Here is a 228,732-nt window from a genome sequence, read left to right as displayed (position 1 = left end):
TCGCTGAACATGGCCTGCCAGGCGGCTTCCTTGGCCTCGGGGGTGGGCAGTGCGGCGCGGCAGCGGGCGGCGCCTTCCTGTCCGGTGGCGCTGGGGTCCTTGTCGAGTTCGCGGGTGATGACGGCTTCGTCGATGGCGCCGAGGACGGCGAGGCGGGTGAGGATGCGCCAGCGGAGTTCGGGGTCGAGTTCGGGCCCGCCGGGGACGGTGCCGTCGCCGAGCCATTCCTGGATGGCTTCGGGCTGGGTGGCCGCGTCGATGAAGTGGCGTACGGCGGTGAGGCGGAGGCCGGGGTCGGGGCTGCCGGGGGTTCTGGTGCCGGGGCCCTGTTCCCAGTCCTTGGCGGTGAGGCCCTCGGTGCGGCGGAGGAGGTCGCGGCAGAGCGAGGTGAGGGTGGCGAGGGCGGCGGGGCGGTCCTGGGGGGCGAGGTAGCGGTCGGCGATCTGGGTGGCGGCGAAGCCGAGGACACCGTTGACGAGGGCGAGGTCGGTCTCGTGGGGGAGGTGGGTGCGGGCGGCGCTGAGGTAGGCGGTGGGGTGGAGTTCGCCGTCGCGGACCATGTCGCGGGCGGTGTTCCAGATGAGGGCGCGGGTGAGGGCTTCGGGGATGCCGGAGAGGTGGGTGAGGGCGGTGTTCCAGGAGTGGGGGTCGAGGCGGACCTTGGCGTAGGTGAGGTCGTTGTCGTTGAGGACGACGAGGTCGGGGCGTGGGCCGGGCTGGGTGGCGGGGGTGCCGTTCTGGGGGATGTCGAGCTCGAAGCGTTCACGCAGGACGAGCTGGTCGGGGCCGGTCTGTGTGCCGAGGCTGTGGTCGTAGGCGCCGACGGTGATGCGGTGGGGGCGTTCGCCGGTGCGGTCGACGGCGAGGTTCCAGCTGTGGCCGGTGTTCTCGACGCGGGCGGTGAGGGTGTCGATGCCGGTGGTGCGGAGCCAGCCGGCGGCCCAGGTGTGGACGTCGCGGTCGGTGGCGGTGGCGAGGTTGTCGATGAAGTCGGCGAGGGTGGCGTTGGCGAACCTGTGCCGGGCGAAGTGGGTGTTGATGCCGGCGAGGAAGTCCTTCTCGCCGAGCCAGGCGACGAGTTGGCGCAGGGCGGAGGCGCCCTTGGCGTAGGAGATGCCGTCGAAGTTGAGGAGGGCCGAGGCGGTGTCGGGGACGGCGTCGGGGTCGGGGGCGACGGGGTGGGTGGTGGGGCGCTGGTCGGCGTCGTATCCCCAGCCCTTGCGGGAGACACCGAATTCGACCCAGGTGTCGGGGAACAGGGTCTCCCTCGCCCGGACGGAGTCGAGGGCTTGGGGAAGGGTGGCCTCGGTGAGGGTCTGGTAGCCCATGTACTCGGCGAAGGACTCGTTCAGCCAGATGTCGTCCCACCAGGTGAGGGTGACGAGGTCGCCGAACCACATGTGGGCCATCTCGTGGGCGATGACCATGGCGCGGGTCTGGCGTTCGGTGTCGGTGACGGCGGAGCGGTAGACGAACTCGTCGCGGAAGGTGACGAGTCCGGGGTTCTCCATGGCGCCGGCGTTGAATTCGGGGACGAAGGCCTGGTCGTACGAGTCGAAGGGGTAGGGCTCGTCGAACTTCTCGTGGTAGCGGTCGTAGCAGGCGCGGGTGATGCCGAGGATCTCGTCGGCGTCGGCGTCGAGGTGGGGGGCGAGGGAGCGGCGGCAGTGGATGCCGAAGGGCAGTCCGGCGTGCTGGGTGGTGACGGAGTGCCAGGGGCCCGCGGCGACGGCGACGAGGTAGGTGGAGATGGGCGGGGTGGGGGCGAGGGTCCAGCGGCCCTCGGTGGCCTGGGTGGCGGTGCCGTTGCCGAGGACGGTCCAGCCGGCGGGTGCGGTGACGGTGAGGTCGAAGACCGATTTGAGGTCGGGCTGGTCGAATGCGGCGAAGACGCGCTGGACGTCCTCCATGAAGAGCTGGGTGTAGACGTAGGTCTCGCCGTCGGCGGGGTCGGTGAAGCGGTGCATGCCCTCGCCGGTGCGGGAGTAGCGCATGGTGGCGTCGGCGGTGAGTTCGTGGGGGCCGGCGGTGAGGCGGTCGAGGGGGTAGCGGTTCCCGTCGAGGCGTTCGGGGTCGAGCGGTTGTCCGTCGAGGCTGAGTGCGCGCAGTGTCTCCGGCTTGATCTCGACGAAGGTGTCTCCGGTGTCACGGGCGGTGAACCGGATGGTGGTCCGGGAGTCGAAGGTCTCCTCGCCCGTGGTGAGGTCGAGGTCGACCGTGTACCGGTGTACGTCGAGGAGCTGGGCGCGGGTCTGCGCTTCTTTGCGCGTCAGTACGGACATGGCGCCCATGCTGCCGTACGGGCCGGAGGCTGTGCAGTGGGGTTCTCGCAGGGCTGACGGGGCCCGGCAGGGGCGGGGCGGGGCGGTCTCCCGCGGGGGTTCCGGATACGGGATTTGGCCGATAGGTTAGGCGACCCTAAAGTCACACTCCACACCCTTCCTTCACATTTCCACGCGCACGCCAGGGGGCGACCGGCTATGCAGGGCACGATCGACGGCTTCAGCTACGGGGCCGTGACGCCCGTGGTGGCGTACGTGATGGCATGTCTCGGCAGCGCGCTGGGACTGCGCTGCACCATCCGCTCCCTGCGCAACACCAGTGCCTGGAAGCCCGGTTGGCTCGCGCTCGGCGCGGCCTCCATCGGTTCGGGCATCTGGACGATGCACTTCGTCGCCATGATGGGTTTCGACGTGGCGGAGGTCCCGGTCACCTACGACCTGCAGCGGACGTGGCTGAGTCTCGCGGTCGCGATCGTGGTGGTCGGCGTGGGTGTCTTCATCGTGGGGTACCGGGGGGCGACCCGTACGGCGCTCATATCGGCGGGTCTGGTGACGGGACTCGGGGTCGCGGCGATGCACTACATCGGCATGGCGGGCATGCGGCTGAACGGCCGGATCGAGTACGACACGGTGGCCGTCACGCTGTCCGTCGTGATCGCGGTCGCCGCGGCGACCGCGGCGCTCTGGGCCGCGGTGTCGGTGCGCGGTTTCCTGGCGAGCCTGGGGGCCTCGCTGGTCATGGGGGCCGCCGTCACCGGCATGCACTACACGGGCATGGGCGGTATCGCCGTGCATCTGCACACGACCGGGGCTTCCAGGGCGGTCGCGGGTGACACGGCGGCCTCGATCATGCTGCCGCTGCTGATCGGGCCGGTGACGTTCCTGGTCCTCGCGGGTGTCGTCGTGATGTTCGACCCGCTGCTGGTCCTGGGCGAGGGCGAGTGGTCCGCCCCGGGCACGGCGGTGGGAGGAAAGCGGCGGGCCGGGGGCGGGGCCCAGGAGGCCCCGGCGCGGGGCGGGCAGGCCGAGGCCCGGCCGGAGTACCCTCCGCGGTCGCCGCGGGACACCCACACCTGGTGACCGCTCCGGGGCGGCTCAGGCTCCGGGGGGCGTGGCCTCTCCCGCCGACTCCTCCGCGATGCGCTCGTGGTGGCGGATGACCTCGGCGACGATGAAGTTCAGGAGCTTCTCGGCGAAGGCGGGGTCGAGCTTGGCGCTCTCGGCGAGCTGTCGCAGCCGGGCGATCTGACGGGCTTCGCGGGCCGGGTCGGCGGGCGGCAGGTGGTGCTGGGCCTTGAGGTGGCCGACCTGCTGGGTGGCCTTGAAACGCTCGGCGAGCATGTGGACGACCGCGGCGTCGATGTTGTCGATGCTTTCGCGCAGCCGGTTCAGTTCGGTGGTGACGTACTCGTCGATGTCCCTCGTGGTCATGGTCAGCGAGCTTAGACGTAGGTGCGGGCGCGCCCGGTCACGGGGCGGGGTCCCGGTGGCCGTCCTGGATGGCGCGTCCCTGCTGGGCGCGGAAGCGCACGGGGGCGGTGCCGACGCGCCGGGCGAAGAGCCGGGAGAAGTAGGCGGGGTCGTCGTAGCCGACGCGGCGGGCGACGGCGGCGACCGGCAGGTCGGTGGCGGCGAGGAGTTCCTTGGCGTGACTGAGCCGGATGTTCAGCAGGTAGTCCTTGGGCCCGCATCCGGCGGCGCGTTTCACGGCGGCGCGGAGTTCCGCGGGGGTCATGCCGTGGCGGGCCGCGTGGTCGGCGACGGACAGGGGCCGCAGTGCGTCGCGCGCGAGGGCCTGGAGCACGGGTGTTCCGTCGGGTCCGGTGTCGGCGCGTGCCCGGCGCAGGGCGACGAGGAGTTCGTGGAGGGCGGCGCCCGCCTCCACTTCGAGGAGAGGGCCCTCGTGCCGGGCGGCGCGGACGATGCGGCCGATGGCGGCGCGGGGGCCGGCGGTGCCGGTGAGGGGGACGAGGGGGCGGTCGGGTTCGATGTATCCCAGTTCGGTGTAGGTGGTGGTGGCGGGCCCGGTGAAGTCGACGAAGCTCTCGTCCCAGCCGGTGGGGTCGGCGCCGTAGTGGTGGGGCGTGCCGGGGGTGAGCCAGATCAGGCTGGGTGCGGTGACGGCCGTGCGGCGGCCGTCGGGGGTGGCGAGCCAGCCGCTGCCCGTGTTGACGAGCACGGCCGTGTGGTGGTCGAGGGTGCGGGGGCCGACGGTGGGCAGGGCGCCGTGCTGGAGGCCGACCCCGAGGCAGACGAGGCCGAGGCGGTGGTGGCGGGGGCTGGGGGTGAAGAAGCGCATCCAGGTGTGGTGCACCGGCTTCGTGTCCCTGGCGGCTGTTGCGTCCAACTGTCGGCGATCTTTCTCCATGGACCGGGGTGGGTACCGGGGCGATGCTGAGGGCCGGCATGGGACCTCGCACTCAGGAGCGTACGAGCACGATGACTGACTTCACGGTGGAGGACGGCCACTTCCGGCTGGACGGAGAGCCCGTACGGCTGCTGTCGGGGGCGCTGCACTACTTCCGGGTGCACGAGGACCAGTGGGAGCACCGGTTGTCGATGCTGCGGGCGATGGGCCTCAACTGTGTGGAGACGTACGTCCCGTGGAATCTGCACGAGCCGCGGCCGGGCGATTTCCGGGACGTGGGGGCGCTCGGCCGGTTCCTGGACGCGGTGCGGGGGGCGGGGCTGATGGCGATCGTGCGCCCCGGTCCGTACATCTGCGCCGAGTGGGAGAACGGCGGGCTGCCGTCCTGGGTGACGGGGCGGTTCGGCCGGCGGGTGCGGACCAGGGACGCGGGGTACACGGCGGCGGTGGAGCGCTGGTTCGGGGAGCTGTTGCCGCAGGTGGTGCGGCGCCAGATCACGTGCGGCGGTCCGGTGGTGATGGCGCAGGTGGAGAACGAGTACGGGAGTTACGGCTCCGACCGGGTCCATCTTCAGGAGCTGGCGGGTCTGTTGCGGCGGTGCGGGGTGACGGTTCCGCTGTTCACGTCGGACGGGCCGGAGGACCACATGCTGACCGGGGGCTCGGTCCCGGGCCTGACGGCCACGGTCAACTTCGGTTCGGGGGCGCGGGATGCCTTCGACGTGCTGCGCCGGTACCAGCCCGGGGGGCCGCTGATGTGCATGGAGTTCTGGTGCGGCTGGTTCGAGCACTGGGGTGCGGAGCCGGTGGTACGCGATGCCGCCGCGACGGCCGCCGCGCTGCGCGAGATCCTGGAGTGCGGGGCCTCGGTGAACATCTACATGGCGCACGGGGGCACGAGTTTCGCGGGCTGGCCGGGTGCCAATCGTTCGGGTCCGCTGCAGGACCGGGAGCTGGTGCCGACGGTGACGTCGTACGACTACGACGCACCGGTCGACGAGTACGGCCGGGCGACCGAGAAGTTCTGGCAGCTGCGGAAGGTGCTGGCGGAGTACGGGGAGGGCCCGCTGCCGGAACCGCCGCCCGAGCCGGTGGGCCTGGCGCGGCCGGTGCGGATCGCCCTGACGCAGGGGGCGCCGCTGGCCGGTGTGCTGGAGGCGCTGGGCGATCCGGAGACGGCGGAGTCGGGGGTGCCGCCGACGTTCGAGGACCTGGGGGTGGACCGGGGCCTGGTGCGGTACCGGGTGGACGTCCCCGGGCCCCGGAAGGCGTATCCGCTGAGGGTGGCGGGTCTGCGGGACCGGGCCGTGGTGTACGTCGACGGGGTGCGGGCGGGGGTCCTCGACGAGGAGGACCACACGCTGGAGGAGCCGGTGGCGGGGCCCGCCGAGGTGGAGCTGTGGGTGGAGTCGCTGGGCCGGGTCAACTACGGGCCCCGGCTGGGCGAGCCGAAGGGCATCACGGGCGGGGTGCTGCACGAGCGGCAGTTCCTGCACGGGGTGCGGGCGCGGGCGTTGCGTCTGGACGCGTTCGGGGAGCCGGGGGCGGTGGCGGCCCGGGTGGCGTTCGTGGACGCCGGGGAGGTGGGGCCGACGGGGCTGTTCCGGGGGTCCTTCGAGGTGGCGGACGCGGCGGGTACGGGGCACGCGGGGCTGGAACTGCCGGGCTGGACGCGGGGGTTCGTGTGGGTGAACGGCTTCTGCCTGGGCCGCTACTGGTCGGTGGGGCCGGGGCGTCCGCTGTACGTTCCGGGGCCGGTGCTCCGCGAGGGCGCCAACGAGGTGTGGGTGCTGGAGCTGGAGCGGGCCGGCGACCCGTTCGCGGAGCTGGGCCCGGGGGCGCCCGTCGGGCGGGGCGCCCCCGGGGACGAGCCGGGCTGAGCGGGGTCAGAGGGTCGCCGCGGCCGATGCGATGGCGGAGGCGAAGGCCGACACCTGGGTGTAGACGCCGGGGTAGCCGGGCTGGGCACAGCCCTCGCCCCAGCTGACGATGCCGACCTGGATCCAGGCTCCGGCGTTGTCCTTGCGGAACATGGGGCCGCCGGAGTCGCCCTGGCAGGTGTCGACGCCGCCGGTGCTCACGTATCCGGCGCAGATCTCCTGGCTGGGCACGAGGTCACTGCCGTAGGCCTGCTGGCAGGTGGCGTCGGAGACGAAGGGGACGGTGGCCTTGAGCAGGTAGCGCTGCTGGCCTCCGCCCTCGACGGCCGCGCCCCAGCCGGCGACGGTGAAGGTTCCGGAGTCGTAGGCGGTGGTGGTGGCGATCTTCAGGGTGGGCTGGTTGATGGGCTGCGCGAGCTTGATCAGTGCCCAGTCCTTGCCGACGCCGTTGTAGCCGGGCGCCTGGAGGACCTTGGTGGAGCGGACCTTGACGGCCAAGGACGACTGGAGGTCGACGACGCCGGCGGTGGCGGTGATGGAGGTGTTGTTGCCCGATCCGCTGACGCAGTGGGCTGCGGTGAGGACGACGGTCGGGCTGTAGAGGGCTCCGCCGCAGCCCATGGAGAGGCGGACCATGAAGGGGAATTCGCCCTGGGCGGCGCGGGTGCCGCCGACGACGGGGGCCGGGGCGGCGGAGGCGCCCGACGGCTGGAGGCTGAGGGTGGCGAGGGCCACGGCGGCTATGACGGAGAGTCTCTTCAGGGTGCGCAGAAGCTGCTTCACGGGCTGTGCCTGCTTTCGGTGGGGGCGAAGTGGGGGGTGCGTGCGCAGGCGTGCGGGCGCGCGTGTCCTGTTCAGGGGCTTGCGGCCAGGAATTCTCGGCATGCCCTCGACAAGACCATCCGATTATCGGGAAGCGATCACCGCTGCCACAAGGCGGGGAATCCGGCCAAGATCACACGGCGGCGAGCGACGGATTCCGGGCGGACCGGCCTACAGTGAAAGTCTGTTGAGTGCCGCCGATGGGGGGTCCGGACGTGAGCGAGGGCAGGAGCGGAGGCGGGCCGGTCGTCCACGGCTTTCCGCATCTCGACGCCGTGCGGTCCGCGATCACCGCGCTCTACCGGCGGATCTCCCCCGAGGGGGTGCGCGCCTACTCCACCAGCCTCTCCCCCGCGGACGCCGCGTTCTCCGACATGGACGACCTGCACCTGGGGGCCCAGCGGGTGGCCGGCGCCCTGGTCCAGCACCTGCGGCTCCCGCAGGCCCGTGTCGTCGTCGGGTTCCGGCGGATGGATCACGCCGCGAGCGTCGAACTCACGGCGGGCCCCGAGTACTTCATCGAGCTCAACGACCGCTTCCGCACGCACCGGCGGGACATCGGCGCCGCGCTCGCGCACGAGATCACCCATGTGCTGCTGCACCGGCTGGGGCTGGAGCTCCCCGGCACCCGCGACAACGAGATCCTCACCGACACCGTGACGGCCTACCTCGGCGCGGGCTGGCTCCTGCTCGACGCCTTCCGCCAGGACGCGGTCTCCAGCCAGAAGCTCGGCTATCTCACGCCCGAGGAGTTCGGTTACGTCCTCGCCAAGCGCGCACTCGCCTTCGGCGAGGACCCCTCGGTGTGGTTCACCAGCCCCCAGGCGTACACGGCGTACACCAAGGGCCGGGCGGAGGCGCTGCGCGATCTGCACCGGCCCCCGCTGACGGCCGCGGGCTGGGCGGGCCGGCGCCGCTACGCCAAGGACCGGCGCGAGGCGAGGGACCACCCGGGCGCGGACCAGGACCCGGCCGTTCCGTACGCCTTCGAGTCCGGTGCGGACGGCCTCCGGGTCTCCTTCACCTGCCCCACCTGCCACCAGCGCGTCCGGGTGCCGGTGCGCGGCAGGACGCGGGCGCGGTGCGGGCTGTGCCACACGGTCCTGGAGTGCGACACCTGACGGGCCGGCACCGACCGGGGTGGCCGTAGGGTCGATGTATGACAAATGGTCCGGTCGGTGGTGTCAGCGGTCTCTTCGACGCGTTGTACGAGGGTGAGAACGCCGTCGTACGGGCGCTCCGCGCGGGCGCGCCCGCCGAGTCGAGCGACGAGGACGGAACGACCGCGCTGTATCTGGCGTCCACCCTGGATCTGCCCGGTTCGGTCCGGCTGCTGCTGGCCGCGGGCGCGGACCCGAACAGGGCGAGCGGTCCGGAGGCGGGCGATCTGCCGCTGTGCGGGGCGGCGTGCGGAGACCACGTCGAGGTGGCCGAGACGCTGCTCGCGGCGGGCGCGGAACCGGACCTGAGAGAGGAGTTCGGCTTCACCGCGCTGCGCTGGGCCGCGGGGCTCGGACACGCGCGGGTCGCGGAGGTCCTCCTCGCGCACGGCGCGGCCCCGGACCTGCCGGGCCCGCACGACGAGGCCCTGCTCGTGGTCGCGGCCCGGCGGGGCTCGACGGAGACCGTACGGGCACTGCTGCGGCACGGCGCCCGCGCGCTCTCCCCCGCACTGGAGGAGGCCCGGCGCATGCTGACGCTCGACGTGGAGGCGGAGCTTCGGGGCGCCCTGCTCACGGCGTACGGGGACGGGGGCCACACCTGCGTGGTGCGCCGCGCGCCGCAGGACGGCGGGGTGACCGTCACGGCCGAACTGCTGCGGGACGGCGAGGTGTTCGCCTCCCAGGACCAGCAGACGGGACACGGGGCGATCGCGACGCTCCTGGAGCTCGAGCTGGGCCTGCGTGCCCCGTACGAGGAGCTGGCGGTCAGGGCGCTGCGGGGAGGTGGCCCGGGGCTCGACAACTGGCTGGTGACGGTCGGGGCGCTGTGGCTGCGCGGCGACGAGGAGACGTTCCAGGCGGCCGCGGCCTGGACGGCGAGCGAGGATCCGCTGCGCCGGGCGTTCGGCGCGGATGTGCTGGCCCGCCTCGGATTCCGCACCGGGGACCGGCCGTTCGCCGCCCGCGCGGTGCCGCTGCTGCGCGAGCTCGCGGCGGCACCGGACCCGTTGCCTGCCGACGCGGCGGCACGGGCCCTGAGGGGATACGAGGCCGCACCCGGCCACGACGGGCCGTACGACCGGGAGGTCACGTCCGGCCACGAGGACCACGGCCGGGAAGCCGCACCCGGCCCCGGAGGCAGGTAGGGGCAGGAGCCCGCGCCCGGCCACGAGGACCACGGGCACGGACCCCTCCCGGCGGGTGAGGCCGGGGGACAGCACGGGGCGCGGCGACCGGCGAGGGCCGGTCACCGCGCCCCGGGGGTCACGCCGCCCGGCGGCCACGCCCGGGCGCGCTGCCGCGGCCGGAGCCACCGGCACGGCCGGCCCCGGCCGCACGGGCCGAGCCGCCCGCGCCACCACGCGCCGAACCGCCGCCCGCACCGCCGCGCGTGCCGCCGCCACCGGCGCCGCCGCGGGCCGTGCCGCCGCTCTGAGCGGTGCCCGAGGCAGCGCCCGTACCGCCGCGCCGTCCACGGCCCCTGCTGCCCGAGCGGAAGGAGGATCCACCGGCCGCGGAGCCGGAGCCCGCGCTGCCGCCGCGCGTACGCGGCTTGGGCTGGGTGGGCTGGGGCACCTCTATGACGACCGCGACACCGGACGGCTCACGGGCACCCGTGATCCGGCTGAGCTCCTCGTCGCCGGACTTGATCCGGGTGGTGCGCGGCGCGATGCCAGCGTCCTGCATCAGCCGGGTCATGTCGCGCTTCTCCTCGGGCAGCACGAGCGTGACGACGCTGCCGGACTCCCCGGCGCGCGCCGTACGCCCGCCGCGGTGGAGGTAGTCCTTGTGGTCGGTCGGCGGGTCCACGTTGACGACCAGGTCCAGGTCGTCGATGTGGATGCCGCGGGCCGCGACGTTCGTCGCGACGAGCGCGGTGACCTGGCCGTTCTTGAACTGGTCCAGCGTCCGGTTGCGCTGCGGCTGGGACCGTCCGCCGTGCAGGGCCGCGGCCCGCACACCGCTGGCGAGGAGCCGCTTGGCGAAACGGTCGGCGGCACGCTTGGTGTCGACGAACATGATCACCCGGCCCTCGCGGGCGGCGATCTTCGTGGCGACGGCCTTCTTGTCCGTCTCGTCCAGGACGTGGAGCACGTGGTGCTCCATCGTGGTGACCGCGCCGGCGGACGGGTCGACGGAGTGCACGACCGGGTCGGTGAGGAACATCTTGACCAGCCGGTCGATGTTCTTGTCGAGGGTCGCGGAGAACAGCATCCGCTGCCCGTCGGGCTCGACCTGCTTGAGCAGCGCGACGACCTGCGGCATGAAGCCCATGTCGGCCATCTGGTCGGCCTCGTCGAGGACGGTGATCGCGACCTCGTCGAGACGGCAGTCGCCGCGCTCGATGAGGTCCTTCAGCCGGCCGGGCGTGGCGACGAGCACCTCGGCGCCGCGGCGCAGCGCACCGGACTGCCTGCTGATCGACATGCCGCCGACGACGGTGGCGACGCGCAGGTTCACGGAGGTGGCGTACGGGGTCAGCGCGTCGGTGACCTGCTGGGCGAGCTCACGGGTGGGCACCAGGACGAGCGCCAGCGGGGCGTGCGGCTCGGAGCGGCGTCCCGCCGTGCGGGCCAGCAGGGCCAGGCCGAAGGCCAGGGTCTTGCCGGAGCCGGTGCGGCCGCGGCCGAGGATGTCCCGGCCGGCCAGCGAGTTCGGCAGGGTGGCGCCCTGGATGGGGAAGGGGTCGGTGACGCCCTGCGCTGCGAGGGTCTTCAGCAGCGCGGCGGGCATGTCCAGCTCGGCGAACGCCTCGACGGCGGGCAGCGCGGGGGTCATGGTCTCGGGCAGCGCGAATTCGCCGCCCTGCGCGGGCGCGGGCCTGCGGCGGGCCGGTGCCCTGCCGGATCCACGGTTGTTCGCCTGTGCCCGGTCCGTGCCGCGCCCCTTTATCGGGCGGTTGCGGGTCGGTCGGTCCTGGCGTTCGGAGCGGGTCATACGGAATTGCCCTCCTGGGGGATTCCTGGGGTTGCTTGGGAGTACTGCCGACTGCTGCGGACTGCTTGATGTGCGCCCCAGGATGCATGCACAGAGCAGGTGTCCCGGCGGTGTGGGCCGACGGGGGCCGGACGAGCCGGAAACAGCACAAACCGGGGCCCGCACCTTGACGGTGCGGGCCCCGGCTGCGAGGTACGCGTCCGGAGATTAGGCCGGGACGATGTTCTCCGCCTGCGGGCCCTTCTGGCCCTGCGTGACGTCGAAGGAGACCTTCTGGCCCTCCTGGAGCTCACGGAAGCCCTGGGTGGCGATGTTGGAGTAGTGGGCGAAGACGTCGGCGCCGCCGCCGTCCTGCTCGATGAAGCCGAAGCCCTTTTCCGAGTTGAACCACTTCACGGTTCCAGTAGCCATGTCATTCTCCTAAAAGAGGTGCAGTGCCGGAAATCCGCACTTTACGAATTCCAAGTCGCCGCATTGAGCCCCATCCGGAGAAAGCCGGAAAACAATAAAGCGCCTGATGGAGGGTTCCCGTCAGGCGCACATAAAGTTCATGGGTACCAAAACTGCAACTGGGCAACCGTAGCACGTTCCGTCGCGGGGCGGCAGATCACGCCGTACCGGCGCGCCGAAAATTCTGCTGACCAGGGCGATGACGAGGTTCGTTCACGGCGGGTTCCCCAATCGTTCCCGGATGCCCCCCGGGCCGTTCCCCCAAGGGCGGCGAGCCCTTCGCCCCGCGTTGGACGCCGTATTCCGCCGGGCGGCCGGGCAGCGGCCCGGCGGGCGTTCATTTCACCCGATTGCCACAGTCCCCGACCGTGGCGCCCTGCGCCGGGAACAGGAGGATTCCCGCACCGCCGTTACGCCGAACGGGCGGCGCTCCGGCCGACCGCGCGCAGCCCCCGGCCGATCGCGCGAGGGCGCCGGGGGCGATCCTCAGGCGTGCGGTGCCAGGCCGTCCAGCAGCAGGGCGAGATACGGGCGGGCGAGGCCGGCGGGGTCGTGTTCCGCGTCGGGCCCGGCCCAGGAGGCCGCGCCCCAGACCGCGTCGCCGATGAAGCGGGCGGTGAGCCGGGGGTCGGGGCCCGGGCGGAGTGTCCCGTCGGCGGCGCCGCGCTCCAGCGCGCGGAGCCAGGGGTCCTCGACCGCCGCCCGCGCGTCGGCGAGGTGGTGGAAGCCGGGCCGGGTGGCGAGGTGCGCGGCCTCGGTCCGGTAGATGGCGGCGGCGGCGCGGTGGCGCCCGATCTGCCGGAAGGTCTCGGTGACCAGCGCTTCCAGGGTCTCCCTCGGGGCGAGTCCGGAGCCGAGCACGGTGCCGTAGGCGGTCCGGAGCCCGGTCAGGAAGGTGGAGAGGATCTCGTCCGCCATCGCCTCCTTCGAGGCGAAGTGGTGGTAGAGGCTGCCCGCGAGCATCCCGGCCTCGTCCGCGATCTCCCGGACGGTGGTGGCGTCGTAACCCCGTGCGGCGAAGACCTCCGCGGCGATGGCCAGCAGTTCGGGGCGGCGCCCGGGCCGGGAGGCCGCCGCGGGCTGTTTCTTGGTAGGCACTCCCCCATTGTCCGCCCGGCCGCGCGGCGCCCGGCACCGCGTGGCCGCAGGTCAGGGCGTCACGACTCCCGGACAGGGCTGTCGTCGGCCGCCCTGCGCAAGGTGCGCAGCGGATGGCCGGGGCGCCAGACCTGGACGACGAGGTCGTCCCCGTCGATCCCGGTGCGGACGACTTCAAAGGGGTCGGCGCGGAAGAGGAGGAAGGGCTCGGGCGGTGTCACCTCGTCGACGAAGCGGGCGCGCGCAGCGGGGTCGGTGATCTCCACCGCGCGGCCGGAGACACGGATGTCCCCGTCCGCCATCTCGGCGTCGGGGCCGGGGTTGGCCTGGATGGCGAAGCGGGGGTCCCGCCGCAGGTCGAGTGCCTTGCGGGAGTTCGGCATCATGCCGAACCACAGGGCGTCCATCCGGAACTCGACCTCCAGGCCGGTGACCCGGGGCGAGCCGTCCTTGCGCAGGGTCGCCAGGACCTGGTGCTTGTACTGCTGGAACCGCTTCCGCACGGTGTCGGCGAAGTCGGGTTCCGCCGCGTGGAAGTCCTGCCAGGAGCTCGGTGTGAGGTTCGGTGTCATGGGTCCATCGAACCCGGTAATCAGGACGTCCTCTGTCGGGTTTGCCGCGTGTCTCCGGATCGGGCCCGGAACGCAGCGGCTCGTCATGCCCGCCCGGACCGTGCGGCCCGCGGGGTCATCGGACGATGCCCCGGCTCCGGGCGGCTGCCAGCCAGTGCGGGAACTCGGCGACCAGCCGGTCGTACAGCTCGGAGTCCGGTACGGCTCGCGGGTCGGGGCCCGCGTGGAAGAAGCCCGCGTTGTCGACGGGGCGTTTGGCGGGTACGTCGAGTTCGTCGAGCCGGCGCAGGAAGTCGAACTGCGAGCTCCGCTTGTTGCCGAAGCCGACGAACTGCCAGAACAGCGGCAGCTTCGCCGCCTTGCAGAGGTAGCGTTCCGCCGCGAGCTTGCTGATCGGGCCGCCGTCCGTCTGGAAGACGACGAGGGCGGGCGCGGTCGAGCCGCTGTCGAGGTAGTGGTCGATGACGGCGTCCATGGCCAGGTGGTAGCTGGTCTTCCCCATGTGGCCGAGGCCGGACAGGATCGCGTCGATGCGTCCCTGGTGGTTCTCCAGGGCGATGTCGGTGACGGCGTCGATGTCCGTGGAGAAGAACACGACGGGCACCGTGCCGTCGTCGTCCAGGTGGGCCGAGAGGCCGAGCACCTGGTCGGCCAGGGCCTGGACACTGCCGTCCTTGAAGTAGTCCCGCATCGAGCCGGAGTGGTCGATCACCAGGTAGACGGCCGCGCGCACGCCGCTCATCCCGTACTTCTCCAGGGACACCCGCGCGCTCGTCCAGTGGTCCACGATCGCGGGCGCCCGCTCGCTCACCTTGCTCAGACTGATGGCGGGACCGGCGGGTGCGGGCGGGGCGGTCATGTCGGTCTCCGATCCGGGTGCGGCCTTCTGGCGTCGCGGGGGCGGGAGTTACGAGCGTAGGCCCTCCCCCCGCCCCCAGGTGTGCCGCTCCCGTGGGGCGTTCGCTATCTTGAGCTGCCGCCGCCCCAGCGGTCCCTCCTCCCCGTCCACGAATGAAGGAGCCGGCCATGGAGGCCGCCGCCACCACGTGTTATCGCCACCCGTCGTACGAGACGTATGTGCGCTGCACGCGCTGCGACCGCTACATCTGCCCCGACTGCATGCGTGAGGCCGCGGTCGGCCACCACTGCGTGGAGTGCGTGAAGGAGGGTCAGCGCTCGGTCCGCCGGGCCCGCTCGCTGTTCGGCGGGGCGGTGCCGGACTCCGCGACACCGCTGGTGACGTATGTGCTGATGGCGCTGAACATCGTGGCGTACGTCGTCGAGGTGGTCCGTTCCGAGACGGTGGACCGGTTCGGGATGCTCGGGGCGGTGCTGGTCGACCCGGCGGGCGGGCAGTACTACTACGAAGGCGGGACGTACCCCGGGTTCGAGCTGACGGGGGTGGCCGACGGGGAGTGGTACCGGCTGGTGACGGGTGCCTTCCTGCATCTGCCGCCCGACTCGTCGTTCGGTGTGATGCACCTCGTCTTCAACATGATGGCGCTGTGGAACCTCGGCCGGGTCGTGGAGGGCCAGCTCGGCCGTGCGCGCTATCTGGCGCTGTACCTGCTGTCCGCGGTGGGCGGCTCGGTGCTGGTGTACCTGGTCTCGCCGGAGACGACGGCGGTCGGCGCCTCGGGCGCGATATTCGGTCTGGCGGCGTCCTTCTACGTCATCAACCGGCGTCTGGGCAGGGACATGCGGCCGGTCAACCGCTTCATGGCCGGCTTCCTGCTGTGGATGGTCGTCTCGGCCGCGTTCACCTCGTGGGAGGGCCACCTCGGCGGGCTGCTCACCGGCGGGCTGGTGACGTACGGACTGGCCTACGCCCCGGCGAAGCTCCGGACCTCCGCGATGCAGTTGGCCGGCGGCGTGCTGCTGGTGGCGCTGCTGGCCGTGGTGGTCGCCGTGCGGACGGCTTCCCTGACGGGCGCGGCCTGAGGGGCCTTGTCCCCAGGGGGACTTCGGGGTGGCAGGGGTCCTGCCCGGTGGACTACGTTGTGGCCCGATGACTACCGGGACGGCCTTGCGCCACACACGGATCGGTGACCCGGCCCTCCCCTGAGCGCCGTACGGGCCGGTTCCGGCCCGCGCCCTGAACGAGGACCCGGCGCCGTCGCGCGGGCTCCGCCTCCTGTCGTGCCGACCACAGCCCGACACGTCGACGACGACAGGAGAACCGAACTCATGCGCACCGGTACACGGACTCTGCACATTCCCACCGGGGACGGCCTGGCCGACGCCTTCGCCGCCTTCCCCGAGGGCGGCGGGCGGCACCCCGGGGTACTGATGTACCCGGACGGCTTCGGTGTCCGGCCCGTGCTGCGGGACATGGCCCGCGAACTGGCGGGACACGGGTACCACGTGCTCGTCCCCAACATCTTCCACCGGCACGGCCCGGCACCGGTGATCGAGCTCCCCGAGCACATCGGGGAGGAGGCCAGGCCCGCGGTCCTCGCCCGGCTGATGCCCCTGATCGAGGCGCACACGGCGGAGCGCACCCTGAGCGACGCCGACGCCTACCTCGGCTTCCTCACCGGCCGGCCCGAGGTCGGCCCCGGACCGGTCGGGGTGACGGGTTACTGCATCGGCGGGCTCCTCGCGGTGCGCACCGCCGCGGCACACCCCGGACGGGTTGCCGCCGTCGCCGCCTTCCACGGCCCCGTGGGCGCCGACGGGCCCGGCGGCCTCGCCGGGCTGACCGCCCAGGTCCACTTCGGCCACGCCGAGGGCGACATGACGCCCGAGTCACTCGGGGAGCTCGACCGGGCCCTGGGGAGGACGGGCGTCGCCTACACCTCCGAGATCTACCCCGGTACCGTGCACGGCTTCACCATGTCCGACACGGACGCCTTCGACCCGGCCGCGCTGCGGCGTCACTGGGACCGTCTGCTGCCCCTCCTCGGACGCGCCCTGTCCGGCGGCTGATGCTCCTGACCCTGCGGGGCCGGTGCGTTCGCCGCCGGGTCGCCCCCGGGCCGGTCCGAGCGATGCCGCCGGACCGGTCCGGCGCTCTCGGTGACGGCCGCCGCGTGGGCGCCGGGCCGAGCCCGCGGGGCCCGGACACGCCGCAGCGCCCGCCCTGGTCCGGTCGGGGACGAGGCGGGCGCCGCGTTCAGTTCCGTACGCCGTTGTACGGGACGTCTGTGTGCCGTGATCAGACCATCAGGGAACGGTCCGTCGGGCGGATCGGGGCGGGCAGCGCGCTGGCCCCGGTCAGGAAGCGGTCCACGCCACGCGCCGCGGAGCGGCCCTCGGCGATGGCCCACACGATGAGGGACTGGCCGCGGCCCGCGTCACCGGCGACGTAGACGCCGTCGACGTTGGTCGCGTAGTTGTCGTCGCGCGCGATGTTGCCACGCTCGTCGAGGGCGAGACCGAACTGCTGGACGAGGCCGTTGGCCTGGTCCGTGCCGGTGAAGCCCATGGCCAGGGTGACGAGCTGGGCCGGGATGACCCGCTCGGTGCCGGCCTTCTGCTCCAGCTTGCCGTCCTTGAACTCCACCTCGATGAGGTGGAGGGACTGGACGTTGCCGTCCTCGTCGCCCTCGAAGTGGGTGGTGGAGACGGAGTAGATCCGCTCGCCGCCCTCCTCGTGCGCGGAGGTGACCTTGTAGAGCATCGGGAAGGTCGGCCAGGGCTGGTTGGCGTTACGCTCCGCGCCCGGCTGCGGCATGATCTCCAGCTGGGTGACGGAGGCCGCGCCCTGCCGGTGGGCGGTGCCGACGCAGTCGGCGCCGGTGTCGCCGCCGCCGATGACGACGACGTGCTTGCCCTCGGCGGTGATCGGGGAGACCGTCAGGTCGCCCTCCTGCACCTTGTTGGCGAGCGGGAGGTACTCCATCGCGAAGTGCACGCCGTTCAGCTCACGGCCCGGGACGGGCAGGTCGCGGGAGACGGTGGCACCGGCCGCGATGACGACCGCGTCGTAGCGGCGGCGGAGCGTGGCGGCGTCGATGTCCGTGCCGATCTCCACCTCCGTACGGAACTTGGTGCCCTCCGCGCGCATCTGCTCGATGCGGCGGTTGATGTGCGACTTCTCCATCTTGAACTCTGGGATGCCGTAGCGGAGGAGGCCCCCGATGCGGTCCGCGCGCTCGAAGACGGCGACGGTGTGGCCGGCCCGGGTCAGCTGCTGGGCGGCGGCGAGTCCCGCCGGGCCCGAGCCGATGACGGCGACGGTCTTGCCGGAGAGGCGCTCGGGCGGCTGCGGGGTGACGTCGCCGCTGTCCCACGCCTTGTCGATGATGCTGACTTCGACGTTCTTGATGGTGACGGCCGGCTGGTTGATGCCGAGGACGCACGCCGACTCGCACGGAGCGGGGCACAGACGGCCCGTGAACTCCGGGAAGTTGTTCGTGGCGTGCAGCCGCTCGGACGCCGCCGACCAGTCCTCGCGGTAGGCGTAGTCGTTCCACTCGGGGATGAGGTTTCCGAGGGGACAGCCGTTGTGGCAGAACGGGATGCCGCAGTCCATGCAGCGGCCGGCCTGCTTGCTGATGATCGGGAGCAGCGATCCCGGAACGTAGACCTCGTTCCAGTCCTTGACACGCTCGCCGACGGGGCGGGTCTTGGCGACCTCGCGTCCGGTGGTCAGGAAGCCCTTGGGGTCAGCCATTGGTCGCCGCCTCCATCATCTTCTCGGTGGTCTCCTGCTCGGAGAGACCGGCGAGCTCAGCGGCGTCCTTGGCGGCGAGCACTGCCTTGTAGGTGGACGGGATGATCTTGCTGAAGCGGGCGACCGCGGAGTCCCAGTCGGCCAGCAGCTTCTCGGCGACCGTGGAGCCGGTCTCCTCCTGGTGGCGGCGCACGACGTCGTGCAGCCACTGCTTGTCGGTGTCGTCGAGCGTCTCGACGGCGCCGATGTTGCCGGTGTTGACGTTGTCGAGGTCCAGGTCGATGACGTACGCGATGCCGCCGGACATACCCGCGGCGAAGTTGCGTCCGGTCTCGCCGAGGACGACGGCGTGGCCACCGGTCATGTACTCGCAGCCGTGGTCGCCCACGCCTTCCGAGACGACCGTCGCGCCGGAGTTGCGGACGCAGAAGCGCTCGCCGGTCCGGCCGCGGAGGAAGAGCTCGCCACCGGTCGCACCGTAGCCGATGGTGTTGCCGGCGATGGTGGAGTACTCGGCGAGGTGGTCGGCGCCGCGGTCCGGGCGGACGATGACACGGCCGCCGGAGAGGCCCTTGCCGACGTAGTCGTTGGCGTCGCCCTCCAGGCGCAGCGTCACACCGCGCGGCACGAAGGCTCCGAAGGACTGGCCCGCGGACCCGGTGAAGGTGATGTCGATGGTGTCGTCGGGCAGGCCCGCACCGCCGAACTTCTTGGTGACCTCGTGGCCGAGCATCGTACCGACGGTGCGGTTGATGTTGCGGATCGCGATCTGGGCCCGGACGGGCTGGGCGGCCTCGGCGCTGTCGGCGCCGAGGGCGTCGGCGGCGAGCTTGATCAGCTCGTTGTCGAGGGCCTTGGACAGTCCGTGGTCCTGCTCGTTGACGCGGTGGCGCACCGCGCCCTCGGGCAGCTCGGGCACGTAGAAGAGGGGCTCCAGGTCGAGGCCCTGTGCCTTCCAGTGCGTGACGGCCCGCTCGGTGTCGAGGAGTTCGGCGTGGCCGACGGCCTCCTCGATCGTGCGGAAGCCGAGCTCGGCGAGGATCTCGCGGACCTCTTCGGCGATGAACTCGAAGAAGTTGACGACGTACTCGGCCTTGCCGGAGAAGCGGTCACGCAGGACGGGGTTCTGCGTGGCGATACCGACCGGGCAGGTGTCGAGGTGGCAGACGCGCATCATGACGCAGCCGGAGACGACGAGCGGCGCGGTCGCGAAACCGAACTCCTCGGCGCCCAGCAGCGCGGCGATGACGACGTCACGGCCGGTCTTGAGCTGGCCGTCGGTCTGGACGACGATGCGGTCGCGCAGGCCGTTGAGCAGCAGGGTCTGCTGGGTCTCGGCGAGGCCGAGCTCCCAGGGGCCGCCCGCGTGCTTGAGCGAGGTGAGCGGCGAGGCGCCCGTTCCGCCGTCGTGGCCGGAGATGAGGACGACGTCCGCGTGGGCCTTGGAGACACCGGCCGCGACCGTGCCGACGCCGACCTCGGAGACCAGCTTCACGTGGACGCGGGCCGCCGGGTTGGCGTTCTTGAGGTCGTGGATCAGCTGAGCCAGGTCCTCGATGGAGTAGATGTCGTGGTGCGGCGGGGGCGAGATCAGGCCGACACCCGGGGTGGAGTGCCGGGTCTTGGCGACCCACGGGTAGACCTTGTGCCCGGGCAGCTGGCCGCCCTCGCCGGGCTTCGCGCCCTGCGCCATCTTGATCTGGATGTCGTCCGCGTTGACCAGGTACTCGCTGGTCACACCGAAGCGGCCGGAGGCGACCTGCTTGATGGACGAGCGGCGCGCCGGGTCGTAGAGACGCTCGGCGTCCTCGCCGCCCTCACCGGTGTTGGACTTGCCGCCCAGCTGGTTCATGGCGATGGCGAGGGTCTCGTGCGCCTCCTGCGAGATGGAGCCGTACGACATGGCGCCGGTGGAGAAGCGCTTGACGATCTCGGCCGCCGACTCGACCTCGTCGATGGAGATCGGCTCGCGGCCGCTCTTGAAGCCGAAGAGTCCGCGCAGCGTCATGAGGCGCTCGGACTGCTCGTTGACCCGGTCGGTGTACTTCTTGAAGATGTCGTACCGGCGGTTGCGGGTGGCGTGCTGGAGACGGAAGACGGTCTCCGGGTCGAACAGGTGCGGCTCGCCCTCGCGGCGCCACTGGTACTCGCCGCCGATCTCCAGCGCGCGGTGCGAGGCGGAGATGCCCGAGGCGGGGTACGCCTTGGCGTGCCGGGCGGCGACCTCCTTGGCGACGACGTCGAGTCCGGCGCCGCCGATCTTGGTGGCGGTGCCGTTGAAGTACGTGGCGACGAAGGCGTCGTCGAGGCCGACGGCCTCGAAGACCTGGGCGCCGCGGTAGGAGGCGACGGTCGAGATGCCCATCTTCGACATGACCTTCAGGACGCCCTTGCCGAGGGCGTAGATCAGGTTGCGGATGGCCAGCTCGGGCTCGATGCCCTCGATGAACGTACCGGCGCGGACGAGGTCCTCGACGGACTCCATGGCGAGGTACGGGTTGACGGCGGCGGCGCCGTAACCGATGAGGAGCGCGACGTGGTGGACCTCGCGGACGTCGCCGGCCTCGACCAGCAGGCCCACCTGGGTGCGCTGCTTGGTGCGGATGAGGTGGTGGTGGACGGCCGAGGTGAGCAGCAGCGACGGGATCGGCGCGTGCTCGGCGTCGGAGTGCCGGTCGGACAGGACGATGAGGCGGGCGCCGTCCTCTATGGCGGCGTCGACCTCGGTGCAGATCTGCTCGATACGGGCGGCGAGGGCGTCACCGCCGCCGCTGACCCGGTAGAGACCGGCCAGGGTGGCGGCCTTCATGCCCGGCATGTCGCCGTCGGCGTTGATGTGTATGAGCTTGGCCAGCTCGTCGTTGTCGATCACCGGGAACGGCAGGGTGACGGCGCGGCAGGCGGCGGGGGTCGGCTCCAGGATGTTGCCCTGGGGGCCGAGCGTGGAGCGCAGCGAGGTGACGAGCTCCTCGCGGATGGCGTCCAGCGGCGGGTTGGTGACCTGCGCGAACAGCTGGGTGAAGTAGTCGAAGAGCAGCCGGGGGCGCTCGGAGAGCGCGGCGATCGGCGAGTCGGTGCCCATGGAGCCGAGGGGCTCGCCGGCGGTGCGGGCCATCGGGGCGAGGAGGACGCGGAGCTCTTCCTCGGTGTAGCCGAAGGTCTGCTGGCGGCGGGTGACCGAGGCGTGGGTGTGGACGATGTGCTCGCGCTCGGGGAGGTCCTCGAGCTCGATCTCGCCGGTCTCCAGCCACTCCTGGTACGGGTTCTCGGCGGCCAGGGACGCCTTGATCTCGTCGTCCTCGATGATGCGCCGCTCGGCGGTGTCGACGAGGAACATCCTGCCGGGCTGGAGGCGGCCCTTGCGGACGACCTTGGAGGGGTCGATGTCCAGGACGCCGACCTCGGAGGACAGGACGACGAGGCCGTCGTCGGTGACCCAGTAGCGGCCGGGGCGCAGACCGTTGCGGTCGAGGACCGCGCCGACCTGGGTGCCGTCGGTGAAGGTGACGCAGGCCGGGCCGTCCCAGGGCTCCATCATCGTGGAGTGGTACTGGTAGAACGCGCGGCGGGCCGGGTCCATGGAGGCGTGGTTCTCCCATGCCTCGGGGACCATCATCAGCACCGAGTGCGGGAGCGAGCGGCCGCCGAGGTGGAGCAGTTCCAGGACCTCGTCGAAGGACGCCGAGTCGGAGGCGTCCGGCGTACAGACGGGGAAGATCCGGTCGAGCTTCTCGGTGCCGAAGAGGCTGGAGGCGAGCTGGGACTCGCGGGCCTTCATCCAGTTCCGGTTGCCCTTGACCGTGTTGATCTCGCCGTTGTGCGCGACGAAGCGGTACGGGTGGGCGAGCGGCCAGCTCGGGAAGGTGTTGGTCGAGAAGCGGGAGTGGACCAGCGCGACCGCGGTGGCGAAGCGGCCGTCGGAGAGGTCCGGGAAGAACGGCTCCAGCTGCCCGGTGGTGAGCATGCCCTTGTAGACGATCGTCCGTGCGGAGAGCGAGGGGAAGTACACCCCGGCCTCACGCTCGGCGCGCTTGCGCAGGACGAACGCCTTGCGGTCCAGCGCGATGCCGGTGCTCGTGCCGTCGGCGACGATCAGCTGGCGGAACTCGGGCATGACGGCGCGGGCGCCGTTGCCGAGGATGTCCGGCGTGACCGGGACCTGGCGCCAGCCGAGGACGTCGAGGCCCTCCTCGGCGGCGATCTTCTCGATCTGCTTCACCGCGTCGGTGGAGTCGTCCGCGGGCAGGAAGGCGATGCCGACGGCGTAGGAGCCGGCCTCGGGGAGGTCGAACGCGACCTCTTCACGCAGGAAGGCGTCCGGAACCTGAAGGAGGATGCCGGCGCCGTCACCCGAGTCGGGCTCGGATCCTGTGGCGCCGCGGTGTTCGAGGTTGCGCAGTACGGTCAGCGCCTGCTCGACCAGCTCATGGCTGGCCACACCGGTCAGAGTGGCCACGAACCCGACGCCACAGGCGTCGTGCTCGTTACGGGGGTCGTACATCCCCTGCTGGGCGGGGCGACCGTCCATGGGCGACCAGGCGTCGGAACGCATCGGCTCTCCCGTCGTCGTCGTGGCATGTGCTGTGCCGAGGGACGACTCTGGCCCTCTGCGAAATTTCGTGCAGGTTACATGATGGAACGCTTCTCAAAAAGCGAATAGTCCGTTCCATCATGCGGACACCACGAAGCAGTGGTGCGGGGTGGGTCATGATCGAACGCGTCCATGTGGATCACTGTCCGGGGAGACCGCAGAGAGCAGGCGTCGTTGCCCGCGATGTCTACGGCTCTTGCCCAGCGGTCATGGAATTGAAACCGCCGAGTAACGGCTACTTATGTGTAGCACTGCATAGTGTCTCATTTTAAGGCGGGCCTACCCCATCCGCCCAGTGACGTGCGCCAAGACGTACGTCACACCGGTGCGGCACCGCGGGGGCCCGGGAAGTCCCGTGGACGGGGCCCGGCCGGCCGGTCAGCCGACGGCCACCCCGAAGAGCGCGCCCAGGCCGTAGGTGATCGCCGCGGCGGCACCACCCAGCACGAGCTGGCGCAGCCCGCTGAACCACCAGCTCCGCGCCGTCACCCGGGCCACCACCGCGCCGCAGCCGAAGAGGCCGGCGAGGGCCAGCAGGACGGCGGGCCACATCTGGCCGGCGCCGAGCAGATAGGGCAGTACGGGCAGGAGGGCGCCCAGTGCGAAGGCGCCGAAGGAGGACACGGCGGCGACGAGCGGCGAGGGCAGGTCGCCCGGGTCGATGCCGAGCTCCTCGCGCGCGTGGATCTCCAGGGCCTGCTCGGGGTCCCTGGACAGCTGCCGGGCGACCTCCTGGGCGAGCTGGGGCTCGACACCGCGCGACTCGTACAGCGCGGCGAGCTCGGCCATCTCGTCCTTGGGGTGTTTGCGCAGCTCACGCCGCTCGACGTCCAGCTCGGCCTCGACGAGTTCGCGCTGCGAGGCGACCGAGGTGTACTCCCCCGCCGCCATGGAGAACGCACCGGCCGCCAGTCCGGCCAGGCCCGTGATGACGATGGTCTGCTGGGAGACCGCCCCTCCGGCCACGCCCGTCATCAGGGCGAGGTTGGAGACGAGACCGTCCATGGCTCCGAAGACCGCCGGCCGCAGCCAGCCGCCGTTGACGTCGCGGTGGGTGTGGTTGTCCCGGTGGGCCTCGTGCAGTACGGCGTCGGTCTCGATGATGGACACAGCTCTCCCCTCGTCCGGGAACGGGGGCCCTGCGTTCACCCCCGCCCCGCGTCCTCGAAAATACGCACGAAAAAGGGCTCCCGCCAGCAAGGAAGGCCGAACTTACCTGCCTCGGAAGCGTCACCCGAGCGGCCGATTTGTACTAAATGCACGCCTCTCTTCACCAGGATCGGGGAAACCTCGCACATCCGGTCATTCCGGGTGGGAGCGAAGGGGCGACACGATGGAGCTCATGGCGGACGGCACGGCGGCGGACACGGCCGACCGGGCCCGCGGGGCGTTGCTGGGGCTGGCGGTGGGGGACGCGCTCGGCGCCCCGGCGGAGAACATGCGCCCGTCCGAGATCCGCCGTCGCTGGGGCCGTATCGAGGGCTTCGTGAGCGACGACCCGGCGGGCACGGACGACACCGAGTACGCCATCTTCTCGGGGTTGCTGCTGGCCAGACACGGTTCGGCGCTCACCGTGTCGCACGTCGAGCGGGCCTGGCACCACTGGATCGCCGATCTGGACGAGGGACCCTTCCGGGGCGCGGGGTTCAGCGAGCGCGGCACGCTGGAGAATCTGCGGCGCGGCCTCGCCGCGCCGATCTCGGCGCAGCACCGGCACGCCTGGAGCGACGGTCTCGCGATGCGGGCGGCGCCGTTCGGGGTCTTCGCTGCGGGCCGCCCCGCCGAGGCCGCCAGGCTGGTGGCCGTGGACGGGCGGGTCAGCCATGACGGGGAGGGCATCTACGGCGGGCAGGCCGTCGCGGCGGGGGTGGCCGCCGCGATGGTGGGGGCGGGGCTCGCCTCCGTGATCGCCGCCGCGCTCTCGGTCGTGCCGATGGACTCCTGGACGGCCCGCTCGCTGCGCCGCGCGGTCACGGCGGCACAGCGCACCTATCCGGACCGGCTCACGGCGGAACGTGCGGTGCGCTCGGCGGTGGTGATCGGCGGCTACCCGTGGACGGACCTCGCGCCGGAGGCGGTCGGCCTGGCCTTCGGCGCCCTGACGGCGGCGCGCGGAGACTTCCGTACGGCGGTACTCACGGCCGTGAACATGGGACGGGACGCCGACACCACCGCGGCGGTGGCGGGCGCTCTGGCGGGAGCCCTGCACGGGGCTTCGGCGATCCCCCGGGACTGGGCGTCGGCGATCGGCCCGGTGCGGGGCAGCTGCCTGCCGTCGATGCGCGGGTATCACATCCTGGACATCGCGGAGCTGCTGACCCCGGACGACACGGAGGAGCCACCGGGCCCCCGCGCGGCCCCGGAACCCTTCGCCCGGGCGACCGCCGAGGACCCGTCGGGGCCGCATCCGGCCCCCGGGGCCTTCACCCCGCTCGCCGCCCGGCACGAGACGTCCGGTGCCGCGTGGGCCGGCGGCGCGGGGCGGGGTGACGGGCCCACCGGTGCCGCCCGGCCCGGCGGGGCACCCCCCGGCACCGCGTGGCAGGGGCCGGTCCGCACCGGGCGGGGTGTCCTGTGAGCGCCCGGAGCGCCTCGCAGGGCGCTTCCACGGCCTCGGCGGAGTCCGCCGCGCAGGACCCCTCCGCGACGGTGGACTCCGCCGTGCCGGGCAGGCCCACGGCGGATGATTCCGCCTCTCACGTCGCCATCCGCATCACCGCCGCGCCCGCCGTCGCGAGCGGCACCCCCGGCAGGCAGGCCAGGATCGAAGGGCTGCTGCTGGGGCTGGCGGCCGGGGACGCCGCCGGCTGGCCGGCCGCGCGGCACCGGGCTGCACGGATGCCCGAGTGGACCAGGCGGCTCACCCGGGAGCTGGACACCTTCGCGGAGCAGAACGCGACGACGACGCTCCCCGTGCCCATCGCCCTCAACCAGCCGCCGGAGCCGCTCAGGCTCGGGCCGTCCGACGACGCCGAGTGGGCCGCCTTCGCGGCCAGGACCGTGCTGTCCGCCGCCGCGGACCACGCGCCGGACCTCTCCCCGGGACACCGGATGCGGGACGCGATCGACCGGTCGTGGAACGCGCTGGCCGCGAAGGTGGCCGCCGCGAGCGCCCGCGCGCCCGAGGTCGAGTCGGCCGTCCTGCCGCTGCGGGCCCGGATCTCCGTACGGGCCGGTCTCGGCAACCTCGCCGCGGGACTGCGCCCGCCCGCCACCGGCCACGACAACCCGCACTACTTCGACGACGCCGCCTGTGTGCGGGCCGCCGTGCTCGCGGTCGTCCACCCCGGGGACCCGGCGGCGGCGGCGGAGCTCGCCGAGTTCGACGCCCGGTACACCCAGGACGGTGACGGTGTGCACGGCGCACGGGCCGTCGCGGCCGCGATCGCCGAGGCGCTGGCGGGCGCGGACGTCGACACCGCGGTGAACGCGGCGCTCGACCGGCTCCCCGAGGGCACCGAGATCGCGCGCAACGCCGTCCACGCGGTGCGGCTGGCCCGGGAGTTCGCGGGCGAGGCCGCGGGTGCCTTCGCGCTCGTGCCCGTGCTGGAGCATCAGATCGTGGACCACGTCTACAGCTACGGGATCGCCGCCGCGGAGACCGTGCCGGTCGCCCTCGCCCTGACGACCGCGGCCCGGGGCGAGATCGCGCAGGCGGTCCCCGCAGCGGCCTGTCTCTCCCGGGTCGCGGATTCCGCGCCCGCGCTCGCCGGGGCGCTGACCGGCGCGCTGGGCGGCGCCGCCACCGTGCCGGCGGGCTGGCGGGAGGCCTGCCGCACGCTCGCCGGGTGTGCGCTGCCCCGGCTCGCCGGCACGGATCTCATCGAACTCGCCGGGCTGCTCGCAGCCACGGAACCGGCCACCCCGGGTGGACAATCCCGGCATGGCACACAAAACATCCGCACCGCTCGCGGCAGGCACGACCACCACGACGCTCACCCTGGATGAACGCGTCACCGGAGCACTCGTCGGCGCGGCCGTCGGCGACGCGCTCGGCGGCCCCGTCGAGGGCTGGACACCCGAGCAGATCGCCGAGCGCCACGGCGGCCGGGTGACCGGCATCGTCGGGCCCTGGTACGGCGAGGACTGGCGCACCGCGCGCCCCATCGCGCCGTACCACAAGGGCGACGGGCACGTCACCGACGACACCTTGATGACCCATGCGCTGGTGCGGGTGTACGAGAGCGTGCGCGGCCATCTCGACGCGTACGCGGTGGCGGAGCACCTCGTACCGGACCTGATGTCCCGGCCCCGCTGGATTCCGGAGCTGGAGGCCGAGGCGCTGCCCCTGCAGCGGATCTTCCTGGCCGAGAAGTGGATCGTCACCCGGCTGCACTACGGGCACGCCGACCCCCGCGAGGCCGGCACGGGCAACATCGTCAACTGCGGGGCCGCGATGTACATGGCCCCGGTCGGCCTGGTCAACGCCGCCCATCCGGAGGCGGCGTACGCGGAGGCGCTGGATGTCGCGGGGGCGCACCAGTCCTCGTACGGGCGGGAGGCCGCCGGGGTCCTGGCGGCGGCCGTCGCCGCCGCGTGCGTCCCCGGTGCCACCCCCTCCTCCGTCGTCGACGCGGTCCTGGCCCTCGCCAAGGACGGCACCAGGGCGGCGATCGAGGCGGTGTGCGAAGCGGCCTCCCGCTACACGGACTTCGAGTCGGCTCTGATCCCGCTGCGCGAGGCCGTCGCCCCCTTCGACACCGTCGGCCCGCACTACCGCGAGCCCTCGCTCGGCGCCCGGCGGCCCTCCCGGCTCCACTCCATCGAGGAGCTCCCGGTCGCGCTCGGCATGCTCCTCGTCGGCGGCGGGGACTTCCGCCACACGGTGCTCGGCTCGGTCAACTACGGCCGGGACTGCGACTCGATCGCCACGATGAGCGGCGCGATCGCGGGCGCGCTCCACGGTGAGCGGCCGATCCCCGCCGGATGGGTGAAGACGGTCGCCGACGCCAGCCGCCTCGATCTGCACGCCCCGGCGCGGGCGCTGACGGACGTGACCAGGGAGGTCTTCGCGCAGGACACCGCCCGGCGCCGGGCGCACGAGGCGTCGTTCGCCGCGCTGACGGGCGACGGCCGGTGACCGTACGCCTGACGTGGGTCCAGCCCGAGGACCTGGTGGGCCACGAGCTGCGCCAGGCCGCGCAGGACGGCCGGGACGCCGGGGAGATCGAGCGGCGCTGGTACGCGGCGGGCGGCGCGCCCGCCCCGGAGCGCGCCGGCGCCTCGGAGCCCGCCGCGCAGCCCGGGCTGCGCCCGCTCGCCGAGCTGCTGCTCGACGAACTCGCCCTGCTGGAGAGCCCGCTGGCCCAGGACGAGCCGACCGGACTGGCCGCGATCCGGGCCGCCTGCCCGCGCTGGCCGGCCCCCCGCACCCGCCCGGCGGACATCGGGCCCGAGCCCCTGCACGCGGCCTGGCTCGGCCGGGCCGCGGGCTGCCTGCTCGGCAAGCCGGTCGAGAAACTGCCGCTGGCCGGCATCCGCGCCCTGGGCCGCGCCACCGGGAACTGGCCGCTCGGCACCTGGTTCACCGCCCGGGGACTGCCCGCCGCCCTTGCCGCGGAGTACCCCTGGAACCGCCGCTCGGCGCCGACCTCGCTCGCCGAGAACATCGACGGCATGCCTGAGGACGACGACCTCAACTATCCTCTGCTCACTGTGTTGTTGCTCCAGCGGCACGGGCACGGCTTCAGCACCTGCGACCTCGCCCGGCTCTGGCTCGACGAACTCCCCGCCGGCCGGGTCTTCACCGCGGAGCGCATCGCCTACCGCAATCTGCTCGACGGCATCGAGCCGCCGGACACCGCCCGGCACCGCAACCCGTTCCGGGAGTGGATCGGCGCCCAGATCCGGGCCGATGTGCACGGCTGGACGCACCCCGGCGACCCGGGGGCCGCCGCCGAACAGGCCCACCGGGACGCCGTTCTCACCCACACGGGCAACGGGGTGTACGGGGCGATGTTCACCGCCGCCGCCCTCGCCGAGGCGGCGGGCGGCGAGACCGACGTGCACGGGTGCCTGGCCGCCGGGCTGCGCGTGGTGCCTCCCCGGTCCCGGTACGCGCGCGCGGTGCGCCTCGGCATCGCGACGGCCCGCGCCGAACGGGACTTCGACACCGTCGTGGACCGGCTCCACGCCGCCTACGGCGCGACCCACCACTGGGTGCACGTCCTGCCCAACGCCGCACTGCTCGCCGCCGCGCTCACCCACGCCGACGGGGACTTCGGCCGCTCCGTCTGCCTCGCGGTGTCCGGCGGCTGGGACACCGACTCCAACGGGGCGACGGCCGGTTCCCTCGCGGGCCTGCTCGCCGGACGGGCGGCCGCGCTGCCCGACCGGTGGACGGCACCGCTCAAGAACCGCCTCGCCACCTCCGTCCCCGGCTTCGACTCCATCGGCTTCGACACCCTCGCGGAACTGACCCATCAGGAGGTACGCCGCCCATGACAGCGATCACGGTGCTCGGCAGCACCAACATGGACCTGGTCGCCTACGTCGCCCGGGCACCCGGGCGCGGGGAGACCGTCACCGGACGGGAGCTGCGGACCGTGCCCGGCGGCAAGGGCGCCAACCAGGCCGTCGCCGCCGCCCGCGCGGGGGGCGAGGTGGTGATGATCGGCGCGGTGGGAACGGACGAGTACGGCTCGCGGCTCAGGACGGAACTGGACCACGCGGGCGTGGACACGGAGCTGCTGCACACCGTGGCGGGCCCGAGCGGCACCGCGCACATCGTCGTCGACGACGACGGGGCCAACTCCATCGTCGTGATCCCCGGGGCGAACGCCTCCGTGACCACGCTCGGCCCCGGCGGCAGGGCCGCGATCGCCGCGGCCGGACTGCTGCTCCTCCAGCTGGAACTCCCCATGACCGTCGTGACGGAGGGAGCCAGGACGGCGAAGGAGCGGGGGGTGCGGACGATCCTCACCCCCTCCCCCGTGCAGCCCCTGCCCGAGGACCTGGTGGACGCGGTCGACCTGCTGATCCCCAACGAGCACGAGGCCGCCGAGCTCACCGGCCACCAGGACCCCCACGCGGCGGCCCAGCTCCTGCTGCGGCTGGTCCCGGAGGTCGTGATCACGCTCGGCCGCAAGGGCTGCCTGTACGCGGCCCGGGGCGGCGAACCGGTGCTCTTCCCCGCCCCCGAGGTCACCGCCGTCGACACGACCGGAGCCGGGGACACCTTCGTCGGCACGCTCGCCGTGGCGCTCGGCGAGGGCCGCTCGGTCCCCGAGGCGGTCGCCTGGGCGTCCTCGGCGGCGGCGATCTGCGTGCAGAGACCAGGTGCCTCGACGTCCATGCCCTACCGAAGCGAGATCGATGCCGCATGACCGCTGCCGCTACGACACCGCCGCTGGCCGGCCTGCGGGTCCTGGACCTGGCCACGCTGTTCGCCGGGCCGCTCGCCGCCACCATGCTCGGGGACTTCGGGGCCGAGGTCATCAAGGTCGAGCATCCGCGCAAGCCCGACCCCTCGCGCGGCCACGGCCCCTCGAAGGACGGGATCGGCCTGTGGTGGAAACTGCTCGGCCGCAACAAGCGCACCCTGACCCTCGACCTGTCCAGCCCCGGCGGCCGGGACGTGCTGCTGCGGCTGGCCGCCGACACCGATGTGATCGTCGAGAACTTCCGGCCCGGCACCCTGGAGCGCTGGGGCCTGGGCTGGGAGGAGCTGCGGGCGGTCAACCCCCGGCTGGTGCTGGCCCGGGTCACGGGCTTCGGCCAGTCGGGCCCGTACGCGCACCGGCCGGGCTTCGGCACGCTCGCCGAGGCGATGAGCGGCTTCGCCGCCGTCACCGGAGAGCCGGACGGGCCACCGACCCTGCCCCCGTTCGGGCTGGCCGACTCGATCGCGGCGCTCGCGACGGCGTACGCGGTGATGACGGCGCTGGCGGGCCGCGACCGCACCGGCGGCGGACAGGTGGTGGACATGGCGATCATCGAGCCGATCCTGACCGTGCTGGGGCCGCAGCCGCTCTGGTACGACCAGCTCGGCTATGTCCAGCCGCGCACCGGGAACCGCTCCAGGAACAACGCCCCGCGCAACACGTACCGCACCGCCGACGGGCACTGGGTGGCCGTCTCGACGTCCGCGCAGTCGGTCGCGGAGCGTGTGATGCGGCTGGTGGGGCGCCCGGAGCTGATCGAGGAGCCGTGGTTCTCCGCCGGGAGCACCCGCGCCGAGCACGCCGACGAGCTGGACGAGGCCGTGGGCCACTGGATCTCCCGGCGCACCAGGGAGGAGGCGGTGGACGCGTTCGAGAAGGCCGAGGCGGCGATCGCGCCCATCCATGACGTACGGGATGTCATGGAGGATCCGCAGTACCGGGCGCTGGGCACGATCACCGAGGTCGACGACCCGGAGCTGGGGCCGTTGCGGATGCAGAACGTCTTGTTCCGGCTCTCGGAGACCCCGGGGGCGATCCGCTGGGCGGGACGGCCGCACGGAGCGGACACGGACGAGATCCTGGCGGAGCTCGGCCTCTCCGGACCGAGGATCGCGGCGCTGCGGGACGAAGGAGCGCTGTGAACAGTCCGGCGGTGGCCCTGACCTGGCTGTACGTCCCCGGCGACCGGCCCGAGGTGGTCCGCAAGGCGCTCGGCTCGGGCGCGGACGTGGTGATCGTGGATCTGGAGGACGCGGTCGCCCCGGACCGCAAGGAGTACGCCCGCTCGGCGACGGCCGAGCTCCTCGCGGACGCGGTCACGGCGGACCCGCTGTCGGTGCCGGTCCATGTGCGGGTCCACGGCGAGGACGACGTGAAGGCCCTGACGGGGCTGCCGGGGCTGTCCGGGATGCGGCTGCCCAAGATCACCCATGCGGCGTCCGTGCACCATGTCGCCGCATTGGCGCCGGGTGTGCCCCTGTATCCGCTGCTGGAGTCGGCGCTGGCGATCGAGCACGCGTACTCGATCGCCGGGGCCCATCACGCCGTACGGGGGATCGCGCTGGGCGAGGCGGATCTCCGGGCGGATCTGGGGGTACGGGACGACGCCGGGCTGGACTGGCCGCGCAGCCGTGTGGTCGTCGCGGCCCGGGCCGCCGGGCTCGCCCCTCCCGTGATGTCGGTGTACCCGGACGTCCGGGACCTGTCCGGGCTCCGCTCGTCCTGTGCGCACGGCCGGGATCTGGGCCTGCTGGGCCGGGCGGCCATCCATCCCCGGCAGCTTCCGGTCATCGAGCGGGCGTTCCGCCCGACGTCACGGGAGGTCGAGGCGGCCCAGCAGATCCTGGAGGCGTCCCGGAGCGAGGCGGGGGCGCAGGCACTGCCGGACGGGAGGTTCGTGGACGCGGCGGTGGTGGCGACGGCGGAACGCACCCTGTCACTGGCGAGGCGCTGAGGGGCGGGCGCCGAGGGCTGGACGCTGAGGGCCGGGCGACGAGGGCCGGGCACCGTGGGGGGGCCTCGCACCGGGGCTCCGGCCCGGGAGGAGCCCGGAGCGAGCGGCCCTGCGCCGGGGAGCCCGGCTCCGAGGGCCCCGCGCCAAGAGGCCCCGGCACATGCGAAGGGGCCGCCGGACCTGTGTGGTCCGGCGGCCCCTTCGGTGGTCTTGGAGCGTCAGCTCCTGTCGGCCTTCTGCGGAGCGCCGTCGGCCTCCGCCTCCTTCGGCTCCGTGTCCGGGGCGTCGGCCGCGTCCCCGGAGGTCTCCCCGGAAGCGGCGGTCCCCTCGGACCCGGAGGACCCGTCCTCGGAGGGGGCGTCCTTCTCGTCGTCCCCGGCCAGCTCGGCCGTGGTGGGCTCGACGATCTCCTCGCGGCCCGGGCGCACCTTCGCCGAGACCACGATGTAGGTCACCGCCAGCACGAAGACGATGATCGCGGTCCAGACGTTGAGCCGGAGGCCCAGCACATGGTGCGCCTCGTCGACACGCATGTACTCGATCCAGCCGCGCCCCGCGCAGTACGCCGCGACGTACAGGGCGAACGCCCGGCCGTGTCCCAGCTTGAAGCGGCGGTCGGCCCAGATGACCAGCAGCGCGACACCGACGCACCACAGGGACTCGTACAGGAACGTCGGGTGGTAGGTGCCCGCGACCCGGTTCGTGCCCTCGCTGATCTCCAGGGCCCAGGGAACGTCCGTCGGCTTGCCGTACAGCTCCTGGTTGAACCAGTTGCCCCAGCGGCCGATCGCCTGGGCGAAGGCGATACCGGGGGCCAGGGCGTCGGCCCAGGCGGGAAGCGGGATGCCCCGGCGGCGGCAGCCGATCCAGGCACCGACCGCGCCGAGCGCGATCGCACCCCAGATGCCGAGGCCGCCCTCCCAGATCTTGAAGGCGTCGACCCAGTCCTCACCGTCGCTGAAGTACAGCTGGTAGTCGGTGATGACGTGGTAGAGCCTGCCGCCGACCAGGCCGAAGGGCACGGCCCAGACGGCGATGTCGGCGACGGTGCCGGCTTTTCCTCCCCGGGCGATCCAGCGCTTGTTGCCGAACCAGACGGCGACGAAGACACCGATGATGATGCAGAACGCGTAGCCGCGGAGCGGGATCGGGCCGAGCTCGATCACCCCGGTCGACGGGCTGGGAATGAAGGCAAGGTTCATGACGAGGTCGACGCTACCCTGCCGGACGGGACGTACGGCAAGCCGTCCGGCAACTTCTGGATAACGAGGACCCCGCCGGAGCACCCGCCGGGCCCTCGCCCGAACCCCGTCCCCGGGCTACGACGCCGAGGGGGTCGCCCCGACCGTGCCCGGCTTCTTGCCCTTGTTGGCCTCGGCCACCCACTTCTTCAGATTGGCCTCGGAGATCTGCTCGTCCCCCTTCTTGGGGAAGATCGACTCGCCGTTGAGCAGAGCCGTCGGGGTCCCCTGGAAGCCGCCCTCGCCGAACGCCTTGTTCGACTTCTCGACCCAGCTGTCGTGCGTGCCGTCCTCCACACAGCTGCGGAAGGCAGGCGTGTCGAGGCCGTCCACCTCGCCCGCCAGCTCGAGCAGCTTGCCGTTGTCGGCGAAGGCGTCGTCGGTCTCGGCGGGCTGGTTGGTGAAGAGCACGTCGTGGTACGGCGCGAACTTCCCCGCGTCCTGGGCGCAGGCCGCGGCGTTCGCCGCGCGCAGCGATCCGCTGCCGCCGAGGTTGCCGTCGATGATCGTGGCCAGGTGGTACTGCACCTTCAGCTGTCCGCTCTCCGCCAGCTCCGTGATCTCGTCACGGAAGGCGTTCTCGAACTGGGCGCAGACGGGGCAGCGGAAGTCCTCCCAGATCGTGAGCGTGGACGGCGCGTCGTCGGCTCCCACCTGGAGGGCGAGTCCGTCCTCCCCCATCGCCCCGGACGGGGTGACGGCCGGTCCGGCCTCGCTGTCCTGGTCGTTCTTCCCGGCGTTGGCGGCGATCAGGCCGACCACGGCGGCCAGTGCCAGCACCCCCACCACGGCGGTCGCGACGATCAGCGTGCGGCGGCGGCGCTCCTTCGCCCGGTCCTGCTCACGCTGCTGGGCGAGCCGGTCACGCGCGGCTCTTCTGCGGTCTTGGTTCTTCTCGCTCACATTGCGCAAACGAACCGGGGAGGCGCGCGAGCGCCTCCCCGGTCCCATGTCCACCCGTACGGGTGACGAGCGCTGTCAGCGCTTTCGAACGCCTTCGGCCAGTTCGGCCGCCAGAGCGCGTACGGCGGCGAGTCCGGCGGCCTCGTCGGGGGCGTCCAGCATCCGCTTGACGAAGGCCGAGCCCACGATCACGCCGTCGGCGAAGTCCGCGACCTGCCTGGCGTGCTCGGCGGTGGAGACGCCGATGCCGACGCAGACCGGCAGACCGGTGGTGGCGCGGGTGCGCCGCACCAGGTCCTGGGCCTGCTCGCCGACCGACTCACGGGTGCCGGTGACACCCATCAGCGAGGCGGCGTACACGAAGCCGGAGCCCGCAGCCGTGATGGTCGCGAGGCGCGCGTCCTTGCTGCTCGGGGCGACGACGAAGACGGTGGCGAGACCGTGCTTGTCGGCGTGCTCCCTCCACCGGCCGGACTCCTGGACCGGCAGGTCGGGCAGGATGCACCCGGCGCCGCCCGCCTCGGCGAGCTCGGCGGTGAAGCGCTCCACGCCGTACCGGTCGATCGGGTTCCAGTACGTCATGACGAGGATCGGCGCGCCAGTGGCCTCGTGGGCCTCCCGCACGGTGCGCATGATGTCGGCGATCTTGACGCCGCCGCGCAGCGCGATGTCGTCGGCGGTCTGGATGACCGGCCCGTCGAGCACCGGGTCGCTGTGCGGGAGGCCGACCTCGATGACGTCGGCGCCGCCCGCGACGGCCGCCTTGACGGCCGCGATGCCGCCGTCGACGGTCGGGAAGCCGCCGGGCAGGTAGGCGATGAGCGCCGCCCGGTCCTCGGACGCCGCCTTGGCCAGCGTCGTCTCCAGAAGCTCTCGGTTGCCGCTCACTTCTCCCCCTCCTGGTCGTACAGGCCGAAGTAGCGTGCGGCCGTGTCCATGTCCTTGTCGCCGCGCCCGGACAGGTTGATCAGGATCAGCCCGTCCTCGCCGAGCTCCTTGCCGACCTCCAGGGCCCCGGCGAGCGCGTGCGCGCTCTCGATGGCCGGGATGATCCCCTCGGTGCGGGAGAGCAGCCGGAGCGCCTGCATGGCCTCGTCGTCGGTGACCGCGCGGTACTCGCCGCGGCCGACGTCCTTGAGGTAGGCGTGCTCCGGGCCGATGCCCGGGTAGTCGAGCCCGGCCGAGATCGAGTACGGCTCGGTGATCTGGCCCTCCTCGTCCTGGAGGACGTAACTGCGTGAGCCGTGCAGGATGCCGGGCTCGCCCGCGGTCAGGGTCGCCGCGTGCTCTCCGGTCTCCACGCCGTGGCCCGCGGGTTCGCAGCCGATCAGCCGGACGCCCGCGTCGGGGATGAAGGCGTGGAAGAGGCCGATGGCGTTGGAGCCGCCGCCGACGCAGGCGACCGCGGCGTCCGGCAGCCGGCCGGTGTGCTCCAGGATCTGGCGGCGGGCCTCCACGCCGATGACGCGGTGGAAGTCGCGGACCATGGCTGGGAAGGGGTGCGGTCCCGCGACCGTGCCGAAGAGGTAGTGGGTGCGGTCCACGTTGGCGACCCAGTCGCGGAACGCCTCGTTGATGGCGTCCTTGAGGGTCCTGGAGCCTGACTTCACGGCGATGACCTGGGCGCCGAGCATCCGCATCCGCGCCACGTTCAGCGCCTGCCGCTCGGTGTCGATCTCGCCCATGTAGATGGTGCAGTCGAGCCCGAAGAGGGCGCAGGCGGTCGCGGTGGCGACGCCGTGCTGGCCGGCTCCGGTCTCCGCGATGATGCGGGTCTTGCCCATGCGCTTGGTCAGGAGGGCCTGGCCCAGCACGTTGTTGATCTTGTGCGAGCCGGTGTGGTTGAGGTCCTCGCGCTTGAGGAAGACGCGGGCACCTCCCGCGTGCTCGGCGAAGCGCGAGACCTCGGTCAGCGCGCTGGGGCGGCCGGTGTAGTCGACCATCAGCTTGTTGAGCTCGGCGGCGAAGGCCGGGTCGGCCTTGGCCTTGTCGTACTCGACGGCGACCTCGTCCACGGCGGCGACGAGCGCCTCCGGGATGAACTTGCCACCGAACGCGCCGAAGTACCCCTCGGCGCTGGGGATCAGACCCTCGGGGTCCGGGATGAAGAAGTCGGACGACATGCGATGTGCTCCTCGAATCGCAACGGGTGGTTTCACCGTATGCGCCATGAGCGGAGCGCCACGCCGGCCGCGGAGGCGGTCGGTGCGGTGGAGCCGTGCGGATGTCCCCCGCGCGGGGCGGGGCGACACATCCCCTGTGTACGGCGGGGAGACGACGGCCGGGGCTCGCTAGGGCGCGGACCCCGAGCGCCATCGCATGCCGTTGACCTGTCCGGGCTCGTCGCCGATCACGTACCGCACGCGCCGGCCGTGCACACGCCGGGCGGGGGCGCGGCAGCCGCGTGGGCGGCAGCCGCGCGCCAGCGGCGCGTGCGGGTCCCGGGCGCTCGCACCGGCGGGGCGCAGGCCCGGCCGGATACGGGAGGCGGGACGGTCGGCGGACACGGGTGCGCTCAGCCCCGTCCGTGCCTGAGCGCGGGGTGGGCGCCCGCGGCGACCAGGTCGGCGACGGCGGCCCGCGGGTCGCGGCCGGTGACCAGGGACTCGCCGACGAGCACGGCGTGCGCGCCCGCGTTGGCGTAGGCGATGAGGTCGTGCGGGCCCCGGACGCCGGACTCGGCGACCTTGACGATGTGGTCGGGGATCTCGGGTGCGACGCGTTCGAAGGTGGAACGGTCGACCTTGAGGTCCTTCAGGTTGCGCGCGTTGACACCGATGATCTTCGCTCCGGCGTCCACGGCGCGCTCCGCCTCCTCCTCGTCGTGCGCCTCGACGAGCGGCGTCAGGCCGATCGACTCGGCGCGCTCGATCAGCGAGACCAGGGCCTCCTGGTCGAGGGCGGCGACGATCAGCAGGGCGAGGTCGGCGCCGTAGGCCCGTGCCTCCCACAGCTGGTACGAGGTGACGATGAAGTCCTTGCGCAGGACCGGGATGTCGACCTTGGCGCGGACGGCCTCCAGGTCGGCGAGCGAACCGCCGAAGCGGCGCTCCTCGGTGAGGACCGAGATGACGGATGCCCCGCCGGCCTCGTAGTCCGCGGCGAGCGCGGCCGGGTCGGCGATGGCGGCAAGGGCCCCCTTGGAGGGGCTGGAGCGCTTGACCTCGCAGATGACGGTCACACCCTCGCCGCGCAGGGCGGCGACTCCGTCCTTGGCCTGGGGAGCGCGCGCGGCGCGTTCCTTGAGCTCGTCGAGGCTGACGCGCGCCTGCCGCTCCGCGAGGTCGGCGCGAACGCCGTCAATGATCTCGTCGAGCACACTCACGCGAGCGGCCCCCTTCCGAAGCGGTGATGGGAACAGGATCAACCACCTCGATGGTATCCGCAGGAGGGCCCGGGGCTCGCATCCTGAGGCCGCACGTCCCACTCCCTGGGCACATCAGGGAGCGAGGGCGGAGCCGAACGGGAGGTTCCTGACCACGGAGAAGACCAGCAGGACGGTGCCGATGCCCCACCAGTGGACCGGCCTGAGACCGATGCTCAGGGGCAGGCCGCGGCCGGCGCGGACCGTCCAGAGCAGCCAGACCGCGGCGAACGCGAGATAGCCGGCGACGGCCAGTGCGTTCGAGCCGAGGGCGGTGACGAGGTCGCCGTGGGCGAAGGCATGGGCGCTGCGGAGCCCGCCGCAGCCGGGGCAGAACACCCCGGTGAACCGGAGCATGGGGCAGACCGGGTAGTGGCCGGGCTCGTTGGGATCGACCGTGGCCACGTAGCCGAAGGCTCCGACGACGGCCGCCATGACCCCGACGGGGGTGGCGAGCCTGCGGAGCCGGGAGACCGGTGCGGGGGCCGCCGGGCCGGGGCCGGGCGGAGCCGGAGCGGCGGAGGGGGCGGGGGAAGCTGCGGGAGAGGCTGAGGCGTCCACGCGGTGATTGTCCCCGCTGACGCCAGAAGGCGCAGCCCGGTGGGGGCTGCGCCTCGCGTCGTGTCCGGATCCGGGCATCCGGTCAGGCGGTGATCTGGGCCTGGGAGGCTCGGGCCCTGGCGGCGGCCATCTCGGCCGACTCCTTCGGCATGCCGAGGCCGGCCATCTTCATGGCGAGACCGACGACACCGCCCAGCAGGACGACTGCGATACCGGCCCAGAAGCCGAGCACGTTGGCCGCGACCATGAAGAGGCCCGCGATGCAGAACCCGATGAAGGAGATGATGACACCGGTCCAGGCGGCCGGGGTGTGTCCGTGGCTGCTGCCCGCCATGAGTTGCTCCTTGTTGGTGTTGCGCTGAAGGTGTCGCTGTTGGGAAAGCTCGCTGCCCATTGTCCCGTACGCCCCGGTGGACGTGAGGCTCGGGGTCATGCCTCGCGCGTCGGGTCCTCGCCGCGGTCGAGCGCCTTCCACAGTTCCTCGGGCCGTTCGGGGTCCGGGGCAATGCGGGGGGCCTTGCGGGGGCGGGGGGTGCCGTCGCGTTCGTAGCGGCCCGACATGGTGGGCCAGCGGCTTCCGTAGCGCAGGGCGAGCATCCCGGCGAGGAGGATCAGCAGGCCGCCCGCCGCGGTCACGTAGGGCCAGGCGGTGTGGCTGAGGGCGTCGATGGTGGCCGAGGCGTTGCCGGTGGTCTCGGCGGCCCGCTCGTCCAGCGCGGCACTGTCGGAGGCGCCCGCGTAGGCGCTCAGGCCGGCGCCGAGGCCGCTGAGGGCCAGCAGCGCGGCGACCAGCAGCCGGCCGGCGCCGCGGACGGCGAAGACGGCCACGAGCGCGGCCAGGCCGACGACCGCCAGGGCCGCCGGGAGGCCGGTGACGTCCTGGCCGTCGGCGCTGAGCGGCAGGGTGCCGCCGCCGACGGCGGCCCTGCCCTCGGCCCAGGTCTGCCCCGAGGCGAGGAGTACGACGGTGGCGCCGGCGGCCCCGAGGAGGAGGCCGGCGGCCAGGCTTCGGCGGCTTCCTGCGCTGTCGGGCGCGGAGGCGGCTCGGGCACGGGGCTGGGGTACGGGGACAGCACTCACGTACCCCACTATCCCTTACCGGCTCACCGGTCCCCGAGGCGGTTCGCCGTGTGCACCGCGCGCAGGACCGCCGCGGCCTTGTTCCGGCACTCGTGGTCCTCGGCCTCCGGGTCGGAGTCGGCGACGATCCCGGCTCCCGCCTGGACGTACGCGGTGCCGTCGCGGAGCAGTGCGGTGCGGATGGCGATGGCGGTGTCGGAGTCCCCGGCGAAGTCGAGGTAGCCGACGCAGCCGCCGTACAGGCCGCGGCGGGTGGGTTCGAGGTCCTCGATGATCTGCAGGGCCCGGGGCTTGGGAGCGCCGGAGAGGGTTCCCGCGGGGAAGCAGGCGGTGAGGACGTCGAAGGCGCTGCGGCCCTCGGCGACCTGTCCGGTGACGGTGGAGACGATGTGCATCACATGGGAGTACCGCTCGACCGACATGAAGTCGACGACCTCGACGCTGCCGGGCGCGCAGACCCGTCCCAGGTCGTTGCGGCCGAGGTCGACGAGCATCAGGTGCTCGGCGCGTTCCTTGGGGTCGGCGAGGAGCTCCTCGGCGAGCGCCTGGTCCTCCTGCGGGGTGGCGCCGCGGTGCCTGGTGCCCGCGATGGGGTGGACCATCGCCCGGCCGTCCTCGACCTTGACGAGGGCCTCGGGGCTGGAGCCGACGACGTCGAACCCGTCGAAGCGCAGGAGGTACATGTACGGCGACGGGTTGGTGGCGCGCAGCACCCGGTAGACGTCCAGCGCGCTCGCCGTGCAGGGGGTCTCGAAGCGCTGGGAGGGCACGACCTGGAAGGCCTCGCCCGCCCTGATCCGCTCCTTGACGTCGTCGACGGCGTCCCGGAAGGCCTGGCCGCCCCAGAGCGCGGTGTAGGGCGGGAGCTCGGAGGGCGGCAGGGCGGCGGGTGCGTTCTCCACCGGCCGGGAGAGGTCGCGCTCCATGGCGTCGAGCCGGGCGACCGCGTCGGAGTACGCCTCGTCGACGCCGGTGTCCAGGTCGTTGTGGTTGATCGCGTTGGCGATCAGCAGCACGGTGCCGTTCCCGTGGTCGAGGACGGCGAGGTCCGAGGTGAGCAGCATCGTGAGCTCGGGGAGCTTCAGGTCGTCGCCGCCGTGCTCGGTGATGCGCTCCAGCCGGCGCACGACGTCGTAGCCGAGATAGCCGACCATGCCGCCGGTGAAGGGCGGCAGGCCGTCGTCGCCGACCAGGTCGCGCGGGGTGTGCAGGGTCTCGACCGTGGCCCGCAGCGCCTCCAGCGGGTCCCCCTCGACGGGGACGCCGACGGGCGGGGTGCCGAGCCAGTGGGCCTGTCCGTCGACGGCGGTGAGGGTGGCGGCGCTGCGTACCCCGATGAAGGAGTAGCGGGACCAGGTGCGGCCGTTCTCCGCGGATTCGAGGAGGAACGTGCCGGTGCGCTCGGCCGCGAGCTTGCGGTAGAGCCCGACCGGGGTGTCACCGTCGGCGAGGAGCCGGCGGCTGACGGGGATGACGCGCCGGTCGACGGCGAGCTTGCGGAAGGTCTCGAGATCCATGGCGGCTGACCTTACTGGGGCGCGGTGAGCGGAAGGACGTCCTTGTCGAAGCAGGTGCGGGCGCCCGTGTGGCAGGCGGCACCCGTCTGGTCGACCTTGACCAGGACGGTGTCGGCGTCGCAGTCGAGGGCGACGGACTTCACCCGCTGGATGTGGCCGGAGGTGTCGCCCTTGACCCAGTACTCCTGGCGGCTGCGGGACCAGTAGGTGCAGCGGCCGGTGGTGAGGGTGCGGTGCAGTGCCTCGTCGTCCATCCAGCCGAGCATGAGCACCTCGCCCGTGTCGTACTGCTGGGCGATGGCCGGGACCAGTCCGTCGGGGCCGCGCTTGAGGCGGGCGGCGACGGCCGGGTCGAGATTGCTGGCGGGCGTGGAGCCGGGCGTGCTGGTCATGCGCCCCATTGTGCCGCGCCGGGCGGGCCCCTCAGGCCGTGCGTCCACTGGGCGGACCGGTGGCGGCGGTCGTACGCTGGCGGGCATGTCGACCCATGCGAAGCGTGAACGTCTTCTGCTCGCCGACCTGTTGGAAGCGGCGGGTCCCGAGGCCCTGACTCTGTGCGACGGGTGGAAGACCCGTGACCTGGCCGCCCATGTCGTGGTGCGTGAGCGCCGTGCGGACGCCGCGGGCGGAATCGTGCTGGGCGCGCTCAAGAACCGGATGGAGCGGGTCCAGGCCGAGTTCGCCGCCAAGCCGTACGAGGAACTGATCCAGCTCATCCGTACGGGTCCGCCCCGCATGTCGCCCTTCGGGCTGAAACAGCTGGACGAGGCGGCCAACACGGTCGAGTTCTACATCCACGCGGAGGACGTACGCCGCGCGCAGCCCGACTGGTCGCAGCGTGAGCTCGATCCCGTCTTCGCCGATGTGCTCTGGTCCCGTACGGAGAAAACGGCCCGGATGCTGGGCCGCCGGGCGCCGGTGGGTCTGGTGCTGCGGCGGCCGGACGGCCAGACGGCGGTGGCCCACAAGGGCACCCCGGTGGTGACGGTCACCGGGGAGCCCGGCGAGCTGCTGCTGTTCGCCGCAGGACGCCAGGACGCGGCGCGGGTGGAGCTGGACGGCGACAAGGACGCGCTGGCCAGGCTGCACACCGCCGAGCTCGGCCTGTAAGGCGTACGCGCGAGCGCCCCGGCCCCGCCGTCAGGCCCCCTCGCGCGCCCTCTGGGGCGTCCAGCCGGCCCGGTGGCGGTGGCCCGCGCCCGCTCCGGCGTGCGTCCGGTCCCGGGCCGATCCCAGGAGTCCCAGGAGGAAGCCCGCGGGGATGGTGACGAGGCCGGGTGTCTGGAGCGGGAACACGTCGAAGTCCCACTCCGGGAACAGCGCGATCGGGGTCCCGGAGAAGGCCGGCGACATGACCATCAGGACGAGGATCAGCGGCAGCGTCCCGTACACCGTCCACCGCACCCCCCGGGCGTTGAAGCCGGGCCGGAACAGGGCGTACAGCAGCACGGGCGGCAGGATGGAGGCCGCGGCGGCGAACGACAGGGAGAGCAGCACCTGGGGGTTGCGGTCGTGGGTGTACGCCGAGAGGAACACGGCGAACGCCCCGATCGCGACGACGGTCCAGCGGGCGCGCCGGATCTCCCTGCTGGAGGCCTTGCCCTCGCCCTGGGCGCCCGACTTCCGGGTGAAGTCGCGGGCCAGGGAGGAGGCCGCGGCCAGCGTGATGCCGGCGACCGCGGCGAGGGTGGTGGCGAAGGCGGCGCAGGCGACCAGGGCGAACAGCGGGCTGTCGCGCGGTCCCGCCGCAGCGGGGTCCAGGGCGCTGGTCACCATGAGCAGCGCGGTGCCGCCGGCCGGGTCGGCGGCGTGCAGGAGTTCCCTGCCGATGAGCGCGGACGCCCCGAGTCCGACGACGACGATGCCCGTGCAGAGCAGGGCGACGGGGGCCACGGCCCAGATCCCGGCCCGGCGCGCGGTCCAGGCGTCGCGGATGGGGTGGAGCCGCATCATGATGTGCGGCATGCAGGCGGCGCCGAGCACCAGGGTGAGCTGGAAGCCGATCAGGTCGAGCGCGCCGGCGAACCCGTGGCCGAACTGGAGCCCGGGGCGCGCGTAGTCGCCACCCGCCCCGCTGCCCGCCCGGGCGGCGTCGAAGAGGGCGAAGGGGGACCAGTCGAAGCGGGCGAGGACGAGTCCCGCGAGGAGGGTCACCGCGCCCAGGACCACGGCGATCTTGAGGATCTGGATGTAGCCGGTGCCGCGCATGCCGCCGAAGGCGGAGTAGCAGACCATCAGGGCCCCGCTGGCGACCGTGCAGCCGGTGAGGGCGCCGTCGGGGAGCCCGAACATGGAGGTCATGACGCGCCCGGCCGTGGTGAGCTGCACGAGGAGCAGCGGGGCGAGCACGACGAGGGTGGCCACCCCGAGCGCCCGGCGTACGGAGCCGTCGCCGAGCCGGTCGGCGAGGAAGTCGCCCATGGTGAACACGCCTCTGCGGCGCAGGCGTTCGGCGAAGAGACGCATGACGAGGACGAGCGAGGCGACGGTGGCCAGCGCGAACAGCAGGCCGTCGAACCCGGCGAGCGCGACCGATCCGGTGGTGGAGAGCAGCGTGGCGGCGGAGACGTAGTCCCCGGCGATGGCCAGTCCCGCGCCGACGGGACCGAGGGTGGCACCGCCCGCGTAGAAGTGCTCCGGGTCGTCCTGGTCCGCCGCGGCCAGTCCGCACAGCAGCAGGGACACGGCGACGAAGCCGAGGAAGATGACGACGGCCAGGGACCGGGCGTCGATCGCGCCGCTCACCGGGATGGCTCCACCGGTGCGGCACCGCAACAAGGGGCAGCTGATGACATGCGCGCCATGGCACCAGCTGAGGCGTGCGGGGCACAGGGGGCGGACGCGGGGCGCGGCGCCCGTACAGCCCGCCGCGCCCCGAACTGTGCCCGGGCACAAGCGCGTTCGGCGGGCGCGGGCGGACCTGCGGGCCTCCCTCGTGCGGTCCGGGCGCGGAGGTGTACGAGCCCTCCGCGCCCCGCCGGGGCCCGGTCAGCCCGTCAGCAGCCGGCGCGCCGCCAGCGCCAGGGACACCTCGACCGCGTCCGACGGCCGTGTCAGGCACCGCCCCGTCAGCTGTTCGAACCTCCGCAGCCTGTTCAGCACGGTGTTGCGGTGGCAGTAGAGCTTCGCCCCGGCCCGCTGTGCCGAGCCGTCCGAGTCGAGCCACGCGGTCAGCGTCTCGATGAGTACGTCCCGGTCGGCCGGGTCGATCCGGTCCAGCGGCCCGAGGACGCGGTCGGCGAGCGCGGTGCCGAGTCCAGGCGAGGACACGACGAGCGCGGCGGGCAGGTGTTCGTCGAGCAGGACGGTGCCCCCGGACGCGGGGCAGGCGCGCAGAGCCGTCTCGGCGAGGCGCCGCGCGTCACCGACGGAGGCCAGCCCGTCGACGACGGAGCTGATCCCGACCCGTGTGCCCGGAGGGACCGTCAGATCCTGTGTCACAGAGGCGAGTTCGGCGCCGGGGGCCGAGCCCGGGCCGACGTTCCGCTCGGACTCCGCCTCCCCCTCCGCGGACGGCTCGGCGTCGGCAGCCAGCGGTCCCGCGCCCAGCGGCAGGATCGCCAGCTCCACCTCGCCGGCCGAGTGCCAGAGCACCGGCGTGTCCTCGGCCAGGGCCACCGGCGGCTTCCCGGTGTCGTGCGGGGCGCGGCGCGCGGCGGCGACCGCGAGTACGGCGTACCGCCCGTGCACCGGGAGTCCCAGCATCAGGGCGGCGTCCGGCAGGTCCGCGATCCGGGCGGTGCCGTCCAGCAGGGCCGCGGTCATCAGCCGCTGGCGGTTCTCGCGGCGCCAGGAGAGCCGCCGCTCGGCCTGGCGGTAGGCCTCGGCCACCACGCCGCAGTGCTCGTCGACGAAGTTCCAGACGTCCGCGGCGACATGGACGAGCAGCCGGGTGTCCTCGGGTGAGCGACGGGCCGTGTCGTCGACCAGGTCCTGCCAGACCATCGCGCCGCCCATGCGGAAGGCGTGCATCACCGCGTCGAGCGGTACGCCCTGCTCGGCCCTGGTCTCCCCGATCCACCGGGAGGTGCGGTGGGCCGCCTCCCGGAACTCTCGGGGCTGGATGAGTGAGGCGACGTTGTGCCGCAGCGAGTGGTGGACCTCCTGCCAGATCTCCGCCGCCTCGGTCTCCATCGCCGCGCGGTAGGCGGGCTCCTGCTCCCGCAGCGCCTCGACCAGCCGGTCGGTGAGCTCCGGGAGCGCCTCCAGCAGCACCCCGGCGGCCCGGTGGAGCACGGCCACGGCCTCGCGGTCGGCCAGGGAGCGTGCGCGGTGCGGCAAGGGGGTTACGGGGGGCGGTCCGTGCAGCGCCCTGATCCGTGAACGTACGACCTGTGGCATGGCGGCCTCCACCGGGAATCGGCCGGCTGCGGTGGGCCGGCCCCGGTGTGCGTCCGGCCCGGAATTGGGCGGGCGCACACCGATTGATCCTGACGACCGCAGAATGGCATACCGCCCGGTCGGTACCTAGAGGTCTGCGCGGTTCTTCTCATCACGGTCCTGCAACCTCGCCCCGGCCCCGCGCTCCAGCAGCCGCGCGAGTTCGGTCCTGGACCGCACGCCGAGCGCGGCGAAGACGTTGCGCAGGTGGTGGTCGACCGTCCGCGGGCTCACCGAGAGCCGCACCGCGACCTCACGGTTGGTGGCTCCCTCCGCGACGCAGCGGGCGATCCGCTGCTGCTGCGGGGTGAGTCCGGCGAGCGGTCCCGGGCCGCTCTGGTCGGGCACGTCCACCGCCTCCCCGGCCGCCCTCAACTCCCCGCCCGCCCTGTCGGCCCAGACGCGGGCGGAGCAGCGCTCGAAGGCGACCAGCGCGTCGCGCAGCGGGCCCCGGGCCTCGCGGGTGCGGCGCAGCCGGCGCAGGAGCTGGCCGTGGAGGAGCTGGGTGCGGGCCCGTTCGAAGTCGCCGCCCGCGCGGTCGTGGTGGGCGAGCGCCTCCTCGTAGCGCGCGGCCGCCTCCTCGGGGGGTGCGAGCAGCGCGCGGCAGCGGGCCAGCTGGGCGGGCACCTGGGGGTCGGTCGTCCGGGCGGTCCACAGGGCGAACTCCTCCACGGCAACCGCGAGTTCACCGGCCCCCTCGTCCGCGCGGCCGGAGAGGACCATCGCCTCGACGTAGCAGGGCACGGCGAGCATCCGGGTGGCGAAGTGGCCGGTCCCCGGTCCGGGTCTGACCAGGGGCCCGAGCCGGGCCGCCGCCTCGCCGGGCCGCCCCGCCGCGAGGTCCGCGCGGGCGACCGCCCAGGTGGCGAGCATGGCGGCCTGGGCGAGGCCGTGCGGTCCCGCGCCCGCCAGGGCCGCGTCGGCATGGGCGGCGCACGCCTCGGCGGGGCCCTCCACGGAGGCGGCGAGCGCGAGCACGGCGTGCAGATGGGTGGCGGAGTTCTGCTGCCCCGTACGCCGGGCGGCGTGCAGCCCCTCCAGCGCGTGGGCGCGGGCCCTGGCGTGCTGCCCCGAGCGCAGTTCGGCGTAGGCGAGCTGTTCCAGGGTGTGCGGCAGCAGCGCCTCGGGCCCCCGGGTCCGTACGACGGCGAGCGCCCTGGCGCCTGCCCGGCAGGCCGCGTCGACCTCGCCGAGCACCAGCGCCGAGGCGCCGGCCCGCAGGAGCTCGCCCGCGTCCTCCGCGCGGTCGGCGGAGTCCAGGCAGCAGCGCAGCAGGGCGTGGCCCCGGTCGGGATGGCCCGCGAGCACGGCGCACATCCCGGCACGGTACTGGGCCATGGACCGGTCGGCCGCGGCGACGGGGATGCGGTTCATGGCGTCGAGGTACGCGATGGCGTCGCCCATGTCCCACGCCGCCTCGGCCGCGCCGAACAGGGCGTCCAGGGTGCGGCGCGGGTCGTGCGGGGCGAGCAGCTCGGCCGCGGAGAGCAGTGCCTCGCGGGCGTCGGCCGCCGGTCCGTCGCGCAGGGCGAGCATGCCCCGTACATAGGGTGCGGCGCCCCCGGCGAGGTGGGGGCCGACGCGGGCCAGCATGGCGCGGGCCCGGCCGGTGTCCCCCGCGAGCCTCGCCTGCTCGGCCGCGGCGGTGAACCGTGCGGCACGCACGGTGTCGTCGGTGGAGAGCGCGGCGGCACGGGCCAGCGCGGCCGACCGTTCGCCGTGCGGGCGGGGGGCGGTGGCCGCGGCCTCCAGCTGCCCGGCGAGGGCGGCGTCCGGGCCGGTCGCGGCGCAGGCCCGCTGGACGAGTGCGGGGAGCGGGGGCGCGCCGGGGCCCGTGAGCAGGCCGGCGAGCAGTTCGTGGACGGCACGGCGGCGGCCGGGCGGCGCCCGGTGCAGGACCGCGCGGCGCAGCAGCGGGTGGCTGAAGTGGACCCGGCTGCCCGCGCGCTGGAGGGCTCCGGCGGTTCCGGCGGGGGCGAAGAGCACCCGGTCGAGGTGCGCGGGGGCGAGTCCGGCGCGGGCGCCGGCCCGCAGCAGCAGGGCCGCGTCCGCGCCCGCCCCGTCCGGCTCGTGCTCCTCCGCGGCGGCGGCCAGCAGGAGCAGGGTGTGGGTGTCGGGCGAGAGCCCGTCCAGGTGCTCGGCGTGGGCGTCGAGGACGCTCTCCGCGCCGGGCAGCGGATAGGGCAGCGCGGTGCGCCCGGCCAGCTGGCCCGGGGTGAGACGGCCCACGAGCCCGGCCAGCAGCCGCGGGTTGCCGGCCGCCTCACGCAGGAGTTCGCTGCGTACGACGGGGTCGACATCGGCCGTTCCGTCGGTGAGCCGATCCAGCAGCGCGGTGCCCGCGTCCTCGTCGAGCGGGCCGAGGCGGAGGGCGGGGAGTCCGGTGAAGGCGGTCTCGTCGGCGGCGCCGATCACCACCGCGACCCGGCTGCCCTCGCCGAGCCTGCGGGCGGCGAAGCCCAGTGCGGCCCGGGAGTCGGGGTCCCAGGCGTGCGCGTCGTCCACGCAGACCAGCAGCGGCTGTTCGGCGCCCAGGCCCCGCAGCAGTCCGAGCAGCCCTCCGGGGGTGATCCCGGAGCGCAGGACGCTGTCGGGCGCGAGGGGCAGCGGGCCGGGTGCCGAGCAGAGCAGGGCGTGCAGCCCGCTGTAGGGCAGGCGCTGTTCGGTGGGGGCGGCGGCAGCGTACACGACGGGGCCGCCGTGTCTGACGCGGTAGTCGGCAGCGGTCTGCCGCAGCAGGGCGGTGCGGCCGAGGCCGGGCGGCGAGGTGAGCACGAGCGCTCCGCCGTCCCCTGCTCTCAGCCGTCCCAACAGGGTTTCCAGGATGGCGAGTTCACCGCTGCGGCCGTACAGCCGGAGCGGACTGTGCACGGTCGTCGATGGGGTCACGCTTTCACGTTACTTCCGCGTAAACAGCGTCGGAAGGCTCGCGTCCGCTCCCTGTTCCCGGGCGGCCAGGAGCGGTGCGGGCTCCCAACGGAACGGCGCGGGAGCTGTGCCGGGGCACAGCTGCGGCGCGTTCGGCAGCGGTCACCCGTAACGTCGGTGCATGACTGCTGAATTGCGTACACACGACGGTTTGACCCTGCGTTACTGGTCCTGGTCGCGGGATCCGGACCCGGCCCTTCCCCCGGTGGTGCTGCTGCACGGTTTCGCCGCGCACGCCCGGCTGAACTGGGAGGGCCCCGGCGTCGTCGAGGCGCTGGTGACGCGCGGGCGGCGGGTGTACGCCCTGGACGCGCGGGGCCACGGCGACTCGGACCGGCCGCACGACGAGACGTACTACGGCGAGGCGCTGATGGCCCGTGACGTCCGGCTGCTCATCGACCGCATCGGCGAGGAGCGGGTGCATGTCGCGGGCTACTCCATGGGCGCCGTGGTGGCGGTCCTGGCGGCGGCCGAGGACAAGCGGATCAGCCGTCTGGTGGCCGGCGGGATCGGCGCGGGCGCGGTGGAGGTGGGCGGCCTGGACACCCGGGTGATGCCTCCGGAGCTGGTGTCGGCGGCGCTGACGGCCGAGGACGCGGCGGACGCTCCCGAGCGGACCCGGGCCTTCCGCGTGCTGGCCGACACGGCGGGCTGCGACCGGCTGGCGCTGGCCGCGCAGATCCGCTCGGTGCACCGGGACGCGCTGCCGCTGGACCGGATCGTGATCCCGACGCTGGTCCTCACCGGCGGGAGCGACCCGCTCGCGACCCGGCCCGAGGTGCTGGCCTCGGCGATAGCGGGGGCGGAGCTGACGGTGCTGCCGGGAGACCATCTGACGGCCGTGCGCGATCCTGGATTCGCCGAGTCCGTCGCGGAGTTCCTCGCGCGGGACTGACCGGGGCTGGCGGGCCGTGCTGCCGCCCGGAGCGCCCACCGGCGGCCGCAACGGCCACGCGAAGGGCCGGACCGCGGTACGCGCGGCCCGGCCCCCGACCCCCGTGGTCAGGAGGTGTGCGGGCAGTTGCCCCTGTACTCGGCGATCGTCAGGCTCGTCGACGGCAGCGGGCAGAGGAACTGCTCGTAGCGGGTGTCGTTGTCGATGAAGCGCTTCAGCCACGAGATGCTGTACTTCGCGATCGTGGTGTTCGAGCTGTTCGGGGTGAAATGCGTGGCACCCCGCAGCTCCAGATACGCCTTGTCCAGCGAGCTTGGCAGCGAGTTGTAGAACGGGCTGGAGTGCGTGGCCACGGGGGCGATCGTGTCGCCGTCCGCACCGATCACGAGGGTCGGGGTCTTGACCTCGGGCCACGTCTTGTCGGTGTTCCAGCCGGTCAGCGGGATCGCCGCCTGGAGCGAAGGACGGTCCTTCGCCGCTTCGAGCGTGCCGCCGCCGCCCATCGAGTGGCCCATCACACCGAGCCTCGACGCGTCGACCCGGCTGCGGACCGAGCTGTCCTCGGTGAGGTAGTCCAGCGCCGCGAGCAACTGGTCACCGCGGCTGGCCGGCTGGTCCAGCGTGGTGAGGGTGTCGATGGTGAACACCACGAAACCCTGCGAGGCGAGGCGCGGCCCCAGCCAGGCGATGCTGGACTCGTAGGCGGTGAAGCCGGGCGAGATGACGACCGCACCGAAGGTGCCGTCCGCCGTCGACGTCGGGTAGTAGATCGTCCCGCCGCCGAAGCCGCGGGCGCTCAGCGAGGACACCGACGTCTGGGACGTGGCGTACGAGCCGCGGCTCGCCTCGATACTGGAGTTGCTCGGGGCCGGGCCTCGCTCGTACGGGTTCTCGGCGGCCTGCGCCCCGCCGGGGATCAGGGCGGTGAGCAGGCCCGCGGTCGCCGCCGCGGCTGCGAGGGCGCCCTTGACGGCGCGGGAGCGGCTCGTGGACATCCGGTGGCGGCGCGGGGAGTTGTCGCCTGAGGGAAGGTGCTGCTGCACGGGGATTCCTCTCGGTCGGGCGCGGAACCTCACCGCGACAGCCGGCGGCCCCGTCGTCCGGGGGCCTTCGGGGTCGACCGCGTGGGTGGCGCCGTGTTCACTGATGTCACTGTCGGGGTGCCGCCCCCGGGCGGGCATCGGCGAGATCGCCGGTCTCCGCTCCGGAACCGGTGAACGGCACGGTCCGGACAGCGGGAAGGGCCGGACCGCGGGAGGGGCCGGACCGCGGGAGGGGCCGGGGCAGCAGGAAGGGCCGGACCGCGTGACGCGGTCCGGCCCCGGTGCCTGCCGGTCAGGAGGTGTGCGGGCAGTTGCCCCTGTACTCGGCGATCGTCAGGCTCGTCGAGGGCAGCGGGCAGAGGAACTGCTCGTAGCGGGTGTCGTTGTCGATGAAGCGCTTCAGCCACGAGATGCTGTACTTCGCGATCGTGGTGTTCGAGCTGTTCGGGGTGAAATGCGTGGCACCCCGCAGCTCCAGATACGCCTTGTCCAGCGAGCTCGGCAGCGAGTCGTAGAACGGCTCCGAGTGCGAGGCGACCGGAGCGACCGTGTCACCGTCCGCGCCGATCACCAGCGTGGGGGTCTTGACCTCGGGCCACGTCTTGTCGGTGTTCCAGCCGGTCAGCGGGATCGCCGCCTGGAGCGAAGGACGGTCCTTCGCGGCCTCCAGCGTGCCGCCGCCGCCCATGGAATGGCCCATCACACCGAGCCGGGACGCGTCGATGCGGCTGCGGACGGAGCTGTCCTCGGTGAGGTAGTCCAGCGCCGCGAGCAACTGGTCACCGCGGCTGGCCGGCTGGTCCGCCGTCGTGTTGGTGTCGATGGTGAACACGACGAAGCCCTGGGAGGCGAGCCGCGGTCCGAGCCAGGCGATGCTGGACTGGTAGGCGGTGAAGCCGGGCGAGATGACGACCGCACCGAAGGTGCCGTCCGCCGTCGACGTCGGGTAGTAGATCGTCCCGCCGCCGAAGCCGCTGACGCTCAGCGAGGACACCGACGTCTGGGACGTGGCGTACGAGCCGCGGCTCGCCTCGATACTGGAGTTGCTCGGGGCCGGGCCTCGCTCGTACGGGTTCTCGGCGGCCTGGGCGCCCGGCATCAGCGCGGTGACCAGACCGGCGGTCGCGGCCGCCGCGGCGACGGCGAACGTGAGGGAACGGGAGCGGCTCCTGGACATCCGGTGGCGGCGCGGGGAGTTGTCGCCTGAGGGGAGGTGCTGCTGCACGAGGGGGGATCCTCTCGGTTGAGGCGGACCACACCGCGGCAGCCGGCGACCCCGTCGTCCGGGGGCCTTCGGGGACGCGCCGCGTGAGTGGCACCGTCATTCGTTGACGGCGCCACTCTGGCGGCGCTCCCCGGGCACGGACATCGGCGAGATCGCCGGTCTCCGCCGCCGGACCACTCCCCGGCCGGACTCAGCGGACCGGGTGCCCGGCCTCGCTCAGAGCGCCCTTGACCTCGGAGATCCGCAGGTCACCGAAGTGGAAGACGGACGCGGCGAGGACCGCGTCGGCGCCCGCCTCGATGGCCGGCGGGAAGTCGGCGAGCCGGCCCGCGCCGCCCGAGGCGATGACGGGAACGGTGACGTGCGCCCGTACCGCCTTGATCATCTCGGTGTCGTAGCCGTCCTTCGTGCCGTCGGCGTCCATCGAGTTGAGCAGGATCTCGCCGGCGCCGAGCTCGGCCGCCCGGTGCGCCCACTCGACGGCGTCGATGCCGGTGCCCTTGCGGCCCCCGTGCGTGGTCACCTCGAAGGTGCCCTCGGGGGTGCGCCTGGCGTCGACGGAGAGCACGAGCACCTGGCGCCCGAAGCGTTCGGCGATCTCCCGGATGAGCTCCGGGCGTGCGATGGCCGCGGTGTTGACGCCGACCTTGTCGGCCCCGGCGCGCAGGAGCTTGTCGACGTCGTCGGGGGTGCGGACCCCGCCGCCGACCGTGAGCGGGATGAAGACCTGCTCGGCGGTGCGGCGCACCACGTCGTAGGTCGTCTCGCGGTCACCGCTGGAGGCGGTGATGTCGAGGAAGGTCAGCTCGTCGGCGCCCTCGGCGTCGTACAGCTTCGCCATCTCGACGGGATCGCCCGCGTCCCGCAGATTCTGGAAGTTGACGCCCTTGACGACGCGTCCCTTGTCGACGTCCAGGCAGGGGATGACCCGTACGGCGAGGGTCATCGCGCACCTGCCCCGTAGGCCTCGATCTCGACCTCGACGACCAGCGAGGGGTCGACGAAACCGGACACGATGATCATCGAGGCGGCGGGGCGCACGTCGTCGAAGAGCTCCTTGTGGGCACGGCCCACCTCGTCGACGTCCCGGGCGTGGGTGATGTACATCCGGGTGCGGACGACGTGCTCACGGCCGAGACCGACCTGCTTCAGGGCGTCGAAGGCGAGCTGGAAGGAGGCGAGGGCCTGCTCGTACGGACCGCCCGCGGAGATCTGGCCGTTGACCACGGAGGTGCAGCCGGAGACCAGGACGAGTCCGTTCGGCAGCTGCACCGCGCGGGAGTAACCGAACTTGTCCTCCCAGGGGCCGCCCGAGGAGACCCGGCGTACGGAGTCCGTCACGCGGCCACCGCCTTGAGGGCCTCTTCCAGGGTGAACGCCTTGGCGTACAGCGCCTTTCCGACGATGGCTCCCTCGACGCCTTCGGGGACGAGCAGGGAGATCGCGCGGAGGTCGGCGAGCGAGGAGACGCCGCCGGAGGCGACGACGGGCCTGTCGGTGGCGGCGCAGACGTCGCGCAGGAGCGCCAGGTTGGGGCCCTCCAGCGTGCCGTCCTTGGCGATGTCGGTGACGACGTAGCGGGCGCAGCCCTCGGAGTCGAGGCGGGCGAGCGTCTCGTAGAGGTCGCCGCCGTCGCGCGTCCAGCCACGGCCGCGCAGGGTCGTGCCCCGGACGTCGAGGCCGACGGCGATCTTGTCGCCGTGCTCGGCGATGACCTTGGCGACCCACTCCGGGGTCTCCAGGGCGGCGGTGCCGAGGTTGACCCGACGGCAGCCGGTGGCGAGGGCGGCGGCGAGCGAGGCGTCGTCGCGAATGCCGCCGGAGAGCTCGACCTTGATGTCCATGGCGCCGGCGACCTCGGCGATCAGCGCGCGGTTGTCGCCGGTGCCGAAGGCGGCGTCCAGGTCCACGAGGTGCAGCCACTCGGCGCCGGACTTCTGCCAGGCGAGGGCCGCCTCCAGCGGGGAGCCGTAGGAGGTCTCGGAGCCGGATTCGCCGTGGACGAGGCGGACGGCCTGGCCGTCGCGGACGTCGACGGCGGGGAGCAGTTCAAGCTTCGGCATTACAGCGTCTCGATCCAGTTGGTCAGCAGCTGGGCGCCGGCATCGCCGGACTTCTCGGGGTGGAACTGGGTGGCCCACAGCGCGCCGTTCTCCACGGCGGCCACGAACCGCTCTCCGTGCGTCGCCCAGGTGACCCTGGGGGCACGGATCTTGTCGTTGGTCACTTCGAGGGACCAGTCGTGCGCCGCGTAGGAGTGCACGAAGTAGTAGCGGGACTCCGGGTCCAGGCCCGCGAAGAGCTGGGAGCCCTCCGGCGCCTCGACGGTGTTCCAGCCCATGTGCGGGACGATGTCCGCCTTCAGCGGCCCGACGGTGCCGGGCCACTCGTCCAGCCCTTCCGTCTCGACGCCGTGCTCGATGCCGCGCTCGAACAGGATCTGCATGCCCACGCAGATGCCCATGACGGGACGGCCGCCGGAGAGCCTGCGGCCGATGATCCAGTCGCCGCGGGCCTGCTTGAGGCCGTTCATGCAGGCGGAGAAGGCACCGACGCCGGGGACGAGCAGTCCGTCGGCGTTCATCGCGGTGTCGAAGTCGCGGGTGATCTCCACGTCCCCGCCGACGTGGGCCAGTGCCCGCTCGGCCGAACGGACGTTGCCGAAGCCGTAGTCGAAGACGACGATCTTCTTCTTGTCGCTCACAGTGCCACCTCAGTCCCAGAGTCCCTGGATCCGCATGACGCCCGCCACCAGGCACATCACGGAGCCGATCCCGAGGAGCACGACGACGCCCTTGGGCATGCCCTGCTTCCAGAAGGAGTAGACGCCGCCGGCCAGGAAGAGGCCGACGACGATCAGAACGGTGTTGAGGCCGGTCACAGGGCGCCCTTCGTGGAGGGCAGGATGCCGGCCGCGCGCGGGTCGTGCTCGCTGGCGTACCGCAGGGCGCGGGCCAGCGCCTTGAACTGGCACTCGACGATGTGGTGGGCGTTGCGGCCGTACGGGACGTGGACGTGCAGGGCGATCTGCGCCTGCGCGACGAAGGACTCCAGGATGTGCCGGGTCATCGTCGTGTCGTACTCGCCGATCATCGGCGCCATCTTCTCGGGCTCGGTGTGCACGAGGTAGGGGCGGCCGGAGAGGTCGACGGTGACCTGGGCGAGCGACTCGTCCAGCGGGACGGTGCAGTTGCCGAAGCGGTAGATGCCGACCTTGTCGCCGAGCGCCTGCTTGAAGGCGGCGCCGAGCGCGAGGGCGGTGTCCTCGATGGTGTGGTGCGAGTCGATGTGCAGGTCGCCCTCGGTCTTGACCGTGAGGTCGAAGAGTCCGTGGCGGCCGAGCTGGTCGAGCATGTGGTCGTAGAAACCGACCCCGGTCGCGACATCGACCTTGCCGGTGCCGTCGAGGTCGATCTCGACGAGCACGGAGGTCTCCTTGGTGGTCCGCTCCACCCTGCCTACGCGGCTCATGCGTCGTGCTCCTTCTTCAGTTCGCGCACCGCATCGAGGAACGCGTCGTTCTCTGCCGGGGTTCCCGCGGAGACCCGCAGCCATCCCGGTACGCCGTTGTCCCGGACCAGGACGCCCCGGTCGAGGATCTGCCGCCATGCCTCGTGGCTGTCGGCGAAGCGGCCGAACTGGACGAAGTTGGCGTCCGAGTCGGTCACGGCGAATCCGAGCTCCCGCAGCCCGTCGACCAGCCTGTCGCGCTCGCTCTTGAGCTGGGCGACGTACCCGAGCAGGGTATCGGTGTGCTCCAGGGCGGCGAGCGCGGTGGCCTGCGTGACGGAGGACAGGTGGTACGGCAGCCGCACCAGCTGGACGGCGTCGACGACGGCCGGGGCGGCGGCGAGGTAGCCCAGGCGCAGGCCCGCGGCGCCGAATGCCTTGGACATCGTGCGTGACAGCACCAGGTGGGGGCGGCCCTCGATCAGCGGGAGCAGCGAGGCGTGGTGGCTGAACTCGCCGTAGGCCTCGTCGACGACGACCATCGAGGGCCGGGCGGCCTGGGCGGCGTCGTACAGCGCGAGGACGGTCTCGGCGTCCACCGCGGTGCCGGTGGGGTTGTTGGGCGAGGTGATGAAGACGACCTCGGGGCGGTGCTCGGCGATGGCCTTCTTCGCGGCCTCCACGTCGATGGTGAAGTCCTCGTGGCGCGGCCCGGAGACCCAGCCGGTCCCGGTGCCCCGCGCGATGAGGGCGTGCATCGAGTACGAGGGCTCGAAGCCGATCGCGGTGCGCCCTGGGCCGCCGAAGGTCTGCAGCAGCTGCTGGAGCACCTCGTTGGAGCCGTTGGCCGCCCAGACGTTGGCCGCGGTGACCTCGTGCCCGGCGGTGCGGGTGAGGTAGCGGGCGAGCTCGGTGCGGAGCTCCACGGCGTCGCGGTCGGGGTAGCGGTTGAGGTCGCGGGCGGCCTCGCGGACCCGCTCGGCGATGCGGTCGACGAGCGCGTCGGGCAGCGGGTACGGGTTCTCGTTGGTGTTCAGCCGGACCGGTACGTCGAGCTGGGGCGCCCCGTACGGGGACTGGCCGCGGAGCTCGTCGCGGATCGGGAGCGCGTCCCACGCGTTCGGGGGGGTGCTGCTGTTCGTCACGCTTGCGGAACCTTCCAGCCGAACCTGGCCTTGAGTGCGGCGCCGTGGGCGGGGAGGTCCTCCGCCTCGGCGAGGGTGACCACGTGGTGGGTGACCTCGGCCAGCGCGTCGCGGGTGTAGTCGACGATGTGGATGCCGCGCAGGAAGGACTGCACGGAGAGACCCGAGGAGTGGCAGGCACAACCGCCGGTGGGCAGCACGTGGTTGGAGCCGGCGCAGTAGTCGCCGAGCGAGACGGGCGACCAGGGGCCGACGAAGACCGCTCCCGCGTTGCGGACCCGGTCGGCGACGGCGGCGGCGTTCTCGGTCTGGATCTCCAGGTGCTCGGCGGCGTACGCGTCGACGACCTTGAGGCCGTCCTCGATGTCGTTGACGAGGACGATCGCGGACTGGCGGCCGGCCAGCGCGGGTTCGATCCGGTCGGTGACGTGCCGGGTCGCGGCGACCTGGGGCTTCAGCTCGGCCTCGGTGGCGGCGGCGAGCTCCTCGGAGTCGGTGACGAGGACGGCGGCGGCCATGGGGTCGTGCTCGGCCTGGCTGATCAGGTCGGCGGCGACGTGCACGGGGTCGGCGCTCGCGTCGGCGAGGATCGCGATCTCGGTGGGGCCGGCCTCGGCGTCGATGCCGATACGGCCCTTGAGGAGGCGCTTGGCGGCGGCGACGTAGATGTTGCCGGGGCCGGTGACGAGGTTCACGGGCAGGCAGTCCTCGGTGCCGTACGCGAACATCGCGATGGCCTGGGAGCCGCCGGCGGCGTACACCTCGTCGACGCCGAGGAGGGCGCAGGCGGCGAGGATCGTGGGGTGCGGCAGGCCGCCGAACTCCTTCTGCGGCGGGGAGGCGACGGCGACGCCCTCGACGCCCGCCTCCTGGGCCGGGACCACGTTCATCACGACGGAGGACGGGTAGACCGAGCGTCCGCCCGGGACGTAGAGCCCCACGCGCTCGACGGGGACCCACTTCTCGGTGACCGTGCCGCCGGGGACGACCTGGGTGGTGTGGGTGGTGCGGCGCTGCTCGCGGTGGACGAGGCGGGCGCGGCGGATCGACTCCTCCAGAGCGGCTCGCACGGCGGGGTCGAGGGCTTCGAGCGCGCCGGTGATCGCGTCGGCCGGCACCCGGATCGAGTCGATCCGTACGCCGTCGAGTTTCTCCCCCCACTCGATCACTGCCGCCGAGCCACGATGGCGTACGTCCTCGCAGATGGGCCGCACCGTCTCCAGGGCGGCTTCCACGTCGAACTCGGCACGGGGCAGCAGGTCGCGCAGGTCGCCGCCCTCGGGGAGGGCGGTGCCGCGCAGATCGATTCGAGAGATCACACCGCAATTCTCTCAGACCGGTTCAGGCGTCCGGTCGCCCGTATCACTGGCTGATACATGTCCCGGCTGTCACTGCTGACCGTTAGCGTTCACCTGGTCACAGAGCGGGAAGAACGGTTGTACGAAGCGCGGGACGGACCGCGCAGGCGGAGGTGAGGCAGTGACCGAACCGCACGACGGAGAGATCCCCGACGGGCTCAGCGCGGCGGAGCTGGGCATGTGGCAGTCCTTCCGGAACGGCACGACCTACGATCTGCGCTCCCACGACCCGGTGCGCGACGATCCCTTCGCACCGCTCGTCTGGGGGCCCGAGCGCAGCGTCGGGGCCCGGACGGTGGCGCGGCTGCTGCTGAGCGGGCCGCCCGCCAGGCCGGGGCGGGTGGCGGCGCTGAAGCTCCGGGGCGTGCGCATCACGGGCAAGCTGGATCTGGCGGGCGGCCGCGTCTCGCCGTACGTGGAGCTGACGGGCTGCCGCTTCGAGCAGGAGGTGGTGCTGCCCGAGTGTCATTTCACGACGCTCCGGATGGTGGGCTGCGCGGTGCCCCGCCTGGACGCCGCCCGGCTGCACACCGAGGGCGATCTGCATCTGCCGCGCTGCCGGATCGAGCGCGGCATCCGGCTGACCGACGCCCAGATCGGCACGGACCTGCTGATCAACCAGATCCGCATCGGGCCCGACCGGCGGGGCCGCTCCTTCGTGGGCGACGGGATGGCGGTGGCGCAGGATCTCCAGGCGGAGATGATCGAGACGCGCGGCGAGCTGAGCCTGCGCGGGGCGAAGGTCGGCGGTTCGCTGAGCCTGCGGGGCAGCCGGCTGCGCGCCACGGACGGGCGGCGCGCGCTGAACGCCCCGCAGCTCAGTGTGGAGCGCACGCTGTACATGACGGAGGCCTGGGTCAGCGTCGACACGGGGAACCAGGGCACCACTCCCCCGTTCGGTATCGCACGCGGCGGCGGCCCCGCGCGCGGGACGCGTGCGCAGGTCTTCGAGTGCCGGGGCGCGGTGCGCCTCGACGACGGCCGGTTCGGGGACGCGGTGGACCTGCACAAGGCCAGATTCCTCCTCGTCGGGCGCGAGGAGCTGTCGCTGCGCCGGATCGTCACCCCCGAGCTGCGCTTCAACGCGGAGCGCCCCCAGGAGGGCCGGGTCGTGCTGAACGGCGCGAGGGTCGTCACGCTGATCGACGTGTCGACCAGCTGGCCCGGCCCCGGCGGCCTGGCGATGGGCGGCTTCGTGTACGAGAACCTCGTCCCGTACGGGCACTTCCCGCTCTCCCGGCGCCTGGAGTGGGTGCTGGCCGCGACCCCGGAGTACGTCCCGGAGCCGTACGAGCGCCTCGCGACGGTGCTCCGCAGCTGCGGGGAGGACGCGGACGCCCGCGAGGTGCTGCTGGCCAAGCAGCGGCGCCGGCGGGAGACGCTGCCGCCGGCGGGCAGGATCTGGGGCTACCTCCAGGACTGGACGGTGGCGTACGGCTACCGGCCGGGGCGCGCCCTGGTGTGGATGGCCGTGCTGTGGGCGGCGGGGGCGGTGGCCTTCTCGCAGTACCGCCCCGAGTCGATCAAGGGGAGTGAGCATCCGCAGTGGAATCCCGCGCTGTACGCGCTGGATCTGCTGGTCCCCGTGATCAATCTCGGGCAGGACGGCTACTGGCTGCTGAAGGGCGGCTGGCAGTGGGCGGCCGCCGCGCTCGTGCTCCTGGGGTGGATATTGGCCACGACGGTGGCGGCGGGCGCTTCGCGGCTGCTGCGGCGGGGCTGAGCGGAGGGCGGACGCCCATCGGGGCGGACGCCTGACGCCCCAGGGCTCGAAAGGCCGGTCGAGGCCCGGCAGCACGGCCGGTCGGCGGTGACGCGAAGGTCGGATTCCAGCCGGTCACAAGCGCTTCCTTTGCTCTTTCTTGACCGTGTTCCGGGCAACCCTTCCACTCGCTACAGAAGCTTCACAGTGCTCCTCTGGCGCAGCCCCCACCAGGGCTTTTCAATGGTCTGCACCATGGCTTTCCTCCGCGCTCTGCTGACGTCCGCGCGCACGTTCCGGTACGGCCCCGGGCTGTCCTCCGGGCTGCCGGCGGACGACGCGGTGCTGCTCGACGCCCCGGACGAACGGCTCGCCCCGGCGCTGGTCGCGGCGGCCCTCGGAGAGTTCGAGCCCGCCGCCAAGCTCCTGGCCACCACCCGGGACGCCGCCGACTGGGAGACCCGCGACCGCAGCCTGGCCCGGCTGGTCGCCTTCGCCCGCAGCAGGGACGGCTGGCTCTCCGGCTGGCTGGCCGCCTCACCGCGCGATCCCGACGCCCTGCTCGTCAAGGCGGGACTCGCGGTGCGCCGGGCGTGGGAGTCACCGGCCCACGCCGAGCTGCTGCGCGAGGTCGGCCCGCTGATCTCGGCGGCTGCCGACGCCGATCCCCGCGACCCGGTGCCCTGGCGGCTCGCACTCGAACACGCCCGCGGCACCCACGCCTCGCACACGCTGTTCGAGTCGCTGTGGGAGCAGGCCGTGCGCCGCTCGGCCCACCACTACGGCAGCCATGTCGCCGCGCTCCGCTATCTCTCGGCGCAGTGGTACGGCTCCCACCGCGAGTGCTTCGACTTCGCCGAGCGGGCGGCCGAGGACGCGGCGAGGGACTCCCTGGTGCAGGCCCTGCCGGTGCGGGCGGCCTTCGCCCTGCTGCGGGACGAGAAGGCCGCCGCGCGGATGACCTCCGTGCAGGCGGACCGGATCGACGGCGCGGCCGATCTCGCGATCAGGCTCTCGGCCGGCTTCCCGGCCGGCGATCCCTGGCCGGCGGAGGTCCGCAATCTGCTCGCCTACGTCCTGGTCGCACGGGGCCGTTCGGCCGATGCCCTGGAGCAGTTCCGGCTGATCGGGCCGTACGCCACCTCGTTCCCGTGGGCGTACGTGACCGGGGAGCCGCTCGGCGGATTCCTCGAAGCGCGGGCGGTGGCCAGGCTCCGGGTGGCCTCTTCCACGCCGTTGCGCGGCAGGCCGGAACACAGCGGGCGCCGGGGCCATTAGGCTTGGCCGTTGTGACCACCGCTCGCCTGCCCCTCTTCCCGCTGAACGCGGTGCTGTTCCCCGGCCTCGTACTGCCGCTCAACGTCTACGAGGAGCGCTATCGCGCCATGATGCGCGAGCTGCTCGAGATCGACGAGGACGAACCGCGCCGCTTCGTGGTGGTCGCGATCCGCGACGGCCGCGAGACCGCTCCGACGGCCACCGGAATGCCGGACACGGTCACCGCGGCACCCCCCGCCGAGCGTGCCCCGGCCGACGGCTTCGGGCCGGATCCGATCCAGACCTTCCACCGGGTCGGCTGCGTCGCGGACGCGGCGAAGATCCGTGAGCGCGCCGACGGCAGTTACGAGGTCCTGGCGACGGGCACCACGCGCGTCCGGCTGCTCTCGGTCGACGCGAGCGGCCCGTTCCTGACGGCCGAGGTCGAGGAACTCTCCGAGGACCCGGGCGGTGCCGAGGGCGAGGGCGAGGCCGCGCCCCCGGACGAGGCGGGAGCCCTCGCCGAGGGCGTGCTGCGTGCCTTCCGCAGCTACCAGAAGCGGCTGGCCGGAGCGAGCGAGCGTTCCCTGACGACGGGTTCGGACCTGCCGGACGACCCCTCCGTCGTCTCGTACCTCGTGGCCGCCGCCGCTGTCCTCGACGTCCCGTCGAAGCAGCGGCTGCTCCAGGCCCCCGACACCGCGACCCGGCTGCGCGAGGAGCTCGCGCTCCTGCGCAAGGAGACCGCGGTGATCCGGCACCTGCCGTCGCTGCCCGCGACCGACCTGACCCGCGCCCCCACGCACCCCAACTGACCCGAGGACCTGCCAGGTGGCGAAGAAGTCCAGGAAGCAGCAGCCCGGCGGCACCCCGGCCACGGTCGCCCTGACCACGGCCGGCACCGCGTTCACGGTCCACTCCTACGACCACGACCCGGCCTCGGCGTCCTACGGCGAGGAGGCCGCCCAGGCCCTGGGCGTCTCCCCCGACCGGGTCTTCAAGACCCTGGTGGCCGAGGTCGACGGCGAACTGGTCGTCGCCGTGGTCCCGGTGGCGGGATCACTCGACCTGAAGGCGCTGGCATCGGCGGTGGGCGGCAAGCGCGCCACGATGGCGGACCCGGCAGCGGCGGAACGCACCACGGGCTATGTGCGGGGCGGAATCTCCCCGCTGGGCCAGCGCAAGCGGCTGCGTACGGTCCTGGACGCGTCGGCCGGCGCGCACGCCACCATCTGCGTATCGGCGGGCCGCCGGGGCCTGGAGGTCGAACTGTCCCCCGAGGACCTGACGGCCCTGACGACGGCGACGGTGGCCCCGATCGGCCGGACCTGACCCCGACCGCACCGGACCGGGCGTACCTGACGACCACACCTGACCGGGCGCACCGATCCAGCCCGTCCGGCGCTTGAGGACCGGGTCCGGGGCGGAGCCCCGGTCACGGGAAGGGGCGGGCAGGGGAACAGGCCCGCCGCAGGCGTCCCGCCCTACGACCGCTCCGGCCACTCCCCCGCACGCTTGCCGTCCTCGCCCACCGGCCCCGGCCCGAACGCCGACTCCGGCTCCGCCCCGGCAGAAGCGGAGGACCCGGCCGCGGACGACCCGGCCCCGTGGGACGCTCCAGAGCCGTGGGACGCGCCGTACGGCTCCCCGTACGCCGCCCACTCCGGCTCGGGATCCCGCGGCCCGAACAACGCCGTCAGCCCCAGGTGCACGATCATCGCCGCGACCGGCCAGGAGAGCATCCCCGCGCCCACCGCGTGCAGTTCCAGCGGCGCGTCGAACGTGACCCCCTTGCCGACCTCCTTGGCATGGGCCACCACATCGGACGTGGGCCCGAACCAGGTGCCGATCCCCCACGCCAGCAGGGAGCCCAGCAGCCCGCCCACGGCGAGCGCCACCACCAGGGGGATGCCCCCGCGGCGGCGGAAGAGGAAGACGGCGACCGCCGAGACCAGGCCGAAGGCCAGCGCGAGCAGCACGAACGTGCCGTCCGCCCCGATCACCTCCTCGCCCTCACTGTTCTTGAGGAAGACCGCGGTGTCGTCGGAGACGAGCGGCACCCTCGGCGCGAGCAGCAGCCAGAGAAGCCCGAGGCCGACCCCCGCCACCGTCAGCAGCCCGGTGATCACAGCGGCCTGACGGATCTCCGCGCGCCGCTCGGCCCGGCCCGGCTGTTCGCCGGGCAGAGCATGCGACCCGGAGGGCGGAACCTGCCACGGATCGTTCGGCTGGGGCTGGTGCGGCGGCGTCAACGGTGCGGTCACGGTGCCATCGTGCCAGGCGTGCCCTCGTACCGCCTCACCGGACCGCCGCACGGCGGTACGCCCAGGTGGCGACGGCCAGCGAGAGCACACCGACCGCCGCGCACACCGCGAGGTCGAGGGCGACGACCGCCCAGTCGGGGTGGGCGTCGAAGGACCGGGACAGCGCCTCGACGCCGTACGTCGAGGGGAGCAGATCGCGCGCCCAGCCGACGGGGCCGGGCAGTCGCTCGGCCGGGAGCACGCCCAGCAGCAGAGCGGCCGACATGCCCAGCTGCCCGAGGAGCGTCGCCAGCTCCTGACGCGGCGCCAGCAGACCGAGCGCGGCGCCCAGCCCGGAGAGCGCGGCCCCGGAGAGCGGGATGACCGCGACGAGCACCCAGAGATGCGTCATCGGCAGGCCGAAGAGCGCGCTGCCCGCCACCGCGGTGACGATGGTGCCGGGCACGGTGAAGGAGGCGTACGCCCCCGCCGCCCCCAGCACCACGGCGGCCGGCGGCACCGGAAGCGTGGCGTAGTGGTCGAGCCCGCCGCCCGCCCTGAGCTGGCCGAAGTACTGGGCGAGCAGGTTGAGCGCGACGAATGCCACGACCAGCACGCTGGACCCGGCGACGACGGCCCGCGCCTCCTCACCTCCGTCGACGACCCCGCGCATCAGGACCATGATCCCGACGGACTGGAAGGTCGCGACGAACAGCAGCGGAATCCGCGCGACCCGCGCCCGCGACAACTGCGCCCGGTACACGGCGGCGAGCGACGGCAGCAGCCTGGCCCGGGGCGCGAGGGGGGCGGGGGCGGTGCGGTCGGGACGGCCGGTGCGCACCGCGGGGGTCCGCGGCTTCGCCCCGGTCACCTTCGCGGACTCCGTGGGAACGACGCTCGTCACCTGGCACAGCTCCCGTCCGACACGTACATGTTCACGTCCACCGTCATGATCACGCCTTCACCAGTCCCTCGGTGGCCCTGGCCGCGTCCCCGCCGAGCGCCAGATAGACGTCCTCCAGGCTGGGCGTCGCCAGCGTGAAGTCGTCCAGCGAGGAGAACGCCGCCCCGCCGGTCACCGCCGCGACCGCGGCCCGCGCCTCGTCCGGGCAGAGCCGCAGCACCCACCGGCGCCCCGACTCCTGTGCGGAGGCGCGCAGCGCGGCGACCTCGGGGACGTCCAGCGGAGCGCGCTCGCGCCACACCAGCTCGACCCGGACCTCTCCGGCGACGCGCTCCTTGAGGCCGGAGGGGGTGTCGCAGGCGATGACCTTGCCGCGTTCCATCACGGCGACCCGGTCCAGGACGGTCTCCGCCTCGATGACGTTGTGGGTCACCAGCAGCACCGTCGCCCCGTGCTCGGCGCGCCGCCGGTCGACGGCGGACCAGACGGAGCGACGGGCGACGGGGTCCATCCCGGTCGTCGGCTCGTCCAGCACCAGCAGGGGGCGCTCGCCGACCAGTGCGGCGGCGAAGCAGGCGAGCCGCCGCTGCCCGCCGGAGAGCTTCTTCAGCGGGCGTCCCGCGAGCTCGGTGAGCCCCAGCTCCTCCAGAACCTCGTCGCGCGCGGCCCGCGCCTCCCGTACCGGCAGGCCCCTGAGCCGCCCGGTGGTCTCGGCGGCGAGCGACACGGTCAGTTCGTCGAGGGCTGTGGACTCCTGGCCGAGGTAGCCGATGAGCCGCGACGCCCGCTCGGGGTGGCGCACGAGATCGTGCCCCAGCACCTCGACGCTTCCGGAGTCGGGGCGCATGAGTCCGGTGAGCTGGCGCACGAGGGTGGACTTGCCCGCGCCGTTGGGCCCGAGCAGCCCGAAGATCTCGCCGCGCCGGACGTCGAGGCCGACCCCGTCGGTGGCGCGCACCTCGGGGGTGGCGGCCCGGCCGCGTCGGCCGCGGACGGCGGGGTAGGTCTTGACCAGATCACGCACCGCGCACACGGTCCCGGTCCCGGTCTGTGCCTGTGCTGTGCCCGTACTCACGAGGTATGAGGGTACGGGGTCGGATGCCCCGTATTGCGTCCGGGGCCGGGCAGTGGCGCCCGGCTCACTCCCCCACGGGGGCGTGCTCGGCGGCGGCCCGTACGTCGATCTCGCGCCAGAAGCCCGCCCGGATGGCATAGCGGTCGTGCTCGTCGATCTGGTCGTCCTTGTGTGCGAGCAGCCCGAAGCGCGCCGCGTACCTCAGCAGTTCTCCGTCGATGCGGTGCGGGATGCGGGGGTACATCGTGGACAGTTTCTGCAGGTGGACGGTCTCCGGGAGCCGTTCCATCCAGCGCCGGGCGAAGACCTGGCCGACCTCGAAGGGGTCACCGCCGACGGTGGTGATGTCCTCCTCCCGGTCCGCCCAGCGCTGCTCGGCGCTGGTGAGCTGGGCCAGGGTCGGCAGGGACGCGGTCTCGGCGGGTTCGCCGAGCGGTCCGCCGCGCTCCACCCAGCCCTTGTCGGACGACCAGCGCAGGGTGGCGTTGGGGGCGGGCTGCTGGGCGGGGGGCTGAGCAGCCCGGTCCCCGGGCGCGCGCAGGCTCGCCAGGTCCTTGGGCGTGGGGACGCCCTTGTGTCCCGGCGCGGGCTGGGGGTGCGGCACGGTGTCGCCGGCCGGTGCCGCGGTGCCGTTGCGGGCCGCGGCGGCCTGGGCCTCCGATGCCCGCTCGGCGGAGGCGGCGAGGGCCGCCTCCGGCAGGGGCGCGGAGAGGATCGCGGCGATCTCGGGGCGCGGGGCGGGCGCCGGCGCGCACACGCCCCCGGTCTCCTTGGCGCGTACGGCCTTGGTGATCCAGGCCCGGTCGAGCACCCGCCGCTCGTCGGCCTCGGCGACCAGGTCCTCGGACTGGTTGTAGTCCCCGTCGGCGGCCTGGACCGCCCAGAGGTGGACGGCGACTCCGTGTTCCTTGGCGGACATGAGGCCGGGGAGCAGATCGCCGTCACCGGTCACGAGCACCACGTCGGAGCAGGCGCGGTTCCTGGCCAGCTCGGTCAGCTCCGCGTGCATGGCCGCGTCGACGCCCTTCTGCGCCCACCGTCCGTCACTGCGGGTGAGCGCGCCCAGGCGAACCGTGACCCGCGGCATGACCCGAAGCCTGCGGTGCTCGGGCTGCGGCACGCGGTCGGGGGCGCCGTCGAACCAGTAGATGCGCAGCAGGGGCTGTTCCGTATCGGCCTCGGCGCGCTCGCGCAGGCCCTGGATCAGGGCCGCGTGGTCGACGGTGATGCGGGAACGGGCGGGCTCTCCGGCCAGCAGACTCGCGGCTGCGCCCAGCAGGTAGCCGGCGTCCACCAGGACGACGCAACGGTCCACGCGTTCCACCCTCTTCCAGGAAATCGGGAGCGGAGTCAGCGGGCCCGGACATGGGGGGTGGGCACGCTCACCCGGGGTGCCCGGGGTTCGCTCACTCAGGGTTTCCTTCGAGTCTGCCCGACGGCAGGGTCGTTAAGGTCCGGAACTCGATCATCGGCGTGGCGGATCCGGAAAACGGCGCATCATACCTCCCCTACTACACTGGGTAATGATCCAACATGCGGCCTTTGTGGTGTTATGTGAGTCTGACAGCGGTTCTGGACCCCCCGGATCTCCCACAGGAGGTAGCACCATGGCGAAGAACAAGAATCGCAAGCAGGGCAGTCAGCACGACCGCGCGTCCGCCGCGGAGCGAGGCGCCGAGGAGGCCAAGTCCACGGCCTACGAGTCGCAGACCCAGGCACAGTCCCAGGCGCAGGGCAGCCCGTCCGATGTCGCCCGCAAGCACCAGAAGCGCTTCGGCCACAACTGACGGCCCGCGGGGCCGACAGGCCGAGAGGGGCGCCCCGCCGATGGCGGGGCGCCCCTCTCGCGGTTCCAGGGTCCGTCAGCCGGCCAGGCAGGACGGGCCGAGCAGCACCTTCAGGTCGCCGAAGAGGGCGGGGTCGGGCTTGACGCGGTGCCGGTCGAGCCGGAGCACGGTGGTCTTGCGCGGGCCCTGGAGCCTGATGCGCACCTCGGTGTCGCCCCGGTGGTTGTTGAGCACCTCACCGAGCCTGCTGACCATGGGCGGGGTGACCCTGACCGTGGGGATGGTCAGGACGACGGGCGCGTTGGACCCTGCGTTGGAGATGTCGGGGACCTGCATCTCCATGGCGACCAGGCGCGGCACGTCCTCGCGCTTGTCGAGGCGTCCCTTGACGAAGACGACCGTGTCCTCGACGAGCTGGGTGGAGACCAGCTGGTAGGTCGCCGGGAAGAACATGCATTCGATGGAGCCCGCGAGGTCCTCGACGGTCGCGATGGCCCAGGCGTTGCCCTGCTTGGTCATCTTGCGCTGGAGGCCGGAGATGATGCCGCCGACGGTGACGATCGCGCCGTCGGAGTGCTCACCTCCGGTGAGCTGGGAGATCGCGGCGTCCGACTTGTCGGACAGGACGTGCTCCAGCCCGAAGAGCGGGTGGTCGGAGACGTACAGGCCGAGCATCTCGCGCTCCTGCGCGAGCAGATAGGACTTCTCCCACTCGATGTCGGAGAACTCCACGTCGAGACCGAAGCCCGGCTCGTCGCTCGCCTCGTCGCCCATGCCGCCGAAGAGGTCGAACTGCCCCTCGGCCTCCTTGCGCTTGACCTGGACCACGTTGTCGATCATCGGTTCGTGGTGGGCGACGAGCCCCTTGCGGGTGTGGCCCATCTCGTCGAAGGCACCGGCCTTGATGAGCGACTCGATGGTGCGCTTGTTGCAGACGACCGCTTCGACCTTGTCGAGGAAGTCGGGGAACGTGGAGTACTTTCCCTTGGCCTTGCGGCACCGGATGATCGAGTCGACGACGTTCTGCCCGACGTTGCGGACGGCGGTCAGGCCGAAGAGGATCACGTCGTCGCCCTGGGCGGCGAAGTTCGACTCGGACTCGTTGACGTTCGGCGGGAGCACCTTGATGCCCATGCGCCGGCACTCGTTGAGGTAGACCGCCGACTTGTCCTTGTCGTCCTTGACGGAGGTCAGCAGGGCCGCCATGTACTCGGCGGGGTAGTTCGCCTTGAGGTAGGCCGTCCAGTAGGTGACCAGGCCGTACGCGGACGAGTGCGCCTTGTTGAAGGCGTAGCCCGCGAAGGGCACCAGGACGTCCCAGAGCGCCTGGATCGCCTGGTCGGAATAGCCGTTCTTCTTGGCGCCGGCCTGGAAGAGGACGAAGTTCTTCGCCAGCTCCTCGGGCTTCTTCTTGCCCATCACGCGGCGCAGGATGTCGGCCTCGCCGAGGGAGTACCCGGCGATGATCTGGGCGGCCTTCTGGACCTGCTCCTGGTAGACGATGAGGCCGTAGGTCAGGCCCAGCGTCTCCTTGAGCGGCTCCTCCAGCTCCGGGTGGATCGGGGTGATCTCCTGCCGGGCGTTCTTGCGCTCGGCGTAGTTCGTGTGCGAGTTCATGCCCATCGGGCCCGGCCGGTAGAGAGCCGAGACGGCGGAGATGTCCTCGAAGTTGTCGGGCTGCATCTGGCGCAGGAGCGAGCGCATGGGGCCGCCGTCGAACTGGAACACGCCGAGCGTGTCACCGCGGCAGAGCAGCTCGTACGTCTTGGGGTCGTCCAGCGGCAGGGCGAGCATCTCCAGGTCGACGCCCTTGTTGGCCTTCACCATCTTGATGGCGTCGTCCATGATCGTCAGGTTGCGCAGACCCAGGAAGTCCATCTTGAGCAGGCCGAGCGACTCGCACTGGGGGTAGTCCCACTGTGTGATCGTCACGCCGTCGGTGTGCCGCACCCAGATCGGCGCGTGGTCGACGATCGGCTCGCTGGACATGATCACGCCGGCCGCGTGCACGCCCATCTGCCGGACGAGGCCCTCCACGCCCTTCGCGGTGTCGATCACCTTCTGGACGTCCGGCTCGTTCTCGTACATCCCCCGGATCTCGCCCGCCTCGCTGTAGCGCGGGTGCTTCGGGTCGGTGATGCCGTTGAGGTCGATGCCCTTGCCGAGGACGTCGGCGGGCATGGCCTTGGTGAGGCGGTCGCCCATCGCGTACGGGTAGCCCAGGACGCGCGCGGAGTCCTTGATCGCGTTCTTGGCCTTGATCTTGCCGTAGGTGCCGATCATGGCGACCTTGTCGGCGCCGTACTTCTCGGTGACGTACCGGATCACCTCGACGCGCCTGCGCTCGTCGAAGTCGATGTCGACATCGGGCATGGAGACGCGCTCGGGGTTGAGGAAGCGCTCGAAGATCAGCCCGTGGGTGATCGGGTCGAGGTCGGTGATGCCCATGGCGTACGCGACGATGGAGCCGGCGGCCGAGCCTCGGCCGGGTCCCACCGCGATGCCGTTGTTCTTGGCCCACATGATGAAGTCGGCGACGACGAGGAAGTACCCCGGGAACCCCATCTGGATGATGATGTCCATCTCGTACTCGGCCTGCTTCTGCCGGTCCTCGGGGACGCCGCCGGGATAGCGGCGGCCCATGCCGACCCGGACCTCCTCCTGGAACCAGGTGACCTCGGTGAAGCCGTCCGGGATCTCGAACTTCGGCATGAGGTCGCGCTTCTCGAACATGCCCGCGGTGTCGATCTGCTGCGCGACCAGGAGGGTGTTGGCGCAGCCCTCCTGCCAGGCGTCGGAGGAGTCGACGCCGTACATCTCCTCCGTCGTCTTCAGGTAGTAGCCCGTGCCGTCGAAGCGGAAGCGGTCCGGGTCGGAGAGGTTCTTGCCGGTCTGGATGCAGAGCAGGGCGTCGTGCGCGGTCGCCTCGTTGGCGTAGGTGTAGTGCGAGTCGTTCGTCACGAGCGGCGGGATGTCCAGCTTCCGGCCGATCTCCAGGAGCCCGTCGCGGACCCGGCGCTCGATCTCGATGCCGTGGTCCATCAGCTCCAGGAAGTACCTGCCCTCGCCGAAGATGTCCTTGTAGTCGGACGCGGCCTGGACCGCCTCGTCGAACTGCCCGAGCCGCAGCCGGGTCTGCACCTCGCCGGAGGGGCACCCGGTGGAGGCGATCAGACCCTCGGACCACTGGGAGATGGTCTCCTTGTCCATGCGCGGCCACTTCTGCAGCCAGCCCTCGGCGTACGCGTCCGAGGACAGCTTGAAGAGGTTGTGCAGCCCGGTGCTGTTCGCCGCCCAGATCGTCTTGTGGGTGTAACCACCGGAACCCGAGACGTCGTCCCGCTTCTGGTGCGGCTGGCCCCACTGGATCTTGCGCTTGTGCTTGCGCGACTCGGGGGCGACGTACGCCTCGATCCCGATGATCGGCGTCACCCCTGCCTTCTTCGCCGAGTGGAAGAAGTCGTACGCCCCGTGGAGGTTGCCGTGGTCGGTCATGGCGATGTGCGACATCCCCATCTCGTTGCACGCCTCGAACATGTCCTTGAGCCGCGCGGCACCGTCCAGCAGCGAGTACTGGGTGTGGACGTGCAGGTGCGTGAAGGGCGGCTTGCTCACGGCGCTGTGCCTCCGGATAGGTCTTCAGGGCGGCGCGGAGCGCCTCGCTGAGGGGGGTGATCGGGCGACGGACGGGAGATGACGGCTCGGGGGGACGACGTGGAAGTCTACGTCTCCGAGGTGACGGACGTCGGGCACTCCGGGGTACGGTCGCGCGTTGGAAGACGAGGGACGCCCGTCCCTTTTGTCATGAACGCCATGTACCAGGAGGCACCCAGCGATGTCGGACACGCACACCGGCGCAGAGCAGCGCGGGGAGCAGATTCTCGCCGTTTTCGACACCGCTTTCGGGCAGCTCCTGGCTGCCGACCCCGCAGCGTTCCGGGTCAAGTTCCGCAAGATGGCGGGCTCGGCCTTCGCGTTCTACCGGGGCTCGGCCGGCCTCTTCTACGCCGACCTCGACCGCGAGCAGCACAGTGGCGCCTATCTCGACGAGCGGACGAGCCGGGTGTGGATCCACGGCGATCTACACGCCGAGAACTTCGGCACGTACATGGACGCCAACGGCCGGCTCGTGTTCAACGTCAACGACTTCGACGAGGCCTATGTGGGCCCGTTCACCTGGGACCTCCAGCGCTTCGCCGCCTCGGTGGCCCTGATCGGTTACGCCAAGGCCCTGAGCGACGACCAGATCACCGAGCTCGTCCGGGTCTACGCCGCCGCGTACCGGGAGCGGATCCACGCCCTGGCGACCGGCGCGAAGAACGACGAGGTGCCGCCCTTCACCCTGGACACCGCCGACGGCCCGCTGCTCGGCGCGCTGCGCGACGCCCGGGCCCTGACCCGGTTCGGGCTGCTGGACTCGATGACGGAGATCCGGGACTTCGAGCGCCGCTTCGCCGCGGGCGGCGGCGCGATCGACCTGGACGCCGCCACGCGCTACAAGGTGCTCGCCGCCTTCGACGGCTATCTGGAGACGCTGCCAGAGGCGAGCCTGGCCCGGCCCGACTCGTACCGCGTGAAGGACGTCGTCGGCCGCCGGGGCATCGGCATCGGGTCGGCGGGCCTGCCCTCGTACAACATCCTTCTGGAGGGCAACAGCGACGCCCTGGAGAACGATGTCGTGATCTATCTCAAGCAGGCGCAGACCCCCGCCGTCTCCCGGCACGTGACCGACGCCTCGGTGCGGGACTACTTCCAGCACGAGGGGCACCGCACGGTGATCTCGCAGCGCGCGCTCCAGGCGCACGCCGACCCGTGGCTGGGCTGGACCGAGCTGGACGGGTCCGGGCAGCTGGTCGCCGAGGTCTCCCCGTACGCGGTCGACCTCGACTGGTCCGACATCGACGAGCCGGAGGAGTTCGCGGCGGTCGTCGCCGACCTCGGCCGGGCGACGGCGACGATGCACTCGGCCGCGGACGACGAGAGCGGGCACTCGCTGGTGCCGTTCTCAACCGAGCGCGCGATCGACGCCGCCATCGCGGCCGACGAGGAGGGCTTCGGCGACCTGCTGGTCGACTTCGCCCACAGCTACGGTGCCCGCGCCCGCCGCGACCACCAGATCTTCGTGGACCTCTTCCGCAACGGCCGCATCCCCGGTCTGTAGGGGCCCGCGCGCTTCCTTAGGGACCGCTTACAGGTACGCATGACACACTCTCCGGCGATGGACGTATCAGGGACGCAGATCAGAGCGGTACGCGCGGCGCTGTTCACCGCGCTCGTCGTCACGCTCTCCTCCGCGTCCCATGTGCTGCTCTCCCGGGTCCCGCTGCCGCTGACGGCGATCGCGCTGCTGGCCGGCGTCGTCTTCGCCGTGGCGTTCGCGCTGGCGGGCCGGGAGCGCGGCTTCGGGGCGATCGCCGGACTGCTGGTTCCGCTGGAGCTGGCGGCCGACACCGTGTTCACCACCGGCCAGCACCTCTGTTACGGGGCGGCGGGCGGGCCGATCGCGGGCCCGCTGCGCTCGGTGGGCGTCGATGTGCTCTGCGGTGGCGAGGCCGGTGCGTCCGACCGGCTCTCCGGCGTGGCCGCGGTCGGCACGCCGCTGGCCGGAGTGACCGCCACGGGCGACCACGCCGCCGCCCTGCTGGCCTCGCCCGGACCGGCCGTGCCGTGGCTGCTGCTGGCCGCGCACGTGACCGTGGGCCTGCTCGCCGCCGCCTGGCTGCGGCGGGGCGAGTCGGCGCTCGCGGGGCTGCTGGTCGCGGCCGCCGCCCTGGCGTTCCGGCCGCTGCTCACCGCCTTCGCCGTGGCGGGGGCGCCCCTCCGGCGGACGCCGGGCGGGGCCCGCGGCGCGGGACGGCCGCACCCGCTCGCCCCGGCCCGCCTCCTCGTGCACTCCGTGGGCCGCAGGGGCCCACCGCGCTCGGTCTGCACCTCTGTCTGAGTACGCGGTACGAAACCCCCCTGAACCCGTTACGGAGCACCCCCATGAGCAAGCGCAACAGCCAGGCCAACAAGTCCGCCGCCCGTGAGCGGCTGCGCGTGGAGCGCGAGCGCCAGGCCAAGAAGGACAAGGCACGCAAGCAGATCGTCGTCGGCGTCTCGGTCGTCGCCGTGCTGGCGATCGCCGGAGGCGTCAGCTACGGCGTGATGCAGCTGAACAAGCCCTCCGCCTGGGAGGCCGCGGCGGACGCGAAGAACATCACCGCCCCCAAGAACACCTCGGGCGACGACGGCACGACCGTCGTGATCGGCGAGTCCAGCGCCAAGAAGACCCTGGAGCTGTACGAGGACTCGCGCTGCCCGATCTGCGCCACGTTCGAGCAGACGGTCGGCGAGACGGTGGCCAAGGACGTCGACGCCGGCAAGTACAAGATCAAGTACGTGGGCGCGACCTTCATCGACAACTCGGACAGCGGCGAGGGCTCGAAGAACGCCCTCAGCGCGCTGGGCGCGGCGCTGAACGTGAGCCCGGACGCCTTCCTGGAGTACAAGACCGCGCTGTACTCCGCGAAGTACCACCCCGAGGAGACGAACGACAAGTTCGCCAAGGACAGCTATCTGCTCGACGTGGCGGACTCCGTGGACGCGCTGAAGGGCAACAAGGCGTTCCAGAAGGACGTCGAGGACGGCACGTACGACGCCTGGGCGATGAAGATGTCCGAGACGTTCGACAAGAGCGGGGTGCAGGGCACTCCGACCCTCAAGATGGACGGCAAGACGCTCACCGCCGAGGGCAGCGAGAACGCCCCGATGACGGTCGCGGACTTCAACACGGCGATCACCAAGGCGCTGAAGGGCTGACACACGCCCGCCCACCTGATGGGCCGTACCCGCGTGCCCGGCATGCAGGAGAACTCACGGCCCGACAAGGACGACAGGCGCAACTCCTGGCGACATCCGGCCAACAGGCGGGCGAACTTCCTTGGTTCGCCCGCCTGTTCGCTTTACCCGCCAGTAGGGTGATCGCCCGTGACCAGACGACAACTCTCCGCCGCACCCACCCGCCGCACCGTCGTGAAGGCCGCCGCCGCCACCGCGGTCGCCGCCCCGGTGCTCGCCGCCACCAGCGCCCGTGCCGCCGACGGCCCGGCCTTCCTGCACGGCGTCGCGTCCGGCGACCCGCTGCCCGACGGCATCCTCCTGTGGACCCGCGTCACCCCCACCCCGGACGCCGTGCCCGGCTCGGGCCTCGGCGCCCCGGCAGGGGTGGTCTGGGAGGTGGCCGAGGACAAGGCCTTCACCCGGGTCGCGGCCCGGGGCACGGCCGTCGCACGGGCCGAGGCCGACCACACCGTCAAGGTCGACGTGCGGGGGCTGCGCCCGGCCACGACGTACTGGTTCCGCTTCGCGGCGGCACCCGGCGGGACGGAGGGCGGCCAGGGCGTCCCCTCCCCCGTCGGACGCACCCGCACGGCACCCGCCGCCGGGGAGGCCGTCCCCGGGATCAGGTTCGGCGTGGTGTCCTGCGCCAACTGGGAGGCCGGCTGGTTCTCCCCGTACCGCCATCTCGCGGCCCGTGCCGATCTCGACGCCGTGCTGCACCTGGGCGACTACATCTACGAGTACGCCTCCGGCAGCTACCCGACCCAGGACACCGTCGTACGTCCCCATGCCCCGCTCCACGAGATCACCACCCTCGCCGACTACCGCCTTCGGCACGCCACGTACAAGACGGACACCGACCTCCAGGCCCTGCACGCCGCGCATCCGGTGATCGCGATCTGGGACGACCACGAGTTCGCCAACGACGCCTGGTCGGGGGGAGCCGAGAACCACACCCCCGGCACCGAGGGCGACTGGGCCGCGCGGGTGGCCGCGGCGAAGCAGGCGTACTTCGAGTGGATGCCGGTCAGGGCGTCGACCGCGGGGACCGTCTACCGGCGCCTGAGCTTCGGCCGGCTGGCGGAGCTGCACCTGCTCGACCTGCGCAGCTTCCGCTCCGAACAGGCCTCGATCGGCAGCGGAAAGGTCGACGACCCGGAGCGCTCGATCACCGGACGGGCGCAGCTGGACTGGCTGAAGGCCGGGCTGGCCGGATCGGACGCCGCCTGGAAGCTGGTGGGCACCTCGGTGATGATCTCGCCGGTGGCCTTCGGCGCGCTCCCGGCCGATCTGCTGGGGCCGATAGCGGAGCTGCTGGGCCTGCCCGGCGGGGGCCTGGCGGTCAACGTCGACCAGTGGGACGGATACACGGACGACCGCAAGGAGCTCATCTCCCATCTGCGGGACCGTGCGGTCACCAACACCGTGTTCCTGACAGGGGACATCCACATGGCGTGGGCCAACGACGTTCCGGTGAAGGCCGCGACGTATCCGCTGTCCGCGTCGGCGGCCACCGAGTTCGTGGTGACGTCGGTGACCTCCGACAACCTGGACGACATCCTGCGGGTGGCGCCCGGGACCGTGTCGGCGGTCGCCGCGACGGCGGTCAAGGCCGCCAACCGCCATGTGAAGTGGGTCGACATGGACTCGCACGGCTACGGGGTCCTCGATGTGACGGCCGAGCGCTCGCAGATGGACTACTACGCGGTGTCCGACAAGACGGACAGGAACGCGACGGCCTCCTGGGTCCGCTCCTACCGCACGCTCAGCGGCACCCAGAAGGTCGAGAGGACCGACGCCCCGGTGCGCTGACCGCGCGGTTCCGGCCATCCGCCGGTCTGTTAACAGGGTGACACGCCGTCATGTCGGGTGATGTGTCCGCGCTTTCGAATGCGGACACATCACCCGCGAAAGTAGCGCGACGCATGACGTCCTCATCTCAAACCTCGGGGCACACCGAAGAATTTTTCGCCATTGCCCCTGTACGCACCCCAATCATTGGGCCTGATCGATCCTCCTCCAGGCATGACATGGCCACGTAATCTCCCGGCGGCGGGTGAGGAAGTACCTCCCCCACATGTCCGCGAGGAGTCACCGTGCGCGCTCTTTCCCGCATATCCCGTCTGCGCCGTCCCGCCCTGACCGTCGCCGTCCTGGCCGGAACCCTGGCCCTGACCCCGCTCTCCACCGCGCCCGTGGGAGCCGCCGCGGCGGCGCCGTCCGCACAGGAGTGCGCGGACACCGTCACGAGCGCCACGGCGCGTGAGGCCCACCCCGGCTCCGGCCATGCCGCCGAGCCCAACGAGGTCAGCGCGTCCAAGGCCGCCGCCATGGACAAGGACCTCAAGGAGAGACTGTCGGACCGAAGAGTCGGCGGCTCGGCGCTGGTCGCGGGGGCCTCGGTGCCGGTCTACTTCCACGTGATCCACTCGGGCGCGACGGGCAAGCTCACCGCGGCACAGATCAGCAGCCAGCTCGGCGTGCTCAACGCCGCCTACGGCGGCCAGGGCACAGGCAACACCGCCTCCGGCTTCAGCTTCACCCTCGCCGGCACGGACTACACGGACAACGCCTCCTGGTACAACCTGAGTTCGGGATCGAGCGCCGAGAAGTCCATGAAGACCGCGCTGCGCAAGGGCGGTGCCGGGGCGCTCAACGTCTACACCGCCAACCTCGGCGGCGGCCTCCTCGGCTGGGCCACCTTCCCGAGCTCCTACAAGTCCAGTCCGTCGATGGACGGCGTGGTCGTCCTCGACGCCTCGCTGCCGGGCGGCTCGGCGGCCAACTACGACGAGGGCGACACGGCCACCCACGAGGTCGGCCACTGGCTGGGGCTGTACCACACCTTCCAGGGCGGCTGTAACGGCAACGGCGACTACGTCACCGACACCCCGGCCGAGAAGAGCCCGGCCTACGAGTGCCCCACCGGCCGTGACACCTGCACCAACAAGACCGGCGTGGACCCGATCCACAACTTCATGGACTACACGTACGACGCGTGCATGTACCAGTTCACCGCGGGCCAGGTGCAGCGCATGAACGACAGCTGGACCGCCTACCGGGCCGGCTGACCCGGCCGCACGCCGACGAGGGCCGCGCACTCCGGTGCGCGGCCCTCGTCCGTGCTCACAGCGTGGCGAGGAAGCCCAGCGAGACCTTCCACGTCAGGTCGGCGGCGGCCTGGTCGAAGTCGGGCAGGTCCGGGTCGGTGAACAGGTGCCCGGCCCCGGGATAGCGGTAGACCTCGACGTCCGCGCCGGTCCGCTGCATCTGGAGGTACCAGCTGTTCAGCCAGTCGTGCGACTCGAAGGGGTCGGGGTCGGCCACGTGCAGCTGCACGGGCAGCTCGTCCACGGTGGCGTTCTCCGCGATGTCCGAGGTGCCGTGGAGCAGCAGCAGCCCGCGCGCCTTTGCGTCGCCGAGCGCGAGGGTCTGCGCGACCGACGCCCCGAAGGAGAAACCGGCGTACACGAGGCCCTGGTCGGAGTAGGGCGCGGCGGCCAGCACGGCGCGCTTGAGCAGCTCGTCCTTGCCCACCTGCTCCTTGAAGGCCATTCCTTCCTCGACGGTGTCGAAGGTGTGCCCCTCGAAGAGATCGGGCACGCGCACCTCGTGCCCGGCCGCACGCAGCCGGTCGGCAGCCGCGTGCACAGCGGGCCGCAGACCAAAGGTCGAGTGGAAAAGCATGATGTTCATGAGGCCCATGGTGCCAGCTGTGCCCTGATGCTTGGAGGACGAGGGAATGGAGAACATACTGCGGCCGCTGCTGGTGGTGGGCGGCTCGCTGGTGATCACGCTGGTGGTGGGCTGGCTGGTCGACCTGCTGCTCAGGCGGGCCGACAGCCGTCACCACGAGACGCCTCTGTGGGGTCTGTTGCGGCTCTGCCGGCCACCCCTCCAGGTGGTGCTGTGCACCGCGCTGCTGAGGGGCAGCTTCACGCAGATCCGTCTGGAGGCCGTCCGGGACCACCGCGCCATGATCGGCCAGCTGCTGACGCTGGTGCTGATCGCCGCATCGGCCTGGCTGGTCATCCGCGTCGCGGCCACGGTCGTCGAGTCCACGTACGCCCGCTACGCCTCGGCCTCCCGGGACGCCGCGAGGGTGCGCCGGGTCCGTACGCAGGTGACCCTGATCCAGCGCGTGGTGACCGCGGTCGTGGCGACGGTCGCGGTCGCCGCGATGCTCCTCACCTTCCCGGCCATGCGCACGGTCGGCACCTCCATGCTCGCCTCCGCCGGCGTCCTCGGCATCGTGGCCGGTGTCGCCGCCCAGTCGACGCTCGGCAACCTCTTCGCCGGGTTCCAGATCGCCTTCGGCGACATGGTGCGCATCGGCGACACCGTGGTCGTGGACGGGGAGTGGGGCACGGTCGAGGAGATCACCCTGACCTTCCTCGCCGTACGGACCTGGGACGAGCGGCGGATCACCATGCCCGTGTCGTACTTCACCAGCAGGCCGTTCGAGAACTGGTCGCGCGGCGGGGCGCAGATGACCGGCACGGTCTTCTTCCAGCTCGACCACTCGGCGCCGATCGCGGCGATGCGCGACCGGCTGAGGGACATCCTCGGCGAGTGCGCGGCCTGGGACGGCCGCGACTGGTCGCTGGCCGTGACGAACACCACCCCGTCGACGATCGAGGTACGGGCCGTGGTCACCGCGAAGGACGCGGACGACATCTGGACGGCGCGCTGCGCGGTGCGGGAGCAGATGATCGGCTGGCTCCGGGACCACCACCCCTACGCGCTGCCGAGGATCCTGACGGCCCCCGGCTCCCTCGCACCGGGCGACCACTGGCCCGAGCTGACGGGCGCGGCCGGCAAGGCGCGGGCGTCGGACGACGGCCACGGCCCGGAGCTGGACAGGACCCCGCGCACGGGCCGCGGCTGAGGCCCCGCGCGCGCCGGGTCAGTGCAGGCTGCGTACGTCCAGGTACCGCAGCACCCGGTCCACCACCTCGGGGTCCGAGCCCGGCTCGCTGCGGGCAGCGAGCACCGCGTGGCGGGCGGCCGACATCATCTCGCGCTGGATGCGGCCGATCTCCTTGAACCTCGCGGCGCGCTGCGCGTACGCCTCGCGCCGTTCCTCGTCGACCATGTCGGGGCTGATCCGCGCCCCGATGTCGTACGCCGCCCGCTGCAGCCGCTCCAGGACCTCGTCCGGGAGCGGCTCGGCGGCCTGGACCTCCTTGAGCCTGGCCCTGGCCGCCTTGGCGGCGCGGACGGCGAGATCGCGCTCCAGGGCCTGTTCCGCGTGGGTGTCCGCCCGTACGCCGAGCTTGCGCACCAGCCACGGCAGGGTCAGCCCCTGGAGCACGAGGGTGACCATGATGACGGTGAAGGCGATGAAGACGATCTCGTCCCGGCCGGGGAACGGCTTGCCGTCGTCCGTCTCCAGCGGGATCGCGAGCGCCAGCGCCACCGAGGCCACGCCGCGCATCCCGGCCCACCACATGATCACCGTCTCGCGCCAGCTGGTGGGGATCTCCTCGCTGTAGTCCCTGCGGGTGTGCAGCCGCTTGGCGAGCCAGGTGGCGGGAAGCAGCCACAGGAGCCGTACGCCGATGACGACCCCGGCGACGGCGAGCCCCCAGCCCAGCAGGCGCGGCACCCGGTCGTCGGCCGTGCCGAAGACGTTGTGGAGTTCGAGGCCGATCAGTCCGAAGGCGACCCCCGTGACGAGGGTGTCGACGATCTCCCAGAAGGACCGGCCGGTGAGCCGGCCGAGCACGTCGTCGGCGTCGGCCGTGTGCTCGGCGAGGAAGAGCGCCGTGGTGAGGACGGCGAGCACGCCCGACCCCATCAGCTCCTCGGCGAGCACATAGCTGACGAACGGCACGAGCAGGGTCAGGCCGACCTGGAGGGTGGCGTCGCCCAGGAAGCCCATGAGTTTGATGGTGAGCCAGCCGAGCACCACGCCGACCACCACGGCGACGACGGCGGAGAGCACGAGCAGCCCGAACGCGGCGGGCAGCGAGAAGGTGCCGCTGACGGCCGCGGCGATGGCCACGTGGTAGAGCACGATGGCCGTGACGTCGTTGAACAGCCCCTCGCCCTCCAGGATCGACACGAGCCTGCGCGGCAGTCCGACCGAGCCCGCGACGGCGGTGGCGGCGACCGGATCGGGCGGCGCGACGAGCGCGCCCAGCGCCACCGCCGCCGCGATGGGCAGGCCCGGCACGATCGCCTGGGCGACCGTGGCCACGGCGGCCGTCGTGACGAAGACGAGGGCGACGGCCAGGAGGAAGATCGGCCGTCTGTTGGCCGCGAACTGCCGCCAGGAGGTCCGCTGGACGGAGGCATAGAGCAGCGGCGGCAGGACGGCGGGGAGGATGAACTCGGGCGGGATGTCCACGTCGGGCACGAAGCTGGCGAAGGCCATGACGATCCCCGCGAGGGTCATCAGGATCGGTGCCGGCAGCCGCAGGCGCTCCCCGAGCGGGACCGTGACCACCGCTCCGAGCAGGAGCAGGAGCAGCAGTGCCATCTGGTCCACGTCGTGCCTTCCGCAGCGCCCTGGCCAGGGGCCCGTCGCTCAGCCGGTCAGGGTCCCAGCCTGCCATGCGGACCTGTGCGACCCCGGCACCCCCCGTGGGCCGGAAGGTCAGAGCGAGCGGCGCATGGCGCGGTGGGGCATCCCGGCGTCGGGGAACTCCGGCCCGTACGCCGCGTAGCCGAGCCGCTCGTAGAAGCCGAGCGCGTGTGTCTGGGCGTGCAGGTCGACGGCGGCCAGGCCGAGCGCGCGGGCCTCCTCCTCCACGGCGCGGACCAGCGCGGCTCCGACGCCCAGGCCGCGGGCCTCGCGGGTCACGGCGAGCCGGCCGAGCGAGCCGACGGTGAGGTCGCCGCCGGTCCTGTCCAGCGCGTCGTCACCGTGGAGCAGCCGCCCCGTGCCGAGCGCGGAGCCGTCCTCGGCCACGGCCAGGACATGGACGGCCGTCGCGTCGTGGGAGTCGTACTCGATCTCCTCCGGCACCTTCTGCTCGCCGACGAAGACGTCCTTGCGGACCTGGAAGCAGGCCGCGAGGTCGCTCTCGTCGAGGGCCCTGCGGGTGCTGTAGGTGGCGGGTCCCGAGGTCACTGGCTCTCCGCCGCGATCGTGTCGAGGGCGTGGCGCAGGTCGTCCGGGTAGAAGCTCTCGAACTCGACCCAGCCGCCGTCGGCGGGGTGCTCGAAGCCGAGCCGGACCGCGTGCAGCCACTGCCGGGTCAGGCCGAGGCGCTTGGCCATCGTGGGGTCGGCGCCATAGGTCAGGTCGCCGACGCAGGGGTGGCGGTGGGCGGACATGTGCACGCGGATCTGATGCGTGCGCCCGGTCTCCAGCTTGATGTCGAGCAGGCTGGCCGCGCGGTAGGCCTCGATGAGGTCGTAGTGCGTCACGGAGGGCTTGCCCTCGGCGGTCACGGCCCACTTGTAGTCGTGCTGCGGGTGGCGGCCGATGGGGGCGTCGATGGTGCCGCTCATCGGGTCCGGGTGGCCCTGCACCAGCGCGTGGTACTTCTTCTCGACGACCCGGTCGCGGAACTGCGCCTTGAGCAGGGTGTAGGCCCGCTCCGACTTGGCCACGACCATCAGGCCCGAGGTGCCGACGTCGAGACGGTGCACGATGCCCTGGCGCTCGGCGGCGCCGGACGTCGAGATGCGGTACCCGGCCGCGGCGAGGCCGCCGATCACGGTGGTGCCGGTCCAGCCGGGGCTGGGGTGGGCGGCGACACCGACCGGCTTCATGATCACGACGATGTCGTCGTCGTCGTGGACGATCTCCATGCCCTCGACGGGCTCGGCGACGATCTGGACGGGAGCGGGTGCCTGGGGCATCTCCACTTCCAGCCAGGCACCGCCGTGCACCCGCTCGGACTTCCCGGCCACCGCGCCGTCCACCTGGACCTTCCCGGCAGCGGCCAGCTCGGCGGCCTTGGTGCGGGAGAAACCGAACATCCGGGAGATGGCGGCGTCGACGCGCTCGCCTTCCAGGCCGTCGGGTACGGGCAGGGTGCGGACCTCGGGATACGTACTCACCAGTCGAGTATGCCTTGCGCCCGCTAGTCCTTGTGCACGGTGCCGTCGGGGTCCAGGCCCTTGAAGGAGAGGATCACGATGAGGATTCCGCCGCACACGATCGCGGAGTCCGCGAGGTTGAACACCGCGAAGTGCGCGGGGGCGATGAAGTCGACCACGGCGCCCTCGAAGACGCCGGGCGCGCGGAAGATGCGGTCGGTGAGATTGCCGAGCGCCCCACCGAGCAGCAGCCCCAGGGCGATGGCCCAGGGCAGGCTGTAGAGCTTGCGGGCGAGCCGGACGATGACGATGATCACGACGGCCGCGATGGCCGTGAAGATCACGGTGAACGCCTCACCGATCCCGAACGCGGCACCCGCGTTGCGGATGGCGTCGAACTTCAGCCACTCGCCGAAGATCTCGATCGGCTCCTCGTGCTCCAGCTTCGCGACCACGATCATCTTGCTGACCAGGTCCAGGAGATAGGCGAGGACGGTCACGACGAGGAGGACCAGGATCTTCTTCCTGCCCCGGCCGCTGTCCGCGCCTTCGCCCTCGGCCGGGGAGGAGCCCCCGGCGGGCTGCTGGGGCTCAGCTCCGTCGGCCCCTTCGGCATCGGGGATATCCGGCGTACCGATGATGCGCTCCGCCTCTGCCACGTGAGTCCCTCAACCTAGGTGCCTGACTGAGGACGAGGGTACGACACACCCGGGCGATCAGGGGCCTCCGGTCCCGTACCGGCCGCACCCGGAGGTGCGTGCCGGGGCCCGCGGCCCCGGGCGGGGTCCGCGGGGCCCGGCTGATCCGTACGAGAGGCCCTAACCCCGGCGCTCCTGCTTCTGCTTGTCCTCCACGCAGAGCGTGGCCCGGGGGAAGGCCTGCATCCTCGCCTTGCCGATGGGCTTCCCGCAGACCTCGCAGAGCCCGTACGTCCCCGCGTCGAGCCGGGCCAGGGCGCGCTCGGTCTGGTCCAGCGTCTCCTGGGCGTGGGCCGCCAGGGACAGCTCGTGCTCCCGGGTGATGTTCTTCGTGCCGGTGTCTGCGTCGTCATGGCCCGCCCCGTCACCGGAGTCGCGCATCAGGCCCGCCAGCGCCTCGCCCGAGGCCTCCAGCTCGGCCCGCAGCCGTGTGGCCTCGCCCGCGAGCTCGGTCCGCGCCTCCTCGACCTCCGCCTCGGTCCAGGGGTCCTCCCCCGGTCTGACGGCGAGGTCACCCGGCGCTGTCGCGGCGGCGACCCTGGCGGGGGGCACCGCTGTCGCTGTGCCCTCTCCTACAGCCGTGGTCCGGGCCGCGCTCTTCTTGGCTACCACCGTGTGGGCTCCTGTCTGCTCGGCGGCCTGGGCCGCCCCCGTGGCCTTCTCCGAAGCCTTCTCGGCTGCGTCTGTACCGGCCGTGCTCTTCTTCGCCGCGGCCTTCTTCGCCGCGGTCTTCTTCGCCGCGGTCTTCTTGGCCGCCGTCTTCTTGGCCGCGGCCTTCTTCGCCGCGCTCTTCTTCGCCGGCCCGTGGTGCGCCGGGTCCTGACCGGCCTCGTCCGGCGGATGTGCCGCCGGACCCTTGCCGGCCGCCTTCCTGGCCGCCTTCCGTGCCGGCTTCTCCTCGTCCGCCTCCGTGCCGGGCTCCTGGCCGGCCTCGTCGGCCGTGCTGCCGGCCTTCTCCTCGGCAGCCGCAGCCGTGGATCTCGCGGACGCCGTATTCGATCCGGCGGTCTTCTTCGCCACCATGGCCGCGGCCCCTTCACATATTGTGATCTTGCACGCGAATCGTGCTGGGACGATAAATCGACCCCAGCTCCGCGGCAACGGGGCACGCCGCCGGTTCGCCCCTCCCCGCGGCCGGGCAGCGACGCGCCTGCAAGCGTTGTGCCCAGCTCCCCGCGCGGTAATCCGCCCGCGCGCCCTCCGCGGGAACGCTTCCGCCCCGTGTGGCCATTCGGGTCACGCCCCGCGCCGCGGATAAACCGGTCGGCCGTCGCCCGTACGGGCCCGTACACTGGCCGCAGCGAGAGGCATGGACGGGACGAGTAGCGTCGTACGCAGCCAGGAGCGACCCGGGGACGGTGGAAGCCCGGGGGCGAGCGCGCCGCGAAGATCACCCCTGAGCCGCCGGAAGAAAGCCTTGGACCGTGGGCCCGCCCACCGGCGCAAGGCGACTAGACCCGGCATCGCGACCCCAATGAGGGGGCCACGGGCGCACGCCCGGGGCCAAGGAGGGTGGTACCGCGGGAGCCGATCCGGTTCTCGTCCCTCCGACGGAAGTGGAAGACGTCCGCCGGAGGAAGCCCGCACATGACATCGCCGCAGTACCGCCAGGTACCCGCCCAGGTCGACCTGCCCGCCCTCGAGCACGCCGTGCTCGACTTCTGGCGGGACGCCAAGGTCTTCGCCAAGAGCCTCGAACAGTCCGAGGGCCGCCCCGAGTGGGTCTTCTACGAGGGACCGCCCACCGCCAACGGCATGCCCGGCGCCCACCACATCGAGGCCCGCGTCTTCAAGGACGTCTTCCCGCGCTTCCGCACCATGCAGGGCTTCCACGTCGGCCGCAAGGCCGGCTGGGACTGCCACGGCCTCCCGGTCGAGCTGGCCGTGGAGAAGGAGCTGGGCTTCAGCGGCAAGAAGGACATCGAGGCGTACGGCATCGCCGAGTTCAACGCCAGGTGCCGTGAGTCCGTGACCCGCCACACCGACGCGTTCACCGAGCTCACGACGCGCATGGGGTACTGGGTCGACCTGGACGACGCCTACCGCACGATGGACCCGGAGTACGTCGACTCCGTGTGGTGGTCGCTGAAGGAGATCTTCAACAAGGACCTGCTGGTCCAGGACCATCGCGTCGCCCCCTGGTGCCCGCGCTGCGGCACCGGGCTCTCGGACCACGAGCTCGCCCAGGGTTACGAGACGGTCGTCGACCCCTCGGTCTTCGTGCGCTTCCCGCTGACGAGCGGTCCGCTCGCCGGCGAGGCCGCGCTGCTCGTCTGGACGACGACCCCCTGGACCCTGGTCTCCAACACCGCCGTCGCCGCGCACCCCGACGTGAGCTACGTCGTCGCGACGGACGGCCAGGAGAAGCTCGTCGTCGCCCGCCCGCTGGTCGAGAAGGCGCTCGGCGAGGGCTGGGAGCTCACCGGTGAGAGCTTCACCGGCCGCGAGATGGAGCGCTGGACGTACGACCGCCCCTTCCAGCTCGTCGAGTTCCCGAGCGAGGCGCACTTCGTCGTCAACGCCGAGTACGTCACGACCGAGGACGGCACGGGTCTGGTCCACCAGTCCCCCGCCTTCGGCGCCGACGACCTCCTGGTCTGCAAGGCGTACGGCCTGCCGGTGGTCAACCCGGTGCGCCCCGACGGCACGTTCGAGGAGGACCTCCCGCTGGTCGGCGGCGTCTTCTTCAAGAAGGCCGACGAGGCCCTCACCGAGGACCTGGCCGCGCGCGGCCGGCTCTTCCGCCACGTCCCGTACGAGCACAGCTACCCGCACTGCTGGCGCTGCCACACGGCCCTGCTCTACTACGCGCAGCCGTCCTGGTACATCCGCACGACGGCGGTCAAGGAGCGGCTGCTCCAGGAGAACGAGAAGACCAACTGGTTCCCGGACTCCGTCAAGAACGGCCGCTTCGGCGACTGGCTGAACAACAACGTCGACTGGGCGCTGTCCCGCAACCGCTACTGGGGCACCCCGCTCCCGATCTGGCGCTGCGAGGACAACCACCTGACGTGCGTGGGCTCGCGCGCGGAGCTGACGGAACTCACGGGCACCGACCAGTCGTCGCTCGACCCGCACCGCCCGTTCATCGACGAGATCACGTTCACCTGCTCGCACGAGAACTGCCAGCTGGAGGCGTACCGCGTCCCGGAGGTCATCGACGCCTGGTACGACTCGGGTTCGATGCCGTTCGCGCAGTGGGGCTACCCGTACAAGAACAAGGAGATCTTCGAGAGCCGTTACCCGGCGCAGTTCATCTCGGAGGCCATCGACCAGACCCGCGGCTGGTTCTACACGCTGATGGCGGTCGGCACGCTGGTCTTCGACAAGTCCAGCTACGAGAACGTGGTCTGCCTGGGCCACATCCTCGCCGAGGACGGCCGGAAGATGTCCAAGCACCTGGGCAACATCCTCCAGCCGATCCCGCTGATGGACCAGCACGGCGCCGACGCCGTCCGCTGGTTCATGGCGGCGGGCGGATCGCCGTGGGCGGCGCGCCGCGTGGGCCACGGCACGATCCAGGAGGTCGTCCGCAAGACGCTCCTCACGTACTGGAACACAGTGGCCTTCCAGGCCCTGTACGCCCGTACGTCGGGCTGGGCGCCGTCCGCGGCCGACCCGGCCCCCGCCGACCGGACGGTTCTTGACCGCTGGCTGCTCGGCGAGCTGGGCACCCTGGTGAACGAGGTCACGGCGGCGCTGGAGGCGTACGACACCCAGCGCGCCGGCAAGCTGCTCTCGGCCTTCGTCGACGATCTGTCCAACTGGTACGTCCGCCGCTCCCGCCGCCGCTTCTGGCAGGGCGACAAGGCGGCGCTGCGCACCCTGCACGAGGTCGTGGAGACGGTCACCCGGCTGATGGCCCCGCTGACCCCGTTCATCACCGAGCGTGTCTGGCAGGACCTGGTCGTCCCGGTCGCCCCGGACGCCCCGGAATCGGTGCACCTGTCATCCTGGCCGAAGGCGGACGACGCGGTGATCGACCCCGAGCTCTCCTCACAGATGGCGCTGGTACGCCGCCTGGTCGAGCTGGGACGCGCGACGCGTGCGGAGTCGGGCGTCAAGACCAGGCAGCCGCTCTCGCGCGCTCTGGTGGCGGCCTCCGGCTTCGAGTCCCTCTCCCCGGAGCTGCGGGCCCAGATCACGGAGGAGCTCAACGTCTCCTCCCTGGCCTCGCTCTCGGAGGTCGGCGGCTCGCTGGTCGACACCACGGCCAAGGCGAACTTCCGCGCGCTGGGCAAGCGCTTCGGCAAGGGCGTCCAGGCGGTCGCCAAGGCCGTGGCGAACGCCGACGCGGCCGCGCTCTCGCTGGCCCTGCGTGAGGGCACGGCGTCGGTCGAGGTGGACGGCGAGCAGGTCACCCTGGCCCCCGACGAGGTCATCATCACGGAGACCCCCCGCGAGGGCTGGTCGGTGGCGTCCGACTCGGGCGCGACGGTCGCCCTGGACCTGGAGATCACCCCGGAGCTGCGGGCGGCCGGACTGGCCCGTGACGCGATCCGCCTGATCCAGGAGGCCCGCAAGAACAGCGGCCTGGACGTGGCGGACCGGATCGCCGTCCGCTGGACGTCGGCGTCCCCGGAGACGACCGAGGCCCTGACCGAGCACGCGACCCTGATCGCGGACGAGGTCCTGGCCCTGGACTACGCCCGGGGCGAGGCGGACGACACGTACGGCACCCCGTTCGAGGACGAGGGCCTGTCCCTCACCTTCCGCCTCCGCAAGACCGCCCACTGACGAACCCCACCCCAGGGCCCCTCCGGCGAAACACCGGAGGGGCCCTTCACGTTTCCCGGCACCGCACCCCTCCGGCGACACACCGGAGGAACCCTTCACGTTTCCCGGCACCGCCTTCCAAGCCCGGCCCGGCACCACACTCGGCGCCCCCACCCGCACCGCCGCCCTTCAAGTTCGGCCGGCGCCCATTTCAAGCCCCTCCGGCGATTGAGGAGCGGGGTCCGGGGCGGAGCCCCGGTTACGGGAAGGGGCGGGCAGGGGCACAGGCCCCGCGCAGCGGCCCGCCCCGCGAACCGCACCCGCCCCCCGGCAGCACGCGGCACCCGGCACCCGGCACCCGGCACGCACGGCAACGCCAAAGGGCCGGGCCCCGGGGAAAATCCCCGGGGCCCGGCCCTTTGCCTGCCGACGGCTACGCGCTCAGCGAGCGCGAACCGATCAGTTGTCGTCCTCGTCGATCAGGAACCCACGCATCGGCGACGGCGCCTGCTGCATCGGCTGCGGCGCCTGCGGCCGCACCGGCGCCATCGGCTGCGTCATCGCCGGCGACATCTGCTGCTGGCCGCCACCGTACGACGGGCCACCACCCATCGACTGGTTGCCGCCACCCATCTGCTGGCTGCCGTGACCACCGTGGTTGCCGCCCATGGTGTGTCCCATCGCACCCGCACCGGCCGGGGCCAGCGAGGGCGACGGCGGCAGCGAAGCCGCGGCCGGGGCCCGCGGCGGAGCCAGCGAGTCGTCGGCCTGGGTCTCCAGCTGACGCAGCTGGCTCTCCAGGTAGGACTTCAGACGGGTCCGGTACTCGCGCTCGAAGCCGCGCAGGTCCTCGACCTTGCGCTCCAGCGTCGCGCGGGCCGACTCCAGCGAGCCCATCGCCACGCGGTGCTTCTCCTGCGCGTCCCGCTCCAGGGCGTCCGCCTTGGCACGGGCGTCACGCTCGAGGCCCTCGGCACGGCTGCGCGCCTCGCCGACGATCTTGTTGGCCTCGGAACGGGCCTCCGCGATCGCCTGGTCGGCGGTCTGCTGGGCGAGGGAGAGGACACGGGCGGCGCTGTCGCCACCAGGGCCCTGACCGGGCTGCTGCATCTGCTGCTGCTGCATCTGCTGCATCTGCTGCTGCGGAGCGTGACCACCCATGGGGCCGCCCATCGGGCCACCCATGGGACCGCCCTGCATCGGGCCGGGGCCGTGCGGGCCCTGCGGACCGGGACCGTGGCCGCCCTGGGGACCATGGCCGCTGGGACCGGCAGGCAGCTGCGGAGCTCCACCGGGCAGCTGGGGGGGACCCATCTGCGGGGGCTGCTGCTGCACCGGCGGACCAGATATGGCGGCGGGCACCGGGGCACCTGGCCGTTCCTGCTGTTCCGGCGGTTTGCGCATGCCCTGCTGCTGCTGGTTCTGCGCGGCCGCGCGCGTGGCAGCGGCCAGCTTGGCGCGCAGGTCCTCGTTCTCACGCAGCAGTCGGGTCAGTTCCGATTCGACCTCGTCGAGGAAGGCATCGACCTCGTCCTCGTCATAGCCTTCTCGGAGGCGGACGGTCGTGAACTGCTTGTTCCGCACGTCCTCGGGGGTCAGCGGCATCTCTTCTTCACCTCTACGTAGTCGTCGGCAGTCGGCAAGACCGTATCGTTCACACGCTGCTCGCAAAGTTGCCCACGAGGCTGAGCAGAATGTAGACGATGATCATCAGAACGAAGAAGGACAGGTCAAGTGCCACGCCCCCGAGACGCAACGGCGGTATGAACCGCCGCAGAAGCTTCAGCGGTGGATCGGTGACAGTGTAAGTGCCCTCGAGAACGATCACCATCGCCTTGCCTGGCTGCCATGAACGTGCGAACTGGAAGACATAGTCCATGACCAGCCGGAAGATCAGCACGATGAGGAAACACATCAGCGCGATATAGACAACATCCAGTGCGACGCCCATGTCCCGCGCTTCCCTCTCCCCTGGCTCTCGTAGCCCGGCCTCCCGGCCGGGTTTGTTCCCGTTGTTCTCAGCTCTGGTTGAAGAACCCGCCCTCTGCGATGCGGGCCTTGTCCTCCGCCGTGACATCGACGTTAGCAGGCGACAACAGGAACACCTTCTGCGTCACGCGCTCAATGCTGCCATGGAGACCGAAGACGAGTCCCGCGGCAAAGTCGACAAGTCGCTTCGCATCCGTGTCGTCCATCTCCGTGAGGTTCATGATCACCGGAGTGCCCTCACGGAAGTGTTCCCCGATGGTACGGGCCTCGTTGTAGGTCCTGGGGTGCAGCGTGGTGATCCGGTAGGGCTCCCGCTCGGACACGACCTTGGGCATGATCACCGGTGCGTTCTTCTCCATGTTCGGGCGGTCAGGTGTGATGGATGCCACGGGTGCGATTCGGGCGGGTCGTCCGCTTTCCGCCGGGAGCTGAACAGGCTCCCGAGGTGCGGGCGGCTGCACCGCTCGTACCGGTTCGTCCCGTTCCCGCTCAATCTGATGCGCGGGCTGGTGCCGCCGCCGGTCCCGCTCGGGCTCCGGCTCGGGTTCGAATTCGTCGTCGGGGTCGAACCCCGGACCGTCGTACCCATCGTCCTCCACGAGGCCGAGGTAGACCGCCATCTTGCGCATCGCGCCGGCCATGCTCCGAGTCCTCCGCTCTGTGGTGGATCGGCATTCGTGTCACCAAGTGCCCGAGATCCACTCCGGCCTGCCCGCTCTGGGCGGGAATGACCATATTTTCTGCTGTGGTCCGACTTGCTTCGCGACGTTACCCGAGCCGGGGTCGGACTCCGAGTACCGCCGTACCGACGCGTACATGTGTCGCTCCGGCCGCCACCGCGTCCTCGAGATCCGCGCTCATCCCAGCAGAGACCATGTTCGCAGCCGGATGGTTCCCGCGCAGGCGGGATGAGAATTCCATCAGCCGGTCGAACGCCGCCCGTTGCCGCCCGGCGTAGGGGCCGGCGAGCGGGGCGACCGTCATGAGGCCGTCGAGCCGGAGTCCCGGAGCCGCCTCCACCGCGTCGGCCAACTCCTCGATCGCGTCCGGCGCGACACCACCGCGGTCCCCGCGTTCGCCGCTCTCCGCGTCGAGTGCGACCTGGATGAGGCAGCCGAGTTCACGCTCGCCCCGCACCGCCGCCGCCGAGAGTGCGGTGACGAGCCTCACCCGGTCCACGGACTGGACCACATCGGCATAACCAGCCACGGAGCGCACCTTGTTGGTCTGCAATTGCCCGACAAAGTGCCATGTGAGCGACAGATCCGCACAAGCGGCGGCTTTTGGTGCCGCGTCCTGGTCACGGTTCTCCGCGACCTGCCGAACACCGAGTTCGTGCAGAATTCGCACATCGCTCGCGGGATACGTCTTGGTGACCACGATGAGCGTCACCTCTCCCCGCTCGCGGCCCGCGGCCGCACAGGCGGAAGCAATGCGTTCCTCCACCTGTGCCAGGTTCGCCGCGAGTTCAGTCCTGCGATCCGTCATGCCCTATCAGTCCAACCAGACATATCCGGCGAGCCGTCCTGTGGTGCGGTCGCGGCGGTACGAGAAGTGGTCGCCGGATTCCAGGGTGCAGTACGGCGAGCTGTGCCGGTCGCCCACACCGAGCGCCTCGAGCTGGGCGTGGACTCCGGCGGTGACGTCCACGGCGGGGGTCCCCCAGCTGGTCTCCGACCACGAGGCCGGAACCACCTCGGCGACCTCGGCGCGCATACGCTCGGGAACCTCGTAGCACCGCCCGCAGACGGCCGGGCCGGTGTGCGCGGTGATCCTGGACGGTTCGGCGCCGAGGGCGGTCATCGCCTCGACGGCCGCCGGGACGACACCCGCGACCAGACCGGGCCTTCCCGCATGGGCCGCCGCGATCACACCGGCCACCGGGTCGGCGAGGAGCACGGGAGTGCAGTCGGCGGTGAGGACCGCGAGCGGCACCCCGCGCCTGGCGGTCACCACCGCGTCCACGGCGGGGATCTCGGAGGCGTCGCCCCAGGGCCCCTCGACCACGGCCACGTCGCGCCCGTGCACCTGGTTCATCCAGACGACCCGGGCCGGGTCGAGGCCGAGGGCCCCGGCCGCGCGCGCCCGGTTCGTGGAGACAGCGGCGGGATCGTCACCGACCGCGCCGCCCAGGTTGAGCTCCTCGTACGGAACGGCGCTCACTCCGCCCCACCTGTCGGTGAAGGCGAAATGGGCGCCGCCCGCCGAAGACTCCGCGGCCGGGGCCGCGTGCTGCGGACCTATCACTTCAAGAAGTCCGGTACGTCCAGCTCTTCGGCCTGGTTGTCCTGGTAGGGACGGGCCGTCGGGACGTGCGGCGGGGAGACCGGCGGGAGCGAGGTCTCGTTCGCCACCGGCACCGGCTCGGCCGGCGTCTGGGGCTCCTCGCGCGGCGGGACGGAGCCCAGCCCGCTCGACTGGCGCACCGGCTCGGCGGCCCGGGCCGGCGGGGCCGGCTCCTCGCGCTTCCCGGCGTTCGCTCCGAGGACGTTCTCCCGGCGGGCCGGCGGCTGTCCGCCGTCGAAGCCCGCGGCGATGACGGTGACCCGGACCTCGTCGCCCAGCGCGTCGTCGATGACCGCGCCGAAGATGATGTTCGCCTCCGGGTGGGCCGCCTCGCTCACCAGCTGCGCGGCCTCGTTGATCTCGAAGAGACCGAGGTCGCTGCCGCCGGAGATGGAGAGCAGGACACCGCGGGCGCCGTCGATGGACGCCTCCAGGAGCGGCGAGGAGATCGCCATCTCCGCCGCCGCGACCGCGCGGTCGTCGCCGCGTGCGGAGCCGATGCCCATGAGCGCCGATCCGGCCTCGGACATGACCGACTTGACGTCGGCGAAGTCGAGGTTGATCAGACCCGGGGTCGTGATGAGGTCGGTGATGCCCTGGACGCCCGAGAGCAGCACCTGGTCGGCCGACTTGAACGCGTCGAGCACGCTGACCTGGCGGTCCGAGATGGACAGCAGCCGGTCGTTGGGGATGACGATGAGGGTGTCGACCTCTTCGCGGAGCTCGGCGATGCCGTCCTCCGCCTGGTTCGCGCGCCGCCGGCCCTCGAAGGTGAACGGGCGGGTGACCACACCGATCGTCAGGGCGCCCAGCGAGCGGGCGATGTTGGCGACGACGGGTGCGCCGCCGGTGCCGGTGCCGCCGCCTTCTCCGGCGGTGACGAAGACCATGTCGGCCCCCTTGAGGACCTCCTCGATCTCCTCACGGTGGTCCTCTGCCGCCTTGCGACCGACGGCCGGGTTCGCCCCGGCCCCGAGGCCACGGGTGAGTTCACGGCCGACGTCGAGCTTGACGTCGGCGTCGCTCATCAACAGCGCTTGCGCGTCGGTGTTGATCGCGATGAACTCGACGCCCTTGAGGCCGACCTCGATCATTCGGTTGATGGCATTGACACCACCGCCGCCGACACCGATGACCTTGATGACTGCGAGGTAGTTCTGCGGTGCTGCCACGTCGAAGGCCTCTCGCCTCGAGTTACGTGTCGTCGCTTCGCGGTAGTCCCGCCGCGACGACGGATGCCGATTGGGTCGGTCCGAACGCCGACCCAAACCCTAACCTTGAAGTTTAGGGTTACCAGTGTGTCTGCTTCATGGACTCTTCCGAACAGGACACTAAGTCGACAAGTGGCGCACGTTCAACGAACACGCCGAACCTCCCGTTTTTCTTTTCACCCTATGTGATCACCCGTAGCGCTGACCAACCAGGGGGCTGGCCAGGCCAAACGTGCGTCAACTCTTCGACACCGCAGGGGCGGTGGGGGCACTCACGTCGAAGTGTCCCGCTTTGGGAGACGCTTTCATGAGAGCGGTGAGCACCCGCGCCTTCACGGGTCCCTCCTCGCTGCTGCCCCACATCACGGCGCGACCGCGGGTCAGTTCGAGGACGACGGAGTCGTACGACGTGATCCTCACGGTCCTGGTCTCCCCGGCCACCTTCCCAGGAAGGTCACCCGCGACGCGAACCGCTTCCCGCACGAGCCGGTCGCTGCCGAAGCGGCGCAGGCTCGCGGATTGATCGGGCATCAGTTCCAACAGCGGTACATGCCCGGGGGCTTTGTCCACGGTTGCGAAGCGCACACCCTTTGCGTCCACTTCGATGAACTTCTGACCCTTTTCGATCAGCAGGACCGGTTTCCGTTCGGTCACTTTAAGGCCGATACCGTGCGGCCATGACCGTACGACATCCACGGAGTCGATACGAGGCAACTTCTGGCGCAATCTGTCTGCGATCACACCGGTGTCCACCGAAATGAGCGGATCTCCGACCGGGGCGTTCGCGGCGGCCTCCACCTCGGCCCCGGTCAGGACGTCGGTGCCGGTGATCGTCACCTTCTCCAGCCGCAGCCAGGACGATCCGTAGAGCACCCAGACCGTGGCCGCGGCGGTCAGCACCAGGCCAAGTACGGCCAGAAGCAGACGCATACGGCCGTTCAGCCGGCGCTTCTGCGGGCCGATGTGCGGCGGGCGGGCCGGGGTGTCGGCCCGTTCGGCCCCACCGCGCTGGGCAGTCGTCGGTCCGGCCACGCTCGCTCCTTCGCCGGACCCGGGGCGCACGCCCCGGGTCCGCACCGCCTCACGCCTGGCGGCGCGCGGCAATCGCCTCGTACACCATGCCGACGAGCAGGTCGTCGGCGTCCCGTCGCCCGAACTCCGCGGCGGCACGGGACATCTCGTACAGCCGGTGCGGATCCGAGAGCACCGGAAGGACGTTGCCCTGCACCCATTCCGGGGTGAGCGCCGCGTCGTCCACCAGCAGACCGCCACCGGCGTTGACCACCGGCTGGGCGTTGAGCCGCTGTTCGCCGTTGCCGATCGGCAGCGGGACGTACGCGGCGGGGAGCCCGACGGCGGAGAGTTCGGCGACGGTCATCGCGCCCGCGCGGCAGAGCATCATGTCGGCCGCGGCGTAGGCGAGGTCCATCCGGTCCACGTACGGTACCGGGATGTAGGGCGGCATCCCGGGCATGTTGTCGATGCGCGGCAATTCGTTCTTCGGACCGACCACATGGAGGATCTGGATTCCGGAGCGCTGGAGCAGCGGCGCGATCCGGGTGACCACCTCGTTGAGGTGGCGGGCGCCCTGCGAGCCGCCGGAGACCAGCAGCGTCGGCAGGTTGGGGTCGAGACCGAAGGCGGCGCGCGCCTCGGGCCGGACCCTGGCCCGGTCGAGGGTGGCGATGGTGCGGCGCAGCGGGATGCCGATGTAGCGGGCGCCGCGCAGCTTGCTGTCCGGGGTGGAGACGGCGACCCCGTGGGCGTAACGCGAGCCGATCTTGTTGGCCAGGCCGGGCCGCGCGTTGGCCTCATGGACGACGATCGGAACACCGACGCGCTTGGCCGCGAGATAGCCGGGCAGGGCGACGTAGCCGCCGAAGCCGACCACGCAGTCGGCCTTGGTGCGCTCCAGGATCTGCTCGGCGGCCTTGATGGTGCCGCGCAGCCGCCCCGGGACGGTGATCAGCTCGGGTGTGGGCTTGCGCGGCAGCGGTACGGCAGGGATCAGTGCCAGGTCGTACCCCCGCTCGGGTACGAGCCTGGTCTCGAGTCCGCGTTCCGTGCCGAGGGCAGTGATTCCCACGGTCGGGTCCTGCCTCCGCAGGGCGTCTGCGAGGGCAAGCGCGGGCTCGATGTGCCCGGCGGTCCCCCCGCCGGCGAGTACGACATGCACCGAAATTCACCGCTCTCCGGACGGACGCTTCGTGACGCGCCGTCTCATCGTCTTCCATCTGACCCCGGGCCTCCGCATGGCCAGGGCCGCTCTCGCCGCAGGGTCCTCTCGCGCGAAGGCGATCATGAGCCCGACAGCGAACATGGTCGGCAGCAGGGCCGAGCCCCCGTAGGAGAACAGCGGCAACGGGACACCGGCGATCGGCAACAGGCCGAGCACCGCACCGATGTTGATCACGGCCTGTGCCGTGATCCAGGTGGTCACGCCTCCCGCTGCGTACCTCACGAAGGGGTCCTCCGTGCGTCCGGCCACGCGGATACCCGCATAGCCTAGAGCCGCGAAGAGGGCCAGTACCGACAGCGTCCCCGCCAGACCCAGTTCCTCCCCGGTGATGGCGAAGATGAAGTCGGTGTGCGGTTCAGGCAGTTGACCCCATTTTTCCACACTCGCGCCGAGCCCGGAACCGAACCATCCGCCGGACGCCAGAGCATAGATTCCGTGCACCGCCTGCCAGCACGAGTCCCCGGGGCCCGGCTCGGACGCTCCGATGCAGCCGAGCCTGGACATCCGGTTGGGGCTGGTCTTGATGAGCAGGAAGCCGATGAGACCGGCGAAGGCGAGCACTCCGGCGAAGAGCCGGGTGGGGGCGCCGGCCAGCCAGAGCAGCCCGAAGAGGATCGCCGTGAGAATGATCGCGGTGCCCATGTCGCCGCCGAGCATGATCAGCCCGAGCAGCATGAAGGCGACGGGGACGAGCGGCACGAGCATGTGCTTCCACTGTGCCAGCAGCCGTTTGTCCTGTTTGCGCGCGAGCAGGTCGGCGCCCCACAGGATCAGGGCGAGCTTGCCGAACTCGCTGGGCTGGAGCTGGAAGGGGCCGCCCAGGTAGATCCAGTTCTGGTTGCCGTTGACCGACATCCCTATCCCCGGCACCTGCACCAGGACCATCAGGAAGACCGTGCCCATGAGCAGCGGATAGGCCAGTGCCCGGTGGAGTTTGACGGGCATCCTGGAGGCCAGCAGCATCAGCGCGGCGCCGATCACGGCGGCGAGGAACTGCTTGCGGAAGAAGTACGTACCGGGCCTGGCGAGCTCCAGCGCCTTGATCATCGAGGCGGAGTAGACCATCACGAGGCCGAGCACGGTGATCAGCAGGCTGGACCCGAGAATCAGGTAGTACGCGGTCAGGGGGCGGTCCCAGGCCCGTCGTGCCCGCTCGTACGTCCGCCGTACCCCGGCGCCCCTGCGCGGCCGTCCGGGCGGTGTGCCGGCCCCACGGGCGCCTCCGCGGGGCGTGGGCGGCCGCCGGGGGCCGGCGGCGGGCCGGCTCCGGAGGACCAGCCCGGCAGGGAGTCCGAGGCCGGCGGGCAGGGGCGGGGTGAGCGCCCGGCTGATCGCCCCGGCCGCTCGTGGGCGGTCGGCTCGGCGCGCGGCTGCGCTCTCGTCGGCCGGCATTGTCGCTGTCCCCTCCACTGCTCGTGCCCGGGGCTGTCACCGGGGCGCCGGGGCCCGTGGCCGCGCTGCTCGCGCCGGGTCCCCGGGCGCCGGTTCTCCGGACAGTACGACGCGGAGGCCGGGTCCGTCAGGCGCTCTCGCCGGCGAGCCCGCGGACCGCGTCCGCGAACGCCTCGCCCCGCTTGTTGTAGTTGACGAACATGTCCATCGAGGCACAGGCCGGGGCCAGCAGTACGGTGTCGCCCGGCCGGGCCAGCCGTGCCGCTTCGCGGACGGCTTCGGACATCGCCCCAGTGTCGGTCCGGTCGAGGTCGACCACCGGTACCTCGGGGGCGTGTCGCGCCAGGGCTTCACCGATCAGCGCCCGGTCGGCGCCCATCAGCACGACACCCCTCAGCCGCTTCGCTGCCCCCGTCACCAGCTCGTCGAACGTGGCGCCCTTGGCGAGGCCTCCGGCGATCCAGACGATGGGCTCGTAGGCCGCCAGGGAGGCTTCGGCGGCATGGGTGTTGGTGGCCTTGGAGTCGTCGATGTACGTCACGCCGTCCACGTCGGCGACGTGTTCGATGCGGTGGGCGTCGGGGCGGAAGGCCCTCAGCCCGTCGCGCACGGCGGCGGGCTCGACGCCGAAGGCGCGGGCGAGCGCGGCGGCGGCCAGGGCGTTGGCGATGTTGTGCGGGGCCGGCGGGTTGATGTCGCCGACCTCGGCGAGCTCCTGCGCCTGCTTCTGCCGGTTGGCCACGAACGCCCGGTCGACGAGGATGCCGTCGACAACCCCGAGCTGCGAGGGTCCCGGTGTGCCGAGCGTGAACCCGATCGCCCGGCAGCCCTCCTCGACGTCGGCCTCGCGCACGAGGTCCTCCGTCGCGGGGTCCTGCACGTTGTAGACGCAGGCGACGGTGTTGCCCTCGTAGATCCGGCCCTTGTCGGCGGCGTAACCGGCCATGGAGCCGTGCCAGTCGAGGTGGTCCGGTGCGAGGTTGAGCACCGCTCCGGAGTGGGCGCGCAGCGAGGGCGCCCAGTGGAGCTGGTAGCTGGAGAGCTCGACGGCGAGGACGTCGTACGTCTCGTCGCCGAGCACCGCGTCCAGCAGGGACACCCCGATGTTGCCGACCGCGGCCGTGCGCAGCCCGGCCGCTCCGAGGATCGAGGCGAGCATCCGCACGGTCGTGGTCTTGCCGTTGGTCCCGGTGACCGCGAGCCAGGGTGCGGCATCGGGCCCCCGCAGCCGCCAGGCGAGTTCGACGTCGCCCCAGACGGGGACGTCCGCCTCGGCGGCTGCCTGGAAGAGCGGCTTGCTGGGCTTCCAGCCGGGGGCCGTGACGACGAGCTCGGTGGACTCGGGCAGGGTGTCGCCGTCACCGAGGCGCACGGTGATGCCGAGCGCCTCCAGTTCGGCGGCCTGTGCGCGGGAGCGCTCGTCGTCGCCGTCGTTGACGACGGTGACGAGGGCCCCCCGCTCGTGCAGGGCGCGGGCCGCGGGGATCCCGCTGACGCCAAGCCCGGCCACCGTGACGTGCTTGCCCTGCCAGTCCACGTTGCTCACTTCTTGGCTGCCCATCCTGCGTAGAAGAGGCCGAGGCCGACGATCACACACATGCCCTGGATGATCCAGAAGCGGACCACGACAAGGACTTCGGACCACCCCTTGAGTTCGAAGTGGTGCTGGAGCGGGGCCATGCGGAAGACCCGCTTGCCGGTCATCTTGAAGGAGCCGACCTGGATGACCACCGACATGGTGATCATCACGAAGAGGCCGCCGAGGATGGCCATCAGGAACTCGGTGCGGGAGCAGATCGCGAGGCCGGCGAGCGCGCCGCCGAGGGCCAGCGAACCGGTGTCGCCCATGAAGATCTTGGCGGGCGAGGTGTTCCACCACAGGAAGCCGAAGCAGGCGCCCATCAGGGCGGAGGCGACGACGGCGAGGTCGAGCGGGTCGCGTACCTCGAAGCAGGCGCTGGGGTTGGTCAGGGTCTCCGCGTTGGCGCAGGACTCCTGGAACTGCCAGAGACCGATGAAGGTGTAGGCGCCGAAGACCATCACCGAGGCACCGGTGGCCAGTCCGTCCAGGCCGTCCGTCAGGTTCACGCCGTTGGACATGGCGAGGATCATGAACAGCGCCCAGACGCAGAACAGCACGGGGCCGATCGACCAGCCGAAGTCCTCGACGAAGGAGAGCCGGGTGGAGGCCGGGGTGTTCCCCTGGGCGTCCGCGAACTGGAGCGAGAGCACCGCGAAGGCGATGCCGACGATCAGCTGGCCGGCCATCTTGGCCTTGGCCCGCAGCCCCAGCGAGCGCTGCTTCACGATCTTGATGTAGTCGTCGAGGAAGCCGACGAGACCCATCCCGGTCATCAGGAACAGGACGAGCACACCGGAGAAGCGCATCTCCTCGCCGGTGATCACCTTCGCCAGTACGTAGGCGATGATCGTGGCCAGGATGAAGGCGATGCCACCCATGGTGGGCGTGCCCTTTTTGCTGCCGTGGGTACGCGGGCCGTCGTCCCGGATGAACTGCCCGTAGCCCTTGCGGGCCAGAAGTTTGATCAGCAGCGGGGTGCCGACCAGGGTCAGGAAGAGCCCTATGGCCCCCGCGAAGAGGATCTGTCTCATCGGACGGCGACCTCGCCCTCGGTCGTCTCCAGCAGTGACAGGGCGACCTTCTCCAGGCCGACCGACCGGGACGCCTTCACCAGCACGACGTCTCCCGGGCGCAGTTCACTGCGCAACAGGTCGACGGCCGCCTGTGCGTCGGACACGTGCACCGACTCCTCACCCCACGAACCCTCGTTATATGCGCCCAGTTGCAGCCAGGAGGCTTCTGTTCCTCCGACAGCGACGAGCTTGCTGACGTTGAGCCGGACGGCGAGCCGTCCGACAGCGTCGTGCTCGGCGAGCGATGCGTCACCGAGCTCGGCCATCTGACCGAGCACCGCCCACGTGCGCCCCCCGGCTGCCTGTCGGGCCTTGCCCATGGCGGCCAGCGCACGGAGTGCGGCCTTCATGGATTCGGGGTTCGCGTTGTAGGCGTCATTGACGACCGTCACACCGTCCGGACGCTCGGTGACCTCCATGCGCCAGCGGGAGAGGGTGCCCGCCCCGGAGAGCGCATCGGCGATCTCGGTCACGGACATGCCCAACTCATGGGCGACGGCGGCCGCGGCGAGCGCGTTCGACACGTGGTGCTCACCGTACAGGCGCAAGGTCACGTCGCTGCACCCGGTGGGTGTGTGGAGCGCGAACGCGGGGCGGCCGTCGTCCGTGAGCCGCACGTTCTCTCCCCGTACGTCCGCATCCGGGGCCTCCCCGAAGAGGAGCACCCGGGCTTTTGTGCGGGACGACATGGCGCGCACGAGCGGGTCGTCGGCGTTGAGCACGGCGCAGCCGTCCTCCGGGAGGGCCTCGACGAGCTCGCCCTTGGCCTGGGCGATCGCCTCCCGGCTGCCGAACTCGCCGATGTGGGCGCTGCCGACGTTGAGGACCAGGCCGATCTTCGGCGGCGTCAGATTCGTGAGGTAGCTGATGTGGCCGATGCCGCGCGCGCCCATCTCCAGCACAAGATGGCGCGTTTCCGCCGTCGCGCGCAGAGCCGTGAGCGGCAGGCCGATCTCGTTGTTGAGGGATCCCGGCGTCCAGACGGTGGGCGCCTTGCGCTCCAGCAGCTGGGCGATCAGGTCCTTGGTGGACGTCTTGCCCGCCGAGCCGGTGAGCGCGACGACGGTGGTGCCGAGGCGCTCGACGACGGAGCGGGCGAGGGCGCCGAGCGCCTCCACGACATCGTCCACGACGATCGCCGGGACACCGACGGGGCGGGCGGCGAGCACTGCTGCCGCTCCCGCCTCGACGGCGCGCTGCGCGTAGTCGTGGCCGTCGACCCGCTCGCCCGCGAACGCGGCGAACAGGGAGCCCTGCCGCACCTCCCGGGAGTCGATGACGACGGGGCCGGTGACGGTGACGGACGGGTCCGGTACGTCGTGCGGCTGCCCGCCGACGATTCCGGCGATCTCGGCGAGGGAAAGGGCGATCACTTGGTCATCCCTGACTGTTGTTCTCGTGGGTGTGTACGCGGTCCTGGGGGGCCTGTGCGGCGGCCGCGCGCTCCAGGGAGCGCTCGATGGCCTCGCGCAGGACCGTGCGGTCGTCGAAGGCGCGCACCACTCCGTGGACGTCCTGGCCCTGCTCGTGTCCCTTTCCGGCCACCAGCACGGTGTCGCCGGGCTCGGCCCGGGCGACCGCGGCGGCGATGGCCGCGGCCCGGTCGGCGTCGACGAGCACGTCCCCGCGCTCGTGGACGGGCACCTCGGCGGCGCCCGCGAGCATCGCGGCGAGGATCGCGAGGGGGTCCTCGGAACGGGGGTTGTCAGAGGTCAGTACGGCGGTGTCGGCGAGCCGGGCCGCCGCGGCGCCCATCGGGCCGCGCTTGGTGGTGTCACGGTCGCCGCCGCAGCCGAGCACGATGTGCACCCGGCCCTCGGTGACCTTCTGCAGGGAGCGCAGGACGGATTCGACGGCGTCGGTCTTGTGCGCGTAGTCCACGACCGCGAGGTACGGCTGTCCGGCGTCGACGCGTTCCAGCCGGCCGGGGACACCGGGGACGGCGGCGACGCCGTCCGCGGCGGTCTGCGGGTCGACGCCCGCGACGGCCAGGGTGACGATCGCCGCGAGGGTGTTGGCCACGTTGAAGGGGCCGGGCAGCGGGGCCCTGGCGGTGATCCGCTCGCCCTTGGGGCCCCTCACGGTGAACGTGCTGTCCTGGGGGCCGACTTCGACGTCCTCGGCACGCCACTCGGCGTCCGGGTGGCCCTCGGCGGAGAAGGTGACGACCGGGACGGACGCCTCCTTGACCAGCCTGCGGCCGTACTCGTCGTCGAAGTTGACGACGCCGAGCTTGCTGCGCTCGGGCGTGAACAGCTGCGCCTTGGCCTGGAAGTAGTCCTCCATGCCGGAGTGGAACTCCATGTGCTCCGGGCTGAGGTTGTTGAAGACGGCGACGTCGAACACGCAGCCGTCGACCCGCCCGAGCACCAGGGCGTGGCTGGAGACCTCCATGGCGACCGCCTCGACACCTCGTTCGCGCATGACGGCGAACAGGGCCTGGAGGTCGGTGGCTTCGGGGGTGGTGCGCTCCGACTTGATGCGCTCGTCGCCGATCCGCATCTCGACGGTGCCGATCAGCCCGGTGCTGCGTCCGGCGCCGCGCAGTCCGCCCTCGACGAGGTACGCCGTGGTGGTCTTGCCGGACGTTCCGGTGATGCCGATCTGGAGCAGGCCGATGCCCGGCCGTCCGTAGATCTCGGCGGCGAGGTCGCCCATCCGGTCGCGTGGGTCCTCGGTGACGAGGACCGGGAGGCCGGTGCCGGCGGCGCGCTCGGCGCCCGCCGGGTCGGTGAGGATCGCCGCGGCGCCGAGGCCCGCGGCCTGGGCGGCGAAGTCGGCGCCGTGGAAGCGGGCTCCGGGCAGGGCCGCGTACACGTCTCCGGGGCGCACGGCCCGGGAGTCGTGGGTGATGCCGGTGACCTCACCGGAATCCTGCGGTCCGGCACCGAGCCGGGCTGCCAGCTCTCCGAGGGACGTCGGCCTGAGCCGGTCCGGTCGGGGCGCTCCCGGGTAGTTCACAGGCGCGTCCTTCTGAGTGGTTTGGCACTGATCAGGGTGGGGCACGGCGGTGAGCGTACCGGGCGGACCGGGCCTCTCGCGAAGTGAGGGGGCGGGGTTGCGGTACTTCTCGTTCCGGTTCCCGGGATCAGGGGTGATGGTCGTCACTGAGGGTTCCCCCGAGTTACTCGCCGGGTTTGAAGGACACCGGCAGACGGGCGGGGCCGCTGCCGGAGGGTGGGGTCTGGAGCGTCTTCAGGGCGAACTCCATGACCTTCTTGTAGATCGGGCCGCAGATCTGGCCGCCGAAGTAGCTGCCCTTGGTGGGGTTCTGGATCGCGCAGTAGACGGTGATCTGCGGGTCGTCGGCCGGGGCGAAGCCCGCGAAGGACGAGGTGTAGCCCTTGTAGACGCCGCGTACGGGGTCGACGCGGTTGGCCGTGCCCGTCTTGCCCGCGACCCGGTAGCCCTCGATGTGGGCCTTGGTTCCGGTGCCCTCCCGGTCGTCGACCACGGACTCCAGCATCTTCGCCAGGGTCTTGGCGGTCTTCTCGCTGACCACCCGGGTGCGCTCGGGGGCTTCGGACGCGGCGTAGTTGCCGTCCGCGTCCTTCGTCCCCCGGACCAGGGTCGGCTCGATCCGGACCCCGCCGTTGGCGATCGTCGAGTAGACCGACGCGGCCTGCATGGCGTTGAGGGAGAGCCCCTGGCCGAACGGGATCGTGTACTGCTGCGAGGTCGACCAGTCCTGGGGCTTGGCGAGGATGCCGGGCGACTCGCCGGGGTAGTCGAGCCCCGTGGTGCTGCCGAGGCCGAATTTGCGCAGGTAGGAGTACAGGACCTTGTTGGCCTCCGCCTGTGTCCGGCCGAGCTGTCCGGTGGCCAGGATGGTGCCGATGTTGCTCGATTTGGCGAGGACGCCGTTGAGCGTGAGGTACCAGGTGGGGTGGTCGATGTCGTCCCGGAACAGCCGGTCGCCCCGGTGCAGCCGGTTGGGCACGGTGACATGGGTGCCGGGCGTGGCGGCTCCCTCCTCCAGCACGGCGGCCATCGACATGACCTTGCTGGTGGAGCCGGGTTCGTACACGTCCTGGAGCGCGGCGTTGCCCAGGGCGGTCGCGTCGCTCTGCGCGATGTCGTTCGGGTCGTAGCCGGGGGCGTTGGCCATGGCCAGGACCTCGCCGGTCCTGGTGTTCTGCACGACGACGTAGCCGCGGTCCGCCTCGGACTTCTCGACCTGGTCGGCGATGGCGCGCTGGGCCGCCCACTGGATGTCGCGGTCGATCGTCAGCTCGACGTCGGTGCCCGGGACGGCCGGGATCTCCGTGGAGCCCGCGGTCGGAACGGGACGGCCGCCGGCCTGGGCGTACCGGATCTTGCCGTCCTCGCCCTGGAGCTCCCCGTTCAGCTGGGCCTCCAGGCCGCCGCCACCCTTGCCCTCGGCGTTGACGAACCCCAGTATCCCGGCGGCGAGGCCGCCGTTCGGATAGACCCGCTTGGTGGTGGGCTCCTGGAGGACTCCGGCCAGCACGTTGGCCCCGGGACCCCCGGCGGCCTTGTCCTCCGCCGCCTTCTCCGCGAAGACGGACTTGAGGTCCTTGATCTGCTTCCAGACCTGGGGGGTCTGGCGGCGCGCCAGCACCGTGTAGCGGCTCTTGGGCGTCGAGAGCTTCTTCGCCAGCTCCGCCTCGTCCTTGCCGAGGATCGGTGCGAGCAGGGCCGCCGCCTGCTGCGGCGCGTCGGGGGCCTTGCTGTCCTCGGGGGTGAACAGCTTCGGGTCGGCCGTGATGTCGTGCGCGTCGACGCTGGTGGCGAGCGCGATGCCGCTGCGGTCGGTGATCTCACCGCGCTCGGCGGCGATCGTGTACTCGAGGTAGCGGTTCTTCTCGGCCTTCGCGGCGTACGCGCTGGCGTCGACGGCCTGCACCTGGAGGAGCCGTACGACGAAGGCCAGCATGACGAGCGTCAGACAGAGGCTGATCAGACGGAGCCGGGGGCGCGGGCTGCCCAGGCGGATGGACTGCTGGGAGCCGCCGCGCCGCTTCCTGCCGGCGGCCGGGGGCCGGGAGCGCCGGGTCTCGGGACGGGCGGCGGGCCGGGGGCGCCCCGATCCGCTCGCCGCGTTGCGGGGGCGCGCGGGGCCGGGTACGCGTCGGCGCGGCGGTTCCTTGGACGGCACTGCGTCACCTGCCGGGGCTCGTCGAGGGAGATGAGGGAGCTGTCGGGGCCGGGGTCGCGGAGGCCGAGGCGGTGGAGGTCGCGGTGGTGGAGGGCGAGGCGGACGGCGACGCGGAGCCGGACGGGGAGGCCGGGGCGGAGGGCTCGGGGGTGGCCGTGGGGGACGGTTCCGCGGTGGCCCGCTCGGGCACGCCGCGGACGGTGCCGTCCGGGTTCAGGAAGGCGGGGCTGCCGCCGGGCACCATGCCGAGCTCCCTGGCCCGCCGTTCCAGCGCGTCGGGCTCGGAGTAGCTGTCCACGTCCCGTTGCAGGGCCTGCTGCTCGTCGGTGAGCTCGGTGGTCTCCCGCTCCAGCTTGCTCAGCCTGAACGATCCTTCGTTGAGCGCCGAGTTCAGCAGCAGGAGCGAGATCAGGCCACCGGCGAGCAGCAGCACGACCAGCAGGACGAAGGGGGTACGGGCAGCGGTGCTCGGCCCCGACGGCATCAGCCGGGCGAGGCGGCCGGCCCGCCCCTTCATCTGCTCGGCCGTCCTGGTCACCGCGGCGCCACCGTCCTCACCGGCGTCCGGCCGGACCGGCGGGGCGTGCTCATCGCTCCTCCTCGCGGATCCGCTGGGCGCCGCGCAGCCGGGCGGGCGCGGCGCGCCGGTTCTCGGCGACCTCTTCCTCGGTGGGCAGTTCGGCACCACGGGTCAGCAGCTTCAGCCGGGGCTGGTAGCGCTCGGGGACGACGGGCAGTCCCGGCGGGGCGGTGTTGGCCGCACCGGCCGCGAAGACCTGCTTGACGAGCCGGTCCTCCAGCGAGTGGTAGGAGAGGACGGCGATACGGCCGCCGACCGCGAGGCTCTGCACGGCGGCCGGAATGGCCCGCTCCAGGACGGTGAGTTCGCCGTTGACCTCGATGCGCAGGGCCTGGAAGGTGCGCTTGGCCGGATTGCCACCGGTGCGCTTGGCGGCCTGCGGCAGGGAGTCGCGGATCAGCTCGACGAGGCGGGCGCTGTTGGTGAAGGGCTCCTTCTCCCGTTCGCGCACGACGGCCGAGACGATGCGCTTGGCCTGCTTCTCCTCGCCGTACGCGCGCAGGATCCGCACGAGTTCGCCCGGCGGATAGGTGTTGAGGACCTCGGCCGCGCCGATGCCGGTCGTCTGGTCCATGCGCATGTCGAGCGGCGCGTCCTGGGCGTAGGCGAAGCCGCGGTCGGCCTCGTCCAGCTGCATGGAGGAGACGCCGAGGTCGAACAGGACGCCCTGGACCTTGGCGATACCCAGCCTTTCGAGGACCTCGGGCAGTTCGTCGTAGACGGCGTGCACCAGGGTGGCCCGGTCGCCGTAGGGGGCGAGGCGCTCCCCGGAGAGGCGCAGCGCCTCCTTGTCGCGGTCCAGGGCGACGAGCCTGGCCTCGGGGAAGGCGGCGAGCAGGGCCTCGCTGTGCCCGCCGAGCCCGAGGGTGCAGTCCACGACCACGGGGGGCTGCGGTCCCGTCGCCTCCAGAGCCGGGGCCAACAGGTCCAGGCATCGCTGGAGCATCACCGGGACATGTCGGGTCTGGCTCAAAGCGCCCTCTCAGGCTCTGTCCCGTGATGGCCGCACGTGCGGTCTGGTCCCCGCCCGCTCGGAAGGGGAGGTCTGCCGGCGCCGGGGAAGGAGGCGTCGGCCGACCGGCGAGCGGGAGAGGGCCGGGCCGCATGTACGCCGCACATCACGGGAGCTCGAAACGTGTAAAAATATGCAGAATGTGCAGGCGTGTCGGTAACTTCGCGTCACTTTAGTCCACCCTGCCATTCGATCCATTCCCGATCAACGAACGGCGCAGCGCGTCGGACGGTCGCGCCGTACCGGGATCCTCACCCGATCGGGCGCATGACCGTGAGGCTTGTGGGTTACCTCACAACAAGGCTCGTTGACGTTCTTCGTGCCCGGCGACCCGGGTACGGGCGCGGGGCCGGTTCTGCACGTCGCCGTGGTCGCGTGCGTGGACGCCCGTCTCGACCTCCGCTCCGCGCTCGGCCTGGAGCTCGGCGGCCGCCACACCGTCCGCGACGCCGGCGGTGTGGTCACCGACGACATCCGCGGCTCCGTCTTCGACGTGACCACCGGCAGGCTGCGGGAGACCCTCCCCGCCTCCTGACCACTCGACATACGGACTACATCCGGCATTTCACCCCTGGTTGTCCACAGGCGAGTGACACGAAGCGGTAACGGCAACAAGAATGCGGGGGTGACATCTCTCCGGGTCCTCCGGGGAGTGTCCGTATTTCGGAGCGGGCCGGGCGGCTTTGTGCGTCCGCCCGTGCACAACGGGGCCGAGGAGGGCCGGGTGACGACCTATGACGATCGAGCGAGCCTCACAGATCTGACCACCACAGCCGAGCGGGTACGCAGGTCGGTCGAGGGTGTGATCGAGGGCAAGCCTGAGGTCGTACGGCTCTCGCTGACCGTGCTGCTCGCCGAGGGGCACCTCCTCATCGAGGATGTGCCCGGCGTCGGCAAGACGATGCTGGCCAAGGCGCTGGCACGGTCCATCGACTGTTCGGTGCGACGCATCCAGTTCACGCCGGACCTGCTGCCCTCGGACATCACCGGGGTGTCGATCTTCGACCAGCAGCAGCGGGACTTCGAGTTCAAGCCCGGTGCGATCTTCGCCCAGATCGTGATCGGCGACGAGATCAACCGTGCGTCGCCCAAGACCCAGTCCGCGCTGCTGGAGTCGATGGAGGAGCGCCAGGTCACCATCGACGGCCAGACCTACGAGCTGCCCGACCCCTTCATGGTCGTCGCCACCCAGAACCCGGTGGAGATGGAGGGCACCTATCCGCTGCCCGAGGCCCAGCGCGACCGCTTCATGGCACGCGTGTCGATCGGCTACCCCAGCGCGGAGGCCGAGCTCCAGATGCTCGACGTGCACGGCGGGGCCTCGCCGCTGGACGACCTCCAGCCGGTGGCCCACGCCCACGACATCGTGAAGCTGATCGACGCGGTCCGTAACGTCCACGTGGCCGAGTCCGTCCGGCGGTACGCCGTGGATCTGGTGGGCGCAACCCGCCAGCACCCGGATCTCAGACTCGGGGCCTCGCCGCGTGCGACCCTGCATCTGCTCCGCGCGGCCAAGGCGTCGGCAGCCCTCGCCGGGCGCGACTACGCCCTGCCGGACGACGTCCAGGCACTCGCGGTCGCGGTGCTCGCGCACCGGCTGCTGCCCACGGCGCAGGCGCAGCTCAACAGGCGCACCTCCGAGCAGGTCGTGCTGGACATCCTGCAGCGCACGCCCGTGCCGACCTCGGGCGGTGCGGCCACCCCGGCACAGCCCCAGCACCGGCCCGGCAGCCCGGTGTACGGCCGGCAGCCCGGCGTCCGGCCGCTGTGATGACGGCCGGAGTCCCCGGCCCCGTGGACAACGGCGACGACAAGGGGGGCCTTCGGGCTGCTCTGAGCGGGCTGACGACGCGGGGCCGGTCCTTTCTGGCCGCCGGTGTCGCGGCTGCGGTCTGCGCCTATGTCCTCGGCCAGGGCGATCTGCTGCGGGTCGGCCTGCTGCTGGCGGTGCTGCCGCTGGTCTGCGTCATCGTGCTCTACCGCACCCGCTACCGCGTGGCGGGCAGCCGCCGGCTGTCCCCGTCCCGGGTGCCCGCGGGCGAGGAGGCGCGGGTCCATCTCCGTATGGACAACGTGTCCCGGATGCCCACGGGCCTGCTCATGCTCCAGGACCGCGTCCCGTACGTCCTCGGGCCCCGGCCCCGGTTCGTGCTGGACCGGGTGGAGGCGGGCGGCGTCCGGGAGGTGTCCTACCGGGTCCGGTCCGATCTGCGCGGGCGCTATCCGCTGGGGCCGCTGCAGCTGCGGCTGAGCGACCCGTTCGGGATGTGCGAGCTGACGCGCTCCTTCAGCGCCTACGACACCCTCGTCGTCATCCCCCGTACCGAGCCGCTTCCGGCGCTCCGGCTGGCCGGTGAGGCCTCCGGCTACGGCGACGGCAGACAGCGTTCGCTGGCTCTGGCGGGCGAGGACGACACGATCCCGCGCGGATACCGCCACGGTGACGACCTGCGGCGGGTGCACTGGCGTTCCACCGCGCGCTACGGCGAGCTGATGGTGCGCCGGGAGGAGCAGCCGCAGCGGGCCAGGTGCACGGTGCTCCTGGACACCCGGCGGATCGCCTACCAGGGCGCCGGGCCGGGATCCGCCTTCGAGTGGGCGGTCTCCGGGGCCGCGTCCGTGATGGTCCACATGCTGGAGCGGGGCTTCGCGGTGCGGCTGCTCATGGACGACGGGAGCACCGTGCCGGGCGAGAGCGGCGACGGTTTCTCCGGTTCCGCCCATGACTCCGCGGACTCGGCGGGACTGATGATGGACACCCTCGCGGTCGTCGACCACTCCGACGGGGGCGGCCTCTCCCGGGCGTACGACGTGCTGCGCGGGAACAACGAGGGGTTGCTCGTGGCGTTCTTCGGCGATCTCGACGAGGAACAGATCGCGGTGGCCGCCCGGATGCGTCAGCGCAGCCGCGGGGCCGTCGCGTTCGTGCTCGGCAGTGAGGACTGGGCGCGCGGCCGGGAGGCTGGGGCCTCCGCGTCCCTGTCCCCCGGGTCGTCCGCGCCTGCCGCCGACGGTCTGCGGCTGCTGCGCGAAGCGGGATGGACGGCGGTCAAGGCACCGCCCGGGACGGAGCTCGCCCGGCTGTGGCGGCAGGCGGGCGAAGAGCGCTCCGGCGTTGGTTCGACGACAGGGTTCTCCGGGGGATGGTCATGAGCGGGCGTACCCGACTCGCACTGTGCGCCTTCGTGGCCACGATGCTGGCGGCGGGGGCACTTCTGCCCCTCGTCGAGACGTCGAAGTGGGTGCTGCAGGCAGGGTTCCTGCTGGCGGTCCAGACCGGTGTGGGCGCGCTCGCCCGCCGGATGCGGCTCGCCCGTGTCCTGACGGTCTCCCTCCAGGTGCTCGCCACCCTTCTGACGCTGACCGTGGCGTTCGCCAGGGAGCACGCCCTGTTCGGTGTGCTGCCCGGCCCCCAGGCGGTCCAGCACCTCGCGGAGCTGCTGACCACCGGCGCCGACGACGTCAACCGATATGCCATTCCGGCACCGGCGACCGAGGGCATCCGGCTGATGCTGATCGGCGGGGTACTGCTCATCGGGCTCGCCGTGGACGTCCTCGCGGTGACCTTCCGTACCGCCGCTCCGGCGGGTCTGCCGCTGCTCGCGCTCTACTCGGTCGCGGCCGGACTCTCCGACGGCGGTGCGGGGTGGCTGTGGTTCCTGCTCGCCGCGTGCGGCTACCTGCTGCTCCTGCTGGCCGAGGGCCGGGACCGGCTGTCCCAGTGGGGCCGGGTGTTCGGTGGCGTGTCCCGCACCTCGGGCGGTCTGTCGGCAGGCCTGGACGGGTCGTCCGGGCGCGCCATGGCCCCGGTCCGTACGGGACGGCGCATCGGCGCGGTGGCACTGGGCATCGCCCTGGTCGTGCCCGCGGCCCTGCCCGCCCTGGACGGCGGGCTCCTGTCCGGTACGGGCGGCGGGTCGGGCAGGGGCGGCGGCGGGGGCACGATCTCCGCGGTGAACCCGCTGGTCTCGCTGCAGAACAATCTGAACCAGCCGGAGAACCGGGAGGTGATGACGTATCGCACCAGCTCCGGGAGCCCGCAGGACTTCTATCTGCGCATCCTGGCGCTCGACCAGTTCAGCGGGGGCGAATGGCGTCCGTCGACCCGCCGGCTGAGTGATGTGCCGGACCGGCTGCCGCAGCCGGCCGGGCTGGGCGGGGACGTGGCCGTCACCGAGGTCCGGACGAACATCTCGGCCGCGCGCTCGTACCAGCAGACGTATCTGCCGCTCCCCTATCCGGCGAGCCAGGTGAACATCCAGGGCCGCTGGCGGTACGAGCCGGAGGGCCGCACCCTCGTCGGCGACGACGGCCAGACGACGGGCGGCGCCCGCTACCAGGTCAGCAGCCTGGAGGTGACGCCCACGGCCTCGCAGCTGGGCGGGGCGATGCAACCGCGCGGGGATCTGTCCCGCGAGTACACCCGTCTTCCCTCGTCCCTGCCGGATGTCGTCGAGGAGACGGCCGAGCGGGTGACCAGGGGCGCCGCGAACGACTACGAGCGAGCGGTGAAGCTCCAGAACTGGTTCGCGTCTGAGGGCGGTTTCCGTTACGACACGACGGTGACCTCGGGGACCGGTACCTCGGCGATCGAGCGCTTCCTGAAGGACAAGGAAGGCTTCTGCGTCCACTTCTCCTCCACGATGGCGGCGATGGCCAGAACGCTGGGGATACCGGCCAGGGTCGCGGTGGGCTTCACCCCGGGCACGGCCCAGGCGGACGGTTCGGTGTCGGTGGGGCTGCGGGACGCGCATGCCTGGCCCGAGCTGTACTTCGAGGGAGTGGGATGGACCCGCTTCGAGCCGACCCCGTCCCGGGGAAGCACCCCCTCGTACACGCTGCCGGACGTGCCCTCGCAGGACTCGACCGATCCCGCGCTGCCGACGGACGGCGCCTCCGCCGAGCCCACCGCGGCCCCGTCCGCGTCGGAGACCTGCCCCGCGCAGGAGCGTCAGCAGGGCCAGTGCGGTGCGTCCGCGGCTCCGGGCGCGGTGGATACCGCCGATCCGGGGACACCGCTGGGAGCGTGGGCGCTGTGGGCGCTGGGTGCGCTGGTGGTGCTGGCACTGCCGTTGCTGCCGATGCTCTGGCGGCAGCGGGCCCGTGCCCGGCGGCTCGGTTCCTCCCAGGGACGCACACCGGCGGATGCCACCGCACGGGTGATGGCCGCCTGGCGGGAGCTGACCGATACGGCTTGGGACCACGGCATTGCTCCGGACGAGTCACAGACCCCCCGCAAGGCCGCGGCCCGTGTCGTTCGGCTGGGCGGCCTCGACGGCTCGGCCGCGGCTGCGGCCCACCGGGTGGCGGGCGCGGTGGAGCAGGTGCTGTACGCACCGGAGCCCCGCGCGGCCACGGCGCCCGCCGAGGATGTGCGGGCGGTTCAGGCGGGGCTGTGGGCCTCGGCCGGCCGCTGGGGAAGGGTGCGTGCCACTCTCGCGCCACGTTCGGCCGTTCGAGTGATCTGGGCGGTCTCGGAGCGCCGGGCGGAGCTCGGCCGCGCCTGGTCGGACCGCCTGGGCCGCGACCGCTGGCCGGCCCGCCTGCGCCGCCCGTCACGCCAGCAGGGCTGATCTCTCAGCCTCTCTGCCCGCTCCGGCCGGAGCGGGCAGAGAGAGCGGGTGCCGGGCCGGGCAGAGGCTGGCGCGGGGACTCGGCCGGGCCTGGGTTCGGAACCAGGGCTGGGCCATTCGTGCCCGGACGGGCTCAACGCGGACCAGGGCCGGCCGGGACGGGCTGCGGCCAGGCCGTCGCACGGACCTGGACCTGAACCTGGCCCTGGACCTGCACCGGTATCGACCGGGAGCGGTATCCGGCCCGGGAACGCCCGCCCGCCGGGAACGGTGCCCGGGAACACGTGAGGGGCGGTCGCTGCGATGCGACCGCCCCTCACATGTGAGGTCCAGCGTCACGTGCTCGGTGTGCGCGGACCACGTCCAGGACCGGTGACTGCCCACCGGCCATGGAGCGGAAAGCTCACTGGCCCTGTTCGTCGCGGCGGCGCTGCCACCGCTGTTCGATCCGGTTCATCATCGACCGGCGCTGCCTGGGATGTCGGCGTTCGCCTCCGCCCCCGCTCGCACTCCCGGCCGGCTGCTGCTCACCGGGCTTGGGCGCCTTGCGCCACCCGGTGACCGCCAGCACGGCACAGCCCAGCATGACGAGGAATCCCGCCACGCTGACCCATGTCTGCTGGAAAACCATTCCGGCCATGAGGAGCGCGATACCCACCAGAAAACCGGCCACCGCCTGGTAGACCCGTCGCCGGGTGTACCTGCGCAGCCCGCTTCCCTCAAGCGCTGTAGCGAACTTGGGATCTTCGGCGTACAGCGCTCGCTCCATCTGCTCGAGCATTCGCTGCTCGTGCTCCGAGAGCGGCACGGAGTCCTCCTCGTCGTCGGCCGCGGGGGCGACCGGTATGCGGCCCTTCCAGGATAGGCAGGGATTCGCCCCCGTGAAACCCGCCCTCTAGCCATAGCCAGTCCGGACCGCCATGTCGGCTCGGCTGCTGAGGCGTAGATTCCCCGACCTCCGATCCGTCATGCCGGATGGTGTCACCCGATCATACGGGGCTCGCGGCCCGATCGGGTGTTCTGGGCAGTACTCCGTCTGCAGCTGCGTTGCTGATCAGCCGTGCTCCGGTCACTCCGCGTCCATGCTCGTGCGGGCTCCGCGTCACGGCTCAGGCGCGCTTCTCCCCCAGAACGTGCAGCTGGGTCGCCACGGAGTGGAAGGCCGGCAGTTCGGCGACGGCCGCCTCCAGCCTGAGGAGCTCATCCATCGCGCCCGGCTCGGTGTCCACGAGAACGCCGGGCACGAGGTCGGCGAAGACCCGCACACCGTGTACCGCGCCGACCTCGACACCCGCGTCGGTGACGAGTGCCGACAGCTGGCCGGCGGTGAACCTGCGGGGCACGGGGTCGCCGGCGCCCCAGCGGCCGTCGGGGTCCGTCAGCGCCTGCCGGGCCTCGGTGAAGTGGCCCGCGAGCGCCCTGGCCAGGACGGCACCGCCGAGTCCCGCACCGAGCAGGCTGAGCGCACCGGAGGGGCGGAGGGCGTCGACCGCGTTCCGCACGCCTTCGGCGGGGTCGTCCACGTACTCCAGGACGCCGTGGCACAGCACCGCGTCGTAGCCGTTGCGCTCCACCACGTCGAACAGGCCGAGGATGTCCCCCTGGACACCGCGGACCCGATCGGCGACCCCGGCCTCGTCGGCACGGCGCTCCAGCGCGAACAGGGCGTTGGGGCTGGGGTCGACGACGGTGACCCGGTGGCCGAGGCGGGCGACGGGCACCGCGAAGTTGCCGGTGCCCCCGCCGGTGTCCAGCACGTCCAGGGCTTCCCTGCCGGTCGCCTTGACCCGGCGCTCGAGGGCGTCCTTGAGAACCTCCCAGACCACAGCGGTACGGAGGGAGGCGCGGGGGCGCAGCTGGTCCGACACGGCGATTGACTCCTCGGCGCGGTACCGCCACGGACGGCGGGGCGTGAACGGTGCAGGTGGTACGGGTCCTCTCCACCCTATTGCCTCGCACCGCCCTCCTGGTCACTCCCCGTCGCGCCGCCTGTCCTGCCCGTCCCGCCGGGGCTGCGGAAGGACGGGCTGGAGGACCAGCAACCGCTCGACCAGGCGCAGGAACATGGCCGCGTCGCGCAGCAGGTCGTCCGCGTCCCGGCTGCTGGCGGCGCCGGGTATGCCCGCCTCCGCACGCGCCCTTCGCCGGGCCCCGGAGGCGAACAGGGCGCTCCATTCGGTGAGTTCGGGAGCGATGTCGGGCAACACCTCCCAGGCGCTGCGAATCCGCTCCCTGCGGCGTTTGTTCGTCTCGGGCCGGCCGCGGGCGGCGAGGACGGCCGCCGCGGTGCGCAGCGCGGCGAGATGCGCGGTGGCGTACCGCTCGTTGGGCACGTCGAGCACGGCGGCCTCGTCCAGCCCCGCGTGGGCCTGGGCGAGCAGATCGAGGGCGGCGGGCGGCGCCGTGGCGCGGCGGAGCACGGGGTGGACGTCGGTTGCCGGACCGGTCAGTGAGGGGGCAGGGCTGCCTGCGCGGCGCCGCGGGGCGGCGGCTGCGGACGAGCGGGCCATGACGAACCTCCTGTCGTCGTGTGACGGCTCCGTGGCCGTCTGTATCCATCGTGACGGCCCCCACTGACAATTCCCCGAAATCCCCCTCTGACCTTGCATTTTGCTTCGAGCGCGAGTTCGGGTTAGTTTTTTGCACTGACTGGTCAGTGCAAAAACGGGGGTGGGGTCGTGGACAGCCCGCACGGGGCGGCGCTGAGCGCCGAGGACTTCGGACTGAAGGGGTCGCGGGGCTGGGCCTTCCGGGACGTGGGGTTCACCGCGGGGCCCGGATCGCTCGTCGCGGTCGAGGGGCCGTCGGGCTCCGGCCGCACCTGTCTGCTGCTCGCGCTCACCGGCAGGATGCGCGCCACCCGGGGTCACGCCGAGGTCGGTGGTGAGCGCCTCCCCGGCCGGCTCGCCGCCGTACGCCGGTTCAGCGCGCTGGGTCCCGTCCCCGGGGTCAGCGAGCTGGACCCCTCGTTCACCGTCGCCGAGCATCTGCGGGAACGCGCCCTGCTGCAGCGCCGTTTCGACTCCTCGCCGCGCACCCTGCTGCGCTCCCGCGCCCGACGCACCGCCACGGCCCGGTCGTTGATCGACACCTCCCTGGAGGCCGCCGGACTGGACCCGACGGCCCTGCCCAAGGCCGAGCGGACCTCCGTGCGCGACCTGGAGCGCCTCGAGGCTCTGCGCCTGTCCGTCGCCCTGGCCCTGATGGGCCGTCCGAGGCTCCTCGCGGTGGACGACATCGATCTCAAGCTCTCCGCGGCGGACCGTTCGCGGACCTGGGAGCTGCTGCGCACCCTCGCGGACGGCGGCACCACGGTGCTGGCCGTGTGCAGCGAGGCGCCCGAGGGGGCGCTGACCGTCCGCACCCGCCCGGCCGGCGGGGCCGGGACGCCCACCGGCGATACGGCCGGCGAGGCCACCACCGGGACCACCGGGACCACCGGGACCACCGACGAGACGACCACGGAGAAGGAGACGGCCGATGCGATCGCCGAAGCTGGCCGCGCTTGAGCTGCGGAGGTTCGGCAGGGGCCGGATGCCGCGTGCCGCGCTCGTGGCACTCCTCCTGCTGCCGCTGCTCTACGGAGCCCTCTACCTCTGGTCGTTCTGGGACCCGTACGGCCGGCTCGACCGCATCCCGGTCGCCCTGGTCAACGACGACAAGGGCACACGGACCGGGGGCGAACACCTCGCCGCCGGGGACGAGATCGCCGGCCGGCTCCTCGACTCCGAGGTCTTCGACTGGCACGAGGTCGGCTCCGCCGAGGCCGAGCGGGGCCTGGAGGACGGGACGTACTACCTCTCGCTGACCATGCCGGCGGACTTCAGCGAGCGGATCGCGTCCAGCGGCGGTGACGCCCCGGAGACCGGCGCCCTCCAGGTCCGTACGAACGACGCCAACAACTACATCGTCGGCCAGATCTCCAGGACGGTGTTCGCCGAGGTCCGCAGCGCCGCGTCCACGAAGGCCTCGCGCGGCTTCCTCGACCGGATCTTCATCAACTTCTCCGGCCTGCACGACGCGACGGCGAAGGCGGCCAAGGGGGCCGACGACCTCGAAAGCGGCATCAGGAAGGCGAAGGAAGGCTCCAAGGAGCTCGCGGCCGGCCTCAAGGACGCCAAGTCGGGAAGCGGCAGGCTCTCCACGGGCATCACCCGGCTCGACAAGGGCGCGGGCGACCTGGAGACGGGCTCCCGGCAGGTGGCAGGCGGGACCCAGCTGCTCGCCGACGGGGTGAACAAGGCCGCCGCCGACATACGCCCCTTCCTCAAGGACAACGGCAAGGCCATCGGGGACACGGCCCGGCTGGTCGCCGACTCGTCGAAGGCCGTACGGGACAACCTCGACCTGCTGGTGGAGACGGCACCCACCGCCTCGGCCGCCGCCCACACCGCCTCCGGCGAACTGGCCGACGTGTACCGCACGCGCTGCGAGGAACAGACCCTGCCCGATCCCGGGGTCTGTCCGCAGCTGAAGCGGGCCAGTACCGCGGCGGCGGACGTCGCCGATGTCGCCGACGACGTGAACGCCCTGGTCACGAACCAGAAGGGCGACCTCGCCGAGCTGCGCACCCGGCTGGCCACCCTGGAGAAGCAGGCGGACGCGCTCGCGAAGCGCTCGCCGCACCTCGACACGGACCTGGAGTCGGCCGTCGCGAGGATCAACAAGCTCAACACCGGGGCGCACAAGGTCGCCTCGGGCGCCGACGCGCTCCACACCGGACTGGGCACCGCCAGGGCGGGCGCGGGCGATCTGGACGCCGGGGTCAAGAAGCTCAAGACGGGCGCGGCCGGCCTGAAGAGCGGGCTCTACCGGCTCGGAGACGGCTCCGCGACGCTCGCCCAGGGCCTGAACGACGGCGTCGGCAAGATCCCCGACTACGACAAGGAGGACCGCGACGCCCGGACCGGTGTCATGGCGGACCCCGTACAGCTGGCCTCCTCCTCGCTGCACGCGGCGCCCAACTACGGCACCGGCTTCGCCCCCTACTTCATCCCGCTCTCGCTGTGGGTGGGCGCGATGGTGGCGTACATGCTGATCCAGCCGCTCAACCGGCGGGCGCTGTCGGCCGGGGCGCCGGCCTGGCGCATCGCCTTCGCGGGCTGGCTGCCGGTGGCCGCGATCGGGCTGCTCCAGGTGGCGGCCCTGATGTCCGTGCTGCACTGGCGGCTCGGACTGCAGATGACGCATGCCGCCGGGACGCTCGGCTTCCTGGCCCTGGTCACCTGCTGCTTCGCGGCGATCGTGCAGTGGCTGAACGCCCGCTTCGGCGCCGCGGGGCGGATCCTCGTCCTGGCGGTCCTGATGCTCCAGCTGACCTCGGCCGGAGGCACGTACCCCGTCCAGACCAGCCCGGGGTTCTTCGGGGCGATCCATCCCTGTCTGCCGATGACCTACGTCGTGGAGGGGCTGCGCCGGCTGATCACGGGCGGCGGGCTCGGCCCCGTCTGGCAGGGCTGCGCGGTGCTGCTGGCCTTCACCGCGGGCGCCCTGGCGCTGACCGCGCTGGCCGCCCGGCGCAAGCAGGTGTGGACCCTGGACCGGCTCCACCCGGAGCTGAGTCTGTGACGGCTCCGGGACCTGTGAGAATCGTGTGCATGGACAGCAGTAGCACCACACGCCGCCAGATCACCCGGCAGAAGCTCTACGAGGCGGCGGTCACCCTCATCGCGGAGAAGGGCTTCTCCGCGACCACGGTGGACGAGATCGCGGAGCGGGCCGGGGTCGCCAAGGGCACGGTCTACTACAACTTCAAGAGCAAGACCGAGCTCTTCGAGGAGCTGCTGCGGCACGGCGTCGGACTTCTCACGCAGTCGCTGCGCACCGCCGCCGACGGGACGGACGCGCGCGGCGGCACCCGCGTGGAGGCGCTGGACGCGATGATCAGGGCGGGCCTGGTCTTCATCGACCGCTACCCGGCCTTCACCCAGCTGTACGTCGCGGAGCTCTGGCGCACCAACCGCGCCTGGCAGTCGACCCTTCTCGTGCTGCGCCAGCAGGCGGTCGCCGTCGTCGAGGGCGTGCTCCGGGAGGGTGTCGCGGGCGGCGAGCTCAGCGAGGAGATCGACGTACAGCTGACGGCCGCCGCCCTGGTCGGGATGGTGCTCGTGGCGGCACTCGACTGGCAGGCGTTCCAGCCGGAGCGGACGCTCGACGACGTGCACTCCGCCCTGTCCCTGCTCCTGCACGGCCGCGTCAGCGGGCACTGAGGACCCAGGGCTCCCGGCACACGGAGAAGCGCCGGCCCGGTGGAATCCGATCCCCCCGAATTCCACCGGACCGGCGCCCGGTACCGCCGCGGAGCCCTCCCCCGTGACCTCGTTCCCCCGTGGTCCCGGAGCTCCGCGTCGTGTGCCCCCGTTGCTTCCGGGGTGCGGCTCCGTTCCGCCGCCCCGTGCCGGCGGTCCGGGCGCCGCGCCCCTTCCGTGGTCTCCACTCTTCCGTCTGCGCAGGTCAGGGCCTATCCGCATCCCTACTCATCTCGCGCACTAGGTAGAGATACTCAGGCCTGTGTGGCAGCGCCCACCCCGGCGCCTGTCCCACTGGCTACGATCGCGTCCGTGTCCGTACTCCCCTTGGTGTTCACCAGCGGCTGGGCGAGCGGGATCAACGCCTACGCGGTGGTCCTCCTCCTCGGCGTCTTCGGCGCGACCGGGCTCACCGACGAGGTGCCGGCGTCGCTCCAGCGCACGGACGTGCTCGTGGTCGCCGGGGTGCTCTTCCTCTGCGAGGCGGTCGCCGACAAGATCCCGTACGTCGACTCGGCCTGGGACACGGTCCACACGGTGATCCGTCCCGTGGCCGGGGCGGTGGTCGCCGCGCTGCTGGCCGGGGAGAGCGGGTCCCTGCCGGAGCTGGCGGCCGGAGCCGTCGGGGGTTCCACCGCGCTGATGAGCCATCTGGTGAAGGCCGGCACCAGGATGGCGGTCAACACCTCCCCCGAGCCGTTCAGCAACATCGGGGTCAGCCTCGCGGAGGACCTCGGCGTCGCCGGGATCATCACCTTCGCGGTCTTCAACCCGGTGGCCGCGGCCGTCATCGCCGCCGTCCTGCTGCTGCTCGGCCTGGTGATACTGCTCTTCCTGGCCTCCCGCATCCGCCGGTTCCTGCGCCGCAGGGCGCAGCGCCGCGAGGAGAGGAACCTGGCCGGAGCGGGTGGCCACCGGCCTCCCGGATGATCTGTCGGTGGCACCCCTTAAGGTCACTGACATGGCACGAATTGCGGTGATCGGCGCCGGGACGGGCGCGATGGCGGCGGCCGCCCGGCTCGCCGTGGCAGGCCACCGGGTGACGGTGTACGAGCGGTCCGGGACCCATGGCGGCTCGCTCGGCAGGTATGCCCGGGACGGCTTCGTCTTCGACACCGGCCCCGGACTGCTGCACCTGCCCGCGGTCTATCGCGACCTGTTCGTGAAGACGGGCAAGGAGCCGCTGGAGCAGTGCGTCACGCTGACCCAGGTGGATCCGGCGAGCCGTCATCTCTTCGCCGACGGCACCGCGGTGTCGCTGCCCAACGCCTCACGGGCGGGGGTGGTGGGCGCGCTGGACCAGGCCCTCGGGGCGGGGGCGGGTGCCCGCTGGGGGGAGTTCCTGGACCGTGCGGGGACCGCCTGGGACCGGTCGCGCAGACCGCTGCTGGAGGAGCCGCTGCGCGAGGACCGGGAGGTGCTGGCCCGCGACCCCTACCCCTCGGTGCGTGTGCGCAGGCTGCTGCGGTCCCCCCGGCAGGCGGGGACGGTGGCGGAGATCGGCGCCTGGGAGCTGGCCGACCCCCGGCTGGCCGCCCTCCTCGACGGATACGCCCTGTCCTACGGCCTCGACCCCCGCCGCGCCCCGGCCGCCGCGGCTCTCCTGCCGTACATGGAGGAGACCTTCGGCAGCTGGTACGTCGCCGGGGGCATGCGTGCGCTGGCCGACGCGGTGTACGAGCGGTGCCTGGCCCGCAAGGTGGAATTCGTCTTCGGCGCCGAGGTGGTCCGGGTGGCCGAGAAGGACGGCCGGGCCGCCGGGATCGAGCTGGCGGACGGCCGGAGCGTGGAGGCCGACCATGTGGTCGTTGGCGCGCAGCCCGCGCCCGGGCTCCTGCCGGTCCGGGAGGCGGCGCCCGCCGGGCGGGGTGAGGCACCGGTACCGGGCCGCTTCGTCGCCATGCTGTCGCTGAGCGGCGCCCGGGAGCCGGGCACCGTGCACCGGACGGTGGTGCATGCCGCAGACCCGGCCGCGGAGCAGGAGGCGGTGTTCGGCGGCCGGACGGCCGAGCGGCCCACGGTGACGGTGCTGCGGCCGGACGACCAGGCCACCCGCCCCGACGAGGAGCACGAGGCGGTGACCCTCGTGGTGACGGCCGCCCCTCAGGGGCCCGTCGACTGGACGGACCCGGTGCTGCGCGCGCGGTTCACGGACTCGGTGATCGACCGGGCGGCCCAGGCGGTTCCCGGCCTGCGCGAGCGGATACTCCACACGGAGGTGCGCACCCCCGCCGAGACCTCGGCCGACACCGGCGCGGAGGGCGGTTCGGTGCCGGCTCCGGCCCTGGCCGGGGCGGCGGGCGGGTATCTGCACGCGGGGAACCGCACCCCGCTGCCGGGCCTCTATCTGGCGGGCGGCTGGTCCCACCCCGGCGGCGGGCTGGCGCACGCCGGCATGTCGGGTGCCCTGGTCGCCGGTCTCGTCGTGGAGGGCGACGGCTTCCGCGGCTCCCGGTGAGCCGCGGCCGGCTCGTCGTTCCGCGCACGGCCGCCGCGGCCTCCACGCCGAGGCACGCGGGTCAGTAGCGGTACTGCTCGTTCTGCCCGGTGTCGTACCCGTTCCCGTACGGGGCGGGCTGGACGGGGGCTTCCGGCGGCAGCGGGGGGTACTGCTCGCTCTCGCGCTGCTGCGGCACCCACACTCCGCCGGGCGGGGTGTCGGAGGCGTACTGCCCGGCGTAGGGGTCGGCGGGCTGCTGTCCGCCGCCGTAGGAGTCGTAGCCGTTGCCGTAGCTGTCGTACGAGGCGTACTGCCCGGTGCTCGCGGCGCCTCCGGTGCCTCCGGTGCCGATGTACGGGTCGGAGTAGGCGGGATAGCCCGCCGGGTCCGTGCCGTAGTCGTACTGACCGGTGTAGGTGCCCTGGCCCTGATGGGTGTCCTGGGCCGGGTAACCGCCCTGGCCGTACGGGTCCTGGGCCTGCTGCCCGTAATCGGTGTACGGGTCGTAGGCGGCGTACTGCGGCTGCGGTTCGCCGTGCTGGTCGTGCCCCTGGCCCTGACGGTCGCCGCCGTTGCCCGTGGAGGAGTCGCTGTAGATGCCGTACTGCCCGGTGTCGTCCGGCATCGGCTGGGGTTCGTAGACCGCAGAGTGGGCGGTCTCCGCCTCGGGGGCGCCCTGGTACTCCAGGTCGGAGACCTCGAGGGTGGGCTTCTGCGCGCCCTGGGCGCCGCCCCCGCGGCGACGGCGGCTCTCACCGGGGTTGCCGCCTATGGCCCATCCCGTCGAGAAGCCCCGCCGGAAGGAGAGCGTCACATAGGTCTGCCCCGTCGCGAAGGCGATGGCCCCGACGGCGATCACCAGCACGGACGGGATGAGCACACCGAGGACCACACCGAGGAAGCCGGCGAAGGCGAGCAGACGCCAGCGCAGGCGCGCCTTGTACTGCAGCAGCACCTCGCCCAGCAGCCACAGCGCCACTATGCCGAATGCGATGTAGAGGACCGTCCAGCCCACGCCCGCCCCCTCCTGCGGCCACCGCCCCGGTTGGTGGCGGGTACGGCCGGTCAGGACTGCTTGTGCAGTCCGAGATTCTCGTAGATCTCGAGTGTCGCCGTCGAGTTGTTGAGCGTGATGAAGTGCAGCCCCGGGACACCCTCGGAGAGCAGCTTCGCGCAGAACTCCGTGGCGAACTCGATGCCAATGGAGCGTACAGCCGCCGGGTCGTCCTTAGCGGCGAGGATGCGTTCTTTCAGTGAGGAAGGCAGCGACGCGTTGCTGAGCTGCGCGAATCTCTCCAGCTGTTTCACGCTGGTGAGCGGCATCACCTCGGGAATGACCGGGGTGTCGCAACCCGCGGCGACCACACGGTCACGCATCTGGAGATAGCTCTCCGGATCGAAGAACATCTGGGTGATCGCGTAGTCGGCACCGGCTCGGCACTTGTCGACGAAATGACCGATGTCGGAGTCCCAGTCGGAGGACCGGGGGTGCATCTCGGGGAAGGCCGCGACGCCGACGCAGAAGTCACCGGCCTCCTTGATGAGCCGGACGAGGTCGGCCGCGTAGCGCACGCCCTGCGGGTGCTCGATCCACTCGCCCATCGGGTCGCCCGGCGGGTCTCCGCGCACCGCGAGGATGTTGCGGATACCGGCGTCGGCGTACTGCCCGACCATGTTGCGCAGCTCGGCCACGGAGTGGTCGACGGCGGTGAGGTGGGCGACCGGAGTGAGCGTGGAGTCCGCGGCGATCTGCTGGGTCGCGCGCACGGTCCCGGCCCGGGTCGAACCACCTGCCCCGTACGTCACGGAGACGAAGCTCGGTCCCACCGCCTCGACCCGGCGCAGTGCGTTCCAGAGATTCCGCTCGCCCTTCTCGGTCTTGGGCGCCCAGAACTCGAACGAGTACGACATCTCGCCGGTCGCGAGGAGCTCACGCACGGTGCGTGCGTGATCCGTCCTGGTGGAAGGTGTACCAAGGGCCATACCCGGAGGTTAACCAGGGCCCGGCGGTACCCCAACCAGAGGGGCCGATTTGACCGGAATGAGGCGGATTTTGTCCACCCTTCGGACACCTGCCCCGACGCTGCCCCCGGCCCCCTCCCCGGCCCTGTTACCGATCCTTCCCGGGACACCTCCCCGAGAGCCCTCTCCACCGGCCCTCACGGCCGGTACGGGCTGCCCGCGCGGGAGCGGAGCGCCCGCTTCAGAGGGAACGGGCCCGGATGCGCCGCGCGAGGGCCGCGGCCGCCGCAGCCGGATCCGGTGCCTCCGTGATGGCGCGCACGACGACGACACGGCGGGCCCCGGCGTCGAGCACCTCGTCCAGGTTCCCCGCGTCGATCCCGCCGATGGCGAACCACGGCCGCGTCGTGCCGAGCGAGGCGGCGTAGCGCACGAGGCCGAGGCCGGGGGCGTGCCGGCCGGGCTTGGTAGGCGTGGGCCAGCAGGGTCCCGTGCAGAAGTAGTCGACGCCCGCCTCGGTGACGGCGGCGTCGACCTCGGACTCGGCATGGGTGGACCGGCCGATCAGGGCGTCCTGGCCGATGACGGCGCGGGCGGCGGGCACGGGCAGGTCGCCCTGGCCGAGATGCAGCACGTCGGAGTCGATGGCGTGGGCGACGTCGGCCCGGTCGTTCACCGCGAGGAGCGCGCCGTGGCGCTTGCAGGCGTCGGCGAACACGGCGAGGTGTTCGAGCTCCTCGGCCGCCTCCATGCCCTTGTCGCGCAGCTGGACGATGTCGACACCGCTGGACAGCACGGCGTCGAGGAACTCCGGGAGGTCACCCTGCCGCTTGCGGGCGTCCGTGCACAGGTAGAGCCGGGCGCCGGACAGCTGGGAGCGAGGCGTGGACATGATGATTCCCCCGTCGGTGCGTCGATGGATCGCTGGTGCGTCGATGGACGGCCGTGCCCTGACGGCGGAGTGCGGGCCGCGTGTGCCACGGCCCGCACTCCACTCACGGTCGTCCGGTCAGACGGCGAGCGCCTGGGCCCGGCGCTTCACCTCCGTACCGCGATTCTCGCTCAGGGCCTGCGCCGGGGTTCCGGGCAGGGTCGGGTCGGGGGTGAAGAGCCAGTCCAGCATCTCTTCGTCGTTGTAGCCGTCGTCCCTCAGGAGCGTCAGGGTCCCTGCGAGACCCTTGACCACCTTGTTGCCGTCGATGAAGGCGGCAGGCACCTGGAGCGTCCGGTTCTCACCACGTCGTACGGCGATGAGCTGGCCTTCCTTGACCAGCTGCCGCACGCGCGTCACCTCGACATCGAGCATTTCCGCGATGTCGGGAAGGTGGAGCCAGGCGGGGACGAGAGCATCGATCTTTGCGTCAATCTCGGTCACAAGGACAAGCGTGCCATCCCGGACCGACAGTCGGTAGCCGGGCCGGGCGTACGGGACCGCGTCCGGCGCTAGAGCGCCGACAATTTCAGCGGGACGGAGGAGTCGGCGGCCCGCACCGGATCGATCCGGGCGCCGGCCTCGACGAGCTTGCGCCCCTGCGCCAGATCACGCGGCCGGCTGACGGCCAGCACGGCGACCAGGACCCCTTCACGCAGCCAGCAGACCGTCCAGGAGGGGTCCCCCGGGTCGCCCCGCCACAGCAGCGTGTCGGCGTCGGCGTGGTGCCCGGCGTACTGCACGAAGCGGCCGAACTGCTCGGACCAGAAGTAGGGCACGGGGTCGTACGTCCGGGCCACACCGTCCGCGAGGGCGGCGGCCACCGCCCGGGGCCCCTGGAGGGCGTTGTCCCAGTGGTGCACCAGCAGCCGTGTCCCGTAGCGGGCGGAGGGGAAGGACGCGCAGTCGCCCACCGCGTGGACGTCGGGCAGCGAGGTGCGCAGCGAGCTGTCCGCGGTGACCGATCCGTCCGGGCCGAGCGCGATGCCCGAGTCCGCCAGCCAGCCCGTCGCGGGCCGCGCGCCGATGCCGACGACCACCGCGCCCGCGGGGATCACCCGGCCGTCCGCCAGGTGGACGGCGCCCGGTTCGACGCGTGAGACCAGGGCCCCGGTGAGGAGCTCGGTTCCGCTCTCGGCGTACCAGTCGGCCATCGGAGCGGCGACCTCGGCGGGCATCGAGCCCGCGAGGGGGCGGTCCGCCGCCTCCACGACGGTGACCGCGCAGCCGGCGGCGCGGGCCGCGGTGGCGAACTCCGCGCCGATCCAGCCCGCTCCGACGACGACCACGTCGTGCTGCCGGTCCAGGACGGGCCGCAGCCTGGCGGCGTCGTCGAGGGTGCGCAGCAGATGGACGCCGGGCACGCCCTCGGAACCGGGCAGGACGACGGGTTCGGCCCCGGTGGCGAGGACGAGCGCGTCGTAGGCGACGGGCCCTTCGGGGGTGTCCAGTTCGTGCGTGCCGGCGCGCAGGCCGGTCACGTCGAGCCCGAGGCGCAGCGTGATGTCCAGGGCCTCGAAGTCGACGTCGAACGCGGAGTCCTCGGCCTTGCCGAGCAGGACCGCTTTGGACAGCGGCGGGCGGTCGTAGGGCTGGTGCGGTTCGGCGCCGATGAGGGTGACCGGGCCGGTGAAGCCCTGTTCGCGCAGGGCCACGGCCGTCTGCACTCCGGCCATGCCGGCCCCCACGATCACGACGTCACGTGGCCGCCGTCCCGCTGCCGGGTCCTGTGTCTGCTCGCTCACCCGCCCCACCCTAATCACCTGATGTCCCGTCAGCCCGCGAGCTCCTCCACCACACTCGTCCCGCTGCCCTCCTGCGATTCCCACTGCCACGTCTCGTCCAGGCGGACCCGGCCGTCGGGAAGGTCCGTGACGGTCGAGACGCAGTGCCCGGAAGAGGTCGTTCCGTCCTGCTTCAACTGGACGTAGCGGAAGTCCAGTACGTCCGCCTCCCGGGTGCCGACGAGATGGCCGCGGACGACGTCGCCGCCCGCGTAGTCGGCCCAGATCCGGCCGTCCCGCTCGTGGTACGTGAAGCGGGTCCGGGTGCCGACCTGGCCGGGGGCCTGGTCCGCGACGGGTGAGAGGACGAGTCCGTCGAGCGAACGGGCCACGGGCGCTGCTCCCTTACTGCCTGCGGGTGGTGGGGTCTAGGCTGGCCACCGTAAAGCACTCGCGGGAGTCCGGACGTACCGGGCTGAGAGGGAGGCTGGCCGGCCTCCGACCGTACGAACCTGATCCGGGTCATGCCGGCGAAGGGAGGGGCTGGACGCCCATGCGTATCTCCGCACACGGTTCGGACGTTCTGGTCGTGGGGGGCGGCATCATCGGGCTGGTGACCGCCTGGCGGTCCGCCCAGCACGGTCTGCGCACCGCGCTGGCCGACCCGGAGCCGGGCGGCGGGGCCGCCCGGGTCGCCGCCGGAATGCTCGCCGCCGTCACCGAACTCCACTACGGCGAGCAGATGCTCCTCGGCCTCAACCTGGCCTCCGCGGCCCGCTATCCGGCGTTCGTGGCCGAGCTGGAGGAGGCGAGCGGGCAGAAGACCGGCTTCCGCGCCTGCGGCACCCTCGCCGTCGCGCTGGACTCCGACGACCGGGCCCATCTGCGGGAGCTGCACGCGCTGCAACAGCGCTCGGGGCTGGAGTCGGAGTGGCTCAACGGCCGCGAGTGCCGCCGCCTGGAGCCGATGCTCGCCCCGGGGGTGCGCGGTGGGCTGCGGGTCGGCGGGGACCACCAGGTGGACCCGAGGCGGCTGGCCTCCGCGCTGGTCACGGCGTGCGAGCGGGCCGGGGTGGTCCTCCACCGGGACCGGGTCCAGCAGCTGTCGGTGACCGGCGGCCGTGCGACGGGGGCGGTTCTCGCGGACGGTACGGAACTGGCGGCGGACCAGGTCGTACTGGCGGGAGGAAGCCTCAGCGGCCGGCTCGCGGGACTTCCCGAGGCGGTCGTGCCGCCGGTGCGTCCGGTCAAGGGACAGGTGCTCCGGCTGACCGTTCCGCCCGCGTACGCCCCCTTCCTCAGCAGGACGGTGCGGGCCGTGGTGCGCGGCAGCCAGGTCTATCTCGTACCGCGTGCCAACGGTGAGCTGGTGGTCGGTGCAACCACCGAGGAGATGGGCTGGGACACCACGGTCACGGCGGGCGGGGTCTACGAACTGCTGCGTGACGCCCACGAGCTGGTGCCGGGCATCACCGAGCTGCCGCTGACCGAGACCCGGGCCGGTCTGCGGCCCGCCTCGCCCGACAACGCGCCGCTGCTGGGCCCGACGGCGCTCCCCGGACTGCACCTCGCCACCGGCCACCACCGCAACGGTGTGCTGCTGACCCCCGTGACCGGCGATGTGATGGCCCATGTGCTGACCACCGGCGAGCTGCCCGAGGTCGGCCGTCCCTTCGCGCCGAACCGTTTCAGCCCCTCGTCCGGCACCGCGTCCCCCGAAGTCCCCGCGCCGCAGGAGCAGCCCGTATGAACCAGCCCGTGCCCGCCACCGTCCCCGATCCCGCGTCCGGTTCCTCTTCCTCCGCCGGTACCGATCACTCCCCCACCGCGGTTTCCGTCTCCGTCAACGGGGAACGGCGCGACATCCCCGCCGGGACCTCGCTGGACGCCCTGGTCGCGAAGCTGACCGCGGCCCGTTCCGGGGTCGCGGCGGCGGTCAACGAGGCGGTCGTCCCGCGCGGGGAGTGGTCCGCCACGCTGCTCGCGGACGGCGACCGTGTCGAGGTGCTCACCGCGGTCCAGGGAGGCTGACCATGTCCGACGACCTCTTCGCTCTCGGCCCCGCCTCCTTCTCCTCGCGGCTGATCATGGGCACCGGCGGGGCACCCAGCCTCGATGTGCTGGAACGCTCCCTGATCGCCTCCGGCACCGAGCTGACCACCGTCGCGATGCGGCGGCTCGACCCGACCGTGCAGGGTTCGGTGCTCTCCGTCCTGGAACGCCTCTCCATCCGGGTCCTGCCGAACACCGCGGGCTGTTTCACCGCCGGGGAGGCGGTGCTGACCGCCCGGCTGGCGAGGGAGGCGCTGGGCACCGACTGGATCAAGCTGGAGGTCGTGGCCGACGAGCGGACCCTGCTGCCCGACCCGATCGAGCTGCTGGACGCCGCGGAGATCCTGGTCGACGACGGTTTCACGGTCCTGCCGTACACCAACGACGACCCGGTGCTGGCCCGCAAGCTCCAGGACGTGGGGTGCGCGGCGGTCATGCCGCTCGGCTCCCCCATCGGTTCCGGCCTGGGCATCCGCAACCCGCACAATTTCCAGCTGATCGTCGAGCAGTCCGAGGTTCCGGTGATCCTGGACGCCGGGGCGGGGACCGCGTCGGACGCGGCGCTGGCGATGGAGCTGGGGTGCGCCGCTGTGATGCTCGCCTCGGCGGTGACCCGGGCGCAGGAGCCGGAGCTGATGGCCGCCGCGATGCGGCACGCGGTGGACGGCGGGCGCCTGGCGTACCGGGCGGGGCGCATCCCGCGCCGCCATTTCGCGGAGGCGTCCTCGCCGGCCGAGGGCCGCGCGGCGCTGGATCCGGAGCGCCCGGCCTTCTGAGGCCCGCGCGCCGGGGAACCCGTCCTGGTCACAACACGTGCATGCCCCTGTCACGGCTCGGCTCCAGTACGGCCCCGGGGAGCCCCGGGGCGACCCGCCGTGTCGGTGGCAGCTCGTAGACTCCCCCCGTGGACACGACCCTTCAGGACCCGCTTGTCGGGCAGCTGCTCGACGGCCGCTATCGCGTCGACGCACGCATCGCCGTCGGCGGTATGGCCACGGTCTACCGGGCCATGGACACCCGGCTCGACCGTGTGCTCGCCCTCAAGGTGATGCACCCGGCGCTGGCGACGGACGCCTCGTTCGTCGAGCGCTTCATCCGCGAGGCGAAGTCCGTCGCCCGGCTCGCCCACCCCAATGTGGTGGGGGTCTTCGACCAGGGCGCCCAGGGCGCGTACGTCTACCTGGCGATGGAGTACGTCGCGGGGTGCACCCTGCGTGACGTGCTGCGCGAGCGCGGCGCCCTGCAGCCCCGGGCCGCGCTGGACATCCTGGAGCCGGTCCTCGCCGCGCTCGGCGCCGCTCACCGCGCCGGCTTCGTCCACCGCGACATGAAGCCGGAGAACGTCCTGATAGGGGACGACGGCCGGGTGAAGGTCGCCGACTTCGGTCTCGTGCGCGCCGTGGGCACCGCCACGGACACCACCGGCTCGCTCCTGGGGACGGTCTCCTACCTCGCCCCCGAACAGATCGAGCAGGGCACCGCCGACACCCGGTCCGACGTGTACGCCTGCGGCGTCGTGCTGTACGAGATGCTCACCGGCGGCAAACCGCACACCGGCGACAACGCGGCCCAGGTCATCTACCAGCACCTCAACGAGGACGTCCCCGCCCCGTCCGCCGCCGTTCCCGGTCTGGCCGCCGGGCTGGACGAGCTCGTCGCGACGGCCACCGCCCGCAATCCCGAGGTGCGTCCGCACGACGCGGTGGCCCTCCTCGCCATCTCCCGGGAGGCCCGGAGCGCGCTCACGGAGCAGCAGCTCGACGCGGTGCCCCCGCAGGCCCTCGCCGAGGCGCACGACGCCGCCGAGGACCGTACGAGCGTGATCCCCCGGGTGATCCCGGCCGGCCAGGGCACCGCTCACCACACCAGCCGGCTGGAGATGCCCGCCGCTCTGCCGCCCCGGCAGGGCGGAGGCCGCCGGGTGCCCTTCGCGGGTGGCGGCCGTCGCGGGATATACGCGGCGCTCGTCGCCCTGCTGCTGGTGCTGGGGACCAGTGCGGGCGTCTGGTACATCAATTCGGGCCAATTCACCCGGGTCCCCTCGCTGCTCGGCCAGACCCAGAGCGCCGCGGAGAAGCGCCTCTCGGACGCCGGACTGGACATGAAGAGCGTCGACCGCGCCTACAGCGACACGGTGAAGCGCGGCACGGTGATCAGCAGTGACCCCGGCTCGGGTGAGCGCATCCGGAAGAACGACGCCGTGAAGCTGGTGGTCTCGCGCGGTCCCGAGATCGTGAAGGTCCCCGATGTGGAGGGCCTCTCGCTCGGCGACGCCCGGCGCGAGCTGAAGAAGACCGGGCTGGCCCCCGGGATGGTGACCCGGGAGTTCAGCGAGGACATCGCCCGCGGCGAGGTGATCCGTACGGATCCGGCCATGGGCACCGAGCGCCACCCGGACTCGGCGGTCGCCCTGGTCGTCAGCAAGGGCAGCCCTGTCGACGTGCCGGACGTCACGGGCATGGGCACCGAGGACGCCACCGCCGCACTCCAGGAGGCGGGGCTGAAGGCGAAGGTGCTGCCCGAGCGCGTCAACTCCCCGGAGGCCGACGGCGACGTCGCCCGGCAGGCCCCCGGCAGCGGCGCGGAGGCCGCAGAGGGCGACACCGTCGAGCTGACGGTCTCCAAGGGCCCTCGCATGCTGGAAGTCCCCGATGTCACGGGGATGGACGTCGACGAGGCCCGGAGCACACTGGAGGACGCGGGGTTCGAGGTGGAGGTCGACCGCCCGCTCCTCTCGTTCAGCGACACGATCGGGAAGCAGTCGGTCGAGGGCGGGGAGAAGGCCGCCGAAGGCTCCACGATCACCATCAGGACCAAGGCCCTTTAGATCACCGAGGACTGGCAGCACATGCGCAACCCCATAGGCGGACACGTTCCCGTGGCCGGCGGCCTCGCCAAGATCGGCCTCGGCTACGCCCGTGAACTGGCGGCGGAGACGGTGCAGGTCTTCGTGGCCAATCCGCGCGGCTGGGCGACTCCTCCCGGGAATCCGGCGCAGGACGAGCTGTTCCGCTCGGAGTGCGCCGCCGAGTCGATTCCGGCGTACGTCCACGCTCCCTATCTGATCAACTTCGGCTCGCACACCGAGGCCACGGTCGAGCGGTCCGTCCTGTCGCTGCGCCACTCGCTGCGCCGGGCCAGGGAGATCGGGGCACTGGGTGTCGTGGTGCACACCGGGTCGGCGACCGGGGGGCGGCCCCGCGAGGAGGCCCTCGCCCAGGTGCGGACGCACATGCTCCCGCTGCTGGACGAGCTGACCCATGACGACGATCCGTTCCTCCTCCTGGAGTCGACCGCGGGGCAGGGATCCTCGCTCTGTTCACGGACGTGGGACTTCGGGCCGTATTTCGAGGCGCTGGACTTCCACCCGAAGCTGGGCGTCTGCCTGGACACCTGCCACATCTACGCGGCGGGGCACGACCTGACCGGCCCAGCGGGGATGCGGCAGACCCTCGACCTGCTGGTCGGCACGGTCGGCGAGGGCCGGCTGAAGCTGATCCACGCCAATGACTCCAAGGACGTGGTGGGGGCGCACAAGGACCGGCACGAGAACATCGGGGCGGGCCACATCGGCGCCGAGCCGTTCCGCGAGCTGCTCGCGCACCCGGCGACCGAGGGCGTTCCCCTGATCATCGAGACTCCCGGCGGCAAGGAGGGCCATGCGGCGGACGTGGCACGGCTGAAGGAGCTCCGGGGCGCGCACTGACGAAGGGGAATACCCCAGGGGGGTATATGGTTCCCATGATTGCCAGGAACCATGACCCGGCTTTGGGGGCTTCTCATGCAGCACGAGGCGCACGACACGCATCAGGGACACCACGACACCCACCACAACCATGGCGGCGGCGCGAGCTGGAGCATGGCCGCACGAGCGACCCTGCACTGCCTCACCGGCTGCGCGATCGGCGAGGTCCTCGGGATGGCGATCGGCACCGCGCTCGGCTGGGGCAACGTCCAGACGCTCGTGCTCGCGATCGTCCTGGCGTTCTTCTTCGGCTACGCGCTGACCCTGCGCTCGGTGCTGGGCGCCGGCGTCGGTCTCCGTACGGCCGTCCGGATCGCGCTCGCCGCCGACACCGTGTCGATCGCCGTGATGGAGCTCATCGACAACTCGGTGATCGCACTCTGGCCGGGAGCCATGGACGCCGGCCTCTCGGACGCGAAGTTCTGGACCGTCCTGGCCATCGCGCTGGTGGCGGCCTTCGTCGTCACGACACCGGTCAACAAGTGGATGATCGGCCGAGGCAAGGGGCACGCCGTGGTGCACGCCCACCACCACTGACCGGCCGGCACGGGAGCGTCAGAGCTCGGGGCCGTCCCCGGGCTCCTCCTGGTAGGAGTAGCGCTGCTCGCTCCACGGGTCGCCGATGTTGTGGTAGCCCCGCTCCTCCCAGAAGCCCCGGCGGTCCGCGGTCATGTATTCGATGCCCCGGACCCATTTCGGGCCCTTCCAGGCATACAGATGCGGCACGACCAGACGCAGCGGGAATCCGTGTTCCGCGGTGAGCAGTTCGCCGTCCTTATGGGTGGCGAACAGCGTCCGGTCCGATGCGAAGTCGTCCAGTCGCAGATTCGAGCTGAATCCGTATTCGGCCCAGACCATCACGTGCGTGACGTGGGGCGAGGGCGGTGCCAGTTCCACGATCTCGCGGGCCAGGATTCCGCCCCATTCGGCACCCAGCATGCTGAATTTGGTCACGCAGTGGAGGTCTGCCACGACGGTCGAGAAGGGCAGCGCCGAGAATTCCTGGTGATTCCAGCAGTGCTTGTCGCCGTCAGCCGTCGCCCCGAAGACCCGGAACTCCCAGCGGTCCGGCTTGAACTTGGGCACGGGCCCGTAATGGGTGACCGGCCAGCCGCGTTGCAGCCGCTGACCCGGTGGAAGCCCGGACTGCTCTGCTGTGCCGCGTTCCCGGCTTTCCGGCTGACCCATGCCTCCATGGTGACAGACAGGCAGGGGTGGTCATGACCAGGGGAGAGTCGATTCGGGCAACTCATACTAAGCATGCACTTACTGGACGGCCGCGTGGCGCGATGCGAGGATGCGCGCAAACAAACCCAGTTCACCGGTGGAAGGAGCCTCTGCGATGCAGGGCGACCCTGAGGTCCTCGAGTTCCTGAACGAACAGCTGACCGCCGAATTGACTGCCATCAATCAGTACTTCCTGCACGCCAAGATGCAGGACAACTTCGGCTGGACGAAGCTCGCCAAGTACACCCGGGCCGAATCGTTCGACGAGATGAAGCACGCGGAGATCCTGACCGACCGGATCCTGTTCCTCGACGGACTGCCCAACTATCAGCGGCTGTTCCATGTGCGCGTCGGCCAGACGGTCACCGAGATGTTCCAGGCCGACCGCCAGGTCGAGGTGGAGGCGATCGACCGCCTCAAGCGGGGAATCGAGGTCATGCGCGGCAAGGGCGACATCACCTCGGCGAACATCTTCGAGTCCATCCTGGACGACGAGGAGCACCACATCGACTATCTCGACACCCATCTGGAACTGGTCGAGAAGCTCGGTGAGCCGCTCTACATCGCCCAGCTGATCGAGCAGCCGGAGAGCTGATCCGGCAGCGGCGCCGCGGAAGCGGCCACGAGGCCCTCAGGCGGCGTCGGAGAGCCTGCCGTCCGGTGCCGCGCCGAAGGTGACGGGCGCACCTGCCGGGGCGCCCGTCGACGCCGTACGTCCTTCGAGGAGCTCGCGGCGCGGGCAGTCGCCGCGGCCCAGCAGCGCCTGGATCCTGCGGACGCAGCCGCCGCAGTCGGTGCCGGCCTTGCAGGCGGAAGCGATCTGGCGGGGTGTGCACGCTCCGCCGTCCGCATGCTGCTTGACCTGGTCCTCGGTGATGCCGAAGCAGGAGCATACGTACATGCGGTTCACCTCCCGACGGGTCGATCGCTGTGCCGTCCCGATGTCTCGGTGAGGCTAACCTAACCTTACCCGGGAGGCCTCTCCCGCAAAAGCCCCGGTACGACCGTGGGGCACGGATCACATGGATCCGTGCCCCACAGGTGTAACCAGGAGTGATCCCTACTGGTCGCGGTACATCTCGGCGACGAGGAAGGCCAGGTCCAGGGACTGGCTGCGGTTGAGCCGCGGGTCGCACGCCGTCTCGTAGCGCTGGTGCAGATCGTCCACGAAGATCTCGTGGCCGCCGCCGACGCACTCGGTGACGTCGTCACCGGTGAGCTCGACGTGGATGCCGCCGGGGTGCGTCCCGAGCTGCTTGTGCACCTCGAAGAAGCCCTTGACCTCGTCCAGGACGTCGTCGAAGCGGCGCGTCTTGTGGCCGGAGGCGGCCTCGAAGGTGTTGCCGTGCATCGGGTCAGTCACCCACACCACGGCGGCACCGGAGGCGGTGACCTTCTCGACCAGCTCGGGGAGCTTGTCGCGGACCTTGTCGGCGCCCATGCGGACGATGAAGGTCAGCCGTCCCGGCTCGCGCTCGGGGTCGAGGCGGTCGATGTAGCCGAGTGCCTCGTCGACGGTGGTCGTCGGGCCGAGCTTGATCCCGATGGGGTTGCGGATCTTCGAGGCGAACTCGATGTGCGCCCCGTCCATCTGGCGGGTGCGCTCACCGACCCAGACCATGTGGCCGGAGGTGTCGTAGAGCTGGCCGGTGCGCGAGTCGGTACGGGTCAGAGACGACTCGTAGTCGAGCAGCAGCGCCTCGTGCGAGGCGTAGAACTCGACCGCCTTGAACTCCGCCGGGTCCGTGCCGCACGCCTTCATGAAGTTCAGCGCGTTGTCGATCTCACGGGCCAGGGCCTCGTAACGCTGCCCGGACGGCGAGGACTTCACGAAGTCCTGGTTCCAGGCGTGCACCTGGCGCAGGTCGGCGTAACCACCGGTGGTGAACGCGCGGACCAGGTTCAGCGTGGAGGCGGACGCGTGGTACATCTGCTTCAGCCGCTGGGGGTCCGGGACGCGGGCGGCCTCGGTGAATTCGAAGCCGTTGACGGAGTCGCCGCGGTAGGTCGGCAGCGTCACGCCGTCGCGGGTCTCGGTCGGCTTGGAGCGCGGCTTGGAGTACTGCCCCGCGATCCGGCCGATCTTCACGACCGGCACGGACGCCGCGTACGTGAGGACGGCGCTCATCTGGAGCAGCGTCTTCAGCTTGGCCCGGATGTGCTCGGCCGACACGGCGTCGAAGGCCTCGGCGCAGTCGCCGCCCTGCAGCAGGAACGCCTCGCCCTTGGCGACGGCTCCCAGTCGGGCGCGCAGCTGGTCGCACTCGCCCGCGAAGACGAGCGGCGGATACGACTCGAGGTCCGCGAGTGCTTCGCGCAGGGCCTCGGCATCGGGGTACTCGGGCTGCTGCGCCGCGGGAAGGTCTCGCCAGGTGTGGCCACCGGCGACGGAGGTATTGGCGTTCACGGTCACCTTCTCAACATTACGGGGTCGCGGGGCGTGTCCATCCATGCGCTCAACAATTGAGACGCGCGCTCGTTTGTCCGCCGCATCGGCTAGGGTTCGTGGCATGTTCGCGCAGACGACCCAGAACTGGTGGTGGACCGCTCATCCGGCGGCCCGCTGAATCATCGCGCGTACAGACTTCGCGAAGGCCGCCCGGGGGGCGGCCTTCTCTGCGTTTCGGAGCCGGGAGCCGTTCCTCCATCAGGAAGGAACGCCCATGCCCGAACGCTCCATCGACCTCCTGTCCGCCCTGCTCCGGGACGACGCCCCACCCTTCGCCCTGCTGCGCAGGCGGACGCCCGGCCGGGACCACGACACCGTCGAGGTCCTGACCGGCGAGGTGCGGGAGGCCGAACGGCTCGCCGACATCCCCGTCGGCCCGCTGCCCACACTGGCCCTGGTGCCGTTCCGGCAGATCGCCGAGCGCGGCTTCGACGTGCGCGACGACGGCACCCCGCTGTCCGTGCTGGTCGCCGACGAGGCGTACGAACTGCCGCTGGCCGAGGTGCTCGCGCAGCTGCCCGGCCATGACGTGCGGGTCGAGGGGGGCGCCTTCGACGTTCCCGACGAGGAGTACGCGGACATCGTCCGGCGGGTCATCGAGGACGAGATCGGGCAGGGCGAGGGCGCGAACTTCGTGATCCGGCGGACCTTCGGCGGCGAGATCCCCGGCTTCGGCCGTGCCGACGCGCTGGCGCTGTTCCGCCGGCTGCTGGCCGGTGAGCGCGGCGCGTACTGGACGTTCGTGGTGCACACCGGGGAGCGGACCCTGGTCGGCGCCAGCCCCGAGGTGCATGTGCGGATGTCCGGCGGGACCGTCGTGATGAACCCGATCAGCGGGACCTACCGCTACCCGGACCAGGGGCCGACGGCCGAGAGCCTGCTCGCCTTCCTCGGGGACCGCAAGGAGACGGAGGAGCTCTCCATGGTGGTCGACGAGGAGCTGAAGATGATGTGCACCGTCGGGGACATGGGCGGCGTGGTCATCGGGCCCCGGCTCAAGGAGATGGCCCATCTCGCTCACACGGAGTACGAGTTGCGCGGGCGTTCCTCGCTGGATGTGCGGGAGGTCCTGAAGGAGACCATGTTCGCGGCGACGGTCACCGGCTCCCCCGTGCAGAACGCCTGCCGGGTGATCGAGCGGTACGAGCCGGGGGGCCGCGGCTACTACGCGGGCGCCCTGGCCCTGCTGCGCCAGGAGCCCGGCGGGGCGCAGACCCTGGATTCGCCGATCCTGATCCGCACGGCGGACATCTCGGCAGGGGGCCGGCTGAGCGTGCCGGTCGGGGCGACGCTCGTGCGTCACTCCGACCCGGCGGGCGAGGTCGCCGAGACGCATGCGAAGGCGGCGGGTGTGCTCTCCGCACTGGGCGTGCGGCCCGGCAGGCCCGAGGCGGAGGCGAGCCGCCCTCGGCTGGCCTCCGATCCGCGGGTGCAGGCGGCCCTGGACGACCGGCGCGGCGGGCTCGCCCCCTTCTGGCTGCGGATGCAGGAGCGCACACGGGACCTGTCCGGCCATGCGCTGGTGGTGGACGGCGAGGACACCTTCACGGCGATGCTGGCGCATCTGCTGCGCTCCTCGGGCCTCACCGTGTCGGTGCACCGCTACGACGAGCCGGGGCTGCGTGAAACCGTGCGGGCGCACGAGGGCCCTGTGGTGCTGGGGCCCGGCCCCGGCGATCCCGGGGACGCGTCGGACCCGAAGATGCGCCTGCTGAGGGAGCTGGCCGCCGAGCTGGTGCGGGAGCACCGGCACGGGCTGCTGGGCGTCTGCCTCGGCCATGAGCTGATCGCGGCGGAGCTGGGGCTCGAGATCGCACGGAAGGCGGTGCCGTACCAGGGGGCGCAGACCCGGATCGATCTGTTCGGCAGGCCCGAGACCGTCGGCTTCTACAACAGCTTCACCGCGCGTTGCGACGACGCCGCGGCCGCCGAGCTGGGCGCGCACGGCATCGAGGTGAGCCGGGAGGCAGCCTCCGGCGAGCTTCACGCGCTGCGGGGCAAGGGCTTCGCCTCGGTGCAGTTCCACCCGGAGTCGGTGCTGACGCTGCGCGGCGCGACGATCGTGACGGAGCTGCTGGCGGCGCTGCCGGTGCTCAGCTGAGAGCCGTGGACCGAATTGGCATATGCCATTTGACAACTTTAGTTGCCACTCCTGAAGTGAGGTAACTAAAGTTGTCGACATGACACGGAGCGAGGTCACACACGCGGAACTGACAGCACTCGAGAAATCCCTCTGCGACGCCCTGAACCCGCTCGCGTCGGCCTTGCGCGCCCGGAGTTCGGGGCAACCCGAGGACCGGATGTGGGCGGCGGACCCGATCGAGGTGTCGCTGTCGGTCCTCGAGGGCTGGAAGGTGGTGGACTCGGCGGTCGCGCGGCTGACGGAACAGGCCGCGCGGACCGCCGGCTCCTACGGGGCGAGTTACGAACAGCTGGGGGCGGCCTGGGGCATAACCCGGCAGGGCGCCCGCAAGAAGTGGCCCGACGCGGTGAGCAGACCGGCCTCGGGGGCGGAGCCGGGCAGGGTCGAGCTGTTCGGGGGCACGGCCGAGCTCTTCCTGGAGCCCTCGTCCGGCGACTGGCGGTGGACGGGACGCGGTGCGGACGGCACGCGGGGCGCGGCCGATGGCGCTCTCCACTGCGGCACGAAGGAGGAGGCCGCCGCCTACGCGGGCGCGTTCCTGAAGGAACACGCGGGCGACGCGGCGGGCTAGGTGTATTGGTCAAGACCGCCGTGTCAACAACACTCGTGATCAATACACCTAAGGCGTGGGGAGGCCGGGGACGAGGACGTTGCCGCTGCGGCGTCCCGCCAGGTAGTCGGTGACGTTCTGCACGGTGGCTTCGATGATCTGCCCCACTGCGTCCCGCGTGTAGTAGGCCTGGTGCGAGGTCACGATGACGTTGGGGAAGGTGACGAGTCTGGCGAGGGTGTCGTCGTCGATGCCTTCCACGGACTTGTCCATGTAGAAGAGCCCCGCCTCCGCCTCGTACACGTCGAGCCCGACACCGGTGAAACGGCCGGCCCGCAGTTCGGTGACGAGCGCGCGGGTGTCGATGAGGCCGCCGCGGCTGGAATTGACGAGGATCGCGTCGTCCTTCATCAGGGACAGGGCTTCCTTGCCGATGATGTGCTCGGTGGCGGGCAGCAACGGCACATGGAGGCTGATCAGGTCGGCCTCGGCGAAGAGCTGCTCCTTGTCGACATAGGTCATGCCGAGCGCGGTGCAGGCGGGGTTCTCGGCGACGTCCCAGCCGAGGAGATTCATGCCGAAGCCGTGCGCGATCCGGGTGAACGCCTCGCCGATCTTCCCGGTGCCCACCACACCGGCCGTGCGGCCGTGCATGTCCCGCCCGAGGAGTCCGTCGAGCCGGAAGTCGAAGTCCCGGGTGCGGCTCACCGCGCGGACGATGCGGCGGTTGACGGCCATGGCCAGGGTCCAGGCGAATTCGGCGACCGAGTAGGGGGAGTAGTACGACACCCTGGCGACGCGAAGGGCGAGACGTTCGGCCACGTCGAGATCGATGTTGTTGAAGCCGGTGGAGCGCTGGGCGATCATCTGTGTCCCACCCGCCGCGAGGGTCTGCAGGACGGGGCCCCCGAGGTCTGCGTTGACGCTGGTGGAGATGATCTCGTAGCCCGCGGCGATCGGAGCGGTGTCCGCGGTCAGGAAGACGTCCAGGCAGCGGACGTCGTGCAGGCCGGCGAAGGCCTTCTCGATCAGGGGCTTCTCGTCGGACTGCACGCCGAATGCCAGGATTTCCACGACGTCTCCCAGGTGGAGGGGTGGGGCCGGTCCCCGCGAATATACGGCCCGCACCCGTCGCACGCCGCTCGGCCGGGCGGGCGGGCCGAGCGGCGGGACTCAGCCGAAGAAGACCCCCGCTTCCGCGTACAGAGCGGGGTCCACCGTCTTGAGGCGGGCCGTCGCCTCGGCGATGGGAACCCGCGTGATGTCCGTTCCCTGGAGCGCGACCATGACGCCGAAGTCGCCCTCGTGGACGGCGTCGATGGCGTGCAGCCCGAAGCGGGTGGCGAGCCAGCGGTCGAAGGCGCTCGGCGTGCCGCCCCGCTGGACATGGCCGAGGACCGTGGTCCTGGCCTCCTTGCCCGTGCGCCGCTCTATCTCCTTGGCCAGCCATTCACCGACACCGGAGAGCCTGACATGACCGAACGAATCGTGGGAGTCGTCCTTGAGGATCATCTCGCCGTGCGCGGGCGCCGCGCCCTCGGCGACCACCACGATCGGCGCGTAGCTCGCCCGGAAGCGGGAGGTGACCCATGCGCAGACCTGGTCGGTGTCGAAGCGCTGCTCCGGGATGAGGATGACGTTGGCCCCGCCGGCCAGTCCGGAGTGGAGCGCGATCCACCCGGCGTGCCGCCCCATCACCTCCACGACGAGGACCCGCATATGGGACTCGGCCGTGGTGTGGAGCCGGTCGATGGCCTCGGTCGCGATGCCGACGGCGGTGTCGAAGCCGAAGGTGTAGTCGGTCGCCGAGAGGTCGTTGTCGATGGTCTTGGGAACGCCGACGCACTTGATGCCGTACTCGTCGGACAGCCTCGCCGCGACGCCGAGCGTGTCCTCGCCGCCGATCGTGATCAGGGAGTCGACCTCGTACTTGACGAGGCTCTCCCTGATCCGGCGGACGCCCTGGCCGGCGTACTCGGGGTCGAAGGGGTTGGTCCGGGAGGAGCCGAGGATGGTGCCGCCCCGCGGCAGGATGCCGCGCACCGCCGGTACGGACAGCGGCACGGTCTCGCCCTCGAGGGGCCCGCGCCAGCCGTCCCGGAAGCCGGTGAAGTCATAGCCGTACTCCTGCACGCCCTTGCGGACGATGGCGCGGATGACCGCGTTGAGACCCGGGCAGTCGCCGCCCCCGGTCAGTACTCCGACCCGCATTGGAAGCATCCCTTCGCCGAAGTGAGCTCGCTACGGGCCACGCTAATGGTGACCCAGGTCACTCCGGGATGGGTCGTACGGTCAATTCCGCGGCGGTTCGCGGCGGTTGTCCCGTCACACGTCGTCGAGGCCGGCCTCGATCGCGTACCGGACGAGCTCCACCCTGTTGTGCAGCTGGAGCTTGCCCAGGGTGTTCTGGACGTGGTTCTGCACCGTGCGGTGGGAGATGACCAGCCGCTCGGCGATCTGCTTGTACGAGAGCCCCTTGGCGACCAGCCGCAGGACCTCCGTCTCGCGGTCCGTGAGCTGGGGGACCTTCGGGCGGTCGGGGGCCGCGGGGGCGGGGTCGGAGGCGAGCCTGCGGTATTCGCCGAGGACCAGTCCGGCGAGGCCCGGCGTGAAGACCGGGTCGCCCGCCGCGGTGGCCCGCACGGCGTCGGTCAGCTCCTGGGTGCTGGCCGACTTGAGCAGGTAGCCGGTGGCGCCCGACTTCACGGCCTCCAGGACGTCGGCGTGCTCACCGCTGGCGGAGAGCACCAGCACGCGCAGCCCCGGGTTGGAGCCGACGAGCTCCTTGCAGACCTGGACTCCGGGCATCCCCGGCAGGTTCAGGTCGAGTACCAGGACGTCCGGGGCCGCAGCCCTGGCTCGTCGCACGGCGCCCGGACCGTCACCGGCGGTCGCGACGACGTCGAAACCGGACTCGGCCAGATCGCGGGCGACGGCGTCGCGCCACATCGGGTGGTCGTCGACCACCATCACCTTGATGGACCGTTCCTCGGATGCCTGCGTGTTCGGTGTACTCATCGGGCCGATCCTGCCTTCCCCCGTGAAACCTTCGGAACCTTCAACTCGACCTCGGTGCCCTGCCCGGGCACCGAGATCAGCTCTGCCGTACCGCCCAGATCGCGCAGCCGGCCGCGGATGGAGAGGGCGACGCCGAGCCGGCCCTCGCCCTCCGCCTGGTCCAGCCGCCCTTCCGGGATGCCGGGGCCGTCGTCCCGGACGGTGACGATCACCGCGTCGGGCTCGTCCTCGACCAGGATCCAGGCCTGGGCGTCCGTCCCCGCGTGGACCCGTACGTTGTCCAGCGCCGCGCTCACCGCGGCGGCGAGCTCGCGCGCGGCGCCCGCCGGGAGCAGCACCGGGGCGCCCGGCTCCGCGAAGCTGACCCGGGAGCCCGCGTGAACGGCGAGCAGGGTGCGCAGATCGCACTCGGCGTCCTCGGTGTCCTCCTCGTCCTGGCCGCTCTCGCCGGCCACCACACGGACCACCGCTCCCTCGGCGCTGTCCTCGGAGACCCGGGTCGTGGGCACCAGGCCGCTGGAGACCAGGGTGCGCAGGGCGATCTCCTGCTCCCCCGCCATCCGGCCGAGTTCGGCCGCCTCGCCGCCGAGTGCCGTGCCACGCCGCTGGACCATGGCCAGGACCTGGAGGACGCTGTCGTGGATGTCGCGGGCCAGCCGCTCCCGCTCACGGGTGGCCGCCTCGATCTCCAGGGCGCGCGCCAGGGTGCGTTCACTGGCGCGCGCGACCTCGACGACGTATCCGATGGCGATGGAGGCGACCCACACCAGCAGGACGTTGTGGAAGGTGTCCTCGCTGGGCTCGCCGCGCTCGACGATGTTGGCGGCGGCCACCAGGGTGGAGGCGAAGGCAGCCCAGCGCCAGCCGCCCTTGAGCGCGAAGGCCAGGACGGAGCCCGCGGTCCAGATCGACGGGAGCGTCGGGCCGTCGACGTGCTGGGCGTCGAGGTCGGCGAGCGGGGTCAGCAGGATGCCGGTGAGCGCGACGACGAGGTCCAGGCCGAGGAAGCGCTTGGTGCAGCTCGCCGCGTTGGCCACCCTGGGCAGCGTGACGAGCGTCCAGAGGGCGAGGAACGCCAGAAAGGCGACGGCCACCCAGGGCCGCTCGAACGTCGCGCGGCCGAAGCCCGCGAGCAGCGCCGCGTAGATCAGGGTCAGCACGCGGTACGCGGTCAGCGCACGCCACAGCGGCTGCTCGACCGACATCCTCACGACCCGTTCACGCCCGGCCATGTCCCCTCCCCCGGTTCCCGCCCCTGCCATGCTGCCCGCCCCGGAGGGCCGTCGGCGCGTCTACGCGCCGGGCCGTTCCGTTCCCTTGTTCTTCGCTTCGAGCTTCGCGTCCTCGGCGATCTGCCGCTTGGCCGCCGTCGCGTAGATGTCCACGTACTCCTGGCCCGAGAGCTTCATGATCTCGTACATGACCTCGTCGGTCACCGAGCGCAGGATGAAACGGTCACCGTCCATGCCCTGGTAGCGGCTGAAGTCGAGCGGTTCGCCGATCCTGATGCCCGGGCGCATCAGCTTGGGCACCAGCTGCCCCGGGGGCTGGATCTTCTCCGTGTCGATCATGGCCACCGGGATGACGGGCGCGCCGGTGGCGAGGGCCACCCGGGCGAGGCCGCCGGGCTTGCCCCGGTAGAGCCTTCCGTCGGGCGACCTGGTGCCCTCGGGATAGATACCGAAGAGCCCGCCGCTCTCGACGACCTGGATACCCGCCCTGATGGCCGCCTCCCCGGCACCCCGGGCACCGGAGCGGTCCACGGGGAGCTGCCCCACGCCCTTGAAGAAGGCGGCGGTGAGCTTGCCCTTGACCCCGGGTGCGGTGAAGTACTCCGCCTTGGCGATGAAGGTCACCTTGCGGTCGAGGACGGCCGGCAGGAAGAAGGAGTCGGAGAACGAGAGGTGGTTGCTCGCGAGGATCGCCGGCCCCCGTGCGGGGATGTTCTCCAGGCCCTCCACCCACGGCCTGAAGGCGAGCTTCAGAGACCCGCCGATGGAGAACTTCATTGCGCCGTAGATCAACTCGGGTGCCTCCTGTGTGCTGTCGGACAGACCTTAACCTGTGGCGCCGCGGCCCCTCCCGCCCGGCACAGGGGGCCGGGCCCCCACAGGCACAGCCGGCAGGTGCCGTCCGGTCGGGCGGTGACGGCCCTGGTCGGTGTCGGCCCGGTCGCGTACGGTGAAGTAATCCTTTTGCACACCCCCCGCACCCCCGCCCGCTTCATGAACAGGAGACCCCGGTGCCGGTCCTCCCTGGAGCCGAGCCGTTCCGCCACGAGGGCGGAGAGGTCGGCGTCCTCCTCTGTCACGGATTCACGGGATCGCCGCAGTCGCTGCGCCCCTGGGCCGACTATCTGGCGGAGCGCGGGCTCACCGTGTCCCTCCCGCTGCTGCCCGGACACGGCACGCGCTGGGAGGACATGGCGGTCACCGGCTGGCAGGACTGGTACGCGGAGGTCGACCGGGAGCTGCGGGCCCTGCGGGAGCGGTGCACGCGGGTCTTCGTCTTCGGCCTCTCCATGGGAGGGGCCCTGGCGCTGCGCCTCGCCGCGAAGCACGGGGACGAGATCGCGGGCCTGGTGCTGGTGAATCCGGCGAACAAGGTGCACGGCCTGTCCGCGTACGCCCTGCCGGTCGCCCGTCATCTGGTGCGGACGACGAAGGGGCTGACGAGCGACATCGCCCTGGAGGGCTCCGAGGAGGTCGGCTACGACCGGGTGCCGCTGCACTCCGCGCACTCGGTGCGGGCCTTCTTCCGGCTGGTCGACGCCGATCTCCCCCAGGTGACCCAGCCTCTCGTGCTGCTGCACAGTCCGCAGGACCATGTCGTCCCGCCGGCCGACTCGGCCCGGATCCTCAGCCGCGTCTCGTCCCGGGATGTCGAGGAGATCCTGCTGGAACAGAGCTACCACGTGGCGACGTTGGACCACGATGCGGAGCGGATCTTCGACGAGAGCTTCCGGTTCATCGGCCGCCTCGCACCCGATGCCGGCAAGAAGGGGAGCACGTCCGGTGGCTGAGCACGACGCGGAGCGCGCGGGCAGTGACGAGGAGCGCGAACCGCGCCCCACGGAGGGGACGGCCGTCCCCGACGGTACGGAGGGGGCCCGGCCGCTCGACGAGGCCGCGGCCTGGGAGGCGATCGTCGCGGGGTACGGCGAGGAGCCGCCGGACCCGCCGGGTGCCAAGCCCTTCAAGTCCATCGAGGACCTGGCCCTGCTGGAGAACGACCAGCTCAATGTCCTCGATCCCGCTCCCGACTCCGGTACGGGCGAGGACCCGGACAAGGGCACGGGCGGCAAGACGTCCGGCGGACCGCCGGAGAGGAAGCCGCTCGGCGGTTCGGTCGTCTTCGCGCCGGGGGTCGCCGGTCCGCGCGACTACGGCCTGGAGGAGCCCACCGAGGGCGACATCGAGGACCCGGACGACAGCGAGGAGGGACACTTCGTCCCGCCGGAGCCGCCGCCGCTTCCCGAGGCCGATGTGACCGCGAAGTTCGCCTGGCTCGCGGTCGTCGGCGGACCGGTGCTGATGCTGATCGCCGTGCTGATGCAGTGGGACATGACGTGGTGGCTCACCACGCTCTCCATCGGCGGCTTCCTGGGCGGCTTCGCCACCCTGGTGGCACGCATGCCCCACGACGACGAAGAGGACGACGACCCGGGCCGAGGCGCGGTCGTCTGACCCCGGAGCGGCCCGGCGGCCGGGCAGGGACCGGAGGGCCACCCGGCCCCCCGCCCGGCCCGGCGCCGGACCTCTGCCGGACCGCTCGCCCTGCCAGGTTCCGGAGCCCGGCCCGGCTCCCCGCTGCCAAGTGCCGGAGCTCAGCCCGGCGCCGGAGCCCGAGCAGGCGGGCGGCGGGCGGCGGTCAGCCCCGCCCGGCCCGGGCCCCTGCCGGGCGCCGTGCGGGCCGCCGGACGTCAGGCGGCAGGCCCCAAGCGCCCGAGTCCTGGTCCTGCCCACCGCCTGGCAGAACGGGGCGGACCGGAACCGGACCGCCCCGGCCGCTCACTCCCCCGCCGGTACCCGCAGGGCGGCCAGTACGGGCAGGTGGTCCGTGGCCGCCCGCAGGTCCGCGGCGGTGATGCCCGGCAGCTCAGCGGGGACGCCGCAGCCGAGCACCTCGATGCCGTCGGTCGCGAACACCGCGTCGATCCGCTTGCGCGGAGCATCGGGCGGGAAGGTGTTCTCGCCGCCCCATGGCCGCACCGTCCGGCAGTCCTGGAGCCGCCCGGCGAGCCGCTGGAACGCGTTCCCCTCCGGTACGTCGTTGAGGTCGCCCGCCACCACGGCGTGCCGGACACCCATCGCGTCGACCCGGTCGAGCAGCATTCCCGCCTGGGCCTGCCGCTCCTCGCGCTGGAGGCTCAGATGGCAGCTCACGACGCCGAGCCGGGCCCCCGCGATCCGTACCACCGCCGTGGCCAGACCGCGCCGGTGCTGCCCCGGGGTGAGCGGCAGCAGGACGTCCTCCGTCCGCTCCACCGTGGCGCGCAGCGAGCAGAGCAGCATCGGTCCGGCCGCGGTGGCACCGCCGCTGAGCATCACCAGGTCGGTCATCGCGGCGAGCCGGGCCGCCGCCTTGCGCCAGCGGAAGAAACGCGGGGCCTCCTGGACGCACACCAGGTCGGGGGCGCAGGCGCTGATGACACGGGCCAGAGCCTCGGTGTCGTCGCGCAGCGAGCGGACGTTGTAGCTGAGCACCCGGATGACGGCCGAACCGTCCGGCTCGGTACGGGAGTCGGGCAGCGGCATAGGCATGGTGACCATGGAACGCACGATACGACGGACGCCCGCCGCTCCCCGGAGGGCGCGACGGGCGTCGGACATGCCGTGGTGGAGAGGTCAGCCCTGGCGCGCCAGGTCCGCCGCGCCCACGAGACCGGCCTTGCCACCCAGCTGGGCGGCGAGGACCTGGGCGTGCGGCCGCCATTCTCCGCCGATCAGCCAGCGCCGGAACGACTTGCGGATCGGGTCGAGGACGAGCTCGCCCTCGTCCGACACGCCGCCGCCGACGATGAAGGCGGACGGGTCGAAGAGCGAGGCGAGGTCGGCCAGTCCGGCTCCGGCCCAGCGGGCCAGCTCACGGAACGAGTCGACGGCCACCGGGCAGCCCTGCCGGGCGGCCTCGCTGATGTGCTTGCCCTCGATGCCCTCCACGGAGCCGTCGCCGAGTCCCAGCAGGATCGTGGCGTTCTCCGGGGTGGCGTTGGCGCGCTGCTTCGCGTACCTCACGAGCGCACGCCCGGAGGCGTACTGCTCCCAGCAGCCCTGGCTGCCGCAGCCGCAGAGCAGTCCGTCCGGGACGACGCGGATATGACCGAATTCCGCCGCCACACCGAAGCGTCCCCGGCGCAGCTTGTTGCCGATGATGATGCCGCCGCCCAGGCCGGTGCCGAGCGTGATGCAGATGACGTCGTCGTGGCCCTGGCCGGCACCGAAGCGGTATTCGCCCCAGGCCGCGGCGTTGGCGTCGTTCTCGACGACGACGGGAAGGCCGACGCGCTGCTCGACCTTGTCCTTGAGCGGCTCGTGGCGCCAGTTGATGTTCGGTGCGAACAGCACGGTGGCGCGCTTGTCGTCGACATATCCGGCCGCGCCGATGCCGACCGCCTCGACGTCGTGTCCCTCGCTCGCTCCGGCCACGGCAGCGCTGATCGCGTCCACGATGCCTTCGGCCGTCGGCGGGGTCGATACCTTGAACGTCGAGAGGATCCGGCCCTCTTCGTCGACCACTCCAGCCGCGATCTTCGTGCCGCCGATATCGACGCCGATGGTGAGTCCCATGAATCCCTCAGTTTCGGTCGAGCCCCGCTACGGCCAACCGTACCCGAGCCGGGGACGGGTATTTCCTGTCCCGGGTCAGTCCAGGTCGATGTGTTCGCTGCCGCCGGTGCCCTCGTCGCGCGGGTCCGAGGGGTCCTCGGCCGCCTTCTTCGTGGAACCGGGGGTGCTTCCCGTGCCGCCCGCGGTACCTCCGGCGCCTTCGGTGCCCCTGGTCCAGCGGCCTTCCTGGCCCTCGACGGCGGAGCGGTAGGCGGCCAGGAGCTCGTTCCCGGCGGCGGCGAGATGGTCGAAGAGTTCGGGGTTGCGCTCGATGACGGGCTCGACCGCCGACTTGGCCTGACGGATCACCTGCTGCACGGTGCCCTGGGCGGCCATGCCGAGCAGCGGCGACTGGAGCGAGGAGACCTTGTCCGCCACCGCGTCGATCAGCTTGCGCAGCTCCTCGGCGGCGGAACCGGGCTGTTGTCCGTACTCCGCCCGCCGGCGGGCCTTCTCCGCTTCGAGATCCTCGGCGCAGGCCTCCGCCCACGCGTCGTCGTCGACGGGACGATCGGTGGCTTCACTCATGGCGGACTCCTGCGGCGCGGTTGTCTGCGTGGCCGTGGGGGCCACGTACTACCGACGTTACCCGAACGGTGGTACCCCGTTCATTGTGTCCGGGGCCAGAGCGCGGGATCAGGTGTGAACCGGACACGCAGGACGCCGTCGGTGAGCGCCGCGCCGGAGACGGTGCAGCGGCGCAGCGCCGATTCCAGGCGCAGGATCCGGTGGAACGGGCCTGCGGTGAGGAGCAGTTCGTCGCCGCGCCGGACGAGCCGGAGGTCCTCCTTGACGGCCCCGGGCAGCGGCAGGCACCAGGCGATCACACCGTCCCCCGCGTCCTCGGTCCACCAGGGGTCCTCGGCGCGGCCGGGCGTCCGGTCGTCGGGGGCGCGGCCCTCCGCGAGAAGTGCCAGGTCGTCGAGGGTGCGCGGCTCCCGGCCGAGGTGGGCGCTCTCGTGCACGGGGGTGCCGGGTGCCCACTCCTGGTGCCAGTGGTCCAGGCTCTTCTCCTGCCGGGCGGCGAGATCGGCGAACCAGGGGTCGGCGGAGTGGCGGGGCAGGATCCGGGAGGCCACGACGGCGTCGGTGCGCAGTCCGTGCAGGGCGAGCCCGGTGCGGGCCGCGCTCAGGGCCTCCTCACCGGCCGGTCCCGGCTCGGCGACCAGCCGCACGGTGGTCGCGCCGTCCTCGATCAGGGCCTCGACGGTGGCCAGTTCGGCGTCCTTGCGCGCGGCGGCCTCGTACAGCCACTGGGCGGGCATGGGGACCCCGGCCAGCTGGGCGAGGACCGGGCGCAGGGCGCGGGCGGCCTGGCGTTCCCTGGGCAGGAGGCGGCGCAGATAGCGGCGCAGCTGTCCCGGCAGTGCGAGCAGGGCGAGGGCCTCGGTCAGCGGGGGCAGGTCGACTACGAGGACCTCGTAGCCCTCGCGCGCCCAGTCCCCGTCGGCCGCCCGGCGCAGGGTGTGCAGGAGGGCGAGCTGCGCGCTGCCCGGCAGTTCGGTGAGCTCCTCGCCGTCCAGCCGGTTGGCGCCGAGCAGGTCGAGCACCCCGGACGCCCGGTCCTGGAGCTCGATGAGTTCGGCGCGGAAGTGTGCGGCGGAGTCGACGCGGGCGTAGGAGAGCCGCTCGGTGACCTCCACGGGTCCCGGACCCGCGGGGAAGCCGGGTACGGCGTCGGCGGAGACCAGAAGTGTGCGCCGGCCGCCGCGGGCCGAGTCGAGCGCGGTCGCCGCGGCGACGGTGGTACGGCCTGCGCCGCCGGGGCCGGTGACGAGGACCGTACGCACGAGGTCAGGCCTTCGGGACGGACTCGACGCGCTTCTTCAGCCCGGCGAGGGCGCGGTCGATGATGACCTTTTCGGCCTTGCGCTTGATCATGCCGAGGAGCGGGATCTTGACGTCGACGGCGAGCCGGTAGGTGACCTCGGTGCGGTCGCCGTCGCCCAGCGGCGCCAGCGCGTAACTGCCGTCGAGCGCGCGCAGCATCTGGGACTTGACGAGGGTCCAGCCGACTTCGTACGGGCTGTTCCAGGTGTAGGCGAGGACGTGGTCGTCCTTGATCGCTCCGGCGTCCAGGACGAGGCGGACCTGCTCGGCGCGTCCCTGGTCGTCGGTGGCCAGGATCTCGGCCTCCTTCACCTCGCCCGTCCACTCCGGATAGCGGGCGAAGTCGGCGATCACTCCCATGACGTCGGCCGGTGCCGCCTCGATCGTGATGCTCGAGCTGGTGTGTTCAGCCATCGCCGTGGCCCTCCAGTGCGGTGTACCGGTCGCGTTCGGCAGAGGCCTGCCGTGTGCAGGCTATCGCGTGTCCACCGCCGCCCCGCCCGCGCCCCGGCCCCTGGCCGGTGGCCGTGTCGCTCACCACTCCAGGACCCAGGGCCGCCCTGTCGAGGCGAAGTGTCCGACGTTGACGCACTCGGTGACGCCTATGCGCATCCGGCGGACCAACGGCTGGTGGACATGGCCGAAAATCGCGTAGCGGGGACGGGTGCGGCGGATGGCGTCCAGGAGCGCGCGGCTGCCGCGCTCGAAGCGCCGGGCGACGGTGTCGTAGGTCAGTTCCGGGACCTCCGGCGGGATGTGCGAGCAGAGGACGTCCACCGGTCCGAGCGCCTCGACCTTGGCCGCGTACTCCTCGTCACTGATCTCGTACGGGGTGTTCATCGGCGTCCTGAGGCCGCCTCCGACGAAACCGAAGACCCGGCCGCCGATCTCCGCACGCTCTCCGTCCAGCACGGTCGTACCGGCATGGGCGTACTCGGGCCAGAGCGCGGGCACGTCGACGTTGCCGTAGGTGGCGTAGGTAGGGGTGGGCATGGCGGCGAACATCTCGGCGTACTGCTTGCGTACGGCGGACAGGATCGCGGCATTACGGTCCCGGCCCGCCCAGAGCTCACGTCCGAAGGCCCGCGCCTCCTCGAACCGCCGCGCGGTGCGCAGCTCGACGATGCGGTCCGCGTTCTCCTTGCCGAAGAGATCGGGGAAGATCCCGCGCGAATGGTCGGCGTAGTCGAGGAAGAGGACCAGGTCGCCCAGACAGATCAGCGCGTCCGCGCCGTCCCCGGCGCGCGCCAGCGCGTCCGTGTTGCCGTGCACGTCGCTGACGACGTGGACGCGTGTCCGTCGAGTGGTGATTGTGTGTGGATCGCGCGGTACGCCGGCTCGCATGCAGATCACCCTAGGTCGCCGGGCGGCGCTCTGGGTAGAGGCCGCCGGACCTGCGGTTACTTCCGGATCGGGACACGGGTGGACTAATGTGCGCCGAAGGACCGCCGATATGTGTGATGCATGAGACATCTGGCCGGAACCCCCTTTCGGGAACCGTCTACCGGTGGGTAACGTCCCGCCAGTCCAGTCGTGCTCACCCCACTGAGCATCTGCCAGTCTTGGACCTATCCGGTGCGTCGCACAGAGCCGTGGAACCGGAGCCCGATGAGGAGCAGCAGTCTTGCGCGAGTTCAGCCTTCCGGCCCTGTACGAGGTCCCTACGGACGGCAACCTGACGGATCTCATCCGCCGCAACGCCGCTCAGCATCCCGACGTCGCGGTGATGAGCCGGAAGGTGGCCGGCGTCTGGACCGACGTCACGGCGACCCAGTTCCTCGCTGAGGTCAGAGACACCGCCAGAGGCCTCATCGCCTCGGGCATCCAGCCCGGCGACCGGGTCGCGCTCATGTCCCGCACCCGTTTCGAGTGGGTCCTGCTGGACTTCGCCATCTGGAGCGCGGGCGCGGTCACCGTGCCGGTCTACGAGACCAGCTCCCCCGAGCAGGTCCAGTGGATACTCGGCGACTCGGGCGCCGTCGCGGTCGTCGTCGAGAGCGACACCCACGCGCGGTCCGTCGCCTCCGTGCGCGACCGGCTCCCCGCCCTCCAGCACGTCTGGGAGATCGAGCGGGGCGCGGTCGGCGAGCTGGTGGCGGCCGGTGCCGGAGTCTCCGACGAGACCCTGGACCTGCGCATGGTGAGCGCCAAGGCCGACGACCCGGCGACCATCGTCTACACCTCGGGCACCACCGGCCGCCCCAAGGGCTGTGTGCTGACGCACCGCAGCTTCTTCGCGGAGTGCGGCAACATCGTGGAACGGCTGAAGCCCCTCTTCCGTACCGGCGAGTGCTCCGTCCTGCTCTTCCTGCCCACCGCGCACGTCTTCGGACGGCTGGTCGAGGTCGCCTCCGTGATGGCCCCGATCAAGCTCGGCTGTGTGCCGGACATCAAGAACCTCACCGATGTGCTGGCCTCCTTCCGGCCGACGCTGATCCTCGGGGTGCCCCGGGTGTTCGAGAAGGTCTACAACTCGGCGCGCGCCAAGGCACAGGGCGACGGCAAGGGAAAGATCTTCGACCGTGCCGCCGACACGGCGATCGCCTACAGCCGCGCGCTCGGCACACCGCAGGGCCCCTCCGTGGGCCTGAAGGTCAAGCACAAGGTCTTCGACAAGCTGGTGTTCAGCAAGCTGCGGGCCGTGCTCGGCGGTCGCGGCGAGTACGCGATCTCCGGCGGCGCTCCGCTGGGCGAGCGGCTCGGCCACTTCTTCCGCGGCATCGGCTTCACGGTGCTGGAGGGCTACGGCCTCACCGAGAGCTGCGCCGCCACCGCCTTCAATCCGTGGGACCGGCAGAAGATCGGCACGGTCGGCCAGCCGCTGCCGGGTTCGGTGGTGCGGATCGCCGACGACGGCGAGGTGCTGCTGCACGGCGAGCACCTGTTCACCGGTTACTGGCAGAACGAGGCGGCGACGGCCGAGGCGCTCGCCGACGGCTGGTTCCACACGGGTGACATCGGCACGCTCGACGAGGACGGCTATCTCGCGATCACCGGCCGCAAGAAGGAGATCATCGTGACGGCGGGCGGCAAGAACGTCGCCCCCGCGGTGATCGAGGACCGGATCCGCGCGCACGCGCTGGTCGCCGAGTGCATGGTGGTCGGCGACGGGCGTCCGTTCGTCGGCGCGCTGCTCACCCTCGACGAGGAGTTCCTCTCCCGCTGGGCCGAGGAGAACGGCAAGCCCGCCGGGTCGACCGCGGTGTCGCTGCGCGAGGACCCCGACCTGCTGGCCGAGGTGCAGCGGGCCGTGGACGACGGCAACGCGGCGGTCTCCAAGGCGGAGTCGGTACGCAAGTTCCGCATCCTGGCCGCACAGTTCACCGAGGAGGCGGGCCACATCACCCCCTCGCTGAAGCTGAAGCGCAACGTCGTGGCGAAGGACTTCGCGGACGAGGTCGAGTCGATCTACCGCGGCTGAGCCCGGACACGCACGACGAGGGGCCCGCACCGGTCAGGGTGCGGGCCCCTCGTCGTGCGTGTGCCGCGTGCCCTCAGAGCAGCGTCCTGAGCTTCTCGGCGAGCAGGTCCCAGCGCCACTTCTCCTCGACCCACTCCCGGCCCCGCTCCCCCATGCGGCGGCGCAGCTCTGGGTCCTGGAGCAGGGTGGCGATCCGGTCGGCGGACTCCTCGGCGGAGCCGCCCCGCACCACCCATCCCGTCTCGCCGTCGAGCACGGCGTCGGGCGCTCCGCCGGAGTCGCCCGCGACGACGGGCAGCCCGGTCGCCGACGCCTCCAGGTAGACGATGCCGAGGCCCTCCACGTCGAGCCCGCCGCGCCGGGTGCGGCAGGGCATGGCGAAGACGTCGCCCGCGCCGTAGTGCGCGGGCAGCTCCTCCCAGGGCACCGGCCCGGTGAAGCGGACGGAGTCCTCGACGCCGGTCTCGGCGGCCAGCTTCTTCAGCTGTCCCGCGTAGGGGCCGCCGCCCACGATCAGCAGGACGGCGTCCGGCACCCGCGCCAGGACGGCCGGCATGGCGAGGATCAGGGTGTCCTGGCCCTTGCGCGGGACGAGCCGTGACACGCACACGATGACGGGCCGGCCGGCGAGTCCGAGCCTGGCCCTGATCCGGTCCCCGCCCGAGGCCGGGTGGAAGGTCTTCTCGTCGACGCCGGGCGGCAGCTGGACCATCCGGTCCGCGGCCTGAGGGGTGAGCGAGGCGGCGATCCTGGAGCGGGTGTACTCGCCGAGGTAGGTCAGGGTGTCGGTGCCCTCGCCGATGCGGCGCAGCAGCTGCCGGGACGCGGGCAGCTGGGCCCAGCCGGCCTCGTGGCCGTGCGTGGTGGCCACGATCCGGCGGGCCCCCGCCCTGCGCAGCGCGGGCCCCATCAGCCCGAGTGGTGCGGCGGCGCCGAACCACACCGAGGAGCATCCGTGCTCGCGCAGCAGCCGGACCGCCTGCCGGGTCACCCGGGGGGTCGGCAGCAGCATCGTCGTACGGTCGCGTACGACGGTGAAGGGCTGTTCCGCGTCGAAGGCGGCGGTGGCCTCCGCGCCCTCCGCACCGCGCTTCCAGGTCGACGCGTACACGACGAGCTGCTCGGGGTCCAGGCGCAGCGCCATGTTGTGCAGGAAGGCCTGGATGCCGCCGGGGCGGGGCGGGAAGTCGTTCGTCACGATCAGGGTCTTGTCCATCGCCGCCGACAGTACCGGGCGTCCCGACGGCCCTGCCTGACGGCTCCCGCACAGCCTTGGCCTGCATCATGGCCTGCATGACGGTCGGGACGAGCAGGGGTGGCCAGGGGGGCCGGGTTCTGTCCCTCGCCGTGTGGGGCCTGACCCGGGCGGTGCTGCTGCTCTGCGTCTTCAAGGTGTTCACGGTGCCGGGCCCGGACGTCACGAGCGATGTCTCGGTGATCTATCACGGCTGGTACGAGGTCTTCCGCTCCGGTTCGTATCCGCTGGACGACGTCACCTGGCAGTACCCGCCGGCCGCGGCGCTCGCGATGCTCTCCCCGGACCTGCTGCCGTTCCTGGAGTACGCCTCCGCCTTCTTCGTCCTGGTGCTGCTCTGCGACGCGCTGGTCCTGGGGCTGCTGCTGTACGCGGGCGGCCGCCCGGGCGCCCGGTACGCCGGCGCCTGGCTGTGGGTGGCGGGCGTGCCGCTGCTCGGGCCGACGGTCTACGCCCGGTACGACCTGATGGTGACGGCCGTCGCGGTGGCCGCGCTGCTCGCGGGCGTGCGGCACCCCAGGGTGATGGGGGCGCTGGCCGCCTTCGGCACGCTGCTGAAGGTGTGGCCGGTGCTGGTGCTGGTGGGCACGGCCCGCGGGCGGGCGACACGACGGTCCTGGCGGGCGGCGGCGGTGACGGCCGCCGTGCTGGTCCTGGGATCGGCGGTGGTGCTGCCGGGCGCGTTCGCGTTCCTGACGTTCCAGCGCGACCGGGGGCTGGAGATCGAGTCGCTGGGCGCGCTGGTCTTCCATGCGGCGCGGCAGTTCGGCTGGGAGGGCCGGGTGGAGCTGCGGTACGGCTCGATGGAGTTCGCCGGTCCGCATGTCGCGCTGGTGAGCACCCTGGCCCTGGCGCTGAGCGTGCTCGCGTTCGGCTGGCTGCTGGTGTGGCGGCTGCGGGCCCGTGCGTTCGCGGTCCACACCCCGGCGGACGCGGCGTTCACCGCGGTGCTGCTGTTCACGGTGACCAGCCGCGTCATCAGCCCCCAGTACATGGTGTGGCCGCTCGGCGTCGGCGCGGTGTGCCTGGTGTTCCGGGGCAGCCGGATGGCGCTGCCCGCGTGTCTGGTCCTGACGGCCACCGGGGTCACCCTGCTGGAGTTCCCGCTGGGCTTCGCGCACGTGGTGGCGAGCGACGCGGAGGGTGTGGTGCTCATGGCCGTACGCAACGGTCTGCTCGTCGCCGCGACACTGATCGCCGGGCTCCGGCTGTGGCGGGAGACCGTGCCGGGGACCCGGGGGGAGCCCGCCTCCCAGGAACCGGTCAGCCGAGCCGGTCGCGCAGATACTCCCGCCAGCGCACCGTGAAGTCCTGCGGTGTGATGCCCAGGACCGACTGCATGGCGTGCTCCACCGCCCCGTCCCGCTCGGAACGGCTCCCCACGGCCTTGTAGAAGGCGACCAGCGCCTCGTCGCCCCAGTCCCGCGCTATCAGCTCGCAGGCCAGCCAGCCGCTCTCGTACGCCCGCGAGAGCCCGTCCGCGTCGCCGCCGAAGCCGAAGTCCTCGTCGGCCGGCAGCTCCGCGGGCAGGTCGCCGTTGCGGACCGCCTCGGTGAGCTCCGGTGCGATCTCCTGGGCGGTACGGCTCTCCTGCCGGTAGGCGGCGAGGTCGGCGAAGCCCTCGGAGAGCCAGACCGGAGTGGCGGCCGACGTATGGGCCCGGGTCGCCACATGGGTGCTCTCGTGGGTGAGGACGACCCGCTGCCCGAAGTCGCCGAGCATGCCGTAGGCCTGCGGATTGACGATCACCCGGTCCGCGGGCGCCCTGCCGCCGCCTCCCACCTCGCCCGTGGTGACGGCGGCTATGCCCCGGTAGCTGGCCGTCGGGGAGTCGAGGAGCCCCGCCATGTCCTCCACGGTCTCGGGGACGAGCACCACCACCCGCTGCGTCCAGGGCTCGGGCCAGGCCTCGTCGACGGCCGGTACGGCGCCGTCGGCGGTGTCCGCGATCCTGCGCAGCTCCGCCGTCCGGCGGCCGACCCCGAGGACCAGGCTGTGCGTGCCGCGGACGACCTCGACGTCGCCCTGCTGCCAGAGCTGCGCCGGGCTGCCGTCGGCGGCCCGGTCGGCGGATACGTACCAGCTCCCGCCGTCGCCCCGGCGGACCAGCTCCACCGTGCGGGCCGAGGAGATGGGCTCCTCGTCGTATCCCTTGAAGCGGTAGCGCAGCTCGACCTGTGCGGTGACCCGGCCGGCCCCCTTGCCGCTCACGTCCTTCACCTCGTACGCCCATGACTCCAGCGGTACGTCGGCGAGGTTGCGCAGCTCGGTGCGCTGGGCCGCCCTGAAGGACGTGGCCCGGGGGTCGAGCGCGGCCAGGTAGGCAGCGGTGTCGTGCTCCATGACCGCGGTGGCACGGCGGTCCAGGGCGGCGCCGACCTCCTGGACGGTGAGGCCGGCCGCGGTGTCCCCGGGGGCGGCGCAGGCGGGCGCGAGCAGCAGGGCGGCGAGCACGGCACCCGCCGTGCGCCGTCCGCGGGTACGCTCCCGCCGCGCGTCCTGCGTCCGAACAGCCATCCAGCCGATCGTACGGTCAGACGCGGGTGACCGAGGAGACGGGCATCATGCCGACGGGGTCGTAGCGCACCGGTGCGCCGGGATACGGGGCGTGGATGACCTGCCCGTTGCCCGCGTACATCCCGATGTGGCTCGCGTCGGCGCGGTAGGCGACGAGGTCGCCGGGTCTGGCCTGCGAGAGCGGCACCATCCGGCCCGCGTACCGCTGTGCCTGCGAGGTCCTGGGCAGACCCACCCCGGCCCGGGCGTACGCCCACTGCATCAGCCCGGAGCAGTCGAACCCGTCGGGGCCGTTGGCGCCCCAGACGTACGGGCGGCCCAGCGCCTGCCGGGCCGCCATGAGGGCCGCCATGGCGCGTGCGGAGCCGGCCGCGTCCGCCGGGAACGCCTCCTGGGGGCGCCCGGAGCGCGAGGCGCGGCCGAGGGACTCCCGGTCGGCCGCGGGCAGGGAGCGCAGCAGCTGCCGCGCCCGGTCCAGCTTGGCCTCCACGGTGCGCTTGTGGCGTGCCACGGCCTCCCGGTCGCGCTCCATGGCCGCCAGGGCGGCAGCGGCCTCCGCGCGGCTCTGGGCGATCCTGCGCTGGGCCCGGTGGAGCTTGTGCAGGGTCAGCGCCCTGCGCTCGCCCGCGCGGTCCAGGGCCGCCGCCCGGTCCAGGTAGGTGTCGGGGTCCGAGGAGAGCAGCAGCGCGACCGAGGGGTCGATGCCGCCCGAGCGGTACTGCGCACCGGCCATCGAGCCGAGCACCGCCCGCATCTCGTTGATGTCCTCCTGCGTCCTGGCCGCCGAGTCCTGGGCCCTGGCGATCCGGCCGCGCAGCGCGCCGAGGTTCTCCCGGGCCGCGTTGTACAGCTCGGTGGCGCGCTCGGCCTCCCCGTACAGCCGGTCGACGGCGGCCCTGGCCGTCTCGTGGGTGTCCTCGGGCCGTGCGCTCGCCGGCGCGGTGCCGAGGGTGGCCGCCGCGGTGGCCGCGGCGGCGGACAGGACGGTGGCCCGGACGCCACGGTTGAGGCCGGGCCGGGTGGGGCGGCGATGCGAGACCACAGGAAGCCGCGCTCCCTTCCGCTGTACGCAGATGTGCGCAGCCCCTGCCGCCCGGGGCGGGCGGACCGACGACCGGGAGCTGCGCGGCAGCGCAGACAGTAACCGGACGACTACACCCTGACCAAGGACCACGCCGGGAGGGAAAGGGCGCACCATACAGCTCCGCCCCGCCGGTGACCTGTGGTCTCCGGCGGGGCGGGGCGTCAGTGAGGGGTGCCGCGATTCGCCCGTTCGGGCGTCAGACGCGGACGCCGAACTGGAAGGTGCCCATGTAGTCCATCGACTCGTAGCGGACCACGGCGCCGGGCTTCGGGGCGTGCAGGATCTGGTTGTTGCCCGCGTACAGGCCGACGTGCGAGGTGTTGTTGAAGAAGACCAGGTCGCCCGGCTTCAGGGCGCTGCGGCCGATCCGGACACCGTCATTGATCTGGGTGTACGTGGTGCGGGTGATCTGGACGCCGGCCTGGGCGTAGGCCCACTGGGTCAGACCCGAGCAGTCGTAGGCGTTGGGACCGGTGGCACCGGAGACGTACGCCTTGCCCTGCTGCGTGGAGGCGGCCTGGAGGGCGGCGGCGCCACGGGCGGACGCGGGGACCTCGTTGCCCAGCTCGACCCGGTCACCGGCGGCGCGGCTGGCGCGCTGCTCGTCCTCGGCCATCTTGGCGCGCTCGGCGGCGGTGAGGGTGTTCAGCAGCTTCTGGGCCTCGGCGAGCTTGCCCTGGTACTTCTTCTTGTTCTCGTTCAGCGTCTTGCGGACGTCGGCGAGGTCCGTGAGCTTGGCCTGCGCCTCCTTGCGCTGCTGCGCGAGGGTCCGCTGCTTCGCCTGGATCTTCTGCAGCGACTCGGCCTGCTTGGCCGTCAGCTGGTCCAGCGCGGAGGCCTGGTCGAGGAAGCTGTCCGGGTCCGAGGAGAGCAGCAGCTGGACCGACGGGTCGAGACCGCCGGAGCGGTACTGCGCGGTGGCGAGCGAACCGAGCTCGCCGCGCAGGGTGTTGAGCTCGTCCTGGCCGCGGGCGACCTTGTCCTGGAGCGCGTCCGCCTGCTTCTTGAGCTTGTCCTGCTGCTCCTTGGCCCCGTTCGCCTTCTCGGTGGCGGCCTCGGCCTCGTGGTAGAGCTTGTCGACCTTGGCCTTGACCTCGCTCTTGGTCGGCTTGGGGTCGGCCTGGGCGGCCTGGGAGGACAGGGCCACGGCCGCGGCGGCGGTCGCGGTGAGCACGGTCACGCGGGTGCGGCTCGGCTGCTTGGGACGACGGTGGGACGCCACGAAGGCGAGCTCCTTCTTCCTCGAGCCGCCTACCGGGCTGTGGGGGGACACGGGCGAATCCCCGGCTCCGTGCACGTCACGGACTCGGCGGTTCCTTCGCCGTCACCCCGGATGGGCGATCAACCGTGCGAAGGTTCGAGGCCTGACCATAGTGACCATCTTGTGATCAGTTCAAATCCTCACGAGCAAAATCTCGTCGCACCAGGCACTTCTTTACTTTCATCACACTGGGTGTAGCGATGAGTTGACGGTACGTTCCATAAATTCCGGCAAGTCACCCATGCCACACAAGTCGCCTCAGACGCGCGAAAGCCGCTTCAGGAGCAAGGCGGACGCGACCGGACGCGCCCCCGCCTTCGCGACGCCGTCGGCCACCTCGCGGTCGGTGGAGACCACGACGACGGGTCTGCCCGGCGGTTCCGCGCGCGCCAGTTGCCTGATCAGTTCGTCGGCGGTCACGCCCGCCTTGCTGAACAGCACGCGCACTCCGCGCGGCGGTGCGAGCAGGACCGGAACGGCCAGTTCGGCCCCGTCGAAGACACAGGTCATCTCGGCGCCGGTCTGGGCGGCGAGGACCGAGAGACCGCCCAGCAGGCGCAACCGCTGCTTCTCCAGCGGCATCTGCGGATAGCCGGTCTTGGTGACGTTGTAGCCGTCCACGATCAGATGCGCCTGCGGAAGGGCGAGCAGCTGGTCGAGCAGCGCCGGATCGGTCTCCGAAAGGGCCCTGGCCGCAATGTCCTTGGGCGACATCCGGCCGGGCTCCACCGCGTCGACGCTGTCCGCCGGGCGGATCGACGAGGGAGGCAGGGCAAGCTCGCGGCGGAGTCCCTGGGCCGCGTCGAGCACGGTGTCCAGGAGCAGCCGCAGCCGCATGTCCTCGACCGAGCGGCCCTCCCTGGCCGCACGGCGCCCCGCCTCGACGGAGGCCTCCGCCTCACCGAGGCGCGCCCTGAGCCTGCGGGTCTCGCTCTCGGCGGCGGAGACCTGTGCCGCGGCCTCGGCCCGCACCCCGTCGGTCTCGGCGCCGGCCTTGCGCAGGGCGGCCTCGCCCCGCTTGACCTCACTGAGGGCGCTGCGCAGCTTTCGGTGCAGCGAGTCGGCCTCCTTGCGGGACGCCTCCAGCTCCACGCGCAGCCGCTCGGTGTCGGCCCTGGTCTGGTCGCGGGCGTGGGCGAGTTCCTCGCGCAGCCGCTCCAGCTCGCGCCGGGTCTCCTCGTCGGCCCGTTCGGCGTGGGCCCGCTGGACCTCCTCGCCGGCCGCGGCCACCAGCTTGACCCAGCCGGACGGCCGCAGCACATAGGCCGCCGCGGCCACGTCGACGGGGTCCGCCGCGGCGGGCGGCGCCCCGGACTTCAGCGCGTCCGCCAGCTCCGGCTGGGTCTGCACGACCCGTTCGCCGATGCGCCGGCGGAACACCGGGTCGCTCTCCAGGGCCGCCGCCATCGCGTTGCCCGCGAACTTGGCCCGCCTGCTCGGGGTGAAGCGGGCGTACTGACGGAGCTGTGAGGGGAGTTCCCCGACGGTGAGGCCGCCGAAGGCGTCCGAGACCAGCGCCACCACCTTGCGGCGCACGCCCTCGGGCAGAGGACGGTCGAGCGACTCCGCGGTGCCGTCGGCCGAGTCGGCCGGTCCGGCGCCGCCTGTCGGCTGCTCCACCATCCATCAACCCCAATATGTCTGTCCGCGCGGCTCCGTCAGGAGTCGGCACCCGGCCTGTCGACCAGCTCGATCTGGTCCACCGCGTTGCACCAACGGCAGCGCACGGACTCGATGGTCTCACTGACCACCTCGCGCTCCTCGACACTCGACTCCCCGGCCAGGTCGAGATGGACGTACTCCACGACCTTGGAGGAGCGCGTCACGTCGAAACGGGTGAGGTTGCCACAGAGCGTGCAGCGCCAGCGAGTCCCGTCCGTCGGCTGGGGAACCGTCGTCATCGTTGCGTCCTCTTTCATCGTTCGTCGAGTCTTGTGCGTGCCCAGGTCTTCGATCTCGCGGTGCGCCGTCGAACTGCGGATGTCCTGCGCTAACCCTACGGCCTTGCGCATACCTGTCGGCACGGCGAGGCGGTCTGTCCCGTTCTCGGCTGGTGCGTCATGCTCTGTACGTGACCGATTGGCGGAAAGTCGACTGGCGGGAACGGGCCAGGGAGCTCGGTACCGCGGCCTCTGCGGGCGGCGCCCCCGTCACGTACGGACTCATCGCGCTCTGCTCCGCGGTGTTCCTGATGAGCCCGCTCTCCGGCTTCAACCCCGTCTACGGCAGCAGCGCCGACACGCTGCTCGCCGCGCAGGCCGGATACTTCGAGCGCTGGGGCGTCATCCCGAGCGAGCTCGCCGAGGGCTCCGCGCGGGCGCTGCTGACCCCGCTGACCGCACTGTTCGTCCACGGCAGCTGGCTGCACCTGCTCGGCAACATGCTGTTCCTCTACGTGTTCGGCGCGATGGCCGAGGAGCGCATGGGCCGGGCCGAGTTCACCTTCTTCTACCTCCTGTGCGGCTACTTCGCCCTGGTCGCCTACGCCGTGGTGCACGCGGATTCCGATCAGACGCTGGTCGGCGCGTCGGGGGCCATCTCGGCGGTGCTCGGCGCGTTCCTCTACCTCTTCCCCCGGGCCAGGGTCACCAGCCTCTTCCCGTTCCTGTTCTTCCTGCCCCTGCGCTTCCCCGCCTGGATCGTCCTCGTGTTCTGGTTCGTCCTGCAGTGGCTGGCGGCGCGGAGCGCGGGCAGCGGCCCGGGCGTGGCGTACCTCGCGCACGTGGCGGGCTTCGCGGCCGGGTTCCTCTACGCCTGGGTGCGTTTTCGGGGTGGTACTAGAGTGAAGTCTCCAGCCACGGCCACTGAGGGAGATAGCCAGCCGTGATCACCGCGATCGTTCTCATCAAAACCAGCGTGGACCGGATTCCCGAGATCGCGGAGGCCATCGCCGCGCTGGACAGCGTCAGCGAGGTCTTCTCGGTCACTGGTACGTACGACCTGATCGCCATGGTCCGGGTGGCCAGGCACGACGACCTGGCCGATGTCATCCCCGGCCGGATCAGCAAGATCCCGGGCGTCGAGGGCACCGACACCCACGTCGCCTTCCGCACGTACTCGCAGCACGACCTCGAGGCGGCCTTCGCCATCGGTCTCGACGCGTAGTACGCCGGACCTCGTACGGCATACGGCTCCGGCCGGGTGCGGGAGCCGTCTCCCGCACCCGGCCGGAGCCGTATCGCTGTCGTCAGACCTGGGCCGCGCCCCGGTCGGGGACGCAGCGGCCGTCCTCGGTGCGGTAGGTCCAGCGGGCGCCCGTGGCCACCAGCTCGCGGACCGCGCCGAGGAAGCGCTCGATGTGCTCGTCCGGCGTACCGGCGCCGAAGCTCACCCGGATGGCGTTGAGGGACCTCTCCCCCGGTGCGGCCTCGGGCGCGCCGCACTCGCCCGGCTCCTGCGGCTCGCTGCCGAGCAGGGTCCGCACCAGCGGGTGGGCGCAGAAGAGGCCGTCGCGCACCCCGATGCCGTACTCGGCGGAGAGGGCGGCGGCGAAGTGCGAGCTGTTCCAGCCCTCGACCACGAAGGAGATGACGCCGACCCGGGGGGCGTCGTCGCCGAACAGCGAGAGCACCTTGACCTCGGGGACGTCCGCGAGGCCCTCACGGACCCGGGTGACCAGCTGCTGCTCCCGGGCGACCAGGCGGTCGAAGCCGGCCTCGGTCAGGGCCTTGCAGGCGGCGGCGATGGAGTAGACGCCGATGACGTTGGGCGAGCCGGCCTCGTGACGGGCCGCGTTGGTGTGCCACTCGACGTCCACACCGCCGTCGGCGCGCCGGGCGACCTTGCGGGAGGCGCCGCCGCCCGCGAGGTAGGGCTCGGCGTCCCTCAGCCAGTCCGTACGGCCCGCGAGGACGCCCGAGCCGAAGGGCGCGTACAGCTTGTGCCCGGAGAAGGCGACCCAGTCGACGTCCAGCTCCGCGATGTCCACCGGGTGGTGGGGCGCCAGCTGCGCGGCGTCGAGCACGATCCGCGCCCCGTGGGCGTGGGCGACGGCGGCGAGTTCCTTCACCGGCCACAGCTCACCGGTGACGTTGGACGCGCCGGTGACGCAGACCAGCGCGGGGCGTGAGGGGCCTCCCCTGCTCGAACCCAGCTGAGAGCTCGGGGAAGGGTCGCGGTCGGCCAGCGCGCGCTCCAGCGTGGCAACGGCCTCACCCGGGGTGCGCGGGGCGTCGAGGTAGCTCACCCGGGCGTCGCGCCAGGGAAGCAGCGAGGCGTGGTGCTCCGTCTCGAACACGAACACCTGGCAGTCCGCGGGCAGCGCGGCGGCCAGCAGGTTGAGGGAGTCGGTCGTCGAACGGGTGAAGACCACCTGGTCGTCGGCACGGCAGCCGAGGAACTCCGCGACGGTCACCCGGCTGGCCTCGAAGAGGTCGGTGGAGAGCTGCGAGAGGTAGCCGGCGCCGCGGTGGACACTGCCGTAGTACGGGGCGTAGGCGGCCACGTCGTCCCACACCCGCTGGAGGGCCGGGGCGCTGGCCGCGTAGTCGAGGGCCGCGTAGGTAACATCTCCGCCGGTAACAAGCGGAACGGTGACATCGGCACCGAGAACCGGCAGAGGCGCACAAATGGACTGGTCGACGGCAGCGGTGGAGACAGACATGGCGAACTCCCGTAAGAGGCAGGCGAAATCCACACACCGGCGTCGGACAGGACGCTGCGGCGCGGGAAGGAAAGAAAGAAGGGTGCGCGGAGAAGGGCGTTGAGCCCTATCGCATTCGCTTGCTCACAAGAGGCTCCCTGGGACCAGGACCCCAAGGGGTGGCATCCAACGATGCCGAGGGGCCCGCGCTTGCCGCAGACCTCGCTGCCTGCGGCCTGGTCTTCACCCGGGGCACCCCGCCACGGACGGAGGGTTGCCGGACAGCGGGCCGGGGCCGTAGTCGCTGTCACTCATGACCTGCGCAGCATCTTGCCACAACGCCGCGCACACGCAAAGGGCGCAGTCCGCGATACGGACTGCGCCCTCGCTCACACCCGGTACGCCGTCAGGCGTTGCTGGCCGCCACCCAGCGCTCCAGCGCCTTCTTGGCCGCGCCCGAGTCGATCGACCCGGCGGCCAGGGCCATCTTGGCGGCGATCTGCTCGTTCAGCGTGCCCTCGGCCGGGTCGAGCGCGACCAGCGCGGCGGCGGAGTTGAGCAGCACCGCGTCGCGCACGGGGCCGGTCTCCCCGTCGAGCAGCCGGCGGGCCACATCCGCGTTGTACGAGGCGTCGGCGCCGCGCAGCGCCTCGACGGGCACCAGGTCCAGGCCGACGTCGCGCGGGTCGAACGCCTGCTCGCGCACGGTCCCGTCGCGGACGATCCAGACCCGGGAGGTCGCGGTGGTGGTCAGCTCGTCCAGGCCGTCGTCGCCGCGGAAGACGAGGGCGGAGTTGCCCCGGCCGGCCAGGACGCCCGCGACGATGGGTGCCATCTTCACGTCGGCGACCCCGATGGCCTGGGAGCGCACCTTGGCCGGGTTGGTGAGCGGGCCGAGGATGTTGAAGGTGGTCTGCGTGCCGAGCTCCTTGCGGGCCCGCGCGGCATGGCGCAGGGCCGGGTGGAACTTCACGGCGAAGCAGAAGGTGATGCCCGCCTCCTCGGCGACGGCCACGACCCGCTGCGGGGTCAGCTCCAGATTGACGCCCAGCTTCTCCAGCACGTCGGAGGCACCGCTCGCCGACGAGGAGGCGCGGTTGCCGTGCTTGACGACCTTCGCCCCCGTGCCCGCGACGACGATCGCCGACATGGTGGAGATGTTGACCGTCTTGGCCATGTCCCCGCCGGTCCCCACGATGTCGACCGTACGGCCGGGCACGTGGATGGTGTGGGCGTGCTCGTACATGGCGCGGACGAGTCCCGCGACCTCGTCCACGGTCTCGCCCTTGGCCCGCAGCGCGACGGCGAAGCCCGCGATCTGGACGTCCGTGGCGTCGCCGCTCATGATCCGGTCCATGGCCCACGCGGTGTCGTCCGCGCCCAGGTGCTCGCCGCGCAGCAGGGGGGTCAGCACGCCGGGCCAGGTACGGTCCGCCACGCTGTCGCCGCCGTCCGGGGTCACAACGTTCATGGTCCGCTCCTGGGGGTCCACAGCCGATACAAGGATGCCTCCCACCTTATCGATGCCCCGGGACAGCGAAGAGCCCCGTCCATCGGATGGACGGGGCTCCTGCTGTGGCGTTCAGCTGAGGTGATCAGTGGTGGCCGTGGCCGCTGGTGATCTCCTTGTACTCCTCAACAGTGGGCTTGGCGATCTGGTTGTCCTCGCCGTAGTAGCTCTGGCTGAGCCGTGCCCGCACCTTCTGCAGCGTGGAGGGCTTGCGCTCGACACCGTTCTCGTCGACCGTCGGGCCGATCTCGACCGGCTTGTACTGCTCGTGCGCGGTGAGCGTGTGCAGCTGCTCCGGACCGAGCGGCTCGTGGATCTCCACGAACTCACCGTGCGGCAGGCGCTTGATGGTGCCGGACTCGCGCCCGTGCAGCACCTTCTCCTTGTCGCGGCGCTGGAGACCGAGGCAGATGCGCCGGGTGGCGACGAACGCCAGGACCGGGCCGACGAAGAAGGCGATACGCACGAACCAGCTGATCGCGTTGAGCGACAGGTGGAAGTGGGTCGCCCAGATGTCGTTGCCGCCGCCGATGAGCATGACGAAGTAGATCGTCACCCAGGCGACACCGAGGCCCGTACGGGTCGGGGCGTTGCGCGGGCGGTCCAGGATGTGGTGCTCGCGCTTGTCCCCGGTGATCCAGGACTCGATGAACGGGTACAGCGCCAGTGCCGCCAGGACGACACCGAACAGGACCAGCGGGATGAGCACGCCCAGGACCAGCGTGTGGCCCCAGAGGTTGATCTCCCAGCCCGGCATCACACGGACGAAGCCTTCCGCGAAGCCCATGTACCAGTCCGGCTGGGCGCCCGTGGACACCTGGTCGGGCCGGTACGGGCCGAGCGCCCAGATCGGGTTGATCGTGGCGATCGCGGCGAGGATCGCGATGAAGCCGAAGACCAGGAAGAAGAAGCCTCCGGCCTTGGCCATGTAGACCGGCAGCAGCGGCATGCCGACGACGTTCTTGTTCGTACGTCCCGGACCCGCGAACTGCGTGTGCTTGTGGAAGAACACCAGGATGAGGTGGGCGACCACGAGCCCGAGCATGATGCCCGGCAGCAGCAGGATGTGGATCGAGTAGAACCTCGAGATGATCTCCGTCCCGGGGAACTCCCCGCCGAACAGGAACATCGAGATGTACGTACCGACGATCGGCATCGACAGGATCGCGCCCTGCGTGAACCGCACACCCGTACCGGAGAGCAGGTCGTCCGGGAGCGAGTAGCCGGTGAACCCGGTGAACATGCCGAGCACGAACAGCAGGAAGCCGAAGAGCCAGTTGATCTCACGCGGCTTGCGGTACGCACCGGTGAAGAACACCCGGAACATGTGCACGAACATGCCCGCGAGGAAGATGATCGCGGCCCAGTGGTGGATCTGGCGGACCAGGAGACCACCGCGGACGTCGAAGCTGATGTCCAGGGTCGACGCGTACGCCGCGGACATCCGGATGCCCTGCATCGGCTCGTACGAGCCGTGGTACACGACCTCGTTCATGCTCGGGTTGAAGAACAGCGTCAGATACACACCCGTGAGGATGATGATGATGAAGCTGTAGAGGCAGATCTCACCGAGCATGAAGGACCAGTGGTCCGGGAAGATCTTGCGCATGTTGGCCTTGGCCAGGCCGTAGATGCCCAGCCGGCCGTCCGCCCAGTCGGCGACCCGCTCACCGGCGGGCGCCTTGCGCTGGGTCTCTGTTTCCGTCGCAGTACTCATCCGCGCTCCCAGAAGGCAGGACCGACGGGCTCTTCGAAGTCACCGAGCGCCTCGAGGTTGCCCTCGCTGTTCACACCGATCCGCAGCTGCGGAAGGGCGTGACCGGCCGGACCGAAGATGACGCGGGCGCCGTCGGAGAGGTCGAAGGTGGACTGGTGGCACGGGCAGAGCACGTGATGCGTCTGCTGCTCGTACAGGCTGATCGGGCAGCCGACGTGGGTGCAGATCTTCGAGAAGGCCACGATTCCCTCGTGGGCCCACTCGCGCTCGCGCTTGTCCTTGATGTTGTCCGGCTCGATGCGGATGATCATCAGGGCGGCCTTGGCGATCTGCGTCTGGAAGTCGTGCGCGTCCTCCTCCAGGCCCTCGGGCATGGCGAAGGTCAGCGAACCGACGACGACGTCCTCGGGGCGCAGCGGCTCCATGGTGTTCATGTTGACGAGCTGCTTGCCCTTGGCCCACAGGGTGGACCGGAGCTTCTTCTCCGGCAGCGGACCGAGGTCGCGCAGCAGCACCACGCCGGAGAGCGGCACCAGGGCCAGCGCACCGAACATCGTGTTGCGGATCAGCTTGCGCCGCCCGATCGCGGACTCCGCGGCACCGGCCGCGAAGTCGGCCATGACCTTGGCCTTGACCTCGGGCTCGGCCGCGATGGCGTGCCGGTCGTCGGCGACCTCCACGTCCGACATCAGGGTGCGCGCCCAGTGGACGGCGCCCGCGCCGATGCAGAAGAGCGCGAGTCCCAGGGTCAGACCCAGGGAGAAGTTCAGCGCGCTCACATGCCCGAACGGCCAGATGTAGACGATCTTGTCGACCGGGAAGATGACGTAGGAGGCGATGAAGCCGACCGTCGCCAGCATGGACAGCGTGAACATGAACGCGACGGCTCGCTCGGAGCGCCTGGCGGCACGTTCGTCGATGTCCTGGATGCGCGGCTTGTGGGCCGGCAGCCCCGGGTTGGCGAACGGGTCGTCCGCGACCACTGCCGCGCCGTGCGCGGCGCCCTGCTCTACCGGCAGGTGCTCTTCTGGAATCTGTTGGCTACTCATGACTTCTTGGCCTTAGCGGTGTGGGCCGCGACCCAGACGGCGATGGCGATCAGGCCGCCCAGACCGAAGATCCAGCCGAAGAGACCTTCACTGACGGGGCCGAGGCCACCGAGCGAGAGGCCACCGGGGGTCTGGGACTCATCACCGTTGACGGTCTTGATGTACGCGATGATGTCTTTCTTCTCCTGCTCCGGCATGGTGCTGTCCGGGAAGGAGGGCATGCTCTGCGGGCCGGTCTGCATGGCCTCGTAGATGTGCTTCGGGCTCACGCCTTCGAGGCTCGGGGCGTACTTGCCGTTCGTCAGCGCGCCGCCCTCACCGGTGAAGTTGTGGCACTGCGCGCAGTTGGTACGGAACAGGTCACCGCCCTTGGCCACGTCGGCGCCCGAGGGGTCGACCTGGCTCTTGGTGGGCGTGATCGGACCGGCGCCCAGCGATGCGACGTACGCCGCGAGCTGGTCGATCTCGGCCTGGTTGTAGATGACCTTCTTCTTCGGTACCTGGGCGCCCGGCTGCTGGGCCGGCATGCGTCCGGTGCCGACCTGGAAGTCGACGGCGGCGGAGCCGACGCCCACGAGGGACGGCCCGTCGGTGGTGCCCTGACCGCCGGATCCGTGGCAGCTGGCACAGCCCACGGAGTAGAGCTTCTTGCCCTCGTCGATGGCGAGGGACTGGGCGGTTTCGTCGGCCTGCGCCTTACCCGCAGGCGCGAACGCGGCGTACAGCCCCCCGGTAGCCGCCAGCGCGAGGAGTAGTACGACGACGGCCGCCAGCGGATGGCGTCGTCGTGCGGAGAGCTTTTTCACGGATTACCCCGGTGTCAGGATCTTCTGCGTCGATGATGGGCGGGTGCGAGCCCGGTTACTTGATCATGTAGATCGTGGCGAACAGACCGATCCAGACGACATCGACGAAGTGCCAGTAGTAGGACACGACGATGGCCGCGGTGGCCTGCTCGTGGGTGAATCTCGAGGCCGCGTATGTCCTGCCCAGAACGAGCAGGAAGGCGATGAGACCGCCTGTCACATGCAGACCGTGGAAGCCGGTCGTCAGGTAGAACACCGAGCCGTACGGGTCGGAGGACAGGGAGAGACCCGCCTCCTTGACCAGCTCGGTGTACTCGAGGACCTGGCCTCCGATGAAGATCGCACCCATCACGAACGTGATGATGAACCAGGTGCGGAGCTTCTTCACATCGCCCCGCTCCGCGGCGAAAACGCCGAGCTGGCAGGTGAGAGAGGAAAGCACCAGGATCGTGGTGTTCGTCGCCGAGAACGGGAAGTTCAGATGGTGAGCCATCTCCTTCCAGTGATCGGGTCCCATCACCGATCGCAGGGTGAAGTACATCGCGAAGAGGGCCGCGAAGAACATCAGCTCGGAACTCAACCAGATGATGGTTCCGACGCTGGTGAGGTTCGGCCGATTGACCGACGGGTGCGCGTGCCCGGTTTCTACTGTCGTTGCTGTCGCCACGACCGACATTATGTCGGTCGCTTATCCCGCCCTCACTCCGGGGGGTGCCGTTCGGTGTGTCAGGGGCGTGTGTCCTCACCGAACGGCCCATCGAATCGCTGCCTTTACCGGTGCTGACAGGCTGTCCGCCGGAGTACGATCCGCCCATCGGTTCATGCCCCGAGAGCCCCGAAGACACAGACGTCACGGAGGAACAATGCAGCCGACCGCCACGGTCCTGGTCTACAGCGACGACGCCAACACCCGTGAGCAGGTGAGGCTGGCAGCCGGGCGCAGGCCTGCCGCGGACGTGCCGCCGGTGAAGTTCCTGGAGTGCGCCACACTGCCGGCCGTCCTGAGCGCGCTGGACCGGGGCGGTGTCGACGTCTGCGTGCTGGACGGCGAGACGGCTCCCGCGGGCGGTATGGGCGTCTGCAGGCAGATCAAGGACGAGATCTTCGACTGCCCGCCCGTGCTGCTGCTGATCGGGCGGCCCCAGGACGCCTGGCTGGCCACGTGGAGCCGTGCGGACGCCGCTGTGACGCATCCGGTCGACCCGGTCGACTTCTCGGACGCCCTGGCTTCTCTCCTCCGCCACAGGCTGTCCGTGGAGGCCTGAGGCCCCTGGGGCGAAGGGGCCCCGATCCCCTTCGCGGTGTCCTCGCGGGGCGCTGCGCACTCCGGGCCGGATCAGACCTGGGGGCGCAGCCGCGCCGTCTGGACGTCGGTGCCCGTGTCGGGCGTGCCGCCGCCGTGCAGGGCGCTGCCCTTCTGCCAGACGTCCCAGGCGAGGTTCCAGTCGCCGAAGCCGTTGTCGAACGGGGTCATCGTCTCGCCGTCGCTCCCGACGACCTTGACGATGTCCCCCTCCCGGACGGTCTCGAAGAACCACTGGGCGTCGGCGGTGCTCATGCCCGTGCAGCCGTGGCTGACGTTGGCGTTGCCCTGCGAGCCCGTGGACCAGGGCGCCGCGTGGACGTACTCGCCGCTCCAGGTGACGCGTGTGGCCCAGTAGACCGGCAGGTCGTAGGACTCGGAGGAGCCGGCCGCGATGCCGATGCTCTCACCGCGCATACGTACGAACTGCTCCTTGGCCAGCACGACCTTGACGCCGTTGCGCGTGTCGAAGCCGGGCTTGCCGGTGGTGACCGGAATGGTGTTGATCACTTCGCCGTTCCGCAGCACGGTCATCGAGTGGTCGGAGGCGTCCGTGATCGCTTCTATGCGGTCACCCGTCGTGATTTTCAGGGGCTTCGTCTCGGCGCCGTGGAGGCCGCCGGTGACCTTGATGCCCTTGAGGTTGCTGCGCACGTCGATGGTGGCGTCGGCCGGCCAGTACTCCTTGGGCCGGTAGTGCAGCGTCTTGGCGTCGACCCAGTACCAGGAGCCGGTGACGGCGGGGGTGGACCGGACCTGGAGCCCGCGCTCCACGGTGGCCCTGGCCGCCCGGCCGTTGACCGGAGCGCTGAGTTCCGCCGTGAGGGGCTGTCCGACGCCGTAGGTGCCCGCCTGCGGGCCAAGGGAGACGTTCAGGAACTTCTTGGCCGAGGCCGTGCCGAAGGCGTACGTACGGCTGCCGGGGGCCCCGTCGCCGTTCTCGGTGGAGATCTTGACGGTGTATCGGGTGCCGGCGGCGAGCGAGGTGGTGGAGTGCCAACGCTTCCCGTCGGCGTCGAGCTCGCCGGCCAGGTGCCGGCCCTCGGTGTCGACCGCCGTCACGTCCGTGATCTTGGCGTCGTCGTCCTTGACGGTGACTTCGAGGGGCTTGTCGGGGTCGGCCTTCTTGTTCTCGGCCGGACCGTTGAAGGAGATGAGGTCGGCCGCGTCGTAGGGCCTCAGCGACAGCGGATCACCATCGGGCTCGCCACAGGCGGTCGCACCTGCAACCAGGGTCACGACCAGCAGAGTGCAGCTCACTACGGTGCGGATGCTCGGCGTGTGGTTCATGAACCCACGCTAAGAAGATTCATCCGATCCAGCTCGTTCAATGACTGCAAACGGGGGCCCGGTCCGCTCATTGCTGAGCGGACCGGGCCCCCGTACGGGTGCTGTGCGTCCGTGGACGGCGTGTCCTACTGGGTGCGGTTCTCGCCCCGGTAGTACTCGAAGACCCAGCCGAAGAGGCCGATCAGGAGCAGCGGCGCCGAGAAGTAGGCCAGCCACCAGCCGAAGACGACGGCCAGGAAGAGGAACGCTCCACCGATGGCCAGCGAGAGCGGCTGCCAGCTGTGCGGGGAGAAGAAGCCCACCTCGCCGGCCTCGTCCGCGACATCGGCTTCCTTGTTGTCCTGGGCCAGCGCGTCGACCCGGTTGGCCGTGAAGGCCAGGTAGAAGCCGATCATGATGGTCAGCCCGAAGGACAGGACCAGCGCGGTGGTGCCCACCGGCTCCTTGGACCAGACGCCGTAGGTGATGGCCATGGCCAGCATGAAGACGCTGAGCCAGATGAAGAGCTTGCCCTGGATCTTCACTTGCCGTCCTCCTTGCCGCCGACGAGGACCTTGTCACCCTCGGAGAGGTGATCCAGCTGCTCGAGCGCCGCGATCTCCGGGTGGTGCAGGTCGAACGCCGGGGATTCGGAGCGGATGCGCGGCAGGCTGATGAAGTTGTGCCGCGGCGGCGGGCAGGACGTCGCCCATTCGAGCGAACGGCCGTAGCCCCACGGGTCGTCGACCTCGATCTTCTTGCCGTACTTGGCGGTCTTCCAGACGTTGTAGAAGAACGGCAGGATCGACAGACCGAGCACGAACGAGGAGATCGTCGAGATCGTGTTCAGGGCGGTGAAGCCGTCGGCGGCGAGGTAGTCCGCGTAACGACGCGGCATGCCCTCGGCTCCGAGCCAGTGCTGCACCAGGAACGTGCCGTGGAAGCCGATGAACAGCGTCCAGAACGTCACCTTCCCGAGCCGCTCGTCCAGCATCTTGCCGGTGAACTTCGGCCACCAGAAGTGGAAACCGGCGAACATCGCGAAGACCACGGTGCCGAAGACGACGTAGTGGAAGTGCGCGACGACGAAGTACGAGTCGGAGATGTGGAAGTCCAGCGGCGGCGACGCCAGGATCACGCCGGTCAGACCACCGAAGGCGAAGGTGATCAGGAAGCCGACCGACCAGAGCATCGGTGTCTCGAAGGACAACGACCCCTTCCACATCGTGCCGATCCAGTTGAAGAACTTCACACCGGTCGGTACCGCGATGAGGAATGTCATGAAGGAGAAGAACGGCAGCAGCACACCGCCGGTGACGTACATGTGGTGGGCCCACACCGTCACCGAAAGGCCGGCGATGGCAATCGTCGCGCTGATCAGACCGATGTAGCCGAACATCGGCTTGCGGCTGAATACCGGGATGATTTCGGAAATGATTCCGAAGAATGGTAGCGCGATGATGTACACCTCTGGATGGCCGAAGAACCAGAAGAGGTGTTGCCAGAGCAATGCGCCGCCATTGGCCGCGTCGAAGATGTGCGCACCGAATTTACGGTCCGCCTCCAGCGCGAAGAGCGCGGCGGCCAGCACCGGGAAGGCCAGCAGGACCAGGACACCGGTCAGCAGGACGTTCCAGGTGAAGATCGGCATGCGGAACATCGTCATGCCGGGGGCGCGCATGCAGATGATCGTGGTGATGAAGTTGACCGAACCGAGGATCGTGCCGAAGCCGGAGAAGGCCAGACCCATGATCCACATGTCGGCGCCGACGCCCGGCGAGCGGACCGCGTCCGACAGCGGGGAGTAGGCGAACCAGCCGAAGTCGGCCGCGCCCTGCGGGGTGAGGAAGCCGGCCACCGCGATGAGCGAGCCGAAGAGGTACAGCCAGTACGCGAACATGTTCAGCCGCGGGAACGCCACGTCGGGCGCGCCGATCTGCAGCGGCATGATCCAGTTCGCGAATCCGGCGAACAGCGGCGTTGCGAACATCAGCAGCATGATCGTGCCGTGCATCGTGAACGCCTGGTTGAACTGCTCGTTCGACATGATCTGCGTACCCGGACGGGCCAGCTCGGCGCGCATGAAGAGCGCCAGGAGACCGCCGATGCAGAAGAACGCGAACGATGTGACCAGGTACATCGTGCCGATCGTCTTGTGGTCAGTGGTGGTCAGCCACTTGACGACGACACTCCCCGGCTGCTTGCGCCGCACCGGCAGCTCGTCCTCGAACGAGTCGTCTGCTGCCGCGGCACCCTGGGATTCATTGAGGATGCTCACAGTTTGTTCGTCTCCGCATTCCTGGCCGGGTCCGTCTGCTCGATGCCTGCCGGCACGTAGCCCGTCTGACCCTTCTCCGCCAGCTCCTTGAGGTGCTGCTGGTAACGCTCGGGAGAAACGATCTTGACGTTGAAGAGCATCCGGGAGTGGTCGACGCCGCAGAGCTCGGCGCACTTACCCATGTAGGTGCCCTCCTTCGTCGGCGTGACCTCGAAGGAGTTGGTGTGGCCCGGAATGACGTCCTGCTTCATGAGGAACGGCACCACCCAGAAGGAGTGGATGACGTCACGCGAAGTCAGGACGAAGCGGACCTTCTCGCCCTTCGGCAGCCACAGGGTCGGACCCGGGTTGCCGTTCTGCGGGTTGCGCGTACCGGGGACGCCCACGTCGTAGACGCCGCCGGCGCCCTCGGGGAAGTCCTTGCGGTACTTGTCGGGGATGGCGTCGAGCTCCTTGGGGACCTCGTTGCCGGCGGAGGGCTGGCCCTCCACCTTCTCGATGTAGTTGAAGCCCCAGCTCCACTGGTAGCCGACCACGTTGATGGTGTGGGCCGGCTTGGGGCTGAGCTCCAGGAGCTTCGATTCATCGCGCGCGGTGAAGTAGAAGAGCACCGAGACGATGATGAGGGGGACCACTGTGTACAGCGCCTCGATAGGCATGTTGTACCTGGTCTGCTGAGGTACCTCCACCTTGGTCCTGCTACGCCGGTGGAAGATGACGCTCCAGAGGATCAGCCCCCAGACAAGGACACCCGTGGCGAGCGCTGCCGCCCACGAGCCCTGCCAGAGGGAGAGGATCCGAGGGGCCTCTTCCGTTACCGGGGTGGGCATTCCGAGGCGGGGGAAATCCTCCCAGTTGTATGAACAACCGGAGGCCGTCGCCAGGACCAGGCCCGCAGTCAGCACCTGCGGCAGCTTCCGCCGCATCGGGCGCCGCGACGAGCGGTCGGAGCCGTTGGGACTCACGTAGCGCCTTCCCGAGAGTCTCGCCCGCACGGTCGGCGCGCCCGTCTCACTTGGTCGGTCGCCGGCCCTGACGCGGGCAGGGGTTTGGATGTTTATGCGGACCAAACCCTACTGGACGCTATTTGGGGTCGCGCGGGGAGGGTGCCCAACGCGCCGCCCGACACCCCGAAGGGGTGGAATCCGAGCCTCCGGCCGTCATCTGACGCTCCCTCTCCCCGCCCGGTCCGCACTCCCTCGCCGGGCGGCGGGCACCCGCGGGCTAGCGTGGCGGCGTGCCCTACTTCGACGCGGCTTCCTCCGCCCCCCTGCACCCCGTCGCCCGCCAGGCTCTGCTTGCCTCCCTGGACGAGGGCTGGGCCGATCCCGCCCGTCTCTACCGCGAGGGGCGGCGGGCCGCGCTGCTGCTGGACGCGGCCAGGGAGGCCGCGGCGGAGGCGGTCGGCTGCCGGCCGGACGAGCTGGTCTTCACCTCGTCGGGCACCCGCGCGGTGCATTCGGCGATCTCGGGAGCACTTTCCGGCCGTCGGCGTGTCGGCCGCCATCTGGTGCTCTCCGCCGTCGAACACTCCTCGGTCCTCCATTCGGCCGCCGCGCTGGAGGCGGCGGGCGGATCGTTCACCGAGGTGCCGGTGGACCGGGCCGGCGCGGTGGACCCTGCGGCGTACGGCCGGGCCCTGCGCCCGGACACCGCGCTGGCGGCTCTGCAGTCCGCGAACCACGAGGTCGGGACCGAGCAGCCGGTCGCGGAGACGGCCGGGATCTGCGCCGACGCGGGCGTGCCACTGCTGGTGGACGCCGCCCAGTCGCTGGGCTGGGGCCCGGTGCCGGGCCGCTGGTCGCTGCTGACCGCTTCCGCGCACAAGTGGGGCGGACCGGCCGGGGTCGGGCTGCTCGCCGTGCGCAAGGGTGTCCGGTTCGCACCCCAAGGGCCGGTGGACGAGCGGGAGTCGGGGCGGGCCGCCGGCTTCGAGAACATTCCGGCGATCGTGGCGGCGGCGGCCTCGCTGCGCGCCGTACGCGCCGAGGCGGCGGCGGAGGACGTGCGGCTGCGCGCACTGGTGGACCGCGTCCGTACGGCGGTGGCGGGCCTGGTGCCCGATGTGGAGGTGGTCGGCGATCCGGTGCGGCGGCTACCGCATCTGGTCACCTTCTCCTGTCTCTATGTCGACGGAGAGACTCTTCTCCACGAGCTGGACCGCGCCGGATTCTCCGTTTCATCCGGTTCGTCCTGCACGAGCAGCACCCTGACGCCCAGCCATGTCCTCAAGGCGATGGGGGTGCTCACGGAGGGGAACATCCGCGTGTCGCTTCCGGCGGGGACCACGGAGGAGGAGGTCGAGCGCTTCCTCGGTGTGCTGCCGGGCGTGGTGGCCGAGGTGCGGGAGCGGCTCGGCGCACCCGTGGCCGCGGCACCCTCCCCCGCGTCCCGGGAGTCGCTGGTGGTCGACGCGCTGGGCCGGCGCTGCCCGATTCCGGTGATCGAACTCGCAAAGGTGATCGGAGAGGTACCCGTGGGCGGGACGGTGACGGTGCTCGCGGACGATGAGGCCGCCCGGCTCGACATTCCCGCCTGGTGCGCGATGCGCGAACAGGAGTACGTGGGCGAGGAGCCGGCGGACCGCGGCTCGGCCTATGTGGTCCGCCGGCTCCTGTGAGCCCGTGCGTCCGCCGTCAGGACAGGTGCTTGCGGACCTCGGAGGCCGCCTCGTCGCCGTAGGCCTTGGTGAAGCGGTCCATGAAGTGGGTGCGGCGCAGGGTGTACTCCTGGGTGCCCACGGTCTCGATGACCAGGGTGGCGAGCATGCAGCCGACCTGGGCGGCGCGCTCCAGGTCCACGCCCCAGGCGAGGCCGGAGAGGAAACCGGCCCGGAAGGCGTCGCCGACGCCGGTGGGGTCGGCCTTGCGCTCCTCCTCGGCACAGCCGACCTCGATCGGGTCCTGGCCGGCCCGCTCGATGCGGACACCCCGGGCACCGAGGGTGGTGACGCGGTGGCCGACCCGGGAGAGGATCTCCTCCTCGCTCCAGCCGGTCTTGGACTCGATGAGCCCCTTCTCGTACTCGTTGGAGAAGAGGTACGTCGCTCCGTCGAGGAGGATCCGGATCTCGTCGCCGTCCATCCGGGCGATCTGCTGCGAGAAGTCCGCGGCGAACGGGATGCCCCGCGAGCGGCACTCCTCCGTGTGGCGGAGCATCGCCTCGGGGTCGTCGGCGCCGATCGAGACGAGGTCGAGGCCGCCCACGCGGTCGGCGACGCTCTTGAGCTCGATCAGCCGGGCCTCGCTCATCGCGCCCGTGTAGAAGGAGCCGATCTGGTTGTGGTCGGCGTCCGTCGTGCAGACGAAGCGGGCCGTGTGCAGGACCTCGGAGATGCGGACCGAGCCGGTGTCGACGCCGTGCCGGTCGAGCCAGGCGCGGTAGTCGTCGAAGTCGGCCCCCGCGGCACCGACCAGGATCGGCTCCGTGCCGAGCACGCCCATGCCGAAGGCGATGTTGGCGGCGACACCCCCGCGGCGCACGTCGAGGTTGTCGACGAGGAAGGAGAGGGAGACCGTGTGCAGCTGGTCCGCGACCAGCTGGTCGGCGAATCGGCCGGGGAAGGTCATCAGATGGTCGGTAGCGATGGAGCCGGTGACTGCAATGCGCACGGCGGGGATGCTCCTGCGGAAGGCGGAGGGAACGCGCGAGCGCGCCCTCCGGGACGGCGTGACAGTTCACGCTACCCGGTGGCGCCGCCGTACTCGAAAGGGCAAAACTACCCGATAGTAGGTCTTTCTACCTGACCTCCACCGTGCGTACGGTGCGGATATGTCGAACACCATCGTTCCGCGTGAGTCCGAGATGAGCCTGGCCGAGCTGCGCGGGGACTGCGCGCGGATGGCGCCGCACTGGGTCGTACCCGCGAAGGCCGCCGCGAAGCCGGTGGAGCCCTCCCGTATCCACGGGGTCACCGTGCCGCCCTCCTCCGCCCGGCTGGTCGACGCCATGTCCGACTACGGGGACTGAGCCGGGCGGCTCCCCCGCGCACCCGCGGGAACCGCGCGCTCCCCTGCCCCGTCCCAACGGTGTCCCCACCCGGGGACGGACGATGCGGCAGTGACGGCCAGCCAGCCGAAGGAGCGATCCGGTGAGCACCGACCGACCCGAGAACGACGTGACCGGCCCCAGGCGGCGGCGTACACGCATCGCCGTGGCCTCGGTGGCCGCAGCCGTGCTGCTGGCCGGGGGCGGGGCGGCGTACTGGGCCTCGACGGCGTCGGGCGAGGCGGCCCCGGGGCTCCTGCCCGACCCGGGTGCCGGCTCGCCGCCTCCGCTGTCGCTGGACGCCGCGGCGGACGGCGGCCCCTCGGCGCCCTCGCAGGGCATCGCACCCGGCGAGCCCGACCCGCACGGCGGCGGCGTCGTCTACCTCGCCGACGGCAAGCTGCCGGAGGGCCCCGGAACGGCTGCCGTCCACCGGGCGGAGGGCGCGGTGACCGCCGCCGAGGTGGCGCGGCTGGCGGTCGCGCTGGGCGTGGAGGGCACCCCGCGCGCGGAGGGCACCGCCTGGAAGGTGGGCAGCGACGGGGACGGCTCGGGCCCGTTCCTGCGGGTGAACAAGCAGGCGCCTGGGACCTGGACCTTCGCGCGCTACGCCGCCGGCGGCCCGGACGCCTGCGAGTCCCCCGAGACCTGCCGGAAGCAGGGCCCTGCGCCCAGCGGGTCCCCCGTGGACGAGAAGGCCGCGAAGGCCGCGGCGGTTCCGGTGCTCAAGGCGGTGGGGCAGGACGACGCGGCACTCGACGCGCGCCAGCTGATGGGCTCGGTGCGGGTGGTGAACGCCGACCCCGTCGTGGGCGGGCTGCCGACGTACGGCTGGTCGACCGGGATCCAGGTGGGCGCCGACGGCGAGATCGTCGGCGGCAGCGGACAGCTGAAGGCGCTGGAGAAGGGCGAGCGCTATCCGGTGCTGGCCGCACAGGACGCGCTGAAGCAGCTGAACGAGGAGAGCTCACGGGCCGAGAGGACGGGCATCGGCGGCTGCGCGACCCCGGTGCCCCTGGAGAAGGACGGTCCGGCCTCGCCGGAGGCCGGCTGCGGTACGCGGAGTGGCAGCCCGGCGTCCACCACCATGACGGTGGAGAAGGCCGAGTTCGGGCTCGCCGCCCGGTACTCGGACGGGGAGCGGATCCTCGTCCCCTCGTGGCTCTTCTCCGTACGGCCCGAAGGGGGCGGTCCCGCGACCACGGTCACGCGGGTCGCGGTGGATCCGGAGCACCTCGCGCCGGAGGGCACCCGTCCCGCTCCGGAGCCCACGAAGGACCCGGACGCCTCGGGCGCCCCGGTCATCTCGTACAGCGTGGACGGCCGGACGCTGGAGGTGACGTTCTGGGGCGGTGTGTGCAGCACCTACGAGGCCCGTGCGACGGAGAACGGCACGTCGGTCCGGGTCACGGTCGACGAGTCCCGGAAGGATCCCGGGAAGCCCTGCATCCTGGTCGCCGAGGAACTGACCCGGACGGTGACGCTCGACGCGCCGCTGGACGGCCGGACGGTGGTCGACGCGGGGACGGGCCGGACGGTGCCGCGCGCCTGAGGGCCGCACGGTCCGCGCGTACGGAGCCGTCCCGGCCGGCCCGCGAGCCGTGCACGCGGACGGAGAGACTGTGGCGCATACGACAAGCGGCGGCGTTCCCGGAAGACCGGGAACGCCGCCGCTGTCGTGTACGGCGGGGGCTCAGCTGAAGGAGTCACCGCAGGCGCAGGAGCCCGTGGCGTTCGGGTTGTCGATCGTGAAGCCCTGCTTCTCGATGGTGTCCACGAAGTCGACGGAGGCGCCGCCCAGGTACGGAGCGCTCATCCGGTCGGTGACGACCTTGACGCCGTCGAAGTCCTTCACGACGTCCCCGTCGAGCGAGCGCTCGTCGAAGAAGAGCTGGTAACGCAGGCCCGAGCAGCCTCCGGGCTGAACGGCGACGCGCAGCGCGAGGTCGTCCCGGCCCTCCTGCTCCAGCAGGGCCTTGACCTTGGCTGCGGCGGCGTCGGACAGGAGGATGCCGTCGCTCACGGTGGTGGTCTCGTCCGATACGGACATCTGCTTCTCTCCCGGGTTGTACGGACTGCTTGCCGACGGTCCAACCATCGGGGCCGCGGATTCATTCCGGGCCAGGCGCGTGTCTGTTCCCGTTCATGCTCGCACACTGCCCCCGTCGGGGGATGCGTCACATCGACGCTATCGGCATCGTCAAGCTGACATGAAGCGGTTATGATAGATAGCGTCAATTAGACGAAAAGGCTTTTCGCAGAAAAGAAAGGGTGCGTGTCGTGACCACCGCCCAGCCCCTGGATGTCCAGCCGACCCCCCTCGCCCTTCTGCTGCTCGGCCGCGAGGCCGACCCGCGGAGCGAGCGCGGGGTCGAATGCCCCGGCGACCTCCCCTCCCCGTCCGACCCGGACCTGGTCGCGCGGGCCCGCGCCGCGAAGGAGAAGCTCGGGGACAAGGTCTTCGTGCTCGGCCACCACTACCAGCGCGACGAGGTCATCCAGTTCGCGGACGTCACCGGCGACTCCTTCAAGCTCGCCCGGGACGCGGCGGCACGGCCCGAGGCGGAGTACATCGTCTTCTGCGGCGTGCACTTCATGGCGGAGTCCGCGGACATCCTGACCGGCGACGACCAGAAGGTCGTCCTGCCGGACCTGGCCGCGGGCTGCTCGATGGCCGACATGGCCACGGCCGAACAGGTCGCCGAGTGCTGGGACGTGCTGACGGAGGCCGGGGTCGCCGAGCAGGTGGTGCCGGTCTCGTACATGAACTCCTCGGCCGACATCAAGGCGTTCACCGGCAGGCACGGCGGCACGATCTGCACCTCGTCCAACGCGAAGCGGGCGCTGGAGTGGGCCTTCGAGCAGGGCGAGAAGGTCCTCTTCCTGCCGGACCAGCACCTCGGCCGGAACACGGCCGTGCGGGACATGGGGATGACGCTGGAGGACTGCGTCCTCTACAACCCCCACAAGCCGAACGGCGGCCTGACCGCGCAGGAGCTGCGCGACGCGAAGATGATCCTGTGGCGCGGGCACTGCTCGGTGCACGGGCGCTTCTCGGTGGAGTCCGTCAACGACGTGCGGGAGCGGATTCCGGGCGTCAACGTGCTGGTGCACCCGGAGTGCAAGCACGAGGTCGTGGCCGCCGCGGACTACGTGGGCTCGACGGAGTACATCATCAAGGCCCTGGAGGCGGCCCCGGCCGGCTCGAAGTGGGCGATCGGTACGGAGCTGAACCTGGTCCGCCGGCTGGCGAACCGTTTCGCAGCGGAGGACAAGGAGATCGTCTTCCTCGACAAGACGGTCTGCTTCTGCTCGACGATGAACCGGATCGACCTCCCCCACCTGGTGTGGACGCTGGAGTCGCTGGCCGAGGGGAATCTGGTCAACCGGATCCAGGTCGACCCCGAGACGGAGAAGTACGCGAAGCTCGCCCTGGAGCGGATGCTGGCGCTGCCGTAGGCGGTGACGGGGGCTGAGCTCCGGCGGCCGGAGCCCCGCCCTCCGCCTACGCGCGGGGAAGCCCCCGCTTCTCGTACACGTCGTCCACGCACAAGGCCCCCGACGCCATGAACGGCGTCGGGGGCCTTTCTGCGGGACCTGTTGTCAGGCCTTCGCGGGCTCCGGCTCCTCGGAGGTGGCTGCGGCCTCCGTGCCGGAGGACGCCTCGCCGGACTTCGCCTCGCGCTTGGCCGCCTTCTTCTTCGCGCGGCGCTCCTTGCGGAGCTCGACCATCGCGTAGAGCGTCGGCACCAGGAGCAGGGTCAGCAGCGTGGAGGTGATCAGACCGCCGATCACCACGACCGCCAGCGGCTGCGAGATGAAGCCGCCTTCGCCCGTGACCCCGAGGGCCATCGGGAGCAGCGCGAAGATCGTCGCCAGTGCCGTCATGAGGATCGGCCGCAGACGGTGGCGACCGCCCTCGACGACCGCTTCGACGACGCCCATGCCCTGCGACCTGTACTGGTTGATCAGGTCGATGAGCACGATCGCGTTCGTCACCACGATGCCGATCAGCATCAGCATGCCGATCATCGCCGGGACGCCCATCGGGGTGCCCGTGATGACCAGGAGCCCGATGGCACCGGTCGCCGCGAAGGGGATGGAGACCAGCAGGATCAGCGGCTGGATGAGCGACCGGAAGGTGGCCACCAGCAGCATGAAGACGATGGCGATGGCCGCCAGCATGGCCAGGCCCAGCTTCATGAAGGCGTCGTCCTGGTCCTGGGTGACACCGCCGATGGTCGCCGTGGCGCCCTCCGGGAGGTCCAGGGCGTCGATCTTCGTCTGGAGCGAGGTGCTGACCGCGCCGGTGTTGTCACCGGTCGGCTTGGCGGTGATCGTCGCCGCGCGCTGACCGTCGATCCGGGTCATCGAGACCGGGCCGGGGACCAGCTTCACATCGGCGATCTGGCCGAGCGTGACCGGGCCGAGCCGCAGGGCCTTCAGCTCGGCCATCGTGGTGGCCGGTTCGGCCGACTTCACCAGGACGTCACGCTCGGTGTCGTCCATGATCGCCTTGCCGGACGGGGTGCCGCGCACCGCGCCCGCGACCGCCGCGCCGAGCGTGGCCTCGCTGAAGCCGGCGTCGGCCGCCTTGTCGTTGGCCTTGACCGAGATGCGCGGGACGCTCTGGGCCAGGTCGCTCTGGACATCGGTGACGTCGTCCAGCTTCGCGACCTCGGTGCGCACCGCCTCGGACGCCTTCTTCAGGACGTCGGAGTCGGCGGCCTTGACCACGACGCTCAGGTCCTGGCTGCCGAAGCCGTCGCCCGCGGCGATCGTGGTGTCGCCGATACCGTCGAGCTTGCCAAGGGCCTCGTCGATCCGGTCCTGGGTGGCGTCGAAGTCCGCCGAGTCCTTGAGGGTGATCTGGTAGGACGCCTGGTTGGCGCCCGTACCGCCGCCGAAGGCCGCCATGAAGCCGGAGGAGCCGACGGTGACCTGGTAGTCCTCCACGCCCTTGTCGGCGGCGAGGACCTTCTCGACCTTCTGCGCCGCCTCGTCGGCCGCCTCCAGGCTCGTGCCGGGGGTCAGCTCCTGCTTGACGGAGAGGACCTCCTGCTCGCCCTGGTCGAAGAAGTTCGTCTTGAGCAGGGGTGCCATGCCGAAGGTGCCGAACAGGACCACGAAGGCGATGACGATGCTGGTGATGCGGCGCCGGGTCGCGAAGCGCAGCACCGGGACGTAGATCCGCTGGAGCCGGCTGGCGGCTTCCTTCTCCTCGGCCTTGCGGCGCGCCTCGTCGGGGTCGACGTCGGTGCCCTTGGGGGCCCGCAGGAACCAGTACGACAGGACCGGGACCACGGTCAGCGAGACCAGCAGCGAGGCCAGCAGCGCCGCCGTGACGGTGAGGGAGAACGAGCCGAAGAGCTGGCCGACCATGCCTCCGACGAGGCCGATGGGCAGGAAGACCGCGACGGTGGTGAGCGTGGACGAGGTGACCGCGCCCGCCACCTCCTTGACCGCGGTGGTGATCGCCGAGTGGCGCTCCTCGCCGTAGCCGAGGTGCCGCTTGATGTTCTCCAGGACCACGATCGAGTCGTCGACCACCCGGCCGATGGCGATGGTCAGGGCCCCGAGCGTGAGCATGTTGAGCGACAGGTCCCGGGTCCAGAGCACGATCAGCGCGAGGACCACGGAGAGCGGGATCGAGACCGCGGTCACCAGCGTCGAGCGGATGGACGCGAGGAAGACCAGGATCACGACGACCGCGAAGATCAGGCCGAGCGCGCCCTCGGTGGTCAGACCGGAGATCGACTTGGAGACGGCGGGTCCCTGGTCGGAGACGACGGTCAGCTCGGCGCCGGCGCCGAGGTCCTTGCGCAGGTCCGGGAGGATGTCCTGGACGGCGTCCGAGATCGCGACGGCGCTGCCGTCCTGGTCCATCGTGGCCATGACGGCGAGGCTCGGCTTGCCGTTCGTACGCGTGATGGAGGTCGCGGCGGCGGGCTCCTGCGTCACCGTGGCGACGTCACCGACGCGGACCGGCTTTCCGGCCTTGCCCGTCGCCGGGTTCTGCGCGGAGACCTTGAGGTCCTCGATCTGCTCGAGCGAGGTGAAGGCGCCGCCCACCTGGATGGTGCGGCTCTTGCCCGACTCGGAGAAGGAGCCGGCCGGGACGGTGGCGCCCCCGGCCTGGAGGCCCTGGGCGAGCGAGGCGGCGTTCAGACCGGCGGCGGCGAGCTTCTTGTCGTCCGGGACGACGGCGACCTGGAGGTCCTGGACGCCGTCGACCGTGACCTGTCCCACGCCGTCGATGTCCTCGAGCGCCGGGACGACCGTGCGGTCCAGCTGGTCGGCGAGCGCCTGCTGGTCCTTGTCGGAGGTGACGGCGAGGACGACGGTCGGGATGTCGTCCGTCGATCCGGCGATGACCTGCGGGTCCACGTCGTCCGGCAGCTGCACGCGGGCGCGGTTCACGGCCTGCTGGATGTCGGCGACGAGCTGCTTGGTGCCCTCGTCACCGAAATCGAAGGTCGCCATGATGAGGGCGGTGCCCTCGCTGGCGGTCGAGGTGACGCCCTCGACTCCGTCGACCGCCTTGATGGAGTTCTCGAGGGGTTCGACGACCTGCTTCTCGACCACGTCGGGGGACGCACCCTGGTAGGGGGCCAGCACCGACACCATCGGGAGCTCGATGGTGGGCAGGAGCTGCTGCTTGAGCTGCGGGATCGCGATCGCTCCGAAAACGAGCGCGACGATCGAGATCAGCCCGATCAGGGCCCGTTGGGCGAGGCTGAATCTGGACAGCCAGGACATGGGTGGGTCTCTCTTCTGTGGCGTACGCGGCAGGTGGGCGGCTGCTCGGCGGCCACGGGTGGCCGCCGGGGATGGCGCGAGCCGGAACGGTGACCATCGGGGACACAGCCCGCCCACCTATACGTTCGCCGATCCCGTGCGCGAAATCGTCGGCCTGCGGGTGGCTCTCTCATGCCTGGCGTACCGCATCTGGAGTAGCCGGACCTCCACCCGTCAGTCCACCCTGGGGCGCACCAGGCCCGATTCGTAGGCAATGACCACCAATTGGGCCCTGTCCCGCGCGCCCAGCTTCGCCATGGCCCGGTTCACATGGGTCTTCACGGTGAGGGGGCTGACGACGAGCCGGTCGGCGATCTGGTCGTTGGAGTGGCCTCCCGCGACCAGTACGAGCACCTCGCGCTCGCGTCCGGTGAGGGCGTCCAGACGCGCGGAGTACTCCGCGGAGTCCGGGCCCTCCCCCGCACTGCCGCCCTGGGCGAGGAACGTGGCGATGAGTCCCTTGGTGGCCGCCGGGGAGAGCAGCGCCTCGCCGGCCGCGGCGACGCGGATGGCGTTGAGCAGCTCCTCCGGCTCGGCCCCCTTGCCGAGGAAGCCGGAGGCACCCGCGCGCAGCGACTGCACCACGTACTCGTCCACCTCGAAGGTGGTGAGCATGACGATCCGTACGCCCGCGAGGTCCGGGTCCGCGCTGATCGCCCGGGTGGCGGTGAGTCCGTCGGTCCCGGGCATCCGGATGTCCATCAGGACGACGTCGGCGCGGGTCGAGCGGGCCAGTTCCACGGCCTGGGCCCCGTCCGCGGCCTCACCGACGACCTGCATGTCGGGCTCGGAGTCGACCAGCACCCGGAACGCGCTGCGCAGCAGTGCCTGGTCGTCCGCGAGCAGCACCTTGATGGGCGTCATGCGCGTCCCCTCGTCCTCTCCGCCACGCCCGGTCCGTCCGGGGCGAGTGTGCGGGAGGTGACCGGCAGGATCGCATGGACCCTGAACCCGCCTCCGTAACGGGGTCCGGCCGTGAGGGTCCCTCCGAGTGCCGTGACGCGCTCGCGCATGCCGATCAGCCCGTGTCCGCCCCCGTCGGCGGGATCGCACGCGGAATCCGTGCCCCTGCCGTTGTCCAGGACGGTGATCTCGGCCGTGTGCCCGACCCGCACGACGCTCACTTCGGCCTTCGCGTCGGCGCCCGCGTGCTTGCGTACGTTGGTCAGGGCCTCCTGGATGATCCGGTAGGCCGCGAGGTCGGCCGCCGCCGGCAGCGGACTGTCCGGGTCGGTGCAGGCGACCTCGACGGGGAGCCCGGCGTTGCGGAAGGTCTCCACCAGCGCGTCGAGGACGGCGAGGCCGGGAGCGGGTTCGGTGGGCGCCTCCGGGTCGCCGGACTGGCGCAGCAGCCCGACCGTGGCCCGCAGTTCGTTCAGCGCGGAGCGGCTGGCCTCCCGCACATGGGCGAGGGCTTCCTTCGCCTGGTCGGGACGCTTGTCCATGACGTGGGCCGCGACCCCGGCCTGGACGTTGACCAGGGCGATGTGGTGGGCGACGACGTCGTGGAGGTCCCGGGCGATCCGCAGCCGCTCCTCGGCGACCCTGCGGCGGGCCTCCTCGTCGCGGGTGCGCTCCGCGCGTTCCGCGCGTTCCCTGATCGCGTCGACGAACGCCCTCCGGCTGCGCACCGCGTCCCCCGCCGCGCAGGCCAGGCCGCTCCAGGCGAGGACACCGAGGTTCTCCTGGCTGTACCAGGGGCTCGCGCCGACCACCATCGCGGAGCCGGTCAGCACCCCCATGGTCAGCATGCCGACGCGCCAGGTGGTGGGGCGGTCGGTGCTGGAGGCGATGGTGTAGAGCGCTATGACCGCGCTCATCACGACGGGGGCCGGAGGGTCCATCAGGAGGAACTCGGTGGCGGTCAGGAAGCCCGTCACGGCGAGCACCGCCATGGGCCGTCGTCTGCGCAGGACGAGCGCCGCGGCGGCGAGCACCATCAGGAGCACGCTCGACGGTTCGGGGGTGCGGGTGCCGAAGACGGGCGCCCCGTGGCCGGGATTCTGCTCGGCGAGGGACGCGAGGATCATGCAGACGAGCACGGCGGCGGCGAGTCCCGCGTCGAAGGCGAGGGGGTGGCCGCACAGCCAGCCGCGGGCGCGCACGAACCCGGTTCCGAGGGTGGTCACGTCGAGCAACGGTACGGCGTGTCGTCGACGGGCGGGTCCGGGCGGTGTCCGGACCCGGTCACGGAGGTGTGCTCACGGCACGGTGCCCCGCACCGGACGGAACCGGGGCGGGGCACCTTCTGGAGTGCGGAGCGGGACAGGCCTCGTCAGCCGGGGATCAGCCCGTCGTCGCGGAGCATGGAGCGCACCTCTTCGAGCGTGGCGTCGGGTGACGGCAGGATCAGTTCGGACGGCTCCAGGGAGTCGTCGGGGAGCGGAGAGCCCAGCTCGCGCACCTTGTCCAGGAGCGCGTGGAGCGTGGTGCGGAAGCCTGGTCCGTCACCGCTCTCCATCTCCGCGAGGAGGATGTCGTCGAGCTCGTTCAGCTCGGCGACATGGCTGTCGGCCAGGCTGACCTGGCCCTCCCCCATGATCCGTACGATCATGACGCCGCCCTCACTGCTTGTCGAACTTGTGCGGGGACTGCTGCGACTGCGGTGCCGCGTCCTGCGCACCGCCCTCGATGGCCTGCTGCTGCCCTGCGGAACCGCCGGCCAGTTCGGCCTTCATGCGCTGCAGTTCCAGCTCTACATCCGTACCACCGGAGATCCGGTCCAGCTCGGCGGCGATGTCGTCCTTCGCCGTGCCGGACGGGTCGTCGAGGGCGCCGGAGGCCAGCAGCTCGTCGATGGCTCCCGCGCGGGCCTGGAGCTGCTGGGTCTTGTCCTCGGCCCGCTGGATCGCGAGGCCGACGTCGCCCATCTCCTCGGAGATGCCTGAGAACGCCTCGCCGATACGGGTCTGGGCCTGGGCGGCGGTGTAGGTGGCCTTGATGGTCTCCTTCTTGGTACGGAAGGCGTCGACCTTGGCCTGGAGCCGCTGGGCCGCGAGAGTGAGCTTCTCCTCCTCGCCCTGCAGCGTCTGGTGCTGCGTCTCCAGGTCGGTGACCTGCTGCTGGAGGGCGGCGCGCCTCGACAGCGCCTCACGGGCCAGGTCCTCGCGGCCGAGCGCGAGTGCCTTGCGTCCCTGGTCCTCGAGCTTGGACGACTGTCCCTGCAGCTGGTTCAGCTGCAGCTCCAGGCGCTTGCGCGAGGTCGCCACGTCGGCGACGCCGCGGCGTACCTTCTGAAGCAGTTCGAGCTGCTTCTGGTACGAGTAATCGAGGGTCTCGCGCGGATCCTCGGCCCGGTCCAGGGCCTTGTTTGCCTTCGCGCGGAAGATCATCCCCATACGCTTCATGACACCGCTCATGGGCTTCGCGCGCCCCCTTCTGACGTAACTGAGCTCCAGCACTCCAACAGAACCCACAGTACGGGCCCTGTCTCCATTACCGCACTGTTCGAGCACGGATGTGCTCCTCCCCAAGGACGACTGCCACCGGTGACCGCTCCCGCGCAGGGAGTAGAGAAACCTCGGGGAAACCAGGGGTGACGTCCGTTCTGCCCCTGTCGGGACACTTTTCAGGACGCAGGCCGTTGCCGGATCGTTCCCGGCCGGTCCTCGGTTGCCGCGGCCGACCCCGTACCCTTGGGTTTTGTGTTCCGTAGCCGTTCCAAGGAAGAGAAGGCCCCCACCGGCAAGGTGACGGCGGACCTCTCCAAGCAGCCCCGCGACCCTCAGGCTCCCAAGGGTCGCCCCACCCCGAAGCGCAGCGAGGCCCAGACGCAGCGCAGGCGTGCCTCCAGTGGTGCGCCGACCGATCGCAAGGAGGCCGCGAGGCGGCAGCGCGAAGCGCGCCGCGCGGACATGGCGAGGCAGCGCGAGGCACTCGCCTCGGGCGACGAGCGCTATCTGCCGGCGCGTGACAAGGGTCCCGTGCGGCGTTACGTCCGCGACTTCGTGGACTCGCGCTTCTGCATCGCGGAGTACTTCCTCCCGCTCGCGGTGATCATCCTGATCCTCAGCGTGATCCAGGTGCAGAACATCCAGAACATCTCGCTGCTGCTCTGGCTCGGCGTGATCGTGCTGATCGTCGTCGACTCCATCGGCCTCGGCCTCCGGCTGAGGAAGCAGCTGGCCCAGCGCTTCCCCGACACCCCGAAGCGCGGCGCGGTGGCCTACGGCCTGATGCGTACGCTCCAGATGCGCCGGCTGCGTCTGCCCAAGCCGCAGGTCAAGCGCGGAGAGCGGCCCTGAGCACGGAGACCTCCGGCTTCACGGGGGTTTCCTCGCAGTGGCTGGACGGGCTCGGCGGACTGCGCAACGCGGTCCGCCAGGAGCTCGTCGCCCGGCAGCTCGACGAGCAGATAGCCGCGCGCTTCCCCGTGGGGCAGCGGCTGCGGGTGCTCGACGTCGGCATGGGCCAGGGCACGCAGGCACTGCGGCTGGCGCGGGCCGGCCACTCCGTGACGGGCCTGGAGTCCGACGGCGAGATGCTGAGCTCGGCGCGGGCGGCGCTCGCGGGCGAGCCGGAGGGCATCCGGGAGCGGGTCCGGCTCATCGAGGGCGACGGCCGCGACACCGGGGTGCACTTCCTGCCGGGCAGCTTCGACGTGGTGCTCTGCCACGGCGTACTGATGTATGTCCCCGAGCCCGATCCGATGCTGGCCGGCCTGGCCAGGATGCTGGCACCCGGCGGGCTGCTCTCCCTGCTCGTACGGAACGCGGACGCGCTCGCGATGCGGCCGGGGACGGCGGGCGACTTCGGCGCGGCCCTCGCGGCGTTCGACACGGACACGTACACGAACAGGCTCGGACTCGACGTCCGGGCGGACCGGCTCGACGCCCTGCGGTCCACGCTCGCGGGGATCGCCGCTCCGCTGCACGCCTGGTACGGCGTGCGGGTCTTCACGGACAACGTGAGCAACGACGCGGAGCTGCCCGGCCCCGAGGAGCTGGCCCGGGTCTACGCGGCCGAGGACCGTGCGGGGCGGACCGATCCGTACCGCGGGGTCGCCGCGCTGCTGCACCTGTGCGGGGTGCGCGGCTGACACGGCGGGGACCGTACGCCTGATCGGCCCAGCAGCGCAGGCCGTCCGCGGCACGGCCTGGCGATACTCCGGGCATGGACGCATCCCCTCCCCGCAGCCGGGTACGCCGCTCGCTCACCCCCCTGGCCGCCGGTCTCTGCGCCATCGCCCTCGCGGGCGGCTGCGCGGCACCGGCCCCCGTCCCTTCCGCCGCCCCGGTGCGCCAGGAGGCGGCTGCCCGGGCCACGGGCGATCTGGAGCAGCAGTACCGGAGCGTGATCAGGGACGTGCTGCCCTCCGTGGTGCAGGTCGGAGCCGGCGAGGGGCTCGGCTCGGGCATCGTCTACGACGACAAGGGCCATATCGTCACGAACGCCCACGTGGTGGGCAAGGAGAAGACCTTCGACGTCAGCGTCGCCACCGGCGAGCAGGGACTCAAGGCCTCCCTGGTCTCCGCCTACCCGGCGCAGGACCTCGCCGTCATCAAGCTCGACGACGTGCCCGAGGGGCTGCGTGCCGCGAAGTTCGGCAACACCGAGAAGGTCGACGTGGGGCAGATCGTCCTGGCCATGGGCTCACCCCTCGGCCTCTCCAGCAGTGTCACCCAGGGCATCGTGTCGGCCGTGGGCCGGACCGTGAGCGAGAGCAGCTCGGGCGGCGGCACCGGGGCGACGCTCGTCGACATGGTGCAGACCTCGGCGGCCATCAACCCGGGCAACAGCGGCGGGGCCCTGGTGAACCTCGACAGCGAGGTGATCGGCATCCCGACCCTCGCGGCGACGGACCCTCAGCTGGGCGGCAGCGCGGCACCCGGGATCGGCTTCGCCATCCCGGTGTCGATGGTGCGTACGGTCGCCGACCAGATCATCGAGTCCGGGAAGGTGACCGACTCGGGCCGGGCGGGGCTGAACATCACCGGCCGCACGGTCGTCGACGACGAGTACCGGCCGGCCGGTGTCGCGATCGTGAGCGTCGAGGACGGCGGGGCCGCCGAGAAGGCGGGCCTGCGCGTCGGGGACGTCATCACCCGGATCGGCGACGACAGGATCACGACGATCACCTCGCTCTCGGAGGCCCTGGCGGGCTCGGATCCGGGCGACAAGGCCGAGGTGACCTACCGGCGGGGGGACTCGCAGAAGAAGGCCGACGTCACCCTGGGCGAGATCTGAGAGCCGGCCGGGGGCGGGGCGGCGACAGGGCCGTGGCCCGCCCGGGCGCGGGGGCGCGGGCGGGCCGGGCGGCCTCAGTCGGCCTGGAGGCTCATCGGGCCGTAGATCTTCGTCGTGTCCTCGAAGAGCGTCACCTGGTCCGCGCCGCCCTCCAGGAGCTCCTTCCAGAACTCACCGATCCAGGACTCCGCGTCGCCCTGGGTCGTGAACTCCTCCGGCTGCAGCGCCGGCTCCGTCTCCGTACCGTCGGACTTCTCGAACCGCCACGTCCACGCCATGTCCGCCTCCTGGGTCACGTTGCTCCCCGAAGACTAGTGGGTGTCCCGGGCGCGCAGGTGGTTCATGGACACGGGAGGATCGACACGTGGAACTGACTCTGCTCGGCACCGGAGCCCCCGACGGCCTTCCGCGGCCCGACTGCCCTTGCGCCGTCTGCGCGTCCTCCCGTGGTGCGCGGGCGCGCGCGGCGACCGCGCTGCTCGTCGACGACGCGCTGCTGCTGGATCTCACCCCGGGCGCCGTGTTCGCCGCGGCCCGCGCGGGCCGTTCGCTCGCGGCCGTGCGGCAGGTGCTGCTGACCCACCCTCACGACGGGCCCGCGATGGAGCTGCCCGCCTCGCTGCCGCCCGCGGGGCGGATTCCGGACGGCCAGGAGCTGACGCTGATCAGCGGGCACCGGGTGCGGGCGCTGGCGATGGACGCCCCGGGCACGGGGTACGAGGTGACGTCGCCGGACGGCGAGCGCCTGCTCTACCTGCCGCCCGGGGCCTCCCCCGCGGGTCTGGCCGACCCGGTGGCGGAGCCGTACGACATGGTCGTGTGCGATGTGGTCGCGCGGCCGGACGCGGTGGCGAGACTGCGGGCGGTGGACGCCGTCGGGGCGGCCACCGAGGTGATCGCCGTACATCTGGACCATGACGCGCCCCCGGGCGCGGAGCTGGACCGGCGTCTCGCCGCGGGTGGGGCGCGGGCCGTGCCGGACGGGACGACGCTGCCGGTGGGCGCCTACCACGCGGTGCCGGAGGTGCCCCGGCGCACGCTGGTGACGGGCGGCGCCCGGTCGGGCAAGTCGGTGGAGGCCGAACAGCGCCTGGAGACCTTCCCCGAGGTGGTGTACGTCGCGACGGGCGGCCGCCGCGAGGGCGACGGCGAGTGGGAGGCCCGGATCGGACTCCACCGGGAGCGCAGGCCCGCCGCCTGGCGCACCGAGGAGACGTGCGAGCTGGCGGGTCTGCTGGAGGAGGACGGTCCTCCGCTCCTGATCGACTGTCTGTCGCTGTGGCTGACGGACGCGATGGACAGGGTCGGGGCGTGGGACGACGGGCAGTGGGCGGACGGCGGCGAGGAGAAGCTGCGCGAACGGGTCGCCGAGCTGGTCCGGGCGGTGCGCGGAACGCGTCGTACGGTCGTCGCCGTGACCAACGAGACCGGCTCGGGTGTGGTGCCCGCGACGGCCTCCGGGCGGCGTTTCCGGGACGAACTGGGCCGTCTGAACGCCGCGTTCGCGGCGGAGTGCGAGCACGTCCTGCTCGTGGTCGCGGGGCAGGCCCTGGTGTTGCGGGGCTGATCGGCGGGCGGGTGCGGGGCCGGGGACGCGGAAAGGAGCGCCGGGTACTGTTCCGCAGAGGAGCCCCCCGGCGGGTTCCGTCCCACCTAGCGCCGACCCGCGAGGCAGACCCCCGTGAATCTGGACGACTTCTCCGACCTGATCGAGCGCCCCGACGGGGGCGTACGGCGTGATGCCGAGGCACGGCGGGAGCGGCTGACCGTTCCGTCCGGCGCCCTCGGCCGCCTCGACGAGCTGGGCGAATGGCTGTCGGCCGCCCAGCAGGCGGTCCCGGTGAAGCCGGTCGACCGGCCGCGCGTCGTGCTCTTCGCCGGTGACCACGGGGTGGCGGAGCTCGGGGTGTCCGGCCGGGCCGCGGGGTCCGCTCACGAGCTGGTGCGGGCCGTGCTGGACGGCGCCAGCCCCGTCGCCGTGCTGGCCCGCCGCCTCTCCGTGCCCGTGCGGATCGTGGACGCCGGCCTGGACTGCGACCCGGAGCTGCTGCCCGAGTCCGTCGTACGCGACCGGGTGCGGCGCGGCAGCGGGCGGATCGACGTCGAGGACGCGCTGACGGCCGAGGAGGCCGAGGCGGCCGTACGTCTCGGCATCCGCATCGCCGACGAGGAGGCCGACTCCGGCACCGATCTGGTGGTGCTGGGTGACATCAGCGTCGGCGGTACGACGGCGGCCTCGACCCTGATCGCGGCCCTGTGCGGTACGGACGCCTCGGTCGTGACGGGGCGCGGCGGCGCCGGCATCGACGACCTGGCGTGGATGCGCAAGTGCGCGGCGGTCCGGGACTCCCTGCGGCGGGCCAGGCCGGTCCTCGGTGACCAGCTGGAACTGCTGGCCGCGGTGGGCGGGGCGGATCTCGCGGCCATGACCGGGTTCCTGCTGCAGAGCGCGGTGCGCAGGATGCCGGTGGTGCTGGACGGCGTGGTCTCGGCGGCCTGTGCGCTGGTGGCCCAGCGGGCGGCCTTCCGGGCACCGGACTGGTGGCTCGCGGGTCAGCTCAGCGGGGAGCCGGCGCAGGTGAAGGCGCTGGACAGGATGGCGCTGACCCCGCTCCTCGACCACGGGGTGACCGTGGGCGAGGGCAGCGGCGCCCTGCTGGCGCTGCCGCTCGTGCAGGCCGCGGCGGCGCTGGCGGCAGAGCTGCCCGAGCGCGCGGCCGAGGAGCCGGAGAAGCCCGAGGAGTCACCGGAGCCCGAGGAGCCGTCGGCCTCCCCCGAGCCCTCCGAGCCCCGGGCCTGACCACGGTTCAGGGACCGCTGCCGGGGCGGGGCCCCGGCAGCGGTGCCCGGTCCGGGGCCCCGCCGATGATGTCCTGGAACCGGCGTCGCGGCCCGGCCCAGCGCACGTCGTGGTGATACGCCCTCAGCACCGCCCTGGCGCGGGCCCGGTGGCGGCGGCGGTAGAAGCGCTTCGCCCACAGCGAGGCGGGCCTGGCCAGCCGGAGCGCTCCGATCAGCGCGACGAACGGGACGAGGGTGCCGATGACCGCCATCCGGGCCTTGCCCTTGAACAGGGCGATCAGCACGAAGACGAAGTTGAGGACGTAGGTCAGGACGACCGTCAGCCGGTTCTGCTCCTGCTGGCCGCTCAGCTCGTCCACGCCGAACGGTGAGAAGCCCGCGAGCACGAGCAGGACCAGCGAGGCGGTGAGGACGACGACCTCCACGCTCTGGCGGCCCTCCTCGGTCCAGTACACGTCGTCGAGATGCAGGATCAGCGCGAACTCGTCGAGGACCAGGCCAGCGCCCACCCCGAAGACCACGGCGAGGATCGCGGCGGCGACGCTGTGCTGCCCGCTCGCCACCGCGCCGAAGCCGCCGACCACGGTGAGCACGACGCCGGGCACCACGTGGTGGACGTGCACACCGCCCGGCGTGATGTTGCGGAACGGCCCCTTGCCGGCCCTGATCATCCGGGTGACCATCCGGGTGATGGCGAAGGTCAGCACGAAGGCGCTCAGGGCGAGCAGCAGCGGGAGCTTGCCCGGCTCGACGATGTTGTCCTGGAACCAGTGACCCATGCCACCTCCGCCCGACCGTCACTTATGAGGCTTTTGGGACGCTTCGCACAATCTAGCGCGGAGGAGCACCGGTTAGCCTGCGCGCCGTGACCTCCCTGAACATCCACGGCATACGTTTCGCCTTCGGCACCCTGACCGCGCTGCCCGTCCACGTCTCCCGCTGGGACCGCGAGGCCGCCCGCGCGGGCATGCTGTGCGCCCCGCTCGCCGGGCTGGCCGTGGGGCTGCTCGCCGCCGTACCGGGGGTGCTGCTCCTGCTCGGCGGTTCGGGGCCGCTGCTGGCGGCGGTGGCATCCGCCGCCCTTCCCGCCGCACTCACCAGGGGGCTCCACCTGGACGGGCTCGCGGACACCGCCGACGGGCTCGGCAGCGCCAAGCCCGCCGAGGACGCGCTGCGGATCATGAAGCAGTCGGACATCGGCCCGTTCGGCGTGATCACCCTCCTGTTCGTGCTGCTGGCCCAGACCGCCGCGCTCTTCGAACTGTACGGCCGGGGCTGGGCCGAGGGCGCCCTGGGCACGGTCACCGCCGCCGTCACGGCCCGGCTCGCGCTCACACTGGCCTCGCGCCGCGGCGTCCCGCCCGCCCGGCCGGAAGGACTCGGCGCGGCGGTGGCGGGCACCGTGCCGCCGGCCGGCGCGGGTGGCGTCGCCCTCGCGGTGGCCGTGTGCTGCGCGGGGGCGGGCGCGCTGCTGGGCGGTCCCGGCGGCGCGCTGCACCACGGCGCCGCCGCCCTCGCGGGCGTCGCGGCCGCGCAGCTGATGCTGCGTCACTGCGTACGGCGCTTCGGCGGGGTGACGGGCGATGTGTTCGGAGCGCTGGAGGAGACGGCGGCCACGGCGGCCCTGCTGGCCCTGACGCTCGGCTAGGAGGGGCTCGGCACCGGGCCGGAGAGGACCTGTCACCCGGCCGGCGAGGGCCTCGTCACCGGGCCGGCGGGCCCTGCCCCCGGGCAGGGCCCCTGTCGCCGGGTCAGGAGCCTTTCCGGGCCCGGCCCGGAGGGCGGCAGACACACGCCCGGATGCCCCGGACGGCCTGCCCCCGTGAGCCGGGCGCACGGGCGCGCGTAGGCTCATTCCCGGCACATTGCGGCGGCGTCTACGATGCGCCGGGCACGGTCGGCCCACCCCTCGACCGGCACATCACTCTACGGAAGCGAGAATTCACCACCGTGACAGCTCTCACTCTCAGCACCTCAGGTGCGGCGACGCTGCGCGCCGACGCACTCGTCGTCGGCATCGCCAAGGGCGCCAAAGGCCTGGTCGTCGCACCGGGCGCCGAGGCCGTGGACAAGGCGTTCGACGGAAAGCTCGCCACCGTCCTGGAGACCCTGGGCGCCTCCGGTGCCGAGGGCGAAGTGACCAAGCTCCCCGCGCCGTCCGGCCTCAAGGTCCCGGTCGTCATCGCGGTCGGCCTCGGTCAGGTCCCGGCGAAGGACGACGCCTACGACGCCGAAGCGCTGCGCCGTGCCGCGGGCAGCGCCGCGCGTGCGCTGAAGGGTTCGAAGAAGGCCGGCTTCGCGCTGCCGACGGAGTCCGCCGAGGACGCCGGGGCCGTCGCGGAGGGCGCCCTGCTGGGTGCGTACGCCTTCACCGCCTACCAGGGCGGCGAGAACAAGCTCGCCCCCAAGGCCGCGAAGTCCGCCAGGAACGACGCGAAGCTGCCGCTGGCCGAGGTCGCCCTGCTCGGCGCCAAGCCGCGCGACAAGGCGTTCAAGGCCGCCGCCGAGCGTGCCGTCGCGGTCACCGAGGAGATCAACCGGGCCCGCGACCTGATCAACACCCCGCCGAACGACCTGTACCCCGAGTCCTTCGCCGCCGTGGCCACCGCCGCGGGCAAGGAGCACGGCATCAAGGTCCAGGTGCTGGACGAGAAGGCGCTCGTCAAGGGCGGCTACGGCGGTCTGCTCGGCGTCGGCCAAGGCTCCACGCACGGACCGCGCCTGGTCAAGCTGGCCTACACCCACCCCAAGGCGGAGAAGACGCTCGCCCTGGTCGGCAAGGGCATCACCTACGACTCGGGCGGCATCTCGCTGAAGCCGGCCGGGCACAACGAGACGATGAAGTGCGACATGAGCGGCGCCGCCGCCGTGTTCGCCGCCGTCGTCGCGGCCTCCCGCCTCGGCCTCCAGGTCAACGTGACCGGCTGGCTGGCGCTCGCCGAGAACATGCCGTCCGGCAACGCGACCCGCCCGGGTGACGTGCTGCGCATGTACAGCGGCAAGACCGTCGAGGTCCTCAACACCGACGCCGAGGGCCGGCTCGTCCTCGCGGACGCGCTGACCCGCGCCTCCGAGGAGAAGCCGGACGCGATCGTCGACGTGGCGACCCTGACCGGCGCGATGGTCCTCGCCCTGGGCAACCGCACCTTCGGCGTGATGTCCAACGACGACGCGTTCCGTACGTCGGTCCACGAGATCGCCGAGGAGGTCGGCGAGGCGTCCTGGCCGATGCCGCTCCCCGCGGACCTGCGCAAGGGCATGGACTCCCCGACAGCCGACATCGCCAACATGGGCGAGCGGATGGGCGGCGGCCTGGTGGCCGGTCTGTTCCTCCAGGAGTTCGTGGGCGAGGGCATCGCCTGGGCACACCTGGACATCGCGGGCCCGGCCTTCCACGAGGGCGCACCCTACGGCTACACCCCGAAGGGCGGCACCGGATCGGCCGTCCGCACCCTGGTGCGGCTGGCGGAGCGCACCGCGGCCGGCGACCTCGGCTGACCCGCGCCCCTGCGTTCGCGCGGTCTCCGCGTGCGTTCGCTCACGGCGTTCGCGCGTCGTGCACGGCCCCGGGCATACGTCCGGGGCCGTGGGCGTTCACCCCAGTGGCCCCGACCGGCTTTTTTCCGGAAATCTGTACGCATCGGTAACCGTGCGGGGCCGGTCTTTGTCGTGCCCGGAGCAGGGGCCCGCGTCCCGTCCGCCCGCAACAAGTGCGAAGATGGGTTCTCGGCAGGACAGGGCCCCCACCACAGGGCCGAATAACGCAAGCGGCCGAACACCAGCCGACCGGCCGGTCACACCCCAGCGACGGGGCCCGGCGTACGGCGCACATGCATGGAGGACGTGACGTGGCGAACGACGCCAGCACCGTTTTCGACCTAGTGATCCTCGGCGGTGGTAGCGGCGGTTACGCCGCGGCCCTGCGCGGAGCTCAGCTGGGCCTGGACGTCGCACTGATCGAAAAGGGCAAGGTCGGCGGCACCTGCCTGCACAACGGCTGCATCCCCACGAAGGCGCTGCTGCACGCCGGCGAGATCGCCGACCAGGCCCGCGAGGCCGGCCAGTTCGGCGTGAAGGCCACCTTCGAGGGCATCGACATCGAGGCCGTCCACGCCTACAAGGACGAAGTGATCTCCGGCCTGTACAAGGGCCTCCAGGGACTCATCGCCTCGCGCAAGGTCCACTACGTCGAGGGCGAGGGCCGGCTCTCGTCGCCCACCTCGGTGGACGTCAACGGTCAGCGCATCCAGGGCCGGCACGTGGTACTCGCGACCGGCTCCGTGCCGAAGTCGCTGCCCGGCCTGGAGATCGACGGCAATCGCATCATCTCCTCGGACCACGCGCTGAAGCTGGACCGCGTGCCGAAGTCCGCCATCGTCCTGGGCGGCGGCGTCATCGGCGTCGAGTTCGCCTCGGCGTGGAAGTCCTTCGGCACCGACATCACCATCGTCGAGGGCCTGAAGCACCTGGTCCCGGTCGAGGACGAGAACAGCTCGAAGCTTCTTGAGCGCGCGTTCCGCAAGCGCGGCATCAAGTTCAACCTCGGCACCTTCTTCGAGAAGGCCGAGTACACGCAGGACGGCGTGCGTGTCACCCTCGCCGACGGCAAGACCTTCGAGGCGGAGGTGCTGCTGGTCGCGATCGGCCGCGGCCCGGTCTCGCAGGGCCTGGGCTACGAGGAGGCCGGCGTCGCGATGGACCGCGGCTACGTCCTCGTCGACGAGTACATGCAGACCAACGTGCCGACGATCTCGGCCGTCGGCGACCTCGCCCCGACCCTCCAGCTCGCGCACGTCGGCTTCGCCGAGGGCATCCTGGTGGCGGAGCGCCTGGCCGGTCTCAAGACCGTGCCGATCGACTACGACGGCGTGCCGAAGGTGACGTACTGCCACCCCGAGGTCGCCTCCGTCGGCATCTCCGAGGCCAAGGCCAAGGAGATCTACGGTGCGGACAAGGTCGTCGCGCTCAAGTACAACCTCGCGGGCAACGGCAAGAGCAAGATCCTGAAGACCGCGGGCGAGATCAAGCTCGTCCAGGTCAAGGACGGTGCCGTGGTCGGCGTCCACATGGTCGGTGACCGTATGGGCGAGCAGGTCGGCGAAGCCCAGCTGATCTACAACTGGGAGGCGCTGCCGGCCGAGGTCGCGCAGCTCATCCACGCCCACCCGACGCAGAACGAGGCGATGGGCGAGGCGCACCTGGCCCTGGCCGGCAAGCCTCTCCACTCCCACGACTGATCCAGTCCCGGGGACGACCGACCACTTCCGCACTTTCGTAAGGAGCAACTGAAACCATGTCGGTTTCCGTAACCCTTCCGGCGCTCGGCGAGAGCGTCACCGAGGGCACTGTCACCCGTTGGCTGAAGGCCGAGGGCGAGCGCGTCGAGGCCGACGAGCCGCTGCTCGAGGTCTCGACCGACAAGGTCGACACCGAGATTCCCGCACCCGCCTCCGGCGTGCTGGCCTCCATCAAGGTCGCCGAGGACGAGACCGTCGAGGTCGGCGCCGAGCTGGCCGTCATCGACGACGGTTCGGGCGCGCCCGCCGCCGAGGCGGCTCCGGCCGCCGAGCCGGCCCCCGCCGAGGCCCCCGCGGCCGAGGCTCCGGCTCCCGCCGCCGCTCCGGCCGGTGGTGCCTCCGGCACCGACGTCACCCTCCCGGCGCTCGGCGAGAGCGTCACCGAGGGCACCGTCACCCGCTGGCTGAAGGAGGTCGGCGAGGAGGTCACGGAGGACGAGCCCCTGCTCGAGGTCTCCACGGACAAGGTCGACACCGAGATCCCCGCCCCGGCCTCCGGCGTGCTGCTGGAGATCGTCGTCGGCGAGGACGAGACCGCCGAGGTGGGCGCCAAGCTCGCCGTCATCGGCGCCGCGGGCTCGGCCCCGGCCGCCGCTCCGGCACCGGCCGCCCCGGCACCCGCCGCCGCCCCGGCTCCCGCACCGGCCGCCCCGGCCGCTCCGGCACCGGCACCGGCCGCCCCCGCCGCTCCGGCTCCCGCCCCGGCCGCTCCGGCTCCGGCTCCCGCCGCCCCGGCTCCGGCCGCCCCGGCACCGGCTCCCGTCGCCGCCGCTCCGGCTCCCGCCGCTCCGGCCGCGCCCACCGGTGACGACGGCGCGTACGTCACGCCGCTGGTCCGCAAGCTCGCCGCCGAGAACGGCGTCGACCTGGGCTCGGTCAAGGGCACCGGCGTCGGTGGCCGCATCCGCAAGCAGGACGTCGTCGCCGCCGCGGAGGCCGCCAAGGCCGCCGCAGCCGCTCCGGCTCCGGCCGCCGCCGCTCCCGCGGCCAAGGCCGCGCCGAAGCTGGAGGCGTCGCCGCTGCGCGGTCAGACGGTCAAGATGACCCGCATGCGCAAGGTCATCGGCGACAACATGATGAAGGCGCTGCACTCGCAGGCCCAGCTGACCTCGGTCCTCGAGGTCGACATCACCAAGCTGATGAAGCTGCGCAACCAGGCGAAGGAGTCCTTCGCCGCCCGTGAGGGCGTCAAGCTGTCCCCGATGCCGTTCTTCGTGAAGGCTGCGGCCCAGGCGCTGAAGGCCCACCCGGTCGTCAACGCCCGGATCAACGAGGACGAAGGCACCATCACGTACTTCGACTCGGAGAACATCGGCATCGCCGTGGACGCCGAGAAGGGTCTGATGACCCCGGTCATCAAGGGTGCGGGCGACCTGAACATCGCCGGTATCGCGAAGAAGACCGCCGAGCTGGCCGGCAAGGCCCGCGGTGGCGGCCTCACCCCGGACGACATGTCCGGCGCCACCTTCACGGTCAGCAACACCGGTTCGCGCGGTGCGCTGTTCGACACGGTCATCGTGCCGCCGAACCAGGCAGCCATCCTGGGCATCGGCGCCACCGTCAAGCGTCCGGCCGTCATCGAGACCGCCGAGGGCACCGTCATCGGCGTCCGCGACATGACGTACCTCTCGCTCTCCTACGACCACCGTCTGGTGGACGGCGCGGACGCCGCCCGTTACCTGACCACGGTCAAGGCGATCCTCGAGGCCGGCGAGTTCGAGGTCGAGCTCGGCCTCTGAGCCGTACAGCTGTAACCAGCCTCACCAGCGGCGCCCCCGTCCGGAACACTTCCGGACGGGGGCGCCGCCGTATTGTCTAGACACCACCGGTCATCTCCCGGCCACCGTGTCGGCGCGGGCAGCACCGGTTCGCCCTCGAAGGAGCTCCTCATGACCCCGCCCGTCGTCCACTCGCTGCGCGAACAGATCCGCGAGCACATCGTGGAAGGGATAGTCAGCGGGCGCTGGAAGCCGGGCGAGCGGATCGTGGAGCGGCGTATCGCCACCGAGCTGGAGGTCAGCCAGACGCCCGTGCGCGAGGCGCTGCGCGAGCTGGAGACGCTGCGGCTGATCGAGTCGGCGCCCAACAAGGGCGTGCGGGTACGCAATCTCACGGCGGCCGATCTGGAGGAGAGCTATCCCGTACGGGCCGGGCTGGAACAGATCGCGGCGGAGCTGGCGGCCCCGTCCCTCGCCGAGGACTGCTCGGCGCTGACCCCGCATGTGACGGCCCTGTACGAGGCGGACCGGCTGGCCGACGGCGAGGCGCAGGTGCGGCACACGGTGGCCTTCCACCGGGAGATGGTGCGGGCCGCGGGGAACGCCGTGCTGCTGCACACCTGGGAGGGGCTGGGCATCGAGGTGTTCACGGCCCTGTCGATCCGCTGGCTGGGCACGGTGCAGAAGTCGTACGCGGAGGAGCACGAGGCGCTGATCGAGGCGTTCCTGCGGCGGGATCCGCAGATCTCCGTGCTGGTGAAGCAACACGTCCTGGGATGCGCGCCGCGCGCCTGAGGACCGGGCCCGGACGGGTGCGCCCATCTGCGGCGCCGGGCGCTCGACCGTGCAGGTCAGTGCCCGTTTCACCCCGTTGATCCCGTCACTCCGTGCCCCGATTCGAGGCACCGCATGCCACTTTTCTTCATATCGAGAAGTTTTCCCCTTCACCCTTTGATCGATCATCGATCGGCGACTTACAGTTCATTCGCGGGCCCACCGGCCCGATCGCCCTGTCCTGCCAGTCAGGGCCTTCTCCACCCCCTCCCACTCCGGAAGGCGGCGATCATGACCGACCCCGTAGCAAAGCTTCCGAGCGAGCTCGACCAGCTCCCGGACCGCGACCCCGAGGAGACCGCCGAGTGGGCGGCCTCCCTGGACGCCGTCACCAAGGCCGCGGGCCCGCACCGCGCCGCGTACCTGATGCGGCGTTCGCTCCAGCACGCGGAGGGCGCCGGTATCGCGCTGCCCAAGCTGCTGGAGACCGATTACGTCAACACCATCCCGACGTCCGCCGAGCCCGCGTTCGACGGCGACCTGGAGATGGAATCGAAGATCACCGCGTGGAACCGCTGGAACGCGGCCGCGATGGTCACCCGGGGAGCCCGGTACGGCGTCGGCGGGCACATCGCCACCTTCGCCTCCGCCGCGTGGCTCTACGAGACCGGCTTCAACCACTTCTTCCGCGGCAAGGAAGGTGACGGCTCCGGCGACCAGCTCTACATCCAGGGCCACGCCTCGCCCGGCATCTACGCCCGCGCCTTCCTCGACGGCCGCATCAGCGAGCAGCAGCTCGACAACTTCCGCCAGGAGTCGGGCGGGGACGGCCTGCCGTCCTACCCGCACCCGCGGCGGCTGCCCTGGCTGTGGGAGTTCCCCACGGTGTCGATGGGCCTCGGCCCGCTCTCGGCGATCTACCAGGCGCGCTTCAACCGTTATCTCGCGAACCGCAACATCAAGGACACGTCGAACTCGCACGTCTGGGCCTTCCTGGGCGACGGCGAGATGGACGAGCCCGAGTCGACCGCGGCCCTCGCCCTCGCGGCCCGTGAGCAGCTCGACAACCTGACCTTCGTCATCAACTGCAACCTGCAGCGCCTCGACGGCCCGGTCCGCGCCAACTTCCGCGTGGTCCAGGAGCTGGAAGGCGCCTTCCGCGGCGCCGGCTGGAACGTCATCAAGACGCTCTGGGGCAACGCCTGGGACGAGCTGTTCCAGCTGGACACCACCGGCGCGCTGATCCGCCGGCTCCGCGAGGTCCCGGACGCGCAGTTCCAGACGTACGCGACGCGCGACGTGGCCTACATCCGTGAGCACTTCTTCGGCGCCGAGCCCGCCCTCGCCGAGCTCGCGAAACTCCTCAGCGACGCGAAGATCGCCGAGTGTTTCTACAGCTCCCGCGGCGGCCACGAGGCCCGCAAGGTGTACGCGGCCTACCGCGCGGCCGTCGAGCACAAGGGCGCGCCGACCGTGATCCTGGCCCAGACGGTCAAGGGCTACACGCTCGGCAAGGGCTTCGAGTCCAAGAACGCCAACCACCAGATGAAGAAGCTGTCGATCGACGAGTTCAAGGGCATGCGCGAGCTGCTCGGCCTCCCGATCCCCGACAGCGCCTTCGAGGACGGTCTCGTCCCCTACGGCCACCCCGGCGCCGACTCCCCCGAGGTCCGTTACCTCCAGGAGCGCCGTGCCGCCCTCGGTGGTCCGGCCCCCGCCCGCCGGGTGCACGCGGTGGCGCTGCCCGAGCCCGAGGAGCGTGCCTTCAAGGCCCTGTACAAGGGCTCCGGCAAGCAGGAGATGGCGACCACCATGGCGTTCGTACGCCTGGTGAAGGACCTGATGCGGGACAAGGAGACCGGCAGGCGCTGGGTTCCGATCGTCCCCGACGAGGCCCGTACCTTCGGTATGGAGTCGCTGTTCCCCTCGGCCGGCATCTACTCGCCGCTCGGCCAGACGTACGAGCCGGTCGACCGCGACCAGCTGATGTACTACAAGGAGGCCAAGGACGGCCAGATCCTCAACGAGGGGATCACCGAGGCCGGCGCCATGGCCGACTTCATCGCCGCCGCCACGTCGTACGCGACGCACGGCGAGACGATGATCCCCTTCTACATCTTCTACTCGATGTTCGGCTGGCAGCGGACCGGCGACCAGATGTGGCAGCTCGCCGACCAGCTCGGCAAGGGCTTCATCGTCGGCGCCACGGCGGGCCGTACGACGCTGACGGGTGAGGGCCTCCAGCACGCGGACGGCCACTCGCACCTGATCGCGTCCACGAACCCGGCGTCGCTCAACTACGACCCGGCGTTCGCGTACGAGATCGCGGTGATCGTCAAGGACGGTCTGCGCCGGATGTACGGCCCGGACGCCGAGGACGTCTTCTACTACCTGACGGTCTACAACGAGCCGAAGCAGCAGCCCGCGATGCCCGAGGGCGTCGAGGAGGGCATCGTCAAGGGCCTGTACCGCTTCAAGGAGGGCACGCCGGCGTCCGCGGACGCCCCGCGCCTCCAGCTGATCGGTTCGGGCACGGCGATCCACTGGGCGCTCAGGGCCCAGGAGCTGCTGGCCGCCGACTGGGGTGTCACGGCCGACGTCTGGTCCGCCACCTCGTGGGGCGAGCTGCGCCGCGACGCGCTGGAGTCCGACGAGGCGCTGCTCCGCGGTGAGGAGCGCGTGCCGTACGTGACGCAGGCGCTCTCCGGCGCGCCCGGCCCGGTCCTCGCGGTCAGCGACTGGATGCGTGCGGTCCCGGACCAGATCAGCCAGTGGGTGGAGCAGGACTGGTCCTCGCTGGGCACGGACGGCTTCGGCCTCTCCGACACCCGCGAGGGCGCCCGCCGCCACTTCGGCGTCGACGCCGAGTCGGTCGCGGTCGCGGCGCTGGCCCAGCTGGCCCGCCGTGGCGAGATCCCGGCCTCCAAGGTCAAGGAGGCCCGGGAGAAGTACGGCATGTGACGTGCCCGGCGGGGCGGGTACCGGGGCTGCCCCGGTACCCGCCCCGCCGTCGTCCCCGGGCGCGCCCCCACAATGGGGTCCATGCGCGCTGCCCGGCTCATCAAGATGGTGCTGCTCCTGCAGTCCCGCCCCTCCATGACCGCCGCCGAGCTGGCGGGGGAGCTGGAGGTGTCGGAGCGCACCGTGACCCGGGACGCCCAGGCGCTCTCCGAGGCGGGCGTGCCGGTGTACGCGGAGCGCGGCAGGGCGGGCGGCTACCGGCTCGTGGGCGGCTACCGCACCCGGCTCACCGGGCTGGCGCGTCATGAGGCCGAGGCCCTGTTCCTGTCCGGGCTGCCGTCCGCGCTGCGCGAGATGGGGCTCGACGACGCCGCTTCGGCCGCCCGGCTGAAGGTCTCGGCGGCTCTGCTCCCCTCGCTCCGGGACGCCTCGCACACGGTGGCCCAGCGCTTCCATCTGGACGCCCCCGGCTGGTACCAGGAGCCGGTCACCCCCGAGCTGCTGCCGGCCGTCGCTGAGGCCGTCTGGGACGACCGGCCGGTCCGGGCCCGCTATCGGGGGCCGTCGGGCGAGGTGGAGCGGCAGCTGCTCCCGTACGGCCTCGTGCTGAAGGCCGGGGTCTGGTACCTCTGCGCCCGGGCCGGGAACGACTTCCGGGTGTACCGGATCGACCGGTTCACCGCCGTCGCAGCCTCGGAGACCCGCTTCGTACGGGACGAGGACTTCGACCTGCCGCGCTTCTGGGAGGAGCGGGCCGAGCAGTTCGCCCGTTCGATCCTGCGCACGGAGGTGACCGTACGGCTGTCGGAGGCGGGTGCACGGCGGCTGCCGCACACCGTGGACAGGGCCGCGGCCGACGAGGCGCTGGCCGCGGGCCCCGGTCCGGACGCGGACGGGCTGCGCACGGTGGTGCTTCCGGTCGAGTCCGAGGAGGTGGCGTACGGCCAGCTGCTCGCGCTCGGACCGGAGGTGGAGGTCCTCGCCCCCGCCTCCCTGCGCGAACGCTTTGCCGATACCGCCGAACGGCTGCGCGAGCTCTATCACTGAAGTGGCGCGGAAGTGACGCCGAAGGCTTCATTTCGGTGTCTGGGCGTGCGTGGCCCCCCGCCGGGGCAGATGCTGGACCAGTGATGGACGAGACGGAGTTCTGGGAGATCATCGACAGCACCCGCGAGGCCGCCGACGGCGACCCCGAGGACCACGCCGATCTGCTCGTGGAGCGGCTGGTGCGGCTCGATCCCGACTCCGTGCTGGACTTCGCCCGGCATTTCGAGGCCCGCTACAACCGCGCGTACCACTGGGACCTGTGGGGCGCGGCGGCCGTGCTGCTGGGCGGGGCGAGCGACGACGCGTTCGACTACTTCCGCTGCTGGCTGATCGGGCAGGGCCGGGAGGTCTTCGAGGGCGCGGTGCACGATCCGGACGCACTCGCCGAGCTCCTGGACGACTTCGACGAGGAGCTGGACGGGGACGGCGAGGAACTCGGCTACGCGGCCGACGAGGCGTACGAGCAGCTCACGGGGGTGGTCGCCCCCGACCTGGGGCTGCCGCCGCAGGCCACGGAACCCGCGGGCACACCCTTCTCCCTCGACGACCAGTCCGTGCTGGCCGAGCGGTTCCCCGCGCTCCGGGAGCGCTTCGGCCCGGCCTGACGCCGGGCGAACCGCACGCCCCCGCGCTCAGTCCGTCAGCGAACGGCCCATCAGTACGTCGTCGACGTACCGTCCGCCGAGGAAGAACTCCCCGGGCAGCACGCCCTCGACGGTGAAGCCCTCCGCCGCGTAGAGCGCCCGCGCGGGGGTGTTGTGCCCCAGCACCCGCAGCGTGAGCCGCGCCGCGCCCTGGCCGCGCGCCTCGGCGTACGCGGCGCGCAGCAGCGCACGGGCGATCCCGTGGCGGCGCGCCCACTCGGCGACGGCCAGCCCCTGTATCTGGCGTACGTGCGCGTTGCAGGCGAGCGGGGTCGGCCTGGCGAGCCGTATGTATCCGGCGACGCGCGGCCCGCCGGGGCCGGTGTCGGCCTCGGCCAGCAGGAACTCCTCCGGCCGGTGCCGCGCGTCGAAGAAGGGCTCGTAGGGCGGCACCGGCCTCGGCTGCACGGAGTGGAGAGTCGACCAGGTGGCCCGGTCGAGCTCGCCCAGCCCGTGTTCGTCCTCCGGCACGGCGGGGCGGACGGGGCGGAGGGAGCGGATCTGTGGCGCGGACATGCGCGCCACTGTGTCACGCGTGTCCCGTGTGGCCGGGGGCACATGGGGCAGGATGGTCGCCATGCTGCGTTCCCGTATCGCCGTCACCGGATCGACCGGACTCATCGGAGCAGCGCTGGTGCGCTCGCTGCGAGCCGACGGGCACGAGGTGGTGCGCCTCGTGCGCCGCCCGGCCTCCACCGGGGACGAGGTGGAGTGGGACCCGAAGCGTCAGTACGTCGACGTGGCGGGCCTGGTCGGCTGCGACGCGGTCGTGCACCTCGCGGGGGCGGGCGTCGGGGACCACCGCTGGACCGAGGAGTACAAGCGGGAGATCCGCGACAGCCGGGTGCTGGGCACGGCGGCCGTCGCCGAGGCCGTGGCCTCCCTGGACACCCCGCCGAAGGTGTTCCTGGCCGGGTCCGCCGTCGGCTTCTACGGGGACACCGGGGACCGCGCGGTCGACGAGAGCGCGCCGCCCGGCGACGGTTTCCTGCCATCGGTGTGCGTGGAGTGGGAGGAGGCCACGGCTCCCGCCGAGGAGGCGGGCGTCCGGACCGTCCACGCCCGCACCGGTCTGGTGGTCTCCCGCAAGGGCGGGGCATGGGGACGGCTCTTCCCGCTCTTCAAGGCCGGGCTCGGCGGACGCATCGGGGACGGCCGGCAGTACTGGAGCTTCATCGCGCTGCACGACCACATCGCGGCGCTGCGCCACATCCTGGACACCGAGACCCTGTCCGGGCCGGTGAATCTCACCGGCCCCTCCCCCGCCACCAACGCGCAGGTGACGGCCGCGATGGGCCGGGTGCTGCGGCGCCCGACGCTGTTCACCGCCCCGGCGCCCGCACTGCGGATCGCGCTCGGGGAGTTCGCCGGGGACGTGCTCGGCAGCCAGCGGGTGCTGCCGGGCCGGCTCATGGAGTCGGGCTTCGCGTTCGCCTTCCCCGGCATCGACGACGCCATCCGCGCCGCGCTGCGCTGACGCCGGCCGTCCGCGCGGCAAAGGCCGCGAGCGCCCGCCCGGCCCCCGCGCCGGGCCGCCGTGCGACCCCGTGCTCCGGTGCCCTGGGTGCGTGCGACTGCGCGGGACTCGGCCGAAGACCTAGCCTCGACCCGAACTCGGGCATTCCGGGGGCCTGTTGGGGGCAATAGCTCCCCACCAGTCGCACCGACTCGGGGAGGGGCACGTGCTCACGGCACACACAGCAGACCACGCGGATGTGGTCGTCATCGGGGCCGGGGTCGCCGGCCTGTCGGCCGCCCACCAGCTCATCGACGCGGGACTGAACGTCAGCGTCCTGGAGGCCGCCCCGCATGTGGGCGGCCGGATGGCCACCCACGAGGTGGACGGTTTCCGGCTCGATCATCTGGGCCCGCTGCTCAGTTCCGCGTATCCGGAGCTGGACACCACCCCGGGTCTGGAGGGCCTGGTCCTGCGGGACTTCGCCCCCGGGGTGCTCGTACACAGCGGGGGGCGGCAGTTCCGCGCTGGGGACGTACGGAGCGCGCGGGGCGCACTTCGAGCCGTACGCTCCCGATCGAGCGCCCCTCGCGCGCCCCTGGGCGGGGCGATCGAACAGGCCAGACTCGGCGCCTGGCTGGCCCGGCTCGCGGCCGTCCCGGAGTCCCGCATCGCGTCGCGTCCCGACGGACCCGCGCTCACCGCCCTGTCCGCGCGCGGCCTCTCCCCCAGGAGCGTCGGCGGATTCGTGCACCCGCTGCTCTCGGCGCTGCTCGCGGACCCCGGGCTCGACACGTCGAGCCGCGTCGCCGAGCTCACCCTGCGCGACTACGCACGCGGCCGGCTCTGTGTGCCCTCGGGCGGCTCCGCGACGCTGCCGGGGCTCCTGGCGGCCTCGCTGCCGCCCGGCACCGTGCGCACCGGGGTCCATGTGACCGCAGCCGACATCACGTCCGTACGCACCAAGGAGCACGGCGAGCTCGGGTGCCGGTCGCTGCTGCTGGCGACCGGGGCGGGGGCCGCCGCCGAGCTGCTGCCGGGGCTGCGCATGCCCGCGTTCCAGCCGGTGACCGTGCTGCACCACACGGCTCCCCAGGCCCCGCCGACGGGGGCCCGGCTGCTGCTGGACGCGGACCGTTCGGGGCCGGTCTCGCACACGGCCGTGATGAGCGAGGTCGATCCCTCGCGGGCCCCGGCCGGGCGGACCCTGATCACCTCCACGGTGCTCGGCCCGCCACCGCCGGACCTCGACCGCACGGTCCGCTCCCACCTCGCCGCGCTGTACGGCACATCCACGCACGACTGGGAGCTGCTGGCGGCGCATCAGGACCCGGAGGCCGTCCCCACGATGCCGCCGCCGCACGATCCGCGCCGGCCGGTCCGGCTGCTCGCCGGGCTGTACGTCTGCGGCGACCACCGCGACACCAGCACGGTCCAGGGGGCCCTGCGCTCCGGCAGGCGCGCGGCCTCGGCGATCCTCGACGACCTGGGGGTGGGACCGCGGCACGGCGACGGGCCCGTGCTGCACGTCGCGGCATAGGGGGGTTCAGCCCAGCGCGGCCACCCGGTCGCGGTATCCCCGCACGGCGGTGGCGTCCCTGTACGGCTCCAGGCGGCGCTCGAAGTCGCGTACGTACTCGGTCGCCCGCACCGACCGCATCTCGGCCGCCTGCTGGGCCGCCTCGGCGCCCAGCAGGCACGCCTGGTCGAGCTCACCGAGGCCCAGCCGCGCGGAGGCGAGCACCACCCGGCAGAACAGCCTGCTCCGGGCGTACACCGGCGCGCGCAGCTGGAGCGAGCGCTCGGCGTGCTGGGCTGCGACGCGGTACTGCTGGAGGTCGCGGTGGCAGTGGCCGAACTCGTCGGCCAGCTGCGCCTCGTCGAAGTAGCGCGCCCAGTAGGGCACGTCGTCGCCGGGCCGGGCGGACTGCAGGGCGCGTTCCGCCCGTACGAGCGCGGCGACGCAGGCCCTGGTCTCGCCGAGCACCCCGTGCCCCCGCGCCTCGACGGAGTGCAGCAGGGCCATGACGACGGGCGGCGCGGAGGAGCCGATGCCCTGCTGGGCGACGCGCGCGAGCTGGACGGCCTCCCTGCCGTGCCCCAGATACACCGCCTGGCGGCTCATCGTGATCAGGACGAACGCGCCGTACCCCCGGTCCGCGGCGGCCTGGGCCAGCCGCAGCGCCTGCACGAAGTAGCGCTGGGCGAGGCCGTGCGCGGCGATGTCGTACGAGGTCCAGCCGGCGAGCCGGGTGAGATCGGCGGCGGCCGAGAACAGCCGGCGGCCCATCGCCTCGCTGTAGCTGCCGCGGAGCATGGGTTCGGCCTCGTGCTCCAGATAACGGACGAGGGCCTGCCGGGCGTGACCGCCGCCGTAGGTGTTGTCCAGGGTGCGGAAGAGCTCGCCCACCGAGCGCAGGGCGGCGACGTCGCCGCTGCCGACGCGCTGGCCGGTGCCGCGTTCGGTCTGCCGCTGGCGCGGGACGCCCAGGGGCGGTGCCGAGGCGGGCGCGGGCGGACGGGACGAGCCCGGTCCCCGGGTGCCGCCCGCCCTGACGCCCTGGGAGCCCGCTCCGGCGGCGGGCGCGGCGGGCGCCTGCTGGACGGGCGAGCCGTTGGCCCGCTGGAGCCCGTGCGGCGCCCGGAGCCCTGGAGTGTCCGCGGGTGTGCGCGGGGCGGGCAGGCCGCTCGCGCGGTCCGGCGGTTCGCCCCGGCCGACCCATTCGTCGGCCCGCCCGATCAGCCAGTCCCGGCTGGGGACAACCAGCCCGGCCGGGGTGAAGGCGATCTTGCGCAGCTCGGCGTGGCTGCCGGAGTCCTTGCGCCACAGCCCGCTGACGATGTCGACGGCCTCCGCGGGCGTCGCCGCGAACTCCAGACCGGCGTAGACGGGCGCGCACGCGTCCAGCCCCAGGTCCTGGGCGGAGAGCCGGCGTCCCAGCCTTCTGGTGAAGACCTCGGCGATCAGCGCGGGGGTGGTGCCCCGGGGCTGCTGGCCGCGCAGCCAGCGGGTCACCGAGGTCTTGTCGTATCGCAGATCGAGCCCGTGTTCGAGACCGAGCTGGTCCACCCGGCGGGCCAGCCCGGCGTGGGAGAACCCGGCTTCCGCGATGAGGGCGGCGAGCCGCCGGTTCGGGGTTCGCTGCGGAGGTCGTTCCGACATCAGCTGTAAGGTCTCCTGCCTTCGGCGCCGGGCGGGCAGCCCTTACGGGCTCCCCCACGAGTGGGAGCGGGCGAGCCCGTCATGGAACGGCGCGAACTTAACCGCCCCGGCGGCGACGCCAGCGCCCTTCGCTCCACGTTCATCCGATCGTGTGAGGATTTGCGGATCGCTGACGAAGGTCCCGTGAACGCACCGGCCGGACTCCACCTGCCGGACCCGCTTCGCCGGAGCGGTCGTACAGTGGCTCCGGGCGCATATCAGTGCAAGGTGACGTGGCTCCGGGGAGGCTCCCCGGCCCTCCGGCACCGCGAGTAGGGAGGCACCCGAGTGAGTGAGCTGCGGTTCGACCGTCTGGGCTTCGGCGCGGAAGCGGTCGACTACCAGGAGGCATGGCAGAAGCAGCGCGAGGTGCACGCCGCCCGGTTCGAGGACACCGTCCCCGACACCTGCCTGCTCCTCGAGCACCCGCCCGTCTACACGGCGGGGCGGCGCACCGCCGACAGCGAACGCCCGCTGGACGGGACCCCCGTCATCGACGTGGACCGCGGCGGGAAGATCACCTGGCACGGCCCCGGGCAGCTCGTCGGCTACCCGATCATGAAGCTGCCCCGCCCGGTGGACGTGGTGGCCCATGTCCGCCGCCTGGAGGACGCGCTGATCCTCACCGCCGCGGAGTTCGGCGTGGAGACCACCCGGGTCGAGGGCCGCAGCGGCGTCTGGGTCCTGGGCGACCCGGTCGAGGACCGCCCGGCGCTCGGCGGGCTCTCCCTGGACTTCGACCCCCGGCTGCACGACGAGGAGTTCGACGCCCGGCTGAACGGACCCGAGTACGCGCCGTCCAACGCCGGCCAGCGCCGCGAGGACCGCAAGCTGGCCGCGATCGGCATCCGGGTCGCCAAGGGCGTGACCATGCACGGCTTCTCGCTGAACGTGAACCCGGACAACACCTGGTTCGACCGGATCGTGCCGTGCGGCATCAGGGACGCGGGTGTGACATCGCTCTCCAACGAGCTGGGCCGCGAGATCACGATCGGCCAGGTGCTCCCCGTCGTCGAGAAGCATCTGCGGGACGTCCTGGAGAACGCCGACCTCGCGCCCCGCGCCGTCGAGGCCCCGCAGACCGCCTCCGCCTGAGAAACCTGTACGGGCCACGGGAATAGGCCCCTGTCGGCCACAGGTTGGGCAGACGTAAGACCGTTCTAACCACGGGCGTACCCTGGTGTTCGCCGAAGATTCCAATGCAGTAGAAGCTAAGGGGAGTGCCGGAGTGTCCGCTGTCGCACCCGACGGGCGCAAGATGCTGCGTCTCGAGGTCCGGAACAGCCAGACCCCCATCGAGCGCAAGCCCGAGTGGATCAAAACCCGGGCGAAGATGGGCCCCGAGTACAACCAGCTGCAGAAGCTCGTGAAGAGCGAGGGTCTGCACACGGTGTGCCAGGAAGCCGGCTGCCCCAACATTTTCGAATGCTGGGAGGACCGCGAGGCCACCTTCCTCATCGGCGGGGACCAGTGCACACGGCGCTGCGACTTCTGCCAGATCGACACGGGGAAGCCCGAGGCCCTGGACCGTGACGAGCCCCGCCGCGTGGGCGAGTCCGTCGTCACGATGGACCTGAACTACGCCACCATCACCGGCGTCGCACGCGACGACCTGGAGGACGGCGGCGCCTGGCTGTACGCGGAGACCGTGCGCCAGATCCACACGCTGACGGCGGAGCGGGAGGCGGGCGCGACCAAGGTCGAGCTGCTGATCCCCGACTTCAACGCCGAGCCCGCGCAGCTGGCCGAGGTCTTCTCCTCGCGCCCGGAGGTGCTCGCGCACAACGTCGAGACGGTGCCCAGGATCTTCAAGCGGATCCGTCCCGGCTTCCGTTACGAGCGCTCCCTGGAGGTCATCACGCGGGCCCGCGAGGCCGGCCTGGTGACGAAGTCCAACCTGATCCTCGGCATGGGCGAGACCCGCGAGGAAGTCAGCGAGGCGCTCCAGGACCTGTACGACGCGGGTTGCGAGCTCATCACGATTACGCAGTACCTCCGCCCCTCCGTGCGCCACCACCCCGTCGAGCGCTGGGTGAAGCCGCACGAGTTCGTGGAGCTGAAGGACGAGGCCGACGCGATCGGTTACTCCGGCGTCATGTCGGGTCCGCTGGTGCGTTCCTCGTACCGCGCCGGACGCCTCTTCCAGCAGGCGATCGAGCGGCGCGGCGCCACCGCCGCCACCGCTCCCGCCGTGTGAATCCGAGCACAAGAAGCTACTGAGCGGTAACAGCTGCGACGACGCGGCCCGTACGGCTCCCGCAGGTCGGGGGCCCGTATGGGCCGCGTCGGCGTGCGCGGCGCCGAAATCAGGGTTTCATTGGTGTTTGACCGACCGGTCATGCACTGGTAACACCGAGCAGTGACCCTAGGTACATACGCGGTGGCTCCCGCAGCCGCCGTCGTCATTGCTTCCCGCTACTCAGTGCGCGCCGGGCGCGCGCATCCGCTCCGAGGGGGAACACCCGCCATGCACGCCGCACCGGTACGAGCCAACGCCATCCCGACCGTCGCCACCGCGCTCCGCGCCGTCGAGTCGCTGCTGCTGGGCAGCGGCCAGCGCACGGCCCGCCAGAACGCCTGGACCGCGGTCCTGGAGGACCGCCGCAGGGCCAAGGACCGGGTCGAGGCGGAGCATGTGCTCCGGGCTGTGGCCGACCACCGTTCCTAGGTCACTCCCGCGCCACGTAAACTTCGGTACATGGCGAGGAAGGCAAACACTGAAGGCGCGGACAGCGCCGAGAACGCGGGGCGGCTCAAGCAGATCGCCCTGACCTACAAGATGACCAGGCGGACGGACCCCAAGGTGGGTCTCGTCGTCGCGGGCGTGGGAATCATCACCTTCGGTGTCCTCCTCGGGATCGGCTTCCTGATCGGCCACCCCGTCTACGCGGGCATCCTGGGCTTCGTCCTGGCACTCCTCGCGATGGCGATCATCTTCGGGCGGCGTGCCGAGCGCGCGGCCTTCGGGCAGATGGAGGGGCAGCCGGGCGCCGCCGCGGCCGTGCTGGACCGGGTGGGCCGCGGCTGGACCACGACCCCGGCGGTCGCGATGAACCGCAGCCAGGACGTCGTCCACCGGGCGGTCGGCAAGGCCGGCATCGTGCTGGTGGCCGAGGGCAACCCGAACCGGGTGAAGAGCCTGCTGGCGGCCGAGAAGAAGCGGATGGCCCGCATCGTCGTCGATGTGCCGGTGCACGACATCATCGTCGGTGACGGCGAGGGCCAGGTGCCGCTGAAGAAGGTGCGCACCACCATGCTGAAGCTTCCGCGGGTCCTGACCGGCCCGCAGGTGACCGCGGCCAACGACCGGCTGCGGGCGATGGGCGACCTGATGAGCAACATGCCGCTGCCGAAGGGCCCGATGCCGAAGGGCATGCGGATGCCGCGCGGCGGGAAGATGCGCTGACCCGGTTCCCCGGAACATGACATGAGAGCGGCCCCGGACGAGTTCCTCGTCCGGGGCCGCTCCCTTCTGTCCGTACGTTCCCGGGGCGCGTGCGCCGAGGTCTCCCGTGCTCCGGGACCTCACCGTGCGCCGAGGTCTCCGCGGTCCGGGATCCCGGCCGTTACGCCCGGATCGCTCCCCGCCGTACGCCCGGATCGCTCCGTGCGCTCAGATACGGACCTGGACGGCGCGGGCCATCCGGTCGTGCAGGCCGCGGCCGTCGCGGTCCCAGACGACGGCGGGGATCACCAGGCCGAGCAGCACGGTCCGGACGACGACGCGTACGACGCCGAGCCGGCCGCCGTCCTCGCCGATGACCCGAAGGCCCAGAATCCGCTTGCCCGGGGTGGAACCCACTGTTCCGACCGTCAGCAGGCTCATGACGAGGAAGACGCCGAGCGCCCAGTTCCCCGTCGTCTGCTGGTCACCGGCTGCGAGCAGCCCGTATGCGATCAGCATGCTCACGGCCCAGTCGATGAAGAGGGCCCCGAGGCGACGGCCGAACGAGGCGACAGACCCCGGGCCCTCCTGGGGCAGACCGAGGCGCTCGCCCCGGTAACCGAAGTCGGCGCCCATCTCCTCGGCCGCCGCGCGCGGCCCCGAGAGCCACGATCCGATTGCTTGCCTGTTGTCCACCCGTCCACGGTACTGCGCCCGCGTTTGCACCTCTCCGGGCGGGGCACTGGACACGGCGTTGAGGTGCCGCCCACAGCCGCCCCGGTTAACTTGGGCGAAACAAATGGGTCATGCTTGAGAAATCCCGTCTGCCTATGGTCGGGTCCAGCGTGTGCCACCGCACTGGCCGCACAGAGAGCTACAACCCCGCCCTTTCCCGGGTCGGGAGTAGGAGGAGTTGGATGTTCCAGAACGCCGACGAAGTCCAGAAGTACATCGCCGACAACGACGTCAAGTTCATCGACGTCCGGTTCTGCGACCTGCCTGGCGTGATGCAGCACTTCACGATCCCGGCAGCGACCTTCGACCCGGCCGAGGAACTGGCTTTCGACGGCTCGTCGATCCGCGGCTTCCAGGCCATCCACGAGTCCGACATGGCGCTCCGCGCCGACCTGTCGACGGCCCGTGTCGACCCGTTCCGCCGCGACAAGACGGTGAACGTCAACTTCTTCATCCACGACCCGATCACCGGCGAGCAGTACAGCCGTGACCCGCGGAACGTGGCCAAGAAGGCCGAGGCGTACCTCGCCTCGACCGGTGTCGCCGACACCGCGTACTTCGGCCCCGAGGCCGAGTTCTACGTCTTCGACAACGTCCGCTTCCAGACGTCGGCGAACGAGAGCTTCTACCACATCGACTCCGAGGCCGGCGCCTGGAACACCGGTGCGGTCGAGAACAACCGGGGTTACAAGGTCCGCTACAAGGGCGGCTACTTCCCGACCCCGCCGGTCGACCACTTCGCCGACCTGCGCGCCGAGATCTCCATGGAGCTGGACAAGAACGGCCTCCAGGTCGAGCGCCAGCACCACGAGGTCGGCACCGCCGGCCAGGCCGAGATCAACTACAAGTTCAACACGCTGCTCGCCGCGGCCGACGACCTGATGCTCTTCAAGTACATCGTGAAGAACGTCGCCTGGCGCAACGGCAAGACCGCGACCTTCATGCCGAAGCCGATCTTCGGCGACAACGGCTCGGGCATGCACGTGCACCAGTCCCTGTGGTCCGGCGGCTCCCCGCTGTTCTACGACGAGCAGGGCTACGCGGGCCTCTCGGACATGGCGCGCTACTACATCGGCGGCATCCTGAAGCACGCCCCGTCGCTGCTGGCGTTCACCAACCCGACGGTGAACTCCTACCACCGCCTGGTCCCCGGCTTCGAGGCCCCGGTCAACATGGTGTACTCGCAGCGCAACCGCTCCGCCGCGATGCGCATCCCGATCACGGGCTCCAACCCGAAGGCGAAGCGCGTCGAGTTCCGCGCCCCCGACCCGTCCTCCAACCCGTACCTGGCGTTCTCGGCCCTGCTGATGGCCGGTCTGGACGGCGTCAAGAACAAGATCGAGCCGCCGGAGCCGATCGACAAGGACCTCTACGAGCTGGCTCCCGAGGAGCACGCCAGCGTCCAGCAGGTCCCGACCTCGCTGCCGGCCGTCCTCGACGCCCTGGAGCAGGACCACGAGTACCTCCAGGCGGGCGGCGTCTTCACGCCCGACCTGATCGAGACGTGGATCGACTACAAGCGCACGAACGAGATCGCCCCGATCCAGCTTCGCCCGCACCCGCACGAGTTCGAGCTCTACTTCGACCTCTAGACCGCGGTAGTTCTCAGGCACACGACCGAGGGCCGCCGTCCCGTGACCGGGGCGGCGGCCCTTCGGCGTGCGCGGGGTCCGGCTCCCCCGGCGGCCCGGGATTGCCGAGGCGTCACGCGGGGCCCGGGGGCAGGTGGACGGTCATGATCAGGTGGCAGGGTCCGGTGCCCGATCCGCGGTAGGTGTGCGTGTGGTCGGCGTCGAAGGTGGCGGTCTGCCCGGCCACGACGGGGTGTTCGGCGCCGTCCACGACGAGCACCATCTCTCCGGCGGTGACGCTGACGGTCTCCACGACTCCGGCCTGATGGGGGTGGCTGTGGTACTCCTCGCCGGGTTCCAGCGTCCAGCGCCAGAGCTCGGTGGCCGCCGGGCCGCCGGTGGTCAGCATCAGCCGGGCCTCGCTGCCGCGTTCGCCTCTCCACAGAGGCATGACGGTGTCGGCGCTCACCACCCGGACGGGCTGCTCGGGGCTGCCCTCCATCAGCGCCGACACAGAGACGCCGAGGGTGTCGGCGAGGCGCACCAGGGTGGCGAAGTTCGGGTTGCCCTGGGCCTTCTCCAGGGCGACCAGGGCGCCCTTGCTGACCTTGGCCCGGCGGCCGAGCTCGTCCAGGGACAGGCCGGCGCGGGTACGGGCCGCGCGGACGTTGTGCGCGAGCGTCCGCAGCGCCTCCTGGGCGTCGGCCATCTCTGTCACCTTTCGAGCCGTGGGTCGGTTCAATGCACCGAGCAGTCGGTCGGTTGAACATGGCGGTCGGTACGTTGTACGGTGTGGTCGTTCCATTGATGGTAAGGGATGTACCACCCGTGATCGCTCTGCTGCTGGCCCTGGGCAGCTCCCTGGCCTACGGATGCGCCGACTTCCTCGGCGGTCTCGGCGGCTCTTCCTCGTCGCGGCCCGCAGCGGTGACCTGGCGGTCGTCGCCGTGATCACCGCCCTGCATCCGGCCGGCACCGTCCTGCTCGCCCGCGGTGTCCTGGCCGAGCGCGTCCATCGCGGCCGGCTGATCGGTCTGGGCACCGCAGCCGCCGTCGGCCTCCTCGCCCTCACCTGACTCCGCCGCCCCACCTCAGCCCGCTCTCCCGGATCGGACCCCTTCCCCATGAACACCTTCCGCCTCAGCCCCGCCGTCGCCGAGGACTTCCCCGGCACCCTCATCGCCGTCGTCACCGCCACCGGCCTGCGCGGCCACGAGGACTGGCCCGCCACCGCCGCCGCCCAGGAGCACCTGGAGCGGCAGCTCGCCGACGGCACCTGGCAGCCCGCCGACGAGAGCGACCCGCGCGTCGAGGCATGGCACACCGCCTACCGCTCCTTCGGCACCAACCCCCGCCGCATCCGCCCCAGCGTCGACGCCCTGGGCCGCCGCCTGGCCAAGAAGGGCTCCCTGCCACGGATCAACCCGGCCGTCGACTCCTACAACACCGTCTCCGTCCGCCACGGCCTGCCCGCCGGCGCCTTCGACCTCGACCGTGTCACCGGCGATGTGGAGATCCGTCACGCCGACGGCACCGAGTCCTTCACTCCGCTCGGCGAGCCCGGCGAGGTCGAGAACCCCAAGCCCGGCGAGATCGTCTACGCCGACACCACCGATGTCCTCACCCGGCACTGGAACCACCGCGACGCTCACCGCACCCGTGTCACCGAGGACTCCACCCACGTCGCCTTCATCCTCGAAACCCTCCACGGCGCCCGCGACGGCCACCTCGTCGAGGCCGCCGCCGGAGAACTGCGGGAGTTGCTCGGCGAGCACTGCGCCCTGAGCACCGTCCACCGACTCAGCCCGGCACACCCGCAGATCACCGTCTGAGATCCCGCGCCTCGTCGAGGAGGTCCGGCACGGCGCCTACTGGGAGCCGGCCCACGCCGAGAACATCCGGGAGATGCCGGCCCGCACGGCGCCGCGGCGGGTGAGGACGGCTCTGTCGACGCCGGAGAAGAGGGCCGCGAGCGCGATGTCGGCCGGGACGGTGCGGCCCGCGGGCCGCACCGTCAGCTGCTTGCGCTTCCCGAAGCCGGACTGCGTCACCGTGACGACGGCGCCCGGACTCTCGCTGTCCGCCGACCTGGTGAGGACGTAGTCGCGGCGGTTGATCGCGGTGAGCCGGTACCGGTCGCCCAGGTACCTCATGTGCAGGGAACGCCCGCGGCGGGTCGGCGCCCACCGGTTCCTGCTCAGATGCACCACGGCGTCGCCCACCCGGAGCGAGGCTCCGTTCAGGGTCGGCCGGGCGAGCTCGTCCATGTGCACGCCGCGCGACTCGAAGGTGGCCACCGGCAGGAACCCGCCGCGCGCCTCCGCCCGGCCGGCCTGCGGAAGGTGAGGCGGGACCGGGTACCTCACCTGTATGTCGCCGAACTCCGGCGACGTCCCCCGCCAGCCGGAGAACGGCCGCTCGCGCGGGGGACGTTCGGTCCAGGGGTGCAGGGTGAACGAGGTGGCCGTGGTGTGCATGTGTGTGTCTCCCCCGTCGGTCGCCGGCTCGGCGAGCCGACGGGGCAAAGATACGTGCGCGTGCCACCACGCCGGCGGCTCGGGTCAGTCCGTCAGCAGCTCCCGCAGCTCCGCGACCGCCTCGCGGAGCCGGTCGGCGAAGGCGTGCATCTGGCCGGCCACCGCGCGCGGGGTGCTCAGGTAGAGGTTGAAGCGGTCCGGCAGCAGGACGTACGCGACGCCGATGCAGCGGCTGCTGGTGGAGCCGAAGCCGAAGTACTGGATGTTCTCCGAGGGCGCCGAGCTGGTGCTGAGGTAGTCGTCGCGCATGGTCAGCCAGCCCGGGGAGCGGTACAGGGCGGGCTGCTCGGTCACGCCGAGCTCGTCGCCGCGGCGGCGCTGGATCAACTCCAGTTCCCAGAGGTGCTGTTCGGGGGCCTCGCCGGCCTGGCACTCCTTGGCACGGGCCACATGGGCACCGGCGGCGGCCCGGAACGCCGCGCGGCGGGCGTCGCGGACGGCCGAGGGGTCGTCCATCGCCGCGACGAAGGCGGGCATCTCGGGGGTGACGACACGCATCGCCTCGGTGCGGCCGTGGCGGTACTGGCGGGTGGCGATCGACTCGTACGTGGCCCCGAGCCGGCCCTTGGCGCGCTGGTGGGCCAGTTGGTAGGCGGCCTGGACGAAGGCGTCCGGGGAGGCCCCGAGGGCCTTGGCGGCGGTGCTGCCGAAGTCGTCGAACGACACGGTACTGGTGGCGGTGTCGTTCCCGTACGCCTCGAACGCCTCGGCGGCGGCGCGCACCTGGGCGCGCAGGGGCTCGTCCAGTGCGAAGGAGAGCGGGTGCGGGACGGGTACGCCCTGAGCGCGTGCACCGGAGCCCCGGGAGTGCTCGTCGGGCGAGGCGCCGAGCAGCGCGTCGGTGAAGCTGAGGATGGTCGTCCCGTCCAGCTCGCAGTGCTCGACGTTGATGCCGGCCCGGCCGTCGGCGAAGACGACGAAGGAGACGGCCTTGTCGAACCAGCGGTTGCCGCGGTCGCCGTAGAGCAGCTCGTCGCAGGCGGCCTGGGTGTCCTCGGGTGCGAAGTCCTCCAGGCAGACGCAGAAGAGGGCGGTCTCGATGTCGTCCAGGGTCCGGGCGTTGCCGGGGTGCGCGGCGAGCAGGGACTGCCGGGCGTCCGCCCACTCCGCGCGGGCCATCGTGGTGAGGTGGCCGGCCCGGTCCTCCTCCGGCGTGGGGACGTCGGCCTTGGTCACCGCGCGCAGCCCGGCCTCGATCTCGTCGAGGCTGTGCGGGACGCCGTCGGGGCCGAGCACGTCGAGCCGGAACATGGTCCCCCGGAAGAACACCACGATGTGCCGTGCGGTGGACGGCCCGGGCTCACGCTCGCTGTACGGGGCGCGCACGTTGTCCAGGGGTACGCCGGGGATGCGGGTCGTGGAGAAGAGGTAGGCGTTCTGCACCATGGACTGCGCCACGCCGCGCTGCTCCACCGGCGCGATGAGCCCCTCGTCGAGCCGCCGCTTGTAGTGGAGCGCCCCCGCCACGAGCCCCGCCGCACGGTCGAGCTGCCCCTGGCCGGTGTCCTGGAACAGGAAGAAGAAGTTGGCGTTGAGCGCGATCCGGTCCCGCCTGCCGAGGTAGCGGTACGGCCAGAAGGTGTCGAGCCAGCTGTGCACGCCCTCGGTCGCGTCGTACTCCTCCAGCGCCGCGTGCAGGGCCCGGCCGGGGCCGTCCGGCCGGAGGAACGCGGCGACCTCGGCCTCGGTCTCCGCCAGTTCCCCGGCGGTCAGCAGGGGGGCGCACCAGGCGAGGAACCTCTCGCAGCTCGCCTCGAGTGTCGGCAGCGGCACGCGCGGCAGGCTTCCCTCGCGGGCGAAGGTGGCTCCGGCTGCTGCTTCCTGAACTACGTTCAACGCGGCTCTCTCTTCTCGATCGGTGGGGTTGGGGGGGCTGTTACCGCTGCGGGGGCCTGGAGAGATAGAGCTGAGCGTAGAGCCAGCCGTCCTCCTCCAGGCCGCTCGCGTCCACGTCCGCCTCGGCCATGCTGTCCAGGACGAGCCGTTGTTCCCTCGGGTCGGCGAACCGCCGCTGTTTGAAGACCTCGTCGACCCGGACCGTCCGGTACCCCAGCCCGGCCAGGGCGTCCTCGACGGGGCCGAAGGGGAACATCCGCAGCACGAAGTGCGCCATCCAGGGCAGTCGGCCGTCCTGGGCCCGCACGACGCGGGTGAGGGTGCGCTCGGTGACGTAGCCGATGCAGCCCGTCGAGATCACCAGGTCCGTGTCCGCAAGCGTGGCGCGCTGCTCGGGGGTGGGGTCGTCCGTCTCCAGGTCGGCGTGGACGGTGTCGTCGAGGAATCCGGCCTCGCGCGCGTAGGCCAGGGCGCTGGTGGAGGCGTCAAGGCCGGTGAAGCGCAGGCCGTGCGCGGGGCTGCGGGAGCGCGAGAGGTCCTGGTCGCGGGCCAGGAGTCCGGCGCGGGTCGCGGGGCCGGTGCCGTCGTAGCGCGCGTACAGCTCGTCCATCGTGATGTCGTACTTGAGCAGCGCCGCGTTGATCCCGTACGAGCAGCCGATGTCCAGCACCCGGGGGACGGCCACCCGTTCCGTCTCCCGGTACTCCTTGATGAGCTTGTCGAACCAGGGCTTGGCCAGTTGGGGCACGCGGTAGCCGAGCGGGCGGAGCACCTGGAAGTAGGTGCGGGGGTCGGGCGCGGTGTAGATGTGGTCCAGCGAGACTTTTCCGGACGCGTCGAAACGCAAGGGGCTTCTCCTCGGTGGATCGCCTGGCAGTGGACGGCCTGGAGCATGCGCTAGTCGAGCAGTCGGTCGCCCCGCACGGCCCGGCCCTCCGCGGCCAGGTGCGCGGGCAGGACACGGCCGAAGAGCTGCCGGGTCCTGGAGACGCTGCCGATCACGCCGGGGCGCTCGCTGTAGGCGAAGATCGCGCTGTGGCGTGCCAGGGCGCCCCGGACGGGACTGACCCGGTGCAGCGAGTAGCGGCCCTTGAACAGCTGGAGGTCGCCCGGCCTCAGGGGCAGACGCCGGGTCAGGTGTCCGCCGCGGCCGTCCAGGACGTCCCGGACGTCGTCGAAGCGCTCGTCCTCGGCGGACCTGATGTTCGGGCAGTACTCGAAGGAGCCGCCCTCCTCCGCGTCCTGGGTGAGCATGCTGACCGTGTACTCGTTGGTGTCGAAGTGCCAGGGGTGCTCCATGCCCGGCCGTACGACGTTGAGCACGAGCCCGGAGAGCGGGTCGGCCAGCTCGTACAGGCGCGGCAGTCCGAAGCAGTCGGCGACGAAGCGCTGGAACGACTCATGGGCATACAGCCTGCTGATGAGGGAGTCCGCGGGGACCCGGTCGCGGGCGACGAAGGCGTTGCCGCGCTCGAAGGTGCGCCGGCCGGGGTGGCCGTCGGGCAGGTCCGTGTCCACGTCGATGTTGTAGACGTTGACCGTCTCGACGTCGAAGTACGCCTGCGGGGCGATGGCGGCGCACTCCTGGCGCAGAACGTCGTGGAGGGCGGGCCGGACGAAGTCGGGCAGTACGGTGCAGCCGGTGCCGGCGAGCTCCTCCCTGGCCCGCGCCACCACGGCGCGGGCCTGCGTGCTCTCCGGCTCCGTCAGGGGGTAGTGGTCCGTGTCGACCACCTGGTCGAGCGTGATGGCTTGCAGAGTGCTCATACGACCCTCTCCACGCGCACGTCGGTAACTCAACTGACGAGTAACAGAGTTGAAGCTCCCACAGCACCGCTGCGTTGTCTGTGACACGTCACACTTCCGTGCGGTGTGCACGAGGGCCAGGGGCCCGCACCGGCCGGTGCGGGCCGCGCTCCGGTCAGCCGAGGGCGAGCACGGGCCGGATGTTGAAGTCCTCGAACATGTCCTCCCCCTCCGGTCCGCCGAGGAATTCGGCCGTGGAGGGGTTGCGGTTGGCGGTGGCCAGCGGCAGCCATTCGAGCAGGGTCCCGTAACCGCCGCAGACCGCCTCTCCCCCGTCCCCGCCGTATACGAAACCGGGGTCCGAGGTCATCTCCGCGCTGTCGTAGACATCGAAGGCGATGCGCAGCCCGAAGGCGTTGGGCAGCCGGTGCGGGCCGGCCCCCTCGCCGTACGGGGAGGCGCCCGCCGGGCAGTCGTCGCCCCAGCGGAACAGCGTGGCCGCACCCGCGCCGCAGGCGTGCTCCCACTCGTCCGGGTGCGGCAGCCGCAGGCCGCGTTCGGCGAGCAACGCGGGCACCAGGGAGGGGATTTCGGGAAGCTTCACGGGCTCCACCGCCATCAGCACGGTGGGCAGGACGACCGTGCGGCGGGGAGTCGTCACGCGTGCGAGGTGGGCGCGCGGGTCCGGCTCGAAGCCGAAGCCGCCGGCCAGGCTCTCCTCCTGGTACGAGACGAGCTGCTCGGGGAGCGGCTGCCAGGCGTCCACGTCGAAGCCGACGGTCACCTCGCCACCGGGTATCAAGGCGTAGCGCTCGCCGCCCCGTTCGATCACGGCGCGGTGCGGAGCGCCGCCGCCGGGCGCGGCGTCCAGGCTCAGGAGACGGCCGCCCGCCCGGCGGGCGGCCTCGTCGGCGTACCTCCTGGACGCGGCCGGGTCGAGGCCGCGCCAGTGGGCGAGGGTCAGGTCGGCGAGAGACATGGCGTGCAGTCTCGCATCCGCCTCCCGCAGCGGGGCGCGCGCCTGTGCCCCCGGGTCCGGGAGCCCGGGGGCACAGGCGCGCCGGGTCAGCGGCCGTAGCGGATCAGGGCGCGGACCATGCGGCAGGTGGTGTCGGACGGCGGGTGGATGGCGAGGCGGGCGGCCGTCGCGCGTATCCGGGCGTTGTCGGCGCTCGACGGCTGGTACACGCCGGTGTCGAGCAGGGCGATGGCCAGACGCATGGCCTTGAGGCGGCGGTTGTGCGAGACGTACCACTCGCGGGGACGGCCCGCGGGGAGCGGCTTCTTCCGAAGGGGCTGGTGGAGCGGCTCGGTCGTGGCTGTGGCAACGGCCATCGGCAACCTCCTGGCGCGGTGGTGGAACCCTCACGAACTGCCTCCATTTTACCGCCCCCCACTGACAATCGCCCCTGGCCAGAGGCCATTTCGGGGATCCCTCCCGTACCCTGGGCCCCATGGAGATCTGGATCAATCCCGCCTGTTCCAAGTGCCGCAGCGCGGTGAGTCTGCTGGACGCGGAGGGGGCCGAGTACACCGTCCGCCGCTATCTGGAGGACGTGCCTTCGCCCGAGGAGATCCGGGCGGTGCTCGGCCGTCTCGGACTGGAGCCGTGGGACATCGCGAGGACCCAGGAGGCGGAGGCGAAGGAGCTCGGCCTCAAGGACTGGCCGAAGGACGAGGCATCGCGCGAGCGGTGGATCACGGCGCTGGCCGGGCACCCGAAGCTGATCCAGCGCCCGATCATCACCGCGCAGGACGGTACGGCCGTCGTGGCGCGGACGGACGAGGCGGTACGGGACGCGATGGGCCGCTGAGGAAGTCCTCCATGCGGCGGCCGATCTCGGCGGCACCAGGGACTCCGAGCGGCAGGGAGTGATGGGTGGCGTCCGCGACTGTCGCCGTCTCGGCGCGCGGGAGCAGCCGGCCGGCTGCCGCGGCGACCCGCCGCGCGTCGTGGGCGCGGCTGTTCCCGGCGAGCAGGACGAGTGTCTCCGGCTCCAGGCCACGCAGTTCCTCGGGCGAGGGCCTCGGTCCGGTGACGGGGCGGGCCGAGGGGAAGCCGGCCGCCTCGTCGCGCAGCCGTGTCCAGGCGGGGTCGAAGGGCGCGCCCGCCGTCTCCCAGTCCAGGAACGCGCGCGTCCGGCGGACCGTGGGCCGGAGCAGCATCGGCAGCGCGTGCAGCAGATAGACGGGGTCGAAGCCCCCGAAGCACCCGGTCGGGTCCACCAGCACGAGCCTGCTGACGCGTCGGGGCGCGTGCAGGGCGTACCGCAGGGCGATCCAGCCGCCGTACGAGTGGCCGCAGAGCGCGGCGGACGGCACATCCAGCCCGTCCAGCACGGCGTCCAGCCATGCCGTGAGGTCGGCCGCCGAGCGGAGCGGGCGCTCCCCCGTCGCGCTGCGCCCCGGCTCACCGACGAGATCGACCGCGTGGACGCGGTGGGTCAGCCCGAGACGGGCCGCCTGGACGTACCACACGGCGGAGGGGACTCCCCCGCCGGGCAGCAGGACCAGGGGCGGAGCCCCTTCGGGGCCGCAGCTGTTGACGTGTGTGGTGCCGTACGGGGTCGGGACCGGGGAAGGGACCGTCCCGGTGGGCCAGTGGGCGGCCAGGACTTCGTCGTACGCGGCGAGGAACCCTGGCGGAACGGACTGGGGTGCGTGCGTCATCGATCGCCTCCTGTCCCTATTTTATCTCGCCCGGCGAGATAAAATAGGGGCATGACCGAGAAAGAGGGGCCGGACGGCCCGGAGATGGCCACGGTGCACCTGCTGCGCCGGGTCGCGGTCGAATTCGGCCTGAGGCAGGCCGAATTCGCCTCCCGGAACGGCATGCACCCCACCGACGTGCGCGCGTTGATCTGTCTGCTCGACGCCGGCCGTTCGAAGACGCCCGCGACCGCCGGGTGGCTGGGCGCACAGCTGGGGCTCAACTCCGCGGGCACCACCGCGCTCATCGACCGGCTGGTCCGTCTCGGCCACGTCACCCGTACCCGGGACTCGCTCGACCGCCGCCGGGTGCTCCTCACGGTCGACGCACGGGCGAGGGAGCGGGGTCAGGAGTTCTTCGGGCACCCCCTGGCGCGGATGGCCGATGTCCTGCGCACCTTCGACGACCGGGAGGCGGCGGCCGTCCGCCGTTTCCTCCTGGAGGCGCACACCGCGCTGGCCGCACAGCCCGAGTGACCCGGCCGGCCGCCGTCGCAGCGGGGGCACCGGAACAGGGGCGACGGGGGAACCGGCGGCGCACACGCCCCTCAGGGGTTCTGCCGGTCGGCCTTCCTCTGCAGTGCGACGCGCCGCTTCCTCAGGTCCGCCTGACGGCTCCGGCTCGCCCTGCCCGCGGCGGCCCGCGCCCTCTCCTCGGGACTCTTACTCTTCCGGCGCCCGATCAGGAGGAGTCCGCCGAACAGGACCACCAGCATCAGGACGACGAGGATGCCCAGGAACAGGGCCAGCCCGTCCGGCAGGTGACTGAAGTCGTAGTCGCGGTACGTCCTGTTGTTCACCGTGCCCCCGTTTCGCCTGGTTTCCGGCCCGTGCGGCCCGCGCCTCGTCACCCTAACCGGCCGTCCGGGGCCCGCCCCAGGGGCCGGGCACGCGGATCAGGCCCGGCCGAGCCCCGCCTCGGCCTCGGCGAGCACCTCGGTCAGCCGTGCCCCGAACCGCGCGTCGCAGGGGTGCGCGACGCCCGTACGCGCCGCGTCGGCCAGGGCGTCCACGGCAGCCGCGAGGGCGCCGAGCGCGTCGCCGCCGCCCGGGGGCAGGGCGGACACTCCCCGCTCGCCCCGGAATTCGACCTCGGTGCCCACCGCGCCGGGCGGCGCGTCCAGCGCGAGCGTCACCGTGCTCGACGCGCCGGAGGTGTGCCGGAGCAGGAGCTGCGTGGTGTCGGCGGGCCCTCGGGCCGCGACCACCTCCGTCACATCGCCCAGGACCGGGATCAGGACCGAGAGGGCGTGCGGGCCGACGTCCCAGAGGGCGCCCTTCTCCCGGCGCCAGGGCGAGTCGGCGAACTCGCTGCGCGCGCCCGGCGCGAACAGCGCGCCCATCCAGAGGGCGCGGGCGGTGAACCAGCCGCCCGCGGCGGCCTGTTCGGCGATCCAGCCGGCCGTGCCCGCGGCGAAGCGGAGCGTGCAGAAGACCACGGAGGCGACCTGGGCCCGCTCGGCGGCCTCGGCGACCTCCCGGGCGCCGGCCGCGGTCGTGGCGACCGGCTTGTCCAGCAGCAGATGGCATCCGGCGGCCGCCGCCCGCACGGCCAGGGGTGCCTGGACGTCCGGCGGCACCGCGAAGGCCACCGCGTCGCTCGCGGCCAGGAGCGCGTCGAGCCCCTCGTCGCCGGTGTACGCCTCGGTGCCGTGGGCGGCGGCGAGCGCCCGGGCGGCTTCGGGGCGGCGCCCCCAGACACCGCTGAGCACGGCGCCGGGGTGGGCGGTGAGCGCGGGGGCGTGAGTCAGGCGCGCCCAGGGGCCCGCCCCGACGAGGGCGGTGCGCAGCGGTGTCCCGGGGGCGGCGGCGTGTGTGGTCATACCCGCCAGTGTGCCGGGCCCGGGGCGTGGACCGTATCCGATGCGACGCGGGCTGAGACGGCCCCGGACAGCGCAGACCTGGCGTCCGACACCTTCGGGAAACCTCGGTAACACGGGGTTCACATTCGGGCAACGGTCGGGAAATCGCACCTTGCGAAGCTGCGCACCATAGACCGCAGCACCCGCAAAGGATGGCGTCCGTGACCTTCAAGGCTGAGTACATCTGGATCGACGGCACCGAGCCGACCGCCAAGCTTCGCTCCAAGACGAAGATCATGTCGGGGACCCCCTCGCAGGACGTGGCGGATCTGCCCATCTGGGGCTTCGACGGTTCGAGCACCAACCAGGCCGAGGGTCACGCGTCCGACCGGGTCCTCAAGCCGGTCTTCACCTGCCCGGACCCGATCCGCGGCGGCGACGACGTCCTCGTCCTGTGCGAGGTCTTCAACATCGATATGACTCCGCACGAGTCCAACACCCGCGCCTCGCTGCGCCCGGTCGCCGAGCAGTTCGCGGCCCAGGAGCCGATCTTCGGCATCGAGCAGGAGTACACCTTCTTCGACGGACACCGTCCGCTCGGCTTCCCCGAGGGCGGCTTCCCGGCCGCGCAGGGCGGCTACTACTGCGGTGTCGGCGCGGACGAGATCTTCGGCCGTGACATCGTCGAGAAGCACCTGGACAACTGCCTGAAGGCCGGACTGGCCATCTCCGGCATCAACGCCGAGGTCATGCCCGGCCAGTGGGAGTTCCAGGTGGGCCCGGTCTCCCCGCTGGACGTCTCCGACCACCTGTGGGTCGCCCGCTGGCTGCTCTACCGCACCGCCGAGGACTTCAACGTCTCCGCGACGCTGGACCCGAAGCCGGTCAAGGGTGACTGGAACGGCGCGGGTGCGCACACCAACTTCTCCACGAAGGCCATGCGCGAGGGCTACGAGGCGATCATCACGGCGGCCGAGTCGCTGGGTGAGGGCTCGAAGCCGATGGACCACGTCAAGAACTACGGCGCGGGCATCGACGACCGTCTGACGGGTCTGCACGAGACCGCCCCGTGGAACGAGTACAGCTACGGCGTCTCCAACCGCGGCGCCTCGGTCCGTATCCCGTGGCAGGTCGAGCAGGACCAGAAGGGCTACATCGAGGACCGTCGCCCGAACGCCAACGTCGACCCGTACGTCGTCACGCGGCTGATCGTCGACACCTGCTGCACCGCGCTGGAGAAGGCCGACCAGGTCTGATCCGCCACCGATCCGGTACGAAGGGGCGTCCGCGGGCCGGGCGCCCCTTCGGCGTGCCCGGCCTCCGCGACGGCCGGGAAGGACGGTACGGAGGGGGCGGGTGAGGAACCTGACACAGTGGTCCGTATCGACGGGTGAGAGACCTCTCCTGCACGGCGCCGATCTCTGCTTCAATGGGGACATGGCCAGCTTCCAGTACACCGCATCGGGTCGCAGCGACCTCGAGCCGTTCTGGCCCTCTCGTCAGCATCATGACTTCGACCGGGTGTGTTGCCGCGCGTGGAACGCGCAGGCCCTCTAAAGCCGCCTCACACCGGCCTTCGGTCCGCGCGCACGACGTACGTCCTCGACGACTCCTCGCGCGAAAGAGCTGACCCTCATGGCGAACACCCGTACCTTCTCCACCGCGTCCGCCGCCACCGCGGCGTCCGCGGTGTCCGCTGCGGCCACCACCACCGCCCGCAACACCCTGTCCCCCAGCCGGCACCGGCTGCGGGCCGTCGACCGTGACGAGGTCGTCGAAATTCCCGACGTGGCCGGCTTCCTCCCGCCGGGCGCCACCTGGCTGCCCGCGCCCGCGCACACGCTTCCGGCGCTGCCGGGCCGGCCTCCGATGGTCGGTTACCTGGTGCTCGTGCCTGCCGACCAGCAGCCCGCCCTCGCCGGAGCGGTGGCCTCCGCCCAGCACCGGGAGCTCGTGCCGGGGCTCGTGCCGGAGCCGGCGCCGGAGGCGTCCGCGCCTGCCGGTGCTCCGGCGGGCGGCCCCGTGCAGATCGACTCCACGCGTCGCACCGCGGCCGTGGACGGCGTCGCCCTCGACCTCACCTACCTCGAATTCGAGCTGCTGGCGCACCTCGTGGCGCATCCGCACCGGGTGCACACCCGCGACCAGCTGGTGACGACGGTCTGGGGCTACGGGCACGTGGGCGACGGGCGCACCGTCGACGTCCATGTCGCCCGGCTGCGCCGCAAGCTGGGCGCCGAGCACCGCCGGTCGATCCAGACCGTGCGGCGCGTGGGCTACAAGTACACGCCCTGACCGCACGGGGCTACCGCACGGGACGGCCAGGCGGCCCCGGGAACTCTCCCGGGGCCGCCTGCTGCACCCCCGGGCCGAGGGTGGGGCCAGGTACACCCCGGTCGGGTGGCGGAACGGCTGACAATGATCCCCTCGCTCACGACAGACTGGAGGCCGGACGGGATCCGACGGGGGCCCGGTGGGAGGAGACGCCATGAAGAGATCGTTGAAGAGCCGGGTCGGGACCGCCCTGCTGACCGGTGGGCGGGCGCTGGGGCTCTCCTTCGCGAGCATCCCGGGCTCGGCCCTCCTGTTCGTCCTGTCGGTCCTCTCCCTCGTCTTCATCCTGCTCGGCGTGGGACTGGTGACGACACCGTGGCTCATGGACCAGGTGCGCCGGCACGCCGACCGGCGCCGCAGGCTCGCCTCGGCCTGGTCGGACGTCAGCATCCCGGTCCCCTACCGGCCGTTCCCGAAGGACGTGCGTTCGGGCTTCACCGGTCAGGTCGAGCGCACCATGTTCCTGCTGAAGGACCCGGCGACCTGGCGGGACCTGCGGTGGCTGCTGATCGACATGACCGCCGGTTACGTGGTGCTGGCCCTCACCTTCGCGCTGCTGCTCTTCCCCGTGGAGGGTCTCGTCCTGGCGGCCGGGCTGTGGCGGGTGTTCGAGGACGACCCGTACTGGTACGGCTTCGTGCCGGTCGACAGTCAGTTGACGGCGCTGGCCGCCGCCCTGCTCGGTGTCGCGATCTTCCACCTCGGGGTGTGGTCGAGCGGACGCCTGCTGCGACTGCACTTCGTGATCGCCAGGTCGGCCCTGGCGCCCACCCCGGAGGAGCTCGCGCAGCGCATCGAACGGCTCACCGAGACCCGGCACGAGGCCGTGGACACGGCGGCGTCCGAACTGCGGCGCATCGAGCGGGATCTGCACGACGGGGCGCAGGCCCGGCTGGTCGCCATGGGCATGAACCTCGGCACCATCGAGGCGCTCATCGAGAAGGACCCCGCCGAGGCGAAGAAGCTGCTGGCGATGGCGCGCACGTCCTCCGCCGAGGCCCTGACCGAACTGCGCGATCTCGTACGGGGCATCCACCCGCCGGTCCTCGCCGAACGCGGACTGGGCGACGCGGTGAAGGCGCTGGCCCTGCGCCTGCCGGTCGCGTCGGAGGTCACGGTGGAGCTGGACGGGCGCGCCGAGGCCCCGGTCGAGTCGGCGGCGTACTTCGCCGTCAGCGAGACACTCACCAACGCGGTGAAGCACGCCGAGGCCGACCGCGTATGGGTGGACATGCACCACGCGGAGGGCATGCTGCGGATCGCCGTCACGGACAACGGCAGGGGCGGTGCGGCCCTCGGCGGCGGCTCGGGACTGAGCGGAATCGAACGCCGACTGGGTACATTCGACGGCGTACTGGCCGTCAGCAGCCCTGCGGGCGGTCCCACCATGGTGACCATGGAGATCCCTTGCGCGTTGTCCTAGCCGAAGATCTCTTCCTGCTCCGCGACGGGCTCGTGCGCATGCTGGAAGCCTACGATTTCGAGATCGCGGCGGCCGTCGAGACCGGGCCCGAACTGACGAGGGCGCTGGCCGAGTTGAAGCCGGACGTCGCCGTGGTCGACGTCCGGCTCCCGCCGTCCCACACGGACGAGGGCCTGCAGTGCGCCCTGACCGCACGCCGCGACCGGCCGGGGCTCCCGGTGCTCGTCCTCTCCCAGCACGTGGAGCAGCTGTACGCACGTGAGCTGCTGGCGGACGGCAACGGCGGCATCGGCTATCTGCTGAAGGACCGGGTGTTCGACGCGGACCAGTTCATCGACGCGGTGCGCCGGGTCGCCGGGGGCGGGACGGCGATGGACCCGCAGGTCATCTCGCAGCTGCTGTCCCGGCGTTCGGCGGACAAGCCGATGGGCGGACTGACACCCCGGGAGCGGGAGGTCATGGAGCTGATGGCCCAGGGCCGCTCCAACGGGGCGATCGCCTCGCAGATGGTGATCACGGAGCGGGCGGTGGCCAAGCACACCTCGAACATCTTCGGCAAGCTCGACCTTCCCCCGTCGGACGACGACAACCGCCGGGTGCTCGCGGTGCTCGCCTATCTCGACCGGGGCTGACCGCACACCCGCCTCCCGGGCCCGGGGAGCGCGCCCCCGGGCCCGGGAGGCTCAGCCGGCGAACCAGCCCTCCGCGTCCAGGCGGAAGGCGGACGCGGGCGCCATCCTGCGGAGGTCCGCCTCCAGCGCCCGGACCCGCTCCGCGCCGAGGGCTTCGACCCACTCGGCACGGAGCCGGTCGAAGCCCTCGGCGGACCGGGCCAGCACGTCGACGCCTCGCGCGGTGAGCCTGACCAGCTTGCGCCGGCCGTCCGCGGGGTCCTCGACACGTTCCACGTATCCGAGGCCCTCCAGCTTGTCGACCGTCTTCCCGGCCGCCTGCTTGGAGACCCCCAGCCGCCGGCCGATCTCGCTGGCGCTCGCCCCCTGCCGCCCGACCGCCTGGAGCGCGAAGCCGTGAGCGGGACGCATGTCCTGGTGGCCCTGGGCGACCAGGTCGCGGTGCATCGCGTCGATGATCGACCGGAAGCCCGCGCCCCTGGACCCGCT

208 protein-coding genes, 3 pseudogenes and 2 riboswitches (3 of these 213 only partly in view) are annotated in these 228,732 nt (G+C 71.8%); of the genes and pseudogenes, 86 read left to right on the top strand and 125 right to left on the bottom strand.

Annotated features, from left to right (window positions below):
* Window positions 1-2,282, bottom strand: the 5' portion of a protein-coding gene (pepN, locus tag AMK10_RS12630; protein WP_073748050.1) for an aminopeptidase N. Its footprint begins 310 nt before the window's first position; 2,282 of the gene's 2,592 nt are visible here — the first part of the coding sequence; it begins with the start codon at window positions 2,280-2,282; its stop codon lies beyond the left edge, outside the window.
* A 198-nt stretch (window positions 2,283-2,480) separates the two neighbouring features.
* Here pepN and AMK10_RS12625 point away from each other — a divergent pair, with 198 nt between their 5' ends.
* Window positions 2,481-3,362, top strand: a complete 882-nt coding sequence (locus AMK10_RS12625; protein ID WP_079180673.1) for an MHYT domain-containing protein — start codon at window positions 2,481-2,483, stop codon at window positions 3,360-3,362.
* A gap of 15 nt (window positions 3,363-3,377) precedes the next feature.
* Here AMK10_RS12625 and AMK10_RS12620 read toward each other — a convergent pair whose 3' ends face one another.
* Both AMK10_RS12620 and AMK10_RS12615 read right to left on the bottom strand, forming a co-directional pair.
* Window positions 3,378-3,713: a chorismate mutase gene (locus AMK10_RS12620; protein WP_073747765.1), complete on the bottom strand. Its 336-nt coding sequence runs from the start codon at window positions 3,711-3,713 to the stop codon at window positions 3,378-3,380.
* A 37-nt stretch (window positions 3,714-3,750) separates the two neighbouring features.
* The gene (locus tag AMK10_RS12615) at window positions 3,751-4,596 is read right to left on the bottom strand and encodes an AraC family transcriptional regulator (RefSeq protein WP_073747764.1); all 846 of its coding nucleotides are present in this window, start codon (window positions 4,594-4,596) and stop codon (window positions 3,751-3,753) included.
* 125 nt (window positions 4,597-4,721) lie between these two features.
* Here AMK10_RS12615 and AMK10_RS12610 point away from each other — a divergent pair, with 125 nt between their 5' ends.
* Window positions 4,722-6,530, top strand: coding sequence for a glycoside hydrolase family 35 protein (locus AMK10_RS12610; protein ID WP_073747763.1), 1,809 nt, complete (start codon window positions 4,722-4,724; stop codon window positions 6,528-6,530).
* A 6-nt stretch (window positions 6,531-6,536) separates the two neighbouring features.
* On the opposite strand, the gene AMK10_RS12605 is transcribed toward AMK10_RS12610, so the two are convergent.
* On the bottom strand, window positions 6,537-7,313 hold the full coding sequence (locus AMK10_RS12605) for a S1 family peptidase (protein ID WP_073747762.1): 777 nt from the start codon (window positions 7,311-7,313) through the stop codon (window positions 6,537-6,539).
* Window positions 7,314-7,567: 254 nt separating this feature from the next.
* Here AMK10_RS12605 and AMK10_RS12600 point away from each other — a divergent pair, with 254 nt between their 5' ends.
* The gene (locus AMK10_RS12600) at window positions 7,568-8,473 is read left to right on the top strand and encodes a hypothetical protein (protein ID WP_073748049.1); all 906 of its coding nucleotides are present in this window, start codon (window positions 7,568-7,570) and stop codon (window positions 8,471-8,473) included.
* A gap of 38 nt (window positions 8,474-8,511) precedes the next feature.
* Window positions 8,512-9,660 carry an ankyrin repeat domain-containing protein gene (locus AMK10_RS12595; protein WP_079180672.1) on the top strand — a complete coding sequence of 383 codons (1,149 nt, stop codon included), beginning with the start codon at window positions 8,512-8,514 and terminating at the stop codon, window positions 9,658-9,660.
* Window positions 9,661-9,778: 118 nt separating this feature from the next.
* Here the strand turns inward: AMK10_RS12595 and AMK10_RS12590 are convergent, their stop codons facing one another.
* The 5 genes from AMK10_RS12590 to AMK10_RS12570 all read right to left on the bottom strand — a co-directional run bounded on the left by AMK10_RS12590 (window position 9,779) and on the right by AMK10_RS12570 (window position 14,431).
* The gene (locus tag AMK10_RS12590) at window positions 9,779-11,452 is read right to left on the bottom strand and encodes a DEAD/DEAH box helicase (RefSeq protein ID WP_073747761.1); all 1,674 of its coding nucleotides are present in this window, start codon (window positions 11,450-11,452) and stop codon (window positions 9,779-9,781) included.
* A gap of 207 nt (window positions 11,453-11,659) precedes the next feature.
* On the bottom strand, window positions 11,660-11,863 hold the full coding sequence (locus AMK10_RS12585) for a cold-shock protein (RefSeq protein WP_015607926.1): 204 nt from the start codon (window positions 11,861-11,863) through the stop codon (window positions 11,660-11,662).
* Window positions 11,864-12,388: 525 nt separating this feature from the next.
* Complete coding sequence (locus AMK10_RS12580) at window positions 12,389-13,000, bottom strand: TetR/AcrR family transcriptional regulator (RefSeq protein WP_073747760.1); 612 nt, start codon at window positions 12,998-13,000, stop codon at window positions 12,389-12,391.
* Between the two features lie 59 nt (window positions 13,001-13,059).
* Complete coding sequence (locus tag AMK10_RS12575; protein WP_073747759.1) at window positions 13,060-13,572, bottom strand: pyridoxamine 5'-phosphate oxidase family protein; 513 nt, start codon at window positions 13,570-13,572, stop codon at window positions 13,060-13,062.
* A gap of 115 nt (window positions 13,573-13,687) precedes the next feature.
* Window positions 13,688-14,431, bottom strand: a complete 744-nt coding sequence (locus AMK10_RS12570) for a vWA domain-containing protein (RefSeq protein ID WP_073747758.1) — start codon at window positions 14,429-14,431, stop codon at window positions 13,688-13,690.
* A 167-nt stretch (window positions 14,432-14,598) separates the two neighbouring features.
* Here AMK10_RS12570 and AMK10_RS12565 point away from each other — a divergent pair, with 167 nt between their 5' ends.
* Both AMK10_RS12565 and AMK10_RS12560 read left to right on the top strand, forming a co-directional pair.
* A complete protein-coding gene (locus tag AMK10_RS12565) occupies window positions 14,599-15,513 on the top strand; it encodes a rhomboid family intramembrane serine protease (protein WP_073747757.1) in 915 nt (304 codons plus the stop codon).
* Window positions 15,514-15,759: 246 nt separating this feature from the next.
* Entirely contained in the window at window positions 15,760-16,500 is a 741-nt protein-coding gene (locus AMK10_RS12560; RefSeq protein WP_073747756.1) for a dienelactone hydrolase family protein, read from the top strand.
* 229 nt (window positions 16,501-16,729) lie between these two features.
* Here the strand turns inward: AMK10_RS12560 and AMK10_RS12555 are convergent, their stop codons facing one another.
* The 3 genes from AMK10_RS12555 to AMK10_RS12545 all read right to left on the bottom strand — a co-directional run bounded on the left by AMK10_RS12555 (window position 16,730) and on the right by AMK10_RS12545 (window position 23,891).
* Complete coding sequence (locus AMK10_RS12555) at window positions 16,730-18,190, bottom strand: glutamate synthase subunit beta (RefSeq protein ID WP_073747755.1); 1,461 nt, start codon at window positions 18,188-18,190, stop codon at window positions 16,730-16,732.
* Window positions 18,183-22,742: a glutamate synthase large subunit gene (gltB, locus tag AMK10_RS12550; protein WP_073747754.1), complete on the bottom strand. Its 4,560-nt coding sequence runs from the start codon at window positions 22,740-22,742 to the stop codon at window positions 18,183-18,185. Before gltB ends, AMK10_RS12555 begins: the two co-directional genes overlap by 8 nt.
* Window positions 22,743-23,159: 417 nt before the next feature.
* Window positions 23,160-23,891: a VIT1/CCC1 transporter family protein gene (locus AMK10_RS12545; RefSeq protein WP_073747753.1), complete on the bottom strand. Its 732-nt coding sequence runs from the start codon at window positions 23,889-23,891 to the stop codon at window positions 23,160-23,162.
* 223 nt (window positions 23,892-24,114) lie between these two features.
* Here AMK10_RS12545 and AMK10_RS12540 point away from each other — a divergent pair, with 223 nt between their 5' ends.
* From AMK10_RS12540 to AMK10_RS12510, 7 genes are all read left to right on the top strand, one after another.
* A complete protein-coding gene (locus AMK10_RS12540; protein ID WP_241839522.1) occupies window positions 24,115-25,359 on the top strand; it encodes an ADP-ribosylglycohydrolase family protein in 1,245 nt (414 codons plus the stop codon).
* Window positions 25,360-25,487: 128 nt separating this feature from the next.
* Window positions 25,488-26,729 carry an ADP-ribosylglycohydrolase family protein gene (locus tag AMK10_RS12535; RefSeq protein WP_107428422.1) on the top strand — a complete coding sequence of 414 codons (1,242 nt, stop codon included), beginning with the start codon at window positions 25,488-25,490 and terminating at the stop codon, window positions 26,727-26,729.
* Window positions 26,665-27,861: an ADP-ribosylglycohydrolase family protein gene (locus tag AMK10_RS37990; RefSeq protein WP_073747752.1), complete on the top strand. Its 1,197-nt coding sequence runs from the start codon at window positions 26,665-26,667 to the stop codon at window positions 27,859-27,861. The genes AMK10_RS12535 and AMK10_RS37990 overlap by 65 nt, the downstream gene beginning before the upstream one ends.
* Window positions 27,858-29,225, top strand: a complete 1,368-nt coding sequence (locus tag AMK10_RS12525; RefSeq protein WP_073747751.1) for an ADP-ribosylglycohydrolase family protein — start codon at window positions 27,858-27,860, stop codon at window positions 29,223-29,225. The genes AMK10_RS37990 and AMK10_RS12525 overlap by 4 nt, the downstream gene beginning before the upstream one ends.
* Window positions 29,222-30,106 carry a ribokinase gene (gene rbsK / locus AMK10_RS12520; protein WP_073747750.1) on the top strand — a complete coding sequence of 295 codons (885 nt, stop codon included), beginning with the start codon at window positions 29,222-29,224 and terminating at the stop codon, window positions 30,104-30,106. Before AMK10_RS12525 ends, rbsK begins: the two co-directional genes overlap by 4 nt.
* Window positions 30,103-31,305: a CaiB/BaiF CoA transferase family protein gene (locus AMK10_RS12515; protein ID WP_073747749.1), complete on the top strand. Its 1,203-nt coding sequence runs from the start codon at window positions 30,103-30,105 to the stop codon at window positions 31,303-31,305. The genes rbsK and AMK10_RS12515 overlap by 4 nt, the downstream gene beginning before the upstream one ends.
* Entirely contained in the window at window positions 31,302-32,117 is an 816-nt protein-coding gene (locus tag AMK10_RS12510; protein ID WP_073747748.1) for an HpcH/HpaI aldolase/citrate lyase family protein, read from the top strand. Before AMK10_RS12515 ends, AMK10_RS12510 begins: the two co-directional genes overlap by 4 nt.
* A gap of 218 nt (window positions 32,118-32,335) precedes the next feature.
* Here AMK10_RS12510 and lgt read toward each other — a convergent pair whose 3' ends face one another.
* The 11 genes from lgt to hisI all read right to left on the bottom strand — a co-directional run bounded on the left by lgt (window position 32,336) and on the right by hisI (window position 41,175).
* Window positions 32,336-33,319 (bottom strand): prolipoprotein diacylglyceryl transferase, encoded by a 984-nt coding sequence (gene lgt, locus AMK10_RS12505; RefSeq protein ID WP_073747747.1) that lies wholly within the window; start codon window positions 33,317-33,319, stop codon window positions 32,336-32,338.
* A gap of 117 nt (window positions 33,320-33,436) precedes the next feature.
* Window positions 33,437-34,261 (bottom strand): DsbA family protein, encoded by an 825-nt coding sequence (locus AMK10_RS12500; RefSeq protein WP_073747746.1) that lies wholly within the window; start codon window positions 34,259-34,261, stop codon window positions 33,437-33,439.
* A 75-nt stretch (window positions 34,262-34,336) separates the two neighbouring features.
* Window positions 34,337-35,149: a tryptophan synthase subunit alpha gene (trpA, locus tag AMK10_RS12495; RefSeq protein ID WP_073747745.1), complete on the bottom strand. Its 813-nt coding sequence runs from the start codon at window positions 35,147-35,149 to the stop codon at window positions 34,337-34,339.
* The gene (gene trpB, locus AMK10_RS12490) at window positions 35,146-36,384 is read right to left on the bottom strand and encodes a tryptophan synthase subunit beta (protein ID WP_073747744.1); all 1,239 of its coding nucleotides are present in this window, start codon (window positions 36,382-36,384) and stop codon (window positions 35,146-35,148) included. The genes trpA and trpB overlap by 4 nt, the downstream gene beginning before the upstream one ends.
* Window positions 36,385-36,552: 168 nt before the next feature.
* A complete protein-coding gene (gene trpM / locus AMK10_RS37985) occupies window positions 36,553-36,741 on the bottom strand; it encodes a tryptophan biosynthesis modulator TrpM (protein ID WP_241839535.1) in 189 nt (62 codons plus the stop codon).
* A gap of 35 nt (window positions 36,742-36,776) precedes the next feature.
* Window positions 36,777-37,586, bottom strand: coding sequence for an indole-3-glycerol phosphate synthase TrpC (trpC, locus tag AMK10_RS12480; protein ID WP_073747743.1), 810 nt, complete (start codon window positions 37,584-37,586; stop codon window positions 36,777-36,779).
* Between the two features lie 114 nt (window positions 37,587-37,700).
* Complete coding sequence (locus AMK10_RS12475) at window positions 37,701-38,186, bottom strand: DUF2752 domain-containing protein (protein WP_073747742.1); 486 nt, start codon at window positions 38,184-38,186, stop codon at window positions 37,701-37,703.
* An 82-nt stretch (window positions 38,187-38,268) separates the two neighbouring features.
* Window positions 38,269-38,520 (bottom strand): HGxxPAAW family protein, encoded by a 252-nt coding sequence (locus AMK10_RS12470; RefSeq protein ID WP_073747741.1) that lies wholly within the window; start codon window positions 38,518-38,520, stop codon window positions 38,269-38,271.
* A gap of 95 nt (window positions 38,521-38,615) precedes the next feature.
* Window positions 38,616-39,275 (bottom strand): TIGR02234 family membrane protein, encoded by a 660-nt coding sequence (locus tag AMK10_RS12465; RefSeq protein ID WP_073747740.1) that lies wholly within the window; start codon window positions 39,273-39,275, stop codon window positions 38,616-38,618.
* 14 nt (window positions 39,276-39,289) lie between these two features.
* A complete protein-coding gene (locus tag AMK10_RS12460; RefSeq protein ID WP_073747739.1) occupies window positions 39,290-40,783 on the bottom strand; it encodes an anthranilate synthase component I in 1,494 nt (497 codons plus the stop codon).
* 11 nt (window positions 40,784-40,794) lie between these two features.
* Window positions 40,795-41,175: a phosphoribosyl-AMP cyclohydrolase gene (hisI, locus tag AMK10_RS12455; RefSeq protein ID WP_073747738.1), complete on the bottom strand. Its 381-nt coding sequence runs from the start codon at window positions 41,173-41,175 to the stop codon at window positions 40,795-40,797.
* Window positions 41,176-41,260: 85 nt separating this feature from the next.
* On the opposite strand from hisI, the gene AMK10_RS12450 reads away from it, so the two are divergent.
* Window positions 41,261-41,893: a TIGR03085 family metal-binding protein gene (locus tag AMK10_RS12450; protein ID WP_073747737.1), complete on the top strand. Its 633-nt coding sequence runs from the start codon at window positions 41,261-41,263 to the stop codon at window positions 41,891-41,893.
* Window positions 41,894-41,923: 30 nt separating this feature from the next.
* On the opposite strand, the gene AMK10_RS12445 is transcribed toward AMK10_RS12450, so the two are convergent.
* From AMK10_RS12445 to AMK10_RS12435, 3 genes are all read right to left on the bottom strand, one after another.
* Window positions 41,924-43,528: a sodium/solute symporter gene (locus tag AMK10_RS12445; RefSeq protein WP_073747736.1), complete on the bottom strand. Its 1,605-nt coding sequence runs from the start codon at window positions 43,526-43,528 to the stop codon at window positions 41,924-41,926.
* Between the two features lie 243 nt (window positions 43,529-43,771).
* The gene (locus AMK10_RS12440; RefSeq protein WP_073747735.1) at window positions 43,772-45,124 is read right to left on the bottom strand and encodes a PucR family transcriptional regulator; all 1,353 of its coding nucleotides are present in this window, start codon (window positions 45,122-45,124) and stop codon (window positions 43,772-43,774) included.
* 126 nt (window positions 45,125-45,250) lie between these two features.
* Window positions 45,251-48,052 carry a helix-turn-helix transcriptional regulator gene (locus AMK10_RS12435; RefSeq protein WP_382567522.1) on the bottom strand — a complete coding sequence of 934 codons (2,802 nt, stop codon included), beginning with the start codon at window positions 48,050-48,052 and terminating at the stop codon, window positions 45,251-45,253.
* Between the two features lie 160 nt (window positions 48,053-48,212).
* Here AMK10_RS12435 and AMK10_RS12430 point away from each other — a divergent pair, with 160 nt between their 5' ends.
* Complete coding sequence (locus tag AMK10_RS12430) at window positions 48,213-48,986, top strand: alpha/beta fold hydrolase (protein WP_073747733.1); 774 nt, start codon at window positions 48,213-48,215, stop codon at window positions 48,984-48,986.
* A gap of 107 nt (window positions 48,987-49,093) precedes the next feature.
* Here AMK10_RS12430 and bdeA (AMK10_RS12425) read toward each other — a convergent pair whose 3' ends face one another.
* The 10 genes from bdeA (AMK10_RS12425) to hisD form a co-directional block, all read right to left on the bottom strand.
* Window positions 49,094-50,029, bottom strand: coding sequence for a bis(hydroxyethyl) terephthalate hydrolase (gene bdeA / locus AMK10_RS12425; RefSeq protein WP_073747732.1), 936 nt, complete (start codon window positions 50,027-50,029; stop codon window positions 49,094-49,096).
* A gap of 292 nt (window positions 50,030-50,321) precedes the next feature.
* Window positions 50,322-51,254: a bis(hydroxyethyl) terephthalate hydrolase gene (bdeA, locus tag AMK10_RS12420; RefSeq protein WP_073747731.1), complete on the bottom strand. Its 933-nt coding sequence runs from the start codon at window positions 51,252-51,254 to the stop codon at window positions 50,322-50,324.
* Between the two features lie 190 nt (window positions 51,255-51,444).
* Window positions 51,445-52,200, bottom strand: a complete 756-nt coding sequence (gene hisF / locus AMK10_RS12415) for an imidazole glycerol phosphate synthase subunit HisF (RefSeq protein WP_073747730.1) — start codon at window positions 52,198-52,200, stop codon at window positions 51,445-51,447.
* A complete protein-coding gene (locus tag AMK10_RS12410) occupies window positions 52,197-52,595 on the bottom strand; it encodes a RidA family protein (protein WP_073747729.1) in 399 nt (132 codons plus the stop codon). The genes hisF and AMK10_RS12410 overlap by 4 nt, the downstream gene beginning before the upstream one ends.
* Window positions 52,592-53,317: a bifunctional 1-(5-phosphoribosyl)-5-((5-phosphoribosylamino)methylideneamino)imidazole-4-carboxamide isomerase/phosphoribosylanthranilate isomerase PriA gene (gene priA, locus AMK10_RS12405; protein WP_073747728.1), complete on the bottom strand. Its 726-nt coding sequence runs from the start codon at window positions 53,315-53,317 to the stop codon at window positions 52,592-52,594. The genes AMK10_RS12410 and priA overlap by 4 nt, the downstream gene beginning before the upstream one ends.
* Window positions 53,317-53,958, bottom strand: a complete 642-nt coding sequence (gene hisH, locus AMK10_RS12400; protein ID WP_073747727.1) for an imidazole glycerol phosphate synthase subunit HisH — start codon at window positions 53,956-53,958, stop codon at window positions 53,317-53,319. Before hisH ends, priA begins: the two co-directional genes overlap by 1 nt.
* A gap of 9 nt (window positions 53,959-53,967) precedes the next feature.
* Window positions 53,968-54,135 carry a hypothetical protein gene (locus AMK10_RS37680; RefSeq protein WP_028440214.1) on the bottom strand — a complete coding sequence of 56 codons (168 nt, stop codon included), beginning with the start codon at window positions 54,133-54,135 and terminating at the stop codon, window positions 53,968-53,970.
* Window positions 54,132-54,725: an imidazoleglycerol-phosphate dehydratase HisB gene (hisB, locus tag AMK10_RS12395; RefSeq protein WP_073747726.1), complete on the bottom strand. Its 594-nt coding sequence runs from the start codon at window positions 54,723-54,725 to the stop codon at window positions 54,132-54,134. The genes AMK10_RS37680 and hisB overlap by 4 nt, the downstream gene beginning before the upstream one ends.
* Complete coding sequence (locus AMK10_RS12390) at window positions 54,722-55,849, bottom strand: histidinol-phosphate transaminase (protein WP_073747725.1); 1,128 nt, start codon at window positions 55,847-55,849, stop codon at window positions 54,722-54,724. The genes hisB and AMK10_RS12390 overlap by 4 nt, the downstream gene beginning before the upstream one ends.
* Window positions 55,846-57,168 (bottom strand): histidinol dehydrogenase, encoded by a 1,323-nt coding sequence (gene hisD, locus AMK10_RS12385; protein ID WP_073747724.1) that lies wholly within the window; start codon window positions 57,166-57,168, stop codon window positions 55,846-55,848. Before hisD ends, AMK10_RS12390 begins: the two co-directional genes overlap by 4 nt.
* A 160-nt stretch (window positions 57,169-57,328) precedes the next feature.
* Here hisD and AMK10_RS12380 point away from each other — a divergent pair, with 160 nt between their 5' ends.
* From AMK10_RS12380 to ybaK, 4 genes are all read left to right on the top strand, one after another.
* Window positions 57,329-58,930, top strand: coding sequence for an oxidoreductase (locus tag AMK10_RS12380; protein ID WP_073747723.1), 1,602 nt, complete (start codon window positions 57,329-57,331; stop codon window positions 58,928-58,930).
* Between the two features lie 222 nt (window positions 58,931-59,152).
* Window positions 59,153-60,187: a hypothetical protein gene (locus AMK10_RS12375; RefSeq protein WP_073747722.1), complete on the top strand. Its 1,035-nt coding sequence runs from the start codon at window positions 59,153-59,155 to the stop codon at window positions 60,185-60,187.
* An 11-nt stretch (window positions 60,188-60,198) separates the two neighbouring features.
* Complete coding sequence (locus AMK10_RS12370) at window positions 60,199-60,981, top strand: LON peptidase substrate-binding domain-containing protein (protein WP_073748046.1); 783 nt, start codon at window positions 60,199-60,201, stop codon at window positions 60,979-60,981.
* Window positions 60,982-60,997: 16 nt separating this feature from the next.
* On the top strand, window positions 60,998-61,498 hold the full coding sequence (gene ybaK / locus AMK10_RS12365) for a Cys-tRNA(Pro) deacylase (protein ID WP_073747721.1): 501 nt from the start codon (window positions 60,998-61,000) through the stop codon (window positions 61,496-61,498).
* A 152-nt stretch (window positions 61,499-61,650) separates the two neighbouring features.
* Here ybaK and AMK10_RS12360 read toward each other — a convergent pair whose 3' ends face one another.
* The 4 genes from AMK10_RS12360 to AMK10_RS12345 form a co-directional block, all read right to left on the bottom strand.
* Window positions 61,651-62,430 (bottom strand): ABC transporter permease, encoded by a 780-nt coding sequence (locus AMK10_RS12360; RefSeq protein WP_241839521.1) that lies wholly within the window; start codon window positions 62,428-62,430, stop codon window positions 61,651-61,653.
* 34 nt (window positions 62,431-62,464) lie between these two features.
* The gene (locus AMK10_RS12355; RefSeq protein ID WP_382567642.1) at window positions 62,465-63,280 is read right to left on the bottom strand and encodes an ABC transporter permease; all 816 of its coding nucleotides are present in this window, start codon (window positions 63,278-63,280) and stop codon (window positions 62,465-62,467) included.
* Between the two features lie 82 nt (window positions 63,281-63,362).
* Window positions 63,363-64,346, bottom strand: coding sequence for an ABC transporter ATP-binding protein (locus tag AMK10_RS12350; RefSeq protein ID WP_073747718.1), 984 nt, complete (start codon window positions 64,344-64,346; stop codon window positions 63,363-63,365).
* 106 nt (window positions 64,347-64,452) lie between these two features.
* Window positions 64,453-65,712: an NYN domain-containing protein gene (locus AMK10_RS12345; RefSeq protein ID WP_073747717.1), complete on the bottom strand. Its 1,260-nt coding sequence runs from the start codon at window positions 65,710-65,712 to the stop codon at window positions 64,453-64,455.
* Window positions 65,713-65,995: 283 nt separating this feature from the next.
* On the opposite strand from AMK10_RS12345, the gene AMK10_RS12340 reads away from it, so the two are divergent.
* Window positions 65,996-66,175 (top strand): hypothetical protein, encoded by a 180-nt coding sequence (locus AMK10_RS12340; RefSeq protein ID WP_073747716.1) that lies wholly within the window; start codon window positions 65,996-65,998, stop codon window positions 66,173-66,175.
* A gap of 75 nt (window positions 66,176-66,250) precedes the next feature.
* Here AMK10_RS12340 and dnaE read toward each other — a convergent pair whose 3' ends face one another.
* Complete coding sequence (dnaE, locus tag AMK10_RS12335) at window positions 66,251-69,790, bottom strand: DNA polymerase III subunit alpha (protein ID WP_073747715.1); 3,540 nt, start codon at window positions 69,788-69,790, stop codon at window positions 66,251-66,253.
* 220 nt (window positions 69,791-70,010) lie between these two features.
* Between dnaE and AMK10_RS12330 the strand changes: the two genes are divergently transcribed.
* The 5 genes from AMK10_RS12330 (at window position 70,011) to AMK10_RS12310 (ending at window position 76,068) form a co-directional block, all read left to right on the top strand.
* A complete protein-coding gene (locus AMK10_RS12330; RefSeq protein WP_073747714.1) occupies window positions 70,011-71,336 on the top strand; it encodes a DUF2252 domain-containing protein in 1,326 nt (441 codons plus the stop codon).
* A 57-nt stretch (window positions 71,337-71,393) separates the two neighbouring features.
* Complete coding sequence (locus AMK10_RS12325; protein ID WP_073747713.1) at window positions 71,394-72,116, top strand: hypothetical protein; 723 nt, start codon at window positions 71,394-71,396, stop codon at window positions 72,114-72,116.
* 44 nt (window positions 72,117-72,160) lie between these two features.
* On the top strand, window positions 72,161-72,976 hold the full coding sequence (locus AMK10_RS12320) for a DsbA family protein (RefSeq protein ID WP_073747712.1): 816 nt from the start codon (window positions 72,161-72,163) through the stop codon (window positions 72,974-72,976).
* Between the two features lie 168 nt (window positions 72,977-73,144).
* Window positions 73,145-74,809 carry an alkaline phosphatase D family protein gene (locus tag AMK10_RS12315; protein WP_073747711.1) on the top strand — a complete coding sequence of 555 codons (1,665 nt, stop codon included), beginning with the start codon at window positions 73,145-73,147 and terminating at the stop codon, window positions 74,807-74,809.
* A 284-nt stretch (window positions 74,810-75,093) separates the two neighbouring features.
* The gene (locus tag AMK10_RS12310; protein WP_073747710.1) at window positions 75,094-76,068 is read left to right on the top strand and encodes a zinc metalloprotease; all 975 of its coding nucleotides are present in this window, start codon (window positions 75,094-75,096) and stop codon (window positions 76,066-76,068) included.
* Between the two features lie 55 nt (window positions 76,069-76,123).
* Here AMK10_RS12310 and AMK10_RS12305 read toward each other — a convergent pair whose 3' ends face one another.
* A complete protein-coding gene (locus AMK10_RS12305; RefSeq protein WP_073747709.1) occupies window positions 76,124-76,702 on the bottom strand; it encodes a dienelactone hydrolase family protein in 579 nt (192 codons plus the stop codon).
* 37 nt (window positions 76,703-76,739) lie between these two features.
* On the opposite strand from AMK10_RS12305, the gene AMK10_RS12300 reads away from it, so the two are divergent.
* The gene (locus tag AMK10_RS12300; RefSeq protein WP_073747708.1) at window positions 76,740-77,885 is read left to right on the top strand and encodes a mechanosensitive ion channel family protein; all 1,146 of its coding nucleotides are present in this window, start codon (window positions 76,740-76,742) and stop codon (window positions 77,883-77,885) included.
* 18 nt (window positions 77,886-77,903) lie between these two features.
* Here AMK10_RS12300 and AMK10_RS12295 read toward each other — a convergent pair whose 3' ends face one another.
* The 5 genes from AMK10_RS12295 to AMK10_RS12275 form a co-directional block, all read right to left on the bottom strand.
* The gene (locus AMK10_RS12295; RefSeq protein ID WP_073747707.1) at window positions 77,904-79,490 is read right to left on the bottom strand and encodes a Na+/H+ antiporter; all 1,587 of its coding nucleotides are present in this window, start codon (window positions 79,488-79,490) and stop codon (window positions 77,904-77,906) included.
* Between the two features lie 108 nt (window positions 79,491-79,598).
* Window positions 79,599-80,075: a GNAT family N-acetyltransferase gene (locus AMK10_RS12290; RefSeq protein WP_073747706.1), complete on the bottom strand. Its 477-nt coding sequence runs from the start codon at window positions 80,073-80,075 to the stop codon at window positions 79,599-79,601.
* Window positions 80,072-81,013, bottom strand: coding sequence for an RluA family pseudouridine synthase (locus tag AMK10_RS12285; RefSeq protein WP_073747705.1), 942 nt, complete (start codon window positions 81,011-81,013; stop codon window positions 80,072-80,074). Before AMK10_RS12285 ends, AMK10_RS12290 begins: the two co-directional genes overlap by 4 nt.
* Window positions 81,014-81,036: 23 nt before the next feature.
* Window positions 81,037-81,651, bottom strand: a complete 615-nt coding sequence (gene lspA / locus AMK10_RS12280) for a signal peptidase II (protein ID WP_073747704.1) — start codon at window positions 81,649-81,651, stop codon at window positions 81,037-81,039.
* A gap of 159 nt (window positions 81,652-81,810) precedes the next feature.
* Window positions 81,811-82,713, bottom strand: coding sequence for a TraR/DksA family transcriptional regulator (locus tag AMK10_RS12275; protein ID WP_073747703.1), 903 nt, complete (start codon window positions 82,711-82,713; stop codon window positions 81,811-81,813).
* Between the two features lie 564 nt (window positions 82,714-83,277).
* On the opposite strand from AMK10_RS12275, the gene ileS reads away from it, so the two are divergent.
* Window positions 83,278-86,427 (top strand): isoleucine--tRNA ligase, encoded by a 3,150-nt coding sequence (gene ileS / locus AMK10_RS12270; protein ID WP_073747702.1) that lies wholly within the window; start codon window positions 83,278-83,280, stop codon window positions 86,425-86,427.
* Between the two features lie 438 nt (window positions 86,428-86,865).
* Here the strand turns inward: ileS and AMK10_RS12265 are convergent, their stop codons facing one another.
* The 16 genes from AMK10_RS12265 to rsmH all read right to left on the bottom strand — a co-directional run bounded on the left by AMK10_RS12265 (window position 86,866) and on the right by rsmH (window position 104,850).
* Entirely contained in the window at window positions 86,866-88,011 is a 1,146-nt protein-coding gene (locus AMK10_RS12265) for a DivIVA domain-containing protein (RefSeq protein WP_073747701.1), read from the bottom strand.
* Window positions 88,012-88,060: 49 nt separating this feature from the next.
* On the bottom strand, window positions 88,061-88,357 hold the full coding sequence (locus tag AMK10_RS12260) for a YggT family protein (RefSeq protein WP_073747700.1): 297 nt from the start codon (window positions 88,355-88,357) through the stop codon (window positions 88,061-88,063).
* A gap of 67 nt (window positions 88,358-88,424) precedes the next feature.
* On the bottom strand, window positions 88,425-89,036 hold the full coding sequence (locus AMK10_RS12255; protein WP_073747699.1) for a cell division protein SepF: 612 nt from the start codon (window positions 89,034-89,036) through the stop codon (window positions 88,425-88,427).
* A gap of 127 nt (window positions 89,037-89,163) precedes the next feature.
* Window positions 89,164-89,883 carry a YggS family pyridoxal phosphate-dependent enzyme gene (locus AMK10_RS12250; RefSeq protein ID WP_073747698.1) on the bottom strand — a complete coding sequence of 240 codons (720 nt, stop codon included), beginning with the start codon at window positions 89,881-89,883 and terminating at the stop codon, window positions 89,164-89,166.
* A 6-nt stretch (window positions 89,884-89,889) separates the two neighbouring features.
* Window positions 89,890-90,642 carry a peptidoglycan editing factor PgeF gene (pgeF, locus tag AMK10_RS12245; RefSeq protein WP_073747697.1) on the bottom strand — a complete coding sequence of 251 codons (753 nt, stop codon included), beginning with the start codon at window positions 90,640-90,642 and terminating at the stop codon, window positions 89,890-89,892.
* Window positions 90,639-91,853, bottom strand: coding sequence for a cell division protein FtsZ (ftsZ, locus tag AMK10_RS12240; RefSeq protein ID WP_073747696.1), 1,215 nt, complete (start codon window positions 91,851-91,853; stop codon window positions 90,639-90,641). The genes pgeF and ftsZ overlap by 4 nt, the downstream gene beginning before the upstream one ends.
* Window positions 91,854-92,129: 276 nt before the next feature.
* The gene (locus tag AMK10_RS12230) at window positions 92,130-92,924 is read right to left on the bottom strand and encodes a cell division protein FtsQ/DivIB (RefSeq protein WP_073747694.1); all 795 of its coding nucleotides are present in this window, start codon (window positions 92,922-92,924) and stop codon (window positions 92,130-92,132) included.
* 49 nt (window positions 92,925-92,973) lie between these two features.
* Window positions 92,974-94,068: an undecaprenyldiphospho-muramoylpentapeptide beta-N-acetylglucosaminyltransferase gene (gene murG, locus AMK10_RS12225; RefSeq protein WP_014156748.1), complete on the bottom strand. Its 1,095-nt coding sequence runs from the start codon at window positions 94,066-94,068 to the stop codon at window positions 92,974-92,976.
* Between the two features lie 6 nt (window positions 94,069-94,074).
* Window positions 94,075-95,523: a putative lipid II flippase FtsW gene (ftsW, locus tag AMK10_RS12220; RefSeq protein WP_198959681.1), complete on the bottom strand. Its 1,449-nt coding sequence runs from the start codon at window positions 95,521-95,523 to the stop codon at window positions 94,075-94,077.
* Window positions 95,524-95,650: 127 nt separating this feature from the next.
* On the bottom strand, window positions 95,651-97,084 hold the full coding sequence (gene murD / locus AMK10_RS12215; protein ID WP_198959680.1) for a UDP-N-acetylmuramoyl-L-alanine--D-glutamate ligase: 1,434 nt from the start codon (window positions 97,082-97,084) through the stop codon (window positions 95,651-95,653).
* Entirely contained in the window at window positions 97,066-98,136 is a 1,071-nt protein-coding gene (gene mraY, locus AMK10_RS12210) for a phospho-N-acetylmuramoyl-pentapeptide-transferase (RefSeq protein ID WP_073747692.1), read from the bottom strand. The genes murD and mraY overlap by 19 nt, the downstream gene beginning before the upstream one ends.
* A complete protein-coding gene (locus AMK10_RS12205) occupies window positions 98,133-99,551 on the bottom strand; it encodes a UDP-N-acetylmuramoyl-tripeptide--D-alanyl-D-alanine ligase (protein ID WP_073747691.1) in 1,419 nt (472 codons plus the stop codon). Before AMK10_RS12205 ends, mraY begins: the two co-directional genes overlap by 4 nt.
* A gap of 4 nt (window positions 99,552-99,555) precedes the next feature.
* Window positions 99,556-101,286: a UDP-N-acetylmuramoyl-L-alanyl-D-glutamate--2,6-diaminopimelate ligase gene (locus AMK10_RS12200; RefSeq protein WP_073747690.1), complete on the bottom strand. Its 1,731-nt coding sequence runs from the start codon at window positions 101,284-101,286 to the stop codon at window positions 99,556-99,558.
* 16 nt (window positions 101,287-101,302) lie between these two features.
* Complete coding sequence (locus AMK10_RS12195; protein ID WP_073747689.1) at window positions 101,303-103,297, bottom strand: peptidoglycan D,D-transpeptidase FtsI family protein; 1,995 nt, start codon at window positions 103,295-103,297, stop codon at window positions 101,303-101,305.
* A gap of 4 nt (window positions 103,298-103,301) precedes the next feature.
* Complete coding sequence (locus tag AMK10_RS12190) at window positions 103,302-103,835, bottom strand: FtsB family cell division protein (RefSeq protein WP_073747688.1); 534 nt, start codon at window positions 103,833-103,835, stop codon at window positions 103,302-103,304.
* A gap of 49 nt (window positions 103,836-103,884) precedes the next feature.
* Entirely contained in the window at window positions 103,885-104,850 is a 966-nt protein-coding gene (rsmH, locus tag AMK10_RS12185) for a 16S rRNA (cytosine(1402)-N(4))-methyltransferase RsmH (RefSeq protein ID WP_073747687.1), read from the bottom strand.
* Window positions 104,851-105,169: 319 nt separating this feature from the next.
* Between rsmH and AMK10_RS12180 the strand changes: the two are divergent.
* The 4 genes and pseudogenes from AMK10_RS12180 to AMK10_RS12165 form a co-directional block, all read left to right on the top strand.
* Window positions 105,170-105,364: pseudogene (locus AMK10_RS12180) on the top strand (hypothetical protein); the annotation flags it as partial.
* Window positions 105,365-105,613: 249 nt separating this feature from the next.
* Window positions 105,614-106,660 carry an AAA family ATPase gene (locus AMK10_RS12175; RefSeq protein ID WP_073747686.1) on the top strand — a complete coding sequence of 349 codons (1,047 nt, stop codon included), beginning with the start codon at window positions 105,614-105,616 and terminating at the stop codon, window positions 106,658-106,660.
* Window positions 106,660-108,042, top strand: coding sequence for a DUF58 domain-containing protein (locus tag AMK10_RS12170; RefSeq protein ID WP_073747685.1), 1,383 nt, complete (start codon window positions 106,660-106,662; stop codon window positions 108,040-108,042). The genes AMK10_RS12175 and AMK10_RS12170 overlap by 1 nt, the downstream gene beginning before the upstream one ends.
* Complete coding sequence (locus AMK10_RS12165; protein ID WP_073747684.1) at window positions 108,039-110,462, top strand: transglutaminase family protein; 2,424 nt, start codon at window positions 108,039-108,041, stop codon at window positions 110,460-110,462. Before AMK10_RS12170 ends, AMK10_RS12165 begins: the two co-directional genes overlap by 4 nt.
* A gap of 403 nt (window positions 110,463-110,865) precedes the next feature.
* Here the strand turns inward: AMK10_RS12165 and AMK10_RS12160 are convergent, their stop codons facing one another.
* The 3 genes from AMK10_RS12160 to AMK10_RS12150 all read right to left on the bottom strand — a co-directional run bounded on the left by AMK10_RS12160 (window position 110,866) and on the right by AMK10_RS12150 (window position 112,972).
* Window positions 110,866-111,270, bottom strand: a complete 405-nt coding sequence (locus AMK10_RS12160) for a DUF3040 domain-containing protein (RefSeq protein ID WP_033303312.1) — start codon at window positions 111,268-111,270, stop codon at window positions 110,866-110,868.
* A 301-nt stretch (window positions 111,271-111,571) separates the two neighbouring features.
* Window positions 111,572-112,330: a class I SAM-dependent methyltransferase gene (locus AMK10_RS12155; RefSeq protein WP_073747683.1), complete on the bottom strand. Its 759-nt coding sequence runs from the start codon at window positions 112,328-112,330 to the stop codon at window positions 111,572-111,574.
* A gap of 102 nt (window positions 112,331-112,432) precedes the next feature.
* On the bottom strand, window positions 112,433-112,972 hold the full coding sequence (locus AMK10_RS12150; protein WP_073747682.1) for an SAV_6107 family HEPN domain-containing protein: 540 nt from the start codon (window positions 112,970-112,972) through the stop codon (window positions 112,433-112,435).
* A gap of 168 nt (window positions 112,973-113,140) precedes the next feature.
* Between AMK10_RS12150 and AMK10_RS12145 the strand changes: the two genes are divergently transcribed.
* From AMK10_RS12145 to AMK10_RS12125, 5 genes are all read left to right on the top strand, one after another.
* Window positions 113,141-113,971 (top strand): ATP-binding cassette domain-containing protein, encoded by an 831-nt coding sequence (locus AMK10_RS12145; protein WP_073747681.1) that lies wholly within the window; start codon window positions 113,141-113,143, stop codon window positions 113,969-113,971.
* Complete coding sequence (locus tag AMK10_RS12140; protein ID WP_073747680.1) at window positions 113,943-116,030, top strand: YhgE/Pip family protein; 2,088 nt, start codon at window positions 113,943-113,945, stop codon at window positions 116,028-116,030. Before AMK10_RS12145 ends, AMK10_RS12140 begins: the two co-directional genes overlap by 29 nt.
* A 29-nt stretch (window positions 116,031-116,059) precedes the next feature.
* Window positions 116,060-116,671, top strand: a complete 612-nt coding sequence (locus tag AMK10_RS12135; RefSeq protein ID WP_073747679.1) for a TetR/AcrR family transcriptional regulator — start codon at window positions 116,060-116,062, stop codon at window positions 116,669-116,671.
* Window positions 116,672-117,022: 351 nt separating this feature from the next.
* A complete protein-coding gene (locus tag AMK10_RS12130; protein ID WP_073747678.1) occupies window positions 117,023-117,640 on the top strand; it encodes a DUF4126 domain-containing protein in 618 nt (205 codons plus the stop codon).
* Between the two features lie 31 nt (window positions 117,641-117,671).
* Window positions 117,672-119,168, top strand: a complete 1,497-nt coding sequence (locus tag AMK10_RS12125) for a phytoene desaturase family protein (protein WP_073748044.1) — start codon at window positions 117,672-117,674, stop codon at window positions 119,166-119,168.
* 61 nt (window positions 119,169-119,229) lie between these two features.
* On the opposite strand, the gene AMK10_RS12120 is transcribed toward AMK10_RS12125, so the two are convergent.
* From AMK10_RS12120 to AMK10_RS12095, 6 genes are all read right to left on the bottom strand, one after another.
* Window positions 119,230-120,165 (bottom strand): hypothetical protein, encoded by a 936-nt coding sequence (locus AMK10_RS12120; protein ID WP_073747677.1) that lies wholly within the window; start codon window positions 120,163-120,165, stop codon window positions 119,230-119,232.
* Between the two features lie 50 nt (window positions 120,166-120,215).
* Window positions 120,216-121,133: a methylenetetrahydrofolate reductase [NAD(P)H] gene (metF, locus tag AMK10_RS12115; protein WP_073747676.1), complete on the bottom strand. Its 918-nt coding sequence runs from the start codon at window positions 121,131-121,133 to the stop codon at window positions 120,216-120,218.
* Window positions 121,134-121,353: 220 nt separating this feature from the next.
* On the bottom strand, window positions 121,354-122,004 hold the full coding sequence (thiE, locus tag AMK10_RS12110) for a thiamine phosphate synthase (RefSeq protein WP_073747675.1): 651 nt from the start codon (window positions 122,002-122,004) through the stop codon (window positions 121,354-121,356).
* Window positions 122,005-122,121: 117 nt separating this feature from the next.
* Entirely contained in the window at window positions 122,122-122,487 is a 366-nt protein-coding gene (locus AMK10_RS12105; protein WP_014045440.1) for an Rv2175c family DNA-binding protein, read from the bottom strand.
* A 68-nt stretch (window positions 122,488-122,555) separates the two neighbouring features.
* Window positions 122,556-123,788: an NAD(P)/FAD-dependent oxidoreductase gene (locus AMK10_RS12100; protein WP_073748043.1), complete on the bottom strand. Its 1,233-nt coding sequence runs from the start codon at window positions 123,786-123,788 to the stop codon at window positions 122,556-122,558.
* A gap of 29 nt (window positions 123,789-123,817) precedes the next feature.
* Window positions 123,818-124,159 carry a hypothetical protein gene (locus AMK10_RS12095; RefSeq protein WP_073747674.1) on the bottom strand — a complete coding sequence of 114 codons (342 nt, stop codon included), beginning with the start codon at window positions 124,157-124,159 and terminating at the stop codon, window positions 123,818-123,820.
* 51 nt (window positions 124,160-124,210) lie between these two features.
* Window positions 124,211-124,323: riboswitch (TPP riboswitch) on the top strand.
* Between AMK10_RS12095 and thiO the strand changes: the two genes are divergently transcribed.
* The 6 genes from thiO (at window position 124,321) to AMK10_RS12065 (ending at window position 130,101) form a co-directional block, all read left to right on the top strand.
* On the top strand, window positions 124,321-125,517 hold the full coding sequence (gene thiO / locus AMK10_RS12090; protein ID WP_073748042.1) for a glycine oxidase ThiO: 1,197 nt from the start codon (window positions 124,321-124,323) through the stop codon (window positions 125,515-125,517). It overlaps the preceding riboswitch by 3 nt.
* Window positions 125,514-125,798: a sulfur carrier protein ThiS gene (gene thiS / locus AMK10_RS38490; RefSeq protein WP_073747673.1), complete on the top strand. Its 285-nt coding sequence runs from the start codon at window positions 125,514-125,516 to the stop codon at window positions 125,796-125,798. Before thiO ends, thiS begins: the two co-directional genes overlap by 4 nt.
* A 2-nt stretch (window positions 125,799-125,800) precedes the next feature.
* Entirely contained in the window at window positions 125,801-126,595 is a 795-nt protein-coding gene (locus AMK10_RS12080; protein ID WP_073747672.1) for a thiazole synthase, read from the top strand.
* A gap of 128 nt (window positions 126,596-126,723) precedes the next feature.
* Window positions 126,724-128,646, top strand: a complete 1,923-nt coding sequence (gene pknB / locus AMK10_RS12075; RefSeq protein ID WP_073747671.1) for a Stk1 family PASTA domain-containing Ser/Thr kinase — start codon at window positions 126,724-126,726, stop codon at window positions 128,644-128,646.
* 21 nt (window positions 128,647-128,667) lie between these two features.
* Entirely contained in the window at window positions 128,668-129,525 is an 858-nt protein-coding gene (locus AMK10_RS12070) for a deoxyribonuclease IV (protein WP_073747670.1), read from the top strand.
* Between the two features lie 75 nt (window positions 129,526-129,600).
* Window positions 129,601-130,101: a DUF4396 domain-containing protein gene (locus AMK10_RS12065; RefSeq protein WP_073747669.1), complete on the top strand. Its 501-nt coding sequence runs from the start codon at window positions 129,601-129,603 to the stop codon at window positions 130,099-130,101.
* 18 nt (window positions 130,102-130,119) lie between these two features.
* Here the strand turns inward: AMK10_RS12065 and AMK10_RS12060 are convergent, their stop codons facing one another.
* Window positions 130,120-130,752: a sulfite oxidase-like oxidoreductase gene (locus tag AMK10_RS12060; protein ID WP_073747668.1), complete on the bottom strand. Its 633-nt coding sequence runs from the start codon at window positions 130,750-130,752 to the stop codon at window positions 130,120-130,122.
* 154 nt (window positions 130,753-130,906) lie between these two features.
* Between AMK10_RS12060 and bfr the strand changes: the two genes are divergently transcribed.
* On the top strand, window positions 130,907-131,386 hold the full coding sequence (gene bfr, locus AMK10_RS12055; RefSeq protein ID WP_073747667.1) for a bacterioferritin: 480 nt from the start codon (window positions 130,907-130,909) through the stop codon (window positions 131,384-131,386).
* Window positions 131,387-131,422: 36 nt separating this feature from the next.
* Here the strand turns inward: bfr and AMK10_RS12050 are convergent, their stop codons facing one another.
* Complete coding sequence (locus AMK10_RS12050; RefSeq protein WP_073747666.1) at window positions 131,423-131,692, bottom strand: (2Fe-2S)-binding protein; 270 nt, start codon at window positions 131,690-131,692, stop codon at window positions 131,423-131,425.
* Between the two features lie 159 nt (window positions 131,693-131,851).
* Window positions 131,852-133,198, bottom strand: a complete 1,347-nt coding sequence (locus AMK10_RS12045; RefSeq protein ID WP_073748041.1) for a class II 3-deoxy-7-phosphoheptulonate synthase — start codon at window positions 133,196-133,198, stop codon at window positions 131,852-131,854.
* 43 nt (window positions 133,199-133,241) lie between these two features.
* Between AMK10_RS12045 and AMK10_RS38675 the strand changes: the two genes are divergently transcribed.
* From AMK10_RS38675 to AMK10_RS12035, 3 genes are all read left to right on the top strand, one after another.
* Window positions 133,242-133,358, top strand: coding sequence for a trp operon leader peptide (locus AMK10_RS38675; protein ID WP_107428402.1), 117 nt, complete (start codon window positions 133,242-133,244; stop codon window positions 133,356-133,358).
* Window positions 133,359-133,454: 96 nt separating this feature from the next.
* A complete protein-coding gene (locus AMK10_RS12040) occupies window positions 133,455-135,341 on the top strand; it encodes an anthranilate synthase family protein (RefSeq protein WP_073747665.1) in 1,887 nt (628 codons plus the stop codon).
* Window positions 135,342-135,420: 79 nt separating this feature from the next.
* On the top strand, window positions 135,421-135,954 hold the full coding sequence (locus AMK10_RS12035; protein WP_073747664.1) for a hypothetical protein: 534 nt from the start codon (window positions 135,421-135,423) through the stop codon (window positions 135,952-135,954).
* Between the two features lie 48 nt (window positions 135,955-136,002).
* Here the strand turns inward: AMK10_RS12035 and AMK10_RS12030 are convergent, their stop codons facing one another.
* The 5 genes from AMK10_RS12030 to AMK10_RS12010 all read right to left on the bottom strand — a co-directional run bounded on the left by AMK10_RS12030 (window position 136,003) and on the right by AMK10_RS12010 (window position 140,975).
* The gene (locus AMK10_RS12030) at window positions 136,003-137,007 is read right to left on the bottom strand and encodes a 2-hydroxyacid dehydrogenase (RefSeq protein WP_073747663.1); all 1,005 of its coding nucleotides are present in this window, start codon (window positions 137,005-137,007) and stop codon (window positions 136,003-136,005) included.
* 99 nt (window positions 137,008-137,106) lie between these two features.
* Window positions 137,107-138,144, bottom strand: coding sequence for a 6-phosphofructokinase (locus AMK10_RS12025; RefSeq protein WP_073747662.1), 1,038 nt, complete (start codon window positions 138,142-138,144; stop codon window positions 137,107-137,109).
* A 114-nt stretch (window positions 138,145-138,258) separates the two neighbouring features.
* Window positions 138,259-138,951, bottom strand: a complete 693-nt coding sequence (locus tag AMK10_RS12020) for a response regulator (protein ID WP_073747661.1) — start codon at window positions 138,949-138,951, stop codon at window positions 138,259-138,261.
* Window positions 138,948-140,183, bottom strand: coding sequence for a MacS family sensor histidine kinase (macS, locus tag AMK10_RS12015; RefSeq protein WP_073747660.1), 1,236 nt, complete (start codon window positions 140,181-140,183; stop codon window positions 138,948-138,950). The genes AMK10_RS12020 and macS overlap by 4 nt, the downstream gene beginning before the upstream one ends.
* A gap of 60 nt (window positions 140,184-140,243) precedes the next feature.
* Window positions 140,244-140,975 carry a lysophospholipid acyltransferase family protein gene (locus AMK10_RS12010; RefSeq protein ID WP_073747659.1) on the bottom strand — a complete coding sequence of 244 codons (732 nt, stop codon included), beginning with the start codon at window positions 140,973-140,975 and terminating at the stop codon, window positions 140,244-140,246.
* Window positions 140,976-141,193: 218 nt separating this feature from the next.
* Between AMK10_RS12010 and AMK10_RS12005 the strand changes: the two genes are divergently transcribed.
* Window positions 141,194-141,973 (top strand): alpha/beta hydrolase, encoded by a 780-nt coding sequence (locus tag AMK10_RS12005; RefSeq protein ID WP_073747658.1) that lies wholly within the window; start codon window positions 141,194-141,196, stop codon window positions 141,971-141,973.
* Entirely contained in the window at window positions 141,966-142,637 is a 672-nt protein-coding gene (locus AMK10_RS12000; RefSeq protein WP_073747657.1) for a hypothetical protein, read from the top strand. Before AMK10_RS12005 ends, AMK10_RS12000 begins: the two co-directional genes overlap by 8 nt.
* Before the next feature lie 324 nt (window positions 142,638-142,961).
* Here the strand turns inward: AMK10_RS12000 and AMK10_RS11995 are convergent, their stop codons facing one another.
* The 6 genes from AMK10_RS11995 to AMK10_RS11970 all read right to left on the bottom strand — a co-directional run bounded on the left by AMK10_RS11995 (window position 142,962) and on the right by AMK10_RS11970 (window position 147,953).
* Window positions 142,962-143,723: an endonuclease/exonuclease/phosphatase family protein gene (locus AMK10_RS11995; protein ID WP_073747656.1), complete on the bottom strand. Its 762-nt coding sequence runs from the start codon at window positions 143,721-143,723 to the stop codon at window positions 142,962-142,964.
* A 75-nt stretch (window positions 143,724-143,798) separates the two neighbouring features.
* On the bottom strand, window positions 143,799-144,740 hold the full coding sequence (locus AMK10_RS11990) for an ROK family glucokinase (protein ID WP_073747655.1): 942 nt from the start codon (window positions 144,738-144,740) through the stop codon (window positions 143,799-143,801).
* A gap of 75 nt (window positions 144,741-144,815) precedes the next feature.
* On the bottom strand, window positions 144,816-145,307 hold the full coding sequence (locus tag AMK10_RS11985; RefSeq protein ID WP_073747654.1) for a DUF5304 domain-containing protein: 492 nt from the start codon (window positions 145,305-145,307) through the stop codon (window positions 144,816-144,818).
* 80 nt (window positions 145,308-145,387) lie between these two features.
* Window positions 145,388-146,569, bottom strand: coding sequence for an ArsA family ATPase (locus AMK10_RS11980; RefSeq protein WP_073747653.1), 1,182 nt, complete (start codon window positions 146,567-146,569; stop codon window positions 145,388-145,390).
* Between the two features lie 4 nt (window positions 146,570-146,573).
* Window positions 146,574-147,023, bottom strand: a complete 450-nt coding sequence (locus AMK10_RS11975; protein WP_073747652.1) for an SRPBCC family protein — start codon at window positions 147,021-147,023, stop codon at window positions 146,574-146,576.
* 120 nt (window positions 147,024-147,143) lie between these two features.
* Window positions 147,144-147,953: a metallophosphoesterase family protein gene (locus AMK10_RS11970; RefSeq protein WP_073747651.1), complete on the bottom strand. Its 810-nt coding sequence runs from the start codon at window positions 147,951-147,953 to the stop codon at window positions 147,144-147,146.
* A gap of 280 nt (window positions 147,954-148,233) precedes the next feature.
* Here AMK10_RS11970 and AMK10_RS11965 point away from each other — a divergent pair, with 280 nt between their 5' ends.
* A complete protein-coding gene (locus tag AMK10_RS11965) occupies window positions 148,234-150,030 on the top strand; it encodes an AMP-dependent synthetase/ligase (RefSeq protein WP_073747650.1) in 1,797 nt (598 codons plus the stop codon).
* Window positions 150,031-150,103: 73 nt separating this feature from the next.
* Here the strand turns inward: AMK10_RS11965 and AMK10_RS11960 are convergent, their stop codons facing one another.
* Window positions 150,104-151,246 (bottom strand): glycosyltransferase family 4 protein, encoded by a 1,143-nt coding sequence (locus tag AMK10_RS11960; protein ID WP_073747649.1) that lies wholly within the window; start codon window positions 151,244-151,246, stop codon window positions 150,104-150,106.
* Window positions 151,247-151,323: 77 nt separating this feature from the next.
* Here AMK10_RS11960 and AMK10_RS11955 point away from each other — a divergent pair, with 77 nt between their 5' ends.
* Window positions 151,324-152,592 (top strand): glycosyltransferase family 87 protein, encoded by a 1,269-nt coding sequence (locus AMK10_RS11955; protein WP_073748040.1) that lies wholly within the window; start codon window positions 151,324-151,326, stop codon window positions 152,590-152,592.
* Here AMK10_RS11955 and AMK10_RS11950 read toward each other — a convergent pair.
* The 5 genes from AMK10_RS11950 to AMK10_RS11930 all read right to left on the bottom strand — a co-directional run bounded on the left by AMK10_RS11950 (window position 152,549) and on the right by AMK10_RS11930 (window position 158,048).
* Window positions 152,549-153,802, bottom strand: a complete 1,254-nt coding sequence (locus AMK10_RS11950; protein ID WP_198959679.1) for a hypothetical protein — start codon at window positions 153,800-153,802, stop codon at window positions 152,549-152,551. The genes AMK10_RS11955 and AMK10_RS11950 overlap by 44 nt on opposite strands.
* Window positions 153,803-153,818: 16 nt before the next feature.
* Complete coding sequence (locus tag AMK10_RS11945) at window positions 153,819-154,844, bottom strand: C40 family peptidase (RefSeq protein WP_073747647.1); 1,026 nt, start codon at window positions 154,842-154,844, stop codon at window positions 153,819-153,821.
* 238 nt (window positions 154,845-155,082) lie between these two features.
* Window positions 155,083-156,108, bottom strand: coding sequence for a C40 family peptidase (locus AMK10_RS11940; RefSeq protein WP_073748039.1), 1,026 nt, complete (start codon window positions 156,106-156,108; stop codon window positions 155,083-155,085).
* 297 nt (window positions 156,109-156,405) lie between these two features.
* On the bottom strand, window positions 156,406-157,767 hold the full coding sequence (locus AMK10_RS11935) for an NYN domain-containing protein (protein WP_073748038.1): 1,362 nt from the start codon (window positions 157,765-157,767) through the stop codon (window positions 156,406-156,408).
* 38 nt (window positions 157,768-157,805) lie between these two features.
* Window positions 157,806-158,048 (bottom strand): hypothetical protein, encoded by a 243-nt coding sequence (locus AMK10_RS11930; RefSeq protein WP_014156692.1) that lies wholly within the window; start codon window positions 158,046-158,048, stop codon window positions 157,806-157,808.
* Window positions 158,049-158,200: 152 nt separating this feature from the next.
* Here AMK10_RS11930 and AMK10_RS11925 point away from each other — a divergent pair, with 152 nt between their 5' ends.
* A complete protein-coding gene (locus tag AMK10_RS11925) occupies window positions 158,201-158,974 on the top strand; it encodes a rhomboid family intramembrane serine protease (RefSeq protein WP_073747646.1) in 774 nt (257 codons plus the stop codon).
* On the top strand, window positions 158,971-159,252 hold the full coding sequence (locus AMK10_RS11920) for an Lrp/AsnC family transcriptional regulator (protein WP_003969641.1): 282 nt from the start codon (window positions 158,971-158,973) through the stop codon (window positions 159,250-159,252). Before AMK10_RS11925 ends, AMK10_RS11920 begins: the two co-directional genes overlap by 4 nt.
* Before the next feature lie 82 nt (window positions 159,253-159,334).
* Here the strand turns inward: AMK10_RS11920 and AMK10_RS11915 are convergent, their stop codons facing one another.
* The 6 genes from AMK10_RS11915 to ctaE form a co-directional block, all read right to left on the bottom strand.
* Window positions 159,335-160,750: an aminotransferase class V-fold PLP-dependent enzyme gene (locus tag AMK10_RS11915; protein WP_073747645.1), complete on the bottom strand. Its 1,416-nt coding sequence runs from the start codon at window positions 160,748-160,750 to the stop codon at window positions 159,335-159,337.
* Window positions 160,751-160,930: 180 nt separating this feature from the next.
* Window positions 160,931-161,048, bottom strand: a riboswitch (SAM riboswitch).
* 87 nt (window positions 161,049-161,135) lie between these two features.
* Window positions 161,136-162,200 (bottom strand): anthranilate phosphoribosyltransferase, encoded by a 1,065-nt coding sequence (trpD, locus tag AMK10_RS11910; protein WP_073747644.1) that lies wholly within the window; start codon window positions 162,198-162,200, stop codon window positions 161,136-161,138.
* Window positions 162,201-162,324: 124 nt separating this feature from the next.
* Entirely contained in the window at window positions 162,325-163,956 is a 1,632-nt protein-coding gene (gene qcrB / locus AMK10_RS11905) for a cytochrome bc1 complex cytochrome b subunit (protein ID WP_073747643.1), read from the bottom strand.
* Entirely contained in the window at window positions 163,953-165,005 is a 1,053-nt protein-coding gene (gene qcrA / locus AMK10_RS11900) for a cytochrome bc1 complex Rieske iron-sulfur subunit (protein ID WP_073747642.1), read from the bottom strand. Before qcrA ends, qcrB begins: the two co-directional genes overlap by 4 nt.
* A complete protein-coding gene (qcrC, locus tag AMK10_RS11895; protein ID WP_073747641.1) occupies window positions 165,002-165,811 on the bottom strand; it encodes a cytochrome bc1 complex diheme cytochrome c subunit in 810 nt (269 codons plus the stop codon). Before qcrC ends, qcrA begins: the two co-directional genes overlap by 4 nt.
* Before the next feature lie 55 nt (window positions 165,812-165,866).
* A complete protein-coding gene (gene ctaE, locus AMK10_RS11890; RefSeq protein WP_014045480.1) occupies window positions 165,867-166,487 on the bottom strand; it encodes an aa3-type cytochrome oxidase subunit III in 621 nt (206 codons plus the stop codon).
* 187 nt (window positions 166,488-166,674) lie between these two features.
* Here ctaE and AMK10_RS11885 point away from each other — a divergent pair, with 187 nt between their 5' ends.
* Window positions 166,675-167,076, top strand: a complete 402-nt coding sequence (locus AMK10_RS11885) for a hypothetical protein (RefSeq protein WP_073747640.1) — start codon at window positions 166,675-166,677, stop codon at window positions 167,074-167,076.
* Window positions 167,077-167,147: 71 nt separating this feature from the next.
* Here AMK10_RS11885 and AMK10_RS11880 read toward each other — a convergent pair whose 3' ends face one another.
* From AMK10_RS11880 to ctaC, 4 genes are all read right to left on the bottom strand, one after another.
* Complete coding sequence (locus AMK10_RS11880) at window positions 167,148-168,404, bottom strand: L,D-transpeptidase (protein WP_073747639.1); 1,257 nt, start codon at window positions 168,402-168,404, stop codon at window positions 167,148-167,150.
* Window positions 168,405-168,529: 125 nt separating this feature from the next.
* Window positions 168,530-168,928: a cytochrome c oxidase subunit 4 gene (locus AMK10_RS11875; protein WP_073747638.1), complete on the bottom strand. Its 399-nt coding sequence runs from the start codon at window positions 168,926-168,928 to the stop codon at window positions 168,530-168,532.
* Window positions 168,925-170,661 carry an aa3-type cytochrome oxidase subunit I gene (gene ctaD, locus AMK10_RS11870; RefSeq protein WP_073747637.1) on the bottom strand — a complete coding sequence of 579 codons (1,737 nt, stop codon included), beginning with the start codon at window positions 170,659-170,661 and terminating at the stop codon, window positions 168,925-168,927. The genes AMK10_RS11875 and ctaD overlap by 4 nt, the downstream gene beginning before the upstream one ends.
* Window positions 170,658-171,626, bottom strand: a complete 969-nt coding sequence (gene ctaC, locus AMK10_RS11865) for an aa3-type cytochrome oxidase subunit II (protein ID WP_073747636.1) — start codon at window positions 171,624-171,626, stop codon at window positions 170,658-170,660. The genes ctaD and ctaC overlap by 4 nt, the downstream gene beginning before the upstream one ends.
* A 272-nt stretch (window positions 171,627-171,898) precedes the next feature.
* Between ctaC and AMK10_RS11860 the strand changes: the two genes are divergently transcribed.
* A complete protein-coding gene (locus tag AMK10_RS11860; RefSeq protein ID WP_073747635.1) occupies window positions 171,899-173,281 on the top strand; it encodes a cysteine desulfurase/sulfurtransferase TusA family protein in 1,383 nt (460 codons plus the stop codon).
* Between the two features lie 16 nt (window positions 173,282-173,297).
* Here the strand turns inward: AMK10_RS11860 and AMK10_RS11855 are convergent, their stop codons facing one another.
* Window positions 173,298-174,272 carry a carbohydrate kinase family protein gene (locus AMK10_RS11855; protein WP_073747634.1) on the bottom strand — a complete coding sequence of 325 codons (975 nt, stop codon included), beginning with the start codon at window positions 174,270-174,272 and terminating at the stop codon, window positions 173,298-173,300.
* 160 nt (window positions 174,273-174,432) lie between these two features.
* Between AMK10_RS11855 and AMK10_RS11850 the strand changes: the two genes are divergently transcribed.
* Window positions 174,433-174,630 carry a hypothetical protein gene (locus AMK10_RS11850; protein ID WP_073747633.1) on the top strand — a complete coding sequence of 66 codons (198 nt, stop codon included), beginning with the start codon at window positions 174,433-174,435 and terminating at the stop codon, window positions 174,628-174,630.
* A 121-nt stretch (window positions 174,631-174,751) separates the two neighbouring features.
* Window positions 174,752-176,200, top strand: a complete 1,449-nt coding sequence (locus AMK10_RS11845) for a hypothetical protein (RefSeq protein ID WP_073747632.1) — start codon at window positions 174,752-174,754, stop codon at window positions 176,198-176,200.
* Window positions 176,201-176,341: 141 nt separating this feature from the next.
* On the opposite strand, the gene AMK10_RS11840 is transcribed toward AMK10_RS11845, so the two are convergent.
* A complete protein-coding gene (locus tag AMK10_RS11840; protein ID WP_018103583.1) occupies window positions 176,342-176,698 on the bottom strand; it encodes an iron-sulfur cluster assembly accessory protein in 357 nt (118 codons plus the stop codon).
* Between the two features lie 221 nt (window positions 176,699-176,919).
* Between AMK10_RS11840 and nadA the strand changes: the two genes are divergently transcribed.
* The gene (gene nadA / locus AMK10_RS11835; RefSeq protein ID WP_073747631.1) at window positions 176,920-178,107 is read left to right on the top strand and encodes a quinolinate synthase NadA; all 1,188 of its coding nucleotides are present in this window, start codon (window positions 176,920-176,922) and stop codon (window positions 178,105-178,107) included.
* 144 nt (window positions 178,108-178,251) lie between these two features.
* Here the strand turns inward: nadA and AMK10_RS11830 are convergent, their stop codons facing one another.
* The 5 genes from AMK10_RS11830 to AMK10_RS11810 all read right to left on the bottom strand — a co-directional run bounded on the left by AMK10_RS11830 (window position 178,252) and on the right by AMK10_RS11810 (window position 184,793).
* Complete coding sequence (locus AMK10_RS11830; RefSeq protein WP_073747630.1) at window positions 178,252-181,407, bottom strand: efflux RND transporter permease subunit; 3,156 nt, start codon at window positions 181,405-181,407, stop codon at window positions 178,252-178,254.
* 213 nt (window positions 181,408-181,620) lie between these two features.
* Window positions 181,621-182,310, bottom strand: coding sequence for a response regulator (locus tag AMK10_RS11825; RefSeq protein ID WP_073747629.1), 690 nt, complete (start codon window positions 182,308-182,310; stop codon window positions 181,621-181,623).
* The gene (locus tag AMK10_RS11820; RefSeq protein ID WP_107428419.1) at window positions 182,307-183,575 is read right to left on the bottom strand and encodes a sensor histidine kinase; all 1,269 of its coding nucleotides are present in this window, start codon (window positions 183,573-183,575) and stop codon (window positions 182,307-182,309) included. Before AMK10_RS11820 ends, AMK10_RS11825 begins: the two co-directional genes overlap by 4 nt.
* Window positions 183,576-183,721: 146 nt before the next feature.
* Window positions 183,722-184,000 (bottom strand): PspA-associated protein PspAA, encoded by a 279-nt coding sequence (gene pspAA, locus AMK10_RS11815; RefSeq protein WP_073747627.1) that lies wholly within the window; start codon window positions 183,998-184,000, stop codon window positions 183,722-183,724.
* Between the two features lie 10 nt (window positions 184,001-184,010).
* Window positions 184,011-184,793 carry a PspA/IM30 family protein gene (locus AMK10_RS11810; protein WP_031093722.1) on the bottom strand — a complete coding sequence of 261 codons (783 nt, stop codon included), beginning with the start codon at window positions 184,791-184,793 and terminating at the stop codon, window positions 184,011-184,013.
* Window positions 184,794-185,090: 297 nt separating this feature from the next.
* Between AMK10_RS11810 and AMK10_RS11805 the strand changes: the two genes are divergently transcribed.
* The 3 genes from AMK10_RS11805 to AMK10_RS11795 all read left to right on the top strand — a co-directional run bounded on the left by AMK10_RS11805 (window position 185,091) and on the right by AMK10_RS11795 (window position 187,632).
* Window positions 185,091-185,690: a DUF3043 domain-containing protein gene (locus AMK10_RS11805; protein WP_073747626.1), complete on the top strand. Its 600-nt coding sequence runs from the start codon at window positions 185,091-185,093 to the stop codon at window positions 185,688-185,690.
* Window positions 185,691-185,749: 59 nt separating this feature from the next.
* Window positions 185,750-186,484, top strand: coding sequence for a class I SAM-dependent methyltransferase (locus AMK10_RS11800; protein WP_198959697.1), 735 nt, complete (start codon window positions 185,750-185,752; stop codon window positions 186,482-186,484).
* Window positions 186,485-186,558: 74 nt separating this feature from the next.
* The gene (locus AMK10_RS11795; RefSeq protein ID WP_073747624.1) at window positions 186,559-187,632 is read left to right on the top strand and encodes a S1C family serine protease; all 1,074 of its coding nucleotides are present in this window, start codon (window positions 186,559-186,561) and stop codon (window positions 187,630-187,632) included.
* A gap of 74 nt (window positions 187,633-187,706) precedes the next feature.
* On the opposite strand, the gene AMK10_RS11790 is transcribed toward AMK10_RS11795, so the two are convergent.
* Complete coding sequence (locus AMK10_RS11790; protein ID WP_033300039.1) at window positions 187,707-187,910, bottom strand: hypothetical protein; 204 nt, start codon at window positions 187,908-187,910, stop codon at window positions 187,707-187,709.
* A gap of 86 nt (window positions 187,911-187,996) precedes the next feature.
* Here AMK10_RS11790 and AMK10_RS11785 point away from each other — a divergent pair, with 86 nt between their 5' ends.
* Complete coding sequence (locus tag AMK10_RS11785) at window positions 187,997-189,199, top strand: bifunctional adenosylcobinamide kinase/adenosylcobinamide-phosphate guanylyltransferase (protein ID WP_073747623.1); 1,203 nt, start codon at window positions 187,997-187,999, stop codon at window positions 189,197-189,199.
* Between the two features lie 114 nt (window positions 189,200-189,313).
* Window positions 189,314-190,432, top strand: a complete 1,119-nt coding sequence (gene cobT / locus AMK10_RS11780; RefSeq protein WP_073747622.1) for a nicotinate-nucleotide--dimethylbenzimidazole phosphoribosyltransferase — start codon at window positions 189,314-189,316, stop codon at window positions 190,430-190,432.
* 7 nt (window positions 190,433-190,439) lie between these two features.
* On the opposite strand, the gene AMK10_RS11775 is transcribed toward cobT, so the two are convergent.
* Entirely contained in the window at window positions 190,440-191,213 is a 774-nt protein-coding gene (locus tag AMK10_RS11775) for a hypothetical protein (RefSeq protein WP_073747621.1), read from the bottom strand.
* Window positions 191,214-191,299: 86 nt separating this feature from the next.
* Here AMK10_RS11775 and AMK10_RS11770 point away from each other — a divergent pair, with 86 nt between their 5' ends.
* The 8 genes from AMK10_RS11770 (at window position 191,300) to AMK10_RS11735 (ending at window position 202,836) form a co-directional block, all read left to right on the top strand.
* Complete coding sequence (locus tag AMK10_RS11770; protein WP_073747620.1) at window positions 191,300-192,082, top strand: adenosylcobinamide-GDP ribazoletransferase; 783 nt, start codon at window positions 191,300-191,302, stop codon at window positions 192,080-192,082.
* 302 nt (window positions 192,083-192,384) lie between these two features.
* On the top strand, window positions 192,385-193,932 hold the full coding sequence (locus AMK10_RS11765; protein WP_073747619.1) for a leucyl aminopeptidase: 1,548 nt from the start codon (window positions 192,385-192,387) through the stop codon (window positions 193,930-193,932).
* Between the two features lie 350 nt (window positions 193,933-194,282).
* Window positions 194,283-195,671, top strand: a complete 1,389-nt coding sequence (gene lpdA, locus AMK10_RS11760; protein ID WP_073747618.1) for a dihydrolipoyl dehydrogenase — start codon at window positions 194,283-194,285, stop codon at window positions 195,669-195,671.
* Window positions 195,672-195,727: 56 nt separating this feature from the next.
* On the top strand, window positions 195,728-197,470 hold the full coding sequence (gene sucB / locus AMK10_RS11755) for a 2-oxoglutarate dehydrogenase, E2 component, dihydrolipoamide succinyltransferase (RefSeq protein ID WP_073747617.1): 1,743 nt from the start codon (window positions 195,728-195,730) through the stop codon (window positions 197,468-197,470).
* Between the two features lie 150 nt (window positions 197,471-197,620).
* Complete coding sequence (locus AMK10_RS11750; RefSeq protein ID WP_073747616.1) at window positions 197,621-198,244, top strand: GntR family transcriptional regulator; 624 nt, start codon at window positions 197,621-197,623, stop codon at window positions 198,242-198,244.
* A 270-nt stretch (window positions 198,245-198,514) separates the two neighbouring features.
* Window positions 198,515-201,184 carry a pyruvate dehydrogenase (acetyl-transferring), homodimeric type gene (aceE, locus tag AMK10_RS11745; RefSeq protein WP_073747615.1) on the top strand — a complete coding sequence of 890 codons (2,670 nt, stop codon included), beginning with the start codon at window positions 198,515-198,517 and terminating at the stop codon, window positions 201,182-201,184.
* Between the two features lie 81 nt (window positions 201,185-201,265).
* Window positions 201,266-202,231 carry a helix-turn-helix transcriptional regulator gene (locus tag AMK10_RS11740; protein WP_073747614.1) on the top strand — a complete coding sequence of 322 codons (966 nt, stop codon included), beginning with the start codon at window positions 201,266-201,268 and terminating at the stop codon, window positions 202,229-202,231.
* 83 nt (window positions 202,232-202,314) lie between these two features.
* On the top strand, window positions 202,315-202,836 hold the full coding sequence (locus tag AMK10_RS11735; RefSeq protein WP_073747613.1) for a DUF4240 domain-containing protein: 522 nt from the start codon (window positions 202,315-202,317) through the stop codon (window positions 202,834-202,836).
* 27 nt (window positions 202,837-202,863) lie between these two features.
* On the opposite strand, the gene AMK10_RS11730 is transcribed toward AMK10_RS11735, so the two are convergent.
* Entirely contained in the window at window positions 202,864-203,391 is a 528-nt protein-coding gene (locus tag AMK10_RS11730; protein WP_073748037.1) for a GNAT family N-acetyltransferase, read from the bottom strand.
* Window positions 203,392-203,452: 61 nt separating this feature from the next.
* Between AMK10_RS11730 and AMK10_RS11725 the strand changes: the two genes are divergently transcribed.
* Window positions 203,453-204,352, top strand: coding sequence for a TIGR01777 family oxidoreductase (locus AMK10_RS11725; protein ID WP_073747612.1), 900 nt, complete (start codon window positions 203,453-203,455; stop codon window positions 204,350-204,352).
* A 205-nt stretch (window positions 204,353-204,557) separates the two neighbouring features.
* The gene (locus AMK10_RS11720; protein ID WP_073747611.1) at window positions 204,558-205,871 is read left to right on the top strand and encodes an NAD(P)/FAD-dependent oxidoreductase; all 1,314 of its coding nucleotides are present in this window, start codon (window positions 204,558-204,560) and stop codon (window positions 205,869-205,871) included.
* A gap of 6 nt (window positions 205,872-205,877) precedes the next feature.
* Here the strand turns inward: AMK10_RS11720 and AMK10_RS11715 are convergent, their stop codons facing one another.
* The gene (locus AMK10_RS11715; RefSeq protein WP_073747610.1) at window positions 205,878-207,494 is read right to left on the bottom strand and encodes a regulator; all 1,617 of its coding nucleotides are present in this window, start codon (window positions 207,492-207,494) and stop codon (window positions 205,878-205,880) included.
* A 327-nt stretch (window positions 207,495-207,821) separates the two neighbouring features.
* Between AMK10_RS11715 and lipB the strand changes: the two genes are divergently transcribed.
* The 4 genes from lipB (at window position 207,822) to AMK10_RS11695 (ending at window position 210,939) form a co-directional block, all read left to right on the top strand.
* Complete coding sequence (gene lipB / locus AMK10_RS11710) at window positions 207,822-208,628, top strand: lipoyl(octanoyl) transferase LipB (RefSeq protein ID WP_073747609.1); 807 nt, start codon at window positions 207,822-207,824, stop codon at window positions 208,626-208,628.
* 133 nt (window positions 208,629-208,761) lie between these two features.
* Window positions 208,762-209,730 carry a lipoyl synthase gene (gene lipA, locus AMK10_RS11705; protein WP_073747608.1) on the top strand — a complete coding sequence of 323 codons (969 nt, stop codon included), beginning with the start codon at window positions 208,762-208,764 and terminating at the stop codon, window positions 209,728-209,730.
* Between the two features lie 270 nt (window positions 209,731-210,000).
* Window positions 210,001-210,201, top strand: coding sequence for an SCO2195 family GlnR-regulated protein (locus AMK10_RS11700; protein ID WP_073747607.1), 201 nt, complete (start codon window positions 210,001-210,003; stop codon window positions 210,199-210,201).
* Window positions 210,202-210,231: 30 nt separating this feature from the next.
* Complete coding sequence (locus AMK10_RS11695; protein WP_073747606.1) at window positions 210,232-210,939, top strand: DUF4191 domain-containing protein; 708 nt, start codon at window positions 210,232-210,234, stop codon at window positions 210,937-210,939.
* A 207-nt stretch (window positions 210,940-211,146) separates the two neighbouring features.
* Here the strand turns inward: AMK10_RS11695 and AMK10_RS11690 are convergent, their stop codons facing one another.
* Window positions 211,147-211,614: an RDD family protein gene (locus AMK10_RS11690; protein ID WP_073747605.1), complete on the bottom strand. Its 468-nt coding sequence runs from the start codon at window positions 211,612-211,614 to the stop codon at window positions 211,147-211,149.
* A gap of 221 nt (window positions 211,615-211,835) precedes the next feature.
* Here AMK10_RS11690 and glnA point away from each other — a divergent pair, with 221 nt between their 5' ends.
* A complete protein-coding gene (gene glnA, locus AMK10_RS11685) occupies window positions 211,836-213,245 on the top strand; it encodes a type I glutamate--ammonia ligase (protein ID WP_073747604.1) in 1,410 nt (469 codons plus the stop codon).
* Between the two features lie 112 nt (window positions 213,246-213,357).
* On the opposite strand, the gene AMK10_RS11680 is transcribed toward glnA, so the two are convergent.
* Window positions 213,358-213,933, bottom strand: coding sequence for a helix-turn-helix domain-containing protein (locus tag AMK10_RS11680; protein WP_073747603.1), 576 nt, complete (start codon window positions 213,931-213,933; stop codon window positions 213,358-213,360).
* A 193-nt stretch (window positions 213,934-214,126) separates the two neighbouring features.
* Between AMK10_RS11680 and AMK10_RS11675 the strand changes: the two are divergent.
* Window positions 214,127-214,300: pseudogene (locus tag AMK10_RS11675) on the top strand (EamA family transporter); the annotation flags it as partial.
* Window positions 214,301-214,348: 48 nt separating this feature from the next.
* Window positions 214,349-215,056, top strand: coding sequence for a B3/B4 domain-containing protein (locus AMK10_RS11670; protein WP_073747602.1), 708 nt, complete (start codon window positions 214,349-214,351; stop codon window positions 215,054-215,056).
* 36 nt (window positions 215,057-215,092) lie between these two features.
* On the opposite strand, the gene AMK10_RS11665 is transcribed toward AMK10_RS11670, so the two are convergent.
* From AMK10_RS11665 to AMK10_RS11640, 6 genes are all read right to left on the bottom strand, one after another.
* Window positions 215,093-215,701 (bottom strand): hypothetical protein, encoded by a 609-nt coding sequence (locus AMK10_RS11665; RefSeq protein ID WP_073747601.1) that lies wholly within the window; start codon window positions 215,699-215,701, stop codon window positions 215,093-215,095.
* 84 nt (window positions 215,702-215,785) lie between these two features.
* Window positions 215,786-217,597 (bottom strand): choline/carnitine O-acyltransferase, encoded by a 1,812-nt coding sequence (locus tag AMK10_RS11660; RefSeq protein ID WP_073747600.1) that lies wholly within the window; start codon window positions 217,595-217,597, stop codon window positions 215,786-215,788.
* 40 nt (window positions 217,598-217,637) lie between these two features.
* The gene (locus tag AMK10_RS11655) at window positions 217,638-218,444 is read right to left on the bottom strand and encodes a class I SAM-dependent methyltransferase (protein ID WP_073747599.1); all 807 of its coding nucleotides are present in this window, start codon (window positions 218,442-218,444) and stop codon (window positions 217,638-217,640) included.
* Window positions 218,445-218,494: 50 nt separating this feature from the next.
* Window positions 218,495-219,364: a HalD/BesD family halogenase gene (locus tag AMK10_RS11650; protein WP_073747598.1), complete on the bottom strand. Its 870-nt coding sequence runs from the start codon at window positions 219,362-219,364 to the stop codon at window positions 218,495-218,497.
* 154 nt (window positions 219,365-219,518) lie between these two features.
* Complete coding sequence (locus AMK10_RS11645) at window positions 219,519-220,322, bottom strand: hypothetical protein (RefSeq protein WP_073747597.1); 804 nt, start codon at window positions 220,320-220,322, stop codon at window positions 219,519-219,521.
* A gap of 86 nt (window positions 220,323-220,408) precedes the next feature.
* On the bottom strand, window positions 220,409-220,678 hold the full coding sequence (locus AMK10_RS11640; RefSeq protein WP_073747596.1) for a hypothetical protein: 270 nt from the start codon (window positions 220,676-220,678) through the stop codon (window positions 220,409-220,411).
* A 119-nt stretch (window positions 220,679-220,797) separates the two neighbouring features.
* Between AMK10_RS11640 and AMK10_RS11635 the strand changes: the two genes are divergently transcribed.
* Window positions 220,798-221,157, top strand: a complete 360-nt coding sequence (locus tag AMK10_RS11635) for an arsenate reductase family protein (protein WP_073747595.1) — start codon at window positions 220,798-220,800, stop codon at window positions 221,155-221,157.
* On the opposite strand, the gene AMK10_RS11630 is transcribed toward AMK10_RS11635, so the two are convergent.
* The gene (locus tag AMK10_RS11630; protein WP_073747594.1) at window positions 221,087-222,013 is read right to left on the bottom strand and encodes an alpha/beta fold hydrolase; all 927 of its coding nucleotides are present in this window, start codon (window positions 222,011-222,013) and stop codon (window positions 221,087-221,089) included. The two genes, AMK10_RS11635 and AMK10_RS11630, sit on opposite strands and share 71 nt — an antisense overlap.
* Before the next feature lie 51 nt (window positions 222,014-222,064).
* On the opposite strand from AMK10_RS11630, the gene AMK10_RS11625 reads away from it, so the two are divergent.
* Window positions 222,065-222,529: a MarR family winged helix-turn-helix transcriptional regulator gene (locus AMK10_RS11625; RefSeq protein ID WP_073747593.1), complete on the top strand. Its 465-nt coding sequence runs from the start codon at window positions 222,065-222,067 to the stop codon at window positions 222,527-222,529.
* Between the two features lie 71 nt (window positions 222,530-222,600).
* On the opposite strand, the gene AMK10_RS11620 is transcribed toward AMK10_RS11625, so the two are convergent.
* Together AMK10_RS11620 and AMK10_RS11615 are read right to left on the bottom strand one after the other, a co-directional pair.
* The gene (locus AMK10_RS11620; RefSeq protein ID WP_079180669.1) at window positions 222,601-222,852 is read right to left on the bottom strand and encodes a hypothetical protein; all 252 of its coding nucleotides are present in this window, start codon (window positions 222,850-222,852) and stop codon (window positions 222,601-222,603) included.
* A 96-nt stretch (window positions 222,853-222,948) separates the two neighbouring features.
* On the bottom strand, window positions 222,949-223,875 hold the full coding sequence (locus tag AMK10_RS11615; protein WP_073747592.1) for a Gfo/Idh/MocA family protein: 927 nt from the start codon (window positions 223,873-223,875) through the stop codon (window positions 222,949-222,951).
* A gap of 200 nt (window positions 223,876-224,075) precedes the next feature.
* Here AMK10_RS11615 and glnII point away from each other — a divergent pair, with 200 nt between their 5' ends.
* The 4 genes from glnII (at window position 224,076) to AMK10_RS11590 (ending at window position 228,243) form a co-directional block, all read left to right on the top strand.
* Window positions 224,076-225,110, top strand: a complete 1,035-nt coding sequence (gene glnII / locus AMK10_RS11610; RefSeq protein WP_073747591.1) for a glutamine synthetase — start codon at window positions 224,076-224,078, stop codon at window positions 225,108-225,110.
* A gap of 379 nt (window positions 225,111-225,489) precedes the next feature.
* Window positions 225,490-226,149, top strand: a complete 660-nt coding sequence (locus tag AMK10_RS11600; protein WP_073747589.1) for a winged helix-turn-helix domain-containing protein — start codon at window positions 225,490-225,492, stop codon at window positions 226,147-226,149.
* A 193-nt stretch (window positions 226,150-226,342) separates the two neighbouring features.
* Window positions 226,343-227,611, top strand: a complete 1,269-nt coding sequence (locus AMK10_RS11595) for a sensor histidine kinase (protein ID WP_073747588.1) — start codon at window positions 226,343-226,345, stop codon at window positions 227,609-227,611.
* Window positions 227,596-228,243 (top strand): LuxR C-terminal-related transcriptional regulator, encoded by a 648-nt coding sequence (locus AMK10_RS11590; protein ID WP_073747587.1) that lies wholly within the window; start codon window positions 227,596-227,598, stop codon window positions 228,241-228,243. The genes AMK10_RS11595 and AMK10_RS11590 overlap by 16 nt, the downstream gene beginning before the upstream one ends.
* Before the next feature lie 51 nt (window positions 228,244-228,294).
* On the opposite strand, the gene AMK10_RS11585 is transcribed toward AMK10_RS11590, so the two are convergent.
* Window positions 228,295-228,732, bottom strand: the 3' portion of a protein-coding gene (locus tag AMK10_RS11585) for a MarR family winged helix-turn-helix transcriptional regulator (RefSeq protein WP_073747586.1). The gene runs 21 nt beyond the window's last position; only the last 438 of its 459 coding nucleotides appear in the window; the start codon falls outside the window, past its right edge; its stop codon occupies window positions 228,295-228,297.
* A pseudogene (locus AMK10_RS11580) lies at window positions 228,722-228,732 on the top strand (carboxymuconolactone decarboxylase family protein) (its annotated part continues 352 nt past the right edge of the window); the annotation flags it as partial. The gene AMK10_RS11585 and the pseudogene AMK10_RS11580 sit on opposite strands and share 32 nt — an antisense overlap.

Origin of the sequence: Streptomyces sp. CB02058 (assembly GCF_001905505.1) — a bacterium.
Taxonomy (GTDB): domain Bacteria; phylum Actinomycetota; class Actinomycetes; order Streptomycetales; family Streptomycetaceae; genus Streptomyces.
Note: the sequence above shows the minus strand (reverse complement) of the source record. Positions and strands in the feature narration are given on the sequence as shown.

Bases quoted from the DNA above. Each gene is read 5' to 3' on its own strand.
- AMK10_RS12625 (WP_079180673.1), top strand. From the start codon at position 2,481: ATGCAGGGCACGATCGACGGCTTCAGCTACGGGGCCGTGACGCCCGTG.
- AMK10_RS12620 (WP_073747765.1), bottom strand. From the start codon at position 3,713: ATGACCACGAGGGACATCGACGAGTACGTCACCACCGAACTGAACCGG.
- AMK10_RS12610 (WP_073747763.1), top strand. From the start codon at position 4,722: ATGACTGACTTCACGGTGGAGGACGGCCACTTCCGGCTGGACGGAGAG.
- AMK10_RS12595 (WP_079180672.1), top strand. From the start codon at position 8,512: ATGACAAATGGTCCGGTCGGTGGTGTCAGCGGTCTCTTCGACGCGTTG.
- AMK10_RS12590 (WP_073747761.1), bottom strand. From the start codon at position 11,452: ATGACCCGCTCCGAACGCCAGGACCGACCGACCCGCAACCGCCCGATA.
- AMK10_RS12585 (WP_015607926.1), bottom strand. From the start codon at position 11,863: ATGGCTACTGGAACCGTGAAGTGGTTCAACTCGGAAAAGGGCTTCGGC.
- AMK10_RS12575 (WP_073747759.1), bottom strand. From the start codon at position 13,572: ATGACACCGAACCTCACACCGAGCTCCTGGCAGGACTTCCACGCGGCG.
- AMK10_RS12570 (WP_073747758.1), bottom strand. From the start codon at position 14,431: ATGACCGCCCCGCCCGCACCCGCCGGTCCCGCCATCAGTCTGAGCAAG.
- AMK10_RS12565 (WP_073747757.1), top strand. From the start codon at position 14,599: ATGGAGGCCGCCGCCACCACGTGTTATCGCCACCCGTCGTACGAGACG.
- AMK10_RS12560 (WP_073747756.1), top strand. From the start codon at position 15,760: ATGCGCACCGGTACACGGACTCTGCACATTCCCACCGGGGACGGCCTG.
- AMK10_RS12555 (WP_073747755.1), bottom strand. From the start codon at position 18,190: ATGGCTGACCCCAAGGGCTTCCTGACCACCGGACGCGAGGTCGCCAAG.
- gltB (WP_073747754.1), bottom strand. From the start codon at position 22,742: ATGCGTTCCGACGCCTGGTCGCCCATGGACGGTCGCCCCGCCCAGCAG.
- AMK10_RS12540 (WP_241839522.1), top strand. From the start codon at position 24,115: ATGGAGCTCATGGCGGACGGCACGGCGGCGGACACGGCCGACCGGGCC.
- AMK10_RS37990 (WP_073747752.1), top strand. From the start codon at position 26,665: ATGGCACACAAAACATCCGCACCGCTCGCGGCAGGCACGACCACCACG.
- rbsK (WP_073747750.1), top strand. From the start codon at position 29,222: ATGACAGCGATCACGGTGCTCGGCAGCACCAACATGGACCTGGTCGCC.
- AMK10_RS12515 (WP_073747749.1), top strand. From the start codon at position 30,103: ATGACCGCTGCCGCTACGACACCGCCGCTGGCCGGCCTGCGGGTCCTG.
- lgt (WP_073747747.1), bottom strand. From the start codon at position 33,319: ATGAACCTTGCCTTCATTCCCAGCCCGTCGACCGGGGTGATCGAGCTC.
- trpB (WP_073747744.1), bottom strand. From the start codon at position 36,384: ATGTCGTCCGACTTCTTCATCCCGGACCCCGAGGGTCTGATCCCCAGC.
- AMK10_RS12470 (WP_073747741.1), bottom strand. From the start codon at position 38,520: ATGGCGGGCAGCAGCCACGGACACACCCCGGCCGCCTGGACCGGTGTC.
- AMK10_RS12460 (WP_073747739.1), bottom strand. From the start codon at position 40,783: ATGGATCTCGAGACCTTCCGCAAGCTCGCCGTCGACCGGCGCGTCATC.
- hisI (WP_073747738.1), bottom strand. From the start codon at position 41,175: ATGACCAGCACGCCCGGCTCCACGCCCGCCAGCAATCTCGACCCGGCC.
- AMK10_RS12450 (WP_073747737.1), top strand. From the start codon at position 41,261: ATGTCGACCCATGCGAAGCGTGAACGTCTTCTGCTCGCCGACCTGTTG.
- AMK10_RS12440 (WP_073747735.1), bottom strand. From the start codon at position 45,124: ATGCCACAGGTCGTACGTTCACGGATCAGGGCGCTGCACGGACCGCCC.
- AMK10_RS12430 (WP_073747733.1), top strand. From the start codon at position 48,213: ATGACTGCTGAATTGCGTACACACGACGGTTTGACCCTGCGTTACTGG.
- hisF (WP_073747730.1), bottom strand. From the start codon at position 52,200: ATGACCCTCGCCGTACGGGTCATCCCCTGCCTGGACGTCGACAAGGGA.
- priA (WP_073747728.1), bottom strand. From the start codon at position 53,317: ATGCCGAAGCTTGAACTGCTCCCCGCCGTCGACGTCCGCGACGGCCAG.
- hisB (WP_073747726.1), bottom strand. From the start codon at position 54,725: ATGAGCCGCGTAGGCAGGGTGGAGCGGACCACCAAGGAGACCTCCGTG.
- AMK10_RS12375 (WP_073747722.1), top strand. From the start codon at position 59,153: ATGGTCTGCACCATGGCTTTCCTCCGCGCTCTGCTGACGTCCGCGCGC.
- AMK10_RS12340 (WP_073747716.1), top strand. From the start codon at position 65,996: ATGGCGAAGAACAAGAATCGCAAGCAGGGCAGTCAGCACGACCGCGCG.
- AMK10_RS12330 (WP_073747714.1), top strand. From the start codon at position 70,011: ATGTCGGACACGCACACCGGCGCAGAGCAGCGCGGGGAGCAGATTCTC.
- AMK10_RS12325 (WP_073747713.1), top strand. From the start codon at position 71,394: ATGGACGTATCAGGGACGCAGATCAGAGCGGTACGCGCGGCGCTGTTC.
- AMK10_RS12320 (WP_073747712.1), top strand. From the start codon at position 72,161: ATGAGCAAGCGCAACAGCCAGGCCAACAAGTCCGCCGCCCGTGAGCGG.
- AMK10_RS12305 (WP_073747709.1), bottom strand. From the start codon at position 76,702: ATGGGCCTCATGAACATCATGCTTTTCCACTCGACCTTTGGTCTGCGG.
- AMK10_RS12300 (WP_073747708.1), top strand. From the start codon at position 76,740: ATGGAGAACATACTGCGGCCGCTGCTGGTGGTGGGCGGCTCGCTGGTG.
- AMK10_RS12275 (WP_073747703.1), bottom strand. From the start codon at position 82,713: ATGGTGGCGAAGAAGACCGCCGGATCGAATACGGCGTCCGCGAGATCC.
- ileS (WP_073747702.1), top strand. From the start codon at position 83,278: ATGACATCGCCGCAGTACCGCCAGGTACCCGCCCAGGTCGACCTGCCC.
- AMK10_RS12265 (WP_073747701.1), bottom strand. From the start codon at position 88,011: ATGCCGCTGACCCCCGAGGACGTGCGGAACAAGCAGTTCACGACCGTC.
- AMK10_RS12260 (WP_073747700.1), bottom strand. From the start codon at position 88,357: ATGGGCGTCGCACTGGATGTTGTCTATATCGCGCTGATGTGTTTCCTC.
- AMK10_RS12255 (WP_073747699.1), bottom strand. From the start codon at position 89,036: ATGGCCGGCGCGATGCGCAAGATGGCGGTCTACCTCGGCCTCGTGGAG.
- AMK10_RS12250 (WP_073747698.1), bottom strand. From the start codon at position 89,883: ATGACGGATCGCAGGACTGAACTCGCGGCGAACCTGGCACAGGTGGAG.
- ftsW (WP_198959681.1), bottom strand. From the start codon at position 95,523: ATGCCGGCCGACGAGAGCGCAGCCGCGCGCCGAGCCGACCGCCCACGA.
- murD (WP_198959680.1), bottom strand. From the start codon at position 97,084: ATGGGCAGCCAAGAAGTGAGCAACGTGGACTGGCAGGGCAAGCACGTC.
- mraY (WP_073747692.1), bottom strand. From the start codon at position 98,136: ATGAGACAGATCCTCTTCGCGGGGGCCATAGGGCTCTTCCTGACCCTG.
- AMK10_RS12170 (WP_073747685.1), top strand. From the start codon at position 106,660: ATGACGGCCGGAGTCCCCGGCCCCGTGGACAACGGCGACGACAAGGGG.
- AMK10_RS12165 (WP_073747684.1), top strand. From the start codon at position 108,039: ATGAGCGGGCGTACCCGACTCGCACTGTGCGCCTTCGTGGCCACGATG.
- AMK10_RS12150 (WP_073747682.1), bottom strand. From the start codon at position 112,972: ATGGCCCGCTCGTCCGCAGCCGCCGCCCCGCGGCGCCGCGCAGGCAGC.
- AMK10_RS12140 (WP_073747680.1), top strand. From the start codon at position 113,943: ATGCGATCGCCGAAGCTGGCCGCGCTTGAGCTGCGGAGGTTCGGCAGG.
- AMK10_RS12135 (WP_073747679.1), top strand. From the start codon at position 116,060: ATGGACAGCAGTAGCACCACACGCCGCCAGATCACCCGGCAGAAGCTC.
- AMK10_RS12125 (WP_073748044.1), top strand. From the start codon at position 117,672: ATGGCACGAATTGCGGTGATCGGCGCCGGGACGGGCGCGATGGCGGCG.
- metF (WP_073747676.1), bottom strand. From the start codon at position 121,133: ATGGCCCTTGGTACACCTTCCACCAGGACGGATCACGCACGCACCGTG.
- thiE (WP_073747675.1), bottom strand. From the start codon at position 122,004: ATGTCCACGCCTCGCTCCCAGCTGTCCGGCGCCCGGCTCTACCTGTGC.
- thiO (WP_073748042.1), top strand. From the start codon at position 124,321: ATGCGTATCTCCGCACACGGTTCGGACGTTCTGGTCGTGGGGGGCGGC.
- thiS (WP_073747673.1), top strand. From the start codon at position 125,514: ATGAACCAGCCCGTGCCCGCCACCGTCCCCGATCCCGCGTCCGGTTCC.
- AMK10_RS12080 (WP_073747672.1), top strand. From the start codon at position 125,801: ATGTCCGACGACCTCTTCGCTCTCGGCCCCGCCTCCTTCTCCTCGCGG.
- AMK10_RS12070 (WP_073747670.1), top strand. From the start codon at position 128,668: ATGCGCAACCCCATAGGCGGACACGTTCCCGTGGCCGGCGGCCTCGCC.
- AMK10_RS12065 (WP_073747669.1), top strand. From the start codon at position 129,601: ATGCAGCACGAGGCGCACGACACGCATCAGGGACACCACGACACCCAC.
- AMK10_RS12060 (WP_073747668.1), bottom strand. From the start codon at position 130,752: ATGGGTCAGCCGGAAAGCCGGGAACGCGGCACAGCAGAGCAGTCCGGG.
- bfr (WP_073747667.1), top strand. From the start codon at position 130,907: ATGCAGGGCGACCCTGAGGTCCTCGAGTTCCTGAACGAACAGCTGACC.
- AMK10_RS12050 (WP_073747666.1), bottom strand. From the start codon at position 131,692: ATGTACGTATGCTCCTGCTTCGGCATCACCGAGGACCAGGTCAAGCAG.
- AMK10_RS38675 (WP_107428402.1), top strand. From the start codon at position 133,242: ATGCGCTCAACAATTGAGACGCGCGCTCGTTTGTCCGCCGCATCGGCT.
- AMK10_RS12040 (WP_073747665.1), top strand. From the start codon at position 133,455: ATGCCCGAACGCTCCATCGACCTCCTGTCCGCCCTGCTCCGGGACGAC.
- AMK10_RS12035 (WP_073747664.1), top strand. From the start codon at position 135,421: ATGACACGGAGCGAGGTCACACACGCGGAACTGACAGCACTCGAGAAA.
- AMK10_RS12025 (WP_073747662.1), bottom strand. From the start codon at position 138,144: ATGCGGGTCGGAGTACTGACCGGGGGCGGCGACTGCCCGGGTCTCAAC.
- AMK10_RS12020 (WP_073747661.1), bottom strand. From the start codon at position 138,951: ATGAGTACACCGAACACGCAGGCATCCGAGGAACGGTCCATCAAGGTG.
- macS (WP_073747660.1), bottom strand. From the start codon at position 140,183: ATGGCCGGGCGTGAACGGGTCGTGAGGATGTCGGTCGAGCAGCCGCTG.
- AMK10_RS11995 (WP_073747656.1), bottom strand. From the start codon at position 143,723: ATGGTCACCATGCCTATGCCGCTGCCCGACTCCCGTACCGAGCCGGAC.
- AMK10_RS11990 (WP_073747655.1), bottom strand. From the start codon at position 144,740: ATGGGACTCACCATCGGCGTCGATATCGGCGGCACGAAGATCGCGGCT.
- AMK10_RS11985 (WP_073747654.1), bottom strand. From the start codon at position 145,307: ATGAGTGAAGCCACCGATCGTCCCGTCGACGACGACGCGTGGGCGGAG.
- AMK10_RS11975 (WP_073747652.1), bottom strand. From the start codon at position 147,023: ATGGCTGAACACACCAGCTCGAGCATCACGATCGAGGCGGCACCGGCC.
- AMK10_RS11970 (WP_073747651.1), bottom strand. From the start codon at position 147,953: ATGCGAGCCGGCGTACCGCGCGATCCACACACAATCACCACTCGACGG.
- AMK10_RS11960 (WP_073747649.1), bottom strand. From the start codon at position 151,246: ATGGACAAGACCCTGATCGTGACGAACGACTTCCCGCCCCGCCCCGGC.
- AMK10_RS11955 (WP_073748040.1), top strand. From the start codon at position 151,324: ATGACGGTCGGGACGAGCAGGGGTGGCCAGGGGGGCCGGGTTCTGTCC.
- AMK10_RS11950 (WP_198959679.1), bottom strand. From the start codon at position 153,802: ATGGCTGTTCGGACGCAGGACGCGCGGCGGGAGCGTACCCGCGGACGG.
- AMK10_RS11930 (WP_014156692.1), bottom strand. From the start codon at position 158,048: ATGACGACGGTTCCCCAGCCGACGGACGGGACTCGCTGGCGCTGCACG.
- AMK10_RS11915 (WP_073747645.1), bottom strand. From the start codon at position 160,750: ATGTCTGTCTCCACCGCTGCCGTCGACCAGTCCATTTGTGCGCCTCTG.
- trpD (WP_073747644.1), bottom strand. From the start codon at position 162,200: ATGAACGTTGTGACCCCGGACGGCGGCGACAGCGTGGCGGACCGTACC.
- qcrB (WP_073747643.1), bottom strand. From the start codon at position 163,956: ATGAGTACTGCGACGGAAACAGAGACCCAGCGCAAGGCGCCCGCCGGT.
- qcrA (WP_073747642.1), bottom strand. From the start codon at position 165,005: ATGAGTAGCCAACAGATTCCAGAAGAGCACCTGCCGGTAGAGCAGGGC.
- ctaE (WP_014045480.1), bottom strand. From the start codon at position 166,487: ATGTCGGTCGTGGCGACAGCAACGACAGTAGAAACCGGGCACGCGCAC.
- AMK10_RS11885 (WP_073747640.1), top strand. From the start codon at position 166,675: ATGCAGCCGACCGCCACGGTCCTGGTCTACAGCGACGACGCCAACACC.
- AMK10_RS11880 (WP_073747639.1), bottom strand. From the start codon at position 168,404: ATGAACCACACGCCGAGCATCCGCACCGTAGTGAGCTGCACTCTGCTG.
- AMK10_RS11850 (WP_073747633.1), top strand. From the start codon at position 174,433: ATGTCGAACACCATCGTTCCGCGTGAGTCCGAGATGAGCCTGGCCGAG.
- AMK10_RS11840 (WP_018103583.1), bottom strand. From the start codon at position 176,698: ATGTCCGTATCGGACGAGACCACCACCGTGAGCGACGGCATCCTCCTG.
- AMK10_RS11830 (WP_073747630.1), bottom strand. From the start codon at position 181,407: ATGTCCTGGCTGTCCAGATTCAGCCTCGCCCAACGGGCCCTGATCGGG.
- AMK10_RS11825 (WP_073747629.1), bottom strand. From the start codon at position 182,310: ATGACGCCCATCAAGGTGCTGCTCGCGGACGACCAGGCACTGCTGCGC.
- pspAA (WP_073747627.1), bottom strand. From the start codon at position 184,000: ATGATCGTACGGATCATGGGGGAGGGCCAGGTCAGCCTGGCCGACAGC.
- AMK10_RS11810 (WP_031093722.1), bottom strand. From the start codon at position 184,793: ATGAAGCGTATGGGGATGATCTTCCGCGCGAAGGCAAACAAGGCCCTG.
- AMK10_RS11795 (WP_073747624.1), top strand. From the start codon at position 186,559: ATGGACGCATCCCCTCCCCGCAGCCGGGTACGCCGCTCGCTCACCCCC.
- AMK10_RS11790 (WP_033300039.1), bottom strand. From the start codon at position 187,910: ATGGCGTGGACGTGGCGGTTCGAGAAGTCCGACGGTACGGAGACGGAG.
- AMK10_RS11775 (WP_073747621.1), bottom strand. From the start codon at position 191,213: ATGGGTCACTGGTTCCAGGACAACATCGTCGAGCCGGGCAAGCTCCCG.
- sucB (WP_073747617.1), top strand. From the start codon at position 195,728: ATGTCGGTTTCCGTAACCCTTCCGGCGCTCGGCGAGAGCGTCACCGAG.
- AMK10_RS11750 (WP_073747616.1), top strand. From the start codon at position 197,621: ATGACCCCGCCCGTCGTCCACTCGCTGCGCGAACAGATCCGCGAGCAC.
- aceE (WP_073747615.1), top strand. From the start codon at position 198,515: ATGACCGACCCCGTAGCAAAGCTTCCGAGCGAGCTCGACCAGCTCCCG.
- AMK10_RS11740 (WP_073747614.1), top strand. From the start codon at position 201,266: ATGCGCGCTGCCCGGCTCATCAAGATGGTGCTGCTCCTGCAGTCCCGC.
- AMK10_RS11735 (WP_073747613.1), top strand. From the start codon at position 202,315: ATGGACGAGACGGAGTTCTGGGAGATCATCGACAGCACCCGCGAGGCC.
- AMK10_RS11730 (WP_073748037.1), bottom strand. From the start codon at position 203,391: ATGTCCGCGCCACAGATCCGCTCCCTCCGCCCCGTCCGCCCCGCCGTG.
- AMK10_RS11725 (WP_073747612.1), top strand. From the start codon at position 203,453: ATGCTGCGTTCCCGTATCGCCGTCACCGGATCGACCGGACTCATCGGA.
- AMK10_RS11715 (WP_073747610.1), bottom strand. From the start codon at position 207,494: ATGTCGGAACGACCTCCGCAGCGAACCCCGAACCGGCGGCTCGCCGCC.
- AMK10_RS11700 (WP_073747607.1), top strand. From the start codon at position 210,001: ATGCACGCCGCACCGGTACGAGCCAACGCCATCCCGACCGTCGCCACC.
- AMK10_RS11695 (WP_073747606.1), top strand. From the start codon at position 210,232: ATGGCGAGGAAGGCAAACACTGAAGGCGCGGACAGCGCCGAGAACGCG.
- glnA (WP_073747604.1), top strand. From the start codon at position 211,836: ATGTTCCAGAACGCCGACGAAGTCCAGAAGTACATCGCCGACAACGAC.
- AMK10_RS11680 (WP_073747603.1), bottom strand. From the start codon at position 213,933: ATGGCCGACGCCCAGGAGGCGCTGCGGACGCTCGCGCACAACGTCCGC.
- AMK10_RS11670 (WP_073747602.1), top strand. From the start codon at position 214,349: ATGAACACCTTCCGCCTCAGCCCCGCCGTCGCCGAGGACTTCCCCGGC.
- AMK10_RS11665 (WP_073747601.1), bottom strand. From the start codon at position 215,701: ATGCACACCACGGCCACCTCGTTCACCCTGCACCCCTGGACCGAACGT.
- AMK10_RS11650 (WP_073747598.1), bottom strand. From the start codon at position 219,364: ATGAGCACTCTGCAAGCCATCACGCTCGACCAGGTGGTCGACACGGAC.
- AMK10_RS11645 (WP_073747597.1), bottom strand. From the start codon at position 220,322: ATGTCTCTCGCCGACCTGACCCTCGCCCACTGGCGCGGCCTCGACCCG.
- AMK10_RS11640 (WP_073747596.1), bottom strand. From the start codon at position 220,678: ATGGCCGTTGCCACAGCCACGACCGAGCCGCTCCACCAGCCCCTTCGG.
- AMK10_RS11635 (WP_073747595.1), top strand. From the start codon at position 220,798: ATGGAGATCTGGATCAATCCCGCCTGTTCCAAGTGCCGCAGCGCGGTG.
- AMK10_RS11630 (WP_073747594.1), bottom strand. From the start codon at position 222,013: ATGACGCACGCACCCCAGTCCGTTCCGCCAGGGTTCCTCGCCGCGTAC.
- AMK10_RS11625 (WP_073747593.1), top strand. From the start codon at position 222,065: ATGACCGAGAAAGAGGGGCCGGACGGCCCGGAGATGGCCACGGTGCAC.
- AMK10_RS11615 (WP_073747592.1), bottom strand. From the start codon at position 223,875: ATGACCACACACGCCGCCGCCCCCGGGACACCGCTGCGCACCGCCCTC.
- AMK10_RS11600 (WP_073747589.1), top strand. From the start codon at position 225,490: ATGGCGAACACCCGTACCTTCTCCACCGCGTCCGCCGCCACCGCGGCG.
- AMK10_RS11595 (WP_073747588.1), top strand. From the start codon at position 226,343: ATGAAGAGATCGTTGAAGAGCCGGGTCGGGACCGCCCTGCTGACCGGT.